Consider the following 230686-nt stretch of genomic DNA (forward strand, 5'->3'; position numbering starts at 1 on the left):
GCTGCACGAAGGAGGACACGGCGCCATGCACATAGCGCACTGGCGTCTCGCCGTGCCAGAGGGTCAGCAGCGCGGACCGATCCAGCACCTGCCCAAAGTCGATGGCCGGATTGGCACTGGTCAGTTCGACAGCCAGATGAAAGGTCTCGGACAGCGCTTCATGCAAGGTGAACTCAACAACCTCAAAAGACTCGTTGTTAATGCTGAAGGTAAAGCGCAGATCGGCTTGGCTGGCCATGCATAACTCCCTGTTACTGAGTTCCTGATCTCTAAAGCCCTGGGCTTGTACCGGCCGGCAGGGCTGTCGCCTGACTGCGGGAATCTAGAGTGGGGAGCGAGCGTGAGGCTATAAGGTGAGTCTGAAACTCACCCAGGACTTGACCAAGCACGTAGATGATAAGCATTATCATCAACTGCAAAAAATGGATCAGGCCCCGCTGTGAGTCAATCGCGCTTCAACAATGTCTTCCTCACTCAACGAATTTCTCTGCTGCGCACGCTGGAGCGGATGGTCGATAACCACAGCACCGCCGAGGACCTGCTGCAGGAAACCTACCTTCGTGTGACCCGGGCCCTCAATGAACGGGCCATCGATCACCTCGAACCCTTTGTGTTCCAGACCGCGCGCAACCTGGCTCTGGACCACTTGCGCGCGCGCCGCATCCAGGGCAGGACCCTGCTCGAAGACGTGCCGATGGAAGTGGTGGAGAACGTCGCCGCCCCCACCAGCAGCGCAGAGGATGCGGCCCATGCCGAACAACTGCTTGAGCGCCTGAACCTCAGCCTCAATCAGCTCAGCCCGCGCCAGCAGCGGATTTTTATCCTCAGCCGCCTGCACGGTCACAGTTATCAGGAGATCGCCGAAGAACTGCGGGTGTCCCTGAGCACAGTGCAAAAGGAATTGAAACTGATCATGGCCATCTGCATCGGCGTCGCCGAACGCCTGGACTCACAGTGAGTCTTAGAACCTGTTCACGATCCAGCGAGCGATGCTCAGCCACTTGTTAATGCCCCATGAACCAAGCACAGCGGATCGTGACCAGGTTCCGAGCTGATGATCGGAACGACTGCGTCAGCCCCGGGGGTTTGCTAACCTTGCCCGGCTTTCGCTCTCTCTTGAAAAAACAGCTGTGCACAGACACAGCCGAGGAACACCCGTGACGGATACTCACCGCGCCGAGCCGCCTAACCCCTCGGGCGCCTCTCCACAGGAGCTGGCCATGGATCAGGCGCTGGACTGGCTGATCGTGCTGGACCATCCCAGTGCCGAGCAAACCCGACAATTCCAGCAATGGCTGGCGGCCTCCGCACTCAATGCCCAGGCCTTCGAGAAAGCCCAGGCGATCTGGAACGGCCCGCACGTGGCGCAATCCGCCGTCGCCCTCGACAGCACCCCACCCAAGGTGTCACGCCTGGCCCGCCTGCGACCCCACTGGAAACCCCTGGCCACGGCCGCGGTACTGGTGCTCGGGCTGTTCAGCTTCAGCAATCTGCCCCTGCGCCTGCAGGCCGACCACCTAACCCAGGTCGGCGAACGTCAGCGCCTGCAACTGGAAGACGGCTCCAAGGTGCTGCTCAATACCAACTCGGCGTTTTCCAGCGACATCGACGATCAGCAGCGCGTGGCCCGGCTGTATCAGGGCGAAGCTTATTTCGAGATCCCGGCCAACCGCGGCCTGCCCCTGGAGCTGGAGGCCGGCCCGGTCCGGGCCAGCGTGCGCGATACCACCTTTGCCGTGCGCTACCTGGACGGCATTGCCCAGGTCCAGGTGCAGCGCGGCGCTATCGACTTGCGGGCGACCCATGCCGACCAGCGCATTCGCCTGTCCGCCGGGGAAAGCGTGCGCGTCGGCCCCCAGGGCTTCGAACCCCCGGCCAAACTCGATGCAGACAAGGAGCTGGCCTGGGTCCAAGGTCGCCTGGTGTTCGAAAACTGCCCGATGAGCCAGGTCCTGGCCGAACTGCGGCGCTATTACCCGGGCTGGATCGTCAACAACAACCCGCGCCTGGCCGATGTGGCCGTGACCGGCAATTACCGCCTCGACCAGCCCCTGAATGTGGTGCGATCCCTGGCCCACATCACCTCTGCGCGGCTCTCGGAATTCCCGGCGCTGGTGATCATCAATTGAGAATAATTATTTTTACTCGATAGCCTTGGGTCGTACGTCTCGTTATAGCCAATGCAATTGATTCGCATTTTAAATGCTGATCTGCACCTATAAGATTCGTGCGACCCGGAGCGCTTTCGATGTCCTCTCGCCTCAACAGCCGATCCCCTGTTCCCTCTGCCCGCCTGCAAAGTTGCACCCTGTCGTTGCTGACCGCCGCGATCCTGCTGGCCGGCGCCCAGGCCACGCCCGCCATGGCCGCCACTGCCCCGGCGCAGTCCAGTTCGAGCATGGGCAATTATCATTTCGCCATTGCCCAGCAACCCCTGGTCTCGGCGCTCAATGCCTTTACCGCGGTCACCGGCTGGCAGGTGGGGCTGCCCGCAGAACTGGGCGCCGGCGTCGCCTCCCCTGGTGTGCGCGGCTCGCTGCCGCCGGAAAAAGCCCTGGACCGGCTGCTGGCAGGCACCAACCTGAACTATCGCAAACTCGGGAACAACACCATCGTCCTGGAAAAGCGCAGCGGCGCCGACGTGGTCAACCTGCAGCAGATGACCATCAGTGCGACCCGCCAGGAACAGGACGTCAGTTCGGTGCCGAGCACGGTGACGGTGCAGGACCGCACCCAGCTCGACCGGCAGAACGTGAATAACATCAAGGAGCTGACGCGCTACGAACCCGGCGTATCGGTCGGTGGTGCAGGCAAGCGCGGTGGCGGCATCAGCGGCTACAACATCCGCGGCATCGACGGCGACCGGATCCTGACCCAGGTGGATGGGGTCGAAGTGCCCAGCAGCTTCTTCAACGGCCCCTACGCCGAAACCCAGCGCAACTACGTCGACCCGGAAATCATCAAGCGCGTGGAAATCCTGCGCGGCCCGGCCTCGGCGCTCTACGGCAGCAATGCCATCGGCGGCGCGGTGAGCTATTTCACCCTCGACCCGGACGACATCATCAAACCCGGCCAGGACCTGGGCGCACGCCTGAAAACCGGCTACAGCTCCGCCGACAACAGCTGGCTGACCTCCGGCACCTTCGCCGGGCGCAGCGGTGAGTTCGACGGTTTGCTGCACCTGAGCCAGCGCAACGGCCGTGAAACCGAGTCCTACGGCAGCACCGGCGGCACCGGCCTGAAACGCACCGAAGCCAACCCGGAAACCGTGCGCACCACCAACGTGCTGGCCAAGCTGGGCTGGAATTACAACGACGATTCGCGCCTGGGCCTGACCTACGAAAAGTACAAGGACGACCGTGACAGCAATCAGCGCAGCGTGGTCGGCGGCTTGTTCTTCAACGGCATGGGCAGCAACCTGTATCGCGCCCGTACCGCCAACGACACCGTCACCCGCGAGCGTTTCGGCCTGGAGCACAGCTTTGCCCTCGACAGCCTGCTGGTGGACAAGATCAAGTGGAGCCTGAACTACCAGATCGCCAAGACCGACCAGCATGCCGATGAGATCTACCAATCCGGGCGCCGCGTGGCCCGCACCCGCGACACCCTGTACCAGGAAAAACAGTGGGTCTTCGACGCCCAGCTGGACAAGGCGTTCAGCATTGCCGATACCGAGCACCTGCTGACCTACGGCACCAACATCAAGCAACAGAAAGTCACCGGTTACCGCTCCGGCACCGCCGTCTGCCTCAACGTGGCCACCAACTGCCCGGTCATCGGCGGGCCGAGCCTGATGCCGGCGGACAGCCTGGTCAAATCCAGTGACTTCCCGGACCCGACCATCAACACCTACGGCGTGTTCGTCCAGGACCAGATTCGCTGGAACGACTGGACCTTCCTGCCGAGCCTGCGCTACGACTACACCCAGCTCAAACCCCACGTGACCGATCAGTTCATCAATACCATCGTCGCTGCCGGCGGCAGTGCCAGCGAAATCGACGCCAAGGAAAAAACCTGGCATCGCCTGTCGCCCAAGTTCGGCCTGACCTACGCCCTGACCGAGCAGTACACCTGGTACGGCCAGTACGCCGAAGGCTTCCGCACACCGACCGCCAAGGCCTTGTACGGGCGCTTCGAAAACCCGGGCCTCGGCTACTCGGTCACGCCGAACCCGAACCTGAAGCCGGAGAAAAGCCAGAGCTGGGAAACCGGCCTGCGCGGCAACTTCGAGCACGGCAACTTCGATGTGGCGGTGTTCTATAACAAGTACCGCGACTTCATCAACGAAGACGCCATTGCTCCGGGCTACAACCAGGTCAAGTTCCTCAGCGCCAACATCAAGCACGCCACCATCAAGGGCGCGGAAGTCAAAGGCCGCCTGAACCTGGACGCCCTGGGCGCTCCCCAGGGGCTCTACACCCAGGGCTCGGTGGCATACGCCTACGGGCGCAACGCCGACAACGGCGAGCCACTCAACAGCGTCAACCCGCTCAAGGGCGTGTTTGGCCTGGGCTACGACCAGGACAACTACGGCACCCTGCTCAGCTGGACCCTGGTCAAACGCAAGGATCGGGTGGATGACAACGCATTCAAGGCGCCGGACGGCCTGACTAGCAGCAGCCAGTTCAAGACCCCGGGCTTCGGCATTCTCGACCTGACCGGCTTCTACAAGGTCACCGACGACGTCACCGTCAACGCCGGCCTGTACAACCTGACCGACAAGAAATACTGGAACTGGGACGACGTACGCGGCTACGACGGGGTCGGCGAAGCCGGCATGCTCAACCCCGCCAACCTCGACCGCCTGACCGCTCCCGGGCGCAACGTCTCGGTCAATCTGGTGTGGGATATCTGATCCATCCAGCGCCTCGCTGCCCTTTTTTTTCATGGGCAGTGAGGTTTTTTTACTGTGTCGCGTCTTCTTGTTCGTCTAGTCACTTAAGTGCATCTCATTCTCAAGGACATCTTCATGACCGCCCAGGATTCTACCCAGCCTCATCACCTGCGCTCGCAACGCCTGAACCAGATCACCCACGAGCCGCACACCAAGCTCGACACCCTGGTCAAGGCCCACGCGCCGTTTGAAACCCAGGGCAACTTCGCCCGCTTCGTGGTTGCGCAGTACCTGTTCCAGTCGGAACTGGTGGACCTGTACAACGATGCCGAACTGAACAAAATCGTCCCTGACCTCGCGGCCCGCTGCCGCGCCGAAGCGGCCAAGGCCGACCTGGCCGACCTCGACACCGAAGTCCCGGCACCGGTAGCCGGCGCGGTGAGCAACCCGAGCCAGGCCGAAGCCCTGGGCTGGATCTTCGTTTCCGAAGGCTCCAAGCTCGGCGCCGCGTTCCTGATCAAGCGCGCCGTAGGCCTGGGCCTGAGCGAAACCTTCGGTGCTCGCCACCTGGGCGAACCGGCCGGCGGCCGTGCCGAAGGCTGGAAGAGCTTCGTCAAGACCCTCGACGGCCTGACGTTCAGCGCCGAAGAAGAAGCCGCGGCGGAAAAAGGCGCCCTGGATGCCTTCAACCGCTTCACCGTGCTGCTCGAACAGGCTTACGCCAGCGCCCCGGAACTGGCCTGACGCAACCTGGGCAGGCCAGGCCCGACAAGGGCTGGCTTGCCCCTTTCAGCGACTTGGGTACCTGGCTTGAGCCGCCGCCAGCTTGCCGGCGATGGCTTTTTTCAGAAAACCGACCCAGGATTAAGCCTCTGCTCGTCACTCACCAGCGAACCCATGACCCGCTCCCCCCGACCCGCCTCGAAGCTCTCGCGCCTGCTCTTCGGCCTGCTGGCCTACACCAGCCTGGCCATCGGCCTGATCGCCATCGTCGTGCCTGGCCTGCCGACCACCGAATTCATCCTGCTGGCCGCCTGGGCCGCCACCAAAAGCTCGCCACGCCTCAGCGCCTGGCTGGAAAACCATCGCCTGTTCGGCCCCATCCTCAGTAACTGGCGCAACGGCAAGATCGTCAGCCGCCGGGCCAAGGTCAGCGCCACCCTGAGCATGCTGCTGTGCGCCGGACTGATGCTGGCCCTGCTCAATCATCACTGGACCATGTACCTGGCCATCGGCGGCATGAGCCTGGGCAACCTGTGGATCTGGTCGCGGCCAGAGGCCTTGCCTCAGATTTCCTAGCCGAAGATGACCGCTCGTCGGCTGCGTCTCACGCAAATGCCGCGCAAGCCGATGTTCCGGGCATAGCGCTGAATGGACTTGGCGCCATGAGTCATCCGACTCAAGGCTCATCACCTGTCCCTTCGCGAGATCGCCCCATGCTCGACTCTCTCTCCATCCGCCTGAAAATCGTGCTGTTGTCCGGACTGTGCCTGCTGGGCGTGGTCGGGTTGATCGTTGGCATGAACCTCTACCAGACCAACCAGAACAACCAGTTGGTCAGCACCTCCAGCACCCGGATGCTCACGGGCAGCGTGCAGAACCTGTTGCAATCCAGAGCGGGCGAACAGGCGGTCAGGCTGCAACGGAGTTTCGGCGACAGCCTGCTGGCAGTGACCGCCCTGGCCGACCAGGTCAAGGATCTGCGGGCCATGGCCGGCAAACGTGCCCTCGAAGCCTCGGCGCTGCGTGAAGAACTGAACCAGAGCCTGAAGACCGCATTCGAGCGCAATGCCAAGGTGCTGGGCATCTGGCTGGCCTTCGAGCCCGACGCCCTCGACGGCAAGGACAGCGAGTTCGCCAATGACCTGGCCCGGGGCTCCAACGAGCACGGGCGCTTTGCCAGCTACTGGAGCCGCGCCGGCGGCACCGGGCTGAACACGGTGATGACCAACGAAGACCTGAGCAAAACCACCCTCAGCCTCAGCGGTACGCCCTACAACAGCTGGTACACCTGCCCACGCGACGGCAAGCGCACCTGCCTGCTGGACCCCTACGCCGATACCGTCGGCGGCAAGTTGATGCTGATGACCACCATTTCCCTGCCGTTGATCATCGACGGCAAGGTGCTGGGGGTGATCGGCGTCGACATCGCCCTGGACTCCCTGCAAGCCGCTGCCGCTGACGCCCAGCGTGAACTGTTCAACGGTGCCGGGCATATGCTGATCGTCTCCGGCAGCGGGGTCCTGGCCGCCTACAGCTCGGACGCGAGCAAAGTCGGCAAGAACATCGGCGACACCCTCGGCGCCGACGGCAAGGACGTGCTCCAACTGCTAAACGGCAACAGCCCGCAAACCCTGCAACAGGGCGACCTGATCCGCAACGTGTACCCGGTGAGCCCGATTGCCGACGCCAAGCCCTGGGGCGTGGCCATCGACTTGCCACAGCAGGTGCTGCTGGCCGACTCGATAAAACTCCAGGCCGTGCTCGATGACGCCCAGGCCAGCGGTACCCTCAAGGCCCTGCTGGTGGCCACCGGCGCCGGCCTGCTGGGCCTGTTGCTGATCTGCCTCAGCGCCTCGGGCGTGACCCGGCCGATCAACAGCGTGGCGCAGATGCTCAAGGCCATTGCCAGCGGCGACGGTGACCTGACCCAACGCCTGCACTACAGCAAACAGGACGAGTTGGGCGAACTGGTGAACTGGTTCAACCGTTTCCTCGACAAGCTGCAGCCGACCATCGCCCAGATCAAGCAGAGCATCACCGACGCCCGTGGCACCGCCGATCAGTCTTCGGCCATCGCCCGCCAGACCAGCGAAGGCATGCAGGTGCAGTTCCGTGAAATCGACCAGGTGGCCACCGCCTCCAACGAAATGAGCGCCACCGCCCACGACGTTGCCAACAGCGCTTCCAACGCAGCCAACGCGGCACGCGGCGCCGACCAGTCGGCCCGGGAAGGCATGACCATCATCGAGCGCAGCACCCGTGATATCAGCACCCTGGCCGAGGAAGTGAGCAAGGCGGTGACCGAGGTCGAAGCCCTGGCGGTCAACAGCGAACAGATCGGCTCGGTGCTGGAAGTGATCCGCAGCATTGCCGAGCAGACCAACCTGCTGGCCCTCAACGCCGCCATCGAAGCCGCCCGCGCCGGGGAAAGCGGACGCGGGTTCGCGGTGGTCGCCGACGAGGTGCGCAACCTGGCCAAACGCACCCAGGACTCGGTGGAAGAAATCCGCCAGGTGATCGAACGCATCCAGAACGGCACCCGTGGCGTGGTGGCGACCATGCACTCGAGCCAGACCCAGGCCCACAACAACGCCGGCCAGATCCAGCAGGCCGTGCAGGCCCTGGGCAAGATCAGCGATGCGGTGACGGTCATCAGCGACATGAACCTGCAGATCGCCAGCGCCGCCGAACAGCAAAGCGCCGTGGCCGAAGAGGTCAACCGCAATGTCTCGGCGATTCGCAGCGTGACCGAAACCCTGACCGAGCAGGCCACTGAGTCGGCGAAGGTCAGCAGCCAGTTGAACGCGCTGGCGACACACCAGATGAAATTGATGGATCAGTTCCGGGTGTAACCGCCCCAGGCACTACCGACCGCTGTTGGTCATGAGGGAACCGCCGGCTCTGCCAGCGGGTTCTCGACAGCCGCAGCGGTTTCGGGGTGCAATGCCCCTCCTGCTCTGGAGGGCCTGCCATGACCGACATTCTCACGTCCATTCAAGCTGCGCTGGGGCTCCCCCAGTCGTCCATCGACTTCAGCGAAACCGGGGCCCTGCCCTCGGCCTTTGCCGTGACCGATCTGGCCAGCGCCAGTATCGCCAGCGCCGGCCAGGCCGTGGCCGAGTTGCTACATCGGCAGACCGGGCGCCTGCCGGCGCTGCGGGTCGACCGACGCCTGGCGTCGTTCTGGTTCGCCACGTCACTGCGCCCGATCGGCTGGAACATGCCACCGCTGTGGGACCCGGTTGCCGGAGATTACCCGACCCAGGACGGCTGGATCCGCCTGCACACCAATGCGCCCCATCACCGGGCGGCTGCCGAACAGGTGCTGGGCCGGGTCAGCGAGCGCAGCGCCATGGCGGCCAAAGTGGCGCAGTGGGGCAAAACCGAACTGGAACAGGCGGTGGTCGACGCTGGCGGTTGTGCGGCGCAGATGCGCAGCTGGGCGCAATGGCAGGCCCATCCCCAGGGGCAGGCGGTACAGACCGAGCCCTTGGTGGCGGTGATTGAAAATCCGCCGACCGCGCTCGGAACCTGGTCGGGAAGCCCGGCCCAGCCGCTGGCCGGGATCAAGGTATTGGACCTGACCCGGGTGCTGGCCGGGCCGATCGCCAGCCGCTTTCTCGCCGGGCTGGGGGCCGATGTGCTGCGTATCGACCCGCCGCACTGGAATGAGCCCGGAGTGGTCCCGGAGGTCACCCTGGGCAAGCGTTGCGCACGCCTGGATCTGCAGGACCCGGCCGACCGCGGCACCTTCGAAAGCCTGCTCGGGGAGGCCGATATCCTGCTCCACGGTTACCGCGCCGACGCCCTGGAACGCCTCGGTTATGGCGTGGCGCAACGCCAGGCCCTGGCCCCGGGGCTGATCGATGTCTGTCTGAACGCCTACGGCTGGAGCGGCCCCTGGCAGAACCGCCGGGGCTTCGACAGCCTGGTACAGATGAGCTGCGGGATTGCCGACGCTGGCATGATCTGGAAGCACGCCGACCAGCCCGTGCCCCTGCCAGTCCAGGCCCTGGACCACGCCACCGGCTATTTGATGGCCGCCAGGGCGATTCGCGCCCTGGACCAGCGCCTGCAGACCGGCGCCGGCAGCAGTTCGCGCCTGTCCCTGGCCCGTACCGCGCAGTTACTGCTGGAGCACAGCGCAGGCCCCTGCGAGCAGCCGCTACGCGCGGAAACAGCCGAGGACCAGGGCTTGCTGGTGGAACAGACTCCCTGGGGCCCGGCCCATCGCCTGCAAGTGCCGTTGCATATCAGCGGCTCGCCGTTGCAGTGGGCCCTCCCGGCCAGTGAGCTGGGGTCCCATCGGGCCAAATGGTGATGGCCGGCCCAAAGGCAGCCAGGGCACTCGCCACAGGGCGCTGGACGGGAGGATTCAAAGCCTTAGCAGGCCGCTGTACAGGCCGTAGGCCGCCAGTGCCGCGCCCATGATCACGGCGGCGAAGATCAGCTTCTCGAATCGGGTGAACAGCGGTTCGCCCTGCTCCCGTTTGGCCTGGGCGAACAGCACCACCCCCGGCGCATAGAGCAACGCCGACAGCAGCAGGTACTTCAGGCCGCCGGCATACAGCAGCCAGATCGCGTAGGTCAGGGCGATGGCGCCGATGAACAGGTCCTTCATGCGCTGCGCCGAGGCCTGCTCGTAGGTTTCACCGCGGCCGCTAAGCAGCACCGCATAGGCCGCCGACCACAGGTACGGCACCAGGATCATCGACGAGGCGAGGTAGATCAGGCTGGTGTAGGTACCGGCCGAGACCAGCGTGATCACCAGGAAAATCTGGATCATGCAGTTGGTCAGCCACAGCGCATTGACCGGAACGTGGTTGGAGTTTTCCTTTTTCAGGAAGGCCGGCATGGTCCGGTCGCGGGCAGTGGCGTAAAGGATCTCCGCGCACAACAAGGCCCAGGACAGCAACGCGCCCAACAGCGAGACCGCCAGGCCGATGCTGATCAGCAACGCGCCCCAGGGCCCGACGATATGCTCCAGCACCGCCGCCAGGGACGGGTTCTGCAACTGGGCCAGTTCCGGCTGGGTCATGATCCCCAGGGACAGCACATTGACCAGCACCAGCAACGCCAACACCCCGAGAAAACCGATCACCGTGGCCCGACCGACATCGGAGCGTTTCTGCGCCTTGGCCGAATAGACACTGGCGCCCTCGATGCCGATGAACACGAACACCGTGACCAGCATCATGCTGCGCACCTGATCCATCACGCTGCCGAAATTCGGGTTGCTGCGGCCCCAGATATCACGAGTGAACACGTCGGCCTTGAACGCCACGGCGGCGATCACGATAAACATCAGGATCGGCAGGATCTTGGCCACGGTGGTCAGTTGATTGATGAACGCCGCCTCCTTGATCCCGCGCAGCACCAAAAAGTGCACCGCCCACAGCAGCACCGAGGCACAGCCAATGGCAACGGGGGTGTTGCCCTGGCCGAACACCGGGAAGAAGTAGCCCAGGGTGCTGAACAGCAGCACGAAGTAGCCGACGTTGCCCATCCAGGCACTGATCCAGTAGCCCCAGGCCGAAGAGAAGCCCATGTAATCGCCAAACCCGGCCTTGGCATAGGCGTAGACCCCGGAATCCAGCTCCGGCTTGCGATTGGCCAGGGTCTGGAAGACGAAGGCCAGGGTCAGCATGCCCACGGCGGTGATCGCCCAGCCGATCAGGATCGCACCGGCATCGGCACGCGCCGCCATGTTCTGCGGCAACGAGAAAATCCCGCCGCCGATCATCGACCCCACCACCAGGGCAATAAGCGCACCGAGTCGAAGCTTTTGCGCCGGTTGTGCCATCCCTACCTCTGCATTCATGAGTCCATCCGGCGTTAACGCTACACGCAATTAAATAACTTCTACAGATTTACGTATGACTCAGTAAGTCAATTAACCATCGCTTTTTCTATAAATGGCATCACAACTCGTGGAACGCGCTGAATAACCGGAGCTTTTATCGAGCCCATGTACTAAGTGCCATCATTATGACCTGTTTCAAGACCGTTACATGATTTGCACATTCGGCAAAACGAACTAGCTTGAACCCTCGTCGCCGATGAGAAGTCTTGTTGTTCACGCAGCTTGAAGGCTCTGGAAAGCGCTTTCCAGACGCCCAATGATCATATGGAAATGTTCCTTAAGTCATTCATAAACAATGGAATGTAGCAATGAACTGATCTAAGTCAGCTATTCAAAATGATATCAGCCCTACGCTGACAACTCTCTTCTCCTGCATTGGAGTCATGCAATGTCTGACACTCCCGGAAAACTACGATTAGGTGCGCTAGTCGCCTTGGTAGTCGGCTCGATGATTGGCGGCGGGATCTTCTCATTACCGCAAAACATGGCCGCCAGTGCCGACGTCGGTGCAGTTCTTATTGGTTGGGCCATTACCGCGGTGGGGATGTTGACCCTGGCTTTTGTGTTCCAGACCCTGGCCAATCGCAAGCCGGACCTGGACGGCGGGGTCTACGCCTACGCCAAGGCCGGTTTCGGCGATTACATGGGTTTTTCCTCGGCCTGGGGCTACTGGATCAGCGCCTGGCTGGGCAACGTCGGCTACTTCGTGTTGCTGTTCAGCACCCTGGGTTACTTCTTCCCGATCTTTGGCGAGGGCAATACGCCCGCCGCGGTGATCGGCGCCTCGGTGCTGCTGTGGGCCGTGCACTTTCTGGTGCTGCGCGGGATCAAGGAAGCGGCGTTCATCAACCTGGTGACCACGGTCGCCAAAGTCGTGCCATTGCTGCTGTTTGTGTTGATCGCGATCTTCGCCTTCCGCCTGGATATCTTCACCGCTGACATCTGGGGCGTGAAAAACCCGGACCTGGGCAGCGTGATGAACCAGGTGCGCAACATGATGCTGGTCACCGTCTGGGTATTTATCGGCATCGAGGGCGCGAGCATCTTCTCGTCGCGGGCGGAAAAACGCTCGGACGTGGGCAAGGCCACGGTCATCGGCTTTATCACCGTGCTGCTGTTCCTGGTCCTGGTGAACGTGCTGTCCCTGGGGATCATGACCCAACCGGAACTGGCCAAGCTGCAGAACCCGTCGATGGCCGCCGTGCTGGAGCATGTGGTCGGCCACTGGGGCGCGGTGCTGATCAGCGTCGGCCTGATCATCTCGCTGCTGGGGGCATTGCTGTCGTGGGTGCTGCTGTGTGCGGAGATCATGTTCGCCGCGGCCAAGGACCACACCATGCCGGAGTTCCTGCGCAAGGAAAACGCCAACCACGTACCGGTCAATGCGCTGTGGCTGACCAATGCCATGGTCCAGCTGTTCCTGATCATCACCCTGTTTTCGGCCAGTACCTACCTGTCGCTGATCTACCTCGCGACCTCGATGATCCTGGTGCCCTACCTGTGGTCCGCGGCCTACGCGGTACTGCTGGCGGTGCGTGGCGAAAGCTACGAACAGGCCCTGGCCGAACGCAAGAAAGACCTGTTCATCGGCGCCATCGCCCTGATCTATGCGATCTGGCTGCTCTATGCCGGCGGCGTCAAATACCTGCTGCTGTCCGCCCTGCTCTATGCCCCCGGCGCGATCCTGTTCGCCAAGGCCAAGCTGGAACTGGGCAAACCGATTTTCACCAACGTCGAGAAGCTGATTTTCGCCGCGGTGGTCCTGGGCGCCCTGGTGGCGGCCTACGGACTCTACGACGGCTTCCTGACTCTGTAAGACCCGCTCGTAACATTGGATGTTATGTCACTGGAGGAACACTGTAATGACCACGGTAAAAGCTAAGTACGGCGTACATTCCGAAGCCGGCAAACTGCGCAAAGTCATGGTTTGCTCCCCAGGCCTGGCCCATCAGCGGCTGACCCCGAACAACTGCGACGAATTGCTGTTTGACGATGTGCTGTGGGTCGCCCAAGCCAAGCGCGACCACTTCGATTTCGTCACCAAAATGCGCGAGCGCGATATCGACGTGCTGGAAATGCACAACCTGTTGACCGATATCGTCGCCATCCCCGAAGCCCTGGACTGGATCCTGGAACGCAAGATCACTGCCAACCAGGTCGGCCTCGGCCTGGTCAATGAAGTCAGCTCCTGGCTGCGCAGCCTGGAGCCGCGCAAGGTAGCCGAGTTCCTGATCGGCGGGGTTTCCGCCGATGACCTGCCGAGCAGCTTCGGCGGCAAGACCATCGAAATGTTCCGCGATTTCCTCGGCCACTCCAGCTTTATCCTGCCGCCGCTGCCCAACACCCAGTTCACCCGTGACACCACCTGCTGGATCTACGGTGGCGTGACCCTGAACCCGATGTACTGGCCGGCGCGACGCCAGGAAACCCTGCTGGCCAGCGCCATCTACAAATTCCACCCCGAGTTCACCAATGCCGACTTCCAGGTCTGGTACGGCGATCCGGACCAGGAACACGGCAACGCCACCCTGGAAGGCGGCGACGTGATGCCGATCGGCAATGGCGTGGTCCTGATCGGCATGGGCGAGCGTTCCTCGCGCCAGGCCATCGGCCAACTGGCGCTGAACCTGTTCAAGCACAAGGCCGTGGAACGGGTGATCGTTGCCGGCCTGCCGAAATCCCGCGCAGCCATGCACCTGGACACCGTGTTCAGCTTCTGCGACCGCGACCTGGTGACCATCTTCCCGGAAGTGGTGAACCAGATCGTCGCCTTCACCCTGCGCCCTGATGAAAGCAAGCCGGGTGGCATCGATATCCAGCAGGAAAAAACCAGCTTCCTCGACACCGTGGCCGCCGCCCTCAACCTCAAGGCCCTGCGCGTGGTGGAAACCGGCGGCAACAGCTTCGCCGCCGAACGCGAGCAGTGGGATGACGGCAATAACGTGGTGGCCCTGGAACCGGGCGTGGTGATCGGTTACGACCGCAACACCTACACCAACACCCTGCTGCGCAAGGCCGGTGTCGAAGTGATCACCATCAGCGCCGGCGAACTCGGCCGTGGCCGTGGCGGCGGCCACTGCATGACCTGCCCGATCATCCGCGATCCTATCGACTACTGATTTTTCTTCCATGCTTGCCGCCGCGCGCACCCCGAGCCGCGGCAAGTGGACGACCGAAACCAAAGGAGATCCATCATGGCTTTTAACATTCACAACCGCAGCCTGCTGAGCCTTGAGCACCACACCCCGCGTGAACTGCGCTACCTGCTGGACCTGTCCCGCGACCTCAAGCGTGCCAAGTACACCGGCACCGAGCAGCAGCACCTCAAGGGCAACAACATTGCGCTGATCTTCGAAAAAACCTCGACCCGCACCCGCTGCGCCTTCGAAGTGGCGGCTTATGACCAGGGCGCGAACGTCACCTATATCGATCCGAACTCGTCGCAAATCGGCCACAAGGAAAGCATGAAGGACACCGCCCGCGTGCTCGGGCGCATGTACGACGCCATCGAGTACCGCGGCTTCAAGCAGGAAATCGTCGAAGAACTGGCCAAGTTCGCCGGCGTACCCGTGTTCAACGGGCTGACCGACGAATACCACCCGACGCAAATGATCGCCGACGTGCTGACCATGCGTGAACACGCCGACAAGCCGATCCACGAGATCAGCTACGCCTACCTGGGCGACGCCCGCAACAACATGGGCAACTCGCTGCTGCTGGTGGGCGCCAAGCTTGGCATGGACGTGCGCATCTGCGCGCCCAAGGCCCTGTGGCCCCATGACGACCTGGTCGAGCGCTGCAAAAAATACGCGGAAGAAAGCGGCGCACGCATCACCCTCACCGAAGACCCGAAAGCCGCGGTCAAGGGCGTGGACTTCATCCACACCGACGTCTGGGTCTCCATGGGCGAGCCGGTGGAAGCCTGGGCCGAGCGCATCGAGCAATTGCTGCCGTACCAGGTCAATGCCCAGCTGATGAAGGCCACCGGCAACCCACGGACCAAGTTCATGCACTGCCTGCCTGCGTTCCATAACAGCGACACCAAGGTTGGCAAGCAGATCGCCGAGCAGTATCCGCACCTGGCCAATGGCATCGAAGTCACCGACGACGTCTTCGAATCGCCGGCCTGCATCGCCTTCGAGCAAGCGGAAAACCGCATGCATACCATCAAGGCGATCCTGGTTTCGACACTGGCCGATCTGTAATCCCCCCTCCCGTGCAGGCGCCGCCCTGCCGACGCCTGCACGGGAGCTCTAGAAGGACTGCATTATGCGTATCGTCGTTGCACTGGGCGGTAACGCCCTGCTCCGCCGTGGTGAACCCATGACCGCGGACAATCAACGCGCCAACATCCGCATCGCCACCGAACAGATTGCCAAGATCCACCCCGGCAACCAGTTGGTGATCGCCCACGGCAATGGTCCGCAAGTCGGCCTGCTGTCGCTGCAGGCAGCGGCCTATACCCAGGTTTCGCCCTACCCGCTGGATGTGCTCGGTGCCGAAACCGAAGGCATGATTGGCTACATCATCGAACAGGAACTGGGCAATCTGCTGGACTTCGAAGTCCCGTTCGCCACTTTGCTGACCCAGGTCGAAGTCGACCCCAAGGACCCGGCATTCAAGAACCCGACCAAGCCCATCGGCCCGGTGTACAGCAAAGCCGAGGCGGAGAAACTCGCCGCCGAAAAAGGCTGGGCCATCGCTCCCGACGGCGACAAGTTCCGCCGCGTGGTGGCCAGCCCGAAACCCAAGCGCATCTTCGAGATTCGCCCGATCAAGTGGCTGCTGGAAAAGAGCAGCATCGTGATCTGTGCCGGCGGCGGCGGAATCCCCACCATGTACGGCGAGGACGGCAAGCTGCGGGGCATCGAGGCGGTGATCGACAAGGACCTGTGCTCGGCGCTGCTGGCCGAACAGCTGGAAAGCGATCTGCTGGTGATTGCCACTGACGTCAACGCAGCCTTTATCGACTTCGGCAAGCCGACCCAGAAAGCCATCGCCCAGGCCCACCCGGATGAAATCGAGAAGCTGGGCTTCGCTGCCGGCTCCATGGGGCCCAAGGTCCAGGCCGCCTGCGAGTTCGCCCGCAACACTGGAAAAGTCGCGGTGATCGGTTCACTCTCGGACATCGAGGCGATCGTCCAGGGCAAGGCCGGCACCCGCATCAGCACAGCCAAGCCGGGTATCAGTTACCAGTAAATCGCCAGTCACAAGAACTTCGGGGCGGGCCCTGTGCCTGCCCCTACTTCAATGCCTTGAAGGAGAGACGCCCATGGCCACGTTCGAGCCCGGTCACCTGCATATCGAGCGCCACGCGCTGAACAAGGACGACTACAGCTACAACCTGTGCATCGACTACGAGGTCACCCAGGACCCCAAGGAAGGCAAAGGCATGCTCTTCACCCTGCATGGCACCATCGAGGACAAGCCCCTGAAGGAACAGTTCTTCCTGGCCAAGGACCTGGCCTTCGACTTCGCCCGCCATGCCACCCGCATCGCCCAGCAATACGGGATGCCCAAAATCGCCAGCATCGGCTCGATGCACAAGTACTACGACGAAATGTTCGAAGATGTACGCAAGCAACTGGAGGTCAAACCCGGCGACCCGGTGAAACCCGAACACCTGGCGTAACCCCCTCCCCGTGGTGAGGGAACCACTGCCCTCGCCACCCTGTTCACGCTGCGCGCATTTCACCTTGGCCCTCCCCCAAGGCATACTGGCCACCCTCCGCTTCGCAGAACCGTCAGCCTCCCCATGCGTATCCACGTCAGTTTCATCGACCGCGTCGGCATCACCCAGGAAGTCCTGGCCCTGCTCGGCGGGCGTAATCTCAACCTGGATGCGGTGGAGATGGTTCCACCCAACGTGTACATCGATGCCCCAACCCTCAGCCCGCAGGTGCTGGAAGAGCTGCGCGATGCGCTGTTCAACGTGCGTGGGGTCCAGGCGGTGACCGTGGTCGATATCCTCCCCGGCCAGCGTCGCCACTTGCAGCTCGATGCCCTGTTGGCGGCCATGACCGACCCGGTGCTGGCCCTGGACAGCGCGGGCAAGGTGCTGCTGGCCAACCCGGCGCTGATTGCCCTGTATGGCCGTGAACCGGCCGGCGAAAGCGTCGCCGAGCTGTTCGCCGACCCGGCGCTGCTCGACAGCCTGCTGGAGCAAGGCTTTCGCCTGCCCCTGCGGGAAATCACCTTGAATGGCCAGACCCTGCTGCTGGACGCAACGCCCATCACCGACGCCGGCGCGCTGCTGACACTGTATCAGCCGAACCGGATCGGCGAGCGCCTGTCGGCCCTGCACCACGACCATGCCGAAGGTTTTGATGCCCTGCTCGGGGAATCACCCGCCATCCGCACCCTCAAGGCCCGCGCCCAACGCGTGGCAGCCCTGGATGCGCCGCTACTGATCCAGGGTGAAACCGGCACCGGCAAGGAGCTGGTAGCCCGCGCCTGCCATGCCATCAGCGCGCGCCATGGCGCTCCCTTCCTGGCCCTGAACTGCGCGGCGCTGCCGGAGAACCTCGCCGAAAGCGAACTCTTCGGTTACGCCCCCGGCGCGTTCACCGGGGCCCAGCGCGGCGGCAAGCCGGGGCTGATGGAACTGGCCAACCAGGGCACGGTGTTTCTCGACGAAATCGGCGAAATGTCGCCTTACCTGCAGGCCAAGTTGCTGCGCTTCCTGAACGACGGCAGCTTCCGCCGGGTAGGGGGCGATCGCGAGGTCAAGGTCAATGTGCGGATCCTCAGTGCCACCCACCGTGACCTGGAAAAAATGGTCAGCGAAGGCACCTTTCGCGAGGACCTGTTCTATCGCCTGAACGTGCTCAATGTCGAAGTCCCGCCGCTGCGCGAGCGCGGCCAGGACATCCTGCTGCTGGCGCGCTACTTCATGCAGCAGGCCTGTGCACAGATCCAGCGCCCGGTCTGCCGCCTGGCCCCCGGCACCTACCCGGCCCTGCTGGGCAACCGCTGGCCGGGCAACGTGCGCCAGTTGCAGAACGTGATCTTTCGCGCCGCGGCCATCTGCGACAGCAACCTGGTGGACATTGGCGACCTGGACATCGCCGGCACCTCCGTGGCGCGCCAGGGCGATTCCGAGGTCGGCAGCCTGGAGCAGGCGGTCGAAGCGTTCGAGAAGAGCCTGCTCGAAGGTCTCTACCTCAATTACCCCTCGACCCGACAACTGGCCAACCGCTTGCAGACTTCCCACACTGCCATCGCCCATCGCCTGCGCAAGTACGGCATTCCCGGTAAAGCCTGAGCGTTCAGGCAAACCCGCTGAAAACGACCTCCACCTGTACTGAAAGCGCTACAGCGGAACGATTTCGCTACACGCGTCTACAATCAGTGCTGCCCAAGGCTTTGATCCTCAAAGCGTTTTTTCAAACGTCCCAGCTGTAGCGATTTCGCTACAGCAGCTCCCACACCCTCTTCCGAAAAATCATACAAGCCATTGATTTTAAACAACTAAAAAACATTGGCCGCGTTTTTGCTATGGGTTTAGCCATTCGCTCTGCATTGCAAGAGCATTCAATCGCGTCCACCAGACGAGTCTGGCCCCTGAGGAGTTTCCATGAGCGAGTTGCGTTTTACTGAAGATCACGAATGGCTGCGTACCGAAGCTGATGGCAGCGTCACCGTAGGCATTACGCCTTTCGCGCAAAACGCCCTGGGCGACGTGGTATTCGTGCAACTGCCGGAGCTGCAGAGCTACGACAAAGGCGCCGAAGCCGCCACCGTGGAATCGGTAAAAGCCGCCAGCGGCGTGTACATGCCACTGGACGGGGAAGTGGTCGAGACCAATCCGGCCCTGGACAGCAGCCCGGAGCTGGTCAACGAAGACCCGCAAGGCGCAGGCTGGTTCTTCCGCTTTATTCCCGCCGATGCCGCCGCCGTCGGCCAGTTGCTGGACCAGCACGCCTACGACCGCCTGATCAAAGCCAACGCCGAAGCCTGAGGAGCCGCCATGACTATCAATCTCAGCACCGCCAACGAATTTATCGCCCGTCATATCGGCCCGCGCCAGGGTGACGAGCAAGCCATGCTCAACAGCCTGGGCTTCGATTCCCTGGAAGCCCTGAGCGCCAGCGTCATCCCCGAGAGCATCAAGGGCACCAGCGTGCTCGAACTCGGCGCCGGGCAAAGCGAAGCCGATGCCCTGGCCTCGATCAAAGCCATCGCTGCCAACAACGAACTGTTCAAGACCTACATCGGCCAGGGCTACTACAGCTGCCACACGCCATCGCCGATCCTGCGCAACCTCCTGGAAAACCCGGCCTGGTATACCGCCTACACGCCCTATCAGCCGGAAATCTCCCAGGGTCGCCTGGAAGCCCTGCTGAATTTCCAAACCCTGATCAGCGACCTCTCCGGGCTGCCGATCGCCAACGCCTCCCTGCTCGACGAAGCCACCGCCGCCGCCGAAGCCATGACCTTCTGCAAGCGCCTGAGCAAAAACAAAGGCAGCCACGCCTTCTTCGCCTCCGTGCATTGCCATCCGCAAACCCTTGACGTCCTGCGCACCCGTGCCGAACCCCTGGGCATCGACGTGGTGGTGGGCGATGAGCGCGAACTGAGCGATGTCAGTACCTTCTTCGGCGCCCTGCTGCAATACCCGGCGAGCAACGGCGATGTGTTCGACTACCGCGAACTGACCGAACGCTTCCACGCCGCCAATGCCCTGGTGGCCGTGGCCGCCGACCTGTTGGCCCTGACCGTGCTGACCCCGCCGGGCGAATTCGGCGCCGACGTGGCCATCGGCAGCGCGCAGCGCTTTGGTGTGCCGCTGGGTTTCGGTGGCCCGCACGCGGCCTACTTTTCGACCAAGGATGCATTCAAGCGCGACATGCCCGGCCGCCTGGTGGGCGTGTCGGTGGACCGTTTCGGCAAGCCGGCGCTGCGCCTGGCCATGCAGACCCGCGAGCAACATATCCGCCGCGAGAAAGCCACCAGCAACATCTGCACGGCCCAGGTCCTGCTGGCCAACATCGCCAGCATGTACGCCGTGTATCACGGCCCGAAAGGCCTGACCCAGATCGCCAACCGCATCCACCACCTGACTGCGATCCTGGCCCAGGGCCTGGGCGCGCTGGGGGTGACCGTCGAGCAACAGCACTTCTTCGACACCCTGACCCTGGCCACCGGCACGCACACCGCCGCTCTGCACGACAAGGCCCGCGCCCAGCGCATCAACCTGCGGATCGTGGATGAGCACCGCCTGGGCCTGTCCCTGGATGAAACCACCAGCCAGGCCGACGTTGAAACCCTGTGGAGCCTGCTGTCCGACGGCCAGGCGCTGCCGGATTTCGCCGCCCTCGCCGCTTCGGTGACCAGCACCATCCCCGCCACTCTGGTACGCCAGTCGCCAATCCTCAGCCACCCGGTCTTCAACCGTTACCACTCGGAAACCGAGCTGATGCGCTACCTGCGCAAGTTGGCCGACAAGGACCTGGCACTGGACCGCACCATGATCCCGCTGGGTTCGTGCACCATGAAACTCAACGCCGCCAGCGAAATGATCCCGGTGACCTGGGCCGAATTCGGCGCCCTGCACCCGTTCGCCCCGGCCGAGCAAAGCGCCGGCTACCAGCAACTGACCACCGAGCTTGAGGCCATGCTCTGCGCCGCCACCGGCTACGACGCGGTGTCCCTGCAGCCGAACGCCGGCTCCCAGGGCGAATACGCCGGCCTGCTGGCCATTCGTGCCTACCACCAGAGCCGTGGCGATGAGCGCCGTGATATCTGCCTGATCCCTTCGTCCGCCCACGGCACCAACCCGGCCACCGCCAACATGGCCGGCATGCGCGTGGTGGTCACCGCCTGCGATGCCCGGGGCAACGTCGATATCGAAGACCTGCGGGCCAAGGCCATCGAGCACCGTGAACACCTCGCGGCACTAATGATCACCTACCCCTCGACCCACGGCGTGTTCGAAGAAGGCATCCGCGAAATCTGCGGCATCATTCATGACCACGGCGGCCAGGTGTACATCGACGGCGCCAACATGAATGCCATGGTCGGCCTCTGCGCCCCGGGCAAGTTCGGCGGCGACGTTTCGCACCTGAACCTGCACAAGACCTTCTGCATCCCCCACGGCGGTGGCGGCCCGGGCGTGGGCCCGATCGGCGTCAAATCGCACCTGGCGCCCTTCCTGCCTGGCCACGCAGCCATGGAGCGCAAGGAAGGCGCGGTGTGCGCGGCACCGTTCGGCAGCGCGAGCATCCTGCCGATCACCTGGATGTACATCCGCATGATGGGCGGCGCCGGCCTCAAGCGCGCCTCGCAGCTGGCGATCCTGAATGCCAACTACATTTCCCGGCGCCTGGAAGAGCACTACCCAGTGCTCTACACCGGCAGCAATGGCCTGGTGGCCCACGAATGCATCCTCGACCTGCGCCCGCTGAAGGACAGCAGCGGCATCAGCGTCGATGACGTGGCCAAGCGCCTGATCGACTTTGGCTTCCACGCACCGACCATGTCGTTCCCGGTGGCCGGCACCCTGATGATCGAGCCGACCGAAAGTGAATCCAAGGAAGAGCTGGACCGTTTCTGCGACGCCATGATCCGTATTCGCGAAGAGATCCGCGCCGTGGAAAACGGCACCCTGGACAAGGACGACAACCCGCTGAAAAACGCCCCGCACACGGCGGCGGAAATCGTCGGCGAGTGGACTCACCCCTACAGCCGCGAACAAGCGGTGTACCCGGTCGCGTCCCTGATCGAAAGCAAGTACTGGCCACCGGTAGGCCGGGTCGACAACGTATTTGGCGATCGCAACCTGGTGTGCGCCTGCCCGTCGATCGAGCTTTACGCGTAAAGCAGTTGCAAGCGCCAAGTTTCAAGCTGCAAGTTAAAGGCCGGCCGGCTGTTTCTTGCAGCTTGTGACTTGAAGCTTGCCGCCGCTCCTATAACAAGAAACCGGAGAGCCACCATGTCCCTGAGCGTGTTCGACCTGTTCAAGATTGGCATCGGCCCCTCCAGCTCCCACACCGTCGGCCCGATGCGCGCGGCTGCGCGCTTCGTCGAAGGACTGCGCCGCGAGGGCCTGCTGACGGCCACCACCCGCGTCAAGGTCGAGCTGTACGGCTCGCTCGGCGCCACTGGCAAGGGCCATGGCAGCGACAAGGCGGTGCTGCTGGGCCTGGAAGGTGAACACCCGGACACCGTGAATACCGAGACCATTGCCACTCGCCTGCATGACATCCGCTGCAGCGGACGCCTCAACCTGCTGGGCGAACACCTCATTGCATTCAATGAGAAAGAACACCTGGCCATGATCCGCAAGCCGCTGGCCTACCATCCCAACGGCATGATCTTTCGCGCCTTCGATGCCGCCGGTATCCAGATCCGCAGCCGCGAGTACTACTCGGTCGGTGGCGGTTTCGTGGTGGATGAAGACGCCGCAGGCGCCGACCGGATTGTCGAAGACGCCACGCCCCTGACCTTCCCCTTCAGGAGCGCCAAAGACCTGCTCAGCCATTGCAGCACCTACGGGCTGTCCATCAGCGCGCTGATGCTGACCAATGAAAGTGCCTGGCGCCCGGAAGCGCAAACCCGCGCCGGTCTGCTGCAGATCTGGCAAGTGATGCAGGACTGCGTGGACGCCGGCTGTCGCAACGAAGGGATTTTGCCCGGTGGGCTCAAGGTCAAGCGACGGGCAGCGGCGTTGCACCGGCAACTGTGCAAGCACCCTGAGTCGGCGCTGCGCGATCCGTTGTCGGTGCTGGATTGGGTCAACCTGTATGCCCTGGCAGTCAACGAGGAAAACGCCAACGGCGGGCGCGTCGTGACGGCGCCCACCAACGGCGCCGCCGGGATTATTCCGGCCGTGCTGCATTACTACATGCGCTTTATCCCGGGTGCGAATGAAGACGGCGTGGTGCGTTTTCTGCTCACTGCCGCCGCCATCGGCATTCTGTACAAGGAAAACGCCTCGATTTCCGGTGCCGAAGTGGGTTGCCAGGGCGAGGTCGGCGTGGCCTGTTCGATGGCCGCCGGTGCGCTGTGCGAAGTATTGGGCGGCACGGTGTCTCAGGTCGAAAACGCCGCCGAGATCGGCATGGAACACAACCTGGGCCTGACCTGTGACCCCATTGGCGGGCTGGTACAGGTGCCGTGCATCGAACGCAACGCCATGGGCTCGGTGAAAGCCATCAACGCCGTGCGCATGGCCCTGCGCGGCGATGGCCAGCACTTCGTGTCCCTCGACAAAGTCATCCGCACCATGCGCCAGACCGGCGCCGATATGAAAAGCAAATACAAGGAAACCGCCCGCGGCGGTTTGGCCGTCAACATTATCGAATGCTGAAGCGACCTCGATCGCTTGCGCAGTTTTTTCAGGAGCTCAATATGTCCACCGAACACCTGCTGCACACCCCGTTGCACGCCCTGCACCTCGAACTCGGCGCGCGCATGGTGCCCTTCGCCGGCTACGACATGCCGGTGCAATACCCACTGGGAGTGATGAAGGAACACCAGCACACCCGTGAACAGGCCGGGTTGTTCGACGTGTCACACATGGGCCAGATCCGCCTGAGCGGCGCCAACGCGGCGCAAGCCCTGGAAACCCTGGTGCCGGTCGACATCATCGACCTGCCGGCCGGCATGCAGCGCTACGCCATGTTCACCAATGACCAGGGCGGCATCCTCGACGACCTGATGGTCGCCAACCTGGGCAACGACCAGCTGTTCCTGGTGGTCAACGCCGCCTGCAAGGACCAGGACCTGGCCCACCTGCGTCAGCACATCGGCGATCAATGCAGCATCGAGCCGTTGTTCGAGGAACGTGCCCTGCTCGCCCTGCAAGGCCCGGCCGCAGTCACGGTGCTGGCACGCCTGGCCCCGGAAGTCGCACAGATGACATTCATGCAGTTCAAGCCGGTGACCGTCAGCGGCATCGACTGCTTTGTCAGCCGTTCGGGCTACACCGGCGAAGACGGTTTCGAGATTTCGGTCCCTGCCTCCAGCGCCGAAGCCCTGGCCCGTGCGCTACTGGCGGAACCGGAAGTGGCGGCCATCGGCCTTGGTGCCCGTGACTCGCTGCGCCTGGAGGCGGGCCTGTGCCTGTATGGCCACGACATGAACAACGAGACCACGCCCATCGAGGCAAGCCTGCTGTGGGCCATCTCGAAGGTTAGACGCGCCGACGGCGCCCGAGCGGGTGGCTTCCCGGGTGCCGAACAGGTGTTCGCACAGCAGCAGAACGGCGTCAGCCGCAAACGCGTCGGCCTGCTGCCGCAGGAGCGTACGCCGGTGCGTGAAGGTGCGGAAATCGTCAATGGAGCTGGCGACATCATCGGTAGCGTCTGCAGTGGCGGTTTCGGACCGACCTTAGGTGGCCCTTTGGCAATGGGTTACATCGACAGCCGTTATAACGCACTCGATACGCCAGTTTGGGCGATTGTTCGTGGGAAAAAGGTGCCTATGCTTGTAAGCAAAATGCCATTTGTCCCACAACGCTACTATCGCGGTTGAACAACTGTTTCTATAAGTAACGCGGTTGCGTTAGAAGTGCACTAATCTGTAACGCAACCGCCATAAAACAGTGCACGTTTTCGATATTGAACTTGGCTTATAACAATTGAATAACTCTATCGTCTAAGCATGGCCAGACAGGTCCAACCAATAGGCCAAGGCCGAGCAAAACCGGGGGATTTCGCAGGGCTTGTTTTTTCTCCCGTAGTTGGCGTAGAGTTTCTCCACTGTGTTTGCATGGGTCGCTTGGAACCGTGACCTGGGCAGTAGCCAACAAGTTAGCTACAACCCGTTCGACGTCTCTTACTTTCCTGCAACCCAGCCCAGTACTCTTTCTTGAGAAAGAGACTGTCATTAATTTTTGTGTCAAAGGAAATAAGAAATGTCCCAACGTCAGAGCGGTACCGTCAAGTGGTTTAACGACGAGAAAGGTTTTGGTTTTATCACTCCAGAAAGCGGTCCGGATCTGTTCGTGCATTTCCGCGCCATTCAGGGCAACGGCTTCAAGAGCTTGAAAGAAGGCCAGAAAGTGACCTTCATCGCCGTGCAGGGCCAAAAAGGCATGCAGGCTGACGAAGTTCAAGCCGAAGCTTAATCGTCTGTAACGAAAAAGCCTCTGATGCTGACATCAGAGGCTTTTTTGTGCGTGCAATTCCGTAAAATGGCTTCTTTTCAGCCCCAGACGAGAGCCGTGCCATGTCGAAACACCTGCTAAGCCCCCAAGGCGACTTCCCTGCCGTCGGCCTGGGCCGCCGCCTGGCAGCGATGTTCTATGATTTCCTGCTGTGCACCGCATTGATGATCGTCACCGGCGGCATCTACAAAATGATCCAGATGCAGATCATCGGCGAAGCCAAAATGCGTGCGTTGACCGAAGCCGGCGTCTTGGATGGGGACCCGCTGTACTCCACTGTGTTGCTATTTGTGTTGTTCGGCTTCTTCGCCAAGTTCTGGACCTACTCCGGCCAGACCTTGGGCATGCAGGTCTGGGGCATTCGCGTACAGAACGCCGATGGCAGCAGCATCAGTCTGTGGCAGGCGCTGCTGCGCTTTATCGTCTCGATCGCCTCGTGGCTATGCCTTGGCCTGGGGTTCTTCTGGGTACTGATCGACAAACAAAAGCGCAGCTGGCACGACATTTACTCCAGCAGCCAGCTGGTACGCATTCCCAAGAAGAAAAAGTAATTCGCCACATATAAAAACGCCCCGACAGATCGGGGCGTTTTTGTTTGACCGGCAAAACAGATCAGGCATTGCCTGCCAGCTTCATCCGCGCGGCCTGGGTGAAGTCCAGCATGCGTTTGAGCGGGCGAATCGCGTGGGGGATCAAGGCCGGGTCGACGAAGATCTCGTTACTGCCCGTACGCAGGCATTGCAGGGTGCGCTCCAGGGTGTTCATGGCCATCCAGGGGCAATGCGCGCAACTGCGGCACGCCGCGCCGTTACCGGCCGTAGGCGCCTCGATAAAAACTTTGTCCGGGCACAGCTGCTGCATTTTGTAGAAAATCCCGCGATCGGTCGCCACGATCAGGGTCTTGTTCGGCAAGCGTTGGGCCGCGGCAATCAGTTGACTGGTGGAACCCACCGCATCGGCCAGCTCGATCACTGAGGTCGGGGACTCCGGGTGCACCAAAATCGCCGCGTCCGGATACAAAGCCTTCATATCTTCGAGCTGTTTGGACTTGAACTCTTCATGGACGATGCATGCACCGTCCCAGAGCAGCATGTCGGCTCCGGTCTGGCGCTGGATATAAGTACCCAGGTGTTTGTCCGGGCCCCAGATAATGGTTTCGCCGTTATCCATCAGGCTTTCGACAATTTCCAGGGCGCAACTGGAAGTCACCACCCAGTCAGCGCGGGCTTTGACCGCCGCCGAGGTATTGGCATACACCACCACGGTGCGCTCTGGGTGTTGATCACAGAACGCCGAGAACTCTTCCACCGGGCAGCCCAGGTCCAGGGAGCAGGTCGCCTCGAGGGTCGGCATCAGCACACGCTTTTCCGGGTTGAGGATCTTTGCGGTTTCCCCCATGAACTTGACCCCAGCTACCACCACCGTCTTGGCCGGGTGCGCATTGCCGAAGCGAGCCATCTCCAGGGAGTCGGAAACACAACCGCCAGTTTCCTCGGCCAAGGCCTGAATCACCGGATCACAATAGAAATGCGCCACCAGCACCGCGTCCTGAGCCTTTAGCTCGGCGGCGATAGCAGCACGGTAGCGGGCCTCCTCATCAGCACTGAGCGGCTTGGGCTGCTTGGCATCGAGGTGGGCTTGAACCAGAAGGCGTTCGGAAATCTGCGTCATGTTCGCAAGACCTGCAGGCGCATTCGCGCGAAAGTCGAGTATACACCCGGCTCCGGACCACTCGGGTCCCGCCGGGAGAGTGAGTTTTTATCAGGCACGGACAGCTGTTAGGCCGGCAAGGCTACAGAATATCCCCTTGATGTAAAAGATGATTCTGAGCAGCGGGAGGTCGTGCACATCGCCCGTGCAAAGCCCTCGGCACTCAGCGCTCGCTCAAGAGCGCCAGGAACCGTTGGTGCCTATCAAGAATGGAGAAACATGGGTGATTACTGAGTGTGTGGTCGTCACCGGTTGTTCGGAGCCCTATTAGATAATGCGGCCAAGTTCATCCAGGCTTATCTGAGGTATTACATCCGAAGGTATGCGTGAGGAGTTGGATAAGTTGTAGACCTGAAAGCGATCACCCATCACTTTCTCGGAAACTATTTCGAAGGAAGGCAAAATTCTGGTGAAAAAATGTTGATCCAGTCCACAGGGGGAAAGATCCGTAGTCCTGTCTTCGTAAAATCGTCTTGCTGATTGGTTGAGGTCGACTCCCACCATTACTGCTTTGGTGAAACCCGCGTGATAAGCAATTTGCAGTGCCAGATAAGCCACTGTGCGGGCATCAAAGAAACCCCGTTTAAGATTTTTACTGAAGCCAATTCGGCGATTGCGGCGCCTGAGAAAATTGCGGTTCCTTATCAGCTCATTGTCTTCGCCCATTAACTCCGTCCAGGAAAGTTTGGGGGCTTTACTTAGCAGAAACACCTCCCCGCTTGGAGTAATGGACGAGGCCCGTAAATGCTCTTCCCACAAAGCAACCCGCTCACTAATCAACATCGCCTGGGAAAACAACTCGGGCTGCTGATTGGAGAAGTCCCTATCGGTACAGGTATAGAAGAACGGTTTGACTCCAGTGCCAACAAACTTTGAAATCGCCCCATTCATGGTAATCATTGGGACGTGAGCAAAATCCTCAGGATGAAAATCCTTGGCAGATGCACCCGAGGCAATAATAAACACAGTGCCTTGCTGGATGTTACGACAATCATCCAAGTCGCGAATATTGGGAATGCAACTCATTTGCACTCATCCAACCTTTGAAGTCATCTGGCTCAACATCAGATAAATCACACTACTAACCCCTTCGCGCAGAAAACGAAAAATTATATACAGACAAATCCACACAAAAAACCAACACATGTAAAAAATAATTACTCAATCTAAATCGATAGCAAACAAACTCAATCATCGAATCATATTGATAGCATTGAACTGATTGGTATCAAATTGCTTACATTGACCACTGAGGCGGCGAACTTCGGATAATGAGCGGCGATAAAGCGGATTTAATGTATCAAACGCACAAGGACAAGACCTTGTCATGGGCAGCAGTAGCTTGGGCGTTCAGAAAGACTGCAAAAAAATCGGGCGCTGGCCCGATACACCTCTGAAGCCCTTCGGCACTTGATGTCGATTCGGCCCCATCAATTCAACGGCGACCTGAGATACCGGTCCAGGCAGGGAAAACAGCACGAGGCCGTGCCCGGGAGGACTGACCCTGACCACCGAATTGCGAGCAAAAAAAAACCCGGAAATCCTCACTTGCGTGGGCCTTCCGGATTTTCTAAACCGCCAAAAATGGTGGGTCGTGTGGGATTCGAACCTACGACCAATTGGTTAAAAGCCAACTGCTCTACCAACTGAGCTAACGACCCGCTGTGTGGTGGCGCGTATAATACTGATTTCTAACGGGAATTCAACACCTTATTTGAAATAAATCAGAAATAAGGTGTTGGGTCAGTAATCCCGGCTGCGGAAAAGCCTTCTGCGCGCAGGCGGCAGCTGTCACATTTGCCGCAGGCGTAGCCTTTATCGTCGGCCTGATAGCAGGAAACGGTCAGCCCGTAGTCGACCCCCAGCTTGACCCCCGCCTTGACGATTTCAGCTTTGCTAAGGTTCTGCAGGGGCGCCTGGATGCGAAAGCCCTGCCCCTCTACACCGGCCTTGGTCGCCAGGTTGGCCATGCGCTCGAAGGCTTCGACGAACTCGGGGCGGCAATCCGGGTAGCCGGAATAATCCACAGCGTTGACGCCGATGAAAATGTCGCGTGCGCCCAATACTTCCGCCCAGCCCAGCGCCAGGGAAAGAAACACCGTATTACGTGCAGGCACATAGGTGATCGGAATGCCTTCACTTGGGCCTTCCGGTACAGCGATCGCGCTATCGGTCAAGGCCGAACCACCGATGCCATTCAGATTCAGGCCGATGACCTTGTGTTCAATCACCCCCAGATCGCGAGCCACACGCTCGGCCGCCTGCAGTTCGGCGCGATGTCGCTGGCCATAGTCGAAGCTCATGGTGTAGCAGCTGTAACCCTCGGCACGGGCCATGGCCACCACCGTGGCCGAGTCCAGCCCGCCAGACAGGAGGATTACCGCACGCTTTTGCGTGGAGGGAATGTCATCTGCTTGCTCGGTCATATCAGCGCCCCGGCTCGTCGTTCCAAAGATATTTGTGCAACTGCAATTGCAGGCGCACAGGCAGGTTGTCCGCCACCACCCAGTCAGCCAGGTCGCGTGCGTTCAGGTCATGGTGGCTGGGGGAGAACAACACCTCGCCTGCACGCCGCTCAAGGCCGTACTGGATCAGCTTGGACACAGCCCAGTCATAGTCTTCACGGGAACAGATGACAAACTTGACCTGATCGTTAGGTGTCAGCAGGTCGATGTTTTCGTAGCGATTGCGCCGAACCTCTTCCGACCCGGGAGTCTTCAGATCAAGCACCCGACTGACTCGCGAGTCGACCGCAGAAATATCCAGCGCACCACTGGTTTCGAGGGAGACCTCGTAACCCGCGTCGCACAACTGTTTGAGCAAGGGAATGGCGTTAGGTTGCGCCAGCGGCTCGCCACCGGTGACACAGACATAACGCGGGCGGAACTCGGCAACCTGCTCGAGGATGCTGTCCAGCGTACGCAGGGTGCCACCGCTGAAGGCATAGGCACTGTCACAGTACTGGCAACGCAACGGGCAACCGGTCAGGCGCACAAATACTGTGGGCAGCCCGGCAGTCCGAGTTTCCCCCTGCAACGAGTAGAAAACTTCGGTGATTCTCAATGTGTCTTGCATAGTCGCCACGGGCGTAACAGCTAAACAGGCTGTCCGCCTCCGTCAGGCACTTCAAGAGACTCCGCCAACGCGTGAGCCCCAGGAAGCGTGTTTCATAAAAAGGGCATGGATTCTAACGAAAAAACCCGCGGCAAGCGCGGGTTTCTTCAAAGCGGTCAAGCCATGATTACATGCGTTGCAAATCGCGCTGTGCCAATTGAGCAGCGGAAGTGCCCGGATATTGCGCAACCACCTGCTGCAGAATGCCTTTGACCCGGTCGTTGTGACCCAGGCGGCGCTCTACGTCAGCCAGTTTATACAGCGAGTCCGGCACTTTGGCGTGCTTGGGATACAGCTGGGATACCTTGGCAAAAGCCTGACCCGCGCCTTGCAGGTCGCCCTTGGCCAGGTTCACTTCGCCCAACCAGTACTGGGCATTACCCGCGTATTGGCTGTTCGGGTATTTACGCAGGAAAGCGCCAAAAGCCTGGCTGGCCTTGTCGAAATCCTTGGCTTTGATCAGGTCGAAAGCTGCATCGTAATACAGCTTTTCCTTGGCCGGATCACCCGGTTCACTGCTGGCTGCAGGGGCTTGTGTCGCAGCTCCGGCAGCCGCACCGGCGGTATTATCACCACCGGCAGAAGAATTATCAGGAGTGGCGGCAGGTGCAGCGCCAGATCCAATGCGCCGATCAAGATCCTGGTATCGCTCCAGGTTTTCCTGCTTCATGCGCGAAACATCATTTTGCAATACTTCAATCACACCTTGTTGCCGTGCGATTTGCTCCTGCATTTGCTGCAGTTGCTGGAACAGCTCGCCCTGTGCCGAGACAGGGGTCGAAACCCCTCCCCCGGCATAGGCGCCGTTCGTACCATAACCCGCTGGCGGATAACTGCCCCCGCTATTGTTATAGCCTGAGTTGTTATCGACCACAGGAACCGCAGCCCACGCCGCAAGCGGCGCGAGGCTGAGAGCCAAAATAGTTACAGCACGACGGCACGTTCGCATGACGAATTACTTACGCAGTTCGACGCGACGGTTTTGAGCCCAGGACTGCTCGTCGTTGCCGGTAGCAACTGGACGCTCTTCGCCGTAGGAAACCAGTTCCAGCTGAGCTGGGGAAACACCTTGCAGTACCAGGTAGCGCTGAACGGCTTTCGCACGACGCTCGCCCAGTGCCATGTTGTACTCACGAGTACCACGTTCGTCGGTGTTGCCTTCCAGAACAACGCGAGCGCCGTTTGCTTTCAGGTCTTTGGCGTGAACGTCCAGAGCGCGCATGGCTTCTGGCTTCAGGTCCGAGCTGTCGTATTCGAAGTAGAAGGTGGTGATTGCGCGCAGAGCAGCTTCTTCGCTCAGGGAGCCGTCAACTGCACCAGTGTTAGCGCCGTAACCAGCGTTTGGATCAACAGCGCCTTCGCCAGCGTTGTCGCCGCCTTTGGAGGAGCAACCTACAGCTACAGCCATGGCCAGAGCCAGCGCAGCAAACTTACCAAACTTCAGCATTTCCATCGTGAAACTCCTAATGAACCCCAGTGTGTTAAGTAAAACGTGTAGCGCCGCGTCAGTTCAGGTAAGGGGACCAGGAAGGTTCTCTGACTTCGCCTTGTGCGGTAGGAAGCGGGAGCCTTACGCGTCCATTAATGGACACGAGCATCAAGACTCCCCGGCCCTGCTGGCGGGTGGCGTAGATTACCATGGTGCCGTTGGGCGCAACAGTAGGCGACTCATCAAGTGTGCTATCTGTAAGGATTTTTACGCTTCCGCGCTGCAAATCCTGAGCCGCAACCTTGAAGTTTGTGAAGCCGTCCTGCCGGTGAATCATTACCAGCGTCTTTTCATCCGCCGACAATTTCGGGTTGGCGTTGTAGTTACCAATAAAGGTCACACGCTCTGCACCACCGCCGCTGGCGCTGGTTTTGTAGATCTGTGGCTTGCCGCCACGGTCCGAGGTGAAGTAGATAGTCGACCCATCTTTACCCCAGAAAGGTTCGGTGTTGATACCCGGGCCACTGGTGACACGGGAGATCTGACGCGAACCCAGGTTCATCACATAAATATCCGGGTTACCGTCCTTGGACAGTACGAAAGCCAGGCGCTGACCATCTGGAGACCAGGCAGGAGCACCGTTCAGCCCTTCAAAGTTGGTGATCTGCTCGCGACGGCCGGTGTCGATGTGCTGGACAAAGATGCGCGGACGCTTCTGTTCGAACGACACATAAGCGATACGCTTGCCATCCGGAGCAAAGCGTGGCGACAGGATCGGCTCACGGGATTGCAGCAGAGTCACCGCACGCGCACCGTCGTAGTCCGAGCGTTGCAGGGTGTAACGGGTGTTTTTCTCGGAAAACCGCTCAGCCGTCACATACAGCATGCGTGTCGAGAAGGCACCCTTGATACCGGTGAGTTTTTCGAACGACTGGTCGGCGATGTAGTGGGACATGTCGCGCAGTTGATCAATGCTGCCCGACACGCTGCCGGTCAGCACTTGCTGCTCGGTGGCGACGTTGAACAGGGCGTATTGCACCTGCAGGCGACCGCCCGCCGGAACAATGCTGCCGACCATGATGTACTGGGCGCCCAGGGCCTTCCAGTCACGGTAGATGACTTCGCTGGCCTGAGTCGGCAGGCCGATCATGTTCTGTTTTGGAATCGGCGAGTAGTAACCCGAGTTGCGCAGGTCGTTACCGATGATTTCCGCCATGTCGTCCGGCAGCACGCTGCCACCCTGCCAGCCGAAAGGAACTACGGCGATAGGGGTGGCCCGGTCACTACCGCTAGTGACCAGAATGTTCTTTTCATCCGCTGCCGCTATCCCTGCCATACAGCAAATAACGACAAGCATTCCTCGAAGAAGGTTTCTCACAAGGCTAGATCCTCAGGTGTGAATGTCATCTTGAATGAACGATAGGGAGCGAAATCGCTCGGTTTCATTCCCTGCATTTCTGTCAAACGCCCAATGTTCTTGACTGCCGCCACCGCCGAAGCGTCGAACGGACCGTCACCACTGGACTTGGATACGCTGACCGTGGTCACCGTACCGTCAGGCAACATGCCGATTTGAAGCACAACCGTCATACCCTTGCGTGCCGAAGGAGGACGAGCCCACCCTTCTGCCGCCCGAGCACGAATCAGATCGTCGAAACTGCCCGCGACTTCATCGCCCTGCTCATCGGCCAAGGCCTGCTGGCGCTGCGGCGTGTCGGAAAGCAAGTCAGCCAAGGCCTGGGCCTTTTTCTCTTCGGCTGATTTACGCGCGGCTTCCTGCGATTTCTTCTTCGCAGCATCGGTGGCAGCTTTCTTCTTCGCGTCTTCGGCGACTTTTTTCTTCGCCTCGTCAGCTTCAGCTTTCTTCTTGGCGTCTTCCGCGGCTTTTTTCTTCGCGTCTTCGACTATCTTTTTCTTCGCTTCTTCAGCGGCCTTTTTCTTGGCCTCTTCTTCAGCGGCTTTCTTGGCTTCTTCTTCGGATTTCTTCTTGGCTATATCAGCCAATTGTTTCTCTTCAGCTTTTTTAGCTTCCGCAGTCTTCTTCGCTTCGTCGGCTTTCTTGGCTTCATCAGCCTTTTTTGCCTCGTCCGCTTTCTTCGACTCGTCCGCTTTCTTTGCTTCTTCGGCTTTTTGAGCCGCTTCTTCTTTCTTTTGTTCCGCAGCCTTCACCGCTTCCTGCTCGACCTTCTTCTGCTCCATCTGTTCGACTTCGGTCTGACGCGCGGCGGATTTCTTCGCCTCACCCGCAATCTTCTGATTGGTCTGGGTGGTTGCCTGACTTTTCGATTTCAGCTGATACAGGGTCGCCTGGACAATCGGCTTGGCCGGTGGCAACTCAGGCGTAAAGGCAAAGCTGACGAACAGCATGCCAAATACCAGAATGTGCAGGCCTACTGCCCAGACACTCGGCCAGAAGTAGCTTTCCGAGGCGGACGGCTCTCGCTGTTGGTGCATCAGGGCGCCTCGGTAATCAAGCCAACGTTACCGACCCCGGCTTTCTGCAATCCGCCCATGGCCCCCATCACGGCACCATAGTCGACGGTCTTGTCGCCGCGAATGAACACCTGGGTGTGCTTGCCGCCTTCATTGCCGGCACGGATGATCTTGGTCACCGCGTCGGTCATTTGCGGCAAGGTCATCGCCTTGTCCTGCTGCTTGTCGGTATCGACTTCGCTGCCAAGGTTCCAGTAATAGGTCTTGTCAGCCTTGATCGAAATGGTCAGGACCTGGGTGTTGTTGTCTTGCGGCAAGGCTTCGCTGGAAACCTTGGGCAGATCAACCTTCACCCCCTGATTGAGCATCGGCGCGGTCACCATGAAGATGACGAGCAGCACCAACATCACGTCGATGTAGGGCACTACGTTCATCTCGGCAACCGGCTTGCGCTTTTTGCGAGCTCGAGCGATTAAAGCCATTGGAAATTACCTGCTTATTCTTCGCTGGTGTGCACTTTACGGTGCAGGATCGCCTGGAACTCATCGGCGAAGGTGTAGTAGCGGCTGGTCAGGGTTTCGCTGCGCGCGGCAAAGCGGTTGTAGGCGATAACTGCCGGAATCGCCGCGAACAGGCCGATTGCGGTGGCAACCAGGGCTTCGGCGATACCCGGGGCCACAGTGGCCAGGGTCGCTTGCTGGGCGGTAGCCAGGCCACGGAAGGAGTTCATGATCCCCCACACCGTACCGAACAGGCCGATGTACGGGCTCACGGAGCCAACGGTCGCCAGGAACGGCAGGCCGGTCTCGAGCTTTTCTTCTTCGCGGGAAATAGCCACGCGCATGGCACGGGCGACGCCTTCCATCACGGCTTCCGGGTCAACGCCGGGCTGCTGGCGCAGGCGGGAGAACTCTTTGAAGCCGGCACGGAAAATCTGCTCCACACCCGAATCTGGGTCCGGGTTGCTGCCAGCCTGGCGATAGAGTTTGGACAGGTCGATACCCGACCAGAAGCGCTCTTCAAAGCTCTCCAGGGCACGTCGACCGGCACGCAGCATATTGCTGCGCTGAAAAATCATGACCCATGAGGTCACCGATGCGGCCACCAGAATCAGCATTACCAACTGCACCACGACGCTGGCATTGCTGACCAAGCTCCACATGGAGGAATGGTCGACGACGTTAGCTTCCACGCTTTATCTCCTGCTCTGAGTGTGTACCCGCGCCGCTCACGTCGGCAAAGGCCGCACGTAGAGCTTCGGGAATGGCCCGGGGTTTCAAACTATCGGCGCGCACACAGGCCACCAAAAACTGCCCTTCACAGAGCAGCGCATTATCCGTAGCCCGCCTGACCTGCTGTTTAAAGCGCAGGCTGACCCGGTTCAATTCGATTACTTGTGCACTTACCAGAAGTTCGTCATCCAGTCGCGCCGGCGCGTGGTAGCGCGCTTCGCTGGAATGCACGACGAACAACAGGTTCTCCCCTGCCAGCTGCGATTGGGCGAAGCCCAGATCACGTAGCCGCTCGGTTCGAGCCCGCTCCATAAACTTAAGGTAATTAACGTAATACACGATGCCGCCGGCATCGGTGTCCTCGTAATAAACGCGACAACGATGTGCGAACGACTCAAGCCCGTTTTGCGCGCGCATACTCTAGTGCTTACTCCTCAGGTTGCCAATCCGGCCAGGCAACTGTTTTTCATTCTCCTGCGCCTTTCTTGCGAAAGAACGGTCATGCCTGCCCCTAGGACAGCACAAACCTCGAATAAATCGACACAGGACGAGTTTTTAATCGTCTACGGCATCGAGGAATTCGTCTACCACAGGCATCTCCCCCAATCGTGACGGAATGTTAAGACCGAAGTGCAAATAGGCATGCCGAGTCACCACGCGCCCACGTGGCGTGCGCATGATGTAGCCCTGCTGGATCAGGTACGGCTCGAGCACGTCCTCGATGGTGTGCCGTTCCTCGCTGATCGCTGCCGCCAGACTGTCGACCCCCACCGGCCCGCCATCGAACTTCTCGATCATGGTCAGCAGTAGACGTCGGTCCTGGTGGTCGAAGCCACGTTCATCGACGTCAAGCAGGTTCAGTGCAAGATCGGCAATCGGCTTGGTGATATGGCCCTTGGCCCGGACTTCGGCGTAATCGCGCACCCGACGCAACAGGCGGTTGGCGATCCGCGGCGTGCCTCGGGCACGGCGGGCGATCTCGAACGCACCGTCCGGGTCCAGGGGCAACCCCAGAATCGTCGCTGAGCGTCCGACAATGGTTGCCAGATCGGCGGTGCTGTAAAACTCCAGGCGCTGGACGATACCAAAGCGGTCACGTAACGGGTTGGTCAGCATCCCCGCACGGGTAGTGGCGCCCACCAGGGTGAACGGTGGCAGGTCGAGCTTGATCGAGCGCGCCGCCGGGCCCTCGCCAATCATGATATCGAGCTGGAAATCCTCCATCGCCGGATACAGTACTTCTTCGACGATTGGTGAAAGCCGGTGGATCTCGTCGATAAACAACACGTCATGGGGTTCCAGATTGGTCAGCAGCGCCGCCAGGTCTCCCGGACGCTCCAGCACCGGACCCGAAGTGCTCTTGATCGACACCCCCATTTCCTGGGCGATGATATTGGCCAGGGTGGTCTTGCCCAGGCCCGGCGGACCAAAGATCAGGGTGTGGTCCAGCGACTCATTGCGCCCACGGGCCGCCTGGATAAACAGCTCCATCTGCTCGCGCACGGTCGGCTGGCCGATGTACTCGGCCAGGCTGACAGGGCGAATCGCACGATCCTGGACTTCTTCGCGGTCACGGGGGCCCGTGGCGGCGATCAGACGATCAGCTTCAATCACTTAAATCATTCCCTTCAGGGCGCGGCGGATCATGTCTTCGCTACTCAAACCTTTTTCCTTGATGGCAGATACAGCCTTGCTCGCCTCCTGGGGCTTGTAACCCAGGGAAATCAGCGCGCTGACCGCATCGGTCTCGGCACTGGCCACTGGCGCCGGCCCGTCCGGCTGGTTGGGCACCAGGGCAAACATGCTCGGTACGGTTTCCCAGGCCTTGAAGCGGTCCTTGAGCTCAACCAACAAGCGCTCGGCGGTCTTCTTGCCCACCCCTGGCACCTTGGTCAGCGCCGACGTGTCCTGGGCTTGCACACAACGCACCAACTCATCGACTTCCAGACTGGACATCAAGGCCAGGGCCAGTTTCGGCCCGACACCATTGAGACGGATCAACTCGCGAAAAAAGTCTCGCTCGCGCTTGGTGCTGAAGCCGTAGAGTAACTGCGCGTCTTCGCGCACGACCAAATGGGTGTGCAAGGTCAGGGGTTCGCCGACCGACGGCAGGCGATAAAGCGTGGTCATGGGCACTTCAACCTCATAACCCAGACCGTTTACATCAAGAATCAGATGCGGCGGCTGTTTTTCAGCCAAATTGCCGCGCAAGCGTCCAATCACGTTTCAGATCCTTAAAGACTGGCCAGATTCAATGGCTGGCGAATAACCGAGCGAGCATGGCGGCCGGGCAGACAGGCACACCAGGCTCCACTCCTGAATAGACTGCGCAGATGCTATCAGAGACGCAGGCGACCGCCACGACTGCGTGCCGTACCCAGGCCATGGGGCAACAAGCTGGAGCGGGTGTGAGCATGGCAGATGGCAATTGCCAGGGCGTCCGAGGCGTCGATCTGCGGCTTGCTGGTGAGTTTGAGCAAGTGCATGACCATCATCTGCACCTGCTCTTTATTGGCGCCGCCAGTGCCGGCCACCGCTTGCTTGACTTGGGTCGCGGTGTATTCGGCGATCTCCAGGCTTTCCTCGGCCCCCGCGACAATCGCCGCGCCACGGGCCTGGCCCAGCTTCAAGGCCGAGTCGGCGTTGCGCGCCATAAACACCTTTTCGATGCCCATGGTCACCGGACCATAGGTCTGTATGACTTCGCGCACACCGCGATAAACGATCTGCAAGCGCTCGTGCAACTCGCCGCCACCGGTTCGAATGCAGCCCGAGGCGACGTACACGCAGCCACGCCCGGTATCACGGACCACGCCATAACCGGTGATGCGCGAACCGGGGTCGATGCCAAGAATAAGAGTCATAACGCCTGCTGCTGGAAAGAAATTGCCCGCCGACCGAAGCCGGAACCGCTAAAAGGCAGAAGCCGGAAGTACAGCACCGTTCGATCATCACGGCATTGCACCTCCGGCTTCATGAGTATTGCAGATGGATCAGCCGAGCTGCTCTGCCACCGACTCAGGAATATCCGCGTTGGAATAGACGTTCTGCACGTCATCCAGATCTTCCAGCATATCGATCAGCTTGAGGACCTTTTCCGCGCCTTCCAGATCCAGTTCGGCACTGGTGGTCGGCAGCATGACGATTTCCGCATCGGCGGCCTTGAATCCGGCGGCCTCCAACGAGTTGCGCACCGCGTAAAAACCGCCGAAGGAAGTGAACACGTCGACCGAACCGTCCTCGTTGCTCACCACGTCATCGGCGTCGGCTTCCATGGCGGCTTCAATCAGCGCGTCCTCATCGACACCCGGCGCAAAGGAAATCTGCCCCTTGCGCTCGAACAGGTAGGCCACCGAACCATCGGTACCCAGGTTGCCACCACACTTGCTAAACGCGTGACGCACGGCTGCTGCGGTACGGTTGCGGTTGTCGGTCATGCATTCGACCATCACCGCCACGCCGCCCGGGCCGTAACCTTCGTAGGTCAGTTCGACCATGTCGTCGGTATCGGCCGCGCCGGCACCACGTGCCACCGCGCGATCGATGATATCGCGGCTCATGTTCGCGCCAAGGGCCTTGTCCAGGGCCAGCCGCAGACGCGGGTTGGAGCCCGGGTCCCCACCGCCCTGACGGGCAGCGACAGTCAGCTCACGAATCCACTTGGTGAAAATCTTGCCTTTCTTGGCATCCTGACGCTCTTTGCGGTGCTTGATGTTCGCCCACTTGGAATGACCTGCCATAACTTGCTCCAAATTCTCTTTGAAACCTTGTCCGCGACGCCCTTGCAGCGCGCGAACAACAAAATCCGGACCCAATAGAAAAAGGCGCACCCGAAGATGCGCCTTATCAGGTCAGCTTACTCAGCCTTGGGCTGTTCGCGAAGACGAATGTGCAGCTCGCGCAAGGCCTTGGCGTCTACCAGGCCCGGGGCCTGAGTCATGACGCAAGCGGCACTCTGGGTTTTCGGGAAGGCGATCACTTCACGGATCGACTGGGCGCCGGTCATCAGCATGACCAGGCGGTCCAGACCGAAAGCCAGGCCACCGTGTGGCGGCGCGCCGTATTTCAGGGCGTCGAGCAGGAAGCCGAATTTCTCTTCCTGTTCCGCTTCGCTGATACCCAGCAGGCGGAAGACCGATTGCTGCATCTCTTTGCGATGGATACGAATCGAACCGCCACCCAGCTCGGTGCCGTTCAGAACCATGTCGTAGGCACGGGACAGAGCGGTCGCCGGGTTGGCTTCGAGCTCTTCCGGGGTGCACTTGGGCGCGGTGAACGGGTGATGCAGCGCGGTGAAGCTGCCATCGTCGTTCTCTTCGAACATAGGGAAGTCGACGACCCACATTGGCGCCCACTCGCTGGTCAGCAGGTTCAGATCGTTACCGACCTTGATCCGCAGCGCACCCAGGGCCTCGCTGACGATCTTCGACTTGTCGGCACCGAAGAACACGATGTCGCCATCGACCGCACCAACGCGATCCAGGATCACATTGAGGTTGGCTTCAGGGATGTTCTTGACGATTGGCGACTGCAGGCCTTCGACGCCTTTGGCGCGCTCGTTGACCTTGATGTAAGCCAGGCCCTTGGCACCATAGATGCCAACAAACTTGGTGTAGTCGTCGATCTTGCTGCGCGGCATGCTCGCGCCACCAGGTACGCGCAGGGCGGCAATACGGCTTTTCGGGTCGTTGGCCGGGCCGCTGAACACCTTGAACTCGACATCCTTGAGCTGGTCGGCAACGTCTACCAGTTCCAGCGGGTTACGCAGGTCCGGCTTGTCGGAACCGTAACGACGCATGGCCTCGTCCCAGGTCATGTGCGGGAATTCGCCGAATTCCAGACCCAGCACTTCCTTGAACAGGTTGCGGATCATGCCTTCGGTGAGGCCCATGATGTCTTTTTCATCGAGGAAGCTGGTTTCGATGTCGATCTGGGTGAATTCAGGCTGGCGGTCGGCACGCAGGTCTTCGTCGCGGAAGCACTTGGCGATCTGATAGTAGCGATCGAAACCGGCCACCATCAGCAGTTGCTTGAACAGCTGCGGCGATTGCGGCAGGGCGAAGAAGCTGCCGGCGTGGGTGCGGCTCGGCACCAGATAGTCACGCGCGCCTTCAGGGGTGGCACGGGTCAGGATCGGGGTTTCGACATCCAGGAAGCCGTTTTCATCCAGGTAGCGACGGATGCTGGTGGTCATGCGCGAGCGCAGACGCAGTTTTTCCAGCATTTCCGGGCGACGCAGGTCGATGAAGCGATAACGCAGGCGGGTTTCTTCGCCAACGTCGGAGAATTCGTTGAGCGGGAACGGCGGGGTTTCCGCTTCGTTCAATACTTCCAGCTCGTAGCCCAGCACTTCGATCATGCCCGACGCCATGTTGGCGTTGCCGGCACCGGCTGGGCGCAGGCGCACCTTACCGGTGATCTTGACTACGTATTCACTGCGCACACGGTCGGCAGCAGCAAAAGTGTCAGCGCGATCCGGATCGAATACCACTTGGGCCAGACCTTCACGATCACGGATATCGAGGAAAATCACCCCGCCATGGTCACGACGACGGTGGACCCACCCGCAAAGAGTAATTTCCTGACCTTCCAGGCTTTCGTTCAGTTGGCCGCAATAATGGCTGCGCATCATGGTAGTGGTTTCACTTCTCGTAATTCGAAATTCGGTGGGAGGCCTTGCGCACCTCTAAGGTGCCGGATAGTGCAAGAACTCGCGCGTGTCGTTCAACTTAGTCAGCTTTGTCGCCGCCGGCCAGATTCTTCTTGGTGCCGGTCTTGAAGTCGGTCTCGTACCAGCCGGTGCCGCTGAGGCGAAAGCCAGGCATGGACAGCATTTTCTTCAATTCGGGCGCCTGGCAGGCAGGGCAGTCGACCAGTGGATCGGCACTGATCTTTTGAATGGCTTCCAGCTGATGACCGCAGGAGGCACATTGGTAGTCGTACATGGGCATGGGACGTCTCGACAATCAGAATGGAGCTTGAACTGCAGTCAGAGCCCACGCCAAAGCCCGGGCTACGGAACAAAGGGCGTGATTATATCCATTAAATCGACCCTGTGCAGCCGTATCCGGGCACAGAGCAAGGTTCACAGTACCCAGAGTGGCACCCGCCCAGTGACAGACCGCACCGCAGTCATTGCTGAGCATCGGCCAAATGGCAGGATATAAAGGCAGCGCGACGACGAGTGACGCCAAACGGCACCACTCGTCCCCGGCGGTTAGCGGTTATCGAGCAGCGAGCGCAGCATCCACGCGGTTTTTTCATGAACCTGCATGCGCTGGGTGAGCAAGTCCGCGGTAGGTTCGTCACTGACCTTGTCCAGCAACGGGAAAATGCCACGCGCCGTACGGGTCACGGCTTCCTGACCGGCGACCAATTGCTTGATCATCTCTTCGGCACTCGGCACGCCCTCTTCTTCCTTGATTGAAGAAAGGCGGGCATAGATCGAGTAGGCGCCAGGTGCCGGGAAGCCCAGCGCGCGGATGCGCTCGGCGATCAGGTCGACTGCCAGGGCCAGCTCGTTGTACTGCTCCTCGAACATCAGGTGCAGGGTACGAAACTGTGGACCGGTGACGTTCCAGTGAAAGTTATGAGTCTTCAGATAAAGCACGTATGTATCTGAAAGCAGGCGGGAGAGGCCATCCACGATGGATTTGCGGTCTTCTTCGCTGATACCGATATCGATTGCCATGTTTATCTCCGTTGACAGGTTGAATTCACCAAACCAGGTGCCGAACCACTCTAGCAAGAGTCAATCACCCTCGCTGAGCGGATTTCCCTTGAGGCCTGCGGTCAATTGTCCCGCAAGCTGCGACGTGCCATCACTCGGCTGCGAAAGCCCACGATGGAACGACTGAAAAACGGTGCTTATTGAAAATGCGGGCGCCAGCTCTCTAAATCAAGGCTTTGCACGATACTGCAAAGATTTGCGCTCCCCGCCGCCGCCCTGCCCGCTCCCACCGACACCGCAGCTGATTTGAGAAGGCAAGGGCTTTACTGTTAAATAGGCACCGTGTCGTTGTTGCCTATTTCTTCGGCCACAACGCATAGGCTGATACCACGTACGTGCCCAACGCCTCCCATTGTTCAGAAGCGAACCGTGCGTCATCAGCTCTTCCTTGCGATCCGTCTTAACGTGAGTTAATTAAAATGTTGAAAATCGTCCACCTGCTAACGGGCGCTGCGGCTCTGCTGCTGTCCTTTATCCCCAGCCTTCGGTCTGAGGCCATTCCCTACCTGCAACAACCTGATGCTGTATACCTGGCCTTTTTCGGCCTGCTCAACCTCACTCTGGCTCCGGTTATCCCTTACTGGAACAGAGGTCCACGTCACCAACTGCAAAACCTGGTCAGCGCGCTGCTGGTTCTGGCCGTGGTCCTGCAGACACTCACCCTGCTTGCTCCAATGCCGGTCATCGGCGGCCAACCTGCCGTACTGTTCAGCCTGCTGACGGCGGTGATTGCCGTGGTTCTGCACCTGGCGGTCAGCTTCTACAAGTCGTCACCGGCTGCTGCCTCCTCCCAAACCTATGACATGACCAATCGCGATACGGGCACCGTCAAATGGTTCAACACGTCCAAGGGCTTCGGTTTTATTTCCCGCGATTCCGGGGATGATATTTTCGTGCACTTTCGCGCTATTCGCGGAGAAGGCCATCGCGTCCTGGTCGAAGGCCAGCGCGTGGAGTTTTCGGTGATGAACCGTGATAAAGGCCTGCAAGCCGAAGATGTGATCGCCGCTCTGCCGCGTCGCTGATTCAGCCGAAAAAAAACCGCGTTGCAGCCTCGCTGCAACGCGGTTTTTTATTGCCCGGCCAATACACGACCTTGAATCAGTAATGCGGCGGCGGGGCCTCCTCCTCGAACGTTTCGAATTGACCGGCCATTTCCGCCTGGCGCTTGAGCAAGGCTGCCATCTGCAATTGCAGGCGCTCGACCACGCGCTGTTGCGCCACCAACACATCGTTCAGGGTCTGGATGGTGTCATCCTGAAACGCCAATCGGCTTTCCAACTCCATTACACGCTCATCAAGGCTCATGAGTCAGGCCTCCAGGAACTTGAAGTCATCGGCCAGCACCAGGCGCAAACGCTCACGAATAGTTGCCACCTGCTCGGCCGTGTAAGGCCGCGCCGGGTGCTTGCCCCATACCGGGGCTGGCCAGGCAGCATCGTCACGTCGCCGCACAATAACGTGCATATGCAGTTGGCTGACTACATTACCCAGGGCTGCCACATTCAACTTGTCGGCATCGAACGAGTCTTTGAGCAACTCGGCGAACGCCGTGGTTTCGCGCCACAGTTGTTGTTGATCAGCATCATCTAATTGAAACAACTCGCTGATGTCGGCGCGACGTGGAACCAGAATGAACCAGGGATAATTCGAGTCGTTGGACAACAGCAACCGGCACAACGGGAAGTCGCCGATAGGCAATGTGTCTTGTTGAAGCCGTGGATCTAAAGCGAACACCGCGCGCACTCCCGCTCAGTTCATCAAATTTAAGCTTGGTGCCCGACAAGGCTGGCAGCCTGCCTGGCGAAAGGATGCAGCATACCCGCGAATGCCTTCGGGTTCATCGCCATCCGCCCTGAACTGCACGCTGCGCTACACACCCTGCAAAAGAAAAGTCCATCGCCCCACGGCGGAACATTTTCAGCGCCAACGCACCATCAAAGCGCCGACCGTTAGGCGTGATCTTGATCGGGCACCGCGCCCGCTCGGCCATGGCAGCGTCTGCAATGGCACAACTGTATGAATTCGGCACAGCAGTCATGAACTTTTGCACCAAAACCGCACAGTGCGTCTACTCTTAGTGCGTCACGCATCCGCCGTTTACTCACAAACGGGGTGAACCGGTAACGTTTTTGATGGTCTCGCGTTTTTTTCGCAGGGAGCAACACAACCCAAGAAGCGGCGTCAAGCCCGAACCAAAGGACCTTAAAACGCAGGTTTTATGAGGTTTTTACAGGCCCGGGCCGAAGGTTAAAAAAAAATCCGAGCTTTTGCTGATTTGAGCACGCTTGTTGCATTCACCCCCACATCGTCTAAAAGAGGCTCTGCGAAAGAGAACCGCTTATAGGCCAATAATAATAGTGGCAGGGTCGCCCCATGCTGTTTTGATTGCCCACGACGAGGGTCTTTCTTACGTCAATACGGCTTTCAAAAACGACGCTTTAGTTGTCAGTCCGAATACAGTTGGACTACGAAATTGCGACATGGATCGAGCAATTTGCGACAGGCTCGTAAAGAAGCCGAAAGGATAGATACGCAAGTATCGCCAACATTGTCAGCGTGATATAAGTTTGCGCCGACACAAAAAGAAAGAGCCGCCCAGATAATAAATCAGGTGGGACGGCAGTACTCTTCTAAAAACCAAAGGAGCAAATCACGATGCGCGTGATGAAGTGGAGCATGATCGCCCTGGCTGTTTCAGCAGGCACCTCGCAGTTCGCAATCGCGTCTTCTCAGGACGAAGCCAAGGGCTTCATCGAAGACAGCACCCTGACTGCGAAAACTCGCATGATGTACATGAACCGCGATTTCAAAAGCGGCGTAGGCAACGATCGTCGCGCTAACGGTACCAATACCACCAGCGATGACGGCATCAGCGGCTATCGCCAGGACACTGGCATCAGCGAATTGCTCAACTATCAGTCCGGCTTCACTCAAGGCACCGTAGGTGTCGGCGTGGACGCAATGGCAATGGGCAGCGTCAAGCTTGATGGCGGCGCAGGCCGTGCAGGTAACGGTCTGTTCGGTACCAACGGTGCCGGCGAACCAGAAAACACCCAATCCAAAGCTGCAGCAGCCGTCAAACTGCGCTTGTCGGATACTGTACTCAAGTACGGTAACCAGGTTGTATCCAGCCCGGTATTCACTACCGATGACGGCCGTCTGTTGCCTGAAATCGCGACCGGCACCTTGCTGACCAGCAACGAAATCAAAGGCCTGGAGCTGACCGCAGGTCGCTTCACCGCCATGAGCGGCCAAACCGGCATGGCTCGTGACAGCATCAACGGCCGCAACACCGCTGACGGTACCTACAAGCCAGGTCTGACTGCAGCCAACATCGCAGGCGCTACCTACTCCGGCCTTGAAAACTTCATCTTCGCGGTCCATGCGTCCGACATCGAAGACTACTGGAAGAAGCAGTACTTCAACGTGAACTACACGTTGCCACTGAGCGAAAAACAATCGCTGAACTTCGACCTCAACGCCTACCGCAGCAAAGACGACGGCAAGAAACTGGCCGGCAATCTGGACAACAAAGTCTGGAGCCTTGCAGCTGCCTACAGCATCGAAGCTCACAAATTCACCGTGGCCTACCAGCAGTCCAGCGGCAAGACCGGCTACAACTACGGTGTTGACGGCGGCGGTACTGTGTACGTAGCCAACTCGGTGCAGATCTCCGACTTCGTGGGTGAAGACGAGAAATCCTGGCAGGCTCGCTACGACATCAACATGGCGTCGTTCGGTGTTCCTGGCCTGAGCTTCATGACTCGCTACATCCGTGGTAGCAACGTTACCGTCCGTGATGAAGACGGCACTCCAGGCAGCGATGGCACCGAGCACGAGTGGGATCTGGAAGCCAAGTACGTGCTTCAAGAAGGCCCGGCCAAGGACCTCTCGTTCCGTCTGCGTAACGCAATTTACCGTGGTAGCAACGCCGATTATCGCGGCACCAACTACGACAACCTGAACGACCTGCGTCTGATCGTCGAGTACCCGCTGAGCATCTTGTAATTCAGCGGCTATTCGATAGCGCTAGAGCCCTGCTCTAACAAAAACCGCCCACCTGATTCAGGTGGGCGGTTTTTTTATGCCTGACGCATAACAAACAACCAAACTACTAAATAGGTAGCTAACAAAGTTATGGCTGGTGCGGCAGCTAAAGTTGCGACGCAAACTTAGCCCAAAAGTTATTAACCCTGATTGCAGTACGCCAGAAACAATCAAGGGGCGTAACGCCCCTTGAGTTTATTGCAGATACTTGACTGACCAGACAAGTAATAAAACTGTCTTATTGCGGTGCAGCTTCCTGAACGACTCGAATGACTCGCTGTGGAAACGGGATATCGATCCCGGCCGCCCGCAATCGATCACGGGACAACTCGTTAAAGCGGAACATCACATCCCAATAGTCCGCAGTCTTCACCCATACCCGCAACGACAAGGTAATAGCGCTATCACCCAGGGTAGAAACCACAGCCACCGGTGCCGGGTCGGCCAGGACTCGTTCGTCCTTGGCCAGCTCCAGCAACACCTCACGGGCCTTCTGCAAATCGGCGTCGTAATCCACCCCGACATCAAACACCACTTTGCGGGTCGGTTGACGGTTGTAGTTGGTGATGATGCCGTTGGACAGATTACCGTTAGGCACGATGACCGTCTTGTTATCACCGGTACGCAGCACGGTATGGAAGATCTGGATGCTGTCGACCGTACCGCTGATGCCCTGGGCTTCGATCCAGTCGCCGATACGGAAAGGACGGAACAGCAAAATCAGCACGCCACCGGCAAAGTTGGCCAGGCTGCCCTGCAACGCCAGGCCGATGGCCAGGCCTGCGGCACCGATCGCGGCCACGAAGGACGTGGTTTCGACACCAATCATCGAGGCCACGCTGACAATCAGCAGAACCTTGAGGATGATATTCGCCAGGCTGCTGATAAACCCCTGCAACGCCAGGTCGGCATTGCGCAACGCCAACAATTTTCCAACCTTGTGGGTCAGCTTGTTGATCAACCACCAGCCCACGGCCAGGGTAATGACTGCCAGCAACACGCGGCTGCCGTACTCCATGATCATCGGGATCCAGGCTTGGGAAGCCTTGACCAGATTGTCCACTTCAGCGTTCAAATCCATCTATATCTCCAGATTTCCGGGGTTCCGGCTTGCATGACTGAGTGGCAGAACAACCAAGCCCACACGCTCAATCGTTTCTGCCCTTGCTCCGGCCTCGGACGCCAAGAAGGCCTGGAGGTTCCCGAAGCAGCCGATCAGTCGCGGAAGTTGTTGAATTGCAGCGGCATGCCGAACTCTTTGGCACGCAGGGCTGCGATGGCTTCCTGCAGATCGTCGCGCTTCTTGCCGGTGACCCGCACCTGCTCGCCCTGGATTGCAGCCTGAACCTTCAATTTCGCATCCTTGATATGAGCGACGATCTTCTTCGCCAGCTCTTTATCGATACCTTCCTTGAGGACCGCGTCCTGCTTCATCAATTTGCCCGATGCATAGGCATCCTTGACTTCAAGGCACTGCACGTCGATTTTGCGTTTGACCAGCGCCAGCTTGAGGATCTCGATCATCGCTTCCAGCTGGAAGTCGGCTTCGGCGGTGAGGTTGACGGTCAGGTCCTTTTCCTTGAACTCGAAGCTGCCCTTGCCCTTCAAGTCATAACGACGGTCCAGTTCCTTGACGGCGTTTTCCACTGCGTTAGTGAGTTCGTGTTTGTCCAGTTCGGATACCACGTCAAACGACGGCATGTAGTCTCTCCAATAAAAAAGGGGCGCAGCTCGATAAAAATGGAGCGCGCCTGGCTTGCGGTTAAAATCCGCGCTCATTATAACGGGTCTTTTCCCTCCTTCACCGCGAGCCACTCATGTGTTCGCCAAACAGAGCAGAAAGCTGATGAGCACTACCTGGCATGTACTCGGCGCCGGCAGCCTCGGCACCTTGTGGGCTACGCGACTGGCCCGGGCCGGCTTGCCGGTCAGGCTGATCCTGCGGGACCAGGCGCGCCTGCTGGCCTACCAGGCGGCCGGCGGGCTGACCCTGGTAGAACACGGCCAGGCCTGCGTCCAGGCAATCGCAGCTGAAACCCTGGATGCGTCGACACCTATCAAGCGGTTGCTGGTGGCGTGCAAGGCATACGACGCCGCGCAGGCTGTCGCTCACCTGGCGCCACGCCTGAGTGCCGACGCTGAACTGATCCTGCTGCAGAACGGCCTGGGCAGCCAGGACGCGGTGGCAGCCCAGGTCCCGCAGGCGCGGTGCATTTTTGCCTCGAGCACTGAAGGCGCCTTTCGCGACGGTGACTGGCGAGTGGTGTTTGCCGGCCATGGCTACACCTGGCTGGGGGACGTCGGCCACCCGGTCGCGCCGCCCTGGCTGGATGACCTGACCCACAGCGGCATTCCCCACGAATGGAGCGCCGATATCCTGACCCGGCTGTGGCGCAAGCTGGCCCTCAATTGCGCGATCAACCCGCTGACGGTGCTCCACGATTGTCGCAATGGCGGCCTGCAACAACACCAATGCGAAGTCGCCACCCTCTGCGCCGAACTCGGCGAACTGCTGGAATGTTGTGGACAGCCCGCCGCCGCACAGGACCTGCAACAGGAAGTCGAACGGGTGATCCAGGCCACCGCCGCCAATTACTCGTCGATGCATCAAGACGTAGCCAGCCAGCGCCGCACCGAAATCAGCTACCTGCTGGGGTACGCCTGCAAGGTGGCAACCAGGCATCAGTTGAACCTGCCCCACCTTTTCCAATTGCAGCAACGCCTGATCGAACTCCTGCAACAGCGCGGATTGCCCAGCGACTGAGCAGCGGCTACGCTGCCCACTTGCTCATCCTTAGCGACGTTCCCTGATGCCATTGCGCCAGCGCCTTGAAAACCTGCCGGTCGGCCAAAAGCTGCTGGCAGCCCTGCTTGTCCTGCTGACCACGGTCCTGCTGGTCGCCAACCTCACGTTTATCAGCGCCGCCTACTGGATCTCCCAGGAAAGCATGGCACCCCAGGCCTTGCAGACCATCGGCCGCCTCATCTCCAACCCGACACTCGCCACCGAGGCGCTGGATTCGCCACAAAGCGCCGAACGCCTGCTCAACGAACTCAACAGCTATTCGCCGTTACGGGCCGCAGCGGTCTACGACGGCAAAGGCGCGCGCCTGGCGCAGTTGCAACACGGCGAGCGGCTCAAGCTGCCAGAACGCTATCGCCATATAGAAGCCTGGCAACTCACCGAATTTCGCAGCAACCAGGTGATTACCCTGCCCCGCCCCGGCCAGGCTCCCGGGCACTTGCTGCTGGTGGCCAGCAGCGAACTGCCGATGGCCTTCTACACCGGCACCCTTACCGCCAGCCTGGGGATCCTGATCTTCAGTGTGCTGTTGTGGCTGGTCATTGCCCGACAGATCAAGCGCCTGATCACCCAGCCGATTCATCAGCTTGAAGAGCTGTCGCGACAGGTCACCCGCGAGGAAAACTACGCCCTGCGGGCCGGGCGCGGCAACCACGATGAAATCGGCAGCCTGGCTGAAGCCTTCAACACCATGCTGTCGCGCATCGAAGCCCGCGAGCAGCAGCTCAAGCGCGCTCGCGATGACTCCCAGGCAGCCTATGACCAGGCCCAGGGGCTGGCGGAAGAAACTCGCCACACCAATCGCAAGCTGGAGCTGGAAGTCCAGGTACGGAGCAAGATCGAGAAGAAGCTCACCGGCTTCCAGAACTACCTGAACAGCATCATCGACTCCATGCCCTCGGCCCTGATCGCCCTCGACGAACAGCTTTATGTCACCCAGTGGAACCAGGAAGCCAGCGCCCTTTCCGGCACACGCCTGGACGAGGCGCTGAACCAGCCGATCTTCCTCGCCTTCGAGCCACTCAAGCCGTTCCTGCCACAACTCAAGGAAACCGTGGAGCAGCACACCGTGACCAAGGTCGAACGGGTCACCTGGTTCAAGGACGACGAGGCCAAGCACTACGCCCTGACCTTTTACCCCTTGATGGGCGGTGCCGGGCGTGGGGTGGTGATCCGCATTGATGACATCACTCAGCGCCTGTCACTGGAAGAAATGATGGTGCAGTCGGAAAAAATGCTCTCGGTCGGTGGGCTGGCCGCCGGCATGGCCCATGAAATCAATAACCCGTTGGGCGCGATCCTGCACAACGTGCAGAACATCCGTCGCCGCCTGTCCCCCGAACTGCCGAAAAACCTGGAACACGCCGAGCAGGTCGGCATCGAACTGGACACCGTCAACCGCTACCTGCAAAGCCGTGAAGTGCCGCAACTGCTCGATGGCATCCAGCAGGCCGGGGCTCGGGCAGCGAAAATCGTCACCCACATGCTCAGCTTCAGCCGTCGCAGCAACCGGCAGATGGCTCCCTGCGACCTGCCGGCGCTGATCGATCAGGCAGTGGAAATCGCCGGCAACGACTTCGACCTGACCATAGGTTTCGACTTCAAGGGCCAGGCCATCGTCCGCCAGTTCGACCCGCAACTGGGCCCGGTGCCCGGCACCGCCAACGAATTGGAACAGGTCCTGCTCAATCTGCTGAAAAACGCCGCCCAGGCCATTCACCTGCGTGAAGACGACAGTGAGCCGGGGCGGATTATTCTGCGCACGCGCCTGAACCCGCCCTGGGCGGAAATCCAGGTCGAGGACAACGGCATCGGCATGAGCGAAAACGTGCGCAAACGCACGTTCGAGCCCTTCTTCACCACCAAGGAAATCGGCCAGGGCACCGGCCTTGGGCTGTCGGTTTCGTACTTCATCATCACCAACAACCACAAGGGGCAGATGGAAGTGCACTCGACCCAGGGCCAGGGCACTTGCTTCACGCTGCGCCTGCCGCTGGCCGGCGCCCAACTGCCCAACCCCGGACAACTGGAACTGGAGAGATAAACATGGGCTTTCGCCTGTCGAAGATTTACACCCGCACCGGCGACAAAGGCGAGACCGGGCTTGGCGATGGCCGCCGGGTGCCCAAGGATCATCCCCGGGTCGAAGCCATCGGCGAAGTCGATACCCTCAACAGCCAACTGGGCCTGCTGCTGGCCGGATTGGCCGAACACAGTGTCGAGAACCCTGGCTTGAAGCAGGTCATCGAAGTACTGACGCCGTGTCAGCACCGGCTGTTCGATTTGGGTGGGGAGCTGGCGATGCCGGTGTATCAGGCGCTGAACACGGCAGAAGTCGAGCGCCTGGAAACGGCCATCGACCTCTGGAACGAGGAACTTGGCCCCCTGGAGAACTTCATTCTGCCCGGCGGCTCGGCGTTGATAGCCCAGGCCCATGTCTGCCGCAGCCTGGCGCGCACTGCCGAGCGTCGCTGCCAACAGCTGAATGCGCTGGAGCCCCTGGAAGGCGTTGGCCTGGCGTATATCAATCGCCTGTCGGACTTACTGTTTGTCGCTGCGCGCCTGATCGCCAAGCGCCAGGGTATCGCTGAAATCCTGTGGCAGGCGGCGGAAAAACCCTCCGCGTGATCGGCCAACCGCCCCCGGAATGATTCTATCGAGGGCGGCTGACGGGCAACGGGCGCGTTTCAATCCGGCCAGAACGCACGAATCCCCGCCACGCCCTGGGCTCCGGCGGCCCACGCCTGCTGGCACTCGGCCGGTCCGACCCCGCCCAGCAGGTACACCGGTTTGTTGAAACCGCTGATCAACTGACTGGCCTGCTCCCACCCCAGCGGCTGGGCATCGGGATGAGTCTGGGTGGGCTGGACGGGCGACAAGGTGACGAAATCCACATCCATCTGCTGTGCCAGGGACAACTCCTCGGCATTGTGGCAGGAGGCTGCCAGCCAGCGGTCCTTGGGAAATGGTCGCCCGGCGCTGGCGTGCTTGCGCAGTTGTGCCGAGGTGATGTGCCAGCCTGCCGAAGGGAAATCCCCCAGCCACTCGAACGGCCCCTTGAGCATCAACTGCGCCTTGCCCGCGCACAGGCCGACGGCATCCACCGCCAGGTCGCGGTATTGCGGGTCGTAGCCGTTGGGCGCACGCAGCTGGACCAACTTGATGCCGCCGGCGATGGCCTTTTGTATGCCCCGCAGCAGCGCCGGGGTTTCCAAGCCCTCAGGGGTGATCAGGTACTCGGAAGGCAAGCGAGCGGCCGCCACGATCGGCTGGTTGGCTGCCGGAAACTCGTAGTTCGCCAGTTCTCGCGAGCTGACCCAGGCCAGAGGTTGCCCTTCCGCGCCATGGGCTTCACCGCTGAACGCCGATACTTCCCATACATCCAGCAGCACCTGCTTGTCCGGATAATCGTGCTGCACCTTGATCAGGGGTCGTGCCGCCTGCACCACAATCCCCAGTTCTTCCAGCAGCTCGCGGGCCAGCGCCACCTCCACCGCTTCACCGGCCTCGACCTTGCCGCCCGGGAATTCCCACAGGCCGCCCTGATGCTGGGTGTCGGCACGTCGGGCAATCAGGATCTTGCCGCTGACATCGCGGATAACGGCCGCGGCCACATGTACTCGTTTCACCGCACTATTTCCTCTAAACCGGCTTGCTGCCAGACCTTGAAGGCTGGCCATTGATAGATTGCCTCGACATAGGCCGCATCAACCGCCGGCAATGGCACCTGATAGGTCCGCAGACGCACGGCGACCGGTGCAAAAAACGCATCCGCGAGAGTCGCAGGGCCAAACAGGAACGGCCCGGGCTCGGTTGCCGTGGCACGGCACTCGGCCCATAACGCCAGCATCCGCTCGATATCCGCCTGGGCCTCCGGGGGCATTGGCGACAGTGGCGCGTCACGTGCCAGGTCGAAAGGCAAGTTGCCCCGCAGGCCGAAGAAGCCGCTGTGCATCTGCGCACACGCCGAACGCGCCTGGGCACGAGCGGCAGTATCAAGCGGCCATAGACGGGCCTCGGGAAAGCGTTCAGCCAGGTACTCGGCAATCGCCAACGAGTCGGCAATCGTGCCGTGCTCGGTCTTCAGCAAAGGCACCTTGCCGGTCGCCGAATGCCTGAGCAGGCGCTCGCGGGTGTCGGGCTGGTTGAGTTTGATCAGCTCTTCGCTGTAGGGGACGGCGGCCAGCTCCAGCGCCAAAGCCCCGCGCAAGGACCAGGAAGAATAGAGTTTGTCGCCGATGATCAGGTGGAAGCTCATGGTCTGACACCTTGTGTGATGCGAGGGACAGCGGGCTTGCCAGCGCCGGCAAGCCGCCCCTGGCCCATGGAAGCCAGAAACAGCCTGTCGGCGCGGGCACCGGCCTCAGGTACGGTATTCGGCGTTGATCTTCACGTACTCGTGGGACAGGTCGGTGGTCCAGATGGTTTCGCTGCACTGGCCACGACCCAGCTCGATACGAATGGTGATTTCTTCCTGCTGCATGACACCAGCGCCCTGGGCTTCGGTGTAGCTGGCGGCACGCGCACCGCGGCTGGCGATGCACACCTCACCCAGGAACACATCGATCTTGCTCACGTCCAGATCCGGCACACCGGCGCGACCGACAGCGGCCAGGATCCGCCCCCAGTTCGGGTCGGAAGCGAACAGCGCGGTCTTGATCAGCGGCGAGTGGGCGACGGTGTAGCCGACGTCCAGGCATTCCTGATGGTTACCGCCGCCATTGACTTCTACCGTGACGAACTTGGTCGCGCCTTCGCCGTCGCGCACGATGGCCTGTGCCACCTCCATGCACACCTCGAACACCGCCTGCTTCAGCGCGGCGAACAGCGGGCCGCTGGCCTGGTCGATTTGCGGCAGGTTGGCCTGGCCGGTGGCGATCAGCATGCAGCAGTCGTTGGTCGAGGTATCGCCATCGATGGTGATGCGGTTGAACGACTTGTTGGCACCGTCCAGCAGCAGGTTCTGCAGCACGTCGCGGGAAACCTTGGCGTCGGTGGCAATGTAGCCAAGCATGGTCGCCATGTTCGGACGAATCATACCGGCGCCCTTGCTGATGCCGGTCACCGTGACAGTCACACCCTCATGCTGGAACTGGCGACTGGCGCCCTTGGGCAGGGTGTCGGTGGTCATGATCCCGGTCGCGGCGGCGGCCCAGTTATCGACCGACAGATCGTCGAGGGCGGCCTGCAGCGCGCCTTCGATCTTCTCCACGGGCAGCGGCTCGCCGATTACCCCGGTGGAGTAAGGCAGCACGGCGCTGGCATCGACACCGGTCAACTCGGCCAGCTTGGCGCAGGTGCGGGTCGCCGCGGCCAGGCCCGGCTCACCCGTACCGGCGTTGGCATTGCCGGTGTTGGTCAGCAGATAACGCACTGGGCCCTGAACCCGCTGCTTGGCCAGAATCACCGGCGCCGCGCAAAAGGCATTCAGGGTGAACACGCCTGCAACCGTGGAGCCTTCGGCACAGCGCATGACCACTACATCCTTGCGCCCCGGGCGCTTGATGCCAGCCGAAGCGATGCCAAGCTCAAAACCGGCAACCGGGTGCAACGTTGGCAAAGGACCAAGACCAACAGCCATGAATGCGCTCCTCTTTAATGTGATGTCAGCACCGTCGTCGCGAAAGACAGTGTTTCAAATGGAAAAACGCCGCGACGGCTGATGCCGGTCGCGGCGCGGGTATTTCAGTGTCCGGCGGAAATCTTAGTTGATCTGGCCGTGACAGTGTTTGTACTTCTTGCCCGAACCGCAGTAGCACAGTTCGTTGCGGCCCAGCTTCTGATCATTGCGAACCGGGGCCGAGGCCAGGGCTACATCGACATCGACGCCCTCTTCCAGGGCTTCGGGCTGATCCAGGCCAGGCGCTTCAGGATGCTCGAACTGCATGCGCGCAGCCAGTGCCTCGGCTTCCTGACGCAGGCGGACTTCTTCTTCGACCGGATCTTCGCGGCGGACCTGAACGTGCGACAACACACGGATCGAGTCGCGCTTGATGGAATCCAGCAGCTCGGAGAACAGGGTAAAGGACTCGCGCTTGTATTCCTGCTTCGGGTTCTTCTGTGCGTAGCCACGCAGGTGGATACCGTGACGCAGGTGATCCATGGTCGACAGGTGGTCTTTCCACAGGTCGTCCAGGACGCGCAGAACGATCTGCTTCTCGAAGCTGCGCAGGGCTTCTGCGCCAGCCTGGTCTTCTTTCTCGTTGTACGCCGCGACCAACTCGTTCAGGAGCTTCTCGCGCAGGGTTTCTTCGTACAGGTGATCGTCTTCGTCGAGCCATTGCTGGATCGGCAGTTTCACCCCGAAACCGCTTTCAATTTCGGTTTCCAGACCCGCCACGTCCCACTGTTCAGGCAGCGACTGTGGTGGAATGTGGGCGCTGACGGTGGCGCTGAGCACGTCCTGGCGGAAGTCGGAAATGGTCTCGCCGATGTTGTCCGCGGCCAGCAACGTGTTGCGCATGTGATAGATCACTTTACGCTGCTCGTTGTTGACGTCGTCGAACTCCAGCAGTTGCTTGCGGATATCGAAGTTGCGTCCTTCTACCTTGCGCTGCGCCTTCTCGATCGCGTTGGTCACCATGCGGTGCTCGATCGCTTCGCCAGGCTGCATGCCGAGGGCTTTCATGAAGTTCTTCACCCGGTCGGAGGCGAAGATGCGCATCAGGCTGTCTTCCAGAGACAGGTAGAAACGGCTGGAACCGGCGTCACCCTGGCGACCGGCACGACCACGCAACTGGTTGTCGATACGGCGCGATTCGTGACGCTCGGAGGCGATTACCTGCAGGCCACCCGACTCGAGTACTTGCTGATGGCGCTTCTGCCAATCGGCCTTGATCTGGGCGATCTGCTCAGGGGTCGGGTTTTCCAGGGAGGCGACTTCCACTTCCCAGTTACCGCCCAACAGGATGTCGGTACCACGACCGGCCATGTTGGTGGCGATGGTCAGGGCGCCTGGGCGACCGGCCTGGGCGATGATTTCAGCTTCTTTTTCGTGGAACTTGGCGTTCAGGACCTTGTGCTCGATGCCTTCCTGGTTGAGCAGGTTGGACATGTGCTCGGAAGTCTCGATGGTCGCCGTACCGACCAGTACCGGACGCCCAGAGATCATGCACTCCTTGATGTCCGCCACGATCGCCGCGTACTTCTCTTCGGCGGTAAGGAACACCAGGTCGTTGTAGTCTTTACGCGCCAGCGGCTTGTTCGGCGGAATGACCATCACCGACAGACCGTAGATCTGGTGGAATTCGAACGCTTCGGTGTCGGCCGTACCGGTCATGCCGGACAGTTTGTTGTACAGACGGAAGTAGTTCTGGAACGTGGTCGAGGCCAGGGTCTGGCTTTCGGCCTGGATGTTCAGGTTTTCCTTGGCTTCGATGGCTTGGTGCAGGCCTTCGGAGAGACGACGACCCGGCATGGTACGACCGGTGTGTTCGTCGACCAGGACCACCTGACCGTCTTGCACGATGTATTCGATGTTGCGATGGAACAGCTTGTGCGCACGCAGGCCGGCGTAGACGTGGGTCAGCAGGCCCAGGTTGTGCGCCGAGTACAGGCTTTCGCCTTCAGCCAGCAGGCCGACACGGGTCAGCATCTCTTCGATGAACTGGTGACCGGCTTCGTTGAGTTCGACCTGGCGGGTCTTCTCGTCGATGGTGTAGTGACCCGCCTTGGTGACTTCGCCTTCCACTTCTTCGACATGCAGCTCCAGCTGCGGGATCAACTTGTTGATCTCGATATAAAGCTTGGAGCTGTCTTCGGCCTGACCGGAAATGATCAGGGGGGTACGGGCTTCGTCGATCAGGATCGAGTCGACTTCGTCGATAACGGCAAAATTGAGCTCGCGCTGGAACTTGTCTTCCATGCTGAAAGCCATGTTGTCGCGCAGGTAGTCGAAACCGAATTCGTTGTTGGTGCCGTAGGTGATGTCGGCGGCATAGGCTGCGCGCTTCTCTTCCGGCGGCTGGAAAGGCGTGACCACGCCAACGCTCAGGCCGAGGAATTCATAGAGCGGACGCATCCAGTTGGCGTCACGGCGGGCCAGGTAGTCGTTCACCGTCACCACGTGTACGCCCTTGCCGGACAACGCGTTGAGGTAGACGCCCAGGGTTGCTACCAGGGTCTTGCCTTCACCGGTGCGCATCTCGGCGATCTTGCCTTCATGCAAGGTCATGCCGCCGATCAACTGTACGTCGAAGTGGCGCATACCCATGACCCGCTTACCGGCTTCACGGGCGACCGCGAAGGCTTCAGGAAGCAGTTTGTCGAGGGTTTCACCTTTGGCTACGCGGGCCTTGAACTCTTCGGTCTTGGCACGCAATTGATCGTCCGAAAGGGCTACCATTTGCTCTTCGAAGGCATTGACGATCTGTACCGTCTTGAGCATGCGTTTGACTTCACGCTCGTTCTTGCTTCCAAAAAGTTTCTTTAACAAAGGCGCAAACATATCGGCAGGATCTTCCACACATAGGGATGGAGGGCGGCCCCGTGAGTCGCCCGAGCAGCCCTTATGGCCGCATGCGAACGAGTATTCTACCCGGAAACGATGGCGAGGAAAGTGGCGTTATTCCACGATGCTAGTACAGCGCTATGACGGGGCTCACTTACAATAAGGCCTTTTCGCCGACTTTCAACCCAGACAAGTACGAAGTTACCCATTGATTTAATGGACAATCCCCAGCCGACAGAGATGAGCGCAGAGACCAGGACGCTTTCTGCTACCATGGCCGCTCTGTAACTTCAGGTTTCTGATCATGGCATTTCGCCCACACACGGCCAGACTCCCCGCCGTTCTCCTTCGCGAAGCCAAGCCTCTCAAAGCCATATTCGGCCATGCCCAGCGCCTGGCCCATCTGCAACGCCTGGTGGAAAGCCAATTGCAGCCGGCAGCGCGCGAGCATTGCCATGTCGCCTCGTGGCGCGAAGGCAGCTTGCTGTTGATTGTCACCGACGGCCACTGGGCGACCCGCCTGCGCTATCAACAGAAGCGACTGCAACGCCAGTTGGTGGAGTTCAACGAGTTCGCCAGCCTGACGCGGATCCTGTTCAAGGTGCAGCCGCCCACCGTTCCGCAAGGCGCTGCGGGCCACACCATGGACCTCTCGAGCAACGCCGCCGAAACCATCCAGGCAACGGCCAATGGCATCAGCGACCCCAACCTGCGGGCCGCCCTGGAACGCCTGGCCAGTCACGCCAAACCGCGAACCTGAGCCGCCGGCGTCGGATCAGCGACGCTTGCTGCCCCCCAGCAACGAGCCCATCAAGCCACGCACCAATTGCCGTCCCAACTGGTTGGCGGCCTGGCGCATGGCTGATTTCAGCGCCTGGCCGGCCGCAGTGCCGAGAAACTCCCCAGCCCGATCGGTAAGACTCGGCTCTTGCGCAACCGGTTTGTCCGGTGCCGTGTCGGCCTTTGGCGCAAGGTCCTTGCGCCCCATCAGCACTTCATACGCCGACTCGCGATCAATGGGTTTGTCGTAGCGCCCAAGCAATGGCGAACCGGCAATCAAGGCCGCCCGCTCGGCTTCAGTCAGCGGCCCGATGCGTGATTGCGGAGGCGCGACCAGCACGCGCTCGACCATGGCCGGCGTGCCTTTGTCCTGCAAGGTGCCCACCAGGGCCTCGCCGATGCCCAGCTCGGTCAGCACTGACAACGCATCGAACGCCGGGTTGGGCCGAAAGCCCTCGGCCACCGCGCGCAGGGATTTCTGTTCCTTGGCGGTGAACGCGCGCAAGCCATGCTGAATCCGCAACCCCAACTGCGCCAGCACGCTGTCGGGCAAATCCCCTGGCGATTGCGTGACGAAGTACACCCCCACGCCTTTGGAGCGAATCAGCCGCACCACCTGTTCCAGTCGATCCTGCAGCGCCTTGGGCGTCCCCGCGAACAGCAGATGCGCCTCATCGAAAAACAGCGCCAGCAGCGGTTTTTCACCATCACCGCGCTCCGGCAACTGTTCGAACAGTTCAGCCAGCAGCCACAACAGAAACGTCGCGTAGACCTTGGGCGCCTCATGCACCAGGCGGCTGGCGTCGAGCAGGTGAATGCGCCCGCGGCCGTCGCTGGCCGGTTGCAGAATGTCTTCAAGTTGCAAGGCCGGCTCGCCAAACAGCGCTTCGGCCCCTTGCTGCTCAAGGGTTGCCAGGCGCCGCAACAGGGCCTGGCTGGAGCCGGTGGTCATCAACGCCGCATCGTCACCCAGTACCTGCGGGTTTTCCCGCAGGTGATTGAGCAGCGCCTTGAGGTCTTTCAGGTCCAGCAGCAACAGCCCTTCACGGTCCGCGACCTTGAAGGCCGCATAGAGTGCCGATTGCTGGCTGTCAGTCAGCTCCAGCAGGCTTCCCAGCAGCAGCGGGCCCATTTCACTCAAGGTGGTGCGCAATGGATGACCGGATTGCCCGTGGATATCCCACAGCGTCACCGGATAAGCCTGGGGCTTATGGTTCAGCCAAGGCATCCCGGCGATTCGTTCGGCCACCTTCCCCTGCGGATTGCCGGCAGCTCCCAAGCCACACAGATCGCCTTTGATATCGGCAGCGAACACGGCAACCCCGGCATCGCTGAAGGCTTCCGCAAGGCGTTGCAGGGTTACGGTCTTGCCCGTCCCGGTGGCACCAGCCACCAAACCGTGACGGTTGGCCAGACGCATGGCCTGGGCGATCGGCTGCCCGGAAAGATCGGCGCCGATAACGAGTTGCGATGAGTCAGGCATTTTGTCACCCCTGGTTAATCTTTAGCCGTACACGGTCGATATGAATAAACGAGATACCAGACACATCTGAAATTAATGTCGGATAGTTCCCTAGGGAGGGATGGAAGTATCAGCTTACTTTCAACTCCGTCTATTTTGCGCGCTTTTATATGAGCACGCCCGGATCACAAGACCTTAGCGGACCCTCGAGCCATGAACAAAAACCTGCGCTTCAGCCATAAAATCCTGCTTGCCGCCTCCCTGATCGTCATAGCTGCATTCGCGCTATTCACGCTCTACAACGACTACCTGCAACGCAATGCCATCCGCAGGGACCTTGATAACTACCTTCAGGAGATGGGCGACGTCACCGCCAAAAACATCCAGACCTGGCTTGCCGGCCGTGCGCTGCTGATCGAAAACCTCTCGCAATCGGTGGCGCTCAACTCGGACAAGACCAACGTCAGCCTGCTGCTCGAACAAAAGGCCGTGACCTCGACCTTCATGGGCGCTTACCTGGGCAACAACGATGGCAGCTTTATTATCCGTCCCGACAGCAAGATGCCCGACGGTTATGACCCGCGTGCCCGCCCCTGGTACAAGAGCGCCGAAAGCACCAGCGGCTCGGCCCTGACCGAGCCCTACATTGACCTGGCGTCCGGGCAGTTGGTGATTTCCATCGTCGACAGCGTGCTCAAGGGCGGCCAGCGCATCGGCGTGGTCGGCGGCGACCTGAGCCTGCAGGTGATTGCAGACAGCATCAATGCCCTGGATTTTGACGGGATGGGCTATGCGTTCCTGGTCAGCGCCGACGGCAAGGTCCTGGTGCACCCCGACAAAAACCTGGTGATGAAGAACCTCAAGGACATCTACCCCCAGGACACCCCGCGCATCAGCACTGAACTCAGCGAAATCACCGCTGATGGCAAAACCCGAATTGTCACCTTCACCCAGATCAAGGGCCTTTCCTCGGTCAACTGGTACATCGGTCTGTCCGTCGATAAGGACAAGGCCTACGCCATGCTCAGTGAATTCCGTACCTCAGCGCTGATCGCCACCGTGATCGCCGTGGCCATTACCATTTTCCTGCTGGGCATGCTGATCCGGGTCCTGATGCAACCGCTGCATGTCATGACCCGCGCCATGCAAGACATCGCCGACGGCGAAGGCGACCTGACCCGGCGCCTGACTATCCAGAACCAGGACGAATTCGGCATCCTGGGCAACGCTTTCAATCGCTTTGTCGAACGCATCCATGGTTCGATCCGCGAAGTGTCCTCGGCCACCGAGCATGTCAACGAAGTGGCCCTGCGCGTGGTCAGCGCTTCCAACTCGTCGATGCTCAACTCCGATGAGCAGGCCAGCCGCACCAATAGCGTCGCCGCGGCCATCAATGAACTGGGTGCCGCCGCCCAGGAAATCGCACGCAATGCCGCTCAAGCCTCGCAACAGGCCAGCGACGCACGCAACCTGGCCGAAGACGGTCAGCAAGTGGTGGATCGCAGCATCCAGGCGATGAATCAGCTGTCGAAGATGATCAGCGCCTCCAGCACCAACATCGAGACACTCAACAGCAAGACCGTGAACATCGGGCAGATCCTCGAAGTCATCACCAGCATTTCCCAGCAAACCAACCTGCTGGCGCTTAACGCTGCCATTGAAGCGGCACGCGCCGGGGAAGCAGGTCGAGGCTTTGCGGTGGTGGCCGATGAGGTTCGCAACCTGGCGCACCGCACTCAGGAGTCGGCGCAACAGGTGCAAACCATGATCGAGGAGCTGCAAGTGGGCGCCCGCGAGTCGGTCGGTACCATGAGTGAAAGCCAGCGCCACAGTCAGGACAGCGTGGAGATCGCCAACCTGGCTGGCGAACGCCTGAACAGCGTGACCCAGCGGATTGGCGAGATCGACGGCATGAACCAGTCGGTCGCCACCGCCACCGAGGAGCAGACCTCGGTGGTGGAGTCGATCAACATGGACATTACCGAGATCAACACCCTCAATCAGGAAGGCGTGGAAAACCTGCAGTCGACCCTGCGCGCCTGCTCTGATCTGGAGCAGCAGGCCGCGCGCCTGAAGCACCTGGTAGGCACCTTCCGCATCTGACCTATTGCCGGCGAGGGCCTAGGCTCTCGCTGGCAAACGCCCATTAAAAAGCCGGCGCGCCTGTTTTCTGAAAACGGGCGGGCCGGCAATAGGGTCTTGTCGCGGTATCCCAAGACGCTGTTCGCCCATCAGGCAGGCTTGGTCGGTGCCTCGGTTTCGGGGTCTTGATCTTGCTGCAGTTGTTCCCACAACTCAGCGGCTCCGGGAAACTCGGTGCCGTCCTGCGGCCCCATATCGTCAGGGTCGTAGCGGCTCAGACAACCCTCGCCCAAGGTGGCGGGAGCCTTGGATGTGGCTTTATCCAGTGGATCGTTCATCGGCCCGACCTCGCTACGACGATGCGGGGGGCCTGACATGTAACGCCCGGCCCCACCCTTCTCAATCAGAACACCACGGTCTTGTTGCCATGCACCAGGACCCGGTCTTCCAGGTGATAACGCAGGCCACGGGCCAGGACCATCTTCTCGACGTCACGGCCGAAACGCACCATGTCTTCAATGCTGTCGCTGTGGCTGACGCGCACCACGTCCTGCTCGATGATCGGGCCGGCATCCAGCTCTTCGGTCACGTAGTGACAGGTCGCACCGATCAACTTGACCCCGCGCAGCGACGCCTGGTGGTAGGGTTTGGCACCGACGAAGGACGGCAGGAAGCTGTGGTGAATGTTGATCACTTTGTGCGCGTACTCGCTGCACAGGGATGGCGGCAGGATTTGCATGTAGCGCGCCAAGACCACCACTTCTGCATCGTGATGCTTGACCAGGCGCGAGACTTCGGCGAAAGCCGGTTGCTTGTCCTGTGGATTGACCGGTACGTGGTAATAAGGAATGCCGTGCCACTCGACCATGCTGCGCAGGTCGTCATGGTTGGAGATCACGCAGGAGATCTCGCAATCAAGCTCGTCGCTATGCCAGCGATGCAGCAAGTCCGCCAGGCAATGGGACTCACGGCTGGCCATCAACACCACGCGCTTCTTCTGTGCGGTGTCGGTGATGCGCCAGTCCATCGAGAACTCTTCGGCAATCGGCTTGAACGCCTCGCGCAATGCTTCGATACCAAAGGGCAACGAATCGGCACGAATCTCGTGACGCATGAAGAACCAGCCACTGAGGTTGTCCGAGTGGTGGCTCGCTTCGGTGATCCAGCCGTTATGGGAGGCCAGAAAGTTACTGACTTTGGCGACAATGCCAACGCGGTCCGGGCAAGAAATCACCAACCGAAAAGTGCGCATGAGGGGGAAACTCCAGAACTTCGCAAAGGCCGCCATTCTAGCCATTACGCGGCAAAACTGCAGTATCCGTTACGCCTCAATCGTCTCCAGGCACCGCCGGGCTCACTAACACCCTGGAAAAACTGACTGCCGGGTTCTGTCACAGACCTAGTTGCAAATAGTCGGTGACTGAGTTTGTGAATATCTGTGAGAGGCCCATCACCGTATTTAACTGCACGGCTTTTTTTTCGAGCCGACACTTTAAACAAATTAAACAAAAGCCCTCTTTAATGTTTACTTGCTGAAACTGCCTGACTATTATTACGACACTGTACCCCGCCACTCGCGCCCAAATAAGGTAGTTTCCATGTCCCTGATCAACGAATACCGTGCCACAGAAGAAGCCATCAAAGAGCTCCAGGCCCGTTTGAAGAATCTGTCCCAAGACGACAAACTGCAAACCGAACTGGAATTTGAAGGCAAACTGCGCACCCTGATGGGCGAGTACTCCAAGTCGCTGCGTGACATCATCGCCCTGCTCGACCCAGAGTCCAAAGTTAAAGCGCCACGCGCTGCTGTAAAAACTACCGGCACCAAACGTGCTCGCAAAGTTAAACAGTACAAAAACCCGCACAACGGCGAAGTCATCGAAACCAAAGGTGGCAACCACAAGACCCTGAAAGAGTGGAAAGCCAAGTGGGGCGGCGACGTAGTTGAAGGCTGGGCAACCCTGCTGGGTTAAGCCATAGCGCCGGCACCAGAAATTGGTGACCCGTAGAAAAAACGCCAGTCAGCTGGCGTTTTTTTATTCCTGGAATTTAACCCGGGTGCGCAGTAAGCCCGTTCAAATACCCAGCCGGACGCTTAATGAACGCGCATAATCCTGCCATTCATTGAGTACCGCTTTCTGCGCCGGCGTGGCGTTTAATAAGGACTGTGCACAGGCCGCGTTAAAAGCCTCAAGGGTATTGGGCGCCCCGTATTTCGGGTCGAGTAGGCGCTGCTGACAAAATGTTTTCCAGTGCTCTTGCTCTTGCTTATTCAATGTCTCGATGAAGTTGCGCGCTCGGTAACGGAATAATAATTCCGGCAGGCGTCCATCATCGAATGGCCAATGCGCTTGAGCCAAATCGACAGGGTCGGCCAGGCGTACTTGCTCGCACAGTCGACGATCACGATCACCAATAAACCCGTCGTATAACTGCTGCTCCGGATCCTCTGTGGCCGCAAAGTCTTCAGTTGCATAGATCGCCTGAAGTTTCTCCCGCCAAACTTCCTGGCCCGCGCTCAGCTGCTGCGCGCGCACCTGATAAAGCTCCATGTCCAGTTGCAGGCGCTGCTGGTCCTGTGGGCGCAATACATTCAGTGGCGCCACCACCGGACAGCGGTTGATATGAATAAGCTTGAGTGGCACCGGCAACTCGCCCTCCTCCAACTCGTCACGGCGGGTGTACAAGCGCTGGCGCAATGACTCCGCATCCTGGTCAAGCAACCCCTGGGGATCGAGGTGCAGGTCACAGACAATCAGCGCATTGCGATTGCGCGGGTGCCAGGCCAGGGGCAGCACCACGCCGAGGTAACTGCGCGCCGCCGAGAACCGCCCGGAAATATGCACCATCGGCTGCAGCAGGCGGATCTGGTCCATCACCCGTTGCTTGCTGCGCAGTTGAAACAGCCAGTCAAACAGCTTGGGCTGCTTCTCGCGGATCAGCCGCCCCAGAGCGATGGTGGCGCGCACATCGGAGAGTGCGTCGTGGGCCTGGCCATGGTCGATGCCGTTGGCAGCGGTCAGACGCTCGAGCTTGAGGCTCACCCGCCCTTCTTCCTCGGGCCAGACGATGCCTTGCGGACGCAAGGCATAGGCCGCACGCGCCACATCGATCAGATCCCAGCGGCTGTTGCCGCCCTGCCACTCGCGGGCGTACGGGTCGAAGAAGTTGCGGTACAGGCTGTAGCGGGTCATCTCGTCGTCGAAACGCAAGGTGTTGTAGCCCGAGCCACAGGTGCCGGGCTGGGCCAGCTGGGCATGGACCCGAGTCATGAAATCGGCTTCGCTCAACCCCTCTGCAGCCAGGCGGCCGGGGGTAATGCCGGTGATCATGCAGGCCGCAGGATGGGGCAGGATATCGTCGCTGGGCTGGCAGTAGAGGTTGACCGCCTCGCCGATCTCGTTGAGTTCATGGTCGGTGCGAATACCCGCCACTTGCAGCGGCCGGTCGCAGCGCGGGTTGATGCCAGTGGTTTCGTAGTCGTACCAGAAGATGGAGGTCACGGGCTGTTCCTGAACTGAAGACCGGCAAAGTCTAGGCGCTAGGCAGCCGCCGCGGCCAGCGATCTTGCACCAGATCGGTTACCCGATGCGTCATCGCGACAGTTAGTGATGTCGTTTGCCCCCCCGACACTGCTAGCATCTGCCCTGGATTTTTTCTCAACCAGGCCAGCCACTCGTTGCCCATGCCCGAGACCACAGCACTGCCACGGAAAGCACCGCTGCACCCGCCACTGGATACGCGGTACCAGGTCGAGACGCCGGAAGGCATCGACTTGCCGCTGCGCCCGGCCGGGTTGATGTCGCGCGCCATGGCCTTTGCCATCGACCTGGGGTTTCGCGGGGCGATCCTCGGTGTGCTGTTCATTGCCCTGGCGTTTCTCGGCAAGCTGGGCATGGGCCTGGGTTCGCTCCTGCTGTTCCTGATCAGTTGGTGGTACATGGTGCTGTTCGAGGTGCTCAACCAGGGTCGCTCGCCCGGCAAGATGCTAATGGGGCTCAGGGTCGTGCAGGATGACGGCACGCCCATCGGCTGGGGCCCGTCCCTGACCCGCAACCTGTTGCGGTTTGCCGACATGTTGCCATTCGGCTATTTCCTCGGCGCCATCAGTTGCCTGCAGCACCCGACCTTCAAGCGTCTCGGCGACCTGGCCGCCGGCACCCTGGTGATCTATCGCGAGCGCACCCTGGACCGCCCGGCATTGCCCGAGGCTGAACCCAGACGCGCACCTTTCGCCCTCAAGCTCGATGAGCAGCGGGCAATCCTCGGTTTCGCCGAACGCCAGAGCCAACTGTCGGCAGAACGAATCGACGAGCTGGCGGCGATTCTCGCCCAGCCCCTGCAGGTTCCCATTAACCAGGCCAAGGCCGAGCTCAACGGCATCGCCCGTGGCTTTTTGGGGCCGACATGAAGCAAAGCCTGTTCGAAAGTCGCCATCAACCCGAGTGGCAGCGTTTCAGCCAACTGCTGGAGCAACTGGAGCGCCGCCAGGCCAAGGCCGAAGACTGCCTGAGTTTCCCCCAGGACTACCGCCGCTTGTGCCAACACCTGGCGTTGGCCCAAGAGCGCGGCTACAGCAGCTACCTGATCGACCCGCTGCAACAATTGGCGCTGCGCGGCCATCAACAGCTGTACCGGCAACGCACGCCTTTGAGCGCCAAGGTGCTGGGTTTCGTACTCGCCGGGTTTCCACGCCTGGTGCGCGAACAATGGCGCTTCGTGCTGGCTGCCGGCCTGCTGTTCTTCGGCAGCCTGCTGGGCTTCGGCCTGCTGGTCTATCTGTTTCCCGACCTGGTCTACAGCCTGGTAAGCCCGGAGCAGGTGGGCGCCATGCAGAGCATGTACGACCCCGACTCCAGCCGCCTGGGCCGAGATGCCGCGCGCGCCTCAAGTGAAGACTGGGTGATGTTCGGCTACTACATCATGAACAACATCGGCATTGCCTTTCAGACCTTCGCCAGCGGGCTGCTGTTCGGCCTGGGCAGCGTGTTCTTCCTGTTCTTCAACGGTTTGATGATTGGCGCCATTGCCGGCCACCTGACGCAAATCGGCTCCGGGCAGACCTTCTGGTCGTTTGTCATCGGCCATGGTGCCTTCGAGCTCACGGCCATTGCCCTGGCCGGCGCGGCAGGCCTGCAACTGGGCTGGGCGCTGATCGCCCCCGGGCGCCTGCCCCGGGGCGAAGCGCTGCTGCAAGCCTCGCGCAAGAGCGTGCAACTGGTCTGTGGAGTGATGCTGTTTTTATTGATCGCCGCCTTTATTGAAGCCTATTGGTCCTCCCTGACCTGGCCCGCGCCCTGGATCAAATACCTGGTGGGCGCAGCCCTGTGGGCGCTGGTGGCGCTTTATCTGATTTTTGCCGGACGTACCGCCCATGCGCCTGAGTGACTCAAGTGTGGCGATCCGCCCGCGCACGCCCTGGGAAGCCATGGACCTGGGCGTGCTGCTGAGCCAGCAGCATCGTCGGCTGCTGATGACCAGTTGGGCCATCGTCACCCTGCCGGTCTTTGCCTTGCTCAGCCTGCTGCTGTGGCAGTCGCCCTCATGGGCCCTGCTGCTGTTCTGGTGGTTGAAACCGGCCTTCGACCGGCTGCCGCTGTTTATTCTGTCCAAGGCCCTGTTCGGCGAGACTCCAACCCTGGGCCAGGCGCTGCGCCAATGGCCGCGCCTGCTCAAGCCACAACTGCTGGCGAGCCTGACCTGGCGCCGCCTGAGCATGAGCCGCAGTTTCGTGATGCCGGTGGTGCAGCTCGAAGGCCTGAGCGGTGATGCGCGCCAGCAACGACTCAACGTTCTGCTGCAAAAAAATGCCGGCGCCGCACGCTGGCTGACCCTGATCGGTGTACACCTTGAAGGCGCGCTGTGGATCGGCCTGATGGTGCTGTTCTACCTGATGCTGCCGCAGCAGATCGAACTCGACTGGGACTGGCAGAAAACCCTGGTCGCGGCCGCCCAGCACGACTGGCTATGGCTGGAGCACCTGACCAATGCCTTCTACGCGCTGGTGCTGATTGCCTGGGAACCGATCTACGTCGCCTGCGGTTTCAGCCTTTATCTCAACCGCCGTACCGAGCTGGAGGCCTGGGACCTGGAGCTGGTGTTCCGCCGCCTGCGCCAACGTCTGAGCAGCGTGGCGGCGCTGCTGTTGCTGGTGGGCCTGACGCTGGTCCCGCTGCATCAAGAAGTCTGGGCCGCCGCAGAGGTCGACCCCTCGACCCACCTGCGCCTGCGCAACCAGGCGCTGAACAGCCAGGCGTCAAAAGATGGCATCCAGGCAATCCTGGAAAAACCGCCGTTCAAGAATCCGGAATCGGTGACCCGCTACCGCTTCGGCGACGAACCCAAGCCAGGCACCCAGTCGGGCAAACCGCCAAGCTGGTTGAAGAAGCTGCTGGGTAACCTGGACGGCGGCACCTTCGCCAGCATTGCCAAGGGGCTGGAAGTCTTCCTCTGGGCCGTGGTCCTGGGCACGATCGCCCTGGTGATCTGGCGCTACCGCGAGTGGTTGCAAGCGTTTGTCAGCCGGCGCCCCCAGCCACGAAAAAAAATCCCGAGGCCCCAGCCGACCCAGTTGTTCGGGCTGGATGTCGCCAGCGAAACCCTGCCCGAAGACATCGCCGCCAATGCCGCACGGCTGTGGCAGAGCCAGCCACGGGAAGCCCTGGGCCTGCTGTACCGGGCCCTGCTCAACCGCTTGTTGCATGACTACCAGTTGCCACTCAAGGCCGCCGACACTGAAGGCCAGGTCCTGGAACGGATCCGGGGCTTGCAGCAACCGGCCCTGCTGGCGTTCAGCAGCAGCCTGACCCAACACTGGCAAAACCTCGCCTATGGCCACCGACTGCCGGCGGCGCACCTGCAACAGGAACTGTGCGACGCCTGGCGGGCGCTGTTCGAGCCGCAGGTGCGACCATGAAGCGTGGCTTGCCGTGGGCCCTGGGCCTGGTGCTGTGCGTACTGGTCGCCGGGGTCGCTTACGTCATTTTTCGCAACGCAGTGCCCTACCAGGAAGTCATCGACCACGGTCCCTCCCCCGAGGCCCTGGCCAACCCTTACCTGGCCGCCGAGCAGTTTCTGCAGCAGCGCGGACTCAAGGTCCAGCACGCCGATGGCCTGGAAATTCTGCCGACCCTGGAGTCCCACGGCCAAACCCTGCTGATGCTGGGGGAGCGCTCGAACATGACCCCACGCCAGGTTCGCCAGGTGCTGAACTGGACCCGCGCCGGCGGGCGCCTGGTGCTGGTCGCCGAGGCGCTGTGGGACGAAAAAACCGAAAAAAGCGGCGACCTGCTGCTGGACCGGCTGCGAATTCATCAATTTATGAGCGCCGACCAGGAACACCCGCCGCAGCCGCAGGAACCTGAAGAAAAAGAAGACTTCCCGAAGTTGACCAAGCTGTACCTGGAAGATGAAAAGGCGCCGGCCTACTTCAGCTTCGACAATGACTTTGATCTCGATGACCCCCACGACCTGGCGCGATCCTGGGCCAACAGCGGCGTCGCCACCCACATGATGCAACTGTCCTACGGCAGCGGCACGGTGACGGTGCTGACGGACGCCGAAATCTGGAAAAACACCCAGATCGGCCGTTACGACAACGCCTGGCTGCTGTGGTATTTGAGCACCGACAGCACCGTCACCCTGTTATTCGACACCCACCACGACGGTCTCTGGCAGCTACTGCTGCGGTACTTCCCCCAAGCCCTGGTGGCCCTGGCAGCGTTGATCGGCCTCTGGCTGTGGCATGTCGGCGTACGCCACGGCCCGCTGCTGGCGCCTCCGCCCAAGGCGCGGCGCCAGTTGCGCGAACACCTGCGCGCCAGCGCCGACTTCCTGTTGCGCCATGGCGGCCAAGGCGCCCTGCTCAAGGCCCTGCGCCTGGACATCCAGCGCCGCGCCCGTCGCCGGCACCCGGGGTTTGAACGCCTCGACACCGAACAACAGTGCCAGGTGCTCGCGCGCCTGACCCAGCAACCCATCGATGCCATCAGCCAGGCGCTGCCGTCAGGCAGCGGGCAGCGCCACTCCAGCGCCGATTTCAGCCGCCTGGTCGCCCACCTGCAAACTCTCAGGAATGCCCTATGAGCGAACTTCCCGAAGACCCGCTTCCATCCACTGACGCCCTCCCTGCCGAACAACATCTGGCCCAACAGCGCCAGCGCGCCAGCCAATTGGCCCAGGCCGTACGCCAGGAACTGCAAAAAGTCGTGATCGGCCAGGACGCGGTGATCGACGACGTGCTCACGGCGCTGATTGCCGGCGGCCATGTACTGCTCGAAGGCGTGCCGGGCCTGGGCAAGACCTTGCTGGTGCGCGCCCTGGCTCGCTGCTTTGGCGGTGAGTTCGCGCGCATCCAGTTCACCCCGGACCTGATGCCCAGCGACGTCACCGGGCACGCGGTGTACGACATGCAGACCGAGCAGTTCAAGCTGCGCAAGGGTCCGCTGTTCACCAACCTGTTGCTCGCGGACGAGATCAACCGCGCACCGGCCAAGACCCAGGCCGCGCTGCTCGAAGCCATGCAGGAACGCCAGGTCACACTGGAAGGCCAGGCCCTGCCGATCGGTCAGCCGTTCATGGTGCTGGCGACCCAGAACCCGATCGAACAGGAAGGCACCTACCCGCTGCCGGAAGCCGAACTGGACCGTTTCATGCTCAAACTGCGCATGGACTACCCAGACGCCGAGCAGGAACTGGACATGGTGCGCCAGGTCGCCCGTTCGACCCGCGCCGACATGCTGGATGTGCAACCCCTGCGCACCGTATTGCAAGCCAAGGACGTGCTGACCCTGCAACGGATTGCCAGCGACCTGCCGCTGGACGAACAGGTGCTCGACTACGCCGTGCGCCTGGCCCGCGCCACCCGTACCTGGCCCGGCTTGACCCTGGGCGCCGGCCCCCGGGCATCGATTGCCCTGGTCCGCGGCGCGCGGGCGCGAGCGCTGTTGCGTGGTGGCGACTTCGTGATTCCCGACGACGTCAAAGGCTGTGCCCTGGCGGTGTTGCGCCATCGGGTGCGGATCGCCCCGGAACTGGATATCGAAGGCCTGTCGGTGGAGCAGGTGCTCAAGCAACTGCTCGACCAGATCCCGGCGCCACGCCTATGAGCCATCTGAACCGATGAAACCTTCGCGCCTGTTGCTGATCTGGCTGGGCGTGCTGCTGGGCCTGGACATCGTCCTGGGCGCCTGCGGTGCCCTGGGCCTGGACCTCCCACCAAGCCTCCAGTCGATTGCCTGGGGCCTGCTGCTGGCCTTGTTGCTGCTGGCGGTGCTCGATGCCGCGCTGCTCTGGCGCCTGCCCTCGCCCCGACTGCGGCGGCAGATCCCCGGCAGCCTGCCGCTGGGGCGCTGGAGCGAAGTCAGCCTGGAGCTGCACCACGACTATCAGCGGCCGCGCGCCGTCGAAGTCTTTGACCATGTACCGGACGGCTTGAGCTTCGAACACCTGCCTCAGGGCCTGACCCTCGAACCCGGGCGGCACAGTCAGTTCGGCTATCGAGTGCGACCGCTCAAGCGTGGGCATTTCAACTTCGCCTACTGCGAGCTCAACCTGCCCAGCACCCTGGGACTGTGGAGCGCGCGCCGGATCCTGCCCCTGCCCGACAGCACCCGCGTGTATCCGGACTTCGCCCGCCTCTACGGCGCGCAATTGCTGGCGGTGGACAACTGGCTAAGCCAGCTCGGGGTGCGCCAGTTGCAACGCCGGGGCCTGGGCCTGGAGTTCAACCAGCTGCGGGAGTTTCGCGAAGGCGACAGCCTGCGCCAGATCGACTGGAAAGCCACCGCCCGCCAGCGCACGCCGATTGCCCGCGAGTACCAGGACGAACGCGACCAGCAGATTATCTTCATGCTCGACTGCGGCCGCCGCATGCGCAGCCAGGATGGCGAGCTGGCGCATTTCGACCATGCCCTCAATGCCTGCCTGCTGCTGAGTTACGTGGCCTTGCGCCAGGGCGATGCGGTAGGCCTGAGCACCTTTGCCAGCCAGGCACCGCGCTACCTGGCCCCGGTCAAGGGCTCGGCGCAGCTCAGCGTCTTGCTCAACTCGGTGTACGACCTGGACAGCAGCCAGCGCCCCGCCGACTACCAGGCCGCCGCCAGCCACTTGCTGGCACGGCAGAAACGCAGGGCACTGGTGGTGCTGGTCACCAACCTGCGCGATGAAGATGACGAAGAACTGCTGACGGCGGTCAAGCGCATCAGCCGCCAACACCGGGTGCTGGTGGCCAGCCTGCGTGAAGAAGTTCTCGACGAACTGCGCCAAACACCGGTGCAGACCCTGCCCGAGGCCCTGACCTACTGCGGCACCGTGGACTATCTGAACGCCCGGAGTGAGCTGCATGAGCGGTTGCTGGCCCACGGCGTCTCCTTGCTCGACGCCCGTCCGGGCGAGCTGGGCGCGGAACTGGTGACCCGTTACCTGAGCTGGAAGAAAGCCGGCACCCTGTGAGCCAGGGCCGGCAGGCTAGGCCGAGGCCTGCAAGGGATAGAAACTGAAGTAGTGCTGCAGGTCGCTCACCAGTTGCCGGTACTCGGCAGACGCCCGCTGCAGGGCAAAACCCGCGTCGTAATAGTGGGGCGTTACGTCTTCGTGGCACCACAGGCAGTTGGCAGTGAAGTCGATGAACTGTGCTCGACCGGTGTTGCCCGGAAGCTTCACCCGCAGTTCGAAATCGACCCCTACCATCATCGGCAACTGGCTGATCAGCATCAAACCGTCTTGCGAGACATTGCCCAGGCTGCCGACAGGCTTGTCGGTGAGTCGATTGTAGACTTTCAAAAAGTACGGCAGCTGGTGCCGCTCTATCCGACGTTCGGTAGGCATGCTGAAGATCGCTATGCAGAGGCCATTAAGCATGGCCGCACTAGGGCTTCGGAGCAGACCTGCAGGCAGGTCGCTCTCCCGAGTCCGTGCTGTCGCCGGTCGCGGGCAGCCAGCAGAGCCGGCGATTCAGATGCGAAGCTCCAGGCGGACTCCGCAATCTTAGCTCAAGGCCCAAGCCCGGCCACGGAATGTATGACGAATATAATTACAAGGTTGCCGGGCGGACCTGGGCGCCGGTACGCGGCGGGTAGTAGCCCAACTGTTGCAGGGTTTCCAGTCGAGCACGGGCACGGAACGCATACTCGCTGCTCGGGTACTCGGTGAGGATGAACTGATAGGTCTGCGCAGCATCGACGAACAGTTTCTGCCGCTCCAGGCATTGCCCGCGCAACATGGAGACTTCCGGCTGCACATAGCGGCGCGAACGGCTGGTGCGATCGACCTGGCTGAGTTCGAGCATCACGCTCTCGCAGTTACCGCGATCGTAGGCGCGGTAGGCATTGTTCAAATGGTGGTCCATCGACCAGCGGGTACAGCCGACAACACTGACGGCCAGGGCAGCAATGAGTACGAAGCGCATGGGGGATCTCCTGTCTTGTGCAGTGTATCGACTCATCAGCGAAAATCTTCAAGGTTGTTCGTTTAAACAAACAAACGAATAAGTAGTGCAAACGAACAATGACTACAACTTCGGACCATAGTAGCCTCTCGTTGCGCTTGAACTTTAGGAGTCTTGCATGTCCGTTCGTCGTACCAAAATCGTTGCCACCCTCGGCCCGGCCAGTAACTCGCCGGAAGTTCTCGAACAGCTGATTCTCGCGGGCCTCGACGTCGCCCGTCTGAACTTCTCCCACGGCACCCCCGACGAGCACAAGGCTCGCGCCAAGCTGGTACGCGATCTCGCGGCCAAGCACGGGCGTTTTGTCGCGCTGCTGGGTGACCTGCAAGGCCCTAAGATCCGCATCGCCAAATTCGCCAACAAGCGCATCGAGCTGAAGATCGGTGATCACTTCACCTTCTCCACCGTACATCCGCTGACCGAAGGCAACCAGCAGATCGTGGGTATCGACTACCCGGACCTGGTCAAGGATTGCGGCGTCGGCGACGAGTTGCTGCTCGACGACGGTCGTGTGGTGATGCGCGTTGAAACCGCCTCCGACACCGAACTGAACTGCGTGGTCACCATCGGCGGCCCGCTGTCGGATCACAAAGGCATCAACCGTCGCGGTGGCGGCCTGACCGCACCGGCCCTGACTGAAAAAGACAAGGCTGACATCAAGCTCGCCGCCGAAATGGAAGTCGACTACCTCGCCGTGTCCTTCCCGCGCGACGCCGCCGACATGGAATACGCCCGTAAACTGCGCGACGAAGCCGGCGGCACCGCCTGGCTGGTGGCGAAGATCGAACGCGCCGAAGCCGTAGCCGACGACGAGACCCTTGATGGTCTGATCAAGGCGTCCGACGCCGTCATGGTTGCCCGTGGCGACCTGGGTGTGGAAATCGGCGACGCCGAACTGATCGGCATCCAGAAGAAAATCATCCTCCACGCTCGTCGCCACAATAAGGCAGTGATCGTGGCGACCCAGATGATGGAGTCGATGATCCAGAACCCGATGCCAACCCGCGCCGAAGTGTCCGACGTGGCCAACGCCGTGCTCGACTACACCGACGCCGTGATGCTTTCGGCTGAAAGTGCCGCGGGCCCGTACCCGCTGGAAGCGGTTCAAGCGATGGCGCGGATCTGCGTCGGCGCTGAAAAGCATCCAACCAGCAAGACTTCCAGCCACCGTATCGGCAAGGTCTTCGAAAGCTGCGACCAGAGCATCGCCCTGGCCGCCATGTACACTGCCAACCACTTCCCGGGCGTGAAGGCGATCATCGCCTTGACCGAAAGTGGCTATACGCCGTTGATCATGTCGCGCATTCGTTCCTCGATCCCGATCTACGCGTTCTCCCCGCACCGCGAGACCCAGGCCCGTGCCGCCATGTTCCGTGGCGTCTACACCGTGCCGTTCGACCCGGCATCCCTGCCACCGGAGCAGGTCAGCCAGGCAGCCATCGACGAACTGCTGAAACTCGGCGTGGTAGAAAAAGGCGACTGGGTCATCCTGACCAAGGGCGACAGCTACCACACCACCGGCGGCACCAATGGCATGAAGATCCTGCACGTTGGCGACCCGATGGTCTAAGCAGCACGCGCTGAACGCAAAAGCCCCGTCGTGAAAACGTCGGGGCTTTTTTCGTTGGGTAGCTGTTGGTGCTTGAGCGCGCTGGGGAGCGTCAGGCATAGATGCGCTGGCCCGCAAGGACGCCGTGGCCTGTCAGGCTCGCGGCAGGAAGACGTCGGCCAGCAGTTGATTGCGCGGCAAGCCTGACAGGTACAGACGCCGGGCGAAGGTGTCGACGCTGTCGGGGTGACCGCAGAGCAGCGCCAGGGTTTGCCGGGACGTCAGCCGCAGTTGACCCAAGGCCAAGGGCAGTTCGGCCGGGGTCAGCAACTCGACGCTGAGGTTGGGATGATTCGCCGCCAGGGCCGCCAGAGGCTTGGCCAGGTAATGCTCGCCGGCATCATGGGCGAGGTGGATAACCCGGATCGCGCCCTGATGATCCTGGCGCAACGCCTCACGCAACACCCCGAACAACGGCGCCAAACCGGTGCCGGCCGCCAGCAGCCACAGCGGCCGGCTCTGCCAATCCGGGTCATAGTGCAGCGCCCCTCCTCGCAGCTCCCCCAGGCGCAGCGGGTCGCCCGGCTTCAGCTCACGCGCCACATCACTGAATGCCCCCGGCTGGCGACAGTCGAGGTGGAACTCCAGAAAGCGGTCTTCCTCGGGCAGGCTCGCCAGTGAATAAGGGCGTGCCACACCACTGGTCGTCCACAGCACCAGATGCTGGCCGGCCTGATAGCGCAGGTTGCGTTCGGGCTGCAACCGCAGACGCAGTACCGTGGACGATAACCAGTCAGCCCCCTGCACCACGGCAGACAGGCCATCGCGCAGAGGATCGAAGGTTTCGACCTGCAGATCCTCGTTCACCTGGCACTGACAGGCCAGGCGCCAGCCGAGACGGCGCTGCTCGTCGCTCAGGGCATCAGGTCGGCTATCGCTGGGCAGGCCCTGGACGCACCGCACCAGGCACGCATGGCAACTGCCGGCGCGGCAACTGTAGGGCACCGCCATGCCGGCCTGATTCAGCGCATCCAGCAGATTACTGCCCGCCGCCACCGACCACTGCCGCTCACCGACCCGCAGCTCAGGCATCGGCCTGCTCCCACGCCGCCGCGCAGCGGTTGCGGCCATCGCGCTTGGCCCGATACAGCGCCTGATCAGCACGCTGCAGCGCATCATCGAGGTCATCGTCCAGCACCAACAGGGTCATGCCCGCCGACAGACTGAGGTCGCGCACCTTCAAGCCAACCAGCTGGGCATCCATAAACGCAATGCGCAGGCGCTCGCAACAGGAGGTCAAGCGCTCGGCGTCGCATTCAGGCAACAACAGGACAAACTCTTCACCGCCGTAGCGAGCCAGCACATCACCTTCGCGCAGGCAGGCGCTGGCCACTGCGGCAAACGCTTGTAACACCTGGTCGCCGGCGGCATGGCCATGCATATCGTTGATCCGTTTGAAATGGTCGAGGTCGATTAGCGCCAGGCCGTGCACCTGGTCGGCGCCCATGGCATGCAACTCACGGGAAGCGAGCCGGAGGAAGTGCCGTCGATTGAACAGGCCTGTCAGTTCATCGGTGGCCACCAGGTCCTCGAGCTGACGCATCATGCCACGCAAGGTGTCCTGGTGGGCCTGCAAGGCGAAACGCCGTTGTCGCATGCGCTGGCGCGAAGCCTGGACATAGCTGGCGTACAGGCACAGCCACAGCAGCACCACGAACAGCACGCTCACCTGCAACACCGCCAACCGCGGGTCTGCCAGCCGGAAGTGATAGGCCTCCCACAGGTTGAGCGCGGCAAAACTGATAAATATCCACATCGCACAGCGGGTAAAGGCCCGCCGCGAAAGATGAAAGAGCCCGAACAACATGGGCACCACGTAGAACACCAGGAAGGTGCCACGGGCGATATCCAGGTGCGCCAACAGCCAGGTCTGCCAGGTGATACCCAGCAGCACCTGCACTTCGGTAAGGCTTGGATCGGAAAACCGCAGGTTGCGCCCGCTGATGAACAGGCCAAACAGGATGGCCTGGCTGATCACCACCAGGACCGTATCGATCAGCGCGGCGCTGACCGGAGCAGAATAATGTCCGGTCAGGATGGCGACCCAGAGCAACAGCAAAATCAATGCGTAACTGCCCGCAGCAATGGCAAAACGCTTGATTAAAAGACGCTGAATAGCTTTATGGGTCAATCGTTGACTCACCGTGCGAAAGGGGGCTTAAAGAGTTTCCTACCCTACAGGCCACTTGCCACTTTAGTGCCGTGGCGAAAAAATAACTATTCAAATTTGTGGCGTTTTAATGCTACGTCTGACGCGTTCACGCAAGAACAGTGCCTGTTCGCTGCTCGACTTTCGTTTGGCGGCTGGCGGGTGTGCCCGGGACTGAGGCGCGGTATACTGCCGCGCCTTTTTAGCGTCGCGCCAATGTGTGTCCGGCGTGCCTCAAGAAGGTGTTTGCAACCGACCGATGCACCCAAGCTGCAAGCACCTTATTAAATGTTCCCGTCTTTTAGAGGAGCGCGACTCATGACCGTGATCAAGCAAGACGACCTGATACAGAGCGTTGCCGACGCCCTGCAGTTCATTTCCTACTACCACCCCGTGGACTTCATCCAGGCGATGCACGAGGCCTACCTGCGCGAAGAATCGCCGGCAGCCCGTGATTCCATGGCGCAAATCCTGATCAACTCGCGCATGTGTGCCACTGGCCACCGCCCGATCTGCCAGGACACCGGCATCGTTACCGTATTTGTCCGCGTAGGCATGGACGTGCGCTGGGATGGCGCGACCATGGGCCTGGACGACATGATCAACGAAGGCGTGCGTCGCGCTTACAACCTGCCGGAAAACGTCCTGCGGGCTTCGATCCTGGCCGACCCGGCGGGCGCGCGTAAAAACACCAAGGACAACACCCCGGCGGTCATCCACTACTCCATCGTCCCGGGCAACACTGTGGAAGTGGACGTGGCGGCCAAGGGCGGCGGCTCCGAGAACAAGTCGAAAATGGCCATGCTCAACCCGTCCGACTCGATCGTCGACTGGGTGCTCAAGACCGTTCCGACCATGGGCGCCGGCTGGTGCCCACCGGGCATGCTGGGCATCGGCATCGGCGGCACCGCCGAGAAAGCCGCAGTGATGGCCAAGGAAGTGTTGATGGAATCCATCGACATCCACGAGCTCAAGGCCCGTGGCCCGTCCAACCGTATCGAAGAGATGCGCCTGGAGCTGTTCGAGAAGGTCAACCAACTGGGCATCGGCGCCCAGGGCCTGGGTGGCCTGACCACCGTGCTCGACGTGAAGATCATGGATTACCCGACCCACGCCGCCTCCCTGCCGGTGTGCATGATCCCCAACTGCGCCGCCACCCGCCACGCGCACTTCGTGCTCGACGGTTCCGGCCCGGCATCCCTGGAAGCGCCACCACTGGACGCCTACCCGGAAATCGTCTGGGAAGCCGGCCCGTCGGCCCGTCGCGTCAATCTCGACACCCTGACCCCGGAAGACGTGCAGAGCTGGAAGCCGGGCGAAACCGTGCTGCTCAACGGCAAGATGCTCACCGGTCGCGACGCGGCGCACAAGCGCATGGTCGAGATGCTGAACAAGGGCGAAACCCTGCCGGTAGACCTCAAGGGTCGCTTCATCTACTACGTCGGCCCGGTCGATCCGGTCGGTGACGAAGTCGTGGGCCCTGCCGGCCCGACCACCGCCACGCGGATGGACAAGTTCACCCGGCAGATCCTCGAGCAGACCGGCCTTCTGGGCATGATCGGCAAGTCCGAGCGCGGTCCGACCGCGATCGAGGCGATCAAGGACAACAAGGCCGTGTACCTGATGGCCGTCGGCGGCGCAGCCTACCTGGTGGCCCAGGCGATCAAGAAATCCAAGGTCCTGGCGTTCGCCGAACTGGGCATGGAGGCGATCTACGAGTTCGAGGTCAAGGACATGCCGGTCACCGTGGCCGTCGACAGCCAGGGCGAGTCGGTGCACATCACCGGCCCGGCGATCTGGCAGAAAAAGATCAGTGAAAGCCTGGCGGTAGAAGTGCAGTAAGGCTTCCACGCGTCAACCCAGGCGGCGGCGCTGTTCATTGAACGGCCCGCCGCCTTTTTCATGGGCAGATTTCACCGGCGAAACTGTCCACGATCAACGCCCCGTGGGGCACTCATGCTATCGTTCCCGCCCCCATTGCAGCCTGCCCTGACTCATGGCCCAGATCTCGCGCCCGCTACGCCTGACGTTTTATTCCCTGGTGATTCTCGCTGGTGCCGTCATCAGCGCCGGCCTGGCCATGCATCACGCCGAACGCCAGGCCCTGGTCGATGACGCCGCCCGGGCCAACGAACAACTCGGGCTGTACGCCAATTCCCTGCACACCCTGATTGAACGCTATCGCGCGCTGCCGGCCGTGCTGGCCCTGGACCCCGAGTTGCGCAGCGCCCTCAGCGGCCCGCTGGGCGCCGAGCAACAGGATGCGCTGAACCGCAAGCTGGAAAAAATCAACGGCGCGGCCCGCTCCTCGACCCTCGAGCTGCTCAACCACGACGGCCTGGCCGTGGCCGCCAGCAACTGGCGCCTGCCCAGCAGTTATGTCGGGCACAACTATGGCTTTCGCCCTTACTTCAGCCAGACCCGCAGCCAGGGCACCGGACGCTTTTACGCGGTGGGCGTGACCAGTGGCATTCCCGGCTATTTCCTGTCCAGTGCGGTCAAGGGCGACGCCGAAGAATTCCTCGGGGCCATGGTGGTAAAGCTGGAGTTTCCGGAGCTGGAACGTGAGTGGAGCCAGGGCAGCGACACCCTGCTGGTCAGCGACGCCCGGGGCATCATTTTTATCGCCAACCAGCCTGGCTGGCGCTACCGCCAATTGCGCCCGCTGTCCGACAGCGAGCTGGCGGACATCAAGACCACCCGCCAATACGACAAGCAACCGCTGACACCGCTGGAACATCAGACCCTCAGGCACTTTGACGACAACAGCAAGCTGACCCGGGTCAACGGCCCGCAGGGCAATGCCGACTACCTATGGGAGTCCCTGCCCCTGAGCGCCGAAGGCTGGACCCTGCACCTGCTGCGCCGGCCCCAGGTCGACGAAGACCGACGCAACGCCGGGCTGGCCGCCGCCGGCGCCTGGCTGACCCTGGTCTTTCTGCTGCTGTTCCTGACCCAGCGCTGGCGCCTGGCCAAGTTGCGCCAGCGCAGCCGCGAAGAACTCGAACAACTGGTCGAGGAGCGCACCCGCGACCTGCGCACCGCCCAGGATGGCCTGGTGCAATCGGCGAAGCTGGCAGCCCTCGGGCAAATGTCAGCGGCCCTGGCCCATGAGATCAACCAGCCGCTGACCACCCAGCGCATGCAACTGGCTACCCTGCGCCTGTTGCTGGATCACGGTCGGGTCGATGATGCCTACAAGGCTCTGCGGCCACTGGATGACATGCTGACGCGCATGGCCGCCCTCACCGGACACCTCAAGACCTTCGCCCGCAAAAGCCCCAGCGGCCTGCGCGAGCGCCTGGACCTGGCCGCGGTGGTGGATCAGTCCCTGCAACTGCTCGAGACACGCCTGCGGGATGAAAACGTCGAGCAGGTGCTGCACCTGACGCGCCCGGCGTGGGTCCGTGGCGACGCGATCCGCCTGGAGCAAGTGCTGATCAACGTGCTGCGCAACGCCCTCGACGCCATGCACGACAAGCCCCACCGGCGCCTGGAAATCCGCCTCGAAGCCGATGACCAGCTGTGGAGCCTGAGCATCGCCGACAGCGGCGGCGGGATTGCCGAGGAACACCTGGCCAATGTCTTCGACCCGTTCTTCACCACCAAGCCGGTGGGCGACGGGCTGGGCCTGGGGCTGGCGGTGTCCTACGCCATCATCCACGAGCTGGGCGGGCGCCTGACCGCCGCCAATCAAGGCGAAGGCGCGGTGTTCACGCTGTACCTGCCCATCGATCTGGAGGCGCACATCCAATGCTGAATTCGGTGCTGGTGGTCGATGACGAAAGCAGCATCCGCAGCGCCATCGAACAGTGGCTGAGCCTCTCGGGCTTCGACGTGCAGTTGTTCAGCCGCGCCGATGAGTGCCTCGCGCACCTGCCGGAGCATTTACCCGGGGTCATTCTCAGCGACGTGCGCATGCCCGGCATGAGCGGGCTGGAACTGTTGGCCGAGGTCCAGCGCCGGGACCCGGACTTGCCGGTGATTCTGCTGACCGGCCACGGCGACGTGCCGATGGCCGTGGAAGCCATGCGCGACGGCGCGTATGACTTCCTGGAAAAACCCTTCAGCCCCGACGCCCTGCTCAGCAGCCTGCGGCGAGCCCTCGACAAACGCCGCCTGGTCCTGGAAAACCGCGCCCTGCACCAGTTGGCGGACAACCGCGCGAAGCTGGATGCCACGCTGCTGGGGGTATCCCGCGGGTTGCAGACCCTGCGGCGCCAAGTCCTGGACCTGGCCGCGCTGCCGGTCAATGTGCTGATCCGCGGCGAAACCGGCAGCGGCAAAGAGTTGGTTGCGCGCTGCCTGCACGACTTCGGCCCGCGCGCCAGCAAGCCGTTCGTGGCATTGAACTGCGCGGCAATTCCCGAGCAACTGTTCGAGGCCGAGCTGTTCGGCCACGAGAGTGGCGCCTTTACCGGCGCCCAGGGCAAACGCATCGGCAAGCTCGAATACGCCGACGGCGGCACGCTGTTTCTCGATGAAATCGAAAGCATGCCCCTGGCCCAGCAAGTCAAACTGCTGCGCGTGCTGCAAGAACAGAAGCTCGAACGCCTGGGCTCCAACCAGAGCATCCATGTCGACTTGCGGATCATCGCCGCCACCAAGCCCGACCTGCTGGACGAAGCCCGCGCCGGGCGCTTTCGCGAGGACCTGGCGTATCGGCTGACCGTGGCCGAGCTACGCCTGCCGCCCCTGCGGGAGCGGCGCGAGGACATTCCGCTGTTGTTCGAATCCTTCGCCCAACACGCCGCCGAGCGTCTGGGTCGCACCTTCCCGCCCCTGAGCGGGCCGCAGTTGAGCCACCTGCTGAGCCATGACTGGCCGGGCAACGTGCGCGAACTGGCCAACGTTGCCGAACGCCAGGTGCTGGGGCTGGGGCTGGGCGAGCCGGAGCCAGTGGGGATCGACCCGGGGCAATCCCTGGCGGCGCAGCAGGAGGCGTTCGAGGCCCACTGCCTGCGCTCCGCCCTGACCCGGCACAAGGGTGACGTGAAGGCCGTGCTCGAAGAGCTGCAACTGCCGCGCCGGACCTTCAATGAAAAGATGCAACGCCACGGCTTGAACCGGGAAATGTTCTTGTAGGCGCCCGCCGTGATCGACGACCTTTGCCACCCCCGCTCGGCAAGTTTCCGCTTACACACCTGCCTTCGATAAGCGGATTTCCGCCTATTCAAATGCCCTACCCCCTCTAAACCGGCCTTCTTCGACCTGGCACAGCTCCTGCTATAGCCCACCCAGGCTGCGTTTACGCGCGCTCCAAAAAAACAATTAGATGAAGGATCCTTCAATGGATAACTCCAACGCCCTGCCTCTTGGGTCGGCTGCCGTGCCAGCCAAAGCCCGAACCACTTCCAGCCGCATCAAATCGATCTTCAGTGGCTCGGTCGGCAACATGGTCGAGTGGTACGACTGGTACGTCTATGCGGCGTTCTCGCTGTACTTCGCCAAGGCCTTTTTCCCCAAAGGCGACACCACCGCCCAATTGCTCAACACCGCCGCGATCTTCGCCGTGGGCTTCCTGATGCGTCCGATCGGTGGCTGGCTGATGGGCCTCTACGCCGACAAGGTCGGTCGCAAAAGCGCATTGATGGCCTCGGTCTACCTGATGTGCTTCGGCTCGCTGCTGATCGCCCTGAGCCCGGGTTACGAAACCATCGGCATCGGCGCGCCAATCCTGCTGGTGTTCGCACGCTTGCTCCAGGGCCTGTCGGTGGGTGGCGAATACGGCACCTCCGCCACTTACCTCAGCGAAATGGCAACCAAGGAACGTCGTGGTTTCTACTCCAGCTTCCAGTACGTGACCCTGATCTCCGGCCAGCTCATCGCCTTGGCCGTACTGATCGTGCTGCAACAGCTCCTGACCACCGAGCAACTGTACGCCTGGGGCTGGCGCATTCCGTTCGCCATCGGCGCGCTGTGTGCCGTGGTCGCGCTGTACCTGCGTCGTGGCATGGAAGAAACCGAGTCCTTCACCAAGAAAGAGAAGGCCAAGGAAAGCGCCATGCGCACCTTGCTCCGTCATCCCAAGGAACTGCTGACCGTGGTCGGCCTGACCATGGGCGGTACCCTGGCGTTCTACACCTACACCACCTACATGCAGAAATACCTGGTGAACACCGTCGGCATGAGCATCTCCGACTCCACCACTATTTCCGCGGCGACCCTGTTCCTGTTCATGTGCCTGCAACCGATCATCGGCGGGCTGTCGGATAAAGTCGGACGCCGGCCGATCCTGATTGCCTTCGGGGTCCTCGGTACCCTGTTCACCGTGCCGATCCTCACCACCTTGCACACCGTGCAAACCTGGTGGGGCGCGTTCTTCCTGATCATGGCCGCGCTGATCATCGTCAGCGGCTACACCTCGATCAACGCGGTGGTCAAAGCCGAGCTCTTCCCTACCGAAATCCGCGCCCTGGGCGTAGGCCTGCCCTATGCGCTGACGGTGTCGATCTTCGGCGGCACCGCGGAATACATCGCGCTGTGGTTCAAGAGCATCGGCATGGAAACCGGCTACTACTGGTACGTCACCGCCTGCATCGCCTGTTCGTTGCTGGTCTACGCGACCATGAAAGACACCCGCAAGCATTCGCGGATCGTGACTGACTAAGCGTTCAGCCAGTAGCAAAAAAGGGCGCTGTCATTCGATGACCGCGCCCTTTTTCATGCCTGCAAGCCTCTGCCCCTGGCCGTGCTCATCGGCTCAGGACGGCTCGGCCAGCGCCTGGCGCCCGAACTTACGCTGGGCATAGGTCGCGCCGATAATCATCACCAGCAGGATCCCCGCCAACACCGCCGAGGAGCCGATGGTGCCAAAATCCAGGCCGCCCTTTTCATGGGGTTTGGTCAGGAAATCCCCCAGGGTCGCGCCGAATGGCCGGGTCAGCACGAATGCCGCCCAGAACAGCAGCACCGACGAAATCCGAGTGAAGTACTTGAGCAGCACCACCACGGCGATGGTGGCGCCGATAAACAATGCGCCGCCGGCAAAACCCAGGCCCGAATCATCTGCCAGGTAGTCGCCCAGGGCGGTGCCCAGGGTGTTGGAAAACAGAATCGCCATCCAATAGAACATCTCCCCCCTGAAGCTGTGGATCTTGTTCACGTTCAGCGAATCGCCGCTCAGGCGCCAGGCCGCGAAGATCGCCAGCAGTATTGCAATCAGGATCATCGAGCCAGTGGCGTAGCCCAGCCCCAGGGTGCGGTCCATGAAGTCCGACATGGTGGTCCCGGCCGTGCTGGTGGAGAGGATCACGATCCAATACAGCACCGGGTTGTAGGTCCTGGAAAACAGTTGGGTGATCAGGGTCAGCACGAACACGCTGATCAGGATCATCGAGCTGATGGCATAGCCGACATTCAAGGTCATCGACAACAGGTCCCCGGCGGTTTCTCCGAGGGTGGTTGCGCAGATTTTCATGACCCAGAACGCCAGGGTGATCTGAGGAAGTTTATTCATTCGCGGTATCGCTCCAGGGCTCTATTCAAGACGGCCTGTCGTCGAATGCAGGCCTGGGCGAAGGCTGCGGGGCGCGCAGTGAAAAATAGGTCTGTGGCGCATGAAAAATCCGTTGATCGCGATTCCACAGCCCGGATTAACAGATTAATGATCCGTTAATGCTCGGGTCGCAGCCTGCAATTGAATCCATAACACCGTCCCATACGTATACAGAACACGGGCCCCACCGCAGTTATTTGCAGTCACTTGTGACGGCCTTAACATCGATCAAATCGATTAATTTAAGCGCTTTTTTGCGCTTTTTAATCAACTTACACGGAGTAATATCTATTTCACGCCCAACGCACACACCCTTGACGAACCTGGAGTCACTCTCATGAAAAGCAAACTGATCATCGCCCTGACCCTTTCGGTACTGGCCGCCAACGCCTTCGCTGCCGATGGTTATGACCGTACCGGCTCGGCCACGCTGGCCGCTGACGGCTACGATCGCACAGGCTCGGCCACCGTTGTCGAAGACGGCTATGACCGCACCGGTTCTGCCACCTTCGCCGCTGACGGCTACGACCGTACCGGTTCTGCCACAGTCGCTGAAGACGGTTATGACCGCACCGGCTCTGCCACAGTCGCTGAAGACGGTTACGACCGTACCGGCTCTGCCACATTCGCCGAAGACGGCTACGACCGCACCGGTTCTGCCACGGTCGCTGAAGACGGTTACGACCGCACCGGCTCTGCCACCATCAGCTAATACCCACGCGCGGCATCACAGCCCGGCTTCGGCCGGGCTTAGTCGTTTTAGGGTGGGGAGAAAACCACCGTACCTCGTTTGAAAGCCGGCCATCGTCTGACCATCGATGCTGGAATTAGCGCCTCGCGCCCGGCACTATGGCGCCCTCGGATCACCGCACCTCAGGAGCCCCGCCATGCCCGACGATATCCACTACTACGAACCCGCCCAGGGCCACGGCCTGCCCCATGACCCGTTCAACGCCATCGTCGGCCCGCGCCCTATCGGCTGGATTTCCTCACAGGACACCCAGGGCCGGCTGAACCTGGCGCCCTATAGCTTCTTCAATGCCTTCAACTACATTCCGCCGATCATCGGGTTCTCCAGCGTCGGGCGCAAAGACAGCCTGAACAACATCGAGCAGACCGGCGAATTTGCCTGGAACCTGGCGACCCGGCCCCTGGCTGAGCAGATGAACCAGAGTTGCGCCTCCGTGCCGGCCGATGTCGACGAGTTCGAATTGTCGGGCCTGACCCCGGTCGCCTCGAAGGTGATCGCCGTACCGCGGGTAGCCGAAAGCCCGGTGTCCTTTGAATGCAAGGTCACGCAGATCATTCAATTGCAGCGGGCAGATCAGGAGCTGGTGCCAAGCTGGCTGATTCTCGGCGAAGTAGTCGCCGTGCATATCGCCAAGTGGCTGCTCAAGGATGGGGTGTACGACACCGCCGCGGCAGAACCGATTCTGCGCGGCGGCGGGCCAGCGGATTATTTCCAGCTGGGGCCTGAGGCCTTGTTCAAGATGTACCGCCCGGGGGCAGTCAGATAGTTTTCCAGGACAGCTCGCCGTCCTCATCGACGTCGATCAACTGCTCAAGCTTCTGCGCAGCAGCCTGGTCGGCGTCATCGGCGGTCTTGAATTTCTGGTCATCCAGTACTTTATGAAAACGCGGAGCCCCTGAACCACCCAGGGCCTTGATGGCGATAGCGGCGCTGTAACCGCCTTCACCCGGTACCACGGCGGATACCGCTTCGAACTGCGCAAACTCTTTACGTGCCATGTTGCTGATCCTGGCCAATGGAAAGTCGGCCATTCTAAACCTTCAACTGGCCAGTTTGTGCACCGGGGCCTGGTTCAGTTGCGCGTATTCGCCATGGGCCTCGGCGGCCGAGATATGGCTGAAGGTATGGAAGTCCAGGCTGTTGACCACCAGGTCCTGCACCAACTCGGTAAAAATCGCCATGGCGGGCGAACTGAAGTAGGCGGTCATCGCCTGCTGACTACTCCAGAAGCCGGAAACCATCCACAGCTCGGCATCGCACTGCGAGTGCTGCAACGCGAAATGCAGGCAACCGGGTGTCTGGCGCGACGGCTCGATCAGGCTGCTCAAGCGCGCGCCCAATTCCGTGGTACGCCCGCTGCGGGCACGGACGAAAGCCATATGACTGACAGGACTATGCGTGGACATCTGCGACCCTCCCAGGGTGTTGTCGAGGCAGCCATGGGACGGGCTGCGACAGGATCAAAGATTAAACGGCCGCAGCAGCCGCCGTTAGTCGAATCCTGTCGGCCTTTTGCACAATCCTGCGAGTAGCGCGAGATGGGATCACCGCACGCCCGACAGTCCTGGAAAAACCATACGACTGTTTCAAGCAAGTGACACCCGCGCCGAAACACGTGTTGTGTCTAATACGCGCGGGCGCTGCAGAATCAGGCAAGTTTTACGCAGGAATCGCCTACCCATGGTTCTTGCACAAATTTAAGCTGTGCCCATCAGAAACGCCGGAGGCTTCCCATGTCGTCACTCGAATATCCGCAAGCTCCGCTGGATCCGGACATGGAAAAACAGCGCGCCGAGCTGGCCGGAATCATTCGCCGCAACACCAGCGAAGACGGCAGCTACGCCACCGCCATCCACTCACTGTTTGTTTCGCGCCACAGCAGCTCCCACCAGTTCGCCCCGGTACTGGCCCAGCCCGCGCTGTGCATCATGGCCCAGGGGCGCAAAGAGGTACGGCTGGCCGACGAAACTTTCAACTACGACCCGCTCAATTACCTGGTGGTGTCGGTGTCGGTGCCCTTGAGCGGCAAAGTCGCCATCGTTTCGCCCGAAGAGCCGATCCTGGCCTTGCGCCTGGACATCGACCCCACTGAAATCAGCACCCTGATCGCCGATGCCGGCCCCCTGGGAGTTCCGACCCGGCCCACTGGGCGCGGCCTGTATGTCGAACAACTCGACCCGCCGATGCTCGATGCCGTGCTGCGCCTGACCCGTTTGCTGGACACGCCGAAAGACATCGCGATGCTCGCGCCGCTGATCCGCCGGGAAATCCTCTATCGGCTGCTGCGCAGCAAGCAGGGGCATCGGTTGTATGAAATTGCCATCGCCAACAGCCAGAGCCATCGCGTCAACCAGGCCATCAAGTGGTTGAACGGCAACTATGAACAGCCCCTGCGCATCGATGACCTGGCGCGGGAGGTCAACCTCAGCGTCTCGACCCTGCACCATCGCTTCAAGGCCATGACCGCCATGAGCCCGCTGCAGTACCAGAAGCAACTGCGCCTGCAGGAAGCGCGACGCCTGATGCTCGCCGAAGGCCTGGAGGCCTCCGCCGCCGGCTACCGCGTGGGCTACGAAAGCCCGTCCCAATTCAGCCGCGAGTACAGCCGCCTGTTCGGCGCCCCACCGCTGCGCGACATGGCGCGCCTGCGCATCAGCGTCTGAATCCAGCGCCGCCAGCGACGCTGGATACGCCGGTTCAGCGGGCCCGGATCACGTGTTTGATTTCCTGGAAGGCCTGCAACCCCCAAGGTCCCAACTCGCGGCCGATGCTGCTCTGTTTGTAGCCGCCCCACGCCGCTTGCGGAAAAATCACCTGGGGCGCGTTGATCCACACCAGCCCGGCCTGCAACTCGTTCGCCACCCGTTCGGCTCGCTCGGTGCAACCACTGACCACGCTCGCCACCAGGCCGAACGCGCTGTCATTGGCCAGGTCCACGGCCTCCTGCTCGCTGGCGAAACTGCGTACGCAGAGCACCGGGCCGAAGATTTCCTCGCACCACAGCGCGCTGTCCAGAGGCACCTGGGTGAAGATCGTCGGCTCAATGAAATAGCCACGGGGCAGCGCCGGTGGACGTCCGCCACCACACACCAGCTTGGCGCCGACACTCAGCCCAGCCTGGATATGGCCCAAGACCCGCTGGTACTGCGCCTGATTGACCAGCGCTCCCATGTCCACCTCGGCGGCGAACGGGTCAGCGACCCGGATCGCCTCGGCCCGAGTCTTGAGGCGCAGCAGAAACTCATCCGCCAGCTCTTCGGCCACCAGCACCCGACTGGTGGCCGAGCACATCTGCCCGGCGTTGAAAAAACCACCGCCACAGGCCAGCTCTACCGCCAGGTCGAGATCGGCATCGGCCAGCACCAGCAACGATGATTTGCCGCCCAGTTCCAGGCTGACGCCCTTGATGCTTTCTGCTGCACGCTGCATGACCTGGACCCCGACCGCATTGCTGCCGGTAAAGGAAATCTTCGCCACCCGCGGATCGGCCGCCAGCGGTGCGCCGACTGCCAGGCCAGTGCCGCACACCAGGTTGAACACGCCATCGGGCAAACCACTGTCGGCGATGATTGCCGCCAGCTCCAGCTCCGGCAGCGGCGTCACCTCGGACGGTTTGAGGACCACGCTGCACCCGGCCGCCAAGGCGGGCGCCAGCTTCCAGGCCGTGGTCACCATGGGGAAGTTCCAGGGCACGATCAAGCCAACCACGCCGCAGGGTTCGCGACGCAGGCGAGCGCTGAAGTCGTCACTGGGCAGGGGCACATCCGCGTCCTGGGCGGCATCCAGGCTTTCGGCCAGGCCGGCGTAGTATTCGAAGGTGGCAATCACATCATCCACATCGATAACCGCTTCGAATTGCGGCTTGCCGTTGTTGCTCGATTGCAGCTGCATCAGGCGTTCGCGGCGTGCGGCAACGCCCGTGGCAATCTTGCGTAAGACCACGGCACGCTCGGCGCCGCTGCACGCGGACCACACGCGAAATCCCGCCTGGGCGGCGCGTACCGCCTGCTCCACATCCTGCCCGTCGCCCCCGGCGACTATCGCCAAAGGCTGCTCCGTGGACGGGTTGATCACCTGCAAGCGTTCGCTGCCGGCGCGCCATTGGCCATTGATGTACAGCCCATTCGACAGATTCATTGTGCTCATGCCTGCACCGCCTGCATCCAGCCGGCCTGGTCGATTTCAATCAGGCTCGGCCCCTGGCGTGCGGCGGCGGCACGCAAGGCGTTGCGCAACTGCTCGACACTGCTGATGGCTTCGGCGGCGCAGCCCAGGGCCTTGGCCACACCGATAAAGTCCGGGGTGTAAATGTCCACGCCCACCGGCGTGATGGCGCGGTTGACCATGTATTTCTTGATCTCCTCGTAACCCTGGTTATTCCACAGCAGGACGATGATCGGAGTCTGGGCCTCCACGGCGCTGGCGAGTTCCGCCAGGGTGAATTGCAGACCGCCATCGCCAATCAGACAGGCCACCGGGCCACGGGCACTGCGCTCGGAAGCCCCGCCCAGCCAGGCGCCGACCGCTGCCGGCAAGGCATAGCCAAGGGTGCCGTAACCGGTGGACGAGTTGAACCAGCGCCGCGGCTGCTCGGGGTTGAAGGTCAGGTTGCCGCTATACACCGGTTGCGTGGAGTCACCGACGAACACGATCTCCGGCAGCTCCTGAAGCACGGTGTGCAACAGCTGGGTCTGGGCACGGGTCGGGGCGTCCCAGGCGCTGTCCAGTTCCCGGCGCAGGACTGCCGCGCGGGCCTGGCCCCATTCTGCGGCGCGCTCGGCTAGCGGCTGTTGGCTCAACTGCGCCAGCAAGGCCTCGGCGGCCATCTGGGCATCGGCCACCAGCGCCACCTGCGGCGGGTAGTTGCGCACGGTCTGGTCCGGGTCGATGTCGATCCGCAGCAGCACCCCGGGAATCTCGAAACCACCGGCGAAGGTCACGTCGTAATCGGTCTCGGCCAGTTCGGTGCCGATGGCCAGGACCACATCAGCCTCTGCCACCAGGGCCCGGGTGGCGACCAGGGACTGGGTCGAGCCGATTAGCAGCGGATGCGAGGACGGCAGCATGCCCTTGGCGTTGATGGTCAGGGCCACGGGCGCTGCCAACAGCTCCGCCAGTCGGGTCAACGCAGCCGCCGCATCGATCGCGCCACCGCCGGCGAGGATCAACGGGCGCCGGGCGCTGGCCAGGCGCTGGCTCATCTGCGTGATGGCGGCAGGTGCGGCGCCGGCACGGGCGATGCTGACCGGGGTGCTGGCGAGCAGATCATCAGCCTCTTCAACCAGCACATCGAGAGGGATTTCAATATGCACCGGACGCGGACGCCCGGCCTGGAACAAGGCGAAGGCCCGGGCCAATACCCCCGGCAGCTCGGCGGCGGACATCAGGGTGTGGGAAAACGCTGCCACGCCGCTCACCAGAGCCGCCTGGTTCGGCAGTTCGTGCAGCTTGCCGCGCCCACCGCCCAACTGGCTGCGCGACTGCACGCTGGAAATCACCAGCATCGGAATCGAATCGGCGTAGGCCTGGCCCATGGCCGTGGTGATGTTGGTCATCCCCGGGCCGGTGATGATGAAGCACACCCCCGGCTTGCCGCTGGTGCGTGCGTAGCCGTCGGCCATGAAACCGGCGCCCTGCTCGTGACGCGGGGTGACGTGGTTGATACTCGACCCGGCCAGCCCACGGTACAGCTCGACGGTATGCACCCCGGGAATGCCGAAGACCTGCTCGACCCCATATCCCTCAAGTAACTTGACCAGTACTTCGCCGCACGTCGCCATTTCATCGCCCTTGTTATTGGATGGACACCGGGCGTCGGCGGCCTGCTTGAACTCGCCATCAAACGCCCGCAGAAGGGGTATTGGAACGGCGGGCCCGTAGCCGGGACAATGGATAAAAAGTCATACTAGCCATGTCCCCACGTCATACCTTGGCCCCCCATGAAACGCCTCCCGCCCCTGCCCGCGCTGCACACATTCCTGATCACCGCCCAGTGCTGCAATTTCACCCGCGCCGCCGAGCAATTACACATCACCCAGGGCGCGGTGAGCCGGCAGATCGCCGGGCTGGAAAGCCACCTGGGTTACCCGTTGTTTCAGCGCCAGGCGCGGGGCTTGAGCCTGACCGCCGAAGGGCTGGAATGGCTGCCCCGGGTGCAGCAGGTGTTCGAATTGATCAATGGCGCGGTGGATGAAATTGGCGCGCAAAACCACAACCTGCGCCTCAAGGCCCCGACCTGCGTGATGCGCTGGCTGCTGCCGCGCCTGCTGCAATGGCAGAAGGAGCGCCCGGAAGTGCCGGTGCAACTGACCACCACCGTGCAGCATGGCGTGGATTTCAGCCGCGAGCCGTTCGATGCGGCGGTAATGTATGGCGCCCCGCCCACCCCGACGCTGGGGTCGCGGCACCTGTTCAACGAACAGCTGACACCGGTCTGCTCCCGACCGCTGCTGGAGGGTTCGGTGCCACTCAAGACCCCGGCGGACTTGCAGCAGCACCTGCTGCTGCACCCGTCCCATGACCAGCGCGACTGGCAAAGCTGGTTGAAAGCCGCCGGCACGCCATTGAAGACCCTGGGCAAGGGCCAGCATTTCGAGACCCTGGACCTGGCGATGTCCGTGGCCTCGCAAGGTTCTGGCGTGGCGATGGGCGACTGGGCATTGATTGGCGACGACCTGAGTGCCGGGCGGCTGGTCATGCCCTTTGATTTGAAGGTGCCGACGGGCCAGGCCTACTACCTGGTCTACCCGGAACGCCCGGGGCCTTCGGCGGCCTTGCAAGAGTTGCTGGATTGGCTGATAACCCAGGCGCAGCAACGCTAACCACCAGCCTGTAGCCGCTGCCGCCAGGCTGCGCTGGGCCGGTGGGGCGCCGTGGTAACCGGCCCCTACTCAATAACCAACCGTAAACCGCTGACGGCTGTGGGCCGGTTTTTCCACTTCGTCGATCAAGGCAATGGCGTAGTCGGCAAAGCTGATCCAGCTACGTCCTTCGGCACTGACCAGCAGATGATCCTGGCCAAGGCGAAAATGCCCGGTGCGCTCACCCTCGACGAACTCCGCCGAGGGCGAGAGGAAGGTCCAGTCCAGATCCTGTTCCTGGCGCAGGGTGTCGAGGTAGACGCCACCGGCGCTGGCTTCGGCCTTGTACTCCGGCGGGAAGCCAGGGCTGTCGATGACCTTGCCGCCATCGGGCAACAGCAGCGAACCGGCACCACCAACCACCAGCAGGCGCTTGACCCCGGCCTTTTTCACCGGCTCGATGATGGCGCTGGCGGCGATGGTGGAGAAATGCGCGGCACTGATCACTGCATCGTGACCGGCCAGCGCCGCTTGCAACGCTGCGCTGTCGGCAACGTCGACCTCACGGGTCACCACACCGGCACGCTGGCCGATCTTTGCCGTGTTGCGGGCAATCGCGGTCACGCTGTGACCACGACGCAGGGCTTCTTCCAGCAATTGGCTACCGGCACGACCGGTGGCACCAATGATTGCGATCTTGCTCATGACAGTTCTCCAGTTGCGATAAGTGCTAAAGGGCCTCCCGCGCCAGGCGCGGGAGTGAATCAAACCGATCCGCTCACCACTTCATCTCGCCCTTGGCGACTTTGGCGCTGAGTTCCAGGGAGCTTTCTTCGCCAAGGTTCGGGTAGCGCTTTTTCATGGCCGCGATCAACTCGGCAGAGTTGCTGGCCTTGGCGGTTTCTTCGTCGAAAGCCTTGATGTATTCGGCAGTGAACTGCACCGGCGCCAGGGACCGGGCACTGTCACCCAGGAAGTGCCCCGGAATCACGGTCTTGGGCTGCAGGCCCTGGAGGGTCTGCAGGGTGCTCAACCAATCCTGGTGCGATTGCGCGCTCTGGGTGTCGGCCATCCACACGTGGATGTTTTCCGCGACCACGACGCCACCCACCACGGCCTTGATCGACGGGATCCAGACAAAGGTCCGATCCGGCTGCTTGCCGTCCAGACCGATGATGTCGAGCTTCTGCCCTTCCAGGGTCAGGCTGTGGCCCTTGAGCACAGCGGGAACGATGGTTTTGCCCGGCACGTCGGCGCCCATTTTCGGCCCCCAGAAAGCCAGCTTGCCCTCAACAGTGGACTTGATGTGCTCGACCGTTGGCTGCGAGGCCACGACCTTGGCCTTGGGAAACGCCGCGGTGATGGTCTCAAGGCCGAAGTAATAGTCCGGATCGCCATGGCTGATGTAGATGGTGGTCAACTGTTTGCCGCTGGCGCGAATTTTCTCGACCAGTTGCTCGGCCTGGGACTTGCCGAATTGGGCATCCACCAGAATGGCTTCCTTCTTGCCGCTGACCAGCACCGAGCTCACCGGAAAGATTGCCGCCGCGCCCGGGTTGTAGACATCCAGGGTCAACCCGGGCTCGGCCGCTGCGGCATGGGCGGCAAAACCCACGATAGCGCTGGCCAGCAGCAGGCGTTTGAGTGAGGTGAATCCGATCATGGGGCAACTCCAGAGTCTGTGGGCTTGGCTTTCGATGGGGGGGAGCTTAGTTGCGTCAGTCGGTACAAAAAATGCGATGCTGGAACATAGTTTGTTTCTGAAAGCGGGCAAATCATGGATCGTCTTCAAGCAATGCGCGTGTTTGTCAGTGTGGTCGACCTCGGCAGCCAGTCGGCCGCCGCCGATCACCTGGATCTGTCGCGCCCGGTGGTTTCGCGTTATCTGGCGGAGTTGGAGGATTGGGTCGGCGCGCGGCTGATGCACCGCACCACCCGCAAACTCAGCCTGACAGCGGCGGGCAGCGAAATCCTGCCGCGGTGTCGGCAGATGCTGGAGCTGTCGAACGACATGCAGGCGGCGGTCAGTGAACCGGATGACGCCCCGCGCGGACTGCTGCGCATCAGTGTCAGCACCTCGTTCGGCCAGGCCCAACTGGCTGACGCCATGGCCGCCTACGTCAAGCGTTACCCCGGGGTCAGCATCGATTTGCAGATGCTCGACCGCACGGTGAACCTGGTGGATGAACGCATCGACCTGGCGATCCGAACCAGCAACGACCTGGACCCGAACCTGATCGCCCGTCGCCTGACCGTCTGCCGCTCGGTGATCTGCGCCTCACCGGCCTACCTGGGCGAGCACCCCACACCGCAGCGGGTGGAAGAGTTGAGCGAACACAACTGCCTGACCCATTCCTACTTTGGCAAAAGCCTGTGGCATTTCGAGCAGGCGGGTGAACAGCTGTCAGTTCCGGTACAGGGCAACATCAGCGCCAATGAAGCCAGCACCTTGCTGCGTGCCGCCATGGCGGGTGCCGGGATCGCCATGCTGCCCACCTACCAGGCCGGCGTGCACATCCACAGCGGCGAGCTGGTGCGCCTGCTGCCCGATGCCGAGCCGCGGCAGATGAACATGTATGCGGTGTACGCCTCGCGCAAGCACATGCCTGCCGCGTTGCGCAGCATGCTGGACTTCCTGGTGCTGAGATTTCCCGAAGAACCGCAGTGGGACCAAGGCCTGTAGGCGGTAGCCGCGCGCAGCCGATCAACCGGCTGAATACCCCGTCAACCATGCAGACCTGCGGTCTGGCAACTCGGCAGCGCTGGCCTATGCTGATTAAGTAGCCCTTCAATCAATGGGGCTACTCGTTCAGAGGTGCTAGCCATGAACATCAAAACAAGAAGGTATCTGGCGATCTTCCTGACCTGCGGCGCAACCCTGGCGCTTTACGGCACCGCGGCCTACCGCGTCGAACAGGCCCGGCAATTGCCCCGGGTCTACGCCAGTTGCAGCCTTGAGCACTGCATCCCGCACTCGGCCACGTTGAACGCCTTGCGGTAAGGCGCTGCTCAATCCTCGCTGGCCTGGTCGACCTTCAACCGGTCGCGGAAGGCCTTGGGCGAAATACCAATGCGACGCCGGAACATCCGGGTGAAGTTGGTCGGGTCGGAAAAGCCCAGGCTGTCGGAAATCTCGTAGATGGTCATCCAGGTGTACGTCAGCAGGCGCTTGGCTTCGAGCAACTGGCGTTCGTGCATGATCTGCAACGCTGGCTGCCCGGCCAGTTCGCGGCAAGTGCCGTTGAGGTGCGAAACCGAAATCCCCAGTTTGTGCGCCAGGTCCTCGACCTTCACGTGCTCGCGATAGTGCGTCTCCACCAGTTGCACAAAACCATTGAAGTACTCCCGGGCGCGCTGCGGCCGCTGATTGGCGCTGCGGCGCTGGATCGCCTGGCGGCTGACCCAGACCACGATGGTGCTGACCAACGCGTGCATGAGCATTTCGCGGGCCGGCTCATGCCCTTGATATTCCTGCTGCAAGGCGGCGAACAGGCCGTTGAGGTATGACCCGTCGGCGCGCGCCGGATAGCTCTCGGCCAACGCCAGGGCATTCACCGACTGCCCCAATTGCGCCTGCAGGTGCGCCACCAGCGGTGCGGCCAGCGTCAGCACATACCCTTCTATGTCCTCGGAAAAACGGAAGCCATGCACCGACAACGGCGGCAGCACCTGCAGCGCCGATTCCCCCAGCAAGGTGCGCTGCCCTTCTATCTCGAGTTCCGCCTGCCCACGGTGGACGAACAGTAATTGACCGAGGTCGGCGTGCCGGTGCGGCTTGATTTCCCAATGGTGTTCGCGACTGCGTTTGCTGATGGTTTCGCAGTGCAACAAGTCCGGGGTCGGCCAGCCCAGGCTCTCGCCATAGAGTTTGAACACCGGGATGGAAGAAAGGGCAGGCTTGTTCATAACTGCAATCCAGGCCTCAGAGTGACGGGCGATAATCGCACCGATTGGTGAAATGAACAGGTATCGGCTTAGTTTTAACCTTCAATTGACAGGTTCACCGGTGAAAAATGCAAGCACTCGAAACATAAAAAAACCATTCACCGAACCTTGTTCGGCTGAAGCTTGCGAGTCATAAAAACAATGAAAACCCTGAAAACCCAAGTCGCCATCATCGGCGCCGGCCCCTCCGGCCTGCTGCTCGGCCAACTGTTGCACAACGCCGGCATCGACACAGTGATCGTTGAACGCCAAGACCCGGACTACGTCCTGGGTCGCATTCGCGCAGGCGTCCTGGAACAAGGCATGGTCGATCTGCTGCGCCAGGCCGGCGTCAGCCAGCGCATGGACGCCGAAGGCCTGGTGCATGGCGGCTTCGAGCTGGCGTTCGACGGTCGCCAGGTGGCCATCGACCTGCACGCCCTGACCGGCGGCAAGAACGTGATGATCTACGGCCAGACCGAGGTCACCCGCGACCTGATGCAGGCACGCGAAGCCGCCGGCGCAGTGACCCTTTATCAAGCCCGCGACGTGCAGCCCCACGGCATGAAAAGCGAGCAACCCTACCTGACCTTCGAACACGACGGCGAAGCGGTGCGCCTGGAGTGCGACTACATCGCCGGCTGCGACGGCTTCCACGGTGTGGCGCGGCAATCGATTCCCGCCGAATCCCTGAACATTTTCGAACGGGTCTATCCCTTCGGCTGGCTGGGCATCCTGGCCGATACCCCGCCTGTCCACGAAGAACTGGTGTACGCCCGGCACGCTCGCGGCTTCGCCCTGTGCAGCATGCGCTCGACCACCCGCACCCGTTATTACCTGCAAGTGCCGGCCGATGAACAGGTCGAGAACTGGTCCGACCAACGTTTCTGGGACGAACTCAAGAACCGCCTGCCAGCCGCCCTGGCCGAGCGCCTGGTGACCGGCCCGTCGATCGAGAAAAGCATCGCACCGCTGCGCAGCTTCGTGGTCGAACCCATGCAGTACGGGCACATGTTCCTGGTGGGCGATGCCGCGCACATCGTGCCGCCAACGGGCGCCAAGGGCTTGAACCTGGCGGCCAGCGACGTCAGCACGCTGTTCAACATCCTGCTCAAGGTCTACCGCGAGCAACGCACCGACCTCTTGGAGAAATACTCGGAAATCTGCCTGCGCCGGGTATGGAAAGCCGAACGTTTCTCCTGGTGGATGACCTCGATGCTGCACCAGTTTCCCGATGCCGACGCGTTCAGCCAGCGCATTACCGAAGCAGAGCTGGATTATTTCGTCAGCTCCGAAGCGGGACGAAAAACCATTGCGGAAAATTACGTCGGCCTTCCTTACGAGGCTATCGAGTAGGAGGCTATCGAGTACACTAGCGCTCATTCCCGCTAGCCTTGCACCCTGCGGGTCCATTACTGCCCGCAGGTTTTTTCGTGACCCAGCTTCCCCCGCCCGGCCAGGCCACCCCGGCCATACGCAGTGTGCTGATCGCCCTGATGCTGGCGATTTTCCTTGGCGCACTGGACCAGACCATCGTCGCTGTTTCCATGCCGGCCATTTCCGCGCAGTTCAAGGATGTCAGCCTGCTGGCGTGGGTCATTTCCGGCTACATGGTGGCCATGACCGTGGCCGTGCCGATCTACGGCAAGCTCGGCGACCTCTATGGCCGACGCAAACTGATGCTGTTCGGCATGGGCCTGTTTACCCTGGCCTCGCTGTTCTGCGGCATGGCGCAAAGCATGGAACAACTGGTGCTGGCGCGGATTTTCCAGGGCATCGGCGCCGGTGGGATGATTTCGGTGAGCCAGGCGATCATCGGCGATATCGTTCCCCCCCGTGAGCGCGGGCGCTACCAGGGTTACTTCAGCGGCATGTATGCGGTGGCCAGCGTCGCCGGGCCGGTGCTCGGCGGCTACATGACCGAGTACCTGTCCTGGCGCTGGGTGTTCCTGATCAACCTGCCCCTGGGCCTGGGTGCCTGGCTGGTGGCCCATCGCACCCTGGTCGGGCTGCCCCTGCCGCAACGCAAGCCGATCATCGATTACCTCGGCACGCTGTTGATGATCATCGGCCTGACCGCCCTGCTGCTGGGCATCACCGAGATCGGCCAGGGCCACGCCTGGCGCAGCAACCAGGTCCTTGGCCTGCTCGGTATCGCCGTGGTCGCCCTGGCGCTGTTTGTCTTGCACGAGCGCAGGGCCCGCGAGCCATTGCTGCCGATGCACCTGTTCGCCAACCGCAACGCGGTGCTGTGCTGGTGCACGATCTTTTTCAACAACTTCCAGGCCATTTCCCTGATTGTGCTGATGCCGCTGCGGTTCCAGAGTGTCACCGGCGCCGGGGCCGACAGCGCTGCGCTGCACCTGCTGCCACTGGCCATGGGCTTGCCGATGGGGGCTTATTGCGCCGGGCGCCGGACCTCGGTGACCGGGCGCTACAAACCGATGATCCTCGGCGGCGCGCTATTGATGCCGATCGCGATCCTCGGCATGGCCTTCAGCCCGCCCCAGGCGGTGCTGCTGAGCAGCCTGTTCATGCTGTTGTGCGGGATTGCCGGTGGCATGCAGTTCCCCACCTCGCTGGTGGGCACCCAGAATGCGGTGGAGCAAGGGGACATAGGCGTGGCCACCAGCACCACCAACCTGTTCCGTTCCCTCGGCGGAGCTGTCGGGGTGGCACTGATGTCGGCGCTGCTGCTGACCTTGCTGCAACACTCCGGCCTGGTTCACCTGTCGGGCGCGGCACTGCTGGTCGAAGGCAGCTCGGGCAACGCCTTGCTCGACAGTCTGAATGCTGCGCCCGGTCCTGCGCAGGACGCCTTGCGCGCCGAGTTGCTGCTGACCTTCCGCCATCTGCTGATGGTCAGCGCGGCGGTGTCGCTGCTGGGGCTGGCAGCGGCTCTGGCCATGCCCAACATGCTCCTGCGCGGCCGCGAAGACGCCGTGCGCTAGGCCGCGCCAGGGTTCAGGGTGTCACGGACTGTAATAACCCACCGCCACCAGCAGGTCGCCGACCTTGCGCAGGTACGCGTGTTTGTCTTCGACCTTGCCGGTTACCGGGTTTTTCCAGCGGTACTCATATTCCCCCTGATCCTGCTTGGCCATTAGGGCCAGGATCGGCTCGCCCACCGGCTTGCCCTCGGGGTCGCGGATCTTGCCAAAGTCGGTATTGATCAAGCGCAGGTTGGTGCCGTGGGCCACGTAGCGATGGGTCTTGAGGTCGACGACAAAGACATACAGGTCGTCCTGCAGAAAACCGCCCTTGAGTGAGTTGATGGCGTTGAGGGTTTGTTTCTGATCGCTGCCAAGTGCGGTGGCCGCCTTGTCCAGCAGCGCCCTGGCCTGATCGGCCGACGCCCGGGGCAGGTAATAGCCGACCGCCAGAATGCGCTCGCCGACCCGTTGGAAAAACACCCGCTTGCGCTCGACCTTGCCATCGGCCCAGTTCTGCCAGCGGTACTCGGCTTCCTGGACGCCCTCGCTCGGGGTCTTGAGCACATCCTTGAAAGCTTTTTTCAGGTCCGGCCCAAGCACCTCGGACACATCACGACCGATCAGCGCCGCCGATGGACCTCCGCTGGCGAGCATCACGCCGTGGGTGTCGACCACGAACACATAGCGGTCCTTGTCGACAAAATCGCCCTGACGGCTGAACGCGGCAAACGCCTTGTCACCCTGCTGCTGATAATAAGCCACGGCTTTTTCCAGCAAGGCCCTGGCCGCTGCTCCTTCATCTGCGTCTGGTGCGGCCGCCAGGGCGACACTGCCAAAGAGCATCAACAAACCGTACAGCCAGGAACCTTTCAGCAAAGCCTTCATTGCCCATCCCTCGTTCTTGTTGGTGTTTCAAGAGCGTAGACGGCAACGGGCTATGGTCGAGTATTCAGTCAACGGGGGGCAGGAGGAGCCTTCCCACGCCGTGCGCAGGAAGGCTGGGGTTCGATCAGGGACGGGCGCTGATCTGCTGTTGCAGGTTCTGGATCTGGCTTTGCAGGGTGTTGATGTTGCGCGTGACCTGACCCCGGAAGGCGTCGAACTCAGCGGTATTGGTCGCCCCTTGTGCCGGTGCCGGATGGTTATCCTGCTGGCTCTTGAGCACGATCATGTCCTGCTCCAGGCGCTCCACGGCGGCGCTCGGGTTGCCCTGTTTTTTCAGTGCAGCGACGTCAGCCGCCAGGCTCTTGAGCTGAGCATCGAGCTTGCCGGCATCGCCCTGGCCGCCCTTGAGGGTCGCCAACTCGGCGCTCAAGGCTTTGACCTGAGCCTGCAACTGGGTGTTGGCGGCCTGCTGTTCGGTGGTCTGGGCGCTCATCTGGGCCAGGCGTTTGTCGAGGTCGGTGGCTTGTCCGGCAACGCCTTGCTGCTGCTTGCCTTGATCCAGCAACTTGCTTTCGAGCTGCTTGATCTGCAGCTTCAACGCCTCGCTGTCGCTGTTGACGTTGGACTGGCTGGCCACCACCTTGCCGGAGATATCCTGCAAACGCCCCGCCGCCTCCTCACTGATGCGGGCAAAGCTTTCCTGGGTTGCCACCAGTTGCTGCTCCATCAGCGAAATCTGCTGGAAACTCCACCAGGCCAGGCCGATAAAGGCAAAGAACAATGCCCCAACCAGCGCCCACAGTGGCCCGGTGCTCGGCCCCTTGACCTTGACCACCGGCGTACTGCGCGAATGCACGGCGGTGCGCTCGCGGACAGCGGTGGTAGTCGGGAAATCATCGTCATCGAGAGGGTCGGCGCGCAGGCTGGGAACATCATCGAAGTCGTCGTTGGCATCGTTACGCATGGGTCAACCTTTGTGAACCGCAGTAATGGCTGGGTGAGCGAGTATAAACCGCTAATTCGCCGCACTGATCGACCCTGAAGTGCAAACTCGGTTCAGTGTTTGTTTTCAGCGTATGTCCTGAGCCTTCCACCAACCGCAGAATTCGTCGAGGGCGGTCCACAGGCTGATCTTGGGCTCGTAGTCCAGATAATGCCGGGCCCGGCTGATATCGAGGGTGAAGTTCTTGTTCATCACCTGCATCCCCAGGCGCGACAGGGTCGGCTCGGGGCGGCCGGGCCACAGCTTGCACGCCCCCTCATTGAGCGCCGCCAGGCTGTAGGCCAGGCCGTAGGAGCGGTAGCGCGTGACCTGCGGCACTTCCATCTGGCGCATCACATAGTTGATGACATCCCACACCGGCACCGGGGCGCCGTTACTGATGTTGTAGGCCTTGCCCAGGGCCGAGCCGGCAGCCAGCAGACTGCTGAACAGGGCTTCATTGAGGTTTTGCACGCTGGTGAAGTCGACCTTGTTCAGGCCATTGCCGACAATCGCCAGCCGCCCCTTGCGCTGCATCTTCAACAGTCGCGGAAAAATGCTCATGTCCCCGGCGCCGGTGACGAAGCGCGGGCGCAGTGCCAGGACTTCCAGCCCGAACTCCTGGGCGCCGAAGACTTTCTGCTCGGCCAGGTACTTGGTTGCGGCATAGGGATGCTTGAAGCGCTTGGGCACTTGTTCTTCAGTCAGGCCCAGGTGGTCGCGGCCGTCGAAGTAGATCGACGGCGACGACAGATGCACCAGACGCCGCACATTTTGCTTGAGGCAGGCCTCGACCACGTTTTCGGTGACCAGCACATTGCCCTGGTGGAAGTCCTGATAACGCCCCCACAAACCCACCGCGCCGGCGCAGTGGACCACCGCGTCGACATCACGGCACAGGGTGCGTACCAGGCCGGCATCGCTCAAGTCGCCCTGGATGAACTCGGCCCCGCGGCGCAGCAAATGCTCGACCGCTTCGGCCCGGCGCCCGTTGACCCGTACATCCAGGCCTTGCTCAAGGGCGAACCGCGCAAAGCGCCCGCCAATGAAGCCGCTTGCGCCGGTTACCAGAATTTTCATGACTTCTCCTAGAAATGCAGTGCGCGCTTCAAGCCACGGGCTGCACGTTAAATCTTCACGCAAGCACATCACGTGTCGCTTGCAGCTTGACGCTTACGGCTGCACCCAGGGCACCAACCATTGCGCAGAGGAACGCGCCAGATGCTCAGTCAGCAACCCCAGCAATTGCCCGCCATTGCGCCAATGATGCCAGTACAGCGGCACATCGATCGGCTTATCTGGCAGCAGCTCCAGCAATTGGCCCCGTGCCAGCTGTTCGCGCACTTGCAGTTCCGGCACCAGGCCCCAGCCCAGGCCAGCCTCCGTAAGACGGATAAACCCCTCCGAAGACGGGCACAAATGGTGCTCGAACCCGCCATTGACCCCGAGCGACGCCAGGTAGCGATGCTGCAGAAAGTCATCCGGGCCGAACACCAATGCCGGGGTGCGGGCCAATTGCTCGGCGCGCACGCCCTGGGGGAAATGGCGCTGGATAAAGGCCGGGCTGGCCAGGGCGCGATAACGCATGGCGCCCAACAGCAGGCTGCGCGCACCGGCCACCGGCCGCTCGCTGGCACAGACACAAGCCGCCACTTCCCCGGCGCGCATGCGCTTGAGGCCGACGGTCTGGTCTTCGACCACCAGGTCCAGCAGCAGGTGCTGTTCAGCACAGAAATCCCCCACCGCCTCGGCCCACCAGGTGGCCAGGCTGTCGGCATTGAGGGCGATGCGCAGGCGCTCCGGCAGGCCTTCTTCATCCAGCGCCGGCACCAGGCTCTGCAGGTCGCGTTCGAGCAGACGCACCTGCTGCACATGGTTAAGCAGGCGCCGGCCGATCTCCGTCGGCGCCGGCGGCGTGGCCCGCACCAGCACCGGCTGCCCGACCCGGGCCTCCAGCAATTTGATGCGCTGGGAGATGGCCGATTGCGACAGCCCCAGCACCTGGGCCGCGCGTTCGAACCCCGCCTGCTCGACCACGGCGGCCAGGGCCGAGAGCAATTTGTAGTCGAACATCAGTTTTCCTAATGAGCGATCAGTAATATTGGTTTTTCTTATACAACCTTGAACCGGAGAATAGCCAGCATGCCTCTTCGATCAAGGACTTCTTTCATGGCCGGTGAAACCACCCTCGCCACGTTGCTGCGCAGCATGAGCCCGCAGCTCAATGCCGGCGAATACGTATTCTGCTGCATCGCCGACGCCAGCCAGCTTCAGGGCTGTGAAGCGGTGGGCAGCTTTCGCGAACAGGAAGGCCTGACCGTCATTCTCGAACGCGCCCAGGCCGTACGACTGGGCCTTGGCTTCGACTATGTCGCTGCCTGGATCACCCTCAACGTGCATTCGGCATTGCAGGCCGTCGGCCTGACCGCCGCCTTCTCCGGCGCCCTGGGCCAGGCCGGTATCAGTTGCAACGTGATGGCCGGCTATTACCACGACCACCTGTTTGTCGGCCTGGAAGATGCCGGGCGGGCCATGGATGTATTGCAACAACTGACCGCGGGCCAGGAGTAAGGACTATGTGGCAAAGCTATATCAACGGCCTGCTGGTCGCCGCGGGGCTGATCATGGCGATCGGCACCCAGAACGCCTTTGTCCTGGCGCAGAGCCTGCGGCGCGAGCATCACCTGCCGGTGGCGGCGCTGTGCGTGACCTGCGATGCGTTACTGGTTGCGGCCGGCGTCTTCGGCCTGGCCACTGTGCTGGCCCAGAACCCGACCCTGCTGGCCGTGGCACGCTGGGGCGGCGCGGTGTTCCTCATTTGGTACGGCAGCCAGGCCCTGCGCCGCGCCTGCTCGAAACAAAGCCTGCAACAGGGCGAAAACCAGGCCGTACGCTCCCTGCGCGCAGTGCTGCTCAGTGCCCTGGCGGTGACCCTGCTCAACCCCCATGTCTACCTCGACACGGTGCTGCTGATCGGCTCCCTGGGGGCGCAGCAAACTGAGCCTGGGGCCTACGTGGTCGGTGCCGCCAGTGCCTCGCTGCTGTGGTTTTTCACCCTCGCCCTGGGCGCGGCATGGCTCGCTCCGTGGCTCGCGCGGCCGAGCACCTGGCGGATTCTCGACCTGCTGGTGGCGGTCATGATGTTCAGCGTCGCGTGGCAATTGATCAGCGCCGGCTGACTTATTCCAAAAGGCTCTGGAACCTCTATCCCACACAGTTGTTGCGTGGTTTTGCCGCACCCCCGGTGCTATGATCCAGCCCCTGCGCCGCAAAGAGTACAAACTCCCCGGCGCTTGTTTGGCCGCCCGTGATCGGCCTTGCGCTCACCGCAACTGACCTGATTAGGAGAATCATCATGGCTTTCGAATTGCCGCCGCTGCCCTACGCACACGATGCCCTGCAGCCGCACATCTCCAAGGAAACCTTGGAATTCCACCACGACAAGCACCACAACACCTACGTCGTGAACCTGAACAACCTGGTGCCAGGCACCGAGTTCGAAGGCAAGACCCTGGAAGAAATCGTCAAGACTTCCTCGGGCGGTATCTTCAACAACGCCGCTCAGGTCTGGAACCACACTTTCTACTGGAACTGCCTGGCGCCAAACGCCGGCGGCCAACCTACCGGCGCCCTGGCTGAAGCCATCAACGCGGCTTTCGGTTCGTTCGACAAGTTCAAAGAAGAATTCACCAAGACTTCCGTCGGCACCTTCGGTTCCGGTTGGGGCTGGCTGGTGAAAAAGGCTGACGGTTCACTGGCCCTGGCCAGCACCATCGGCGCCGGCAACCCGCTGACCAGCGGCGATACCCCGCTGCTGACCTGCGATGTCTGGGAACACGCTTACTACATCGACTACCGCAACGTGCGTCCGAAGTACGTCGAAGCGTTCTGGAACCTGGTCAACTGGAAATTCGTCGCTGAGCAATTCGAAGGCAAGAACTTCGTTGCCTAAGCGCGTTTTGCAGTAGAAAAAAGCCCGGCATTGCCGGGCTTTTTTCGTCCGTAGCCTGGGATATGTCTTGCCCCAAAGCGATGGCGCGCTAACATCTACTCAGTAAAAAATATGACCTGCCCCTCAAGTTGCAGGGCCTCGCTACCGACACATTATCAATGGGCCAAAATGCTCCTAATCAGTGCATTCCGGCCAAGCCTACCGGCGAAATATCCTGAGCACGATTGTCTCTTTGACTGCCAACACGGGATTGCCAATACTCATGGCAACTTGACGCTACGCGCACGGAACAAGGAATAGCCCTTTGAAGCTGGAACTCAAAAACAGCTTGTCGGTGAAGTTGCTCCGGGTTGTGCTGCTGTCGGCACTGATCGTGGGCGTAGTCTTGAGCTGCGCGCAAATTGTCTTCGACGCCTACAAGACTCGGCAGGCGGTGGCCAACGATGCCCAGCGCATTCTCGACATGTTTCGCGACCCATCGACCCAGGCGGTCTACAGCCTGGACCGGGAAATGGGGATGCAGGTCATTGAAGGGCTGTTTCAGGACGATGCCGTGCGCATGGCCTCCATCGGCCATCCCAACGAAACCATGCTCGCGGAAAAAAGCCGTGAGCTGCAGCAATCCCCCAGTCGCTGGCTCACCGACCTGATCCTCGGCCAGGAGCGCACCTTTACCACGCAGTTGGTAGGTCGCGGCCCCTACAGCGAATATTACGGCGACCTGAGCATCACCCTCGACACCGCCACCTACGGCAAGGGCTTCATTGTCAGTTCGGTGATCATTTTCATTTCCGGCGTCCTGCGTGCCCTGGCCATGGGCCTGGTGCTGTACCTGGTGTATCACTGGCTGCTGACCAAGCCGCTGTCGCGCATCATCGAGCACCTGACCACCATCAACCCGGACCGTCCCAGCGAACACCAGATTCCACTGCTCAAGGGCCACGAGAAAAACGAACTGGGGATCTGGATCAACACCGCCAACCAGTTGCTGGCCTCCATCGAACGCAATACCCACCTGCGCCACGAAGCGGAAAACAGCCTGTTGCGCATGGCCCAGTACGACTTCCTGACCGGCTTGCCCAACCGCCAGCAATTGCAGCAGCAACTGGACAAGATCCTGGTGGACGCCGGGCGCCTGCAACGCCGAGTCGCGGTGCTGTGTGTCGGCCTGGATGACTTCAAGGGCATCAACGAACAGTTCAGCTACCAGACCGGCGACCAGTTGCTGCTGGCCCTGGCCGACCGCCTGCGTGGCCACAGCGGCCGCCTCGGCGCCCTCGCGCGCCTGGGCGCAGACCAGTTCGCCCTGGTCCAGGCCGATATCGAACAACCCTATGAAGCCGCGGAACTGGCCCAGAGCATCCTCGACGATCTGGAAGCGGCGTTCGCCCTCGATCATCAGGAAATACGCCTGCGCGCCACCATCGGCATCACCCTGTTTCCCGAAGACGGCGACAGCACCGAGAAGCTGCTGCAAAAAGCCGAGCAGACCATGACCCTGGCCAAGACTCGGTCGCGCAACCGTTATCAGTTCTATATCGCCAGCGTCGACAGCGAGATGCGCCGCCGTCGCGAGCTGGAAAAAGACCTGCGCGAAGCCCTGGTGCGCGAACAGTTCTATCTGGTCTATCAACCGCAGATCAGCTACCGCGATCACCGCGTGGTCGGGGTCGAGGCATTGATTCGCTGGCAGCACCCGGAGCACGGCCTGGTGCCACCGGACCTGTTCATTCCTCTGGCCGAACAGAACGGCACCATCATCGCCATCGGCGAATGGGTGCTGGACCAGGCCTGCCGGCAACTGCGCGAGTGGCACGACATGGGTTTCAGCGACCTGCGCATGGCGGTCAATCTGTCCACGGTACAACTGCACCACGCCGAGCTGCCGCGGGTGGTCAACAACCTGCTGCAGATCTATCGCCTGCCACCGCGCAGCCTGGAGCTGGAAGTCACCGAGACCGGCCTGATGGAAGACATCAGCACCGCCGCCCAGCATCTGCTAAGCCTGCGCCGCTCCGGCGCGCTGATCGCCATCGACGACTTCGGCACCGGCTACTCCTCATTGAGCTATCTCAAGAGCCTGCCGCTGGACAAGATCAAGATCGACAAGAGCTTCGTTCAGGACCTGCTGGATGACGATGATGATGCAACCATCGTGCGGGCAATCATCCAGTTGGGTAAAAGCCTGGGCATGCAGGTGATTGCCGAGGGTGTGGAAACCGCCGAGCAAGAGGCCTACATCATCTCCGAAGGCTGCCATGAAGGTCAGGGCTATCACTACAGCAAACCCCTGCCGGCCCGGGAGTTGAGCGCCTACCTGAAACAAGCCCAGCGCAGCAACGCGGCGATCCTCTGAGCGGGCAACCGCGCAACGGGGCTTGATCCAGCGCAACCGTCCCGCGAATAAGAAATATTTCCAAGAGCAACCCTTTACACATAATGCAAATCTTTCGCATTATGTGGCAGTTTTGCGCGCCCCCGCGCCTGTCCACCCCTCTCGAAGCAGGATGTTCGCCATGATTCGTATGCCTCTGGCTACCGCCAGTCTGTTGGCCATCGCTATTTCCCTCGCCGGTTGTGGCGAAGGCAAAGACAAGGCCGCCGCGCCTCAAGCGCCGACCCCAGCCACCAGCACTGCCACTCCTGCGGCAGACGCCAGCGCCGGCAAGGTCGACGAAGCCGCAGCCAAGGCCGTTGTCGCGCACTACGCCGACCTGGTCTTCGCCGTGTTCAGCGATGCCGAATCCACCGCGAAGAACCTGCAAACCGCAGTCGACGCCTTCCTCGCCAAGCCGAACGCCGACACCCTGGCCGCCGCCAAGACTGCCTGGATCGCCGCCCGCGTGCCTTACACCCAGAGCGAAGTGTTCCGCTTCGGCAACACCATCATCGACGACTGGGAAGGTCAGGTGAACGCCTGGCCCCTGGACGAAGGCCTGATCGACTACGTCGACAAGAGCTACGAGCACGCGCTGGGCAACCCGGGTGCCACCGCCAACATCATCGCCAACACTGAAGTCCAGGTCGGCGAAGACAAGGTCGACGTGAAAGACATCACTCCGGAAAAACTCGCCAGCCTCAATGAGCTGGGCGGTTCCGAAGCCAACGTCGCCACCGGCTACCACGCTATCGAATTCCTGCTCTGGGGCCAGGACCTCAACGGCACCGGTCCAGGCGCCGGCAATCGTCCAGCCTCGGACTACCTGGAAGGCGCCGGCGCCACCGGTGGCCACAACGATCGTCGTCGTGCCTACCTCAAGGCCGTAACCGACCTGCTGGTCAGCGACCTCGAAGAAATGGTCGGCAACTGGAAGCCGAACGTGGCCGACAACTACCGCGCCACCCTGGAAGCAGAACCGGCTGAAACCGGCCTGCGCAAAATGCTCTTCGGCATGGGCAGCCTGTCCCTCGGCGAACTGGCGGGCGAGCGCATGAAGGTTTCCCTGGAAGCCAACTCCCCTGAAGACGAGCAGGACTGCTTCAGCGACAACACCCACAACTCGCACTTCTACAACGCCAAGGGCATCCGCAACGTCTACCTGGGCGAGTACACCCGCACCGACGGTACCAAGCTGACCGGCGCCAGCCTGTCTTCCCTGGTGGCAAAAGCCGACCCTGCCGCCGACACCGCGCTCAAGGCCGACCTGGCCGACACCGAAGCCAAGATCCAGCTGATGGTCGATCACGCCAACAAAGGCGAGCACTACGACCAACTGATCGCGGCCGGCAACGACGCGGGCAACAAGATTGTGCGCGACGCCATCGCCGCCCTGGTCAAGCAGACCGGTTCGATCGAACAGGCCGCCGGCAAACTGGGGATCAGCGACCTGAACCCGGACAACGCCGATCACGAGTTCTGATCCGCGCTGCATAAAAAAGGCGACCTTCGGGTCGCCTTTTTGTTGCCTGCCCCACGCAATGGCTGGCAGACCCCGCCCAGCTTGTCCTGGGTCAAACCAAACGATAATTCCTCTTATTCAAATTTCGTCGCCCTGTTAGACTTTGCGCCCTTGTTTTGCTCGTCTTGCAGGATGTCCGATGCCCTTGTCGCTGCTTCGCTGGTCTGCGCTATTCATGGCCCTGAGCCTGAGTGCCTGCGATGACGCCCCGCGTTTCACCAAGGCCGAACCTGGCGAAGCCCGCTCAGGCGGCGCGGCCACGGTACGCAAGACCGATCAGAACGCCTTCTCCCTGCCCTCGGCCAACCTGTCGCCCACGCGGCGCCTGGACTTCAGCGTCGGCAACAGCTTTTTCCGCAGCCCCTGGGTGATCGCTCCGTCCACCACCACGGCCCGCGATGGCCTTGGCCCGCTGTTCAACACCAACGCTTGCCAGAACTGCCACATCAAGGACGGCCGCGGCCATCCGCCCACGCCAGATGCCGCCAACGCGGTGTCGATGCTGGTGCGCCTGTCGATCCCCAACGACCCGGCCTACGCCAAGCTCATCGAACAGGTCGGTATCGTGCCGGAGCCGGTGTATGGCGGGCAGTTCCAGGACATGGCCATCCCCGGCGTGGCCCCGGAAGGCAAAGTGCGCGTGGAGTACGACCCGGTCAGTGTGCGGTTCAAGGACGGCACCGAGATCGAGTTGCGCAAGCCAAGGTTGCTGCTGACTCAGTTGGGCTATGGGCCGATGCACCCGGACACCCGATTCTCGGCCCGCGTGGCACCACCGATGATCGGCCTCGGCCTGCTGGAGGCCATCCCCGAGGCGGCGATCCTGGCCAATGCCCAAGCCCAGGCCAGCGCCAAAAACGGCATCGCCGGCCGTCCCAATCAGGTCTGGGACGATGCCCTGCACAAAACCGTGCTCGGGCGTTTTGGCTGGAAAGCCGGGCAACCCAACCTCAATCAACAAAATGTTCACGCGTTTTCTGGTGATATGGGCCTGACCACCAGCCTGAGACCATTCGATGACTGCACCGACACCCAGACCGCCTGCAAACAAGCCCCCACTGGCAACGGCCCCGACGGTGAGCCGGAAGTCAGCGACAACATCCTGCGCCTGGTGCTGTTCTACAGCCGCAACCTGGCCGTTCCGGCCCGCCGCGATGTCGGCTCGCCGCAGGTCCTGGCCGGCAAGAATCTGTTCTTCCAGGCCGGTTGCCAGTCCTGTCACACCCCCAGCTACACCACGGCGGCCAATGCCGCCGAGCCCGAACTGGCCAACCAGGTGATCCGCCCCTACAGCGACTTGCTGCTGCATGACATGGGCGAAGGCCTGGCCGACCACCGCACCGAGTTTCTGGCCGGCGGCCGGGACTGGCGTACACCGCCACTGTGGGGCGTCGGCCTGACGCAGACGGTCAGCGGTCACACCCAGTTCCTGCATGACGGCCGCGCCCGCAACCTGCTCGAAGCCGTGCTCTGGCATGGCGGCGAAGCCCAAGCGGCGCAGCAACAGGTTTTATCTTTCAATGCCGAACAGCGTGCCGCGTTGCTGGCATTCCTGAATTCTCTATAAGCTTTTCTCCATTAAAAAAGGGAGCCCGACCATGTTTCGTCCCAAATTGCTGTTTACCAGCCTTGCCGCCCTCGCCCTCGGCGCCTGCTCGCCGCAGGACCCGCAGGCCGTGACCTCCGCAGCCATCGCCAAGCAGGTGATCCTGCCGACCTACAGCCGTTGGGTCGAGGCCGATCGTCAACTGGCGGTCAGCGCCCTGGCGTTCTGCGAAGGCAAGGAAAACCTCAACACCGCCCGTGCCGACTTCCTCCACGCGCAAAAAGCCTGGGCCGAGTTGCAACCGCTGCTGATCGGGCCGCTGGCCGAGGGCAATCGCTCGTGGCAGGTGCAGTTCTGGCCGGACAAGAAAAACCTGGTGGGGCGCCAGGTCGAGCAACTGGTCACCGCCAACCCGCAGATCGATGCGGCGGCGCTGGCCAAGTCCAGCGTGGTGGTACAAGGCCTGTCGGCCTATGAGTACATTCTGTTCGACAGCAAGATCGACATGGCCAACAGCGAGCAGAAAGCCCGCTACTGCCCTTTGCTGACCGCCATCGGCGAACGTCAGAAAACCCTGGCCGAAGAGATCCTGTCGAGCTGGAACAGCAACGACGGCATGCTGGCGCAGATGAGCAAGTTCCCCAACCAGCGCTACGCCGATTCCCATGAAGCGATCGCCGATCTGCTGCGGGTCCAGGTCACGGCCCTGGACACTTTGAAGAAAAAGCTCGGCACGCCGATGGGCCGCCAGAGCAAGGGCATCCCTCAGCCGTTCCAGGCTGATGCCTGGCGCAGCCAGTCGTCCCTGCAGAGCCTGGAAGCCAGCCTGAGCGCGGCGCAGACGGTCTGGGCCGGGGTCGACAACAAGGGCCTGCGTGGCCTGCTGCCGGCTGAGCAAAAGCCGCTGGCCGACAAGATTGATGCCGCCTACGCCGCGTCCCTGAAACTGTTCGCCAGCAGCCAGCGTTCCCTCAGCGAAATGCTCAGCGACGATGCCGGCCGCCAGCAACTCAACGATATCTACGACAGCCTCAACGTGGTCCACCGCCTGCACGAAGGCGAACTGGCCAAGGCGCTGGGCATCCAACTGGGCTTCAACGCCAACGACGGTGACTGATCATGCTGCGACGTCAGGCCGTGGCGCTCGGCAGCCTGCTGCTGAGCGCGGTCACCCTGGGCGGCTGGAAGCTGTTCAAGCAACAGAATCAAAGCCCTTTGCTGCTGTCGGCCAGGGATGATGGCGACGGTCAGCATTATGCGGTCGGCTACCGCCTGGATGGCCAGCAAGTGTTCGCCACCCAGGTCGGCCAGCGCTGCCACGACATCATCAATCACCCGACGTTGCCGATGGCGTTGTTCGTGGCCCGGCGCCCGGGCACCGAGAGTTACCTGATCGACCTGCGTGACGGCCGTCTGCTGCAGACCCTGAGCTCGCAGCCGAACCGGCACTTCTACGGCCATGCGGTGATCCATCACAGCGGCGACTGGCTATACGCCACCGAAAACGACACCACCGATCCCGGTCGTGGCCTGCTGGGCCTGTACCGATTCGAGGGGGAGCGACTGGTGCACAGTGGCGAGATTTCGACCCACGGCATCGGTCCGCACCAGGTGTCGTGGATGCCCGATGGCGAAACCCTGGTGGTGGCCAACGGCGGCATCCGCACCGAGGCCGAGAGCCGGGTTGAAATGAACCTCAATGCCATGGAGCCGAGCCTGGTACTGATGCGCCGCGACGGCACCCTGCTGAGCAAGGAAACCCTGGCCCAGCAGATGAACAGCGTGCGCCACCTGGGTATCGCCAGCGACGGCACCATCGTCGCCGGCCAGCAGTTCATGGGCGCCGCCCACGAGTCCTCCGAGCTGTTGGCGATCAAGCGTCCCGGGCAGCCCTTCGTCGCTTTCCCAGTGGCCGAGGAACAACTGCAAGCCATGGGGCATTACACCGCCAGCGTCGCAGTACACAGTGATTTGCGCCTGGTGGCCCTCACCGCGCCCCGGGGCAACCGCTTTTTTATCTGGGACCTGGACAGCGGCGAACTGCGCCTGGATGCGCCCCTGCCGGACTGCGCCGGAGTCGGTGCGGTCGCCGACGGCTTTGTCGTGACCTCGGGCCAGGGCCGTTGTCGCTTTTACGACTGCCGCCAGAAACAACTTGTGGCAAAACCCCTGGAGCTGCCCGCAGGCCTCTGGGATAACCATTTGCATCTGATCTAGCCGCTCCCCCCTTCGCCGCCCCTGGCGAAGGGGCTCCAGTTGAATGGATTGTCATCTGGAAGCCCCCGAAAAGACGGAGTAATGTGCCCGGCTATCCACGCTTTTTATTCCCGGCTTTTTGTCCAAGGAAACGGAATATGCTGCGCCGCCGCATGCTGATCATGTTGGGTATCGTCCTGTTAATCGTGCTGCTGCTGGCGGGCTACAAAGCCTTCTCCATCTACCGGCAGATTCAGGTGTTCTCGGCCCCACCGCCGCCGATCAGCGTCGCCGTGGCCACCGCCAGCGAGCGCCCCTGGCAAAACCGCCTGCCCACTGTCGGCACCCTCAAGGCCTTGCAGGGCGTCAACTTGAGCCTGGAAATCGCCGGCACCGTCAAAGACCTGCAGTTCGAGTCAGGGCAACAGGTCAAGGCCGGGCAAGCGCTGCTGCAACTCGACAGCGCAGTGGAAAGCGCCCTGCTGGAAACCGCCCAGGCCGACCTCGGGCTAGCCCAGCTGGATTTCGGTCGCGGCAGCCAACTGGTTGGCAGCCAGGCCATTTCCAAAGGCGAATTCGACCGACTTTCGGCGCAGTTGCAAAAGAACAAAGCCACGGTCAATCAACTGAAAGCCGCGCTGGCCAAGAAACGCATGCTCGCGCCCTTCAGCGGCACCATCGGCATCCGCCAGGTGGACATTGGCGACTACCTGGCCAGCGGCACGGTGATCGCTACCCTGCAGGACCTGAGCAGCCTCTACGTCGACTTCTACATTCCGGAACAGTCGGTGCCGAAAGTCGCCCTGGGCCAGCCGGTGCAGATCAGCGTCGCGGCCTACCCCGGGGAACAGGTCGAAGGCAAAATCAGCGCCATCAACCCCAAGGTCGAGAACAGCACGCGCAACGTGCTGGTCCGCGCCACCCTGGCGAACCCGGGCGGCAAGCTGCTGCCGGGGATGTTCGCCAACCTGCAAGTGCTGCTGCCGGATCCACAGGCAAAAATCGTGGTCCCGGAAAGCGCCATCGCCTACACCCTCTACGGTAATTCGCTGTACGTGGTGGCCCACAGGAAAGCGGCGGACGGCAGCGAGGAAAAAGACCCTCAGGGCCAGCCGATCCTGATCGCCGAGCGGCGCTACGTCGAAACCGGCGAACGTCGGGACGGCCTGGTGCTGATCAACAAGGGCGTGGCCAAGGGCGAGCAGGTGGTCAGCGCCGGGCAGATCAAGCTGGACAACGGCGCGCACATTGCCATCAGCCCGGACAAGCTGCTGCCCGATCATCAGAACAGCCAGCCACGTACTGACTGATCAAGGAATCACCATGGCTTTTACCGACCCGTTCATTCGTCGCCCGGTGCTCGCCACCGTGGTCAGCCTGCTGATTGTGCTGCTGGGCTTCCAGGCCTGGAGCAAGTTGCCCCTGCGCCAATACCCGCAGATGGAAAACGCCCTGATCACGGTGACCACGGCCTACCCCGGCGCCAACGCCGAGACCATCCAGGGCTATATCACCCAGCCGCTGCAACAGAGCCTGGCCAGTGCTGAAGGCATCGACTACATGACCTCGGTCAGCCGCCAGAACTTCTCGGTGATTTCGATCTACGCGCGCATCGGCTCCAACAGCGACCGCCTGTTCACAGAACTGTTGGCCAAGGCCAACGAGGTCAAGAACCAACTGCCGCAAGACGCCGAAGACCCGGTCCTGAGCCGGGAGGCCGCCGACGCCTCGGCGCTGATGTACATCAGCTTCTTCAGCAAGGAGCTGAATAACCCGCAGATCACCGACTATCTGTCGCGGGTCATCCAACCGAAGCTGGCGACCCTGCCGGGCATGGCCGAGGCCGAGATCCTTGGCAACCAGGTGTTCGCCATGCGCCTGTGGCTGGACCCGGTCAAGCTGGCCGGCTACGGCCTGAGCGCCAGTGACGTGACCGATGCCGTGCGCCGCTACAACTTCCTGTCGGCGGCCGGCGAGGTCAAGGGCGAGTACGTGGTGACCAGCATCAACGCCAACACCGAGCTCAAATCCGCCGAAGCCTTTGCCGCGATTCCGCTGAAAGTCGACGGTGACAGCCGGGTCCTGCTCAGCGACGTGGCACGGGTGGAAATGGGCGCGGAGAACTACAACGCAATCAGCTCTTTCGCCGGCACGCCTTCGGTCTACATCGGCATCAAGGCGACTCCCGGCGCCAACCCGCTGGATGTGATCAGGGAAGTGCGCAAGCTCATGCCCGAGCTGGAGTCCCAGCTGCCGCCCAACCTCAAGGTCGAGATTGCCTACGACGCCACGCTGTTTATCCAGGCCTCGATCAACGAGGTGCTCAAGACCCTGTTCGAAGCCGTGCTGATCGTGATTGTGGTGGTGTTCCTGTTTCTCGGCGCCCTGCGCTCGGTGGTGATCCCGGTGGTCACCATCCCGCTGTCGATGATCGGCGTGATGTTTTTCATGCAATTGATGGGCTACTCGATCAACCTCTTGACCCTGCTGGCCATGGTATTGGCCATCGGCCTGGTGGTGGACGATGCGATTGTGGTGGTGGAGAACATCCACCGGCATATCGAAGAGGGCAAGACGCCGCTGGACGCAGCCATCGAGGGCGCCCGGGAAATCGCCTTGCCGGTGGTTTCGATGACCATCACCCTGGCCGCGGTGTATGCGCCGATCGGGTTCCTGACGGGGCTGACCGGAGCGCTGTTCAAGGAGTTCGCCCTGACCCTGGCCGGGGCGGTGGTGATTTCCGGAGTGGTGGCCCTGACCCTGTCGCCGATGATGTGCGCGCTGTTGCTGCGCCACGATGCAAACCCCAGTGGCCTGGCCCACCGTCTCGACCACATATTCGAGGGCCTCAAGCGCCGCTACCAGCGCATGCTTCACGGCACCCTCAACACCCGGCCGGTGGTGCTGGTGTTCGCGTTGATCGTGCTGTGCCTGATTCCGCTGCTGCTCAAGTTCACCAAGTCGGAACTGGCCCCGGACGAGGACCAGGGGATCATTTTCATGATGGCCTCGGCCCCACAACCGGCCAACCTGGACTACCTCAACGCCTACACCGATGAGTTCATCACGATCTTCAAGGAGTTCCCCGAGTACTACTCATCGTTCCAGATCAACGGCTTCAACGGCGTGCAGTCAGGGATCGGCGGCTTCCTGCTCAAGCCCTGGAGCGAGCGCAGCCGGACCCAGATGCAAATCCTGCCGGAAGTTCAGGGCAAGTTGAGCTCCATCGCCGGGCTGCAGGTGTTTGGCTTCAACCTGCCGTCCCTGCCGGGCACCGGGGAGGGCCTGCCCTTCGCGTTCATCATCAACACCCCCAATGACTACGAGTCGTTGCTGCAAGTGGCCGAGCGCATCAAGAAACGCACCATGGAGTCCGGCAAATTCGCGTTCGTCGACCTCGATCTGGCCTTCGACAAACCGGAAGTGGTGGTCGATATCGACCGCGCCAAGGCGGCGCAGATGGGGGTTTCAATGCAGGATCTGGGCAGCACCCTGGCCACCTTGCTGGGGGAGGCGGAAATCAACCGTTTCACCATCGACGGCCGCAGCTACAAGGTGATCGCCCAGGTCGAGCGGGCCTACCGCGACAACCCCGAATGGTTGAACAACTATTACGTGAAAAATACCCAGGGCCAGGCGTTGCCGCTGTCGACCCTGATCACCGTCACTGACCGCGCACGTCCCCGGCAGTTGAATCAGTTCCAGCAACTCAACGCGGCCACCATGTCCGGCGTGCCCATCGTCAGCATGGGCGAGGCGATCGAGACCGTGCGTCAGATTGCCCGGGAGGAAGCACCGGCGGGTTACGCCTTCGACTATGCCGGTGCCTCCCGCCAGTTTGTGCAGGAAGGCAGCGCGCTCTGGGTCACCTTTGGCCTGGCACTGGCGATTATTTTCCTGGTGCTGGCCGCGCAGTTCGAGAGCTTTCGCGATCCACTGGTGATTCTGGTGACCGTGCCGCTGTCGATCTGCGGGGCGTTGATCCCGCTGTTTCTCGGCTGGTCGAGCATGAACATCTATACCCAGGTCGGACTGGTGACCCTGATCGGGCTGATCACCAAGCACGGGATCCTGATCGTTGAATTCGCCAACCAACTGCGCAAGGACAAGGGCCTGACCCCGCGTCAGGCAGTTGAAGAGGCCGCCGCCATACGCCTGCGTCCGGTACTGATGACCACTGCGGCCATGGTCTTTGGCATGGTGCCCTTGATCCTGGCCACCGGTGCGGGGGCCGTCAGCCGTTTTGACATCGGCACCGTGATCGCCACCGGCATGTCCATCGGTACCCTGTTCACCCTCTTCGTATTGCCGTGCATCTACACCTTACTGGCCAAGCCGGACAGATAAGCGCCAACACAGTAAAAGGCCTCGCAATGCGAGGCCTTTCAGGTGGGCTTGCTGCTCTTCAACTTTGCGGCCTCATTCCCTGAGTCATGCCGAACATGAATAACAACAGATCATGGTCGGGCTTGACCACCGCAGAGGCTTTGGCCACTCGTGGCAGAGGGCAATGCGCATCGCTGTGCATTGCACTGAGCACTTGCGTACGCGGCTGCTCCCAGGCAGCCACGGCCAGTGAGGCGACCACCAGGGCACCTACCAGAAACAAACCTCGTGCAACTTCTAGCTTCATCGCTATAAACCTTTGATAGCGCTGCCAAACGCCGTCTTGTAAAAGTAGTAGAGTTTGTCCCAGTCCGTGGCATTCCACGACGAATGGCGACGCAGTTGTTTCATGTCATGGGCCGCCGCTCGTTGACGGGACAGGCGTTGCCGACACTTCTCGAAATCCAGCAGCGCCACCTCGACCTCGGCCGACGCCCCGCTCCCGGTGACCTTGACGAACACATGCTTGGCATACAGGCAACCGTGCTGCCAACGCCCCTGATGCATGCGCGCCAGGGTCTGGGCCAATTCCTTGAGCAAACGATCATGCAGCGCTTCGTCGTGACGCTCACGCTCGCCCGCGGCATACCAGTTTTCCACTTCCACAAAGCCCTCGAGCGCCGCGGTGACCAACAGCGCCCGCCACTGGTGCTCGGGATCACGTTGCGCACCACAGAACACCAGCTCCGGCACCCGCACGTCCAACAGACGCAAGCCCTTGAGGGCGGTCTCCTCACGCAACACAGTGGGGCGACCAAAGGGGTGCAGCCAACTGCGATAAATATGCCCGGTCTGACGTTTTACATAGAGCAAACGGCCGTTGATGCCCGAAACCCGCTGCACACCGCTTTCCCCGCCTCGACGTCGATTGGGCTCTTCAACCCATTCGCCGTGTTGATTCCAAAAATAATCGAAGCGATCTGCGTGCGCGACGTCCATTTCCGATGCACATTCAACAGCCATCCTGTTACCTCTTACGTAGTACGTAAACCCGCCACATAGCGTAGAGCGGGAAAAAATCCAGACGATCCTGGACGCGAAAACCTGCCTGTTCAAATTCTTGTTCTACCGTGGCCGCAGGTAACACAAACCGGTTCTGGTAACCCTGCTCCCCGTTTTCCTCGAGCCGCTGGCGCTCCATGCGCTTGCGTTTCCAGGCCTTGAAATTACCGTCAACCCAGAGTGAAACGATGACGCTATCGCGGGTAACCCGCTGAAATTCCTGCAACAAGGCGACCCTATGCGCCGACTCACCAATGTGGTGTAGCAGACGCATTGAGAAAATGCTGTCGACTGCGTTATCTGGCAGATCGATGGCAAATGCAGAGGTCTGCAAGGGTTGTACCCGTTTTACCACCTCACCCGGTTGGGCCACGGTGGCTATCTTCAACATGGATGCGGAATTATCAGCACCAATGATCACGCGGTTGGCTTTTTCCGCCAGCAACGGCCAGAAGCGCCCGGCTCCACACGGCAAATCGAGCACCAGCCCCGGCTCACCGGCCAGGGCCAGGGCGGCACGGGCCAACTGCTCATCACGCCGATGGGACAATTTGCGCGCAAGACCGTTCTGGTGCTTGAGCAAATAGTCCTGGGCATGCTGATCGTCGTACTTTTCGGAAAATTCCAGCTTGATCGGGGTCGCCATCATCAAAGTCTCCTGCAACTGATGGCGCCACTTTAGGTAGCGGACTGTCAGCGTCAGGTCATGCTTTTGTGAAAACTTTGTCCCGTCCACGGCGAAAATATTACAGATTTTTACAGCTTATCCGAGGTGGCATGGGGCCACATGGCAGCAGATAAACGGCAAAGAGCAATGCCCCGGAGAACCGGGGCATAGGGAGGGTTCAGGCTTTGGCCTGGTTCAAATCCACCTGAAAGCGGCAACCGTTCGGGGTCATGGTGCTCAAGGTCACGGTCCAGCCCTGGTTTTCGCAGATCCGTTGCACCAGCGACAAGCCCAGGCCCAGGCCTTCGCCGCGCTTTTCATCGCCGCGGACAAAGGGCTCGAACATTGCTTCGCGCTTCTCCTCCGGGATACCGACACCGCTGTCTTCGACCACAAAACCCTGAGGCTGCAAGGTGAGGCGGATGTAGCCCTGCTCGGTGTAGTGCAACGCGTTGCGCAACAGATTTCCCATAACCGCGTGCAGGAAGGTCGCGTTATAGCGGGTGTCCAGGGGTTGTCTGGGTTCGAAGATGAGCTCGATGCCCTTATCGCGGATCGGCCCGCTCCAGAGCCCGATCAAATCATCGGCCACCTGGCTCAGCGTCAACTGCGGCGACATGCTCGCATCTTCACGCTGGGCCCGCGCCAGCATCAGGAACGTCTGCACCAGCTCGCGCATTTCCTCGCAGGCACGGGCGATGCGTTCGACCTGGGCGCGACCGCGCTGGTCGATGCAGGGGTTTTCCAGCAACAACTCGCAGGAGCTGGCCAGCACCATCAGTGGCGTGCGCAGCTCATGGCTGACATCGCTGGTAAACAGCCGTTCGCGACTCAGGGCCTGGCGCAAGCGGCCCAGGGTGGCGTCGAACGCCACCGCCAGCTCGCCGACTTCATCCGCCGCGTAGTCGGGCGCCAGCGGCGGGGCCAGGCCCAACAGTTGGTCGCGATGGCGGACCTGACGCGCCAGGCGCACCACCGGAGCCATGACGCGTCGCGCCAGGATCCAACCAAGAAACACCGCCAGCGCCAGGCTGAGGACAAACCCCACCAGCACCACAGCGAACAGCACCCGCTCGCGCTCTTCGAAATCACTTTGGTCCTGCAGCAGGACATAGCGCCGTCCGTCGACGACCTCGACCATGGCGTGGTACGACAGCTGCTCGCGAAACACCTCATGGAACCCGGGATCCAGATGGCGCAGATCCTTGGGCAATTCGAAATCACCACGGCCGCCACTGTAGTAAAACAGCTGGTCCGGCTCCGGGCGATGGCTCCAGTCACTGACGTTGTCCATCAGCAACAGCCGCTGCAGATCGCCCCCCAGCCCTGCGGAAATCAGTTTTTCCTCGACCAGGTGCACAGTGGCAACGATGCCCATGGCGAAGGCGCCCGCCACCAGCGCACTCATCAGGGCAAAGGCAATGATGATTCGCTGGGCAAGGCTTTGCTTAAACTCCATCTCGCCCCTCGGCCAGGCGATAACCGACGCCGTGCACAGTGTGCAGCAGGGGTTTGGCAAACGGCTTGTCGATCACCTGCCGCAACTGGTGCACATGGCTGCGCAGACTGTCGCTGTCAGGGCAGTCATCGCCCCACAGCGCTTCCTCGAGAATCTCGCGTCGCAACACATGGGGGCTTTTCTGCATCAGGACCGCCAGCAGCTTCAGCCCCACCGGGTTGAGCTTGAGCAAACGCCCCTCACGGGTGACCTCCAGGGTGTCCAGGTCATAGCTCAGGTCACCGACCTGCAACGCGCGGCGCCCGCCGCCCTGGGCCCGGCGCATCACGGCTTCGATGCGCGCGGCCAGCTCGGACAGGGCAAAAGGCTTGACCAGGTAGTCGTCGGCCCCGGACTTGAAGCCCAGCAGTCGGTCATCCAATTGATCGCGGGCAGTGAGCATGATCACCGGGGTGTCGCGCCGGGCGTCTTCGCGCAGGCGCTTGCACAGGGTGTAGCCATCGATTCCAGGCAGCATGATGTCGAGCACGATCAGGTCGTAATGCTCGGTGGCGGCCAGATGCAAACCTGACAAACCGTCCTGCGCACAGTCGACGGTGTAGCCCCTGAGCCCCAGGTAGTCGGCCAGATTGGCCAAAATATCGCGGTTGTCTTCAACCAATAAAATTCGCATCGGCACTTTCTCCACACGCTGTTACGGCCGTCTTGGCTCGCGCAGCTTACGGCCAAGCGCAGCTCAGAGCCAGAACTGCGCGAACAGCACTCCGGCCGCGGTGCCGACGGTGCCCGGCGCTTAACAAGTTTTTCACTATCGGTTCACAACCTCTCTACAGTGGCGCCTCCACACTCCCCCCATTGAATAATAAGGAATGTTAACAATGGACCTGCTCAAGTCAGCGCCGTTGCGTTTTCTGCTGCTTCTGACCAGCTCCTGGCTGGTGATTTTCCTCCTGACCCGCAGCGTGTTGCTGATCACCCACCTGGACGAGGCCGGAAGCCACTTCCTACCGCTGTTCGGGATCGGCGTGCTCTATGACCTGGGTTTTCTGGCCTACGCCGCGTTGCCCCTGGGCCTGTATCTGTTGCTGTGCCCGCCGGGCCTGTGGCGCCGCAAAGGCCATCGCTGGTTTCTCCAGGGCCTGCTGTGCGTCAGCCTGTTCGCTATGCTGTTCACCGCCGTCGCGGAGTGGTTGTTCTGGGATGAGTTCGGGGTGCGCTTCAACTTTATTGCCGTGGATTACCTGGTGTACTCCGACGAGGTGCTGAACAACCTCCTGGAGTCGTACCCGATCGGCACCTTGCTGAGCATTCTCGCGGTCCTGGCGATTGCACTGAGCCTGGCCCTGCGCAAACTGTTCAACGCGGCACTCGATGCACCGTTACCAGCACTGCGTGGACGCCTGGTCGGTGCACTGGGCCTGGCGCTGCTTGCCGGGGCCAGCCTGCAACTGCTCAGCCAGGACAGCCCCCGCGCCCAGGGTGGCAATGCCTATCAGAATGAACTGGCGAGCAACGGGCCCTATCAATTCTTTGCGGCATTTCGCAATAACGAACTCGACTATCCGCAGTTCTATCGCAGCCTGCCGGCGCCAATCGTGGCCCGCCAATTGCGCGACGAACTCAGCGAACCCAATGCGCGCTTTATCGGCAATGACCCACTGGATATCCGCCGGGTCATCGATAACCCAGGCACGCTGCGCAAAGCCAATATCATCCTGGTGACCATTGAAAGCTTCAGCGCCAAGTACATGGGCAGCAACGGCGACGAGCGCAACCTGACACCGAACCTCGACGCCCTGCGCAAACAGAGCCTGTACTTCAACAACTTCTACGCCACCGGAACCCGCACCGACCGGGGCCTGGAAGCCATCACCCTGGCCATCCCCCCCACCCCGGGGCGCTCGATCGTCAAGCGCGTCGGCCGTGAAAGCGGCTTCGCCAGCCTGGGCCAGCAACTCAGCGCCATCGGCTACGACAGCGTGTTCGTCTACGGTGGCCGTGGTTACTTCGACAATATGAACGCGTTCTTCGGCGGCAATGGCTATCGCGTGGTCGATCAGAGCAGCGTCGAAGAGTCACAAATCCACTTCAAAAATGCCTGGGGCATGGCCGACGAAGACCTCTACCAGCAAACGCTCAAGCTGGCGGACGCCGACTATGAGAAGCAACAACCGTTTCTATTGCAGTTGATGACCACGTCCAACCACCGCCCCTACACCTACCCCGATGATCGGATCGATATCAAATCCGGCAAGGGCCGTGACGGCGCGGTGAAATACACGGACTACGCCATCGGCCAGTTCCTCGAGGCCGCGCGGCAAAAGCCCTGGTTCGACAACACCATTTTCGTGTTTGTCGCCGACCACACAGCGGGCAGCGCCGGCAAGGAAGACTTGCCGATCACCAACTACCAGATCCCGCTGTTCATCTATGGGCCCAAACTGATCGAAGCCCGGGAAACCGCGCAGCTGGCCAGCCAGATCGACCTGGCCCCAACCCTGCTCGGCCTGCTCAACCTGGACTATCAATCGACCTTCTTCGGCCGCAACTTGCTGCAGGACAACCCGCTGCCGCCTCGCGTGGTGGTCGGTAATTATCAGCACCTGGGGCTGTTCGATGGCCAGGATCTGGCTATCCTCAGCCCACGCCAGGGACTGCGCCGGCATGACCAGGCGTTGGGCGACAGCCGTGAATCCCAGGCCGAGGCCAGCGACCCGCTGGTTACCCGAGCCATCACCTACTACCAAGCCGCCAGCTATGGCTTCAAGCAACAGCTGCTGGGCTGGAAACCCGCGCCAAAAGCCTCGGTCGAGATCAGCGTGCGTTAAGCGAAAGGCCCCGGAGCCATCGCCCCGGGGCCTTTCAAGCATTGTGGATGCTGGCTTTCCTGCCCTCTCCTCCTGCCTCTCTCGCCTGCGCCCCATTTCACTACCTGGAAGTATCCTGCCACTTCACGCAGCACCGGCCCCTGCGCAGTGGCGCCATTGATTCAGGGAGCATTCGCAAAGCGTTACAAGCCTGGCCTGCCAACAAGCAGGCATAAAAAAGCCCCGCCTGCTAAACGCAGGCGGGGCTTTTCAGTACAGCGGGTAAGGCTGGCTTACATCATGCCGCCCATGCCGCCCATACCGCCCATGTCTGGCATGCCGCCGCCAGCTGGAGCGTCTTCTTTGATCTCGGCGATCATCGCTTCGGTGGTGATCATCAGGCTGGCGATGGAAGCCGCTGCCTGCAGAGCCGAACGAGTCACTTTAGCTGGGTCAAGGATGCCCATCTCGATCATGTCGCCGTATTCGCCGGTAGCAGCGTTGTAACCGTAGTTACCCGAACCCTGCTTGACCTTGTCGACCACAACGCTTGGCTCGTCGCCGGAGTTGGCAACGATCTGACGCAGTGGCGCTTCAACAGCGCGACGCAGCAGTTGGATACCAACGTCCTGATCGGCGTTGTCGCCTTTCAGTTCGCTGATGGCTTGCAGAGCGCGAACCAGTGCCACGCCACCGCCAGGTACCACGCCTTCTTCAACGGCTGCACGGGTAGCGTGCAGGGCGTCTTCAACGCGGGCTTTCTTCTCTTTCATTTCAACTTCGGAACCAGCGCCAACCTTGATCACTGCAACGCCGCCGGACAGCTTGGCCAGACGCTCTTGCAGTTTTTCACGGTCGTAGTCGGACGAAGTGTCAGCCACTTGCTGACGGATCTGCAGAACGCGAGCCTGGATGTCAGTCTCAACGCCAGCGCCGTCGATCACGGTGGTGTTTTCTTTGGACAGGATCACGCGCTTGGCATTACCCAGGTGTTCCAGGGTAGTGCTTTCCAGGCTCAGGCCGATCTCTTCGGAGATAACGGTACCGCCAGTCAGAACAGCGATGTCCTGCAGCATTGCCTTGCGACGGTCGCCGAAGCCCGGTGCCTTGACGGCAGCGACTTTGACGATGCCACGCATGTTGTTCACAACCAGAGTCGCCAGGGCTTCGCCTTCAACGTCTTCGGCCACGATCAGCAGTGGACGGCCGGCTTTGGCAACGGCTTCCAGTACTGGCAACATTTCGCGGATGTTGGAGATTTTCTTGTCAACCAGCAGGATCAGCGGACCGTCCAGCTCGGCAGTCATGGTCTCTGGCTTGTTGACGAAGTACGGGGACAGGTAGCCACGGTCGAACTGCATGCCTTCAACAACCGACAGTTCGTTTTCCAGGCCCGAGCCTTCTTCAACGGTGATCACGCCTTCTTTACCGACTTTTTCCATGGCTTCGGCAATGATGTCGCCGATGGAGCTGTCGGAGTTGGCCGAGATGGTGCCGACCTGAGCGATGGCCTTGGTGTCAGCGCAAGGCTTGGACAGGGCTTTGAGCTCTTTGACGATAGCGATGGTCGCTTTGTCGATACCGCGCTTGAGGTCCATTGGGTTCATGCCGGCAGCGACGGCTTTCAGGCCTTCGTTGACGATCGACTGAGCCAGAACGGTAGCGGTGGTGGTGCCGTCGCCTGCGTCATCGTTGGCACGGGAGGCAACGTCTTTGACCAGCTGCGCGCCCATGTTTTCGAAGCGATCTTTCAGCTCGATTTCTTTGGCGACGGAAACGCCGTCCTTGGTGATGGTCGGAGCGCCGAAGCTCTTCTCGATGATCACGTTACGGCCTTTCGGGCCCAGGGTCGCTTTTACTGCGTCAGCCAGGACGTTGACACCGGCGAGCATTTTCTTACGGGCGGAATCGCCGAATTTAACTTCTTTAGCAGCCATGATCGATATTCCTTAAATACTTTGTAGTAACGGGAAAATGAGCGGGGAATCAGCCTTCGATAACAGCGAGAATCTCGTTCTCAGCCATTACCAGCAGGTCTTCGCCGTCTACTTTCACAGTGTTGCTGCCGGAGTAAGGGCCGAACACAACCTTGTCACCCACTTTCACGGCCAGCGCACGTACTTCACCGTTGTCCAGCAAGCGGCCGGTACCGACAGCAAGGATTTCACCGCTGTTGGCTTTTTCGGCAGCCGAACCTGGCAGAACGATCCCGCCAGCGGTTTTCTTTTCTTCTTCGCTGCGACGGATGACGACGCGGTCATGCAGAGGACGAAGCTTCATTGTCGATCTCTCCTAATTGTGGTTTTAAGCGGCCGGTGTGGATGCCGGCGGGTTAGCAAATCCGGCGTTGCCGGTTGCGACTCGACAAGCGAGCCGCGGAAGTCTGTCTGGCGTAACCACCAGAAACCTTGCGGTGACCGTTACATAAGGGCGCATAAGCTTATTACAAGGGCGGCCCAGTGAAATTTTTTTACTTTCCTGGCGCCGAAAACCAACACGGCACCTTCAAGGTGCCGTGTCGATGTGCGGTTGAATCACGAATCGCGGTGCTCGAACTCGCCTTCGATCACATTCGGCTCACGCCCGACCGGACGCTGTGGCGCCGGACCGCCGCGAGCGGCGTGCATATCGTCGGCAAAGGCTCGCTGACGAATCGCCTGCTCCTCGGCCCGCTGGCGCATTTTATTGGCCAGCAAGCGACGAGTCAGGGGCAGCAGCATGATCAGGCCAAGCACGTCGCTGACGAAGCCCGGCAGGATCAGCAGGCCGCCGGCCAGGGCCATCATCAGGCCCTCGAGCATGGTCTGCGCGGGCAACTCGCCACGGTTCAGGCTTTCACGGGCCTTCAACGCCGTGGCCAGGCCTGCGACACGCAGCACCAGCACCCCCAACATCGAGCCGAGGATAATCAGCAGCAACGCCGGGAAAAACCCGATGGCAGCACTGACTTTGACGAATACAAACAGCTCTAGCACCGGGAACAGCAGAAAGAGCAACAGAAAAGGGCGCATCAAGTGGTTTCCTCTACGGAAGAATGCCTTCCAATAGACCCTAGATGACGTCGCCAATTCGTGAATTCAAGCGTCGGCGGTCGTATTTTTCGGCCATTGTTCAGCGTGGGCCAGGAAAACCAGGGCCTCGCGCACTTGTGTCGGCGTATTACACAGGCTTGGAAAGGGTAACCAGTACAGCGCCTGGCCGATACGCAGGTGCATGCCCTCGGTGTCGACCCCGACCATGTGCGCGGGCGCGGTCCTGGGCAACCCGGCCAGGTCGACATAGTGGGCGATGGCTTTGCCATGGTCGCTGTTCATGTGCTCGACCATGCTGATTTCGCCCTTGCCGGCAAACGGGTTGGCCAGGGTCACCTGGTCGACCCAGTGGATCGCGCCGAAGCCACCGATATAGCGATGGCGAACCGGCTTCAGGACCCAGAAATCAAAATCGTGGGCCTGATGGTAATTCTGCGATTCGGGGAAGTAGCGGTAGTAACGCTCGGCAGCGGCGTCGATGGCGGCGCTGTCTTCAAGCTTTTCGGCTTCGGCGAGGTAGGTCAGGCGCCCCACGGCCTGCACATCTTCAGCTTCGCGCTCGCCCACCAGCAACGAGCACTTGGGGTCTTTCTGCAGGTTATGGGTGTGCTGGGCGATGCGGCTGATCAGGATCAGCGGCCGGCCCTGCTCGTCCAGGCAATAGGGCACCACCGAACCAAAGGGAAAACCGGGCATGGCCTTGGAGTGGGTCGACAATACGCCGCGGTATTCCTTGAGCAGTAGTTCTCGTGCATTCTTGGCAGCTTCAACGCTCACTTTATGACTCCTTTTAACTAATCCGTCGAAAACGGACGGGCGCCTGGAGCAGTGTTCCAGTTACGCCATCGGGGCAATTCTCATCTGCAGCCAGGCCATGTCCGGCGCGGGGATTTCCCAAAGGAAAACCACTCTGACCTGCTAGCGGGACATGCGAATGCAACTCACTGACAAAGTAATCATTATCACTGGCGGTTGCCAGGGTCTGGGCCGCTCCATGGCCGAGTATTTCGCGGCCAAGGGCGCCCGGTTGGCGCTGGTCGACCTCAACCCGGAAAAACTCGATCAGGCGGTCGCCGCTTGTCGCGCGGCGGGTGTCGAGGCTCGCAGCTACCTGTGCAACGTGGCCAATGAAGAACAGGTGACGCACATGGTGGCCCAGGTCGCCGAGGACTTCGGAGCCATTCACGGCCTGATCAACAATGCGGGCATTCTGCGCGACGGCCTGCTGCTCAAGGTCAAGGACGGCGAAATGACCAAGATGAGTCTGGCCCAATGGCAGGCGGTGATCGACGTCAACCTGACCGGGGTGTTCCTGTGCACTCGGGAAGTCGCGGCAAAAATGGTCGAGCTGAAAAACAGCGGCGTCATCATCAATATTTCTTCTATCTCCCGTGCCGGCAACGTGGGCCAGACCAACTACTCGGCCGCCAAGGCCGGGGTCGCCGCGGCTACCGTGACCTGGGCCAAGGAACTGGCGCGCTACGGCATCCGAGTGGCGGGCATCGCACCCGGCTTTATCGAGACCGAAATGACCCTGGGCATGAAACCCGAAGCCCTGGAAAAAATGACCTCGGGCATTCCGCTCAAGCGCATGGGTAAACCGGAAGAAATCGCCCATTCGGCGGCTTACATCTTCGAAAACGACTATTACACCGGACGCATCCTTGAAATGGATGGCGGCTTGCGGATCTGACTCCCCCCTGCCAGGCAGGCTCCTTATTCCACGGGAACCTGCGCTGGAGAGGGCTTCATCAATCGTCGCTGATGGTGATATTCGGCATCGCCGGTGCAGCGGCTTCCTGCAACACGATACGCGCACCAACGTGGCGCGCCAGTTCCTGGTAAACCATGGCGATCTGGCTGTCGGGCTCGGCGATCACCGTCGGCTTGCCACCGTCGGCCTGCTCGCGAATCAGCATCGACAACGGCAACGAGGCCAGCAGCTCGACATCGTATTGGCTGGCCAGCTTCTCGCCGCCGCCTTCACCGAACAGGTGCTCGGCGTGGCCGCAGTTGGAGCAAATGTGCACCGCCATGTTTTCGACGACGCCCAGCACCGGGATATTGACCTTGCGGAACATCTCCACGCCCTTGCGTGCGTCGAGCAGGGCCAGGTCCTGTGGCGTGGTGACGATCACCGCACCGGCCACCGGCACCTTCTGCGCCAGGGTCAGCTGGATATCACCGGTGCCTGGCGGCATGTCGATCACCAGGTAGTCGAGGTTGCCCCAGTCGGTCTGGGTCACCAGTTGCAACAATGCCCCGGAAACCATCGGCCCGCGCCAGACCATCGGCGTGTTGTCGTCGGTAAGGAAGGCCATGGACATGACTTCGACCCCATGGGACTCGATCGGCACAAACCACTTCTGGTCCTTGATCTTCGGCCGAGTGCCTTCGGCGATGCCGAACATGATGCCCTGGCTCGGGCCGTAGATATCAGCATCGAGGATGCCGACCTTGGCGCCTTCGCGGGCCAGGGCCAGGGCCAGGTTGGCGGCGGTGGTGGATTTGCCCACACCGCCCTTGCCGGAGGCCACTGCGACCACGTTCTTGACGTTGGCCAGGCCCGGAATCTGGGCCTGGGCCTTGTGCGCGGCGATCACGGTACTGATCTCGACCTTGGCGCTCGCCACGCCGTCCAGGCCTTCAATGGCCAGTTGCAGCATCTGCGCCCAGCCGCTCTTGAACAGATCGGCGGCATAGCCCATCTCGAGCTGGACCGACACACGGTCGCCCTGCACCTCGATAGCCCGCACGCAACCGGCGCTGACGGGGTCCTGATTCAAGTAAGGGTCGGTGTACTGGCGAAGTACGGCTTCCACCGCTGCGCGATTGACGGCGCTCATGGGCAACTCCGATAACAAGACTGGAAAAACAGGCGGCTATCCTACGCCGGACATACATGCGTGGCGAGGGAGCTTGCGCCCTCCGACCGGCAAAGTCGTTGCAACCGAACTGATTCGGTCAGTCTGGCAGCGCCACATCAACCGGCTCGGGGCGACTTCCCCCCAGCACAAGCCAGCGGCCCGGCTACGGTTTTTGTGAGCGCCGCACTTGGATACAGGCTCACGGGGTGAAAAATCCGCGCCGGCGCTTTATAGTGGCCGACCTCCGTTTCATCAAGTAGCCGAGCCCCATGTCCGAGCCACGCAAGATCCTCGTCACCAGCGCCCTGCCCTATGCCAATGGTTCGATCCATCTTGGCCACATGCTGGAATACATCCAGACCGACATGTGGGTGCGCTTCCAGAAGCACCGCGGCAACCAATGCATTTATGTCTGCGCCGACGACGCCCACGGTTCGGCGATCATGCTGCGCGCGGAAAAAGAAGGCATCACCCCGGAACAATTGATCGCCAACGTCCAGGCTGAACACAGCGCCGACTTTGCCGACTTCCTGGTGGACTTCGATAACTTCCACTCCACTCACGCCGAAGAAAACCGTGAGCTGTCGAGCCAGATCTACCTGAAACTGCGAGACGCCGGGCACATTGCCCAGCGCTCCATCACCCAGTATTTCGACCCGGAAAAGAAAATGTTCCTGGCCGACCGCTTCATCAAGGGCACCTGCCCGAAATGCGGCACCGAGGACCAGTACGGCGACAACTGCGAAAAATGCGGTGCGACCTACGCCCCTACCGACCTGAAGGATCCGAAGTCGGCGATCTCCGGCGCCACCCCGGTGCTTAAGGATTCCCAGCACTTCTTCTTCAAGCTGCCGGACTTCCAGGCAATGCTGCAAACCTGGACCCGCAGCGGCACCCTGCAGGACGCCGTGGCCAACAAGATCGCCGAGTGGCTGGACGCCGGCCTGCAACAGTGGGACATCTCCCGCGATGCGCCGTATTTCGGCTTCGAGATCCCGGACGAGCCCGGCAAGTACTTCTATGTCTGGCTGGACGCGCCGATCGGCTACATGGCCAGTTTCAAGAACCTGTGCGCCCGCCGTCCGGAACTGGATTTCGATGCGTTCTGGGCCAAGGATTCCAGCGCCGAGCTGTATCACTTCATCGGCAAGGACATCGTCAACTTCCACGCCCTGTTCTGGCCCGCCATGCTCGAAGGCGCCGGGTTCCGCAAGCCTACCGGCATCAACGTGCACGGCTACCTGACCGTCAACGGTCAGAAGATGTCCAAGTCCCGCGGCACCTTCGTCAAGGCCCGGACCTACCTCGACCACCTGTCGCCGGAATACCTGCGTTACTACTACGCGGCCAAGCTGAGCCGCGGGGTCGATGACCTGGACCTGAACCTCGAAGACTTCGTGCAGAAGGTCAACTCCGACCTGGTGGGCAAAGTCGTCAACATCGCCAGCCGTTGCGCCGGGTTCATCCACAAGGGCAACGCCGGGGTGCTGGTGGCGGGCAATGCCGCGCCGGAACTGACTGACGCTTTCCTGGCTGCCGCGCCGAGCATCGCCGAGGCCTATGAGGCCCGCGACTTTGCCCGAGCCATGCGTGAAATCATGGGCCTGGCCGACCGCGCCAACGCCTGGATCGCCGACAAGGCCCCCTGGTCACTGAACAAACAGGAAGGCAAGCAAGACGAAGTCCAGGCCATCTGCGCCCTGGGCATCAACCTGTTCCGCCAACTGGTGATCTTCCTCAAGCCGGTGCTACCGCTGCTGGCCGCCGATGCAGAGGCCTTCCTCAACGTCGCGCCGCTGACCTGGAATGACCACGCCACCCTGCTCAGCAACCATCAACTGAACGAGTTCAAACCGTTGATGACCCGCATCGACCCGGTAAAAGTGCAAGCCATGACCGACGCCTCCAAAGAAGACCTGACCGCCAGCGCCACCGACACCGGTGAAGCGGCACCTGCCGGCAACGGCGAGCTGGCCAAGGACCCACTGTCGCCGGAGATCGAGTTCGACGCCTTTGCCGCGGTCGATCTGCGCGTTGCCTTGATCCTCAAGGCCGAGGCCGTGGAAGGTGCTGACAAGCTGCTGCGCCTGACTCTGGATATCGGTGATGAGCAGCGCAACGTGTTCTCCGGGATCAAGAGCGCCTACCCGGATCCGTCCAAGCTCGAAGGCCGCCTGACCATGATGATCGCCAACCTCAAGCCACGGAAAATGCGCTTCGGCATTTCCGAAGGCATGGTGATGGCCGCCGGCCCTGGCGGCGAAGAGATCTATCTGCTGAGCCCGGACAGCGGCGCCAAGCCTGGCCAGCGCATCAAGTAAGCCCCCGCGCAGGCACGATCCCCCCGCCACGCCTTTGCGTGACGGGGGGATTTTCATATCTGGCCCGACCCTGCGCGCTGCCGGATAATGCCTAACCTTTAGGCTACACGCCTGCCCTCACCGGCCACGTCCATGACCGACATACTGCTCACGCTTATCAGCGCTGCCCTGATCAATAACCTGGTGTTGCACTGGCCACTGGGCGTCGATCCGCTGTTGCGCAGCCAACGTCCGGCGCCGGCGACTCGCCGTCAGGTGCATGCCCTCGGGCTGGCCACCACGTGCCTGATGCTGCTGTGCGGGGTGAGCGGGCATGTGCTGTATCAGGCGCTGCTGGTTCCGTTGCAGCTGACTTCACTCAAGCTCCTGGTGTTTCTGCCGCTCTGCGCCCTGCTGGTCAGCCCGCTGCTGAAGCTGCTGGCTCGTGCCCTGCCGCAACTGCCCTTCGACCACCTCTGGCCACTGTTGCTCGGCAACGCTGGCGTACTTGGCCTGCTGCTCCTGGATGCCCAGGGCACTCAGGGTGTGGTGCATGCGGCCGCACTCGGCCTGGGCTCGGGCCTGGGTTTCTGGCTGGTGTTGAGCCTGTTCAACGACCTGCGCCAGCGCATTCTAGATAACGATGTGCCCCTGCCCTTTCGCGGCCTGCCGGTCGACCTGATCAGCGCCGGGCTGATGGCAGTGGCCTTTCTCGGCTTCAACGGACTGATCAAGACATGAGTCTGATTCAACGCATCGATGCCCTGCTGCCGCAGACCCAGTGCGGTAAATGCGGCCATCCCGGATGCAAACCCTACGCCCAGGGCATTGCCGACGGCGAGGCGATCAACAAGTGCCCACCGGGTGGCAGCGAAACCATTGCCAGCCTCGCCCGGTTGCTGCAGGTTCCGGTACTGGAACTGGACACCAGCCGCGGCTCGGCCCCGGCGCAGATCGCCTTTATCCGCGAGGCCGAGTGCATCGGCTGCACCAAGTGCATACAAGCCTGCCCGGTGGATGCCATCGTCGGCGCGGCGAAGCTGATGCACACCGTGATCATCGACGAGTGCACCGGTTGCGACCTTTGCGTGGCGCCCTGCCCGGTCGATTGCATCGAGATGCAGCCGCTGCCATTGGCCAGCGTGCTGCCGATCGTCGGCGGCCTGGCGCCCGACCTCGCACAGCAACGCGCCCGCAATGCCAAGCGCGACCATGCCCGGCGCCGCTTCGAGCAGCGCAACGCCCGACTGCAACGTGAAGAACAGCAAAAACTGGCCGAACGCCAAGCCCGGGCGCAGCGCGCCGTGCAGGCCAGCACCAGCACCAGCACCAGCACCAGCAGCCTGAATCCGGTGCAGGCGGCCGTCGAAAGGGTTCGCGCGCAAAAAGCGGCGGCAGCCGATGCGGCGCTGAAAAAAGCCAAGATCGATCTGGCCATGAGCCGCGCGCAGTTGAACAAATCCCTGAAAGCCTTCGGTCATCCACCGACCTTTGAGCAGCAGGCGCAGTTGATCATCCTGCAACGCCAATTCGAGGCGGCCGAGCAGGTCCTGGCCGAACTTGAATCCACGGCCCCCGCTCCCACAGCAGCGCCCGCAGCCAAGGACCCGGATCTCAAGAAAGCCAAGATCCAGCTGGCCATGCGCCGCGCCGAGCTGAAAAAAGCCCAGAGCGATGCCGCTCCCGAGGCACAGCTGGCCGTCTTGAGCGCGGCCCTGGCCGAGGCCGAGCAGGCCCTGCACGCTGCCGAGGCGGCAAGCGCGAAACCGGCGCCGAACCTGACCCGGGTCGAGAAACGCCCGATCGACACTCAACTGCGCCAACTGAAAACCGAACTGGCTTACGCCCGGGCCGAGGTGAGCAAGCTCGAGCGCCATGCCGACACTTCGCCAGAGCTGCTGGCCAAGGCCCGCGAACGATTGGCCGAAGCCGAGCGCCAGGTGCAGGCCCATGCCCCCAACTGAACAACTGGCCCAGTCGGAACCACGCCTGCAGCAGGCCATGCAGCGGGTGCTGCTGGCCACCCTGCCCGGGGTGTTGGTGCTGGTGTGGTTTTACGGTTGGGGGGTGCTGATCAACGGGTTATTGGCCAGCGCCACGGCCTTGGCGGTAGAAGCTGCGGTGCTGCGGCTACGTGCCTGGCCGCTGAAGCCATCCCTCGGCGACGGCAGCGCCCTGGTCAGCGCCACCTTGCTCGCCCTGGCATTGCCGCCCTATTGCCCCTGGTGGCTGACCGTCAGCGCCAGTGCCAGCGCCCTGCTGCTGGGCAAGCACCTGTACGGAGGCCTGGGTAAAAACCCGTTCAACCCGGCGATGCTCGGCTACGCGCTGATGCTGGTGTGCTTCCCGCAACAGATGACTCATTGGCCGACGTCCCACGGCATGGACCTGCTCGGCGGCCTGCAGCAGATCTTCGGCGTCGATTTCGGATCGGAAGTGCCGGACGCCTGGGCCCAGGCCACGGCACTGGACAGCCTGCGGATCAATAAAAGCCTGACCATCGACGAGCTGTTCGCCGGCAATGCGGCCTTCGGCCGTTTCGGCGGCCGCGGCAGCGAATGGGTCAACCTGGCCTTTCTGACCGGCGGCCTCTTCTTGCTGCAACAACGGGTAATCAGCTGGCACGCCCCTGTCGGCATGCTCGGCAGCCTGTTTATCATCAGCCTGCTGTGCTGGAACGGCTCGGGTTCGGACTCCCACGGCTCGCCATTTTTCCACCTGCTCACCGGTGCCAGCATGCTCGGTGCGTTTTTTATCGTCACCGAGCCCATCTCCGGCCCGAAAGCCGCCAAGGCGCGGCTGCTGTTCGGTGTCGGCGTGGGCCTGCTGACGTACCTGATCCGCACCTGGGGCGGTTACCCGGATGGCGTAGCCTTTGCCGTGCTGCTGATGAACCTGGCCGTTCCCGCCCTGGAGCGTTTGGTCGCTCCCGTCGCGCAGGCGCAAGCATGAGCCGCCGCCGGAGTGTGTTGATGCTGGTGCTGCTGGCCGGCGCTGGCATCGCGGTGAGCTATTTCGCCCAGCAGGCCGCCAGCCCGCGAATCGCTGCCGAACAACGGGCGAGCCAAGCCCGCGAACTGCTCGATCTGCTGCCTGTGGGCAGCTACGACAATCAACCCCTGGACCAGCCGTTGCCCCTCCAGCATCTGGTTCTGAGCAACAGCACCCTGCTCGGCGGTTACCGCGCCAGCCGCGCCGGCCAACCCAGCGCGCTGTTGCTCCGCAGCCAAGTCACAGGTTATGCGGGCCCCATCGAGCTGTTGATCGCCATCGATGCCAATGGCCAGCTGCTGGGCAGCAAAAGCCTCAAGCAAGGGGAAACCCCGGGCCTGGGCGGGCGGATCGCCGAACAACCCAATGGCTGGCTGCAAGGTTTTGCCGGCAAATCGCGCAACGATCCCGCCGACAACGCCTGGGCCCTGAAGAAAGACCAGGGGCAGTTCGATCAGATGGCCGGCGCCACCATCACTTCTCGGGCGGTGATCAACGCCCTGCATGATGCGCTGCGCTATTTCGACGAACACCGGGATCAACTGCTGACAGGTGCGGCCAATGAATAAGCCCTCTGCACTGCACTATTCACTGACGCTGGTGGCGCTGATCGGTGCCAGCGACTCCCTGGTCAAGGCAGTGGGCCTGTCGCTGGCATCAGTGCTGGTCATCAGCCTGTACGCCCTGGGCATGAAAGGCCTGCGACGCCTGATCAGCAGTGACCTGCATTGGCTGGCCGGCCTGCTGCTCAGCGCCACACTGAGCAGTTGCGCAGCCCTGGCGATGCAAGCCTGGGCCTTCGAACTGCATCAGCAACTGGGGATTTACCTGGGCCTGATCGCGCTGCAATGCGTACTGCTGGAACACGGTGGTTTCTTCAATGGCCAAGGGCAAGTGCGCCAGATCGGCGCGTTCTGCCTGTTACTGATCACCCTGGGTGCCTTGCGTGAAGTGCTGGGCAGCGGCTCTTTGGGCAACCATCTCGGATGGCTGGCCGGCCGCTACGGGGCCGACTGGCCGGCCTGGATCGCCAGCCTACACGGCAATCTGCACCTGCTGAGCCTCGCCCCCGGCGGTTTTATACTGCTGGGCTTGCTGCTGGCAGCCAGACAGGCCTGGGCCTCAACCTCACACCGACCGCCTTCAAGGAACTGAATCACCCATGAATGCCGCAAAACGCCTGGAAATATTCCGACGGTTTCACGAAGACAATCCCGAACCAAAAACCGAATTGGCCTACTCGTCGCCATTCGAACTGCTGATCTCGGTGATTTTATCGGCCCAGTCCACCGACGTCGGGGTCAACAAGGCGACGGCCAAACTGTATCCGGTGGCCAATACGCCGGCGGCCATTTACGCCTTGGGGGTCGAAGGCCTGTCCCAGTACATCAAGACCATCGGCCTGTACAACAGCAAGGCAAAGAACGTCATCGAAACCTGCCGCCTGCTGCTGGAGCGCCATAACGGTGAAGTCCCGCAAACCCGTGAAGAGCTCGAGGCCCTGCCTGGCGTCGGCCGCAAGACCGCCAATGTGGTGCTCAACACGGCGTTTCGCCAGCTGACCATGGCCGTCGACACGCATATTTTTCGGGTCAGCAACCGGACCGGGATCGCGCCCGGCAAGAATGTGGTGGAAGTGGAAACCAAGCTGATGAAGTTTGTGCCCAAGGAGTTTCTCCTTGATGCTCATCATTGGCTGATCCTCCATGGGCGCTATGTGTGCCTGGCGCGCAAGCCGCGCTGCGGCAGTTGCCGGATCGAAGACTTGTGCGAATACAAGCAAAAGACTTCGGACGATTGAGTAACCATTGATTTTGATGATCGGTCGATTGAAAAAATCTTTTTTACCCGCCAGGAGAATATCGCTATAAGGAGCGCCAATGGCAGTCTTAGCCTGGAGTTGACCTTATGAGCACTGGCAAAGAACAACTGGACGTAGAAGACGATTTTATTGCTGTTGAACCAGAAGAGGCTGAGCCGGTGGTTGAGGTGGCAAAGACCAACCTGAACAAGCGCCGCACCATTGACAACCTCCTCGAAGAACGCCGCCTGCAAAAGCAGCTGGCCGATTACGACTTCGATCTGTAATTCCAGGAAAGCCCCAGCCACTCGGGCCTTCCTGTCGGCGCCAGGTCTACCCGGCGACTTGGCGTCTGTCCTTCATCCCTTCGCCGGAGCAAACTCCATCCACTCGTTGTTCACGCCAGCTTATGGCGCTGGGCAAATTCAATCAGGTCCACCAGCGAGCGGGCATTGAGCTTGGAAAGCAGCCGCCGCTTGTAGGTGCTCACCGTCTTGTTGCTCAAACTCAGGCCTTCGGCAATCTCCTTGTTACTCAAGCCGGAGGTGAGTTGCTTCAACACCATCAACTCCCTTGCCGAGAGCAATTCCACCATCTCCTCTTCAGTGGACAAGCCCTGGCAGGACCGCAACGTGTGTAAGGCTTCGTTGGGAAAGTAACTGTAACCGGCCTCCACCGCCTTGATCGCACTGATCAGTTCAGTGATGTCCTGTTGCTTGCAGATATAACCAGCGGCGCCGGCCTGCATGCAACGCATTGAAAAGGGCCCGGGTAGTTGCAGAGTCAATACCAGGATTTTAATAGTCATCGCTTTTGAAGTCAGACGGGTTATAACTTCCAGACCATCAAGTTTTGGAATGCCGATATCCAGTATCAAAATATCCGGCATCAACTCAAGTGCGAGTTGCAACGCATCCAAACCATTGTCTGCCTCGGCAATCACCTTGAAACCATGGCGTTCCATCAGCATGCGCACCGCCAGACGAATGACGGGGTGATCATCCACGATCAATACTCTTTTCATAGGCACTTCCGAATTCAAGGCATAATTGTTAATCCACACAATAACCCGCCATCCTGCCCTTGGCACCGCGTGCCCATGGGCTACAGCAGTACAGAGACGATCCTTACAAACAATGAGGATTTGCCTTACAAAAACAGTCAAAAGGCGACATCCTTGCAACTAGCTAATTTAAGATAGTTCTGTATACCTGCTACTTTTCGTATTAATAATCAACTATCCATATCACTTCGAAAAACACCTCGTAGTGCATGCATTGGTTAATTGCGCGATAAGACTCACAACTAGAGCAACCGAGTTACCGAGCACAAAAAAGCCCTGCACAAGGCAGGGCTTTTTCACAGCGGTTCAAGGATCAGAACAGTGTCCGACCTTTATTGGCCGCAATGCGCATACGCAAGGCATTCAACTTGATGAAGCCGGCAGCGTCTGCCTGGTTATAGGCACCGCCATCTTCTTCAAAGGTTGCGATGTTGGCGTCGAACAGCGACTCATCGGACTTGCGACCGGTAACGATCACGTTGCCTTTGTACAGTTTCAGGCGAACCACACCGTTAACGTGAGCCTGGGAAGCGTCGATCATCTGTTGCAGCATCAGACGCTCAGGGCTCCACCAGTAGCCGGTGTAGATCAGGCTGGCGTACTTGGGCATCAGCTCGTCTTTGAGGTGAGCCACTTCACGGTCCAGGGTGATGGACTCGATGGCGCGGTGCGCACGCAGCATGATGGTGCCGCCCGGGGTTTCGTAGCAGCCACGGGACTTCATGCCGACGTAACGGTTCTCGACGATGTCGAGACGGCCGATACCGTGTTCGCCACCGATACGGTTCAGGGTCGCGAGCACGGTAGCCGGAGTCATTTCAACGCCGTCCAGTGCCACGATGTCGCCGTTGCGGTAGGTCAGTTCCAGGTACTGCGGGGTGTCGGGAGCCTTCTCCGGGGAGACGGTCCAACGCCACATGTCTTCTTCGTGCTCGGTCCAGGTGTCTTCCAGCACGCCGCCTTCATAGGAGATGTGCAGCAGGTTGGCATCCATCGAGTACGGGGATTTCTTCTTGCCGTGACGCTCGATCGGGATGTTGTGCTTCTCGGCGTAGTCCATCAGCTTCTCGCGGGACAGCAGGTCCCACTCGCGCCAAGGAGCAATCACTTTCACGCCCGGCTTGAGGGCATAGGCGCCCAGTTCGAAACGAACCTGGTCGTTGCCTTTGCCGGTGGCGCCATGGGAAATGGCGTCGGCGCCGGTTTCGTTGGCAATTTCGATCAAACGCTTGGCGATCAACGGACGCGCGATAGAGGTACCCAGCAGGTACTCACCTTCGTAAACGGTGTTGGCGCGGAACATCGGGAAAACGAAATCGCGGACAAACTCTTCGCGCAGGTCGTCGATATAAATCTCTTTCACGCCCATGGCTTGCGCCTTGGCACGTGCAGGTTCGACCTCTTCGCCCTGACCCAGATCGGCGGTGAACGTCACCACTTCACAGTTATAAGTATCCTGCAGCCACTTGAGGATCACCGAAGTGTCCAGGCCGCCGGAATACGCCAGAACGACCTTGTTAACGTCCGCCATGCCATCACTCCACGGGGTTGTACGGAAAGCCGTCAAGTCTACCGATCAACGCGGATAATTTACAGAGGCGCGACAGCTTATGACGACGAAGCGACAGATTATGTCGAGCGCGCGACGACTACAGCCGTTTCAGGACGTCGCCGCGGCATTGGGTGTGGCGGCGGCTTGAGGCGCCGGCTTTTCGACAGGAGCGACACGCTCCAGGTGCACATTGACCCGACGGTTCTTGGCCCGATTGGCCGGGTTGGTATTGGGGGCCAACGGGTAACGCTCACCGTGAAAACGCATGGTGATCTGTGATTCGGGTATGCCATTGGCCTTCAGGTAATCCAACACTGCCAGCGCCCTGCGCCGCGACAGATCGCGGTTGGTCAGGCGGTTGCCGCTGTTGTCGGAATGCCCGTCCAGCTCGATGTGATTGACCGTGGGATCAGCCTTGAGAAACTCCAGGATCACTTGCAGCTTGGCCTTGGCCTGGGCATCCAGCTCGGTGCCGGTGCCCGGGAAGCCGATTTCGGCCTGCTTCACCTGTTCGTAATTCATCGGCAACAACTTCGCCGTGCAGCTTTGATAGTCACTGTAGGCCTTGCTGAATTTCACCGGCAACAGCCGCACTTCGGACACACCGCCTTCGCGGGAGTAGTGACGCACCACCGGGCTGCGCCCATCCAGCAAACCGTTGATCAGCCGGCCAGCCTGCACCTGCGAGCTATTGAACATCACCCCGCCGCTGCCGGCCTTGACCGCACCCAGGTTGATATCACCGCGCCCCGGCTGCCAGGGTGCTGCCGCGGCGAGCAAGGTCGCCGAGCCCCCGCCCTGCATCGGATTGAAGCTCTTGAGGCGGAAAGTCGCCTGCTCACCCGCCCGGCGCACGAACTCGCCGGAGCCGAAATCGGTGATCGGCTGAGTCAGGCGGCACTCGAATTTGTCACCTTCGACCGTCCACTCAATGCTCTCCAGACGGGTCTGGAAAGTGAGAGCCATCGCAGGCAGGCTGGCAAACACGCTGAGCAGGACTAGATAATGCTGGCGCACGGGAGGCTCCACTGACTTGTACAGATCAAAATCAACATGCCCGTTTACGGCACACCTACGGGATATCGGAAGCTTTACGCAAAACTTGATAGCGAGTGCCTGGATGAGTCTTTTCCGGTAGCATTCCCCCGAGTTTGACCCGCCTGGAATCCCCAATGTCCGACCGCCTGACCCTGCTGCGTCCCGACGACTGGCATATACATCTTCGCGATGGTGCCGTGTTGACCAATACCGTCGCGGATGTCGCGCGCACCTTTGGTCGCGCCATCATCATGCCTAACCTGGTACCCCCGGTGCGCAACGCCGAGCAAGCCGACACCTATCGCCAGCGCATTCTCGCTGCGCGGCCGGCCGGCAGCCGCTTCGAGCCGCTGATGGTGCTCTACCTGACCGACCTGACCCAGCCTGAAGATATTCGTACGGCCAAGGCCAGTGGCTTCGTGCATGCCGCCAAGCTCTATCCGGCCGGCGCGACCACCAACTCGGACTCCGGCGTCACCAGTATCGACAAGATCCTCCCGGCGCTTGAGGCCATGGCCGAAGTCGGTTTGCCATTGCTGATCCACGGCGAAGTGACCCGTGGCGACGTCGATGTATTCGACCGCGAGAAGATTTTCATCGACGAGCATATGCGCCGCGTCGTCGAGCGCTTCCCGACTCTGAAAGTGGTCTTCGAGCACATCACCACCCGTGAAGCCGTGCAGTTCGTCAACGAGGCCTCGGCCAACGTTGGCGCAACCATCACCGCCCATCACCTGCTGTACAACCGCAACCACATGCTGGTTGGCGGGATTCGCCCGCACTTCTATTGCCTGCCGATTCTCAAGCGCAATACCCACCAGGAAGCCCTGCTCGACGCCGCCACCGGTGGCAGCACCAAGTTCTTCCTGGGGACCGACTCCGCGCCACACGCGCAGCACGCCAAGGAAGCCGCCTGCGGCTGCGCCGGCTGCTACACCGCTTACGCCGCAATCGAGTTGTACGCCGAGGCATTTGAACAGCGCAACGCGTTGGACAAGCTCGAAGGATTCGCCAGCCTCAACGGCCCGCGCTTCTACGGCCTGCCCGTGAACACCGATAGCATCACCCTGGTCCGTGAAGAATGGACCGCCCCTGCCAGCCTGCCGTTCGGCGAGCTGACTGTCATCCCGCTGCGCGCCGGTGAAAAACTGCGCTGGCGCCTGCTGGAGAAACACTCGTGAGTGAAGACCATTTCGACGACGAACAGGACGGTCATGGCGGCGGTGGCGGTTCCCGTCATCCGATGGCGGCCCGCTTTCGTGGCTACCTGCCGGTCGTCATCGATGTTGAGACCGGTGGTTTCAACTCGGCCACCGATGCGCTGCTGGAAATCGCCGCGACCATCATCGGCATGGATGAAAAGGGCTTCGTGTTCCCCGAACACACGCTGTTTTTCCGTGTAGAACCCTTCGAGGGTGCCAATATCGAAGCCGCTGCGCTGGAATTCACCGGCATCAAGCTCGACCATCCATTGCGCATGGCTGTCAGTGAAGAAACAGCACTGACCGACATCTTCCGTAGTGTGCGCAAGGCGCTGAAAGCCAATGGCTGCAAGCGCGCGATCCTGGTGGGCCATAACAGCAGCTTCGACCTGGGCTTCCTTAATGCTGCGGTCGCGCGCCTGGACATGAAGCGCAACCCCTTCCACCCCTTCTCCAGCTTCGACACCGCCACCCTGGCCGGCCTGGCCTATGGCCAAACCGTGCTGGCCAAAGCGTGTCAGGCGGCCGATATCGACTTCGACGGACGTGAGGCCCACTCGGCTCGCTACGACACCGAGAAGACCGCCGACCTGTTCTGCGGCATCGTCAACCGCTGGAAGGAAATGGGCGGCTGGGCAGACTTCGACGACTGATTCGGTCGCCAAATCGTCCCCATGAAAAAACCGGCCCTGAGGCCGGTTTTTTTATGCGTGACGCGCGGCTTACAGCTTGCCGGCGTTCTCGCTCAGGTAAGCAGCAACGCCTTCTGGCGAAGCGGTCATGCCTTTGTCGCCTTTTTTCCAGTTGGCTGGGCAAACTTCGCCGTGCTCTTCGTGGAATTGCAGAGCGTCGACCAGACGAATCAGCTCTTCCATGTTACGGCCCAGTGGCAGGTCGTTGATGATCTGCGAGCGGACAACGCCCTTGTCGTCGATCAGGAATGCGCCACGGAAAGCCACGCCGCCTTCGGACTCAACGTCGTAGGCCTTGGCGATGTCGTGCTTCATGTCAGCAGCCATGATGTACTGAACCTGACCGATGCCGCCGGCATTGATCGGGGTGTTGCGCCAGGCGTTGTGGGTGAAGTGCGAGTCGATCGAAACCGCGATCACTTCTACGTTACGTGCCTTGAAGTCTGCCATGCGGTGGTCCAGAGCGATCAGCTCGGACGGGCAAACGAAGGTGAAGTCCAGCGGGTAGAAGAACACCAGGCCGTATTTGCCTTTGATGGCCGAGGACAGGGTGAAGCTGTCGACGATTTCGCCATTGCCGAGAACAGCGGGAACGGTGAAGTCAGGGGCTTGTTTGCCTACGAGTACGCTCATTGGATATCTCCTGGTGTGGTCGAATGAAGAGCAAGATCATCCCAGTCTGCCGCGGCTATACGACAACCCGGTGACGCGATCTTGCTGCGTAAGGACCGACCATCATACACCGCGTGTTTGAGCTGTCCTTAATCGTTTTTAGATCTGCTGCTGTGGATGCGTGCAAAACCGCCCGTTTCGATACCAGCCCGCGGGACCGAAAAAAGGCCGTTCGTCAGACTTGTCCGATTCGCTGAAAAACCCCGCCAAACCACTTTGACAATCATTCTCGTTAACATTAAGATCCATCGCAATTGGGCCATAACCAGCGACGGTTCTCACCTTATGTATGTCTGCCTCTGCACTGGCGTCACCGACGGACAAATCCGCGATGCGATCTTTGAAGGTTGCTGCAGCTACCGCGAAGTACGCCAAGCCACCGGCGTCGCCAGCCAATGCGGCAAATGTGCATGCCTGGCCAAGCAGGTCGTGCGGGAAACCCTGACCAAAGTGCAAAGCAGCCAGGCAGCGATTCCCTATCCCGTAGAATTTAATGTCGCGTAAATAACCGTATTTCAAGGAACCGGACTTAGTGTCCGGTTTTTTTATGCCTAGAATTCAATCGCTTAGCGTCATAACGCGGAACACAAACATTCTTATTCCGATTAATTTTCATATATTATTCAATAACTTAGGTTTGACACTCATGATTGCGCAGCTCAGACTCCGCCTTATACACAGCTGATACAGGGCAGGACCCCATCATGAAAGGCGACATTACAGTCATCCAGCATCTCAACAAGATCCTTGCCAATGAGCTGGTCGCGATCAATCAGTACTTCCTGCATGCACGCATGTATGAAGACTGGGGCCTGAACAAGCTGGGCAAACACGAGTACCACGAGTCCATCGACGAGATGAAGCATGCGGACAAGCTGATCAAGCGCATCCTCTTCCTCGAAGGCCTGCCGAACGTCCAGGACCTGGGCAAGCTGCACATCGGTGAACACACCAAGGAAATGCTTGAGTGCGACCTGCGTATCGAGCGCACCGGCCACGCCGATCTCAAGGCAGCCATCGCCCATTGCGAAGTCACCGGCGACTTCGGTAGCCGTGAACTGCTGGAAGATATCCTTGAGTCCGAAGAAGAACATATCGACTGGCTGGAAACCCAACTGGGCCTGATCGACAAAGTGGGTATCGAGAACTATCTGCAATCGCAGATGGGCGAATAACCTTCGCACCGCTCACCACTGTTAAAACGCCCCGCCCTCTTAATCGAGGCGCGGGGCTTTTTATTGCGCGGCTTATTTAGATAAACCGTAGTTGCGATTGATAACGATATGCGACCCTTTAATTTCATCGCACTTATCAATCACCGCAAAAACAAAAGCCCCGCATGGCGGGGCTTTTATTCGATGGCCTCACGGCCTGCAGCAGCGTAGAAGCTACTGCACCTGCATCAGGCTTCGGTCTTGTTCGCAGCGGCTTTTTCGGCAGCTTCCTTGACCAGGGTCTGCAGCTCACCATTGGCGAACATCTCGGCCATGATGTCGCTGCCGCCGACCAGTTCACCACCCACCCACAGTTGCGGGAAGGTTGGCCAGTTGGCGTATTTCGGCAGGTTGGCGCGGATTTCCGGGTTCTGCAGGATGTCCACGTAAGCGAACTTCTCACCACAGCCCATTACGGCCTGAGCGGCTTTCGCGGAGAAGCCACACTGCGGGGCATTCGGCGAGCCTTTCATGTAAAGCAGAATGGTGTTGTTGGCAATCTGCTCTTTAATAGTTTCGATGATATCCATGGAACACCTCGGCTGAACTTTCCGACTCTGTTGTCGGCACGGTGGCGCATTGTAACGGAAAGCCGAGCGCCATGCTCGGTCTCCCCGACAGACACCTCAAGCAGCCTGCACCTTGACCGGCACGCCGTTGAGCGCCGCATTCCCCGATAATTCGTCGAGTTGCCGCTCATCGGTCAGGTCGTTGGCGCTGGAGCCCGGCTGCTCGCTGGCGATGCTCATGTGCACGCCAGGCCGCGCATGCCCCCAACCGTGAGGCAGGCTGACCACCCCCGGCATCATCTCGCTGCTGGCCAGCACTTCAACTTCAATCATCCCGACCCGCGAGCTGACCCGCACTCGTTGCCCGTCGCTCAGACCACGACTGGCCAGGTCATCGGGGTGCATCAGCAACTGATGGCGCGGCTTGCCTTTCACCAGCCGGTGATAGTTGTGCATCCATGAATTATTACTGCGTACGTGGCGCCGCCCGATCATCAGCAATTCATCGACCGAGGGCGCCTGTAACGCGGCAAAACGCTCCAGATCAGCCAGAATCGCCGCCGGGGCGGCTTGCACCCGCTGGTTCTCGGTCTTCAGGCGCTGCGCCAGGTTCGGCTTGAGCGCCCCCAGATCGATGCCATGGGGATGATGGGCCAGGGTCGCCAGGGAAAGCTGGTACGTCGAGTCATCACCGTAGCGACCGCCTCGCAGCCCCCGATCGATCATCTGCGCCGGCGCCACGGTGGGCTTGAGCGGCTGGCCGCTGTGGGCGGCAAAAGCCTGGGCCAGGCCGACGAAGATCTCCCAGTCATGCAGCGCACCCTCGGGCTTGGGCAAAATGGCCTGGTTGAAACGGCTCACATTGCGCACCGCGAACATATTGAAGGTGGTGTCGTAGTGATCGTTCTCCAGGGCCGATGTGGAGGGCAGGATCAAGTCCGCGTAGCGCGTGGTTTCGTTGATGTACAAATCGATGCTGAGCATGAACTCCAGGCCGTCCAGCGCCTGCTCCAGTTGCCGGCCATTGGGCGTGGACAGCACCGGATTGCCGGCAATGGTGATCAGCGCCCGGACCTGGCCCTCACCTTCGGTCAGAATCTCCTCGGCCAGTGCCGATACCGGGAACTCGCCACCGTATTCAGGCCGTCCGGAAACCCGGCTTTGCCAGACATTGAAGTGCCCGCCCGAGGTCGATGCCACCAGGTCCACCGCCGGCTCCGTGCACAGCGCACCACCAACCCGATCGAGGTTGCCAGTGACCAGGTTGATCAATTGCACCAGCCAATGGCACAAGGTGCCGAACGCCTGGGTCGAGACCCCCATGCGCCCGTAACACACGGCTTTGTCCGCGGCCGCAAAGTCCCGCGCCAACTGGCGGATCTGCAAGGCTGGCACGGCGCACAGCGGGCTCATGGCCTCGGCGCTGAAGCCGGCGATGGATTCGCGCACCTGGTCCAGACCGTCCACCGGCAAATGGCTGGGGCGAGTCAGGCCCTCATCGAACAAGGTATGCAACATCCCGAACAGCAGCGCGGCATCGCCTCCCGGGCGCACGAACAGGTGCTGATCGGCGATGGCGGCGGTTTCGCTGCGCCGCGGATCGACCACCACCACTTTGCCGCCTCGGGCCTGGATCGCCTTCAGGCGCTTCTCCACATCCGGCACGGTCATGATGCTGCCGTTGGAGGCCAACGGGTTGCCGCCCAGGATCAGCATGAAGTCGGTGTGGTCGATGTCCGGAATCGGCAGTAACAGGCCGTGGCCGTACATCAGGTAACTGCTCAGGTGATGGGGCAATTGGTCGACCGAGGTCGCGGAAAAACGGTTACGGGTTTTCAGCAGGCCGAGAAAGTAGTTGCTGTGGGTCATCAACCCATAGTTGTGCACGCTGGGATTGCCCTGATAGGTGGCGACGGCGTTGTTGCCGTGGCGCTGCTGGATCGCCGCCAAGCGCTCGGCCACCAGGGCAAACGCCGCGTCCCAGGCGATTGGCCGCCACTGGTCACCCACCCGCTGCATGGGCTGGCGCAGGCGATCAGGATCATCCTGGATGTCTTGCAGGGCCACTGCCTTGGGGCAGATATGGCCGCGACTGAAGCTGTCGTCCTTGTCACCCTTGATCGACGTGATCCTGATCGCGGCGCCTTCGGCCTGGGTGGTTTCAATGGTCAGGCCGCAGATGGCTTCACACAAATGGCAGGCACGGTGATGGAGAGTCTTGGTCATGGCCAGTCTCTATTGTATTCAGGGCAGCCAGCGGGCCGCGGAAACAAAACTATGGCGCTGCGGGGTGCCCAGCGCCAGGGAGAGGTGTCCTGTGAATCGCAGGGCATCAGGCCTGCCGATAACCGCCGACGCTCAGTTGGAAGGCAAGCCGGGAGGGCCCTGGGCGGTGATCTGTGCCACGTTGAGCAGCGGGTCCGGCTCGGCCTGCTGACCGCCGAGCTCAGCCAGCAGGCGCCATTGCTCGTCCAGGCCGGCACTGATGGTCATCATCCGATCGATCATCTGCCGCGCCGCATTGCGTGTGACATCGTCCTCGCTACGCAGCAACTCGAACGACAGGGTGGTCATGGACGCCGTCATGTCCGTCAACGCCCGTGCCGTCAGCCCCAACAGCGCCATCAGTTGTTGTTCCTTTGTCTGCATTGCCAACACTTCCCTGTCGCTGTTGCGCAGTTATAACTCCAGCACTTTGCATTAGGAAATATTTCAGAGTGCATGCCCGTGAATGCTGCCGGAAAACCCCTCGCCCGACAGGTCAGAAAACGACCGGGATCACGCCGCGCCCGCCCTGCTTGATTGCCAAGCGGCGTGGGGGCAGTGTACAAATGGCCGGCTGCTGTCAGGAAACAGGCTTCAAAAGCGCTACCGCACTCGCACCGTAGCCTCTCTGAAATCCCCTAAACGCCGTAGCACTATTGGTAAGACGCGACATTTAATTATAAGATCGCGCCTTCCCCTATTTCGTCGCCCCGTGCGGCTTTCGCCGCAGGTCTCGCCCGTTTTTCAAATAAACAAGGCTTTGAGTATCTGCGGTCTGTTGCAAAAAGGTAGTTAATGATGAGCGCAAGGCACTTTCTCTCCCTGATGGATTGCACGCCCGAAGAGCTGGTCAGCGTGATTCGTCGAGGCATCGAGCTGAAGGACCTGCGTAACCGCGGCGTACTGTTCGAGCCATTGAAAAACCGCGTGCTCGGAATGATTTTCGAGAAGTCGTCGACCCGTACCCGTCTTTCATTCGAAGCCGGCATGATCCAGCTCGGCGGCCAGGCCATCTTCCTGTCCCCGCGCGACACCCAACTGGGTCGCGGCGAGCCCATCAGCGATTGCGCGATCGTCATGTCGCGCATGCTCGATGCGGTGATGATCCGTACATTCGCCCACAGCACCCTGACCGAGTTCGCGGCCAACTCCCGCGTGCCGGTGATCAACGGCCTGTCCGATGACCTGCATCCCTGCCAGTTGCTGGCCGACATGCAAACCTTCCTCGAACACCGCGGCTCGATCCAGGGCAAGACCGTGGCCTGGATCGGCGACGGCAACAACATGTGCAACAGCTATATAGAAGCGGCGATCCAGTTCGACTTCCAGTTGCGCATCGCCTGCCCTGAAGGCTACGAGCCCAACCCGCACTTCCTGGCCCAGGCTGGCGATCGCGTGACCATCGTCCGCGATCCGAAAGACGCCGTGCGCGGCGCCCACCTGGTGAGCACTGACGTCTGGACCTCCATGGGCCAGGAAGAAGAAACCGCCAAGCGCCTGAAGCTGTTCGCCCCGTTCCAGGTCAACCGCGCCCTGCTCGACCTCGCGGCCGAGGACGTGCTGTTCATGCATTGCCTGCCGGCGCACCGCGGTGAAGAAATTAGCCTCGACCTGCTGGACGATGCCCGTTCAGTGGCTTGGGACCAGGCCGAAAACCGCCTGCACGCACAAAAGGCCCTGCTCGAATTTCTGGTCGAGCCGGCGTACCACCACGCATGAGCCAGCCATTACTGCTAAACCTGCGCAATCTCGCCTGCGGCTACCAGGATCAACGGGTCGTCCAGAACCTCAACCTGCACCTGAACGCCGGTGACATCGGTTGCCTGCTCGGCTCGTCCGGCTGCGGCAAGACCACCACCCTGCGTGCGATTGCCGGGTTCGAACCGGTGCACGAAGGCGAGATCCAGCTCGCCGGCGAGACCATTTCCAGCGCCGGCTTCACCCTGGCCCCGGAACGCCGTCGCATCGGCATGGTGTTCCAGGATTACGCCCTGTTCCCGCACTTGTGCGTGGCGGACAACATCGCCTTCGGCATCCGCAAGCACCCGCAGAAAGAGCGAGTGGTCGAGGAGTTGCTGGAGCTGGTCAACCTGAAGAACCTCGGCAAGCGCTTCCCCCACGAGCTGTCTGGCGGCCAACAGCAACGCGTGGCCCTGGCCCGAGCCCTGGCGCCGGAACCGCAATTGCTGCTGCTCGACGAGCCCTTCTCCAACCTCGACGGCGAGCTGCGCCGCAAGCTCAGCCATGAGGTGCGCGACATCCTCAAGGCCCGTGGCACCAGCGCGATTCTGGTGACCCATGACCAGGAAGAAGCGTTCGCCGTCAGCGATCACGTCGGGGTGTTCAAGGAAGGTCGCCTGGAGCAGTGGGATACGCCCTACAACCTCTACCACGAGCCGCTGACCCCGTTTGTCGCAAGCTTTATCGGCCAGGGCTATTTTATTCGCGGGCAGCTCACGACCCCGGAATCGGTGCAGACCGAGCTCGGCATGCTGCGAGGCAATCGGGCCTATACCTGGCCGGTGGGGGGAGCGGTGGATGTCCTGCTGCGCCCGGACGATATCGTCTACGCCCCGGACAGCACGCTCAAGGCGCGGATTGTTGGCAAGACCTTCCTTGGCGCATCGACTCTGTACCGCCTGCAGCTGCCCACCGGTAGCCAGTTGGAGTCGATCTTCCCGAGCCACGTCGACCACCAGGTCGGGGCGGATGTGGGCATTCGGGTCGCAGCCGAGCACCTGGTGCTGTTCCAGGCCAACGGCAGCACGGCGGCGCAGATGGTCCAGGTCGAAGCCGGGGTCCGTCGCTACAGCACGGCCCACTGACCGCACACCGGCTTGCCGCTATGCAGGCGCCGCCATCGGACGGCGCCTGCACATTGCCCCTCAGCCCAACAACAATTCGCCGCAGGCCACCAGGGTCGCGTCGCCGCCAATCTTCACCCGCTCCCCTTCCAGCCGACAGAACAACTCCCCACCCCGTTGCGAGCATTGGTAGGCCGTAAGCTCGGTCTTGCCCAGGCGTTCGGCCCAATACGGGATCAGGCAGCAATGGGTCGACCCGGTCACCGGGTCTTCATTGATACCAATGGCTGGCGCAAAAAAGCGCGACACAAAATCATGCTCACGCCCCGCAGCAGTGACAATCACCCCGGGCCACGGCAGTTTGGCCAGGGCGGCCAGATCCGGCTGGCAATCACGCACGGCCTGCTCCGAATCGAGCACCACCAACAGCTCGTTGGCCGCCAGCACCTGCACCGTCTCGCGCCCCAGTGCCCGGGTCAAGGCGGCCAGATCGAGCCCGCCGACTTCGCCCGGCTGGCGACGGGGAAAGTCGAGCCACAGTCGCCCACTGTCGCGGGTGACGCTCAGGGGGCCGGAGCGGCTGAGGAAATCAATGCGTTGCGCCGGCTCCTGATACACCTCGAACAGCACATGGGCACTGGCCAGGGTCGCATGCCCGCACAGCGGGATTTCGGTGAGCGGGGTAAACCAGCGAATGCGCCAACCGGCGTCTTCACGCACCACAAAGGCGGTTTCCGCCAGGTTGTGTTCGGCGGCGATATTTTGCATCAGCGCATCGGCTGGCCAGGCCGCCAGGCGATAGACCATGGCCGGGTTGCCGCTGAAGGGGCGGTCGCTGAAGGCGTCGACTTGATGAAACTCGAATTGCATGTGGCTTCTCCATGAACAGGCGACGCGCAGCATGGAGGCCCGCCCCCCGGAGGCGATAGCCACAGAACAGGGGATTTTTCACCATACAGCGCCGGCCTCTCCCCATGGCGTGGCGCCAGTGCCTTCAGGCGCGACCGATATCGGCAAACCTGGCCTGGGTATGCTCGGCCAGCACCGCCGCTGCCAGCTCGACTTCCAACCCACGGCGCCCGGCGCTGACAAAGATGCTCGCAAACGGCTGGGCACTGTTGTCGATAAAGGTCCGCAAGCGCTTCTTCTGCCCCAGCGGGCTGATCCCCCCCAGCAGGTAGCCAGTCGCCCGTTGCGCGGCCGCCGGGTCTGCCATTTCGGCTTTCTTGACCCCTGCGGCCTGGGCCAGGGCCTTGAGATCAAGACTTCCGACGACCGGCACCACCGCCACCAGCAATTCACCCTTTTCACTGCTGGCCAACAGCGTCTTGAACACCTGTGCCGGGTCCAGGCCCAGTTTTTCCGCTGCCTCCAGCCCATAGGAGGCTGCCTTGGGATCATGTTCGTAACTGTGCACCCGATGTTCGGCGCGAACTTTTTTCAGCAGATCCAGTGCAGGGGTCATGGCAGCTCCAAGGGAGGGACAAAGACTAAAAACATGGGCCTCGGATTCTAGGACATCAATCGGCAAAAGGCTCTACCCCGAGGCCCGCCAACCCGGGTCGAAACGATTTTCCCGGGCGTTGGGCGACAGATTGTCCCAGGGCCCAGTGTGTCCTTGTGACGAACATTCACCTGACTGATAACTACAAAATGACTACCGGTTCACTTTCGACCTTTGACAGCAGTGTTTCTTGTCTATATTTTTTCGTTTATGAATATCATGCTGTAGATCGAATGGTGTACCGGCAGTAAGCCGTTATCGGGATGGGGATCCTGATGGTGGTGAAAATCGCGCTTGGCACCCTTAGCCCAAGCGTCAGACAACAACAAAAAACGAGGTTTTCAATGACAACTGCTTTACAACAACCAACGCTCTTCGGCCAATGCACTGCCGAATTCCTGGGCACCGCCCTGCTGATCTTCTTTGGTACGGGTTGCGTCGCCGCGCTCAAGGTGGCGGGTGCCAGCTTCGGCCTGTGGGAAATCAGCATTATCTGGGGGATCGGCGTGAGCATGGCGATCTACCTCACGGCCGGGGTTTCCGGGGCCCACCTCAACCCTGCCGTCAGCATCGCGCTGTGCCTGTTTACCGATTTCGAGAAGCGCAAACTGCCGTTCTATATCCTCGCCCAGGTTGCCGGCGCCTTCTGCGCAGCGCTGCTGGTCTACACGCTTTACAGCAACCTGTTCTTCGATTTCGAACAAAGCCACCAGATGATTCGCGGCTCCCAGGCCAGCCTGGAGCTGGCGTCGGTGTTCTCCACCTACCCGCACCCGGCGCTGTCGACGGCCCAGGCGTTCCTGGTGGAAGTGGTGATCACCGCCATCCTGATGGGGGTGATCATGTCCCTGACCGACGACAACAACGGCCTGCCACGGGGTGCGATGGCGCCCTTGCTGATTGGTTTGCTGATTGCCGTGATCGGCAGCGCAATGGGCCCGCTGACCGGCTTTGCGATGAACCCGGCGCGGGACTTCGGTCCAAAACTGATGACCTTCTTCATGGGCTGGGGTGAAGTCTCCTTCACCGGCGGCCGTGATATCCCATACTTCCTGGTACCGATCTTTGCTCCGATCGTCGGTGCCTGCCTCGGTGCAGCAGCCTATCGCGGGCTGATTGCCCGTCACCTGCCTAGCGCCATTGCTGCTACAAAGGACGCAGAACCGGCCACTGACGGCAAAGTAAGAACTTCTTGAAACCGCGGGCGCGAGATCCTGCCCAAACCGATCTCGCGCCTCACCTCACTTCCTTATTTCGTCCAAGGCAATCGACATGACCGACATTCAGAATAAGAACTACATCATTGCCCTCGATCAGGGTACGACCAGCTCGCGCGCGATCATTTTCGACCGTGACGCCAATGTGGTCTGCACCGCTCAGCGCGAATTCGCCCAGCATTATCCGCAAGCCGGCTGGGTCGAACACGACCCGATGGAAATCTTCGCCACCCAGAGCGCAGTGATGGTCGAGGCCCTGGCCCAGGCTGGCCTGCACCATGACCAGGTCGCTGCCATCGGCATCACCAACCAGCGCGAAACCACCGTGGTCTGGGACAAGAACACCGGCCGCCCGATCTATAACGCCATCGTCTGGCAGTGCCGACGCAGCACCGAGATCTGCCAGCAGCTCAAGCGCGACGGCCACGAGCAATACATCAGCGACACCACCGGCCTGGTCACCGACCCGTACTTCTCCGGTACCAAGCTCAAGTGGATCCTCGACAACGTCGAAGGCAGCCGTGAGCGTGCCCGTGACGGCGAACTGCTGTTCGGCACCATCGACAGCTGGCTGATCTGGAAATTTACCGGCGGCAAGACCCACGTCACCGACTACACCAACGCCTCACGCACCATGCTCTTCAACATCCACACCCTGGAGTGGGATGCCAAGATGCTGGAAGTGCTGGATATCCCGCGGGCCATGCTGCCTGAAGTGAAGTCGTCGTCCGAAATCTACGGCCGCACCAAGAGCGGTATTGCCATCGGCGGTATTGCCGGCGACCAGCAGGCGGCGCTGTTCGGCCAGATGTGCGTCGAGCCGGGCCAGGCAAAAAACACCTACGGCACCGGTTGCTTCCTGCTGATGAACACCGGCGACAAGGCGGTCAAATCCAAGCACGGCATGCTCACCACCATCGCCTGCGGCCCACGGGGTGAAGTGGCATACGCCCTGGAAGGCGCGGTATTCAACGGCGGTTCCACCGTGCAGTGGCTGCGGGACGAGTTGAAAATCATCAACGACGCCCACGACACCGAATACTTCGCCAACAAGGTCAAGGACAGCAATGGCGTGTACCTGGTCCCGGCCTTCACCGGCCTTGGCGCCCCCTACTGGGACCCCTATGCCCGTGGCGCGCTGTTCGGCCTGACCCGGGGCGTGCGGGTTGACCACATCATTCGCGCGGCCCTGGAGTCCATCGCCTACCAGACCCGCGACGTACTCGACGCCATGCAACAGGACTCCGGCGAACGCCTCAAGGCCCTGCGTGTGGACGGTGGCGCGGTGGCCAACAACTTCCTCATGCAGTTCCAGGCCGACATCCTCGGCACCCAGGTCGAGCGCCCGCAAATGCGCGAAACCACGGCACTGGGCGCCGCCTACCTGGCGGGCCTGGCTTGTGGCTTCTGGGGCAGCCTGGAAGAGTTGCGAGGCAAGGCCGTGATCGAGCGCGAGTTCGAACCTGCTCTGGACGAAGCCGCCAAGGAAAAACTCTACGCCGGCTGGAAAAAAGCCGTCAGCCGCACCCGCGACTGGGAACCCCACGAAGGCGCTGAGCAGGCCTGAGGCCGGATTCGCGTCCGGTTGTAACTGGTAGGGAGCAGATTCCTGCGGCATCATGGGCAAATTTTGCACGGCAGCCCAAAGGAAGCCCCATGAATCTGCCTCCCCGTCAGCAGCAAATCCTCGAACTGGTCCGCGAACGCGGCTACGTCAGCATCGAGGAAATGGCTCAGCTGTTCGTTGTTACCCCGCAAACCATCCGCCGCGATATCAACCAATTGGCGGAAGTGAACCTGCTGCGTCGCTATCACGGCGGCGCCGCCTACGACTCCAGCGTCGAAAACACCGCCTATGCCATGCGCGCCGATCAGATGCGCGATGAGAAACAACGCATCGGCGAAGCCATCGCCGCACAAATTCCCGACCACGCCTCGCTGTTCATCAATATCGGTACCACCACCGAGTCCATTGCGCGGGCGCTGCTCAACCACAACCACCTGAAGATCATCACCAACAACCTGCACGTCGCCTCCATGCTCAGCGCCAAGGACGACTTTGACGTGCTGCTTACCGGCGGCACCGTGCGCCGCGACGGCGGTGTGGTGGGCCAGGCCAGCGTCGACTTCATCAATCAGTTCAAGGTCGACTTCGCCCTGGTCGGCATCAGCGGGATCGATGAAGACGGCAGCCTGCTGGACTTCGACTACCAGGAAGTACGGGTCTCCCAGGCGATCATCGCCAACGCCCGGCAAGTGATCCTGGCCGCCGACTCCAGCAAGTTCGGGCGCAACGCCATGATCCGCCTGGGGCCGATCAGCCTGATCGACTGCCTGGTAACCGATCAGCAGCCCGTCCCGGCCCTCGCCCAACTGCTCAGCCAGCACAAGATCCGCCTCGAAGTGGTGTAACCCCTCCCCCAAGCAGCCTGCAACAGCAGGCTTGGCTTTTTCCGCCTGCGCCTGAGCAGTCTCCACGACCGCCTCAAAGCGTCGAACAATGTTCGTATATTTTCCTTTGAGCCCGCTTCGATCAGTTTTTTCAATCGAAGGCGACTGGCTGTGGGCGACTTTATGCGCTAGTATTTTCGGAAATGAACATTAATGTTCGAATTCAAATATCAATTCAAATATTAAAAGAAACCCGAGGCCCGCCGATGCCCACTTCTACCTTGCCCACGCCCCCTCTTGCCGAGGTCTACGATGTTGCCGTGATTGGCGGCGGGATCAATGGAGTCGGGATCGCTGCCGATGCCGCCGGTCGCGGCCTGTCCGTGTTCCTTTGCGAAAAGGACGACCTGGCCAGCCACACCTCTTCAGCCAGCAGCAAGTTGATCCATGGCGGCCTGCGCTACCTCGAACATTACGAATTCCGCCTGGTGCGCGAGGCCCTGGCCGAACGCGAAGTGCTGCTGGCCAAGGCGCCGCACATCGTCAAACCGATGCGTTTCGTGCTGCCGCACCGCCCACACCTGCGCCCGGCGTGGATGATTCGTGCCGGCCTGTTTCTGTATGACCACTTGGGCAAGCGAGAAAAACTCGCCGGTTCCAAAAGCCTCAAGTTCGGTACCGACAGCCCGCTGAAAGCGCAAATCACCAAGGGTTTCGAATACTCCGACTGCTGGGTCGATGACGCGCGCCTGGTGGTGCTCAACGCCATGGCTGCCCGGGAGAAAGGCGCCCACGTCCACACCCAGACCCGTTGCGTCAGCGCCCGGCGCAGCAAGGGCCTGTGGCACCTGCACCTGGAGCGCGCCGACGGCAGCCTGTTCTCGATCCGCGCCAAGGCCCTGGTCAATGCAGCCGGGCCGTGGGTCGCCAAGTTCATCAAGGATGACCTGAAGCTGGATTCGCCCTACGGCATCCGCTTGATCCAGGGCAGCCACCTGATCGTGCCAAAGCTCTACGAAGGTGAACATGCGCACATCCTGCAGAACGAAGATCAGCGCATCGTCTTCACCATCCCGTACCTGAATCACTTCACCCTGATCGGCACCACCGACCGCGAATACACCGGCGACCCGGCGAAAGTGACGATCACCGACGGCGAGACGGATTACATCCTTAACGTGGTCAATGCCCACTTCAAGAAACAGCTGAGCCGCGACGACATCGTCCACACCTATTCCGGTGTGCGCCCGCTGTGCAATGACGAGTCCGACAACCCTTCGGCCGTGACCCGCGATTACACCCTGGCCCTTTCCGGCGCGGCTGAAGAGGCGCCGTTGCTGTCGGTGTTCGGCGGCAAGCTGACCACCTACCGCAAACTGGCCGAGTCGGCACTGGCTCAACTGGCGCCCTACTTCAAGGACATCCGCCCGAGCTGGACGGCCCAGGCGACCCTGCCGGGCGGTGAGGACATGAGCACCCCACAGGCGCTGAGCGAGGCGATCCGCAAGCGGTACGACTGGGTCCCCGAGGAAATCGCCCTGCGCTGGGCCACCACCTACGGCAGCCGCACCTGGCGCCTGCTGGAAGGTGTGCAAGGCCTGAACGACATGGGCGAGCACCTAGGTGGCGGGCTCTACACCCGTGAAGTCGACTACCTGTGCAGCGAGGAATGGGCAGTCAATGCCGAGGACATCCTGTGGCGGCGCAGCAAACTCGGCCTGTTCACCACCGCAGCCGAACAGCAGAAGCTGCGGGACTATCTGGAACAGGTCGAGCAGAACCGCCGCAAGATCGAAGCGGCCTGATCTCCCCGAGTGCTTCACCCCAACCCCCGGCGCCTCACGGCCCGGGGGTTTTGCGTTAGGGTGTGTTAGCCAGACGGTGGATGTTCGGTTTTCCGAACGAGCATCCCGCGCGGATTCGGATAACCGGATAATCGCCGCTTCAGAAACCCTGGATAGATATTTAATTCCCTTTTAAATCAGCCTCTTGATCCTTTTATCCTGGCCTGGCACGACTCATGCTCTACACTCTGCGACGAATGCCTGATCGCCAACACATCAGGAGCCGTCAAGGCATTCGCTGTATAAAAGAGCCGTCGAACTGGCTTCATAAAAAAAACAAATGTCGAGGAAATATTGATGCGCATCGTTCCCCACCTGTTGGGCGCAGCTATCGCTGCCGCTCTGATTAGCACTCCAGTTTTCGCAGCCGAACTCACCGGCACACTGAAGAAGATCAAAGAGTCCGGCACCATCACCCTCGGACATCGCGACGCATCCATTCCGTTTTCCTACATCGCGGATGCTTCCGGCGTTCCTGTTGGCTACTCCCACGACATCCAGCTGAAAATCGTCGAAGCCATCAAGAAAGACCTCGACATGCCGGATCTCAAGGTCAAGTACAACCTGGTCACCTCGCAAACCCGTATCCCGCTGGTGCAGAACGGCACCGTGGACGTCGAGTGCGGCTCCACCACCAACAACGTCGAGCGTCAGCAGCAAGTTGATTTCTCGGTAGGCATCTTCGAAATCGGCACCCGTCTGCTGGCCAAGAAAGACTCCACCTACAAAGACTTCCCTGATCTGAAGGGCAAGAACGTGGTGACCACCGCCGGCACCACCTCCGAGCGCATCCTCAAGTCGATGAACGCCGACAAGCAGATGGGCATGAACGTGATCTCCGCCAAGGACCACGGTGAATCCTTCAACATGCTGGAAAGCGGCCGCGCCGTTGCCTTCATGATGGACGACGCACTGCTGGCCGGTGAAATGGCCAAGGCCAAGAAGCCGACCGACTGGGCCGTGACCGGTACCGCGCAGTCCTATGAAATCTACGGCTGCATGGTGCGCAAGGGCGATGCCCCGTTCAAGAAAGCCGTCGACGACGCCATCGTAGCGACCTACAAGTCGGGCGAGATCAACAAGATCTACGACAAGTGGTTCCAATCGCCAATCCCGCCAAAAGGCCTGAACCTGATGTTCCCGATGAGCGACGAGCTCAAGGCCCTGATCGCCAACCCGACCGACAAAGCGGCTGACGACAAAAAGTCCTGATTCCTGACTAACCTTACATCCTGAAGGGGCCCCGCCCCTTCAGGAGTCTGTCACTACCTGCTGGCATTTTTTGGAAACACTCGAACCGGTGGTTGTCGAGCCGATCGTGTGTGCCTGATCTTCAACATCAGGCGGGAAAGGATTCTCCCCAAGCGGGTGCTTGTACATCGATCGATCTGAGGGGAGACCCTAATGAATTACAACTGGGACTGGGGCGTGTTCTTCAAGTCCACCGGCGTGGGCAGCGAGACCTATCTCGACTGGTTCATTTCCGGCCTGGGCTGGACCATCGCCATTGCCGTGGTGGCCTGGATCATCGCGCTGACACTGGGCTCGGTGCTCGGGGTCATGCGTACCGTGCCGAATCGCCTGGTATCGGGGATCGCCACGGTTTACGTGGAGCTCTTCCGTAACGTACCGCTGCTGGTTCAGCTGTTTATCTGGTACTTCCTGGTACCCGACCTGCTGCCGCAAAACCTCCAGGACTGGTACAAACAGGACCTCAACCCGACGACGTCGGCGTACCTGAGCGTGGTCGTGTGCCTGGGCCTGTTTACCGCCGCCCGGGTCTGCGAACAAGTGCGTACCGGTATCCAGGCGCTGCCACGGGGCCAGGAATCCGCCGCTCGTGCCATGGGCTTCAAGCTGCCGCAGATCTACTGGAACGTGCTGCTACCCCAGGCCTATCGGATCATTATTCCGCCGCTCACCTCGGAATTCCTCAACGTCTTCAAGAACTCCTCCGTGGCGTCCTTGATCGGCCTGATGGAATTGCTGGCGCAGACCAAACAGACCGCCGAGTTTTCCGCCAACCTGTTTGAAGCCTTCACCCTGGCCACCCTGATCTACTTCACCCTGAACATGAGCCTGATGCTGCTGATGCGCCTGGTCGAGAAGAAAGTCGCAGTGCCCGGCCTGATCTCTGTGGGGGGTAAATAATGGAATTTGATTTCAGTGGCATCGTCCCGGCCATTCCCGGCCTGTGGAACGGCATGCTGATGACCCTGCAACTGATGGTGCTCGGCGTCGTCGGCGGGATCATCCTTGGTACCATCCTGGCGTTGATGCGCCTGTCCGACAGCAAACTGCTATCGCGGATCGCCGGTGCGTACGTCAACTACTTCCGCTCGATCCCGCTGCTGCTGGTGATCACCTGGTTCTACCTGGCGGTGCCGTTCGTGCTGCGCTGGATCACCGGCGAAGACACCCCGATCGGCGCGTTCACCTCGTGCATCGTGGCGTTCATGATGTTCGAAGCGGCGTACTTCTGCGAAATCGTCCGTGCCGGCGTGCAGTCGATCCCCAAGGGCCAGATGGGCGCCGCCCAGGCATTGGGCATGGGCTATGGCCAGACCATGCGCCTGATCATCCTGCCCCAGGCCTTTCGCAAGATGACCCCGCTGCTGCTGCAACAAAGCATCATCCTGTTCCAGGACACCTCGCTGGTGTACACCGTGGGCTTGGTGGATTTCCTCAATGCCTCGCGCTCCAGCGGCGACATCATCGGTCGCTCCAATGAGTTCCTGATCTTCGCAGGGCTCGTGTACTTCACAATCAGCTTTGCCGCCTCGCTGCTGGTCAAGCGTCTGCAAAAAAGGTTTGCCGTATGATCTCTATCAAGAACATCAACAAGTGGTACGGGGACTTCCAGGTGCTGACCGATTGCAGCACCGAGGTCAAGAAAGGTGAAGTGATCGTGGTGTGCGGGCCGTCCGGTTCCGGCAAATCGACGCTGATCAAATGCGTGAACGCCCTGGAGCCGTTCCAGAAAGGCGACATCGTGGTCGATGGCACCTCCATTGCCGATCCGAAGACCAACCTGCCGAAACTGCGTTCGCGGGTCGGCATGGTGTTCCAGCATTTCGAACTGTTCCCGCACCTGACCATCACCGAAAACCTGACCATCGCGCAGATCAAGGTCTTGGGTCGCAGCAAGGAAGAAGCCACCAAGAAAGGCCTGCAACTGCTTGAGCGCGTCGGCCTTTCCGCCCACGCCCACAAACACCCCGGCCAACTCTCCGGCGGCCAGCAGCAGCGTGTGGCGATTGCCCGTGCGCTGGCGATGGACCCGGTGGTCATGCTGTTCGACGAACCGACCTCGGCGCTGGACCCGGAGATGGTCAACGAAGTGCTCGACGTCATGGTGCAACTGGCCCACGAAGGCATGACCATGATGTGCGTCACCCACGAAATGGGCTTCGCCCGCAAAGTGGCGGATCGGGTGATCTTCATGGACCAGGGCAAAATCATCGAAGACTGTCAGAAAGAAGAGTTCTTCGGCGACATCAGTGCCCGTTCCGAACGTGCGCAGCATTTCCTCGAGAAAATCCTGCAGCACTGAAACCTTGGCGCTTCCCTTGCCCGTGTGGCGAGGGAGTTCGCCCCCGCGGGGTCGCACAGCGGCCCCAGAACCTGCAACCGCGCTGTGCCTGACACACCGCGATTACCGGTTTTACGACTGCTTCGCAGCCGAGCGGGAGCATGCTCCCTCGCCACGGGTTCCGCGCTCGACTGGAAACCAGAGCAGGCCCCTCGCCATGCTGGTTGACCCAAGGCATCTGTGATGAAATGCGACCCCACTCTCTATCGCGCCGCGCCGCCATCACTCGCCGTGAAACCTCGCCTGATTCGCCAACTGTTCCTGCCGCCACTGATCATTTTGCTGATGATCGGCCTGGGGTATGCCGGCTTTTGGGTCAGTGAGCACAACGGGGTCCGCAGCCTCAGCGAAAACGGCGAGCGGCAGCTGGAACTGCACGCCCGCGCCGTCGAAAGCGAGATCAGCAAATACACCTACCTGCCCAGCCTGCTGGAACTGGAATCCAGCGTTTCCCGGCTGCTGGAAGACCCGACGCCCGAACACCGGCAAACGGTCAATGATTACCTCGAAGGCCTGAACCGGCGCAGCCGCAGTCGGGCGATCTACGTGATGGACACCACTGGCCGGGTGCTGGCCACCAGCAACTGGCGGGATGTCGACAGCTACCTGGGTGAAGACCTGTCATTTCGCGCGTATTTCCAGAACGCCGTGCGCGGCCAGCCCGGACGTTTCTACGGCATCGGCAGCACCAATGGCGAGCCGGGCTACTACCTGGCCCATGGCCTGGAGGCCCAGGGCAAGATCATCGGCGTGGCCGTGGTCAAGGTCCGCCTCGAAGCCCTGGAAGAGCGTTGGCAACGAGCGCGCCTGGAAGCCTTTGTCAGCGACGAGAACGGCATCATCATCCTCTCCAGCGACCCGGCGCGGCGGCTCAAGTCGGTCCGTCCCCTGAGCGATGAAACCAAGGAGCGCCTGGCCCGCAGCCTGCAGTACTACTGGTTCCCGCTCAACGAACTGGAACCCCTGGCCCGCGAACGCCTGGCCGAGGGCGTGGAAAAACTGACCTTCCCGGCCAACACCGAACTGGTCTCCGACGAACAGGAAATCAGTTACCTGTCCCAGACCCGGCCCCTGAGCGACACACCGTGGAATTTCACCCTGCTCACCCCGTTGCAGGACCTGCGCCGCGAAGCCATCAATCAGGGAATCCTGGTGGCGGTGGCCTTTGCCCTGGTGGCGTTCCTGCTGATCGCCTGGAACGAACGGCGCAAGGTGATCGCCACCCGCCTGGCCGCCCGTGAAGCGCTGCAGGAAGCCAACAATCAGCTGGAGCGTCGGATTACCGAACGCACCGCCGACCTGCGTGCCAGCAACGAACGGCTCAAGGGGCAGATCCGCGAACGACGCCAGGCCGAAGAGACCCTGCGCCGCGCCCAGGACGAACTGGTGCAGGCCGGCAAGCTGGCGGCCATCGGCCAGATGTCCACCAGCATCGCCCACGAATTGAACCAGCCGCTGGCGGCGCTGCGCACCTTGTCCGGCAACACCGTGCGCTTCCTGGAACGGGGAGCCCTGGACACCGCCAGCGCCAACCTCAAGACCATCAATGAATTGATCGATCGCATGGGCCGCATCACCGCCAGCTTGCGCTCCTTCGCCCGGCGCGGTGACGACCAGGGCGAAGCCAGCCTGGGCAAGGCGGTGGACGCGGCCCTGCAACTGCTCAATGCGCGTATCGAACCACTGCCACTGGCCCTGCGCCGTCACTTCAGCGACGTTCAGCTACAGATCGACCAGACGCGTCTGGAGCAGATTCTGGTCAACCTGATCGGCAATGCCCTGGACGCCATGCAGGCGCAACCGGCGCCCGAGCTGTGGCTGGAAGGCGAACAGGTCGACGATAAATACCGCCTGCGGGTGCGTGACAACGGCCACGGCATCGACGCCGAGGCGCGCAAGCACCTGTTCGAACCCTTCTTTACCACCAAGCCGGGTGAACAGGGCCTGGGCCTCGGCCTGACCCTGTCGGCCAGCCTGGCCGCGGCCACCGGCGGCAATCTGGGTGTCGAGCACCCGGCCACCGGAGGCACCGCCTTCGTCCTCAGCTTGCCCCTGGTAAGCCCCACTCGAGCCGAGCCGCTATGAACCACGACCTCACCGTGCTGATCGTCGAAGACGACCCCCATGTCCTGCTGGGCTGCCAACAGGCCCTCGGGCTGGAGGACATCCCCTGCATCGGCGTCGGCAGTGCCGAGGACGCCCTGGCCCAGGTCGGCGAGAACTTTCCCGGCATCGTGATCAGTGATATCCGCCTGCCGGGTATCGACGGCCTGGAGCTGCTGACCCGCCTCAAGGCGCGCGATCGCAGCTTGCCAGTGGTACTCATCACCGGGCACGGCGATATCTCCATGGCGGTGGGCGCGATGCAGAAAGGCGCCTACGACTTCATGGAAAAACCCTTCTCCCCCGAGCGCCTGGTGGACGTTGCGCGCCGCGCCCTGGAACAGCGGGGCCTGGCTCGGGAAGTGTCCTCGTTGCGCCGGCAGCTGGCCGAGCGCGACTCCCTGGAAGGCCGGATCATCGGCCGCTCACCGGCCATGCAGAACCTGCGCGAGCTGATCGCCAACGTCGCCGACACCTCGGCCAACGTATTGATCGAAGGCGAGACCGGCACCGGCAAGGAACTGGTCGCGCGCTGCCTGCATGACTTCAGTCGACGTCACGCTCACCAGTTCGTCGCGCTGAACTGCGGCGGCCTGCCGGAGAACCTGTTCGAAAGCGAGATCTTCGGCCACGAAGCCAACGCCTTCACCGGCGCCGGCAAGCGACGCATCGGCAAGATCGAGCACGCCCATGACGGCACGCTGTTCCTCGACGAAGTGGAAAGCATGCCGATCAACCTGCAGATCAAGCTGCTGCGGGTCTTGCAGGAGCGCACCCTGGAACGCCTGGGCTCGAACCAGAGCGTGGCCGTGGACTGCCGGGTGATTGCCGCGACCAAGTCCGACCTCGATGAGTTGAGCCGCGCCAACCAGTTTCGCAGCGACCTGTATTACCGGCTGAATGTGGTGACCCTGGAGCTGCCGCCCTTGCGCGAGCGGCGCGAGGACATCCTGCAGTTGTTCGAGCACTTTTTGCAGCAGTCGTCGCTGCGTTTCGACCGCGCGGTGCCGGAGCTGGACAACCAGACCGTATCGATCCTGATGAGCCACGACTGGCCGGGCAACGTGCGTGAGCTGCGCAACGTCGCCGAGCGCTTCGCCCTGGGCCTGCCGGTGTTCAAGAAATCCGGCAGCCACCCGGCCCAGGGCCTGGGCTTTGCCGAAGCGGTGGAAGCCTTCGAGCGCAATCTGCTGGGCGATGCCTTGCAGCGCAGCGGCGGCAACCTGACCCAGGCCAGCCAGGAACTGGGCATGGCCAAGACCACGCTGTTCGACAAGGTCAAGAAGTACGGCCTGAGCCACTAACCCGACCCAAGCGAGATATACCTGTGGATCTATTGCTCAAAGCTGCACTGGGCGCTGGCGTGGTGCTGATCCTGGCCGCCCTGGCGAAAACCCGGAATTACTACATCGCCGGGTTGGTGCCGCTGTTTCCGACCTTCGCCCTGATCGCCCATTACATCGTCGGCAAGGGCCGTTCGGTGGAAGACCTGAAGACCACCATCGTCTTTGGCATGTGGTCGATCATTCCGTACTTCGTGTACCTGGCGACGCTGTACGTGATGGTCGACCGCCTGCGCCTCGAAGCCTCCCTGGCCGTGGCCGCCGTGGCCTGGCTGATGGCCGCGACGGTCCTGGTCAGCGTCTGGGTCCGCCTGCACGCCTGACCTGTCGCCGCTGCCGAGCCCGCGAGGCTGCGCTGGCCGGACCTGGCGCCCCTCATCTGCCTGACACCCCCTCGGCGTTCATCCGGGCCTGCGGCAGCGGCTACGGTCCAGGCGCGCGTTCGAACGTGGCCCGGTCTTTGCAATTACCGTGGAAAGCCCGGCCGGTCTGCGTTTCAGCGCTGGCGGGGCGCTGCCATGGGTAAATCACACGTTGAATATTTTAGATCTCGACCACAGTCTGACCGCCCAGGAGGCCGTCACGCGACGCTTGGAAAACGGTCAGGCGCGGCGCCTGGACCTGCTGGACCTGGGCCCGAAACTGCGGCTCTGGTCCACCGAGCGCACCTACCGGCGCTTCAGCGAACGCCTGGGCCAGCGGCCCGCGCATAACGGGCCGCAGCCGGAAATCTTCTTTGTCGGCTCCGGCGACTACCACCATCTGACCCCGGCCTTTCTCGCCAACCTGAAGGAGCCGGTGAGCCTGATCCACTTCGATAACCACCCCGACTGGGTGCGACTGGCCCCGCGTCGGCACTGCGGCTCTTGGGTCAACCGCGCGCTGCAAATGCCCCACATCCAGCGCATCGTCACCCTGGGGCCGTGCAGCGAGGACCTCGACAGCCCGCAACTGCGCGGCGGCAACCTGGGCGCCTTGCGCCAGGGCAAGCTGCAGCTGTTTCCCTGGCAGCATGCGCCGTCCAAGGTCTGGGGCCGGATCGGCGATGGCGCCGGGCACCAGCAGCGGGAAAACCATCTGCACTGGCACAACCTGGTGGACCAGGACTGGCCCGGTTTCATCGCTCAGATGATCGCCGGCCTGCCCACCGAGGCGGTCTGGATCACCATCGACAAAGACGTGCTGGCCAGTGAAGACGCCGCGACCAACTGGGACCAGGGCGGCATGCGCCTGAGCCACTTATTGCAGGCGCTGCGCCTGCTGGCCGAGGGCAAACGGGTTCTGGGCATCGATGTCTGCGGCGAATTTGCCGCGCCGGCCTTCAGCAACGCCCTCAAGCGCTGGGAAGCCACATCCGACCAACCGCCTGTCGAACGCTGGAGCCAGGCCGACCTGCTGCGCAACTCGGTGACCAATGAAGCGCTGATGAGCCTGTTCGAGGAGTTGTACCCGTGACCTTGACCGTTGTTCTGCTGGTGGCCTTTTCCATCGTCCTGGATGTGATCGGCCAACTCTGTTTCAAGCTCGGCCTGGACCGCCTGCCCGAACTCGAAGGCGGCTTTCGCCTCAATGCGTTCTGGGGCCAGGTATTCAATGCGCCCCTGCTCTGGTGCGGGATCGGCGCCTATGTGATCGAGTTTTTCGTCTGGCTCGAAGCCTTGTCCCGCGCGCCCCTGAGCCTGCTGTTTCCAGCCGCGGCCCTGGCCTATTGCGGCGTGGTCCTGGCCGGCAAGGTCATCCTCGGTGAACACGTCAGCCGGCGGCGCTGGCTCGGCACCCTGGTGATCACCCTGGGCGTGATGCTGGTGTGCATCGCTAGTACCTGAGCCTCTATTCACGATTGAAAGGAACCCTACATGACTTCAACCACCTCATCCGGCTGGCTCCACGAGCGCCTGGGCACCGTGGTGCTCTGGGCCCTGCTGATCGGCTTTGAAAGCGCCGGGCAGATCGCGACCAAGGTGGCCGGCGACCAACTGGGACAGATGGACTTCACCCTGCAATGGCTGCTGGCGGTGGCCGCCAACCCGGGGATCCTGCTGGCGATCGCCTGTTACATCGGCGCCTTTTTCGTCTGGATGCTGATTCTGCGACGCAGCAGCCTGTCCCTGGCCTTCCCCTTGAGTTCACTGGTGTTCGTGGTGGTGCTGCTCGGCTCCTGGCTGGGCCTGGGCGAGCAGATCAGCCTGCTGCACTGGGTCGGCGTACTGGTGATCATCGGCGGGATCGCCCTGCTGGCCGAGGGCGAGGCAAGCTGAAACGACGCTGGCCGCAGCCAGCACGCTTCAGAATTTGTAGCTGATTGCGGTCTGCACCTGGCCCTGATTGACCTGGCCCTTCTCGCGCACGATGCTGCTGTCCGCCGCCGAATGGGTCAGGCGAATCCAGCTGGCACTGGTCATCAGCGACCAGTCGCCGCCCAGGGGAATTTGCAGGTTCTGGGTCAGGGTCACGTTCTGCAAACCGCCACTGGCGTTGTACGGCGCGATGCCGGAGGCCTGGGCCTCGTCGCCACTGATCCCGAAAAAGGTCTGGGCCTGACGCCCATCGGCAAAGTGTGCGGTCAGGTTATTGCTGCCGATAATCCCGGCACCCAGCGGGTAACCGATCTCGCCACCGACCTTGCCCAGCACCCCGCCCTGACCATCGCCTCCCGCCACCGCGTGGCCGAGGAAGGCGAACACGCGCCAGAAATCGTCCGGCGCATACTCGATAAAACCCCCAACGTCGGCCATGTTCGGCACGTCTCGCAGGCCGCGCAGCGAGCCGTTGGCGTTACGCCCTGGCAAGTAATTGATATACGGCCCGGCGCTGAAACCGTTGGCCGACAGGGCATCCCAGGTCAGGCCGTCATCGGTGTCGAGGCTGACCGGACCCCAGTCCAGGTCGAAGTACGGCAATGGCACGCTTTCATAGCGACTGCCGCTTGGGTCGTGGGGCTGGTAGCCGACGCCCAGCCCGACCTGTCCGGTGATGCCGTCGTCGGCCAGGGCTGTGGAACCCGCCCCCAACGCCAGCAGGCCGGCGAACAGGGCAGAACGTGTGAACCTGGGCATGGGTGCATTTCCTTGTCTGAACATGCGCGCATCAATCCCTAGACGTCGGTGTCTGCGCAAGCACTGATGTTGTTTGTAGCAAGCTACAAAAATTGTAGCTACAAAGCTGAAAAACGCCCCGACCCGCCGCCGCAAGCCCAGCCCTGCTGGGTTTTCTCCAGTTGGCACAGTCCCTGCTCTACCTCTCTGGCAAGCGCAAACAGCGCTCCTATCCAACAGGTAACTGCAGATGATGCACTGGCATATCGTGTGTGACTTCGACGGGACCATCACCCGCACCGACGTGATCGACAACGTCCTCCAACGCTTCGCCGACCCTAGCTGGGAGAGCATCGAGCAGGAGTGGCTCGACGGTCACATCGGTTCCCGTGAGTGCCTCAGTCGCCAACTGGCGCTGGTCAAGGCGACCCCGTCCGAGCTGCTCGGGTATTTCGACAGTGTCGAAATCGACCCCGACTTTCCCGACTTCGTCGACCATGTGACCGGCCTCGGCGCCTCCATTGAAGTGGTCAGCGACGGCATCGAACAAGGCATCGCCCGGATCCTGGCGCGCAACTACGTGAGCCTGCTGCCGATCCTTGCCAACCGCCTGCGCCAGGTCGACCACAACAGCTGGCGCATCGACTTCCCCTACGCCAGCGACGCCTGCCGTGCGGCATCCGGCAACTGCAAATGCAAATCCACCCCGCGTGGCAAACGCGTGCTGGTGATCGGTGACGGCCAGTCCGACATGTGCGTGGCCTCCACCGCCGACTTCGTTTTTGCCAAGGACCGCCTGGCCGAATACTGCGAGCGCAATGAAATTCCTTATGCACGCTTCGACACCTTCGCCGAGCTGCCTGCGCTGATGGCCCAACTGCCTAACGGCAGCGCCAACGCCAATACCTTCTCCCTTGAAAATTCTGCTGAACCACAGGAACTATTCCATCATGTCTGACATTCGCATTGCCACCGCAGAAGACCAGATCCTTCTGGAAAAAGAAGCCAAGTACTGCTCCTACGGCGACACCGTCCACTACATCGAGCCGCCGCGCATTTTCAGCCGCTGCGAAGGCTCCTACGTCTGGGACACCGAAGACCAGGCCTACCTCGACCTGCAAATGTGGTATTCGGCGGTCAACTTCGGCTACGCCAACCCGCGTCTGAACAACGCCCTGAAACAGCAGATCGACACCCTGCCGCAGATCGCCAGCCAGTACCTGCACAAAGGCAAGATCGAGCTCTCGGAAATGATCGCGGTCGATGCCAAGAAGAAATTCGGCCTCGACGGCCGCGTGCACTTCAACGTCGGCGGCTCGCAGTCCATCGAGGACTCGCTGAAAGTGGTGCGCAACGCCAGCAACGGCAAGAGCCTGATGTTCGCCTTCGAAGGCGGCTACCACGGCCGGACCCTCGGTGCCTCGTCGATCACCTCCAGCTACCGCTACCGTCGCCGCTACGGCCACTTCGGCGAGCGCGCCAACTTCATTCCGTTCCCGTACCACTTCCGTGGCCCGAAAGGCATGACCAAGGAAGAGTACGGCAGCCACTGCGTGCAGCAGTTCGCCCGGCTGTTCGAAACCGAATACAACGGTGTCTGGGACCCGAAAGTCGGCCAGAGCGAATACGCCGCGTTTTACGTCGAGCCGATCCAGGGCACCGGCGGCTACGTGATCCCGCCGATGAACTTCTACAGCGAGCTCAAGCAGGTCCTGGACCAGCACGGCATCCTGATGGTGGTCGATGAAATCCAGATGGGCTTCTGGCGCACCGGCAAGCTGTGGTCGATCGAACACTTCGACGTGCAACCCGACGTGATCGTGTTCGGCAAGGCACTGACCAACGGCTTGAACCCACTGGGCGGCATCTGGGCCAAGGAAGAATTGATCAACCCGAAAATCTTCCCGCCAGGTTCCACCCACTCCACCTTCGCCTCCAACCCATTGGGTACGGCGGTCGGCCTGGAAATGTTCAAGATGACCAGCGAAGTCGACTACGGCGCGATGGTCATGGCCAAGGGCAAATACTTCCTCGACGGCCTGCAGGAGTTGCAGAAGCGCTTCCCGATCATCGGCGATGTCGACGGCCTGGGCCTGGCCCTGCGCTGCGAAATCTGCGGTCCGGACGGCTTCACCCCGGACAAGGCGACCCTGGACTACATGGTCGAGGAAGGCATGAAGGGCGACATGCTGGTTGACGGTCGGAAACTGGGCCTGATCCTCGACGTCGGCGGCTACTACAAGAACGTGATCACCCTGGCACCGTCCCTGGAGATCAGCTATCCGGAAATCGACCTGGGCCTGAAGCTGCTCGAGCAGTTGCTGGTTCGAGCCATGAAGCGGTGAACGTGGCAGGGATCGATCTGGGTCAAGGCGACTCGGGCTTCGTTCTCGGCAATGGTCCGGTCGGGGTCCTGTTGATCCACGGCCTGACCGGCACCCCGACGGAGTTGCGTCGGGTGGCCCAGGGCCTGGCCAAGCAGGGCTGCACGGTGTACGTGCCGACCCTGGTCGGGCACTGCGGGGACAACAGCGACCTGCAGGCCACCGGCTGGCAGGACTGGTACGAGGGGGTGCGCAGAACCTTCGTCGGCGTGCGTCAGCGTCACCAGCAGGTATTTGTCGGCGGCTTGTCCATGGGTGCAGTGATGTCGATGTACGTGGCGTCCGAGCATCCGGGGCAGGTCACCGGCCTGCTGATGTATTCGACCACCCTCAAGTACGACGGCTGGAGCATCAACAAACTGGCGTTCCTGACCCCGTTGCTGATGAAGATTCCGTTCGGCGTGCACATCTGCAGCTTCGAGGAAAAACCGCCCTACGGCATCAAGAACCAACGCCTGCGGGCCATCGTCGAGCGGCAGATGAAAGCCGGCGAGAGCAGCAATGCCGGGCTGCTGACCATGGAGGGGGTGACCGTGCGCGAACTGCATCGGATGAACGCCGTGGTGAAAAAACGCATGCCGTCGATCACCACGCCGGCCCTGGTGCTGCACTCGATCGAAGACGACATCACCAGCCGCTGGAACGCCGATTATGTGGAACGCAAACTCGGTGGCCCAGTGACCAAGATCCTCCTCGACAACTGCTATCACATGATCACAGTCGACCTGCAATACCGTCGGGTCGTGGAGTTAAGCCTCGCGTTCATCGAGCAACAGGCTCACTCGCCAGCCGTGCGCGAAGACTATCGACAGCTGGCGTAACTTAAGGACGAGACGTGATTACCGCCCAAGCCTATTCGACCATCCAGGCCATCGACCGCCGTGCCTGGAATGACTGTTTCCCGAATGCCTTGGAGGACTGGGACTATTACCTGGCGGTGGAAAACGCCGGGATCGAAGACTTCCAATGGCGCTACCTGGCGCTCTATGAAGGCTCGACCCTGGTGGCGGTGGCGCCGGCCTTCACCACCGGGTATCGGCTCGACACCACGGTCCAGGGAATCGGCAAGCGCATCACCGAGCGCCTGCAGCGCTATTGGCCGGGACTGTTGCAACTGCGCCTGTACGCCATCGGTTCACCGGTGGCCGAACAGTGCAATGCCGGCACCGCCAGCCATGTGCCGGTCGAACGGCGCCAGGCCTTGCTGGAACACCTGCTGCTGATCGCCCAACGCGATGCCGACGCCCTCGGCATCGGCCTGCGGGCGGTCAAGGACGCCCCCAGCAGCGACCGGCAATGGGCCGACAGCTGCCAGGCCGCAGGTTTCCAGGCGATGCCCAGCCTGCCGAGCGCGCTGCTGCCGATTCCCTTTGGTTCCATCGACGCTTACCTGGGCACCCTGGGCAAATCCACCCGCAAGGACCTGCGGCGCAAACTGCGCGCGCCGGGCCCGCGGATTGAATGGCGGCGCTCGATCGACGACGTCATGCCCGACATCATGCGGCTGTATGAGGCGACGCTGGCGCGCAGCGACCTGCAATTCGAACGCCTGCCGGCGGACTACTTCACCGGCATCCTCGAACACCTGGGCGAGCGCGCGGCCTGCGTGCTGTACTGGATCGACGAACAACTGGTGGCGTTCAACCTGATCCTCATCGACCGGCATCGGCTGATCGACAAGTTTTTCGCCCACGACCTGGACCTCACCCGGGAGCACAACCTGTACATGCGTAGCTGGCTGGCCAATGTCGACTACTGTATCGAACACAAGATTGCGCTGTACGAGTGTGGCCAGGCCGGCTACGCCAGTAAACTGCGCCTGGGCTGTTCCTTTACCGGCAATACGTTGTTCTTCCGGCATCGAAACCCCTTGCTCAACACCCTGCTCAAACTGATAAAACTGTTTGTCCGCCCGGATCGATCCGACCCCGCCATGGCTGCTGCAATAAGCGAAAGTTCATGACCAAAAAAGAACGCCGTCCCCCGCGCCCGTTTGCCATCTCTCGCTGGAGCCTGCAGCGCAAGCTGGTATTGGCCTTCTGGATGGTCAGCGTGATCCCGACCATGATCGCCGCCGAGCTGGCAGCGGCCACCCTGTCGGAAATCTTCGACAGCAACGTGCGTATCTGGCTGCAGGAGTCGACCAAGATCGTCGAGGACGAGATCACCGAAATCCTCCACGACAACGCCCGTATCGCCCAGCTGTTCCTGCGCTACACCCGCCCGCCCACCGATCGCAATGCGGCCAAGCACGACAAGCTGACCGCCGACATTGCCGACTCGATGGGTATCGACGTGGTGGCGCTGATCCGCAAAAGCGACCACAAAGTGGTGTTCAGTACCGCTGCCGACAACATCGTCGGGCAGATCAGCACTGCGTCCAATGCCGTGCTGCAGACGGTCCAGGTCGGCGGCGTGGCGACCGGCGTGGTGGTCTCGACCTTCCAGACCACCCTGGATGGCATCGACTACCAGCTGCTGATCGCCACCTACCTGGATGCCAGCTTCCTCACCAGCGTGGCCGAAGTGCACTCCCTCGACCTGCGCCTATACCTGGCCAAGGCCGACGATTTTGCCGAGATCTTCGCCACCCAGCGCTTCGAGGATCACCCCAACCGGGTGCCGGAAAAAATCGAAGCGATCCTGCGCACCACGCGCCAGCCCAGCGAACAGTTCACCAGCCGCTACAGCGGCCTGTATCGGCCGATCTTCAATGACAGCGGCGACCTGGTGGGTGTGATTTTCAGCGGCCTGCTGCGCCACAGCAGCCTGGTGGGGCTGGTCAACCAGAGCAACCTGTTCATCCTGATTTTCCTTCTCAGCTCGGCAGCCTCCCTGGCCGTCGGCTGGCTGGTCTCGCAGCGCCTGACCCGGCCCTTGCGCGGCCTGTCCAAAGGCGTGCAAGCGGTGATTGCCGGCGACTACCGACAGCGGGTGCCGGTCAGCGGCGGCGATGAACTGGCCGAGTTGAGCAGCACCTTCAACCACATGACCGAGCGCCTGGGCGAGTTGCAGCACCTGGAGTCGCAACTGCGTCGCCGTGATCGACTGCATGCCCTGGGCGAGGTTGCCATGGGCCTGGCCCATGAAATCCGCAACCCGCTGGGCATCATCAAGACCGCGACCCAGTTGCTGCACCGCCGTGCCGACTTGCCCGACGGCGATAAGCGCCACCTGGAATACGTGATCAGCGAAGTCAGCCGCATCAACGATCTGATCACCGACTTCCTCGATTTCGCCAAGCCCAGCGCGCCCATGCGCTCGACCCAGCCGGCCCGGCCGCTGATGGAAGAACTGATCGGCTTCTGCGAACCGGAACTGGCCCTGCACAAGATCGATGCGCGGATCGACGACCAGGCCCCGGGCGCGACCCTGTACGCCGATGCACGCCAGCTCAAGCAGGCCTGCCTGAACCTGGTCCTCAATGCCATAGACGCCATGCCCGAAGGCGGACGCCTGACCCTGGGCATCGCCCAGGACGAGGACTACACCATCATCAGCGTCACCGACACCGGGCAAGGCATCGAGCCGGACATGCTTGAACGCATCTTCACGCCGTTCGTCACCACCAAGGCCTCGGGCACCGGCCTGGGCCTGGCGAAGGTGTTCTCGATCATGGAAAACCATGACGGGCACATCGAATGCAGCAGTGAAAAAGATGCCGGCGCCACGTTCAGCCTGTACATTCCGGCCAACGGTGAAGATGACGAAGAGGACGCTGATGACGCATAACCTGCTGGTGGTCGATGACGAGCCCAAACTCTGCGACCTGCTGTCGTCGGCCCTGAGCCAGAACGGCATCCAGGTGTTTACCGCCAGCAACGGCCTGCACGCGCTCAAGGTTCTGGAGCAGGAAGACATCGACCTGGTGATCAGCGACTGGCGCATGCCCGGCATGGATGGCCCGCAACTGCTGGCCGAGATCAAGCTGCGCTATCCGCAGTTGCCGGTGATCGTGATGACCGCCTACAGCACGGTGAAAAACGCCGTGCAGTCGATGCGCGACGGCGCCTACGACTACATTGCCAAACCCTTCGATATCGACGAGCTGGACATCACCGTCAGCAAGGCCCTGCAGTTTCGCGACATCCTCAAAGACAACCAGCGCATGCGCGCCGAGCTCGACGAGCACCAGCAGATCGACAGCCTGGTGGGCGACAGCCCGACCTTTCGCCGGGTGCTGCAAGCCGTGGATTCGGTGCGTGAAAGCAGCGCCACCATCCTCCTGACCGGCGAAAGCGGCACCGGCAAGGAAATGGTTGCCCGGGCCATCCACAAGCACGGCAACCGCGCCGGCCGGCCGTTTGTGGCGGTCAACTGCGCAGCGATTCCCGAAGGGCTGCTGGAAAGCTAGATGTTCGGCCACCGCAAGGGCGCCTTCACCGGCGCCGTGGCGGACCGGGTCGGGCGTTTCCAGCAGGCTGACAAGGGCACCCTGTTTCTCGATGAAGTCGGCGACATGCCCCTGGCGTTGCAGGCCAAGATATTGCGCGCCCTGCAAGAACGGGTGATCGAACCGGTGGGCGACCCGCGCGAGCGCAAGGTCGATGTGCGGGTGATCGCCGCGACCAACAAGAACCTGCTCGAAGCGGTGGCCAACAAGGAGTTTCGCGAGGACCTCTACTACCGCCTGAATGTCTTCCCCATCCCTCTGCCCGCCCTGCGTGAGCGGGTCGAAGACATCGCGCCCCTGGCCCGCCACTTCGCCCATACCCTGGGCGCCACCGCCGGCAAACGCATCAGCGGCTTCAGCCCGCAGGCCCTGCAGGCCATGGCCAACTACAGCTGGCCGGGGAATATCCGCGAACTGCAGAACTGCGTCGAACGCGCGACCATCGTCGCCAAGGGTGCAGTGATCGAAGAGAACGACCTGCCCGATTACCTGTTCACCCCGGCACCGGCCGACAGTGCCCCGGGGGTCGCGCTGAGCGCAGGGGCCAGCGTGCCCAGCGACCTGGAAGCGGCCCTGGCCGAGGTGGAAAAAGCCTACATCCTCAGCGCCCTGCAACAGAGCAATGGCGTGCAAGCCGCCGCCGCGCAATTGATTGGCATCTCCGAGCGCAGCTTCTGGTATCGCCTGAAAAAGCTCGGGATCCAGGTCGATAAAATCATTCGCTGAGCCTCAGCCTGTGCCGCCCCTGCTCACAGCAGGTTCGGTGCGGCCAGGGGTTCGATCTGCGCCCAGTGCGAGGTGTCTTCACGGTGGGCTTGCAGGTACGGCAGCACCGCCGCCAGCAACGGCGCCTTGAACGCCTCCTGGAAACGATGGGCCAGCCCCGGGATCAGCTTCAATTGGCTGCCCTGGATATGCGCGGCCAGGTGCACGCCGTGCATCACCGGCAGCAGCGGGTCGGCGGTGCCGTGCACCACCAGGGTCGGCACCCGCAATTGGTTGAGCAGGGTGACCCGACTCGGCTCGGCGAGGATCGCCATGATCTGACGCTTCACGCCTTCGGGGTTGAATGCACGGTCGTAGGACTCCGCAGCCTGGTGCAACAGCACCTGGCGATCGTCACTGACTTCGGGGCTGCCCAGGGCCGCCAGTAAATCGGCCTGCTGCTCCAGGGCCACCGCGCGGTTTGGCGCACCGCGTCGCGAGAGCAACTGCACCAGCGCCGCATTGGGCGCGGGCAGGCCTTCGGCGCCGGAGCTGGTCATGATCAAGGTCAGGCTTTCCACCCGCTGCGGCGCCATGGCCGCCAGGTGCTGGGCGATCATCCCGCCCATGCTCGCGCCCAGCACATGAAACTGCTCGATATGCAGGGCATTCATCAGGCCCAGGGCATCGTCGGCCATGTCCGTCAGGGTGTAAGGCGCCGCCACCGGCAGGCCGAGCTTGTAGCGCAGGACCTCGAAGGTCAGGTTGGCGCTGTCCGGCACCTGGCGCCAAGTGGACAGGCCCACGTCGCGGTTGTCATAGCGGATCACCCGAAACCCCTGCTGACACAAGGCGACCACCACCTCGTCGGGCCAGTGGATCAGTTGCCCGCCCAGGCCCATCACCAGCAATAACGCCGGGTCCGAGGCACGGCCGATGCTCTGGTACGCCAGGCTGACCTGCTCCAGTTCGACCCGTTGGGTGGGGACATTGACGTCGCAACGCGAAGCGCCAAAAGACAACTGGCCGAGCGTCAGCCCGGCCAGCAACAGCATCATTGAAAAGAATCGTACCCGCATGAACAAACACCGAAACGCAGAACCCCAGTAGAGCGCGAGTCTGATGAAGTCTGTTCAAGCGCGCTGCCACAGTTGCGTGACAGTTTGATGAAGATTGCCCAGCGGTTGTCTTTCGACGACACCTTGTAGCCACTGCCGATAGGCTCGGGCCGCGTTCGGATGTTGGCCAGTACCGACGCCGGTGTTCCAACGGGTGTAATCAACCCAACTGGCTGCGCAGTTGCCGGGCGGCGGCGACCATGTTGATCAGGGCCGCTTCGGTCTCGGGCCAGGCGCGGGTTTTCAGGCCGCAGTCCGGGTTGACCCACAACCGTTCGGCAGGGATGCGTTTGACCGCCTTTCTCATCAGCTTGACCATTTCCGCGGTGTCCGGCACCCGTGGCGAGTGAATGTCATACACCCCTGGCCCGATGTCGTTGGGGTAGTCGAACGCCTTGAACGCCTCCAGCAGCTCCATGTCCGAGCGCGAGGTCTCGATGGTGATCACGTCGGCGTCCATGGCGGCAATCGACTGGATCACGTCGTTGAATTCGCTGTAGCACATATGGGTGTGGATCTGCGTCTGGTCCTGCACCCCGCTGGCACTGAGGCGGAACGCCTGCACCGCCCAATCCAGATACTCCTGCCATTGCGCCCGGCGCAGGGGCAGGCCTTCGCGGAACGCCGCTTCGTCGATCTGCACGATCTTGATCCCGGCGGCTTCCAGGTCCAGCACTTCATCCCGCAGGGCCAGGGCCAGTTGCTGCGCCTGCACCTTGCGCGACACATCTTCGCGGGGGAAAGACCACATCAGCATGGTCACGGGACCGGTGAGCATGCCTTTCATCACCTTGTCGGTCAGGCTCTGCGCGTATTGAATCCAGTCCACGGTCATGGCCTTGGGCCGACTCAGGTCACCGTAGATCACCGCCGGTTTCACACAGCGCGAACCGTAGCTCTGGACCCAGCCGAAGCGGGTGAACAGGTACCCGTCCAGTTGCTCGGCAAAGTACTCGACCATGTCATTGCGCTCGGCCTCGCCGTGCACCAGCACATCCAGCCCCAGCCGCTCCTGGACCTCCACCGCGTGGCGGATCTCGCTGTGCATGGCATCGGTGTAGTCGTTGGCCGACAACTTGCCCTGCTTGTAGGACTGGCGCGCCAGGCGGATCGAGGCGGTCTGCGGAAAGGAGCCAATGGTGGTGGTCGGGAACAGCGGCAACTGCAAGCGTGCGCGCTGCACGTCGATGCGCCGGGCAAAGGGTGACTGGCGCTGGCTGTCGGCCTCGCGGATCGCGGCGATGCGGGCCTGGACCTGGGCCTTGTGGATACGCGGCGAACGCGCCCGGCTGGCCTGTACTTCACGACTTTGGGCCAAGGCAGACTGAACGCTGGCGGCCTGTGGATCGTTCAGCGCATCACGCAGCACGGCAATTTCGCCACACTTCTGCACGGCAAACGCCAGCCAGCTCTTCAACTCGGTATCGAGCTGGTCTTCACGCCCCAGATCCACCGGGCTGTGCAGCAACGAGCAGGAACTGCTGACCCAGAGGTTGTCGCCGAAACGTTCCTGGGCCACTTGCAGTTGCTCCAGGGCCTGCTCCAGCTCGCAGCGCCAGACGTTGCGCCCGTTGACCAGGCCCACCGACAGAATCTTGTAGGTCGGCAGGCGATCCAGTACCTGGCCCAGTTGCTCCGGGGCCCGCACGGCGTCGATGTGCAGGCCGTCCACCGGCAGGCCGACGGCCAGGCCAAGGTTGTCTTGCAGGCCGCTGAAGTAGGTCGCCACCAGTTTTTTCAGCGGTGAGTACTGAAGGATGTGATAGGCGCGCTCAAAGGCGCTCTTCCATTCCAGGGGCAGGTCCAGGGTCAGGATCGGCTCGTCGATCTGCACCCATTCCACGCCCTGGGCCTGAAGCCGCTTGAAGATTTCGCCGTACAGCGGCAGCAGGCGCTCCAGCAGCATGAGCTTGTCGAACTCATTGCCCTTGGCCTTGCCCAGCCACAAGTAGGTCAGCGGGCCGATGATCACCGGTTTGACCTGGTGACCCAGGGCGTGGGCTTCGTCGACTTCGTCGAACAGCTGGTTCCAGCTCAGGCTGAACCCCTGGTCAGCGCTGAATTCCGGGACCAGGTAGTGGTAGTTGGTGTCGAACCACTTGGTCAGTTCCTGAGCGTATTGCGCCTGGCCATGCTCGCCGCCGCAGCAGCCGGTGGTGGCGCCGCGGGCCATGGCGAACAGGGTGTCGAGGGTCGGCAGGCCCTGGCCGTCCTGGGTGCTGGCGAAACGCTCGGGAATCACGCCGAAGCTCAGTGAATGGGTGAGCACCTGGTCGTACCAGGCGAAATCGCCCACCGGCAGCAAATCGATGCCGGCGGCTTTCTGCAACTGCCAATGCCGGGCCCGCAGCTCACGGCCGACGCTCAGCAAGGCGCTCTGTTCAAGGTCGCCCTTCCAATAGGATTCGAGGGCTTTTTTCAGTTCGCGGTCAGCGCCGATACGTGGAAAACCGAGGGTGTGGGCCAAGGCCATGAGGTGTTCCTCCCTGTAAAAGATGGCGCCATTGTCGACAGCCAGCCCAACATGAGACAAACTCAACCTTTTCGTGTTGATCACAAAATTTACTCATGGAGAACCTGGTGCTCGAAATCCGTCACCTGAAGACCCTGCACGCCCTGCGTGAATCCGACAGCCTGGTGGAAGCCGCCGAGCGCCTGCACCTGACCCAGTCGGCCTTGTCCCACCAGTTCAAGGAACTCGAAGAGCGCATGGGCATGCCATTGTTCGTGCGCAAGACCAAGCCGGTGCGCTTCACCAGCGCCGGCCTGCGCCTGCTGCAACTGGCCGATGCCACCCTGCCCCTGCTGCGCGGCGCCGAGCGTGATATCGCGCGCCTGGCCGGCGGCACCGCCGGACGCCTGCACATGGCCATTGAGTGCCACAGCTGCTTCCAGTGGTTGATGCCGACCATCGACCAGTTCCGCGACGCCTGGCCGGAAGTCGAACTGGACCTGGCATCGGGTTTTTCCTTTGCGCCCTTGCCAGCCCTGGCCCGGGGCGACCTGGACTTGGTGGTGACCTCCGACCCGCTGGAGCTGGCGGGCATCACCTACGTGCCGCTGTTCACCTACGAAGCCATGCTCGCGGTGGCCAACCAGCACTCGCTGGCAAGCAAGGCCTACATCGTGCCCGAGGACCTGATCAACGAAACCCTGATCACCTACCCGGTCGAACGCGATCGTCTGGATATCTTCACCCGCTTCCTGGAGCCAGCGGACGTCGAGCCGGCGCAAGTGCGCACCTCGGAACTGACGGTGATGATGATGCAACTGGTGGCCAGTGGGCGCGGCGTGTGCGGCATGCCCCATTGGGCGCTGCATGAATACAGCTCGCGGGGTTACGTCAAGGCCAAGCGCCTGGGGGACAAGGGCTTGTTCGCCACGCTGTATGCGGCGATTCGCGCCGACATGCTGGATGCGCCCTACATGCGCGACTTCCTGCTGACGGCCAAGGACACCTCGTTCTCGACCCTGGACGGGGTCAGCGCCGTTCGCTGATCCGGGTATTCCCGGTGGCGCGGCGTGCGGCGGGTGCCGCTAAAGCTCTCGGGCTTCGCGGCACATATGGATTTTGTCGAAGTAGTCATCGCCGACCCGCACTGCCAGGGATTCGAGGCCTGACTGCATAAAACCGCAGCGACGATACAAGGCGATGGCCGCGTCGCTGCCTGCGGTCACGGTCAGCTGAATCAGGCGCACCTGGGGCTGCTCGCGCGCCTCGGCGAGAACCCCCTGCACCAGTTGGTAGCCCACCCCGCCTTGACGCCAGGCCTGGCTCAAATACAGACCGAACAGGGTCGCCTTGTGCCGGGCGTGCGCCTCAAGCTCCAGGGCCAGGCCGACAATCCCCACCAGCACCTCGCCCTCGAACGCCCCCAGCAGCAGGTCCAACTCATCGTCCAGGCGCGCCGCCCACCAGGCCAGGGGGATCGCCGCACGGTCGCCGATGCTGGAGGCAAACGCCTGGGGATGGCGCGCGTAGGCTTCCAGGGACAACGCCCGATATTGCGCGGCGTGGCGCCCGTTCAGACGCTGGATAAGCACGTCGCTCACGGCGGGCTCAGGTTCCGCGACCCGGCGCGGGCAGCAGGCGCAAGACCGGGGCGGCCAGTAGCGTCAGCAATGAAGCGGCGGCGAAGATCAGGTCATCGTGGCGTGAAATCATGGCAATCCTCGGCGAGGGCCCAGGTCAGGCCGGGGGTGTCAGCGAGGCACGATAAAACGGCAGGATCAGATCCCTTGTCAATGGCGCCAGGTGCAGGTTGATATCACTGTGCGGGTCGACCCAGCACACCTCCTCGATTTCTGCAGTCGGGGCCACCTCGGCGTCGATCTCCAGCAAAAACACCTCGGCCTGCACCACGTAACCGGGCTCGTTGGCCGCGGGCGCCGAGAACTGGCCGAGAAAGCGCGCCTGGGCCGGATCCACCTGCAAGCCCAGTTCCTCCTCCAACTCCCGCGCCAGGGCGACGGCCGGTGATTCGCGGGCTTCGATCTTGCCCCCCGCCTGCATAAAGGCCTGGGTTCCGCGCTTGCGTACCAGCAGCGTGCGGCCATCCGGCCTGAGCAGGAGGCCGGCGGCGATGTGAATAATGGCGTTCTTGGAGTCGGTGCAGGCAGTCATGGGAGCGGGTCGGCCTTGAATGAAAGGCGCAAGGATCCCACGCACGGCCCCTTCGCGTCACGGCGCCAGGGCTGGTTTTTCGCTGCCGGACTGCTCCTGGGCCACCCTGACAAATACGCTGTAGCGCGCGCCCTCCATGGTCTCGAAGGCAATCAGCTTGTCCACCAGGGGCAGGTTGAGCACCTTGCCGGCATTGAGCAGGAGCATGCCGTTGTCGGCGTTCAGGTTGCGCGCCAGCAGCATTCCGGCTTGCAGTTCCCGGGTGCCGAGAACCTTGACCGAGGGGTCGCCCAGGGTCACGTCCGTGAGGTAGACCGCGCACACTTGGACAAAGTCTTCGACCAACTGCGGGTCATAGAACTTGCCCGCGTACTTGCGGATAAACACCAGGGCCTCGTCGCTGTTCATCTGCCGCTCGAGGATCAGCCCGCGCTGCAATTCGATGAAATCCACCGCCAGCTTGAGCACGCGCGAGCCAAAGGGAATGGTTTCGCCCTTGAGGTGATCGGGGAAGCCGCTGCCGTCCCAGTGCTCCTGATGGTGAAGAATCAGCCGGGCCGCATCCTGCATCGGCTCCAGGGTCATCAACAATGATTCGCTCTGCTTCGGATAGGTACGGTACAGCTCGCGGTCGTGGTGGTGCATCAGGTCCGCCGGGGACCTCATCATGCTGTCGCTCCAGCTCAACTTGCCGATGTTGTACAGCGCGGCAGCCATGGCCAGGTCCCGACTGCTGCCTTCGTCCAGGGCGTGCACCCTGCAGTAGGCGCGCACCAGCTCGATGATCTGGCGGTTGGTCTGCTTGGCCGGTGGCAGGCGCTGGTTGACCAGCAGCGAGAACAGCTCGGTGCCGGTCGCATAACTGTGCTTGAGCTCCTCATAGGCCAGGTCGAGCATGTCGGCGGTCTGCTGCAGCTCGGCGGTGCGGGCAGCGACGCGTTTTTCCAGCTGGCTATTGAGGGCCCTGAGTTCGCCGTTGCGGGTTTGCGCGAGGGTTTCCAGGCGCTGGCGCTCACGCTCGCTGTGCTGATGGGCCAGGGCCTGGCGCAGGGTCAGCAGCATCTCCTGGTCGTTCCAGGGTTTGCTCAGGTAGCGGTAGATCTGGCCTTCATTGATCGCCTTGACGATCAGCGCCAGGTCCGGATCGCCAGTCAGCAGAATGCGAATGGTCTGGGGATAGTCCTGATGAATGCGCGCCAGCAGGCTGGCACCGTCCATCTGCGCCAGGTGCGCGGCGCTCATGACCAGGTCGATCGGGTGCTGCGCCATCAGCTCCAGGGCCTGGGCGCTGCCATGGGCCAGGTAAAGGTGGTAGGGCTCTTCACTCAGCAGTTCAGCCAGGCTGGTGAGAACCGAATCTTGCTCGTCAACCAGCAGCACGCCGGACGCTGGTGTGGAAATGGCAACGCTGTGCTCACCCATGGCGACACCTCGGGTCAACATCGATGCACTGATCCTTATTGGAAGGGCAACAGCAATCCGTGTTGTTTGAGCTAAGCGTAGCCAGGTTTCGGCAAGCAATGATGGCTTTTTAATACCACTGATCCGCACGCCCGAGCGCACTGCTGCCACCGCAGTGCTCCCGGGGCAACTGGTTCAGGCGTTCTTGCTGCCCGGACCGAAGGACGCAAAACGCTTGTTGAAACCGGCGATACGGCCTTCGGACTGGGTCTTGCGCTGCTGGCCGGTGTACACCGGGTGCGAGGCGCTGGACACGTCCAGGGTCACATAGGGGTAGGTCTGGCCATCGCTGTGGGCCAGGGTGCGATCGGTGTCGACAGTGGAGCCGATCAAAAAGAACACATCGGCTGCGGTGTCGTGGAACAGCACGGTGCGGTAGGCGGGGTGGATTCCAGGTTTCATCTGTGGCCTCCGAGGGCTTGGCATGTGATTAATACGTTATACAGTAACATATAACGCCCACCCAAACGAGAACCGATTGCAATAAGCGCCGAAGCAAATCGTCTATCCGACCACCGAAACCCGCGGGACAGACGCCAGCGGGTTGCCCCGAGACGGAGATCGCTCGTAAGCTCCACCCTTCGCCAACACCGTGAACCACCCTGAGCGCCCCGACCGCGACAAGCTGGACACCCCGTTCCGGCCCCCGTTGTCTGCCTATTTCCACAGGCCCCGAGCCTGACTGGATTGATGAGTCCGAACCCAAGGAAACCGTATGAGCCTGTCACTCCTGAGCCGCTACGCCTTCTTTGCCGCCTGTGTGATCTTTACCCTCGCCAGCCTGCCCTTTCTTGAACACGACTGGCTGTGGCCGATCACCCTGGTCACTGGCCTGCTCAGCCTGCTGGGTATTTTCGACCTGATGCAAAGCCCCCATGCGGTGCGCCGCAACTACCCGATCCTGGGCAATATCCGTTATCTGGTGGAAGGCATCCGCCCGGAAATCCGCCAGTACCTGCTGGAGTCCGACAGCGACGCCCTGCCCTTCTCCCGGGCCCAGCGCTCCCTGGTCTATTCCCGGGCCAAGAATGAAAGCGCCGACAAACCCTTCGGCACCCTGATCGATGTGTACCAGTCGGGCTTCGAATTCATCGGCCACTCCATGCGCCCGGCACCCCTGAGCGACCCCAGCAGCTTTCGCGTGATCGTCGGCGGCCCGCAGTGCACCCAGCCGTATTCGGCCTCGGTGTTCAACATCTCGGCCATGAGTTTCGGCTCCCTCAGCGCCAATGCGATCCGCGCCCTCAACCAGGGCGCCAAGCTCGGCAACTTCGCCCATGACACCGGCGAAGGCAGCATCAGCCCCTACCACCGGGAAAACGGCGGCGACCTGACCTGGGAACTGGGCAGCGGCTACTTCGGCTGCCGCACCGCCGACGGCCGTTTCGACCCGGACCGCTTCGCCGCGCAGGCCCAGAACCCGCAAGTGCGGATGATCGAAATCAAGATGAGCCAGGGGGCCAAACCCGGCCACGGCGGAATTCTGCCCAAGCACAAAGTCACCGAGGAGATCGCCGAGACCCGCGGCATCATGATGGGCGAGGACTGCATTTCGCCGTCACGTCACAGCGCCTTCTCGACGCCGATCGAGCTGATGCAGTTCATCCAGCAGCTGCGCGAACTCTCGGGCGGCAAGCCGGTGGGCTTCAAGTTCTGCCTGGGCCACCCCTGGGAATTCATGGGCATCGCCAAGGCCATGCTGGAAACCGGCATCCTCCCGGACTTTATCGTGGTCGACGGCAAGGAAGGCGGCACCGGTGCGGCACCCGTGGAGTTCACCGACCATATCGGCGTGCCGATGCGCGAAGGCCTGCTGTTTGTGCACAACACCCTGGTGGGCCTGAACCTGCGGGACAAGATCAAGCTCGGCGCCAGCGGCAAGATTGTCAGCGCCTTCGACATCGCCAGCGTGCTGGCCATCGGCGCCGACTGGGCCAACTCGGCGCGCGGCTTCATGTTCGCCATCGGCTGCATCCAGTCGCAGTCATGCCACACCAACAAATGCCCGACCGGCGTCGCCACCCAGGACACCCTGCGCCAGCGCGCCCTGGTGGTGCCGGACAAGGCCCAACGGGTGTTCAACTTCCACCGCAACACCCTCAAGGCCCTGGCCGAGATGCTTGCCGCCGCCGGCCTCGACCACCCTTCGCAACTGGAAGCCAAGCACCTGGTGCGGCGCATGTCGGCCACCGAAATCAAACTGTTCTCGCAGTTGCATGTGTTCCTCAAGCCCGGCGAATTGCTCACCGGCGAAGTGGACGGCGCGTTCTACTCGCGCATGTGGCAGATGGCGCGGGCCGACAGTTTCGAACCCAATGAACAAGCCGCAGCTTGATTGACCGGATTACGTGTGCCCGCCCCGCAAGGGTCGGGCGCAGCGACAAGGATTGCCATGCTCAAAGTCATCGCTGAAGACTTCATCCTCCCCGAACACCTCGACACCGTACGCCCGTGGTACACCGAGCTGGTGGAAAAAACCCGCCAGGAACCGCTGTGCATTGCCTACGAGCTGTTTGTCGACCAGAAAGACCCCGGGCACTTTATCTTTATCGAGCTGTGGCCCGACCAGGCAGCACTGGATGCCCACTGCCGGACGGAGCACTTCACCCGGCTGGTGCCGCAGATCAATCAGTTCCAGGCCCGGGACTGCCGGGTGCTGCTGATGAACCCGTTCTGATACGCCCCCTTACGCTGACCGGACCACCGAAAGCACCGCCCCCCCTGCCCCTTTCGGAGTGACCCCATGCCGTTATTACCCTTTGACTCACTGGCCAGCCAACTGCCGGGCACCTGGCGCTCGCAAGTGCTTGGCCAGGTCGGCCCCGCACGCATCAAGGTGCTGCGCATGGACCCGCAGGCCTACATCGAAGAAACCCACGACTACAACGAAGGCCTGCTGGTCACCAGCGGCTGCCTGCAACTGACGGTGGCCGGCGAGCCGGTGACCGTTGAGGCCGGCCAGATGTATCTGGTGGAAGCCGGCGTGCCCCACGCGGTGCTGGCTGGCAGCCATGGCACCCTGGTGATCATTGACCTGTAGCGCGCAGCCCTCGGCGCTACTCGGCAGGCAGCGGCCTGGGGCCCCAGATTGACTCCAGGGTCCGGCCGATCGCCAGCAGGCGCGCGTCGCTGCCCGGCAAGCCATCGATCTCCATGGCCACAGGCAAGCCGCTGTCCGCCCCCAACCCCACCGGCAGGCTCAGGCCGGGCATGTCGACCTGGCTGCCGGGGTCGGTGTTACGAATGATCCGGGCAAAATGCTGCGCGCTGCTGGCCTGTTCGTCGGCCTTGATCGCCACCTCGGGCACCGTGGGGAAAACCAGCGCATCCAGCTGGTGATCGGCGAAAACGCTGTGATAGAGCTCGCGCAAGGCCGGCAGGTGGCGAGTGATTGCCTCCTGATAGGCCTCGGCACCGGGCTGCAACTGCCCGTCCGGCCCCGGCACCCGCCCGGGCACGATCATCCGGGTAAAGATGGCCTGGACATCAGGGCTGGCGATGCCCTCGACCAAGGCCTCGAACGACACCCCGGTGGCCTGCTCCTGCAGATACGCGGTCAGCGCCTGGCGCGTCTCCATGATCACCACCGGCAGCGCGACCTTGGCATGCAATTGGGCCAGCCCGGGCATGGCCACGGGCACCAGCTGCACCCCGGCCAGGCGCAGTTTTTCCAGGGCTGCCCGGGCCTGCGCGGCGACTTCAGGGTCCAGGTCGGCCCAGTGGAAATCCGCCACCCCCAGCCTGATGCGTGACGCGGGCACAGGCGTTGCGGCCAGTGCCGGGGCGCCACTGAGGATGGCATCGAGCAGCACAATGTCGCCCAGGGAATTGGCCATGGGGCCAGGGGTGTCACGCCGCGGCGAGATCGGCGTGACGCCCTGGCCGCTGTAGCGACCCACGGTCGGGCGAAAGCCGACGCAGCCATTCAGGGCGCAGGGTTCGCGCGATGAGCCGCCGGTATCGGTGCCCATGGCGATCGGGATCAGGCGCGCGCCCAGCGCCGCCGCACTGCCTGAAGATGAGCCACCGGCAATCCGCGATGGATCGAATGCGTTGCGTACGCCCACCGTTGCCCCATGGAACGCCCGGTTGTAGCCACTCGCGCCAAATGACAGTTCGTGCATGTTGGTCTTGCCCAGCACAATCGCGCCGGCAGCCTGGAGCCTGTCGATCAGCGGCGCATTGTGGGCCGGAAAGAAACCGGCCAACGCTGGAGTGCCCGCGCTGTTGGCAAAGCCCTTGACCTGGATATTGTCCTTGATGGCGATGGGCACGCCGCCCAGGGGCAGGCAGCCCTGGCCCGCGGCCAGGCGCGCATCGGCGGCACGCGCCTGGGTCAGCGCGGCCTGCGGCGCCAATGAAATAAAAGCGTTGAGCTCGGGTCGCGCCTCGATACGGGCCAGCCAGAAAGCCACCACCGTCGCACTCGAGACCTGGCCCTCGCAGATCGCACGGGCCGTGTGTTCAGCGCTCAACGACAGCAGGTCCAGCGGCGCTTCGACAGCAGGCGTGGCACCGCTGGCCAACAGGCCAAGCGCCAATAGGCAGAGTCGGGTATTCATCAACGATCCTGGGCATCGGTCGAGCTCCACCATGGCGCTCGGAGCCCGCATTAATGCCTCGCCGGAGACCCGTCAGACATCCTCAGGATTGAGGAGGCGCGCCATGCCGTGCCCGCCACAGCGCCAGTTCGGTACGATTGCGGGCCCCGGTCTTGGCCATGGCGTTTTTCAGGTGGGTGCGCACGGTGGTGAAGCCGATATTCATCAAGCGGGCAATCTGCTTGTCGCTGCAGCCCTGGGCCACATGCCCCGCCACCCGCTGCTCGCGTGCCGTCAGCAGCGGCGCCGCACCGGCTTCTAGCACCAGGGCTTGCTGCAAATAAGGGTTCAGCGCATCCAGCAGGCACACTTCGCGCTGGCCGAACGCCGGCTGACCAGCGCCGCGCCAGACCCGGAAATCCCCCAGGTCGCGCTCCTGATCGAACACGAACAGATTGATCCCATGGTGCATGCCACAGGGCTGGAGAAACTCACGGTAATGGGCCCCCTGCTCCAACTCCCGCCGGCTGATGACCTCATCGACCCGGGTCGCGCGCCGCCGAGCCCGCAATAACGGGGTGATCCTGTCGTGCAGGTGCACGCGTTGCTCGTAGTCGCGCAGGCGGCTGGCCTCGATATTGATCGCGGTGCCATGCAGCGACCGGTTCAGCCGGCTATCCCAGATATAGGAGGCGGCAAAATCGGCCCGCAGCAACTGCGCAAGGTCACCCAACACCTGCTCCCGTACGGATGGGCCTGTTCCCGCGCTGCGCAGGCGCCACACAATGCTCGCGAACAACTCGACTTCAGGACCGGTCATTTTTACGCTGTGCATCGCAGTACTCCCTGATCTGACATTGATGACCCTGCGCCGGGGTAAAGCTGCTCTGTGCCTCGGACTCGTCCGATTAGCCCCCGGGCGCTGCTCCGCCCTTTGCAATTGGCGAGCAATCACGCCACCCTGCGCGCCGCCGATAGGTGGCGCGCAACCTTTTGTGCCGCCCGCGACTCCTTATTAGACCTTCGCTCAAGAGCCCGACGCCATGCTTAACGGACGCGACCCGCGCATCGACTTCTTTCGTGGCCTGGCGCTGATCTTCATTTTCTGGGATCACGTGCCGCAGAACCCCCTGGCCCAATTTACCCTGCGCAATATCGGTTTCAGCGACGCGGCGGAAATCTTCGTGTTCCTTGCCGGCTATGCGGCGGTACTGGCCTACGGCAAGGTCGTGCGGCGCGATGGCTACCTGGTGGCCTGCGTGAAAATCCTGCGCCGGGCCTGGGTCCTGTATGTGGTGCATATCTTCCTGCTGGCGCTGCTGATGGGCATCGTGTTCTTCGCCAACAGCCATGTGCAGACCCGCGACCTGGTGCAGGAGATGGGCTTGCAGTACTTCCTCACCCACCCGCAACAGGCGTTGATGGATGAGTTGCTGCTGCGCTTCAAACCCAGCCTGATGGACCCCTTGCCGCTGTATATCCTGCTGTTGCTGGGCCTGCCGCTGGTGCTGCCGATGCTGCTGCGCAGGGCGCAGTATGTGGTCGGGCTGTCAGTGGTGCTGTACCTGCTGGCGCCCTGGTTCCAGTGGAACCTGGCGGCCCAGGAAGGCGGCGTCTGGTTCTTCAACCCGATGGCCTGGCAGCTGCTGTTTATCCTGGGCGGCGCCGCGGCCATCCATGGGCAAAGGCCCGGGTTGGCTGAGCGGCGGCCACTGCGCCGGCAGCCGATGTTTGTCGGTGCTACGGCGTATCTGCTGCTCAGCGGATTGCTGGCCCTGTCCTGGAAATGGCCCGAAGTGCACGACGCGTTCATGCCCAGGATGCTCGGCGAATGGCTGTACCCGATCAGCAAGACCAACCTGTCGCCCTTGCGCCTGCTGCACTTCCTGGCCCTGGCCTATGTCACGGCCAGGTTGTTGCCGGATATCGGCTGGACGCGCCACTGGCTCGCGCAGCAATGCGCGCGCATGGGCCGCTACTCGCTGGAGGTGTTCTGTTTTGGCGTATTGCTGGCGCCCCTGGCGGACATGCTCAACGCCCAGGCGGACGATGCCCTGGCCATGCAGCTGTTCAGTGCTGTGCTGGGGGTCGCGCTGATGGTAGCGCTGGCATCCTGGCTGGACTTCAACAAGCGCCTGAGCCAGCCGGCCCACGCGGCCATCGCTTAGCCGGCGCAGGACGTTGGCGCCCTGCCCGACGGCCCTTTATCGGGCGCCATAAAAAAGCCCCGGTCACTGGACCGGGGCTTTTTCATTCAGGGACGCGCGGGTTACAGCGTCGAGCCTGCCGAAACCTGGCGGGCTTCAGTCGGTTGCAGCTTGAACACATAGAACAGCACCGTCAGCAGCACCAGGAACGCCGGCCCTACGTACAGCGCGACGCGGGTTTCCGGGAAGTAGGCCATCAGCCCCACCACCAGAACCAGGAACGCCAGGGCCAGGTAGGAACTGACCGGGTACAGCCACATGCGGTATTTCAAGGCCGCACGCTCGGCAACGCTCAGGCCTTTGCGGAACTTGAGCTGGGCCAGGAGGATCATGACCCAGGTCCAGATCGCGCCGAAGGTGGCAATCGCGGTCACCCAAACGAACACCTTCTCAGGCGCCAGGTAGTTGAGCAGCACGCCTAGCAGCAAGGCACCGATCGACAGCAGCAGGGCACGCCGTGGCACACCGTTGCTTGAAGTCTTGGCGAAGCCGGCAGGGGCCTGGCCGTTCTGCGCCAGGCTGTAGAGCATGCGCCCGGTGCTGAAGATGCCGCCGTTGCAGGACGACAGCGCAGCGGTGATCACCACGAAGTTGATGATGCCGGCAGCGGTCTTGATCCCCAGGCGCTCGAAGGTCATCACGAACGGACTGCCCTGGGTGCCGATTTCGTTCCACGGGTAGATCGACAGGATCACGAACAGTGCGCCGACGTAGAACAGCAGGATGCGCCAGAACACCGAGCCGATGGCATTGGGAATGGTCTTCTGCGGGTTCTTCGCTTCACCGGCGGTCAGGCCGATCATCTCCACACCCAGGTAGGCAAACATCACCATCTGCAGCGACATCAGCACGCCGCTGATGCCATTGGGCATGAAGCCGCCGTGGGTCCACAGGTTGGAAATGCCCAGCGCCACGCCGTCGTTGCCGAAACCGAAGGCGATGATGCCGATGCCACCAATGACCATGGCAATGATGGTGACGATCTTGATCAGGGCAAACCAGAACTCGAACTCACCGAAGGCTTTGACCGCGATCAGGTTGATCGAACCCATGCTGATCAACGCCGCCAGGGCCCAGATCCAGCGCGGCACATCGGGGAACCAGATCCCCATGTACACCGCCACGGCGGTGATTTCCGCAACGCAGGTCACCAGCCACAGGAACCAGTAGTTCCAGCCGGTGAGAAAGCCTGCCAATGGGCCCAGGTAGTCTTGTGCATAACGGCTGAACGAACCTGCGACCGGGTTATGCACCGCCATCTCGCCGAGGGCGCGCATGATCACCAGAATCGCCAGGCCACCGATGATGTAAGACAGCATGATGGCCGGACCAGCCATTTCAATGGCCTTGGCCGAACCGAGGAACAGGCCGACGCCGATACAGGCGCCAAGCGCCATCAAGCGAATATGCCGTTCGCCGAGTTCGCGTTTTAGCGGGCCGCCCTGAGCGGTCTCGCCTTGGGGCAGGTGATTGCCAACTGGCATAGGGATACAACCTCATCTTGTTATTGGATATGAGCCACCGAGTCTGCGAAGCACAGGCGGATAACCTGTACGAGCTCTACCGGCCCGACCTTGTGGATCGAACCGTCTGGCCGGACAAACCGGCGAGATCAGCGGGGCGAGCAGTATAAAAAGCTCCCTACAGGGCTTTTCACTCTATAAGTAGCTAAATTCAGCGAGAAATCTCGGTAATAACCCTTTTCACGGAGGAGCATTACCTGGAGATCTGGCCGAGGGTCATTTTTAAACGGCGCCGAGTATTGCACAGCAATGGTGCAGCGTCATGCCCCTACCTAGGCCGTATTTACCGGCGCGAAGGCTCTATCACAGGCCTCAGGCCGACTCTTCGGGGCAAGGAAGGAGCAGGAAGATCACTTGCACAATTTTTTCAGCGGCGCCAAGCACCGACTAAGCTTCATGCAAGTCCGATCAATCTGCGTGAATGGATCAATCGACTATGGGCGCTTTATGGCAGACCGATTCAAGTAAACCCCAGGTGCCCACTGATCGTGCGGATGAAGCGCCCCCTGCCCAAAAGCGCCGTCCGCGGCGCCATGCCTGGCGCCTGTTCTGGTTATTGCTGCTGTTGACCCTGATTGCCCTGGGGTTTGCCGCAGCCCGCGAGATTCGCACTTCGAAGCTGCAAGCCCGTGAGTTCAGTCGATTCGCCAAGGACCTCAGTTACTCGGTACAACCCGGGGCCAGCGATGCGGTGCTGTATCCCGGCGCCGGGCCCTTTGACAAACGCCTGGGTTACAGCGCCATGGGCGAGTTTCTGCCGCGTCTGCTCAAACGCGGTTACCTGATTGAGTCCCAGGCGCGGTTCTCCCCGGCCTTGATGGACTACAGCGAGCAGGGATTTTTCGTGCCCTATGCCGAGAAGATTCAGGCAGGACTGTCGATCACCGACTGCCGCGCCGCGCCGCTGTATCAATTCAACTACCCGCAACAGCTGTACTCCAGTTTTGCCGCGATCCCGCCGCTGGTGGTGCACAGCCTGCTGTTCATCGAAAACCGCGACCTGCTGGATGCCAGCCAGCCCCTGTCCAACCCTGCCGTGGACTGGCCGCGCTTCGGCAAGGCCGCCTGGTCCCAGTTGGCCAAGCTTCTGCACCTGCCGGGGCAGACCGCCGGCGGCAGCACCCTGGCCACCCAGCTGGAGAAATATCGCCATTCGCCGGACGGCCTCACGGTCTCGGGCGGTGAAAAGCTGCGGCAGATGATTTCCGCCAGCGTGCGCGCCTATCAGGACGGCCCGCAAACCCTCGAAGCCCGCCAGCGAGTGGTGCGCGACTACCTCAATAGCGTGCCGCTGTCGGCGGTGCCCGGGCACGGCGAAGTGCATGGCATGGCCGAAGGGTTACGGGTCTGGTACGGCGCCGACTTCAGCCAGGTCAACGCGCAGCTGGCGAGTACCGCCAGCGACCCGCAAAGCCTCGCGCAACGTGGCTTGGCCCTGCGTCAGGTGCTGTCGCTGATGATTGCCCAGCGCCGGCCCTCGCATTACCTGGCCAAGGGACGCAGCGAGCTGGCAGACCTGACCGACAGCCATATCCGCCTGCTGGCGCAGAGCGGCGTGATCGACCCGGCCCTGACCGCCGCGGCCCTGGCCAGCAAGGTCAGCTACCGCGACTGGCAACAACAACCGACCCTGCAACCGATCGAGACCAACAAGGGCATCAGCGCGGCCCGCAGCCGCCTGGCCAACCTGCTCAACCGACCGCTGTATGACCTGGATCGCCTTGACCTGTCGGCCACCAGCACCTTGCAAAGTGACCTGCAACGCCAGGCCACCGACTACCTCAAGCACCTGGCCGACCCGGCCTTTGCCGGACAGATCGGCCTGCTCGGCGAGCGCCTGCTGACCCCCGCCAGCACCACCCAGGTGCGTTACAGCTTCACCTTGTTCGAACTCACCGCCGACGGCTCGCGGGTACGGGTGCAGACCGACAGCACCGACCAGCCCTTCGACATCAACGAAGGCAGCAAGCTGGAACTGGGTTCCACCGCCAAGCTGCGGGTGCTCACCACTTACTTGCAGATCATCTCCGAGCTGCACGACCGCTACGCCGATCAATCCGCCGCGGCCTTGAAGAAAACCGAAGTCTCCGACCAGGATCGGCTGAGCCGCTGGGCCGTCGACTACCTGATCCAGAACAGCGACCGCAGCCTGCCGAAAATGCTCGACGCGGCCCTCGACCGCACCTATTCCGCCAGCCCTGGGGAAGCCTTTTTCACCGGCGGCGGGCTGCATCACTTCCATAACTTTCGCAACGAAGACAACGGCCGCAGCCCCAGCCTGCGCGACGCCCTGCGAGAGTCGATCAACCTGCCGTTCATTCGCCTGATGCGTGACCTGGTGCGCTACAGCACCTATGGCGGTCCCGAAAACAGCGCGCAGTTGCTCAAGGACGACGGCGACCCGCGGCGCCAGGAATACCTGGCCAGGTTCGCCGACCGCGAGGGCACGTCCTTCCTGCTGCGGTTCTGGAAGAAGTACCGCAACAAGGACACCCAGGCGCGCCTGGAAACCTTCCTCGACAGCATGCACCCCACCGCCATCCGCCTGGCCGCGGTGCACCGCTACCTGCTGCCGGACGCCAGCCAGGACAGCTTCAACAGCTTCGTGCGGTCCCACCTCAAAGGCGTCAAGCAGCCGGAAAAACTCACCGATGAGCGCCTGGACAAGCTCTACGCCAGTTACGGCCCCGGTGCCTACGACCTTCCCGACCAGGGCTATATCGCCAAGGTCCACCCCCTGGACCTGTGGCTGCTGGGTTACCTGCTGAACAACCCCGACGCCAACTTCACCCAGATCGTCAAGGCCAGCGAGTTCGAGCGCCAGGAGGTGTACAGCTGGCTGTTCAAGAGCCGGCACAAGAGCGCCCGCGACAGCCGCATCCGCACCATGCTGGAGATCGAAGCCTTCCTCGATATCCACCAGCGCTGGCAACAGGTCGGCTACCCGTTCGACCACCTGGTGCCGTCCCTGGCCACGGCCATCGGCAGCTCCGGCGACCGCCCGGCCGCCCTTGCCGAACTGGTGGGCACCATCCTCAACGATGGCGTGCGCCTGCCGACCCTGCGCATCGACAGCCTGCACTTTGCCGCCGACACCCCTTATGAAACCCGGCTGCTCAATGACCCCGACAAGGGCAAGCGAGTGATGCCTTCAGAGGTCGCCACCGCGCTGCGCGGCGCCTTGTCCCAAGTGGTGGATGCCGGCACCGCGAAGCGGGTCTCGGGCAGTTTCAAACTGGCCGATGGCACGCCACTGGCCATGGGCGGCAAGACCGGCACCGGCGACAACCGCATCGAGGCCATCGGTGCCGGTGGGCGGGTGCTGAGCTCGAAGTCGATCAACCGCACCGCGACCTTTGTGTTCTACATCGGCGATCACCACTTCGGCACCCTCACCGCCTTCGTTCCGGGCGCCAGCGCCCAGTCCTTCAAATTCACCTCGGCGCTGCCAGTGCAAGTGCTCAAGGGCATGGCACCGATCCTGATGCCGTACCTGCAACCTGGCAGCAACAGCCAGTGCCTGGGCAGCGTGGCTCAACGCTGAGTTCTCCCCTGACAGCGCTGTAACAGGCGGCGGCGCTCGTCTCACATCCGTCCCGCGATTCCGACTTTTCAAGCACGGTGCAAGGCACTTGCCCGTCTTTTCGAGGCCTGGGGCCTCAGTCCTCGCCAACTTGCTCTCCGACCAACGGCAGCTCGGTGCTGCACAGAAGGGCTTGCGTCTTTCTTAAGATATATCTTAAGTTATGTCTAAACCCGAAGAGAGAAAGTGAAAATGAGAGAGCATCATCCCCACCACAGAGCACATGGCGACGGCCATGACGGCTTCGAAAAACGCCCCGGTCGCGAGCGCGGCGGGCGCGGGCCCCGGGTGTTCGCCCCCGGTGACTTGAAACTGCTGCTGTTGGCGCTGATCGCCGAGCAGCCGTGCCACGGCTACGACCTGATCCGCCAGATCGAAGGCATGTTCGACGGCGCCTACAGCCCCAGCCCCGGCGTGATCTACCCGACCCTGACCTTTCTGGAAGAAAGCGAAATGATCCAGGGCGATGCCGAAGGCGGCAAAAAACGCTACAGCGTGACGGAGGCCGGTCGCCTGTCACTGCACGATCAGGCGATTGCCCTGGAAGGCGTGCGCATGCGCATCGACGTCAGCAAGCGCTCGCTGCGCGGCCATGACCGCCCGCCGCAGATCCACGAAGCGGTGCATAACCTGCGCCACGCCCTGCAATTGCATCACGGGCGCTGGAGCCCTGAAGAAATCCTGCGGGTCAGCGACCTGCTGAACAACACCGCCAGGGCCATCGTCGATGGCCCGGCCAGTCAACCTGCTCAGGAGCAAGCTGAATGACCGTCGATACTTCGCAAACCATTCACCGGGTCAGCCATGAAATCAAACGCCGCCGCCTGCAAGTGCTGCGGGTCGTCGACCTGACCCCGCGCATGCGCCGCATCACCCTGGGTGGGCCGGAACTGGCGGGATTCGTCAGCCTGGGCAGCGACGACCACGTGAAGTTGCTGTTTCCGCAGAACGCCGAGCAACAGGCCGCCCTGGAAAACCTGGTACTGGGCGCTGGCAAGGACAACGGGCCGATGCCCGCCATGCGCGACTACACCCCACGTCGTTACGACCTGGAGCGTGGCGAGTTGGATATCGATTTCGTGCTGCACGGCGACGGCCCTGCCTCGACCTGGGCCGAACAGGCCAGCCCCGGCCAATACCTGCACATCGGCGGGCCCCGTGGCTCGATGATCGTGCCGGACATCTTCGACAGCTACCTGCTGATCGGCGATGAGACCGCACTGCCTGCCATCGCCCGGCGCCTGGACGAACTGCCTGCAGGGCGCCAGGTGCTGGCGGTGATCGAAGTGGCCAACGCCGCCGAACGCCAGACCCTGGAGAGCGCGGCGCAGGTCGAGGTGATCTGGGTTGAACGTGACAGCGGCCAGCAGGACCTGATCAGCACCGTGCGCCAGTTGCAGGTCCCGACGGGCAAGCTCTACGCCTGGGTCGCCACCGAAAGCAAGGTGTCGCGCCAGATCCGCCGCGTGTTGCTCGACGAACATGCCCTGAATGAAGAATTCGTCAAAGCGGCCGGCTACTGGCGCCTTGACGGCAGCGACGACGAGTAACCCGCCTAACCCTTGGGCTCGCGCCGCCCCAGCCAACGATCAACGCCCAGCAGCACCAGGGAAATCAGGACAAAACCCAGCAGGATCCCCAGGGCGTTGATAAACACCTGGGGATAACCGAGCTTGTCCACGTTGATGAACGGATAAGGGTAAAGCCCCAGCAAATCGCCGCGCAGCAACAGGTAAGCGAAATACAGCAGCGGGTAGATCGTCCACAGCCCGACATGCCCCAGGCGCAAGCTGCCTTTGGGCACACACCCCAGCCAATACAGCAGAAACAGCAGCGGCATCACGTCGTGCAGCAACTCATCGGCCAGCCACTGCCAGCCCTGGGGATGCCATAAGTGGCGCAGCAACAGGCTGTAGGCCAACCCCACCAGCAGCATGCTCGCGGCTATCGCGGTGCCGACCCAGGGCCGCAGTAAAAACTGCTGGCCCCTGGATATCCGCAGGTTCAGGGCGCAGGTCAGCACGCTGGCTGCCAGGGTATTGCTGAGCACGGTGAAAAAACTGAAAAAATTCACCAGCCCACCCAGCAGGCTGGCTTCGGCGTTCCAGCGCGACAGCAGGATCAGGTACAGCTGAATCGTCAGCCCCAGCCAGCCGAGCACGGCAGCGCCGGCCATCAGGCTGCGCCGGTAGCGCGAGAGGCAAAGCGCTGCGGCAAGCATTACGCGGTCCTTAAAGCGGGCGTTTGGTGCGCTGCAGCTTCACGTACAGCTGCTCGACTTTCTCCCGGGCCCACGGGGTTTTACGCAGGAACGTCAGGCTCGACTTGATACTCGGGTCGCTTTTGAAGCAACGGATATCGATGCGCTCGGCCAGCCCCGACCATTCGTAGTGCTGCACCAGCGCCTTGAGGATCTGTTCCAGGGTCACGCCATGCAGCGGGTCGGTAGTGGTGACGGTCATGCCAGGCCTTTGAGCGAAGGGAAAAGGAAGCCGCGCACCTTAGCCGAGGCCATGCGCCCGCGCCAGAGCGCTGACCTAACTGTAGCCGCTGCCGAAGGCTGCGCTGGCCAGCACCGATGCCGTGGGCGTAACAGTTGAACGCAGACTAGGCCTTACAGAAAGCGCGAGGGGGATTTTCCAGGCAGCAGTAAAAGTTCCTGGCTTTTCGAAATAAAAGAGATGTTATATTGTATCAAATCATAATAACTCACCCGCACTCAGGACACCCCCGTGTCCAGCCTGTTTTCTGTCTCGAAGCGCTCTGCGCAACGCTTGCCAAGGAATGACCGATGTCTCTCTCAGCCCCCCGCCCTTCTCGCTCTCTGCTGTGGCGCCTGTCGCCGTTGTCCGCCGCCTTGCTGATCGCCTCCCAAGCCCACGCCGTGGAATTGCCGCCGCAAGTGATCACCGCCAACCCGCTGGGCAGCGCGCAATTGGCTGCGCCAAGCACCGTACTGGAAGGTGATCAACTGACCCTGGAACAAAAAGGCAGTCTCGGCGAAACCCTGAACAAACAACCCGGCGTGTCGTCGTCGTACTTCGGCCCCGGCGCCAGTCGCCCGATCATTCGCGGCCTGGACGGCGATCGCATTCGGGTCCTGCGCAATGGCGTCGGCGCCCTGGATGCCTCGTCGCTGTCTTATGACCACGCCGTGCCCCTGGACCCGGTCAACGTCGAACGCATCGAAATCGTCCGTGGCCCGGCGGCCCTGCTCTACGGCGGCAGCGCGATTGGTGGGGTGGTCAACAGCTTCGACAATCGAATCCCCACCGCCGCCATCGAGGGCATCCACGGCGCCGGTGAATTGCGCTATGGCGGCGCTGACACCACCCGCAGCAGCGCCGGCAAGCTGGAAGCCGGCGACGGTACCTTCGCCCTGCACCTGGACGCCAACTCCCGGCAGTTCAATGACCTGAAAATCCCCGGCGACGCCCGCAGCCGCCATGCGCCCCCCAGCGAAGACGGCGACGCCAAGAACGGCCGCCTGGGCAACAGCGACGGGCGCCAGGACGGCGGAGCCATCGGCGGTTCCTACACCTGGGACGACGGTTATGCCGGCCTGTCCTACAGCAACTACGACTCCAACTACGGCTCCCCGGCCGAAGAAGACGTACGCATCCGCATGAAGCAGGATCACTACGCCTTCGCCTCCGAGTTGCGCAACCTGCAAGGCCCGTTCAGCTCGGTGAAACTCGACGCCGGGTACACCGACTACGAACACCGCGAGATCGAAGGTGGCGAAACCGGCACCACCTTCAAGAACAAAGGCTATGAAGCCCGGGTTGAAGCGCGGCACCTGCCCCTCGGCCCACTCAATGGCGTGATCGGGGCACAAGTCAGCCGCAGCGAATTTTCCGCCCTGGGTGAGGAAGCCTTCGTACCCCAGACCGATACCAACAGCGGCGCGCTGTTTATCCTCGAAGAGATGCAAGCCAGCGAACGCCTCAAGCTCAGCCTCGGCGGGCGCCTGGAGCACACCACGGTCGACCCGGACGGCAAAGGCAACGAGCGCTTCGCCAACGCCAACCGTTCCAGCAGCTTTACCGCCGGCAGCCTGTCATCCGGCGCGGTCTATACCCTGACGCCAATCTGGTCCCTGGCCGCCACCCTGGGCTACACCGAGCGCGCCCCGACGTTCTACGAGCTGTACGCCAATGGCGCCCATGTGGCCACCGGCACCTATGAAGTCGGCGACGCCAAACTGTCCAAGGAAAAAGCCGTGTCCAGCGACCTGGCCCTGCGTTTTGACAACGGCACCCACAAGGGCAGCTTCGGGGTGTTCTACAGCCACTTCTCCAATTACATCGGCTTGCTCGGCAGCGGTCGCACCCTGAATGACGAGGGCGAGGAAGACGCCGACGGCATCCCGGAATACACCTATTCCGGTGTGCGGGCACGTTTCGTCGGGTTCGAAGCCCAGGATCGCTGGCAGCTTGGTGAAAGTGCCTACGGTAAGTTCGCCCTGGACCTGTCAGGCGACTACACCCGAGCCACCAACCTCGACAACGGCCAGGCGCTGCCACGGATCGCCCCCCTGCGTTTGAACAGCGGCCTGTTGTGGGAACTGGATCGCTGGCAAGCACGTCTGGATGTAGAGCACGCCGCCGGCCAGGGTCGCGTCCCGGACAACGAAAGCGGCACCGATGGCTACACCACCTTCGGCGCCAGCGCCGGGTATCGCTTCGATATCGGCAGCAGCCAGTGGCTGGCCTTTGTCAAAGGCGAGAACCTGACCAACCAGACCGTGCGCTACGCCAGTTCTATCCTGCGCGACATCGCGCCGGCGGCCGGGCGCAGCGTGGAAGTGGGCTTGCGGACCACCTTCTGAACCTGAGGCAGCAGGGCTCACTGGCGACGCCTGCCTGATGGATCGCGGTGGCTGCATAGGCGGCCACTGCATGCCGGACGCGAGCACGCTCCCCCGTCACAGGGGAGCGGTGGCTCAGTAGTAACGGCGGGGATCGGTCTCGATCAGGCTCGCCAACTGGGTCAAGGCAAAGCGCAATTCACCCTGGGTGGTGGGCGACATCAGCACCACCCGCACACAGCGGGAGTTGCCCCCGCGCTCGGCCTCGAACTGGCTGCCACTCAATACCAGCACGCCATTGGCCCGGGCCAGGTGGGTGAACTCGTCCGCGCTCCAGGGCTCGGGCAGGGTCAGCCAGATGTGGTAGCAGTGAGGCTGGGTCTTGAGTTCAAACCCTGCAAACACCTCCCGGGCAATGGCCTGGCGGGCCGCCGCTTCAGTGCGCTGGGTCTGCACCAGCTTGCGGTCCAGACCTTCGCTGATCACATTGCTCGCCAGCTGCGCGGTCAACGGCGACGGCATCCACACGCTGCTGCGCACCATGGAGGTCAGGCGGGACAGCAGTTTCGGCGGGCTGTACAGGTAACCGACCCGCAGGGCCGGCATGATCGCCTTGGACAGGCTGGTCAGGTACACCGAACGTTCGGGGGCAAAGCTGGACAAGGGTTTGATCGACGGGTCGGTGGCCAGAAAGCCATAGATGTCATCGTCCAGGATGATGAAGTCGAACTCCTCGGCCAGTGCCGCGATCTGCGCCCGACGCTGCTCGGACATGATGGCCGCCGTAGGGTTCTGGCAGGTCGCGACGCACACCAGCATCGCCGGTTTTTCCCGCAGGCAGAGTTCACGCAAAGCCTCGGGGATGATCCCCTCTTCATCCATTGCCACCCCGCGCAGGCGTCGCTCCAGGCCATGGGCCAGGGAGATGATGCCCGGATAGCACAGGGCCTCGCAGAGCACCAGGTCTCCGGCGTTGGTCAGCGCGCTCATGGCCACCATCAAGCCGTGCTGGGCACCGGCGGTGATCACCACCTGCTGCCATTGGGCTTCGGGCAGCGCATGGCGCAACCACTGCGCACCGGCCTCGCGATGGGCCGGGTGGCCGCCGTCCGGCGCGTAATCCAGGGCCCGGCCGAAGTCGGTGCTTTGGGCCATGCCCACCAGGGCGCCGCGCAGCCAATACTCCAGGGTCTCGCTATAAGGCTTGATGATCGACAGGTCGAGCAGTTCAGGCTGGCCCAGGGCCAGGGTCGGCGCCTCATGGCTGAGGGGCAGGGACAGGGGCAGAGCCAGGGCTGGCTGGGCCTGGACGTAAGTGCCGCGCCCCACTTCCCCCTGCACCAGCCCACGCCGCTGGGCCTCGCTGTAGGCGCGGCTGATGGTGCCCGGCGTGACATTCAATGTGGCGGCCAGGTCGCGCAGGGTCGGCAACCGCTCGCCGTCGCTCAACAGGCCGCTGTTGATATCACGCGCCAGGGCATCGGCGATCGACAGGTAGACCGGCTGGTTGAATTCGCTTAACTGGGGAACCCACATGGATGATCACGACCACTGGCAGCATTGGATAGCGGCGGAGGATATCACAGCGATACGTCAGGGCATCCAATCGACTCAATTTGTTTTAAATTTCTATAACCCTCAAAACAAAATCCGGTCACGCGACTTATAAATAAATTTCAATAAAACATTTAACCTTTTAAATACAGTCACTTAGTCAATAAATCACCCATCACAAACCAAGCCTGCAATGAGAAACAATTGAATCGATTCAATTGTTTGAAATACACTCGCCACCGATCGAATCAATCGGCCGACGCCGCCCCCTTCGCATGCAATGCGCTGCCCACCCAGCGCCCAGTCGAGACGCCATGAGCACACTCAGAAAGGACGTATCACTCTCCGCGATCATTGCCGGCCTCATTGCCGTGATCATTTCCTATGCCGGCCCCTTGATCATCGTGTTCCAGGCCGCCAGCCAGGCCCATCTGCCCAGCGAGCAGGTGTCGTCCTGGATCTGGGCCATCTCCATCGGCAGCGGCATCACCGGGCTGCTGCTCAGCTGGCGCCTGAAGGTGCCGGTGATCACCGCCTGGTCGACCCCTGGCGCTGCGTTGCTGGTATCGATGCTGCCCACGGTGTCGCTGCCCGAGGCCATAGGCGCCTATATCGTCGCGTCCCTGATCATCGCCGTGGTCGGGTTCTCCGGGGCTTTCGACAAACTGATGAGCCGCCTGCCCAAGGCCATTGCCGCTGCGATGCTGGCGGGGATTCTGTTTCGCTTCGGCGCCGAATTGTTCACCTCGATCAAGCTGCAGCCGGCCCTGGTCCTGTCGATGATCGCCGCGTACCTCTTGTGCAAGCGCCTGTCGCCGCGCTACGCGATTCTCTCGGTGCTGATCGTGGGCTGCGCGGTGGCCGCCGGCCTGGGCGAACTCAACAGCAGCTCGATCACCATTGCCGTGGCCCAGCCGATCTTCACCGCGCCCCAGTGGAGCTGGCACGCGATTATCAACATCGGCCTGCCCCTGGCACTGGTGACCCTCACCGGGCAATACGTGCCGGGCATGGCGGTGATGCGCACCGCCGGCTACACCACCCCGGCGCGCTCGATAATCTCGTTCACCGCCATCGGCTCGCTGCTGCTGGCGCCGTTCGGTTCCCACGGGATCAACCTCGCGGCCATCACCGCCGCCATCTGCACCGGCCGCGAAGCCCATGAAGATCGGGACAAACGCTACATCGCCGGGATCGCCTGCGGGGTGTTCTACATCCTGATGGGGATTTTCGGCGCGACCCTGGCCTCGGTGTTCTCGGCCCTGCCCAAGGAGTTGATCGCCTCCCTGGCCGGCCTGGCCTTGTTCGGTGCCATCAGCGCCGGGCTGACCGGGGCCATGGCCGATGAAAAACAACGGGAAGCGGCGTTGATCACGTTTCTGGTCACCGCCTCGGGCATGAGTTTCCTGGGCTTGGCGGCGGCGTTCTGGGGCCTGATTTTCGGCCTGGTGGCGCACTTTGTACTGAGCTATACCCGTGAGCGCAAAACCCTCGAGGCCGGCCAGGCCAGCCGTTCGTAACCCGCCGTGCCAGGCGCCAGGGCCAGCAGGCCCCGGCGCACTGTTACCGAATCCGAAATGATCCATGTCAAATAAAGCGCTTTCTCTCTTCAGGACGGCGCTTTATCCTTCCTGCCTCAAAGCTGAACCGTTTCATCTTCCTATTTAAAATCAGCAGCATGGGGCGTTCGATCCCGCGTGACCGACCCGGCATCGCCGCTGCTTTATCTGCCCATTCCTAAAAAAAGACCACGCCCGAATTTTATGCCTGACGTTCATCACTCCAAAGACAGCGCTGTCCGAACCCCCCTGGCCGGCACCAAAGCCATCACCCTGCTCGGCGCCCTGGGCCTGGCCACCTGCGTCCAGGCAGCGCCGGCCTTCGACAGCGAATCACCGTGGATGCTGGGCGACTGGAACGGCAGCCGCAGCGACCTGTCCCGACAAGGCTATGACTTCAAGATCGATTACGTCGGCGAAATGGGCTCCAACCTGCATGGCGGCTACGACCACGATCGCACCGCACGCTACAGCGATCAGTTCGCCTTCGGCAGCCACCTGGACCTGCAGAAGATCCTCGGCTGGGACGACGCCGAGTTCCAATTGACGGTGACCAAGCGCGACGGTGACAACATCAGCAACGACCGGATCAACGATCCCCGCGTCGGCGGCTTCACTTCCGCCCAGGAAGTCTGGGGCCGTGGCCAGACCTGGCGCCTGACGCAGATGTGGTACCAACAGAAATTCTTCGACCAGAAACTCGATATCAAGGCCGGCCGCTTCGGCGAGGGCGAAGACTTCAACAGCTTCCCCTGCGACTTCCAGAACCTGGCGTTCTGCGGCTCCCAGGTCGGCAACTGGGTCGGTGGCATCTGGTACAACTGGCCGGTCAGCCAGTGGGCGCTGCGGGTCAAATATCACCTGACGCCCGAGCTCTATGCCCAGGTCGGCGCCTATGAACAGAACCCGTCCAACCTGGACCGCGGCAACGGTTTCAAGCTCAGCGGCAGCGGCACCCAGGGCGCCGTCCTGCCGGTCGAACTGGTGTGGACGCCCACGCTTGATGGCCTGGCCGGGGAATACCGCGCCGGCTACTACTACAGCAGCGCCAAGGCCAGCGACGTCTATAAAGACAGCCACGGCCAGCCCGCCGCCCTGAGTGGCGAGGCCTATCGCAGCAGTTCAAGCAAACACGGCCTGTGGCTGGGCGCGCAGCAGCAACTGACGAGCCGCGCCAGTGACCACTCCCGGGGCCTGAGCGTGTTCGCCAACGCGACGATGCACGACAAGAAGACCAACGCCATCGACAACTACGTCCAGGCCGGCCTGGTCTACAAGGGCCTGTTCGATGCACGGGCGCGGGACGACATCGGCTTTGCCCTGGCGCGAGTCCACGTCAACCCGGCGTACCACAAGAACGCCGAGGCCAGCAATCAGGCCCACGCCGTCTACGATTACGACAACCCCGGCTACCTGCCGCCCCAGGACACCGAATACAGCGCCGAACTCTACTACGGCGTGCACCTCACCAATTGGCTGACCGTGCGCCCCAACCTGCAGTACATCCGCCATCCCGGCGGCGTCAGCCAGGTCGACGATGCGCTGATCGGCGGGATCAAGATCCAGAGCTCGTTCTGAGGCCCGGCCAGCGGCGCACTGCGCTTAAAACTGCTTTTCCACGATTTTCACCTGAACCAAGCCCGCGCCTGATCGTCATCTACAGTGAACATGCGCGGGAAAACTCTTAACGTCACGGAGAACCACACTATGAGCACTGAGGGTGCTTCAAGTCCTAGCCGCCTGCTGCCGAGCCTGCTCGGTATCCTGCTGCTGCTAATGGGCCTGGCCATGCTGGCCGGGGGGATCAAGCTGAGCATGCTCGGCGGCTCGCTGTACTACCTGCTGGCCGGTATCGGCCTGATCATCACCGGCGGCCTGCTGCTGGCGGGGCGTCGCGCCGCGCTGGGCCTGTACGGGCTGGTGCTGTTGGCCAGCAGCGTCTGGGCGCTGTGGGAAGTCGGCCTGGACTGGTGGCAACTGGTGCCGCGCCTGTCGTTGTTCTTTGTCCTCGGCGTGGTCCTGCTGTTGCCGTGGTTCCGCCGTCCGTTGCTGCGCCATGGCGCAGCTCCGCTGGGCACCGCGCTGTTGAGCGTGGCCGTGGTCGTGGCCGGTGGCGCTGCCCTAGGCAGCCAGTTCACCCAGCCGGGTGAAATCGCCGGCGACCTGGGTCGCGACAGCACCGAAGTGGCCAATGCCGCGCCCGCCATCCCCGATGGCGACTGGCAGGCTTACGGTCGCACCGAATTCGGCGATCGCTACTCGCCACTGAAACAGATCACCCCGGGCAACGCCGGCAAGCTGCAGGAAGCCTGGCGCATCCGCACCGGCGACATGCCAACTGCCAAGGACCCGGTGGAAATCACCAACCAGAACACCCCGCTGAAGGTCAACGGCATGCTCTATGCCTGCACCGCCCACAGCAAGGTGCTGGCGCTGGACCCGGACACCGGCAAGGAAATCTGGCGTTTCGACCCGCAGATCCAGGGCCCCAACGGCGATGATTTCCGTGGCTGGGCGCACATGACCTGCCGCGGCGTGTCGTACTACGACGAAGCCAATTTCAATCAACCTGGTGCCATCAGCACCCCGGCCACCCTGTCCCCAGCCGGCCAGGCGATTGCCACCAGTTGCCCGCGTCGTCTGTTCCTGCCGACCGCCGATGCGCGCCTGATCGCGCTGAACGCCGACACCGGCAAGGTCTGCGAAGACTTCGGCAACAAAGGCGTGGTCGACCTCAAGGCCGGTATCGGTCCGTTCACCCCGGGCGGCTACTACTCGACATCGCCGACCGCCATCACCCGTAACCTGGTGATTATTGGCGGCCACGTGACGGACAACGAGTCGACCAACGAGCCTTCTGGCGTGATTCGCGCCTTCGACGTGCATGACGGCCACCTGGTGTGGAACTGGGACGCCGGCAACCCCGACGAAACCACCCCGCTGCCTGACGGCAAGACCTACACCCGCAACTCGCCGAACATGTGGTCCCTGGCCAGCGTCGACGAGAAACTGGGCCTGATCTACCTGCCGCTGGGCAACCAGATGCCTGACCAGTGGGGCGGCGACCGCACCCCGGGCGCCGAGAAATTCAGCGCCGGCACCGTGGCCCTGGACATCGACACCGGCAAGCTGCGCTGGAACTACCAGTTCACCCACCATGACCTGTGGGACATGGACGTGGGCAGCCAGCCGACCCTGGTCGACATGAAAACCGCCGAAGGCGTCAAACCGGCGCTGATCCAGCCGACCAAGCAAGGCAGCCTGTATGTGCTGGACCGTCGCGATGGCACGCCAATTGTGCCGATCCGCGAAGTGCCGGCCCCGACTGGCGCTGTCGAGGGCGACCACACCGCACCGACCCAGGCCCGTTCGGACCTGAACCTGCTGCCACCGCCACTGGATGAAAAAGCCATGTGGGGGGCGACGCCGTTCGACCAGATGCTGTGCCGTATCCAGTTCAAGGAACTGCGCTACGAAGGTCAGTACACCCCGCCTTCGGTGCAGGGCAGCCTGATCTACCCGGGTAACGTCGGCGTGTTCAACTGGGGCAGTGTGTCGGTGGACCCGGTCCGCCAACTGCTGTTCACCAGCCCGAACTACATGGCGTTCGTCTCCAAGTTGGTGCCGCGGGCCGAAGTGGCTGCCGGCAGCAAGCGCGAAAGCGAAACCTCGGGCGTGCAACCCAACACGGGCGCACCGTACGCGGTGATCATGCATCCGTTCATGTCACCCTTCGGCGTACCGTGCCAGGCCCCGGCCTGGGGCTACGTGGCCGGGATTGACCTGACCACCGCCAAAGTGGTGTGGAAACACAAGAACGGCACCACCCGCGACAGCTCGCCGATCCCGATCGGCCTGCCAATGGGCGTGCCGAGCATGGGCGGTTCGATGGTGACGGCCGGCGGCGTCGGCTTCCTCAGCGGCACCCTGGACCAGTACATCCGCGCCTATGACGTGAAAAACGGCAAGGAACTGTGGAAATCGCGCCTGCCAGCGGGCGGCCAGGCCACGCCGATGAGTTACACCGGCAAGGATGGCAAGCAGTACGTGCTGGTAGTCGTGGGCGGCCACGGCTCCTTGGGTACCAAAATGGGCGACTACATCATTGCCTACAAACTGCCGGAATAAGCTTTACCGGCAGGCATGAAAAAGGCGGCTACCTTCGGGTAGCCGCCTTTTTTTGTGCGCCGAGCGCCTCCCCATTTGACCGACCAACACCTGTAGCCGCTGCCGCCAGGCTGCGCTGGCCCGCGGGCGCCGTGGAGTGTCAGGTAGATCACGGTGTGTGTCTGAGGGCCAGCGCCCGAATGCGGCCCGAGCCTGGCGGCAGCGGCTACAGGGGCCGGATGGAAAATTCCTACAAAACGCGTCCACTTCCATCACCTTGTCCGGCCGAGCCCCGGACTCTATGGTTTGGCCTGTCGCTGCAAACTCAGTGACAGGGTGTGGAAGCCCTTATATCGTTAGGCGCGCAAAGCTGCGTGAGTCAGGCGTTTTTTCGTCTGCACTTTATGGCGGCTGTGCGTGGGGCACTCTTGAGTGCGCCGGGTGCCTAACGTCCCGGTCTTCCACACCTGCGTACAGCCGCCACCTGATTACGTGGAAGTGATTTCTGGCGACTCCGACTTATACGTTAGGAACAGACCAATGAAAAAGCTCACTACTGATCCACCCGTTACTCTCGGCGAGACTTCCCCCCGTCGCTACATGCCCCTCACCAGCAACGACTGCACCATCCCCGCCTTGCTGGCTGACACCGAGGCCCCGTTGGATGTGCTGCATGAAGCCGCCACCCATCGCATTCGCGCGGCCACCCAGTTGCTGGAGAACATCGCCAGCATCGACGACCTGCATAACCACCCGGCCCTGCTCCAGGATTTCGCCCAACTCTGCGTCATTCCCCTGCGCGATGGCTGTGACCTGCTGGACGTGCTCGGCCGCCGCCTGCAGCACCAGTTGCTGACCTGAACCCCGGCCCGGCTGCATCCAGCCGGGCCCATCAGGCGCTCTGCCTCCCCCCGCAGGCGCCGTAATTGCAAAGCGACACTAGCCCATTTGTGCTAATCGACCTTCCCCTGCCTCGGCGCTAGAGTGCCGACCACTCGCCCCGTTCTCTTCAACACCGCCGTCCAGCGGTAAGGGGAGCGGCTGCGCCGTAGAAAACACAACAAAACAGCAAGGAAGAATCATCATGAAGCTCCACTCCAGCGTCCGCCCCCTCGTCCTGTTCAGCGCCCTGGCATTCGCCCTGGGCGGTTGCGCCATTGCCAAGCCGAGCAATGACGACCTCAAGAACCGCGCCCAGACCACCATCGGCAAGCCCGTCTCCACGGTCTCGAACGTGCGGAGCGACGCCTCCCAGACCTACTTCACCGCCAACACCAGCAACGGCGGATACGAGTGCGTATTGCCCAGCGGCGGCATGGTCGCCTTCGCCACCATGGGCGGCGCAGTCGCGCTCCCGGCCCAGTGCACCAAGCAGTAAACCGCTAGCCCCTGGCCAATCAGGTTCGCCGCGACGGGCTGCCCCGGTGTAGCAGCAGGGCAGCGTCGGGCGAGCACCGCCCCTTCTTGAAAAGGTCCTGAGTTGATGAAACCCCGTCTCTTCATGGTGACAGGCCTGGCCCTGCTCGCCTGTACCCTGACTGCCTGCGCGCCGCGCCAAGGGCGAACCCTGGACGAATACCCGCCAGTCAAGACTCCCACCGTGCAGTACCCCGACGAGCCCTTCGACACCCAGGCCGCGCGCGCCGCCCTGCAACCCGGCACCGCAACGCTCACCGGCAAGTTCTGCATCGTCGGCAACGACGGCATCGAGGACAGTCGCGACGTCAAGATCTATCTCTACCCGGTCACCCCGCACTTGCAGGCCTGGCATAAGTTGCGCTCATCCCAGCCAGAAGGCGCGCCGGTGAGCATGCTTCCCGAGGCCGTGGCCGTACACCGGATAACCCGAACCAACGGCAACGGCATCTTCCAGTTCACGGGTCTGCAAGCGGGCCGCTACTTCGTCCAGGGCCAGGACATGGTGTACGGCACCAGCCGCTGGAACGAGTACGTGGGCACCGGCCAGAGCAACACCAACTACGGGCCGGTGACCACCCACTACTACACCGAGCGCAGTTCGACCTCTTCGTCCTCGGGCATGCTGGATGAATTCGTCGAACTGGCCAGCGGCGAGAACAAGAAGCTGACCATGACCAACTATCCCCTGCTTATTCCGTGCCGGACCTGGTAACCGCCTCTGGCGCCGCAACCCTGTGGGCAGACGCCAGCGGCGTCTCGCGCAGGGCGCGCAAGGTCGCCCGCAGCTCCACCGGGTGTACCGGTTTGGACAGGATGGCGATGTTGCGATCATGCAGCGCCGCCTGGATTTTCTCGATGTCATGCCCGGTGATGATCAACGCCGGCACGGCCCAGCCCCGCTGCTCGCGGATGCTGTCGATGCACTCGATGCCCGAGGCACGGGTGCCCAGGTCATAGTCGGCGACGATGATGTCGCAGTCGGTCAGCAGGTCTTCTGCCGCCGTTTCCGCCTGGACCACACAACCCCAGCGCTCCAGCAATGCCGAGGTGGCCAGCAGCACGTTGCGGTCATCTTCCACCAGGCACACCCGCAGCCCGGTCAGCAAACCACTTTGCAACGCATCATCGCGGCTGCGCAGCCGCTGCGGCGCGGCGGCCTGCAAGCCGTGCAGGCTGACTGCGGTACCACGATCGAGGCGCGACTTCAGCGTCACCTCCAGCCCGACCAACTGCCCCAGGCGCTTGACGATGGACAGGCCCAGGCCCACCCCTTCGACGTCCTTGTCCCGCAGCTGCCGGACCCGGTAGAACTCGTCGAAAATCTTCGGTAAATGCTCCTCGGCGATCCCCCGGCCCTGGTCGTAGATGACGATGGCCAGGCCGTCGCCGTGGCGACGCACGCCGATCAACACCGGGCGCTCCGCCGCGTACTTGAAGCAATTGGACAGGACGTTCTGGACCATGGTGGCGAGCAGCCCCGGGTCGGCCCGGACCCACTGGGCACAGGGACGCAGGCGCAGTTCCACCCCGGCCCAGCGCGCGGCCTCGGCGTTCTGGCGTACCAGGTCACCGAGGAACTGCCCCAGGTGCACGGTTTCGTATTTGGGCAGGATCCGGCCGTTGTCCAGGGTGTAGAGGTCGAGAATCGAGCGGAACAACTGCGACACATTCAGCAGCGAGCGATCGATGTTATCCACCAGGCGCCGCTCATCGACCCCCAGGTTGGCTTCGCGCAAGCAGGCGGTGAACAGGCCGATGGAGTGAATCGGCTGGCGCAGGTCATGGCTGGCCTGGGCCAGGAAGCGGGACTTTTCCAGGTTGGCGGCAATCGCCTCTTCCGACGCCAGGCGGGTGCGTTTGAGCAGGATATGGGCGTACACCGGAATCACCGTACTGGTGATCATCAGCATCAGCACCATATAGGGCTGGGCCTGCCAGAACGGGGTCAGCAGGAACACCATAAACAGCGCGAACAGCGCCAGGACGGTGGCGATGGCCAGGTAGCGCGAGCCGAAGCGCATGCCATTGCCCAGGTTGACCCAGACCATCACCGCATAGATCGGCAGCGCCCCCTCCCCGCCCACCACCAGGCCGTAAGAGGTGCCAGTGTAGTCGTAGACCATGCCCAGGATGCGCCGTGCCGGGTAGTGCCCGGGCCAGCGGGCAATGGCCATGCGCAGGGCAATCGAGCCGAGCATGAACAAGAAGATGTAAATGATCACCGGCACATAGGTCTCGACGTTCTGCCCCGGCAGAAAACCGATCAGCCCGACATAAACCAGGGCACAACCGGCGACGATAATGCGCAAAGTGGCTTGATCGAGTTCGCTGTCTTTTTCAACTTTCATGCACTCACCTCCTTGTGTAATCCGCGCTGTCGTGGTCTTTTCCTGTCCCTGCCGAACTCGACAAGCGGACAGGTACAACGCCGGGACGCCAAGGTAGCATGCCCCCAGGATTGGGTGACTCAAGGAGCTTCAACACATGACATGCCGGATTATCGTAGCCGACGACCACCCGTTGTTTCGCGAAGGCATGCTGCGCACCATCCAGCGTCTGCTGCCCGAAGCGGTGCTCGAAGAGGCCGGCGACCTGGCCTCGGTACTGGCCCTGGCCAAAAGCGGCGCGGAGCTGGACTCACTGATTCTCGACCTGCGCTTTCCCGGGCTGCGGTCGGTGAGCATGATTGCCCAATTGCGCCAGCAACTGCCACGGACCTCGATCATCGTGGTGTCGATGGTCGATAACCAGGACCTGATCGGCGAAGTCATGGCCTGCGGCGCAGACGGTTTTATCGGCAAGAGCATCAGCCCCGAGGAAATCGGCCAGGCGATCCTGGCCATTCGCGAGGGCGAAGTGGTGGTCAAGTACGCCCCGTCAGGCCTGCTGCTGCCGCTGGAAGCCAGCGACGAGTTGAGCCAGTTGACCACCCGCCAGCAGGAAGTGCTGCGCCTGATCGCCCAGGGCCAGACCAACAAAGAGATCGCCCGCGAACTCGATATTTCGCCCTTCACCGTGCGCATTCACGTGTCCTCCCTGCTGCACACCCTGAAGGTGTCCTCGCGCGCGGCGGCAGCGGCAAAATTTGCCGAAGCCTGGCAAGGGGCCGACAGCTCCCCGGCAGAACCGGCGCCCTTGAGTACCCGCCCGATCGAGCCCGCGCCAACGCCCAAGCCGCTCCCGACGCAAGCATTTGCCCAGCTGGAACACTGGCTGGGCGACTCACCCAGCGCCCCCTGGAATGAGTACATCACCGAGCAGGTGGCCAAAGGCGTGCTGCACGGCTTCTCGCCCGCGCAATGGCAGCAACTGGCCGATGTGCTGCCGGGCAAACCCGAGTATTGGCAACAACGCTGCGCCGTAAGCCTCGGGGAAAACCGCTCGGCACCGGCCATCGCCCTGCTCAAGAGCCTGTTGCAGGACTCGCCCTACCTCGATGTGCAGGTCACGGCCATCCATGAACTGGACTGGTCAGAAGCCCCTATCGAAGCGTGCTACGCGCCGCTGATCGAAGCCGTCATTCAAAGGCTGGCCGATGAGCAGATTGAACCCGAATTGAACAACCTGCTGGCCAAGGCCGCTGCGCTGTGAGCCTGCCACAGAGAGACGCGTTGATCCTGAAGTTGCAGCACTGCATCGGTGACTCCGAGGCGTCCAACTGGACCGAATACAGCACCCAGCGGGTGGCCAAGACCGTGCTGTGCGACTTCACCGCGGTGCAATGGCAACGGCTCGAGCAGATGCTGCTGCAGCAGGCGCAATACTGGCAACAGCGCTGCGTGGTGTGCCTGGGCGAAGACCGCTCGGCAGCGGCCATTGCCCTGCTCAAACGCCTGTTGCTGGAGTCGCCCTACCTCGACGTCCGAATCCTCGCGATCTACGAACTCGACTGGTGCGAAACCCCCATGGACAACCGCTATCGGGCGAGCATCGAGCAGGTCATCGCCAGCCTGCCCCCGGCCGAGGTCGAGCCCGAGCTGACCAGGCTGCTGGCCAAAACCGAGGCCGGCGTCCCATGAGCGCCGCCCACACCCAACAAGTGCCCTCCATCGACCAACTGACCCAGGCCCAGCACAGCACGCTGGACAACTGCCTGCTCGATCACCTGCTCTGTGCCTCGAGGCTGGAGGGCGCCACCTGCCTGCACCTGTTGCTCGACGACTTGCTGATCCCCACCAGCGGCGGCACCGAGATGTCCAGCCTGACCATCGACTGCGACGTCGACCCGGACAACATTGCCCCGCATCAGCTGGGCGTGCCTGGAATCACCTTCGAGTTCATGGATGAGCAGGTCACCCTGCCCACCGTGCACGCCATCCGCTACCTCTGCCATTGGTGCGAGACCCAGGTCGAGGAAGACCGGCAGAATATTCTGGCAAAGTGCCAGGCACTCAAGAATCACTACCAGGCCTGAGCCGCCTGCCTCACCCTTTGCAAAGGAAGCCAACAGTGTTCGACCTGAGCCTGCTCACGGGAAATATCCGCTTCGACGACTTGTCGTCCCTGTCCGACCAGCCACTGGCCCGCCAACTCGACGCGCTGAAGGAGGACTTGCTGCAAGTCGAGTACGGCGAGCACTGGCTGCTGGACGTGGGCTGGTACCCCGAATTCGCTGAGCACGGCGCCTTTCGGGTAGCGGTGATCAAGGATCAGGACTGGCAGCAACCGCTGTCGAGCGAACAGGCCCACAGCCTTGGACAACTGCGCGACTGCCTGGCCCGTGCCCAGGGCATGCTGCACGCGCTGCACCATCGCCCATGATCGAGAACCGCAGCATGAAGCACCGCCCCCTCTACCCGCTGCAACCGTTGCGCATTAGCGGTGGCTGGCAGATCACCCTCAACACCTTCCATCAACTGCCCTTCACCCCGGAGACCCTCGAATGGTTCGATGCCTCGGTGCTGATCGGCGGCGTGCATCGCCAGGGCCAACGCTGCTTTGACTGCGCCTTCCTGCCCGAAGACGACCCCGGCGGCGAGTTCGTGCTCAGCTTGATGACCTACCCCCAGTACCGCTCGAACACGGCGCCAGGCCAGGAAGAGTTGCTCGAGGAGTTCAGGACCCGCGACACCGCGCAGCTGATTGCACGACTCGAAACCTTCATGCTGGACACCACCCAGCAGGCCGACCCTGACTCGGGCCACGGAGCTATCGCACCCTTGCAGGCCATCCGCCTGCCGGCAGGCTGGGAAATCAGCCATCACCAACTGCCGCAGGTTGCCTTTGGCGCCGGCACCCTGCCCGCCTTCAACCACCCGTTGCTGCTCGCCGGTGCCGGCCGCGAACACGGCTTTACCCTGGGGTTTGAGTCCGCCCCCCAAGGGCTCGGCGAATTTGTGCTGCGGGTTGAGCGCTTCAAGCGCAACCGCCAACGCCAGGCCTACAACCGCACCCCGGCGGGCGAACTCAGGACCCCGGACCCGCACCGGGCACTCGACGCCATCGAGCAGTTCGCCCAGGGCCTTGAATGGCAGCTGGCCGGGCCCGATGCCTGCCTCTTGCCCACCCACTCGGAGCCCGGCCCATGAAGCAGATTGTCGTTCCCTTGAGCCCGGCGGCGATGCACCGCCTGGACCTCGATCAGTGCCTGCCCGGTGACCTGGAGCAATGCTCCCTGAGCGCCGAACACTATCAACAGCTGTGGGACTCGGGCTTGATCGAGCGCCTCAATCGGCAGTTGGGCTGCCTGATCGACGAGCATGAAGACGCCAGCATCCAGGGCGCCGAGGCACTGGCCACGGCCCAGGCGCTGATCGAGCAAACGCCTCTGGCGCCCGCGCTCAAGACCTCGTTGCTGCAACTCACAACCCTTGCCCGCGCCAAGGCCAGTGGTCTGTTTTTCTACTTTTAAATCCCCCCAGGATCGCCATGAGCCCAGCCAAACCCAAATCACCCAAAAACCCGCCCTCCCTGCGCGAAGCCAATCAACAGATCGTGCTGTCGGGGGCGGTAGCCCTGGATATCCTGCGCGAGCTGGAATTCATGCTGATTTCCCTGCGCAAGATGTCAGACCATGCGATTTTCAACCCCGAGTTCGATTTCGACACCGCCACCGGCAACTTCGTGATCGAGGGCAAGTTGCGCGACCGCCTGGCCAAGGTGCGCGCGCTGTTGTCCGAGCCCTTTGACAACACCCTGGGAGACGACGATATGGGCGATATCGAACGTTATGTCGAGGACCTGGAATTCTGGAAACCGAGCTGAGCCCGCCGGCTCAGACCGATAGCCGTGTTTTGCCCAGCCAGGCCTCGAACGCCCGGGCTTCCAGCGGCCGGCTGATCAGGTAGCCCTGGGCCGTATCACAGTGCCAATGCTTGAGCAGGCGCAGGCTGCCTTCGAGTTCGACGCCTTCGGCCACCACCTTGAGCCCCAGGTTGTGGCTCATCTCGATGGTCGAACGCACGATCACCGCGTCGCCGCTGGTTTCATCCAGGTTGCGGATAAAGGACTGGTCGATCTTCAGCTCCTGCACCGGCAGGCGCTGCAATTGGGCCAGGGACGAATAGCCGGTGCCGAAGTCGTCCACCGACAGGCTGATGCCGCAGCCGCGCAGACGTTGCAGCACGTCAAGGGCCTGTTCCGGGTTGCGCATGATGGCGCTTTCGGTGATCTCGAACACCAGTTGCTCCGCCGACACCCGGTAACGCGCCAGCAACTCGCCGACCATCGACGCCAGGCCATTGCCCTCCAGGTCTTCTGCCGAGATGTTCAACGACAACTGCACCGTCAATGCCCGGCGGTTCCACTCGGCCAACTGGCGAATGCCCTCCTCGATCACCCAATGGGTCAGGCTGCTCATGCTTCCGGTGCGCTCCGCCAAGGGGATGAACTCGGCAGGCGAGACCACCCCGAACGCCGGATGCCGCCATCGCAACAAAGCTTCGGCCTGGCTGACCTCTCCGCGACGGATATCGAGCTTGGGCTGATAGTGCAGGAACAACTCGCCTTCGGCGGCGGCGCGGCGCAGGTCGCGAATCAGGGCAATTTGGCGTTGATGCGCCAAGTCGCGGTCCTGCTGGTAGACCTGCAGGTAACCCGGCTGGGTCGCGGCGTCGTGGCGGGCAATGGCGGCTCGGCTGATCAGCTCTTCGGCGGACTCGCCGTCAGTGGGGTACACCGATACGCCGATACACATCTGGCGCTGCACTTCATGGCCATGGATCAGTTGCGGCGGGTTGAGCAAGGCATGCAGGCGGTCGGCCAGGGCCACGGCGCCATCGACCTGGGTGTTTTCCAGCAACAGCAGAAACTCGCTGGCGGTCACCCGCGCCGCGGTGTCGCCCTGGGACAGGGAGCCCAGCAGCAGCCGGCTGACCTCCAGCATGATCTGCTCCAGCCCTTCAGGGCCGAAGCTCTCGTTGATCGCCCGGTAGTTTTCGATCCCCAGGTACAACAGCACCACGCTGCGCCGGGCGGCAATCGCGCTGCCCAGGCGCTCCATGGCCAGGGCGCGGTTGGGCAAGCCGGTGAGCGAGTCATGCAGGGCGTTGTGCGCCAGTTGCGACTCGCGGGTGGCGATGGCGCTTTGCATGGCGTTGATGCCGTCGGCCAGCAAGCCGAACTCATCGCTGCGCTTGAGCACCACCGGCGTCTGGTAGTTGCCGGCACCGATGCGTTGCGCCGCCTGGGCCAGCACTTCGAGCGGGCGGGCCACGCGGCGGGCCATCCACAGCGCCCCACCGAGGGAGACCAGCAGCGCCGCCAGGGCGATCCAGAAAAACTCCCGATCCAGCGGCGCGAACGCATGCAGCGCCTGCTCCAGCGGGCTCTGCAACAACACCAGGACCCGCGGATCCTGAGGGTTGCCGGTATTGGCCAATTGCAGCGCCTGATTGAGAAAACGCTTGCCCTGGATCTCGCTCAACTGCGGCCGCAACTCCCACAGCGAATCGCGCAGGGCCGCCGTGATCGCATTCCAGAACAGCTGCGGCTGGGTGGTGAACAGCTCGCCGGCGCGCTCGTTGTCCAGGGTCAGGAATGACACTTCGAGGTTGCTCATGGAGCGCAATTCGCTGGCGAACAGGTCGTCCATGCGAAACCCCATCACCACCCGGGCAATGCGCAGCGGGGTCAGCACCTGGCTCTGCACCAGCAGGTAGGGTTGGCCCTTGAGGGCAACGATCAGCATGCTTTTGTTTTCACGTCGGGCCTGACGCAAGGCGCCATCGTAGGGAAAAGCCAGGCCCGGCTCGACCGCCGCCAGGGTGCTGGCCGTCACCTGGCCATCGCTGGCCAGCACGAACAGTTCACTGGAACGAATGCCCGTACCGTGGCGGCGCAACGCTTCGAGAATGCCCTGGGGCTCGCCGCTGGCAACGGCCTGGCGAAACGCCGAATCCACCACCAGCCAGTCCACGCCGTACTGCAAGCGGCGTCCGCGCAACTCCAGCAAGCGCTCGAACACCTGGGTGCCGGTGGTCATCTGCACCTCGGCCTGGTTTTCCACGGCGCGGGTGGTGGCGGTTTTCATCGCGAAATACACCGCGCCGATCACCAACAACAGCAATAACGCCAGGGTCCCGGCAATCCGTGCCTGGAAGGTGTGGCGCCACCTCATGACCCGGTGCTCGCCAACGCCGTCTCCAGCAAGGGCCGCGGGATCCGCCACGAGCCTTGCCTTGAGCTGAAAAATCCTTTCTTCATACCCATTCCTCTACCAAGCCGAATACGCGCGTCAATTAAATGCCATTTTCCTAACGAGCACGTGAAGTGCTCAGATTAGTCTGAGGCAAGCAGAAGAGCACGCAATAAAACAAGGGATTAGACAGCCATTTTATTGGCGATGCCAAATTCCCGGCACTCGCCCATCCTGCGTAATCAGCCGATCAACGCTCGATCACCTCGCCGCGCATCGGTGCCAAACGCGCCAGCAGGCGGTTTTGCGCCGGCACCGGCACGCCCTGGGCTTCCATGGCGGCGATCAGGTCTTCGACCAGGGCGTTGAAGTCGCTGCGGCTGACGTTCTGGCCTTTATGACTTTCGGCCATGCTGTCGCCGGTGTAGGTGCACGGACCACCGGCCTCGACGCAGAACTGCTCGATCAGCTTGTTGCGCAGGCGTTGGATATCGATCTTGCGAAAGCGCTCGACGATCCGTGGGTCGCGGGCAATGTTGAGCAGCGTGCCTTCGACGATCCGGGTGATGCCCGGGCGCTCGCCCAGGGCCCGGTACAGGCTGTCGTCACGCGCCGGCTGTTGCGCGCAGGCGCCGAGAAGCACGGCCAGGAACAGCACGGGCAGGCGCATCAGAAACTCCCTTGCAGCGACAGGTAGGGGCCGTTCTGGTGATCCAGCCCGGCGATCTCGCCCAAGCGCGCATAGGCCAGGACCAGGGACAGGTGCTTGTTGGGGAAGTAACCGAGAAACAGGTCGGCCCAGTCGCTCTCGCCGGCAAACGACAGGTTGTCGGGCTTTTGCCGGTACTCCAGGCCCAGCGCCCAGCGCGGGTTGAACAGCACCGCCAGCGAGCCCTCCTTGAGCAGGCTGCGGCTGTCGCGCCGGTCGCCGCCAAAGCCCAGCAGCCCGGTTTCATTGGCCCGGCTGTAGCGCACGCCGCCGTTGAGCAGCAGGTTGTAGCCAAACGCCGCGCCCAGCAGCAGGCGGCTGGCACTCAGGTAGCCCTCGGTGTCGCGGTCGCGCTGCGCACCCACCAGGCTCGGGATCAGGAAGTTGCGCTGATGTTTGTACTGCACCCCCAGGGAGACCTGGGGCCACTGATCGTAGATCAGGTCGCCGAACAGCCGCAGCTTGAGCCCGAGGACGTCCTGTCCCAGGTTGTCTTCGGGCAGGTTGAGCGTGTGCACCAGGCTGCCCAGGTCCAAACGCTGGCGGGCGAATGACAGCTCCACCCGGTTGTCGTAGGCCAGCGCCAGGCCCGCCACGTCGAGGCGGTAGTCCGGCAGGTTGACCGTGGTCGCGAAGGCGCTCACGCCCCATTCGCCCTGCTCGCCATAACCGCCGAGCACGGCCCAGGGCGTGATGCCGCCGCCGGCGGCGCCTTCGATGCTGCTGGCCCCGCCGGTGGCCAGTAAACGGCCGTTATCGGCCAGGGCCAGCGACGGCAGCAGGACGCCGAGGCCGGCCAGCAAAACAATCCAACGCATAGGCATGACGATTAATGCACCCATTCAGTCCGCGCAGTCAGGGGTAAGGCCACCCAGGCTTCGAACGCCTCGGCCGTGAGCGGGCGGCTGATCAGGTAGCCCTGGGCGGTGTCGCAGTGCCAGCGCTCAAGCAGGCGCAGGCTGTGTTCGTACTCCACGCCTTCGGCCACCACCTTGAGCCCCAGGTTGTGGCTCATCTCGATGGTGGAGCGGACGATCACCGCGTCTTCGCTGGTTTCGTCGAGGTCGCGGACAAAGGACTGGTCAATCTTCAGCTCCTGCACCGGCAGGCGCTTGAGGTGCGCCAGCGACGAATAACCGGTGCCGAAATCATCCACCGACAGGCTGATGCCGCACTCGCGCAAACGGTGCAGGACCTTCAGCGCTCGCTCGGGCTCAAGCATCACCGCGCTTTCGGTGATTTCGAAGATCAACTGCTCGGCCGGCACCCGGCAGGTTTGCAGCAAAGCCTTGACCCGCTCCACCAGGTCAGCGCCGAGCAGGTCCTGGGCAGAGATATTCAGCGACAGCTGCATGTGCAGGCCACGGCTGTTCCACTCGGCCAACTGGCGCATGCCTTCGCCGATCACCCAGTTGGTCAGGCTCTGGATACTGCCGGTGCGCTCGGCCAGCACGATGAATTCCGCCGGCGACACCATGCCCAATTGCGGATGCTGCCAGCGCAGCAAGGCTTCGGCCTGGCGCACCCGGCCCTGGCGCAGGTCGAGCTTGGGCTGGTAATGCAGCAGCAGCTCCCCGTTGCCGGCCGCGTGGCGCAGGTCGCGGATCAGGCTGACCTGGCGGCGGTGGGCCAGGTCCCGCCCATGTTCGTAGACTTGCAGGCGCCCGGGCATTTGCGCGGCGTCCTTCATGGCGATGGCCGCGCGGTCGAGCAGCTGCTCCGCTGACTGGCCGTCGGCCGGGAACGCGGCGATCCCCTGGCGACAGTCCAGGGCCACGTCCTGGCCGCCGATGCGGCGCGGCTTGAGCAACGCTTGCTGCAACTGGTCGGCCAGGGCCACGGCCTCGTCGCTGCCGAGGTTCTCCAGCAGCAGCAAAAACTCGCCGGCGATCAGGTGCGCCACGCTGTCACCGGGACGCACGGCCTGCTGCAGGTGCTGGCCGACGTGCTGCAGGGTCAAGTCCACCAGCACCGGGCCACCGGCTTCGTTGATACTGCGCAGGTTGTCGACCCCCAGGTAGATCAGCGCCATCGGCCGCTCGGCAGCGATCGCACTGCCCAGGCGCTCCATGGCCAGTGCGCGGTTGGGCAGGCCGGTGAGCACATCATGCAAGGCGTTGTGCGCCAACTGCTGCTGGCGCTCGGCAATTCCGCTTTGCATCGAATTGAACGCGGTGGCCAGCAACCCCAGCTCATCGCTGCGCCGCAGCACCAGTGGCGTCTGGTAATCACCCTGGCCGATGCGCTCGGCCGCCTGGGCCAGGGCCCGTACCGGCTGCGACACACTGCGGGCCAGGAGCAACGCCCCGATCAGGGAGCCGACCAGGGCCACCAGGGCAATCAGCAGAATGCGCTCGTCCAGCGGCAGGAACACCTGCATCGCTGCGTCCAGCGGGCTTTGCAGCAAGGCGATGACCTGGTGGTCGTTTTCGTCGCTGCCGCTGGCCAGGACCAGGGTCTGGCTGAAAAACCGCTGGTCCTGATGCTCGGCCAGCTGTATGCCGCGCCGCTGCACACTCTCGAGCATCAGGCTGACGATGCTCTCTTCCATCGCCGCTGGCTGAGTGGTGACCAGGACCCCCGGCTGTTGCCGGTCGACCGTCAGGAACGAGACCTCGAGGTTGGTCAGCGACCGCAGCTCCGCGGCGAACTGCTCGTCCATGCTGAAGCCCATGACCACCCGCGCAATCGGCAGCGGCGCCAGTACCGGAGCCTCCACCAGCAAGTGCGGCTTGCCCTGGATCGGCACGATAAGCATGGTTTGCCGCGCCCGACGCGCGTCACGCAGGGCCTGGTCGAAGCGGAAGACGGAGCCGTCCGGGGCGTCGCTCAAGGTGCTGGCCAGGACCCGGCCCTGCATGTCCAGGAGCACCATGTCGCTGGCGCCGATGCGCTTGCCGTGGTTGATCAGCACCGAATGGATGGTCGGCGAGTCGCCGCTGGCCACGGCGTCACGAAAACCGAAATCGGCCGCCAACAGCTGCACGCCGTCACCCAGGCGCCGGCCGCGCACGTCAAGCAGGCGCTCGAAAACCCGCGAACCCACCGCCAGCTGTTCGTAGGCCTGGGTCTGCACCGCGCTGCCGGTGGCGGCCTTGACGCTGAAGTACACCGCGCCGATTACCACCGACAGCAGCAGGATCAGTACGCAGGCGATCCGCGCCTGAAAGCTACTGCGCAGTTTCACGGGCCGCTCGCTCGAACGCATCGCCGAAGGCGCTCGGTGCCGGGGCACCTGGCAAGCCTTCGGGCAAGGGTTCCAGGGTCATGGCAAAGGCCTTGTGCAGGCCCCCGGCCGGGATCTGCACCTGGCCGCCATCCTGTGGCTGCATCCCGTTGGCCTGGGGGTGCCAGAGGGTCAGCCGGTAGGACCCGACAGGCAACGCGTCCAGGTTCAGCGCGCCCTGGGCATCGGTGACGCCGAAGCGCGGGTCGTCGGTGACGTAGACGTAGCCGAGCATCCAGTCGTGGATATTGCAGCCCAGGACCACCACCCCCGGCTTGTCGAACAGTACCGCGTCGGAGGGCGTGCCTTCGTACAGGCGCAACTCGAACTTCTTGGCCGGGGAAAAGGAGTAGACCTGATGGCGAATATTGTCGCTGTTGGGGAATTTCACCGGGGTGCCGGTGTGAATCGCCAACACATGGGGCGCGAACTGTTTGTCACGCTGGTCCATGTCGGCCTTGAGGGTGCCGGCGGATTGGCCCAGGGGGCCCTGCAAGGTCACCACGGCGTCGCGCACCGGCTGCCCGGAAGGTTCGAGCACCTGAACCTGCAAGCTCGCGGCAGAGGCTGCAGCACTGAGCAGCCACAGGCCGACAACAGAAAGAATCGAGTGAGTCCTGGCCATGCAAATCCCGGTATTTAGATGAAAGCAGATGGCCGGCCTTGGCATGGGTGATGACAGCAGAGGCGACGCCGAGCAGCATGATGCCGCAAATAAGGCATTTTGCCACTACAGCAGTAAAAGAGCTGCACAACCGTCCGCCCAACAAAAAATGATACAAACGGTCAGCTCCCGTACAGCTTTTCGGCCGCATAAAGAAAAGCTGAAGCGGGGCCGTGCCATTGAAACCACTCGCCGCCTGCCCCATCTAACTCCCATACCCAATTGCGCAGGTGCCCCATGACCGACCAGCAAGAATTCCCTGAAGACCTCAGCGACTACGCCGACCCGGAAAACGCTGAGCACCCGGCCTCGTCAGGCACCGGCCTGGCATTGCCCGGGCAGAACCTGCCGGACAAGGTCTACATCATCCCGATCCACAATCGGCCGTTCTTCCCGGCGCAAGTGCTGCCGGTGATCGTCAATGAAGAGCCCTGGGCCGAGACCCTGGAACTGGTCAGCAAGTCCGATCATCACTCCCTGGCCCTGTTCTTCATGGACACCCCGCCCGAAGACCCGCGGCATTTCGATACCTCCGCGCTGCCGCTGTACGGCACCCTGGTCAAGGTGCACCACGCCAGCCGCGAGAACGGCAAGCTGCAATTCGTTGCCCAGGGCCTGACTCGGGTGCGCATCCGCACCTGGCTCAAACACCATCGCCCGCCGTACCTGGTGGAAGTCGAATACCCCCATCAGCCGAGTGAGCCGACCGACGAGGTCAAGGCCTACGGCATGGCCCTGATCAATGCGATCAAGGAACTGCTGCCGCTCAACCCGCTGTACAGCGAAGAGTTGAAGAACTACCTCAACCGTTTCAGCCCCAACGATCCGTCGCCGCTGACCGACTTCGCCGCCGCGCTGACCTCGGCCACCGGCAACGAGTTGCAGGAAGTGCTGGATTGCGTGCCAATGCTCAAGCGCATGGAAAAAGTCCTGCCGATGCTGCGCAAGGAAGTCGAAGTTGCGCGCCTGCAGAAAGAAATCTCCGCCGAGGTCAATCGCAAGATCGGCGAGCACCAGCGCGAGTTCTTCCTCAAGGAACAGCTCAAGGTCATCCAGCAGGAGCTGGGGCTGACCAAGGACGATCGCAGCGCCGACGTCGAGCAGTTCGAGCAGCGCCTCAAGGGCAAGGTCCTGCCGCCCCAGGCGCAAAAACGCATCGAAGAAGAACTGAACAAACTGTCGATCCTGGAAACCGGCTCGCCGGAATACGCGGTCACCCGCAATTACCTGGAGTGGGCCACCGCCGTGCCCTGGGGCGTGTACGGCCAGGACAAGCTCGACCTCAAGCACGCGCGCAAGGTGCTGGACCAGCACCATGCCGGGCTGGACGACATCAAGAGCCGGATTCTCGAATTCCTCGCCGTGGGCGCCTATAAGGGCGAAATCAGCGGCTCCATCGTCCTGCTGGTGGGACCGCCGGGCGTGGGCAAGACCAGCGTCGGCAAGTCCATCGCCGAGTCCCTGGGCCGACCGTTCTACCGCTTCAGTGTCGGCGGCATGCGCGACGAGGCCGAGATCAAGGGCCATCGCCGGACCTACATCGGCGCCCTGCCGGGCAAGCTGGTGCAGGCGCTCAAGGACGTCGAGGTGATGAACCCGGTGATCATGCTCGACGAGATCGACAAGATGGGCCAGAGCTACCAGGGCGACCCGGCTTCGGCCTTGCTCGAAACCCTGGACCCGGAACAGAACGTCGAATTCCTCGATCACTACCTGGACCTGCGCCTGGACCTGTCCAAAGTGCTGTTCGTGTGCACCGCCAACACCCTGGATTCAATCCCCGGCCCGTTGCTCGACCGCATGGAAGTAATTCGCCTGTCGGGCTACATCACCGAAGAAAAAATCGCCATCGCCAAGCGTCACCTGTGGCCCAAACAGCTGGAGAAAGCCGGGGTGGCCAAGACCAGCCTGAGCATCAGCGACAGCGCCTTGCGCGCGGTGATCGACGGTTATGCCCGCGAGGCCGGGGTGCGCCAGCTGGAAAAACAACTGGGCAAACTGGTGCGCAAGGCAGTGGTCAAGCTGCTGGATGATCCGAATGCGGTGATCAAGCTCGGCCCGAAAGACCTGGAGGCCTCCCTCGGCATGCCGGTGTTCCGCAATGAGCAGGTGCTCAGCGGCACCGGGGTCATCACCGGCCTGGCCTGGACCAGCATGGGCGGCGCGACATTGCCGATCGAGGCCACACGCATCCATACCCTGAACCGGGGCTTCAAACTCACCGGGCAGTTGGGGGATGTGATGAAGGAGTCTGCGGAAATTGCCTACAGCTACATCAGCTCGCACCTCAAGCAGTTTGGCGGCGACGGCAAGTTCTTCGACGAAGCCTTTGTCCACCTGCATGTGCCCGAGGGGGCCACGCCCAAGGACGGCCCAAGCGCCGGGGTGACCATGGCCAGTGCGCTGCTGTCCCTGGCGCGCAACCAGCCGCCGAAAAAAGGCGTGGCCATGACCGGTGAACTGACCCTGACCGGGCACGTGCTGCCGATTGGCGGGGTGCGCGAAAAAGTCATCGCCGCGCGCCGGCAGAAGATCTTCGAACTGATCCTGCCGGAGCCCAACCGTGGCAACTTCGAAGAGCTCCCGGACTACCTCAAGGAAGGCATCACCGTGCACTTCGCGAAGAAGTTCGCCGACGTGGCCAAGGTGCTGTTCTAACCCCTGAGCGCCAGTGCCTGCGGCTGCCAGCTGTGATGCCACAGCCCGGCAGCCGCAGGCGTGTCGGCCAAGAGGGCATTGTGGCCAACCTTCAGCCCCTGGCCACACCGCTTGCAATCTTCAGTTATGCTCGCCGCTCGTCATGAATGATCGGAGCTTTCTGAGCCATGTTCCCTCCTCGTCTGCTTGCCCTTCTCAGCGTCGCCCTGCTGGCCGCCTGCGCCAGCCAACCCAAGCAAAACATCACGGTCGAAAACCAGAGCGAATGCCCGCTGCAACTGAGCACTGGCCAGAACCTGATTCTGACCCTGCCCAGCAACCCCACCACCGGCTATCGCTGGGCGATCCAGGACTCGGCCGGCGGCGTGTTGCGCAAGGTCAGCCCCGAGGTCTACAGCAACCCTGAAGACAGCGGGCTGGTGGGCAATGCCGGGCAATCCACCTGGCGCTTCCAGGCGTTTGCCAGCGGCACCGGCCGTTTGTTGCTGACCTACCAGCAGCCCTGGGCCCCGGAAGTGGCGCCGGTCAAAGCCTTCGATTGCGCGATAAAGGTCAACTGACATGGGCTGGCTGATCCTGGCGCTGATGGGCGCAGTCACCTTTATCTACGGCATCAGCGTGCATGCCGCCCTGCTCTGCCTGCTGGTCAAGCCGCTGCCGGTGCTGGCCCTGCTCGGCTGGCTGCACGACGCCCCACCCGGCGACTACCGGCGCTGGATCATCATCGGCCTGCTGTTCTCGGTGCTCGGCGATGTGTTGCTGGCCTGGCCCGGCGACCTGTTTGTGTTCGGCCTCGGCGCCTTCCTGGTGGCACACCTGGCCTACCTCAAGGCTTACCTCAGCGACTGTCGGCGTCCGGCCCTGCTGCCGTTGCTGGTGGCGATCGTCATTGGCGGCGCGCTGCTGGCGATCCTGATTGCCCATGGCCTGGGGCCGTTGCTGATCCCGGTGATTGTCTATGGGCTGACCATCAGCGCCATGCTCTGGCGCGCCCTGGCCCGCTTCGGCACCGCGGTGCCCAGGCGCTCGGCGCTGCTGGCCGGGGTGGGCGCCCTGACCTTCGCCTTCTCCGACAGCCTGATCGGTATCAGCCGCTTTGTGGTGGCGTTCGAGGCCGCGCCGTACCTGATCATCATCAGTTACTGGCTGGGCCAGTGGGGCATTGCCGCGTCGGCGTTCAGCCAGAAGCCGCGCTGAACGGCCACGCAGACGGCGCACCTTGTGTCGCCCGCAGGCACCTGAGGCCCTTTCGGGCCTTATCGCAGCCTGCGGCAGCGGCTACAATGCCGCCCCCTCTTTCACCATCCGCCGCTGGAACCGCCGTGAGCCAAGACCCCGATCGCCTTTTCGCCCAGCCCCTGGCCCAGGTGCCCGACTTCGCCTTTAACGAGGATGTGGTGCGGGTGTTCCCGGACATGATCAAGCGCTCGGTCCCGGGTTATCCGACCATTGTCGAAAACCTCGGCGTGCTCGCCGCGCAATTCGCCCAGCCCAATAGTGTGCTCTACGACCTGGGCTCGTCCCTGGGTGCGGTGACCCAGGCCCTGCGCCGCCATGTGCGGACCGACGGTTGCAAAGTGATCGCGGTGGATAACTCGGCGGCCATGGTCGAGCGCTGCCGGGAATACCTCAACGGCCAGGACTCGATGTTCCAGGAGTTGCTGCCGGTGCAGGTGATCGAGGGCGACATCCTGGCCCTGGAGTTCCAACCGGCCTCGGTGGTGGCGCTCAATTTCACCCTGCAGTTCATTGCCCCGGAGCAGCGCACGGCCCTGCTCGGGCGCATCCGGCAGTCGCTGTTGCCGGGCGGTGCGCTGATCCTCTCGGAGAAGCTGCGCTTCAACGATGAGCAGGAGCACGCGCTGCTCACCGACCTGCATATCGCCTTCAAGCGCGCCAACGGCTACAGCGAGCTGGAAATCGCCCAGAAGCGCAGCGCCATCGAAAACGTCATGAAGCCCGACAGCCTCGAAGAACACCGCGAGCGCCTGTTGGCGGCCGGTTTCTCGAAAGTCGTGCCGTGGTTCCAGTGTCTTAACTTTGCCTCGTTGATTGCCTTGCCATGATCGATCTGTCCCCCCTCGCCCGCCGCCTGGCCGGTACGCCCCTGGCCGACTGGGCCAATACCTTGCAAGCGCAACTCGACAAGAAGATGGAAAAGGGCCACGGCGACCTGGAGCGCTGGCAGAGCGCCCTGGATGCGCTGCCGAAGATCCAGCCCAGTGAAGTCGACCTGCTCAATGGCCTGACCCTGGACACCGAGTGCGATGACGCCACCCGGGCACAGATGCGCAGCGCGTTGATGGGCCTGTCGCCGTGGCGCAAGGGGCCGTTCGATCTGTTCGGGGTGCACGTGGACACCGAATGGCGCTCGGACTGGAAATGGTCGCGGGTCGCCCCGCACCTGGACCTGGCGGGCAAGCGCATCCTCGATGTCGGGTGCGGCAATGGCTATTACATGTGGCGCATGCTCGGCGCCGGCGCCCACAGCGTGATCGGGGTCGATCCGAACTGGCTGTTCTTCTGCCAGTTCCAGGCAGTGCAGCGCTACCTGTCGCAGCCTGCGGTGTGGCACCTGCCGTTCCCGTTCGAAGACCTGCCGCCGAATCTGGAAGGCTTCGACACGGTATTTTCCATGGGGGTGTTCTACCACCGTCGCTCACCCATCGAGCATTTACTGGCGCTCAAGGATTGCCTGGTGAAGGGCGGCGAGCTGGTGCTGGAAACCCTGGTGGTGGCCGGCGACCAGCAGCAGGTGCTGGTGCCCGAAGACCGCTATGCGCAGATGCGCAACGTATGGTTCCTGCCCTCGGTGCCGGCCCTGGAATTGTGGCTGCGCCGGGCAGGTTTCAGCGAGGTGCGCTGCGTGGATGTAAGCGTGACCAGCATCGAGGAACAGCGCGGCACCGAGTGGATGAAGTACCAGTCCCTGAGCGACTTCCTCGACCCCAACGACCACAGCAAAACCATCGAAGGCCTGCCGGCACCAATGCGTGCCGTGATCGTCGCCAAAAAATAGTTCAACTTGTGCCGAGGGCGCTTGCTCCCGCTGGAGGGGGCAGCCCTCCCGGTTTCGGCAAGCGCGGTCCGACTGAAGTCATGTGAAGGCTGGTTTGGGGCTGCTGCGCAGCCCGGCGGGAGCAAGCTCCCTCGCCACAGGTCACAGGGCCGGTTTGGCCCGGCGCGCCTTGAAGAATTCGCTCAGCACGGTGCCGCACTCTTCGGCCAGGACCCCGCCTTCGAACAGCACCCGGTGGTTGAGAAAACCCTGGTTGAAGAACTGTCCCTGGCTTTGCACGATGCCGGCCTTGGGCTCCAGCGCACCGTAGACCACCCGGGCAATGCGTGAGTGCACGATCAGGCCGGCGCACATGCTGCACGGCTCCAGGGTCACGTAGAGGGTGCTGCCCGGCAGCCGATAGTTGTCCAGTGCCTGGGCCGCCGCGCGGATCGCGACCATCTCGGCATGGGCGCTGGGGTCGCTGCCGCTGATGGGGCAATTGAAGCCCCGCCCGATGATCTCACCGTCCAGCACCAGTACCGCCCCCACCGGGACTTCGCCCAGGGCCGCGCCCTGTGCGGCCAGGACCAGGGCTTCACGCATGAAGTCCTGATCGCGGCTGCGGTCGATGATCCGGGCCGGACGAATCTGTCGCATCAGACGACCTCGATGGCGGCCATCAGGCCGGTTTCCATGTGGTCGATCACATGGCAGTGGAACATCCACACCCCCGGGTTATCCGCCACCAGGGCCACCCGGGCGCGCTCGTTCTTGCCCAGCAGGTAGGTGTCGGTGAAATACGGGATCACTGTGTGCCGGTTCGAGGCGATGACTTTGAAGCTCATGCCGTGCAGGTGGATGGGGTGCTGATACTGGGTCATGTTCTTCAATTCGAAAATGTAGCTTTTGCCCTTTTTCAGCGTAGCAATCGGGCGGTCGGCGCAGGTCTTGTCGGTGATGTCCCAGGCCTTGCCGTTGATCTGCCACAGGCTGGGCGGCTTGCCATTGTCCACGTTCATCGAAACCGAGCCAACCCACTCGAAGTTGAAGTTGAGCTTTTCCGCGCTCTCCAGGTCGGGCTCGGCAATCGGGTTGGCCGGCAAGGTCGGCGGCCAAGAGGTCGGGGCGTCGTTGTTGGCCACCGAACGGAAGGTGCCCAGGCGCACCGGGCCATTGCGCAGCGACAGCTCTTCACCCGCCGGCGGGGCCTTGATCGCCAGGCAGATGCGCATGCCCGGGCCCAGCCAGTATTCCTTGCCCAGGGGTCGCGGTTCGATAGGGTTGCCATCCAGGGCATAGATCTGCGCCTCGCCCCCGGGAATGTTGATCCGGTAGGTCAGGGTGTTGTCGAGGTTGAGCAGGCGTACCCGGGTGATCTGCCCGGCCGGCAGCTCGACCACCGCCTGGGACACACCGTTGATGGTCGACAGGCGCCCGGCCGTGCCGCCTCGGGCCGCCTCGCGGGGAATGCTGAAGGGCACGAAGGCCCCGACTTCATCGACATGCCAGCTTTTCAGGCTCAGGGTGCGCTCGTACTGGAACCCGGTGGGCTCGCGCTCCTCGATGATCAGCGGGCCTACCAGGCCACGCCCCAGCTCCTCGCTGCTGTTCACATGGGGGTGATACCAGTAGCTGCCGGCATCCGGCACGCGGAACTTGTAGTCGAAGAACTCCCCCGGCAGCACCGGCAGTTGCGAGACGTAGGGCACGCCGTCCATCTCCAGCGGCAGACGGATACCGTGCCAGTGAATGGTGGTGGCCACGGGCAGGTGATTGATGAAGCGCACCCGCAGCCATTCGCCCTGGCGCACCCGCAGCTCGGTGCCCGGCGCCGAAGGGCCGAACGCCCAGGCCTCGGTCTTGTGCCCCGGCACCAACTCGACATCCAGGGGCGCGGCGATCAACTGGTAATCGTGGCCGGCCTCGGCATCGGCCATTTTCCCCAGCCAATAGCGCGACGCCCCTCCCGCCCCCACGCCAACCACTACAAGACCGGTCAGACCACCGAGTATTTGTCGACGGGTAAAGGACATGGACTCAACTACCTCACGTATCTACGGCAGGCCTGAGCCCGCAAAAGGCGAATACGATACACCCGCAGTTGAGAAACCGTAAGGGCAGCGCGGCGACAGGACGCAGGGGTACAACACCGGCGAAGCGCTGTGCCCAGGTGACAATAAACACCGGATTAAACGATTCAGTCCGAACAAATACGCCCTTGGCATCCACTGATTGGCCCTGATCAATTGAACCTGACGCGTCGAGCCCCTAAAGTCATGCTCCCTTACCCGTTCAGAGGTCAGTCATGGCGGCATTGCGCCTGACCACATTGCATACGACTCAGGCCGTGCTCGACGCGTTTCGCGGCACCGAGGTGCCCCCTGAGGTGCTGCTCGAAGGCAGCGGTATCCAGTTGTCGGACGTCGAGCTGCCCAATAGCCTGATCAACATCGGCCAGGAACTGCGGGTATTCGCCAACGCCCTGGTGTTTCGCCAGGACCTGGGGCTGGCCCTGGGGCGCTGCCTGCATATTTCAGCCTACGGCATGTTCGGCCTGACCCTGCTGACCAGCGCCAACCTGCGCGAGGGCCTGACCCTGGCGCTGCGCTATCCGCTGCTGCTGGGAACGTTCTTCCGCCTGGGCCTGGAGATCCGCGACGGGCTGGCCTGGCTGACCGCCGATCAGTACAGCGAATCGCCGGAGCTTGAGGTGTTCAACACCGACTTCTGCATGTCCTCGTTCCGGGTCACCTGCCAGGACCTGCTGGGGTGCACTCTGCCTCTGCGCGAGGCGCAGTTCGTACACCCGCAACCGGATTACCTGGACGCCTACGAACAGGCCTTCAATTGCCCGGTGCACTTCAACGCCGGGCGCAACGCCATCGGTTTCGACCTGGAATGGCTGGACCGACGCCTGCCCCTGGCCGATCTGGTGACCCATGGCGGCATGCTCGAACGCTGCATCGAGCTCAACGAGGAACTCAGCGCTCGCCCCGCATGGATCGACCAGGTGCGGCGCATCCTCAGCGAACAGCTGCATGCCGTGCCGGACTTCGACAGCCTGGCGCGGCAGGTGCATTGCTCCCCCAGCACCCTGCGCCGGCGCCTGCGCGCCCAGGACAGCAGCTACCAGAAGCTGCTCGACGAACTGCGCTACAAGCAGGCCAAGCAATTGCTGGCCCAGCAGAACCTGTCGGTATGCCGCATCGCGGAGGCGCTGGGGTTCAAGGAAACCGCCAGCTTCCGTCATGCCTTCCAGCGCTGGAGCGGCGTCGCCCCGGGCCGTTTCAGGCAGTTGGCCGGCCAGTCCGGGCCGTTAAATGACGCTTAAGAACCGTTATTGACCGTTAGCAACATTCTCTCCGATTGCATTCCGACCAAGAATGGACGCGCGGATCTCTCCGCTCATCCAAGACATGGAGTCGTCGAATGAAATCCCTGCACACCCTGTTTGCCAGCGCGGCACTGGGCCTTGCACTGGCCGCCTCGCAGAGCGCCAGCGCCGCCCCCGAGCGCACCGTGAATATTTTCAACTGGTCGGAATACATCGCGCCCAACACCATCAAGGATTTCGAAGCCAGCACCGGGATCAAGGTCAAGTACGACATTTTCGAAAGCAACGAAGTGTTGGAAGCCAAGTTGCTGACCGGCAACAGCGGTTATGACGTGGTGGTGCCGTCCAGCAGTTTTGTCAGCAAACAGATCACCGCCGGCGCCTTCCAGCCCCTGGACCGCAGCCTGCTGCCGAACTGGAAGCACCTGGACCCGACTGTGATGAAGCTGCTGGAGCAGAGCGACCCCGGCAACCGCTACGTGATCCCCTACATGTGGGGCACCAACCTGATCGGCTACAACCGCGACAAGGTCACCCAATTGCTCGGCGAGGATGCGCCGGTCAATAGCTGGGACCTGGTGTTCAAAGAAGAAAACCTGAAGAAACTCAGCCAGTGCGGCGTGACCTTCATGGACTCGCCGACCGAAATGCTGCCCCTGGCCCTGCACTACCTCGGGCTGGACCCGAACAGCCAGAACCCCGAAGACTACCGCAAGGCCGAAGCCCTGCTGCTCAAGCTGCGGCCTTATATCCGCTACTTCCACAGCGCCAAGTGGATGGGCGACATCGCCAACGGCAACATCTGCGTCGCGGTCGGCTACTCCGGCGGTTTCCTGCAGGCGGCCAACCGCGCCAACGAAGCCAAGAACGGCGTGCACATCGAGATGCGCATTCCCAAGGAAGGCACCCTGATCTGGTTCGACACCGTGGCCATCCCTGCCGGCGCCAAGCATGTCGACACCGCCCATGCGTTCCTCAACTACCTGCTGGAACCCCAGGTCACTGCTTCCATCAGCAACTTCGTCGGCTACCCGAACGGCAACAAGGACTCCTTGCCTTGGGTCGATCAGTCGCTGCGCGACAACCCTGACCTGTACCCATCCAGCGAAGCCATGACGCTGCTGTTCCCGCTCAAGCCGTTGCCGGCCAAGGTCGAGCGTGTGCGCACGCGCACCTGGGTCAAGGTCACCAGCGGACGCTGAAGTGCCCATCCGCCTCGTACCCACGGGTACCGGGCGGCTCTATAACTATTGCGGTGCCCCGCGCCTGGCGTGCGGGCTCCCATGATTGAAGTCGTGCCCATGCCATTGCCTGTGTTGCCCCAACCTGCCCTGCACCTGTTGTCGATCGAGGCCCTGCTCGATGGCTTTGCCACGCTGCGCTTCACCCCTGTCGACCTGTTGCAGGCCCTGTTGGCGCGCATGGACCGTCTCGATCCCCTGCTCAATGCGGTCTGCGAGCGCCAGGACCAGAACGCGATGCGGGCAGCCCAGGCCTCGACCGCGCGCTGGGCGGCGGGCACCCCACAGGGCCGGCTCGATGGCATTGCCCTGCTGATCAAGGACAACACCGACATTGCCGGCTGGTATACGCGTAACGGATCCCGGGCCCTGGCTGATGCGGCACCCGCGACCCGCGACGCCAGCCTGGTGGAAAAGCTGCGCAGGGCCGGGGCGATTTTCATCGGCAAGACCACCTTGCCCGAGCTGGGCAGTACGCCCCTGACCGACAGCCCGCTGACCGGCATCACCCGCAACCCATGGAACCTTGAACTGCATGCCGGTGGCAGCAGTGGCGGCAGTACCGCCGGGGTCGCGGCGGGCTTCGCTCCGGCGGCGACCGGTAACGATGCGGCCGGCTCGATCCGCACGCCAGCGAGTTTCTGCGGGGTGGTCGGGTTCAAGCCCAGCCATGGACTGATTTCCGGCTATCCGAGTATCGACCCGGGGGGCATGGCGGCCGAAGGCCCGATCGCCCGCCATGTGCGCGATATCGCCTTGCTGCTGGAGTTGATGAGCGAACACGAACCGCGGGAGCCCTTCGCCTGGCCCCATGCCACTCCGGGTTTTTTACCGAACATCGAAGACGGCGTACGCGGCCTGCGTATCGCCTTCAGCCTCGACCTGGGCTACGCGGCCCATGTCGACCCGCACATTGCCCGCGCCTGCCAGGCAGCCGCGACGCTGCTGGAGCAGGCTGGAGCGACCCTGGTCCAGGCGTCGCCGGATATCGGCAACCCGGCGCCGCGTTATCTGGACGCCTGGCCGGTCGAGGTTGCCCGGGCCATGGCCAGCGAGCTGCCCATCGAGCACCAGCACCTGGCCGGTGACTTTCTCCTGGAATGCCAGGCCCGAGCGCGCTGCACCGATGCCCTGACCTACGCCTGTGCGGTGGAAGAGCGCAATTCGGTCGCCAAGGGCTTGCACGACTTTCTCAGCGACTACGACCTGTTGCTGACACCGACCACCATGGTCGCGCCGTTCGCCATCGAGCACAGCATGCCGCCGGACTGGCCGGCCGAGGTCTCGATGATGTGGCAGCCGACCACGTTCCCGTTCAATTTCAGCCGGCAACCGGCCCTGAGCATTCCGTGCGGGTTGACGCCCGACGGCCTGCCCATCGGCTTGCAGATCATTGCCCGCTTCGGTCGCGACGACCTGGTGCTGCGCGCCGCCCGCGAGCTGGAGAAACGCACGTCATTGAGCGTATTTGATACACCTGCAGGGCTGCCCGCAGCCACGCAGTGATCCAGGGGAGCAGCGGAAATCGGCCAGAGGTTGGCCGTGGTTCCGGGGCTCAAGCAGA

At 62.1% G+C, this 230686-nt stretch carries 208 protein-coding genes, 1 tRNA gene and 4 pseudogenes; 124 read left to right on the forward strand and 89 right to left on the reverse strand.

Annotated features, from left to right (window positions below):
• Positions 1-238 (reverse strand): contractile injection system protein, VgrG/Pvc8 family (locus MF4836_RS20700; RefSeq protein ID WP_274522641.1); only part of this gene is annotated, 238 nt, incomplete at its 3' end.
• Between the two features lie 201 nt (positions 239-439).
• Here MF4836_RS20700 and MF4836_RS20705 point away from each other — a divergent pair.
• From MF4836_RS20705 to MF4836_RS20735, 8 genes and pseudogenes are all read left to right on the forward strand, one after another.
• Complete coding sequence (locus tag MF4836_RS20705; RefSeq protein WP_020297291.1) at positions 440-958, forward strand: RNA polymerase sigma factor; 519 nt, start codon at positions 440-442, stop codon at positions 956-958.
• A gap of 199 nt (positions 959-1157) precedes the next feature.
• Positions 1158-2129: a FecR family protein gene (locus MF4836_RS20710; RefSeq protein ID WP_078471834.1), complete on the forward strand. Its 972-nt coding sequence runs from the start codon at positions 1158-1160 to the stop codon at positions 2127-2129.
• A gap of 119 nt (positions 2130-2248) precedes the next feature.
• Positions 2249-4855, forward strand: a complete 2607-nt coding sequence (locus tag MF4836_RS20715; protein WP_078471836.1) for a TonB-dependent receptor — start codon at positions 2249-2251, stop codon at positions 4853-4855.
• 114 nt (positions 4856-4969) lie between these two features.
• Entirely contained in the window at positions 4970-5578 is a 609-nt protein-coding gene (locus MF4836_RS20720; RefSeq protein WP_078471837.1) for a biliverdin-producing heme oxygenase, read from the forward strand.
• Positions 5579-5731: 153 nt separating this feature from the next.
• Positions 5732-6133, forward strand: a complete 402-nt coding sequence (locus tag MF4836_RS20725) for a YbaN family protein (protein WP_078471838.1) — start codon at positions 5732-5734, stop codon at positions 6131-6133.
• Positions 6134-6543: 410 nt separating this feature from the next.
• Positions 6544-7551, forward strand: a pseudogene (locus MF4836_RS36170) (PDC sensor domain-containing protein); the annotation flags it as partial.
• A 102-nt stretch (positions 7552-7653) separates the two neighbouring features.
• Positions 7654-8409, forward strand: a complete 756-nt coding sequence (locus MF4836_RS36175; RefSeq protein ID WP_443217373.1) for a methyl-accepting chemotaxis protein — start codon at positions 7654-7656, stop codon at positions 8407-8409.
• A gap of 119 nt (positions 8410-8528) precedes the next feature.
• On the forward strand, positions 8529-9878 hold the full coding sequence (locus MF4836_RS20735) for a CoA transferase (protein ID WP_078471840.1): 1350 nt from the start codon (positions 8529-8531) through the stop codon (positions 9876-9878).
• A 54-nt stretch (positions 9879-9932) separates the two neighbouring features.
• On the opposite strand, the gene arcD (MF4836_RS20740) is transcribed toward MF4836_RS20735, so the two are convergent.
• Positions 9933-11360, reverse strand: a complete 1428-nt coding sequence (gene arcD / locus MF4836_RS20740; protein ID WP_078471841.1) for an arginine-ornithine antiporter — start codon at positions 11358-11360, stop codon at positions 9933-9935.
• Between the two features lie 448 nt (positions 11361-11808).
• Here arcD (MF4836_RS20740) and arcD (MF4836_RS20745) point away from each other — a divergent pair, with 448 nt between their 5' ends.
• The 12 genes from arcD (MF4836_RS20745) to MF4836_RS20800 all read left to right on the forward strand — a co-directional run bounded on the left by arcD (MF4836_RS20745) (position 11809) and on the right by MF4836_RS20800 (position 26081).
• Positions 11809-13236 carry an arginine-ornithine antiporter gene (arcD, locus tag MF4836_RS20745; protein WP_078471842.1) on the forward strand — a complete coding sequence of 476 codons (1428 nt, stop codon included), beginning with the start codon at positions 11809-11811 and terminating at the stop codon, positions 13234-13236.
• 46 nt (positions 13237-13282) lie between these two features.
• A complete protein-coding gene (gene arcA, locus MF4836_RS20750) occupies positions 13283-14539 on the forward strand; it encodes an arginine deiminase (RefSeq protein WP_020297282.1) in 1257 nt (418 codons plus the stop codon).
• A 75-nt stretch (positions 14540-14614) separates the two neighbouring features.
• Entirely contained in the window at positions 14615-15625 is a 1011-nt protein-coding gene (locus MF4836_RS20755) for an ornithine carbamoyltransferase (protein WP_078471843.1), read from the forward strand.
• A gap of 64 nt (positions 15626-15689) precedes the next feature.
• The gene (gene arcC, locus MF4836_RS20760; RefSeq protein WP_078471844.1) at positions 15690-16619 is read left to right on the forward strand and encodes a carbamate kinase; all 930 of its coding nucleotides are present in this window, start codon (positions 15690-15692) and stop codon (positions 16617-16619) included.
• A 73-nt stretch (positions 16620-16692) separates the two neighbouring features.
• Positions 16693-17052 (forward strand): DUF5064 family protein, encoded by a 360-nt coding sequence (locus MF4836_RS20765; protein ID WP_078471845.1) that lies wholly within the window; start codon positions 16693-16695, stop codon positions 17050-17052.
• Positions 17053-17175: 123 nt separating this feature from the next.
• Positions 17176-18684, forward strand: a complete 1509-nt coding sequence (locus tag MF4836_RS20770; protein WP_020297278.1) for a sigma-54-dependent transcriptional regulator — start codon at positions 17176-17178, stop codon at positions 18682-18684.
• A gap of 312 nt (positions 18685-18996) precedes the next feature.
• On the forward strand, positions 18997-19380 hold the full coding sequence (gene gcvH, locus MF4836_RS20775; protein ID WP_078471846.1) for a glycine cleavage system protein GcvH: 384 nt from the start codon (positions 18997-18999) through the stop codon (positions 19378-19380).
• A gap of 9 nt (positions 19381-19389) precedes the next feature.
• Positions 19390-22239: an aminomethyl-transferring glycine dehydrogenase gene (gene gcvP / locus MF4836_RS20780; RefSeq protein ID WP_078471847.1), complete on the forward strand. Its 2850-nt coding sequence runs from the start codon at positions 19390-19392 to the stop codon at positions 22237-22239.
• 114 nt (positions 22240-22353) lie between these two features.
• The gene (locus MF4836_RS20785) at positions 22354-23730 is read left to right on the forward strand and encodes an L-serine ammonia-lyase (RefSeq protein WP_078471848.1); all 1377 of its coding nucleotides are present in this window, start codon (positions 22354-22356) and stop codon (positions 23728-23730) included.
• A gap of 41 nt (positions 23731-23771) precedes the next feature.
• Positions 23772-24896, forward strand: a complete 1125-nt coding sequence (gene gcvT, locus MF4836_RS20790) for a glycine cleavage system aminomethyltransferase GcvT (protein ID WP_078471849.1) — start codon at positions 23772-23774, stop codon at positions 24894-24896.
• Between the two features lie 382 nt (positions 24897-25278).
• Positions 25279-25491, forward strand: a complete 213-nt coding sequence (locus MF4836_RS20795; RefSeq protein WP_007977299.1) for a cold-shock protein — start codon at positions 25279-25281, stop codon at positions 25489-25491.
• A 101-nt stretch (positions 25492-25592) separates the two neighbouring features.
• Positions 25593-26081 (forward strand): RDD family protein, encoded by a 489-nt coding sequence (locus MF4836_RS20800; RefSeq protein WP_078471850.1) that lies wholly within the window; start codon positions 25593-25595, stop codon positions 26079-26081.
• Positions 26082-26142: 61 nt separating this feature from the next.
• Here MF4836_RS20800 and nadA read toward each other — a convergent pair whose 3' ends face one another.
• The 19 genes from nadA to MF4836_RS20895 all read right to left on the reverse strand — a co-directional run bounded on the left by nadA (position 26143) and on the right by MF4836_RS20895 (position 42139).
• Positions 26143-27201, reverse strand: a complete 1059-nt coding sequence (gene nadA / locus MF4836_RS20805) for a quinolinate synthase NadA (protein ID WP_078471851.1) — start codon at positions 27199-27201, stop codon at positions 26143-26145.
• A 306-nt stretch (positions 27202-27507) separates the two neighbouring features.
• Positions 27508-28266 (reverse strand): lipopolysaccharide biosynthesis protein, encoded by a 759-nt coding sequence (locus MF4836_RS20810; RefSeq protein ID WP_078471852.1) that lies wholly within the window; start codon positions 28264-28266, stop codon positions 27508-27510.
• 559 nt (positions 28267-28825) lie between these two features.
• A tRNA-Lys gene (locus MF4836_RS20815) sits at positions 28826-28901 on the reverse strand.
• Positions 28902-28964: 63 nt separating this feature from the next.
• Positions 28965-29666: a 7-cyano-7-deazaguanine synthase QueC gene (gene queC / locus MF4836_RS20820; RefSeq protein WP_078471853.1), complete on the reverse strand. Its 702-nt coding sequence runs from the start codon at positions 29664-29666 to the stop codon at positions 28965-28967.
• 1 nt (position 29667) lies between these two features.
• Positions 29668-30315, reverse strand: a complete 648-nt coding sequence (gene queE / locus MF4836_RS20825; protein ID WP_078471854.1) for a 7-carboxy-7-deazaguanine synthase QueE — start codon at positions 30313-30315, stop codon at positions 29668-29670.
• 166 nt (positions 30316-30481) lie between these two features.
• Positions 30482-31303 (reverse strand): tol-pal system protein YbgF, encoded by an 822-nt coding sequence (ybgF, locus tag MF4836_RS20830; protein ID WP_078471855.1) that lies wholly within the window; start codon positions 31301-31303, stop codon positions 30482-30484.
• Positions 31304-31309: 6 nt separating this feature from the next.
• Positions 31310-31807, reverse strand: coding sequence for a peptidoglycan-associated lipoprotein Pal (gene pal, locus MF4836_RS20835; protein WP_003178634.1), 498 nt, complete (start codon positions 31805-31807; stop codon positions 31310-31312).
• A 52-nt stretch (positions 31808-31859) separates the two neighbouring features.
• Positions 31860-33140 carry a Tol-Pal system beta propeller repeat protein TolB gene (tolB, locus tag MF4836_RS20840; RefSeq protein ID WP_177326775.1) on the reverse strand — a complete coding sequence of 427 codons (1281 nt, stop codon included), beginning with the start codon at positions 33138-33140 and terminating at the stop codon, positions 31860-31862.
• Between the two features lie 17 nt (positions 33141-33157).
• Entirely contained in the window at positions 33158-34237 is a 1080-nt protein-coding gene (gene tolA, locus MF4836_RS20845) for a cell envelope integrity protein TolA (protein WP_078471856.1), read from the reverse strand.
• Complete coding sequence (gene tolR / locus MF4836_RS20850; RefSeq protein ID WP_161955761.1) at positions 34237-34689, reverse strand: protein TolR; 453 nt, start codon at positions 34687-34689, stop codon at positions 34237-34239. The genes tolA and tolR overlap by 1 nt, the downstream gene beginning before the upstream one ends.
• A gap of 23 nt (positions 34690-34712) precedes the next feature.
• Positions 34713-35408 carry a protein TolQ gene (gene tolQ / locus MF4836_RS20855; protein ID WP_020297264.1) on the reverse strand — a complete coding sequence of 232 codons (696 nt, stop codon included), beginning with the start codon at positions 35406-35408 and terminating at the stop codon, positions 34713-34715.
• The gene (ybgC, locus tag MF4836_RS20860; RefSeq protein ID WP_020297263.1) at positions 35398-35865 is read right to left on the reverse strand and encodes a tol-pal system-associated acyl-CoA thioesterase; all 468 of its coding nucleotides are present in this window, start codon (positions 35863-35865) and stop codon (positions 35398-35400) included. Before ybgC ends, tolQ begins: the two co-directional genes overlap by 11 nt.
• 138 nt (positions 35866-36003) lie before the next feature.
• The gene (gene ruvB / locus MF4836_RS20865; RefSeq protein ID WP_020297262.1) at positions 36004-37062 is read right to left on the reverse strand and encodes a Holliday junction branch migration DNA helicase RuvB; all 1059 of its coding nucleotides are present in this window, start codon (positions 37060-37062) and stop codon (positions 36004-36006) included.
• Positions 37063-37671: a Holliday junction branch migration protein RuvA gene (gene ruvA, locus MF4836_RS20870; protein WP_020297261.1), complete on the reverse strand. Its 609-nt coding sequence runs from the start codon at positions 37669-37671 to the stop codon at positions 37063-37065. It abuts the gene before it with no gap.
• A gap of 116 nt (positions 37672-37787) precedes the next feature.
• Entirely contained in the window at positions 37788-38312 is a 525-nt protein-coding gene (gene ruvC / locus MF4836_RS20875; RefSeq protein WP_020297260.1) for a crossover junction endodeoxyribonuclease RuvC, read from the reverse strand.
• Positions 38313-38441: 129 nt separating this feature from the next.
• On the reverse strand, positions 38442-39188 hold the full coding sequence (locus MF4836_RS20880) for a YebC/PmpR family DNA-binding transcriptional regulator (protein WP_078471857.1): 747 nt from the start codon (positions 39186-39188) through the stop codon (positions 38442-38444).
• Positions 39189-39304: 116 nt separating this feature from the next.
• The gene (gene aspS / locus MF4836_RS20885; protein ID WP_020297258.1) at positions 39305-41080 is read right to left on the reverse strand and encodes an aspartate--tRNA ligase; all 1776 of its coding nucleotides are present in this window, start codon (positions 41078-41080) and stop codon (positions 39305-39307) included.
• A gap of 97 nt (positions 41081-41177) precedes the next feature.
• The gene (locus tag MF4836_RS20890; RefSeq protein ID WP_020297257.1) at positions 41178-41399 is read right to left on the reverse strand and encodes an FmdB family zinc ribbon protein; all 222 of its coding nucleotides are present in this window, start codon (positions 41397-41399) and stop codon (positions 41178-41180) included.
• A 266-nt stretch (positions 41400-41665) separates the two neighbouring features.
• A complete protein-coding gene (locus MF4836_RS20895; protein WP_020297256.1) occupies positions 41666-42139 on the reverse strand; it encodes a Dps family protein in 474 nt (157 codons plus the stop codon).
• A gap of 458 nt (positions 42140-42597) precedes the next feature.
• On the opposite strand from MF4836_RS20895, the gene MF4836_RS35975 reads away from it, so the two are divergent.
• Complete coding sequence (locus MF4836_RS35975) at positions 42598-43203, forward strand: cold-shock protein (RefSeq protein ID WP_020297255.1); 606 nt, start codon at positions 42598-42600, stop codon at positions 43201-43203.
• A 76-nt stretch (positions 43204-43279) separates the two neighbouring features.
• On the opposite strand, the gene MF4836_RS20905 is transcribed toward MF4836_RS35975, so the two are convergent.
• Together MF4836_RS20905 and MF4836_RS20910 are read right to left on the reverse strand one after the other, a co-directional pair.
• Positions 43280-43486 (reverse strand): SlyX family protein, encoded by a 207-nt coding sequence (locus MF4836_RS20905; RefSeq protein ID WP_078471858.1) that lies wholly within the window; start codon positions 43484-43486, stop codon positions 43280-43282.
• Positions 43487-43489: 3 nt separating this feature from the next.
• Complete coding sequence (locus MF4836_RS20910) at positions 43490-43915, reverse strand: HIT family protein (RefSeq protein WP_078472050.1); 426 nt, start codon at positions 43913-43915, stop codon at positions 43490-43492.
• 921 nt (positions 43916-44836) lie between these two features.
• Here MF4836_RS20910 and MF4836_RS20915 point away from each other — a divergent pair.
• Positions 44837-46189 (forward strand): OprD family porin, encoded by a 1353-nt coding sequence (locus tag MF4836_RS20915; protein WP_078471859.1) that lies wholly within the window; start codon positions 44837-44839, stop codon positions 46187-46189.
• A 277-nt stretch (positions 46190-46466) separates the two neighbouring features.
• Here the strand turns inward: MF4836_RS20915 and MF4836_RS20920 are convergent, their stop codons facing one another.
• Positions 46467-47309, reverse strand: a complete 843-nt coding sequence (locus tag MF4836_RS20920; RefSeq protein WP_020297251.1) for a mechanosensitive ion channel family protein — start codon at positions 47307-47309, stop codon at positions 46467-46469.
• 134 nt (positions 47310-47443) lie between these two features.
• The gene (locus MF4836_RS20925) at positions 47444-47929 is read right to left on the reverse strand and encodes a YajQ family cyclic di-GMP-binding protein (RefSeq protein WP_020297250.1); all 486 of its coding nucleotides are present in this window, start codon (positions 47927-47929) and stop codon (positions 47444-47446) included.
• A 145-nt stretch (positions 47930-48074) separates the two neighbouring features.
• Between MF4836_RS20925 and MF4836_RS20930 the strand changes: the two genes are divergently transcribed.
• Genes MF4836_RS20930 through MF4836_RS20940 form a run of 3 tightly spaced genes read left to right on the forward strand, consistent with a single transcriptional unit; the run spans position 48075 to position 51659 of the window.
• Entirely contained in the window at positions 48075-48992 is a 918-nt protein-coding gene (locus MF4836_RS20930) for a putative 2-dehydropantoate 2-reductase (RefSeq protein WP_078471860.1), read from the forward strand.
• 46 nt (positions 48993-49038) lie between these two features.
• Complete coding sequence (locus tag MF4836_RS20935; RefSeq protein WP_078471861.1) at positions 49039-51075, forward strand: sensor histidine kinase; 2037 nt, start codon at positions 49039-49041, stop codon at positions 51073-51075.
• A 2-nt stretch (positions 51076-51077) separates the two neighbouring features.
• Positions 51078-51659, forward strand: a complete 582-nt coding sequence (locus tag MF4836_RS20940; protein WP_078471862.1) for a cob(I)yrinic acid a,c-diamide adenosyltransferase — start codon at positions 51078-51080, stop codon at positions 51657-51659.
• Between the two features lie 59 nt (positions 51660-51718).
• On the opposite strand, the gene MF4836_RS20945 is transcribed toward MF4836_RS20940, so the two are convergent.
• The 4 genes from MF4836_RS20945 to secA form a co-directional block, all read right to left on the reverse strand.
• Positions 51719-52660, reverse strand: coding sequence for a Nudix family hydrolase (locus MF4836_RS20945; protein ID WP_078471863.1), 942 nt, complete (start codon positions 52658-52660; stop codon positions 51719-51721).
• The gene (locus tag MF4836_RS20950; protein WP_078471864.1) at positions 52657-53289 is read right to left on the reverse strand and encodes a glutathione S-transferase family protein; all 633 of its coding nucleotides are present in this window, start codon (positions 53287-53289) and stop codon (positions 52657-52659) included. Before MF4836_RS20950 ends, MF4836_RS20945 begins: the two co-directional genes overlap by 4 nt.
• 105 nt (positions 53290-53394) lie before the next feature.
• Positions 53395-54612, reverse strand: coding sequence for a bifunctional glutamate N-acetyltransferase/amino-acid acetyltransferase ArgJ (argJ, locus tag MF4836_RS20955; RefSeq protein ID WP_078471865.1), 1218 nt, complete (start codon positions 54610-54612; stop codon positions 53395-53397).
• 123 nt (positions 54613-54735) lie between these two features.
• Entirely contained in the window at positions 54736-57477 is a 2742-nt protein-coding gene (secA, locus tag MF4836_RS20960; RefSeq protein ID WP_078471866.1) for a preprotein translocase subunit SecA, read from the reverse strand.
• Positions 57478-57784: 307 nt separating this feature from the next.
• Here secA and MF4836_RS20965 point away from each other — a divergent pair, with 307 nt between their 5' ends.
• A complete protein-coding gene (locus MF4836_RS20965; protein ID WP_078471867.1) occupies positions 57785-58240 on the forward strand; it encodes a DUF721 domain-containing protein in 456 nt (151 codons plus the stop codon).
• 15 nt (positions 58241-58255) lie between these two features.
• Here MF4836_RS20965 and MF4836_RS20970 read toward each other — a convergent pair whose 3' ends face one another.
• Positions 58256-59743 (reverse strand): helicase HerA-like domain-containing protein, encoded by a 1488-nt coding sequence (locus MF4836_RS20970; protein ID WP_078471868.1) that lies wholly within the window; start codon positions 59741-59743, stop codon positions 58256-58258.
• 192 nt (positions 59744-59935) lie between these two features.
• Between MF4836_RS20970 and MF4836_RS36180 the strand changes: the two are divergent.
• Positions 59936-60967: pseudogene (locus MF4836_RS36180) on the forward strand (HAMP domain-containing protein); the annotation flags it as partial.
• A 93-nt stretch (positions 60968-61060) separates the two neighbouring features.
• Positions 61061-61825, forward strand: a complete 765-nt coding sequence (locus tag MF4836_RS36185) for a methyl-accepting chemotaxis protein (RefSeq protein ID WP_371106527.1) — start codon at positions 61061-61063, stop codon at positions 61823-61825.
• 128 nt (positions 61826-61953) lie between these two features.
• Here the strand turns inward: MF4836_RS36185 and MF4836_RS20980 are convergent, their stop codons facing one another.
• Both MF4836_RS20980 and purU read right to left on the reverse strand, forming a co-directional pair.
• A complete protein-coding gene (locus MF4836_RS20980; protein WP_078471870.1) occupies positions 61954-62142 on the reverse strand; it encodes a hypothetical protein in 189 nt (62 codons plus the stop codon).
• A 65-nt stretch (positions 62143-62207) separates the two neighbouring features.
• Positions 62208-63056, reverse strand: a complete 849-nt coding sequence (gene purU, locus MF4836_RS20985) for a formyltetrahydrofolate deformylase (protein ID WP_020297238.1) — start codon at positions 63054-63056, stop codon at positions 62208-62210.
• 346 nt (positions 63057-63402) lie between these two features.
• Between purU and mvaT the strand changes: the two genes are divergently transcribed.
• Complete coding sequence (gene mvaT / locus MF4836_RS20990; RefSeq protein WP_078471871.1) at positions 63403-63777, forward strand: histone-like nucleoid-structuring protein MvaT; 375 nt, start codon at positions 63403-63405, stop codon at positions 63775-63777.
• Positions 63778-63879: 102 nt separating this feature from the next.
• Here the strand turns inward: mvaT and sbcB are convergent, their stop codons facing one another.
• A complete protein-coding gene (gene sbcB / locus MF4836_RS20995; RefSeq protein WP_078471872.1) occupies positions 63880-65307 on the reverse strand; it encodes an exodeoxyribonuclease I in 1428 nt (475 codons plus the stop codon).
• A 182-nt stretch (positions 65308-65489) separates the two neighbouring features.
• Here sbcB and MF4836_RS21000 point away from each other — a divergent pair, with 182 nt between their 5' ends.
• From MF4836_RS21000 to MF4836_RS21025, 6 genes are read left to right on the forward strand one after another with little or no spacing between them, the layout of a single operon-like run.
• A complete protein-coding gene (locus MF4836_RS21000; protein WP_078471873.1) occupies positions 65490-66215 on the forward strand; it encodes an RDD family protein in 726 nt (241 codons plus the stop codon).
• Positions 66212-67192 carry a stage II sporulation protein M gene (locus MF4836_RS21005; RefSeq protein WP_078472051.1) on the forward strand — a complete coding sequence of 327 codons (981 nt, stop codon included), beginning with the start codon at positions 66212-66214 and terminating at the stop codon, positions 67190-67192. Before MF4836_RS21000 ends, MF4836_RS21005 begins: the two co-directional genes overlap by 4 nt.
• Positions 67179-68720 carry a DUF4129 domain-containing protein gene (locus MF4836_RS21010; protein WP_078471874.1) on the forward strand — a complete coding sequence of 514 codons (1542 nt, stop codon included), beginning with the start codon at positions 67179-67181 and terminating at the stop codon, positions 68718-68720. Before MF4836_RS21005 ends, MF4836_RS21010 begins: the two co-directional genes overlap by 14 nt.
• Positions 68717-69889, forward strand: coding sequence for a DUF4350 domain-containing protein (locus tag MF4836_RS21015; protein WP_078471875.1), 1173 nt, complete (start codon positions 68717-68719; stop codon positions 69887-69889). Before MF4836_RS21010 ends, MF4836_RS21015 begins: the two co-directional genes overlap by 4 nt.
• Positions 69886-70911, forward strand: coding sequence for an AAA family ATPase (locus MF4836_RS21020; RefSeq protein ID WP_078471876.1), 1026 nt, complete (start codon positions 69886-69888; stop codon positions 70909-70911). Before MF4836_RS21015 ends, MF4836_RS21020 begins: the two co-directional genes overlap by 4 nt.
• Positions 70912-70924: 13 nt before the next feature.
• Positions 70925-72256, forward strand: a complete 1332-nt coding sequence (locus tag MF4836_RS21025; RefSeq protein ID WP_078471877.1) for a DUF58 domain-containing protein — start codon at positions 70925-70927, stop codon at positions 72254-72256.
• A gap of 15 nt (positions 72257-72271) precedes the next feature.
• Here the strand turns inward: MF4836_RS21025 and MF4836_RS21030 are convergent, their stop codons facing one another.
• Together MF4836_RS21030 and MF4836_RS21035 are read right to left on the reverse strand one after the other, a co-directional pair.
• A complete protein-coding gene (locus tag MF4836_RS21030) occupies positions 72272-72631 on the reverse strand; it encodes a PilZ domain-containing protein (protein WP_078471878.1) in 360 nt (119 codons plus the stop codon).
• Between the two features lie 205 nt (positions 72632-72836).
• Positions 72837-73211, reverse strand: a complete 375-nt coding sequence (locus MF4836_RS21035; RefSeq protein WP_078471879.1) for a tetratricopeptide repeat protein — start codon at positions 73209-73211, stop codon at positions 72837-72839.
• Positions 73212-73368: 157 nt separating this feature from the next.
• Here MF4836_RS21035 and pyk point away from each other — a divergent pair, with 157 nt between their 5' ends.
• Positions 73369-74820: a pyruvate kinase gene (gene pyk, locus MF4836_RS21040; RefSeq protein ID WP_078471880.1), complete on the forward strand. Its 1452-nt coding sequence runs from the start codon at positions 73369-73371 to the stop codon at positions 74818-74820.
• 132 nt (positions 74821-74952) lie between these two features.
• Here the strand turns inward: pyk and MF4836_RS21045 are convergent, their stop codons facing one another.
• Together MF4836_RS21045 and MF4836_RS21050 are read right to left on the reverse strand one after the other, a co-directional pair.
• On the reverse strand, positions 74953-75891 hold the full coding sequence (locus MF4836_RS21045; protein WP_078471881.1) for an iron-sulfur-binding ferredoxin reductase: 939 nt from the start codon (positions 75889-75891) through the stop codon (positions 74953-74955).
• Positions 75884-76990 carry a GGDEF domain-containing protein gene (locus MF4836_RS21050; RefSeq protein WP_078471882.1) on the reverse strand — a complete coding sequence of 369 codons (1107 nt, stop codon included), beginning with the start codon at positions 76988-76990 and terminating at the stop codon, positions 75884-75886. Before MF4836_RS21050 ends, MF4836_RS21045 begins: the two co-directional genes overlap by 8 nt.
• A 336-nt stretch (positions 76991-77326) precedes the next feature.
• Between MF4836_RS21050 and MF4836_RS21055 the strand changes: the two genes are divergently transcribed.
• From MF4836_RS21055 to MF4836_RS21070, 4 genes are all read left to right on the forward strand, one after another.
• Complete coding sequence (locus MF4836_RS21055) at positions 77327-78850, forward strand: fumarate hydratase (RefSeq protein ID WP_020297224.1); 1524 nt, start codon at positions 77327-77329, stop codon at positions 78848-78850.
• A 154-nt stretch (positions 78851-79004) separates the two neighbouring features.
• Positions 79005-80768 (forward strand): ATP-binding protein, encoded by a 1764-nt coding sequence (locus MF4836_RS21060; protein ID WP_078471883.1) that lies wholly within the window; start codon positions 79005-79007, stop codon positions 80766-80768.
• Positions 80762-82093 (forward strand): sigma-54-dependent transcriptional regulator, encoded by a 1332-nt coding sequence (locus MF4836_RS21065; protein ID WP_078471884.1) that lies wholly within the window; start codon positions 80762-80764, stop codon positions 82091-82093. The genes MF4836_RS21060 and MF4836_RS21065 overlap by 7 nt, the downstream gene beginning before the upstream one ends.
• Before the next feature lie 205 nt (positions 82094-82298).
• Complete coding sequence (locus MF4836_RS21070) at positions 82299-83618, forward strand: MFS transporter (protein WP_078471885.1); 1320 nt, start codon at positions 82299-82301, stop codon at positions 83616-83618.
• A 93-nt stretch (positions 83619-83711) separates the two neighbouring features.
• Here the strand turns inward: MF4836_RS21070 and MF4836_RS21075 are convergent, their stop codons facing one another.
• Positions 83712-84467, reverse strand: a complete 756-nt coding sequence (locus tag MF4836_RS21075; protein WP_078471886.1) for a COG4705 family protein — start codon at positions 84465-84467, stop codon at positions 83712-83714.
• 376 nt (positions 84468-84843) lie between these two features.
• Here MF4836_RS21075 and MF4836_RS21080 point away from each other — a divergent pair, with 376 nt between their 5' ends.
• Positions 84844-85218 carry a heme utilization protein gene (locus tag MF4836_RS21080; protein ID WP_078471887.1) on the forward strand — a complete coding sequence of 125 codons (375 nt, stop codon included), beginning with the start codon at positions 84844-84846 and terminating at the stop codon, positions 85216-85218.
• Between the two features lie 175 nt (positions 85219-85393).
• On the forward strand, positions 85394-86023 hold the full coding sequence (locus MF4836_RS21085; protein ID WP_078471888.1) for a flavin reductase family protein: 630 nt from the start codon (positions 85394-85396) through the stop codon (positions 86021-86023).
• Here the strand turns inward: MF4836_RS21085 and MF4836_RS21090 are convergent.
• Positions 86016-86288, reverse strand: coding sequence for a hypothetical protein (locus tag MF4836_RS21090; protein ID WP_078471889.1), 273 nt, complete (start codon positions 86286-86288; stop codon positions 86016-86018). The two genes, MF4836_RS21085 and MF4836_RS21090, sit on opposite strands and share 8 nt — an antisense overlap.
• A 9-nt stretch (positions 86289-86297) precedes the next feature.
• Positions 86298-86663: a putative quinol monooxygenase gene (locus MF4836_RS21095; RefSeq protein WP_043229407.1), complete on the reverse strand. Its 366-nt coding sequence runs from the start codon at positions 86661-86663 to the stop codon at positions 86298-86300.
• A gap of 327 nt (positions 86664-86990) precedes the next feature.
• On the opposite strand from MF4836_RS21095, the gene MF4836_RS21100 reads away from it, so the two are divergent.
• Entirely contained in the window at positions 86991-87920 is a 930-nt protein-coding gene (locus MF4836_RS21100) for an AraC family transcriptional regulator (protein WP_078471890.1), read from the forward strand.
• 34 nt (positions 87921-87954) lie between these two features.
• Here the strand turns inward: MF4836_RS21100 and MF4836_RS21105 are convergent, their stop codons facing one another.
• Entirely contained in the window at positions 87955-89403 is a 1449-nt protein-coding gene (locus MF4836_RS21105; RefSeq protein WP_078471891.1) for an aldehyde dehydrogenase family protein, read from the reverse strand.
• Positions 89400-91037 carry a 5-guanidino-2-oxopentanoate decarboxylase gene (locus MF4836_RS21110; RefSeq protein ID WP_078471892.1) on the reverse strand — a complete coding sequence of 546 codons (1638 nt, stop codon included), beginning with the start codon at positions 91035-91037 and terminating at the stop codon, positions 89400-89402. Before MF4836_RS21110 ends, MF4836_RS21105 begins: the two co-directional genes overlap by 4 nt.
• A 159-nt stretch (positions 91038-91196) precedes the next feature.
• On the opposite strand from MF4836_RS21110, the gene MF4836_RS21115 reads away from it, so the two are divergent.
• On the forward strand, positions 91197-92078 hold the full coding sequence (locus MF4836_RS21115; RefSeq protein WP_078471893.1) for a LysR substrate-binding domain-containing protein: 882 nt from the start codon (positions 91197-91199) through the stop codon (positions 92076-92078).
• Between the two features lie 69 nt (positions 92079-92147).
• Here MF4836_RS21115 and MF4836_RS21120 read toward each other — a convergent pair whose 3' ends face one another.
• Both MF4836_RS21120 and MF4836_RS21125 read right to left on the reverse strand, forming a co-directional pair.
• On the reverse strand, positions 92148-92762 hold the full coding sequence (locus MF4836_RS21120) for an NAD(P)-dependent oxidoreductase (RefSeq protein WP_078471894.1): 615 nt from the start codon (positions 92760-92762) through the stop codon (positions 92148-92150).
• A 73-nt stretch (positions 92763-92835) separates the two neighbouring features.
• Positions 92836-93720: an MBL fold metallo-hydrolase gene (locus MF4836_RS21125; RefSeq protein ID WP_078471895.1), complete on the reverse strand. Its 885-nt coding sequence runs from the start codon at positions 93718-93720 to the stop codon at positions 92836-92838.
• A 114-nt stretch (positions 93721-93834) separates the two neighbouring features.
• Between MF4836_RS21125 and MF4836_RS21130 the strand changes: the two genes are divergently transcribed.
• Positions 93835-94740, forward strand: coding sequence for a LysR family transcriptional regulator (locus MF4836_RS21130; protein WP_078471896.1), 906 nt, complete (start codon positions 93835-93837; stop codon positions 94738-94740).
• A gap of 141 nt (positions 94741-94881) precedes the next feature.
• A complete protein-coding gene (locus tag MF4836_RS35605; protein ID WP_020298624.1) occupies positions 94882-95058 on the forward strand; it encodes a hypothetical protein in 177 nt (58 codons plus the stop codon).
• 8 nt (positions 95059-95066) lie between these two features.
• Here the strand turns inward: MF4836_RS35605 and MF4836_RS21135 are convergent, their stop codons facing one another.
• Positions 95067-95963 carry a helix-turn-helix domain-containing protein gene (locus MF4836_RS21135; protein ID WP_078471897.1) on the reverse strand — a complete coding sequence of 299 codons (897 nt, stop codon included), beginning with the start codon at positions 95961-95963 and terminating at the stop codon, positions 95067-95069.
• Positions 95964-96152: 189 nt separating this feature from the next.
• Between MF4836_RS21135 and pobA the strand changes: the two genes are divergently transcribed.
• Together pobA and MF4836_RS21145 are read left to right on the forward strand one after the other, a co-directional pair.
• Positions 96153-97337 (forward strand): 4-hydroxybenzoate 3-monooxygenase, encoded by a 1185-nt coding sequence (gene pobA / locus MF4836_RS21140; protein WP_178102974.1) that lies wholly within the window; start codon positions 96153-96155, stop codon positions 97335-97337.
• Positions 97338-97477: 140 nt separating this feature from the next.
• Positions 97478-98932 (forward strand): MDR family MFS transporter, encoded by a 1455-nt coding sequence (locus tag MF4836_RS21145; protein WP_443217375.1) that lies wholly within the window; start codon positions 97478-97480, stop codon positions 98930-98932.
• Between the two features lie 21 nt (positions 98933-98953).
• Here MF4836_RS21145 and MF4836_RS21150 read toward each other — a convergent pair whose 3' ends face one another.
• The 4 genes from MF4836_RS21150 to MF4836_RS21165 form a co-directional block, all read right to left on the reverse strand.
• Positions 98954-99799 carry a cache domain-containing protein gene (locus MF4836_RS21150; protein ID WP_078471900.1) on the reverse strand — a complete coding sequence of 282 codons (846 nt, stop codon included), beginning with the start codon at positions 99797-99799 and terminating at the stop codon, positions 98954-98956.
• Positions 99800-99923: 124 nt separating this feature from the next.
• Positions 99924-100763 (reverse strand): ATPase, encoded by an 840-nt coding sequence (locus MF4836_RS21155; protein WP_078471901.1) that lies wholly within the window; start codon positions 100761-100763, stop codon positions 99924-99926.
• Between the two features lie 105 nt (positions 100764-100868).
• Positions 100869-101861, reverse strand: a complete 993-nt coding sequence (locus MF4836_RS21160; protein WP_078471902.1) for an NAD-dependent epimerase/dehydratase family protein — start codon at positions 101859-101861, stop codon at positions 100869-100871.
• A 93-nt stretch (positions 101862-101954) separates the two neighbouring features.
• Positions 101955-102854, reverse strand: a complete 900-nt coding sequence (locus tag MF4836_RS21165; protein ID WP_078471903.1) for a LysR family transcriptional regulator ArgP — start codon at positions 102852-102854, stop codon at positions 101955-101957.
• Positions 102855-102950: 96 nt separating this feature from the next.
• Here MF4836_RS21165 and MF4836_RS21170 point away from each other — a divergent pair, with 96 nt between their 5' ends.
• The 10 genes from MF4836_RS21170 to MF4836_RS21215 all read left to right on the forward strand — a co-directional run bounded on the left by MF4836_RS21170 (position 102951) and on the right by MF4836_RS21215 (position 116721).
• Entirely contained in the window at positions 102951-103352 is a 402-nt protein-coding gene (locus tag MF4836_RS21170; protein WP_078471904.1) for an ACT domain-containing protein, read from the forward strand.
• A gap of 5 nt (positions 103353-103357) precedes the next feature.
• On the forward strand, positions 103358-103960 hold the full coding sequence (locus tag MF4836_RS21175) for a LysE/ArgO family amino acid transporter (RefSeq protein WP_020298615.1): 603 nt from the start codon (positions 103358-103360) through the stop codon (positions 103958-103960).
• A gap of 176 nt (positions 103961-104136) precedes the next feature.
• Entirely contained in the window at positions 104137-104733 is a 597-nt protein-coding gene (locus tag MF4836_RS21180; RefSeq protein WP_078471905.1) for a superoxide dismutase, read from the forward strand.
• A gap of 304 nt (positions 104734-105037) precedes the next feature.
• Positions 105038-107089 (forward strand): putative bifunctional diguanylate cyclase/phosphodiesterase, encoded by a 2052-nt coding sequence (locus MF4836_RS21185; RefSeq protein WP_078471906.1) that lies wholly within the window; start codon positions 105038-105040, stop codon positions 107087-107089.
• Positions 107090-107249: 160 nt separating this feature from the next.
• Positions 107250-108593 (forward strand): imelysin family protein, encoded by a 1344-nt coding sequence (locus MF4836_RS21190; protein WP_078471907.1) that lies wholly within the window; start codon positions 107250-107252, stop codon positions 108591-108593.
• A 178-nt stretch (positions 108594-108771) separates the two neighbouring features.
• Complete coding sequence (locus MF4836_RS21195) at positions 108772-110199, forward strand: di-heme oxidoreductase family protein (protein WP_078471908.1); 1428 nt, start codon at positions 108772-108774, stop codon at positions 110197-110199.
• 31 nt (positions 110200-110230) lie between these two features.
• Entirely contained in the window at positions 110231-111295 is a 1065-nt protein-coding gene (locus MF4836_RS21200) for an imelysin family protein (RefSeq protein WP_078471909.1), read from the forward strand.
• Between the two features lie 2 nt (positions 111296-111297).
• Positions 111298-112395, forward strand: coding sequence for a DUF1513 domain-containing protein (locus tag MF4836_RS21205; protein WP_078471910.1), 1098 nt, complete (start codon positions 111298-111300; stop codon positions 112393-112395).
• Positions 112396-112532: 137 nt separating this feature from the next.
• Positions 112533-113684, forward strand: a complete 1152-nt coding sequence (locus MF4836_RS21210; RefSeq protein WP_078471911.1) for an efflux RND transporter periplasmic adaptor subunit — start codon at positions 112533-112535, stop codon at positions 113682-113684.
• 13 nt (positions 113685-113697) lie between these two features.
• The gene (locus tag MF4836_RS21215; protein ID WP_078471912.1) at positions 113698-116721 is read left to right on the forward strand and encodes a multidrug efflux RND transporter permease subunit; all 3024 of its coding nucleotides are present in this window, start codon (positions 113698-113700) and stop codon (positions 116719-116721) included.
• 58 nt (positions 116722-116779) lie between these two features.
• Here MF4836_RS21215 and MF4836_RS21220 read toward each other — a convergent pair whose 3' ends face one another.
• From MF4836_RS21220 to colR, 5 genes are all read right to left on the reverse strand, one after another.
• Positions 116780-117007, reverse strand: coding sequence for a hypothetical protein (locus tag MF4836_RS21220; RefSeq protein WP_020298606.1), 228 nt, complete (start codon positions 117005-117007; stop codon positions 116780-116782).
• A 2-nt stretch (positions 117008-117009) separates the two neighbouring features.
• Positions 117010-117723, reverse strand: coding sequence for a lipopolysaccharide kinase InaA family protein (locus MF4836_RS21225; protein WP_078471913.1), 714 nt, complete (start codon positions 117721-117723; stop codon positions 117010-117012).
• Between the two features lie 4 nt (positions 117724-117727).
• On the reverse strand, positions 117728-118408 hold the full coding sequence (locus MF4836_RS21230; protein WP_078472052.1) for a class I SAM-dependent methyltransferase: 681 nt from the start codon (positions 118406-118408) through the stop codon (positions 117728-117730).
• 199 nt (positions 118409-118607) lie between these two features.
• The gene (locus MF4836_RS21235) at positions 118608-119888 is read right to left on the reverse strand and encodes a sensor histidine kinase (protein WP_078471914.1); all 1281 of its coding nucleotides are present in this window, start codon (positions 119886-119888) and stop codon (positions 118608-118610) included.
• A complete protein-coding gene (gene colR, locus MF4836_RS21240) occupies positions 119878-120561 on the reverse strand; it encodes a two-component system response regulator ColR (protein ID WP_078471915.1) in 684 nt (227 codons plus the stop codon). Before colR ends, MF4836_RS21235 begins: the two co-directional genes overlap by 11 nt.
• Before the next feature lie 205 nt (positions 120562-120766).
• Between colR and MF4836_RS21245 the strand changes: the two genes are divergently transcribed.
• A complete protein-coding gene (locus MF4836_RS21245) occupies positions 120767-122716 on the forward strand; it encodes an LTA synthase family protein (protein ID WP_078471916.1) in 1950 nt (649 codons plus the stop codon).
• A gap of 272 nt (positions 122717-122988) precedes the next feature.
• Here the strand turns inward: MF4836_RS21245 and groL are convergent, their stop codons facing one another.
• The 4 genes from groL to MF4836_RS21265 all read right to left on the reverse strand — a co-directional run bounded on the left by groL (position 122989) and on the right by MF4836_RS21265 (position 126504).
• Positions 122989-124632: a chaperonin GroEL gene (gene groL / locus MF4836_RS21250; protein ID WP_020298600.1), complete on the reverse strand. Its 1644-nt coding sequence runs from the start codon at positions 124630-124632 to the stop codon at positions 122989-122991.
• A gap of 49 nt (positions 124633-124681) precedes the next feature.
• Positions 124682-124975, reverse strand: a complete 294-nt coding sequence (locus MF4836_RS21255) for a co-chaperone GroES (RefSeq protein ID WP_078471917.1) — start codon at positions 124973-124975, stop codon at positions 124682-124684.
• A gap of 254 nt (positions 124976-125229) precedes the next feature.
• Positions 125230-125706, reverse strand: coding sequence for an FxsA family protein (locus MF4836_RS21260; RefSeq protein WP_020298599.1), 477 nt, complete (start codon positions 125704-125706; stop codon positions 125230-125232).
• 66 nt (positions 125707-125772) lie between these two features.
• Positions 125773-126504, reverse strand: a complete 732-nt coding sequence (locus tag MF4836_RS21265) for a HugZ family pyridoxamine 5'-phosphate oxidase (RefSeq protein WP_078471918.1) — start codon at positions 126502-126504, stop codon at positions 125773-125775.
• Positions 126505-126661: 157 nt separating this feature from the next.
• Here MF4836_RS21265 and MF4836_RS21270 point away from each other — a divergent pair, with 157 nt between their 5' ends.
• Positions 126662-127420 (forward strand): SDR family oxidoreductase, encoded by a 759-nt coding sequence (locus tag MF4836_RS21270; RefSeq protein WP_078471919.1) that lies wholly within the window; start codon positions 126662-126664, stop codon positions 127418-127420.
• 58 nt (positions 127421-127478) lie between these two features.
• On the opposite strand, the gene apbC is transcribed toward MF4836_RS21270, so the two are convergent.
• Complete coding sequence (gene apbC, locus MF4836_RS21275) at positions 127479-128573, reverse strand: iron-sulfur cluster carrier protein ApbC (protein WP_078471920.1); 1095 nt, start codon at positions 128571-128573, stop codon at positions 127479-127481.
• Between the two features lie 290 nt (positions 128574-128863).
• Between apbC and metG the strand changes: the two genes are divergently transcribed.
• From metG to MF4836_RS21315, 8 genes are all read left to right on the forward strand, one after another.
• Positions 128864-130915, forward strand: coding sequence for a methionine--tRNA ligase (gene metG, locus MF4836_RS21280; protein ID WP_078471921.1), 2052 nt, complete (start codon positions 128864-128866; stop codon positions 130913-130915).
• A 132-nt stretch (positions 130916-131047) separates the two neighbouring features.
• Complete coding sequence (locus tag MF4836_RS21285) at positions 131048-131635, forward strand: Rnf-Nqr domain containing protein (RefSeq protein ID WP_078471922.1); 588 nt, start codon at positions 131048-131050, stop codon at positions 131633-131635.
• Positions 131632-132858 carry an electron transport complex subunit RsxB gene (gene rsxB, locus MF4836_RS21290; protein ID WP_078471923.1) on the forward strand — a complete coding sequence of 409 codons (1227 nt, stop codon included), beginning with the start codon at positions 131632-131634 and terminating at the stop codon, positions 132856-132858. Before MF4836_RS21285 ends, rsxB begins: the two co-directional genes overlap by 4 nt.
• Entirely contained in the window at positions 132845-133846 is a 1002-nt protein-coding gene (locus MF4836_RS21295) for an RnfABCDGE type electron transport complex subunit D (protein WP_078471924.1), read from the forward strand. Before rsxB ends, MF4836_RS21295 begins: the two co-directional genes overlap by 14 nt.
• Positions 133843-134454: an RnfABCDGE type electron transport complex subunit G gene (locus tag MF4836_RS21300; protein WP_078471925.1), complete on the forward strand. Its 612-nt coding sequence runs from the start codon at positions 133843-133845 to the stop codon at positions 134452-134454. Before MF4836_RS21295 ends, MF4836_RS21300 begins: the two co-directional genes overlap by 4 nt.
• The gene (locus MF4836_RS21305) at positions 134447-135040 is read left to right on the forward strand and encodes an Rnf-Nqr domain containing protein (RefSeq protein WP_078471926.1); all 594 of its coding nucleotides are present in this window, start codon (positions 134447-134449) and stop codon (positions 135038-135040) included. Before MF4836_RS21300 ends, MF4836_RS21305 begins: the two co-directional genes overlap by 8 nt.
• Positions 135041-135047: 7 nt before the next feature.
• Positions 135048-135686, forward strand: coding sequence for an endonuclease III (gene nth, locus MF4836_RS21310; protein WP_078471927.1), 639 nt, complete (start codon positions 135048-135050; stop codon positions 135684-135686).
• 107 nt (positions 135687-135793) lie between these two features.
• On the forward strand, positions 135794-135973 hold the full coding sequence (locus MF4836_RS21315; RefSeq protein WP_020298588.1) for a PA3496 family putative envelope integrity protein: 180 nt from the start codon (positions 135794-135796) through the stop codon (positions 135971-135973).
• Positions 135974-136083: 110 nt separating this feature from the next.
• Here MF4836_RS21315 and MF4836_RS21320 read toward each other — a convergent pair whose 3' ends face one another.
• The 3 genes from MF4836_RS21320 to MF4836_RS21330 all read right to left on the reverse strand — a co-directional run bounded on the left by MF4836_RS21320 (position 136084) and on the right by MF4836_RS21330 (position 139318).
• Complete coding sequence (locus MF4836_RS21320; protein WP_020298587.1) at positions 136084-136710, reverse strand: response regulator transcription factor; 627 nt, start codon at positions 136708-136710, stop codon at positions 136084-136086.
• 352 nt (positions 136711-137062) lie between these two features.
• Positions 137063-138280: an argininosuccinate synthase gene (locus MF4836_RS21325; protein WP_020298586.1), complete on the reverse strand. Its 1218-nt coding sequence runs from the start codon at positions 138278-138280 to the stop codon at positions 137063-137065.
• 129 nt (positions 138281-138409) lie between these two features.
• Positions 138410-139318 carry a flagellar protein MotY gene (locus MF4836_RS21330; protein WP_078471928.1) on the reverse strand — a complete coding sequence of 303 codons (909 nt, stop codon included), beginning with the start codon at positions 139316-139318 and terminating at the stop codon, positions 138410-138412.
• Between the two features lie 155 nt (positions 139319-139473).
• Between MF4836_RS21330 and pyrC the strand changes: the two genes are divergently transcribed.
• On the forward strand, positions 139474-140520 hold the full coding sequence (gene pyrC / locus MF4836_RS21335) for a dihydroorotase (protein WP_078471929.1): 1047 nt from the start codon (positions 139474-139476) through the stop codon (positions 140518-140520).
• A complete protein-coding gene (gene rnt / locus MF4836_RS21340; RefSeq protein WP_020298583.1) occupies positions 140517-141194 on the forward strand; it encodes a ribonuclease T in 678 nt (225 codons plus the stop codon). The genes pyrC and rnt overlap by 4 nt, the downstream gene beginning before the upstream one ends.
• A gap of 69 nt (positions 141195-141263) precedes the next feature.
• Here rnt and MF4836_RS21345 read toward each other — a convergent pair whose 3' ends face one another.
• Positions 141264-141866: a peroxiredoxin gene (locus MF4836_RS21345; RefSeq protein WP_020298582.1), complete on the reverse strand. Its 603-nt coding sequence runs from the start codon at positions 141864-141866 to the stop codon at positions 141264-141266.
• 324 nt (positions 141867-142190) lie between these two features.
• Here MF4836_RS21345 and MF4836_RS21350 point away from each other — a divergent pair, with 324 nt between their 5' ends.
• A complete protein-coding gene (locus MF4836_RS21350; RefSeq protein ID WP_020298581.1) occupies positions 142191-142409 on the forward strand; it encodes a bacterioferritin-associated ferredoxin in 219 nt (72 codons plus the stop codon).
• 200 nt (positions 142410-142609) lie between these two features.
• On the forward strand, positions 142610-143080 hold the full coding sequence (bfr, locus tag MF4836_RS21355) for a bacterioferritin (protein ID WP_020298580.1): 471 nt from the start codon (positions 142610-142612) through the stop codon (positions 143078-143080).
• Between the two features lie 227 nt (positions 143081-143307).
• Here bfr and grxD read toward each other — a convergent pair whose 3' ends face one another.
• From grxD to MF4836_RS21370, 3 genes are all read right to left on the reverse strand, one after another.
• Positions 143308-143649: a Grx4 family monothiol glutaredoxin gene (grxD, locus tag MF4836_RS21360; RefSeq protein WP_020298579.1), complete on the reverse strand. Its 342-nt coding sequence runs from the start codon at positions 143647-143649 to the stop codon at positions 143308-143310.
• Positions 143650-143745: 96 nt separating this feature from the next.
• Positions 143746-145854 carry a molybdopterin oxidoreductase family protein gene (locus tag MF4836_RS21365; protein ID WP_078471930.1) on the reverse strand — a complete coding sequence of 703 codons (2109 nt, stop codon included), beginning with the start codon at positions 145852-145854 and terminating at the stop codon, positions 143746-143748.
• A gap of 132 nt (positions 145855-145986) precedes the next feature.
• Complete coding sequence (locus MF4836_RS21370; protein ID WP_078471931.1) at positions 145987-146277, reverse strand: hypothetical protein; 291 nt, start codon at positions 146275-146277, stop codon at positions 145987-145989.
• Positions 146278-146691: 414 nt separating this feature from the next.
• Here MF4836_RS21370 and argF point away from each other — a divergent pair, with 414 nt between their 5' ends.
• Complete coding sequence (gene argF, locus MF4836_RS21375; RefSeq protein WP_020298576.1) at positions 146692-147612, forward strand: ornithine carbamoyltransferase; 921 nt, start codon at positions 146692-146694, stop codon at positions 147610-147612.
• Positions 147609-148718, forward strand: a complete 1110-nt coding sequence (locus MF4836_RS21380; protein ID WP_078471932.1) for an ABC transporter ATP-binding protein — start codon at positions 147609-147611, stop codon at positions 148716-148718. The genes argF and MF4836_RS21380 overlap by 4 nt, the downstream gene beginning before the upstream one ends.
• A 60-nt stretch (positions 148719-148778) precedes the next feature.
• Here MF4836_RS21380 and MF4836_RS21385 read toward each other — a convergent pair whose 3' ends face one another.
• Positions 148779-149567, reverse strand: coding sequence for a PhzF family phenazine biosynthesis protein (locus tag MF4836_RS21385; protein WP_078471933.1), 789 nt, complete (start codon positions 149565-149567; stop codon positions 148779-148781).
• Positions 149568-149691: 124 nt separating this feature from the next.
• Positions 149692-150162: a Cys-tRNA(Pro) deacylase gene (gene ybaK, locus MF4836_RS21390; protein ID WP_020298573.1), complete on the reverse strand. Its 471-nt coding sequence runs from the start codon at positions 150160-150162 to the stop codon at positions 149692-149694.
• Between the two features lie 383 nt (positions 150163-150545).
• Between ybaK and MF4836_RS21395 the strand changes: the two genes are divergently transcribed.
• The 14 genes from MF4836_RS21395 (at position 150546) to MF4836_RS21460 (ending at position 164949) form a co-directional block, all read left to right on the forward strand.
• The gene (locus tag MF4836_RS21395; protein ID WP_020298572.1) at positions 150546-151397 is read left to right on the forward strand and encodes an MIP/aquaporin family protein; all 852 of its coding nucleotides are present in this window, start codon (positions 150546-150548) and stop codon (positions 151395-151397) included.
• A 76-nt stretch (positions 151398-151473) separates the two neighbouring features.
• Positions 151474-152985: a glycerol kinase GlpK gene (gene glpK, locus MF4836_RS21400; protein ID WP_078471934.1), complete on the forward strand. Its 1512-nt coding sequence runs from the start codon at positions 151474-151476 to the stop codon at positions 152983-152985.
• A gap of 89 nt (positions 152986-153074) precedes the next feature.
• The gene (locus tag MF4836_RS21405; RefSeq protein ID WP_020298570.1) at positions 153075-153830 is read left to right on the forward strand and encodes a DeoR family transcriptional regulator; all 756 of its coding nucleotides are present in this window, start codon (positions 153075-153077) and stop codon (positions 153828-153830) included.
• A 245-nt stretch (positions 153831-154075) separates the two neighbouring features.
• The gene (glpD, locus tag MF4836_RS21410; protein WP_078471935.1) at positions 154076-155614 is read left to right on the forward strand and encodes a glycerol-3-phosphate dehydrogenase; all 1539 of its coding nucleotides are present in this window, start codon (positions 154076-154078) and stop codon (positions 155612-155614) included.
• A 336-nt stretch (positions 155615-155950) separates the two neighbouring features.
• Positions 155951-156865, forward strand: a complete 915-nt coding sequence (locus tag MF4836_RS21415) for a glutamate/aspartate ABC transporter substrate-binding protein (protein ID WP_020298568.1) — start codon at positions 155951-155953, stop codon at positions 156863-156865.
• A gap of 192 nt (positions 156866-157057) precedes the next feature.
• A complete protein-coding gene (locus MF4836_RS21420) occupies positions 157058-157804 on the forward strand; it encodes an amino acid ABC transporter permease (protein ID WP_020298567.1) in 747 nt (248 codons plus the stop codon).
• Entirely contained in the window at positions 157804-158475 is a 672-nt protein-coding gene (locus tag MF4836_RS21425) for an amino acid ABC transporter permease (RefSeq protein WP_078471936.1), read from the forward strand. Before MF4836_RS21420 ends, MF4836_RS21425 begins: the two co-directional genes overlap by 1 nt.
• Positions 158472-159206 (forward strand): amino acid ABC transporter ATP-binding protein, encoded by a 735-nt coding sequence (locus MF4836_RS21430; RefSeq protein WP_020298565.1) that lies wholly within the window; start codon positions 158472-158474, stop codon positions 159204-159206. The genes MF4836_RS21425 and MF4836_RS21430 overlap by 4 nt, the downstream gene beginning before the upstream one ends.
• Positions 159207-159428: 222 nt before the next feature.
• The gene (locus MF4836_RS21435) at positions 159429-161330 is read left to right on the forward strand and encodes a sensor histidine kinase (protein ID WP_078471937.1); all 1902 of its coding nucleotides are present in this window, start codon (positions 159429-159431) and stop codon (positions 161328-161330) included.
• On the forward strand, positions 161327-162652 hold the full coding sequence (locus MF4836_RS21440) for a sigma-54-dependent transcriptional regulator (protein ID WP_078471938.1): 1326 nt from the start codon (positions 161327-161329) through the stop codon (positions 162650-162652). The genes MF4836_RS21435 and MF4836_RS21440 overlap by 4 nt, the downstream gene beginning before the upstream one ends.
• 32 nt (positions 162653-162684) lie before the next feature.
• Positions 162685-163014, forward strand: coding sequence for a GlpM family protein (locus MF4836_RS21445; RefSeq protein WP_178102975.1), 330 nt, complete (start codon positions 162685-162687; stop codon positions 163012-163014).
• 211 nt (positions 163015-163225) lie between these two features.
• Complete coding sequence (locus MF4836_RS21450; protein WP_078472053.1) at positions 163226-164146, forward strand: arginase; 921 nt, start codon at positions 163226-163228, stop codon at positions 164144-164146.
• A complete protein-coding gene (locus MF4836_RS21455) occupies positions 164143-164517 on the forward strand; it encodes an EamA family transporter (protein WP_078471940.1) in 375 nt (124 codons plus the stop codon). The genes MF4836_RS21450 and MF4836_RS21455 overlap by 4 nt, the downstream gene beginning before the upstream one ends.
• Positions 164518-164547: 30 nt before the next feature.
• Positions 164548-164949, forward strand: coding sequence for an EamA family transporter (locus MF4836_RS21460; RefSeq protein ID WP_078471941.1), 402 nt, complete (start codon positions 164548-164550; stop codon positions 164947-164949).
• Between the two features lie 27 nt (positions 164950-164976).
• On the opposite strand, the gene MF4836_RS21465 is transcribed toward MF4836_RS21460, so the two are convergent.
• A complete protein-coding gene (locus MF4836_RS21465; RefSeq protein WP_078471942.1) occupies positions 164977-165747 on the reverse strand; it encodes a MipA/OmpV family protein in 771 nt (256 codons plus the stop codon).
• Positions 165748-165976: 229 nt separating this feature from the next.
• Here MF4836_RS21465 and MF4836_RS21470 point away from each other — a divergent pair, with 229 nt between their 5' ends.
• The 6 genes and pseudogenes from MF4836_RS21470 to MF4836_RS21495 all read left to right on the forward strand — a co-directional run bounded on the left by MF4836_RS21470 (position 165977) and on the right by MF4836_RS21495 (position 173229).
• Positions 165977-166684: an MtnX-like HAD-IB family phosphatase gene (locus MF4836_RS21470; RefSeq protein ID WP_078471943.1), complete on the forward strand. Its 708-nt coding sequence runs from the start codon at positions 165977-165979 to the stop codon at positions 166682-166684.
• On the forward strand, positions 166677-168071 hold the full coding sequence (locus tag MF4836_RS21475) for an aspartate aminotransferase family protein (protein ID WP_078471944.1): 1395 nt from the start codon (positions 166677-166679) through the stop codon (positions 168069-168071). The genes MF4836_RS21470 and MF4836_RS21475 overlap by 8 nt, the downstream gene beginning before the upstream one ends.
• The gene (locus MF4836_RS21480) at positions 168068-168931 is read left to right on the forward strand and encodes an alpha/beta hydrolase (RefSeq protein WP_078471945.1); all 864 of its coding nucleotides are present in this window, start codon (positions 168068-168070) and stop codon (positions 168929-168931) included. Before MF4836_RS21475 ends, MF4836_RS21480 begins: the two co-directional genes overlap by 4 nt.
• 14 nt (positions 168932-168945) lie before the next feature.
• Positions 168946-170073 carry a GNAT family N-acetyltransferase gene (locus MF4836_RS21485; RefSeq protein ID WP_078471946.1) on the forward strand — a complete coding sequence of 376 codons (1128 nt, stop codon included), beginning with the start codon at positions 168946-168948 and terminating at the stop codon, positions 170071-170073.
• Complete coding sequence (locus MF4836_RS21490) at positions 170070-171842, forward strand: sensor histidine kinase (RefSeq protein ID WP_078471947.1); 1773 nt, start codon at positions 170070-170072, stop codon at positions 171840-171842. The genes MF4836_RS21485 and MF4836_RS21490 overlap by 4 nt, the downstream gene beginning before the upstream one ends.
• Positions 171832-173229 (forward strand): annotated as a pseudogene (locus MF4836_RS21495) (sigma-54-dependent transcriptional regulator). The gene MF4836_RS21490 and the pseudogene MF4836_RS21495 overlap by 11 nt, the downstream one beginning before the upstream one ends.
• A gap of 23 nt (positions 173230-173252) precedes the next feature.
• On the opposite strand, the gene MF4836_RS21500 reads toward MF4836_RS21495, so the two are convergent.
• Both MF4836_RS21500 and metE read right to left on the reverse strand, forming a co-directional pair.
• A complete protein-coding gene (locus MF4836_RS21500) occupies positions 173253-174266 on the reverse strand; it encodes an alpha/beta fold hydrolase (protein WP_178102976.1) in 1014 nt (337 codons plus the stop codon).
• Positions 174267-174486: 220 nt separating this feature from the next.
• Entirely contained in the window at positions 174487-176799 is a 2313-nt protein-coding gene (gene metE / locus MF4836_RS21505) for a 5-methyltetrahydropteroyltriglutamate--homocysteine S-methyltransferase (protein WP_078471949.1), read from the reverse strand.
• 107 nt (positions 176800-176906) lie between these two features.
• Between metE and metR the strand changes: the two genes are divergently transcribed.
• On the forward strand, positions 176907-177824 hold the full coding sequence (metR, locus tag MF4836_RS21510) for a transcriptional regulator MetR (protein WP_078472054.1): 918 nt from the start codon (positions 176907-176909) through the stop codon (positions 177822-177824).
• A gap of 39 nt (positions 177825-177863) precedes the next feature.
• Here the strand turns inward: metR and MF4836_RS21515 are convergent, their stop codons facing one another.
• The 4 genes from MF4836_RS21515 to MF4836_RS21530 all read right to left on the reverse strand — a co-directional run bounded on the left by MF4836_RS21515 (position 177864) and on the right by MF4836_RS21530 (position 180813).
• Positions 177864-178370, reverse strand: coding sequence for a GNAT family N-acetyltransferase (locus MF4836_RS21515; protein WP_078472055.1), 507 nt, complete (start codon positions 178368-178370; stop codon positions 177864-177866).
• A 145-nt stretch (positions 178371-178515) separates the two neighbouring features.
• A complete protein-coding gene (locus MF4836_RS21520; protein WP_078471950.1) occupies positions 178516-178950 on the reverse strand; it encodes an NUDIX hydrolase in 435 nt (144 codons plus the stop codon).
• A gap of 57 nt (positions 178951-179007) precedes the next feature.
• Positions 179008-180372 carry an HD domain-containing phosphohydrolase gene (locus tag MF4836_RS21525; RefSeq protein ID WP_078472056.1) on the reverse strand — a complete coding sequence of 455 codons (1365 nt, stop codon included), beginning with the start codon at positions 180370-180372 and terminating at the stop codon, positions 179008-179010.
• 174 nt (positions 180373-180546) lie between these two features.
• A complete protein-coding gene (locus MF4836_RS21530) occupies positions 180547-180813 on the reverse strand; it encodes a type B 50S ribosomal protein L31 (RefSeq protein ID WP_078471951.1) in 267 nt (88 codons plus the stop codon).
• 313 nt (positions 180814-181126) lie between these two features.
• On the opposite strand from MF4836_RS21530, the gene MF4836_RS21535 reads away from it, so the two are divergent.
• From MF4836_RS21535 to MF4836_RS21545, 3 genes are all read left to right on the forward strand, one after another.
• Entirely contained in the window at positions 181127-182746 is a 1620-nt protein-coding gene (locus MF4836_RS21535; RefSeq protein ID WP_078471952.1) for an FMN-binding glutamate synthase family protein, read from the forward strand.
• A gap of 57 nt (positions 182747-182803) precedes the next feature.
• Entirely contained in the window at positions 182804-183088 is a 285-nt protein-coding gene (locus MF4836_RS21540) for a putative quinol monooxygenase (protein WP_078471953.1), read from the forward strand.
• A 66-nt stretch (positions 183089-183154) separates the two neighbouring features.
• Positions 183155-183451: a cupin domain-containing protein gene (locus MF4836_RS21545; RefSeq protein ID WP_078471954.1), complete on the forward strand. Its 297-nt coding sequence runs from the start codon at positions 183155-183157 to the stop codon at positions 183449-183451.
• Positions 183452-183467: 16 nt separating this feature from the next.
• Here the strand turns inward: MF4836_RS21545 and iaaH are convergent, their stop codons facing one another.
• Both iaaH and MF4836_RS21555 read right to left on the reverse strand, forming a co-directional pair.
• A complete protein-coding gene (iaaH, locus tag MF4836_RS21550) occupies positions 183468-184973 on the reverse strand; it encodes an indoleacetamide hydrolase (protein WP_078471955.1) in 1506 nt (501 codons plus the stop codon).
• Positions 184974-185055: 82 nt separating this feature from the next.
• Entirely contained in the window at positions 185056-185787 is a 732-nt protein-coding gene (locus tag MF4836_RS21555) for a helix-turn-helix transcriptional regulator (RefSeq protein ID WP_078471956.1), read from the reverse strand.
• A gap of 208 nt (positions 185788-185995) precedes the next feature.
• Between MF4836_RS21555 and MF4836_RS21560 the strand changes: the two genes are divergently transcribed.
• Positions 185996-187120 (forward strand): OpgC family protein, encoded by a 1125-nt coding sequence (locus MF4836_RS21560; RefSeq protein WP_078471957.1) that lies wholly within the window; start codon positions 185996-185998, stop codon positions 187118-187120.
• Between the two features lie 101 nt (positions 187121-187221).
• Here the strand turns inward: MF4836_RS21560 and MF4836_RS21565 are convergent, their stop codons facing one another.
• Positions 187222-188643, reverse strand: coding sequence for an amino acid permease (locus tag MF4836_RS21565; protein ID WP_078471958.1), 1422 nt, complete (start codon positions 188641-188643; stop codon positions 187222-187224).
• 475 nt (positions 188644-189118) lie between these two features.
• Between MF4836_RS21565 and MF4836_RS21570 the strand changes: the two genes are divergently transcribed.
• From MF4836_RS21570 to MF4836_RS21580, 3 genes are all read left to right on the forward strand, one after another.
• Complete coding sequence (locus tag MF4836_RS21570) at positions 189119-192226, forward strand: transglycosylase domain-containing protein (protein WP_078471959.1); 3108 nt, start codon at positions 189119-189121, stop codon at positions 192224-192226.
• A gap of 231 nt (positions 192227-192457) precedes the next feature.
• Positions 192458-193033, forward strand: a complete 576-nt coding sequence (locus MF4836_RS21575; protein WP_078471960.1) for a PadR family transcriptional regulator — start codon at positions 192458-192460, stop codon at positions 193031-193033.
• Positions 193030-193815 carry a siderophore-interacting protein gene (locus MF4836_RS21580; RefSeq protein WP_078471961.1) on the forward strand — a complete coding sequence of 262 codons (786 nt, stop codon included), beginning with the start codon at positions 193030-193032 and terminating at the stop codon, positions 193813-193815. The genes MF4836_RS21575 and MF4836_RS21580 overlap by 4 nt, the downstream gene beginning before the upstream one ends.
• A 5-nt stretch (positions 193816-193820) precedes the next feature.
• Here the strand turns inward: MF4836_RS21580 and MF4836_RS21585 are convergent, their stop codons facing one another.
• Both MF4836_RS21585 and MF4836_RS21590 read right to left on the reverse strand, forming a co-directional pair.
• Positions 193821-194486 (reverse strand): Pr6Pr family membrane protein, encoded by a 666-nt coding sequence (locus MF4836_RS21585; protein WP_078471962.1) that lies wholly within the window; start codon positions 194484-194486, stop codon positions 193821-193823.
• Between the two features lie 10 nt (positions 194487-194496).
• Positions 194497-194727 (reverse strand): VF530 family DNA-binding protein, encoded by a 231-nt coding sequence (locus MF4836_RS21590; protein WP_020298531.1) that lies wholly within the window; start codon positions 194725-194727, stop codon positions 194497-194499.
• Between the two features lie 329 nt (positions 194728-195056).
• On the opposite strand from MF4836_RS21590, the gene MF4836_RS21595 reads away from it, so the two are divergent.
• Positions 195057-197096, forward strand: a complete 2040-nt coding sequence (locus MF4836_RS21595) for a TonB-dependent receptor (RefSeq protein WP_078471963.1) — start codon at positions 195057-195059, stop codon at positions 197094-197096.
• Positions 197097-197210: 114 nt separating this feature from the next.
• Here MF4836_RS21595 and MF4836_RS21600 read toward each other — a convergent pair whose 3' ends face one another.
• Positions 197211-198611 (reverse strand): aminotransferase-like domain-containing protein, encoded by a 1401-nt coding sequence (locus tag MF4836_RS21600; RefSeq protein WP_078471964.1) that lies wholly within the window; start codon positions 198609-198611, stop codon positions 197211-197213.
• Between the two features lie 332 nt (positions 198612-198943).
• Between MF4836_RS21600 and MF4836_RS21605 the strand changes: the two genes are divergently transcribed.
• The 6 genes from MF4836_RS21605 (at position 198944) to MF4836_RS21630 (ending at position 206426) form a co-directional block, all read left to right on the forward strand.
• Positions 198944-200149 carry a benzoate/H(+) symporter BenE family transporter gene (locus MF4836_RS21605; protein WP_078471965.1) on the forward strand — a complete coding sequence of 402 codons (1206 nt, stop codon included), beginning with the start codon at positions 198944-198946 and terminating at the stop codon, positions 200147-200149.
• A 243-nt stretch (positions 200150-200392) separates the two neighbouring features.
• Positions 200393-201766: a carbohydrate porin gene (locus MF4836_RS21610; RefSeq protein ID WP_078471966.1), complete on the forward strand. Its 1374-nt coding sequence runs from the start codon at positions 200393-200395 to the stop codon at positions 201764-201766.
• A 129-nt stretch (positions 201767-201895) separates the two neighbouring features.
• Positions 201896-204316: a glucose/quinate/shikimate family membrane-bound PQQ-dependent dehydrogenase gene (locus MF4836_RS21615; protein WP_078471967.1), complete on the forward strand. Its 2421-nt coding sequence runs from the start codon at positions 201896-201898 to the stop codon at positions 204314-204316.
• Positions 204317-204835: 519 nt separating this feature from the next.
• Positions 204836-205156, forward strand: a complete 321-nt coding sequence (locus MF4836_RS21620; protein WP_078471968.1) for a hypothetical protein — start codon at positions 204836-204838, stop codon at positions 205154-205156.
• Between the two features lie 223 nt (positions 205157-205379).
• Positions 205380-205673 carry a hypothetical protein gene (locus MF4836_RS21625; protein ID WP_078471969.1) on the forward strand — a complete coding sequence of 98 codons (294 nt, stop codon included), beginning with the start codon at positions 205380-205382 and terminating at the stop codon, positions 205671-205673.
• A gap of 105 nt (positions 205674-205778) precedes the next feature.
• Positions 205779-206426 carry a hypothetical protein gene (locus MF4836_RS21630; protein ID WP_078471970.1) on the forward strand — a complete coding sequence of 216 codons (648 nt, stop codon included), beginning with the start codon at positions 205779-205781 and terminating at the stop codon, positions 206424-206426.
• Here the strand turns inward: MF4836_RS21630 and MF4836_RS21635 are convergent.
• Positions 206404-208062: an ATP-binding response regulator gene (locus MF4836_RS21635; protein WP_078471971.1), complete on the reverse strand. Its 1659-nt coding sequence runs from the start codon at positions 208060-208062 to the stop codon at positions 206404-206406. The genes MF4836_RS21630 and MF4836_RS21635 overlap by 23 nt on opposite strands.
• 136 nt (positions 208063-208198) lie before the next feature.
• Here MF4836_RS21635 and MF4836_RS21640 point away from each other — a divergent pair.
• The 7 genes and pseudogenes from MF4836_RS21640 to MF4836_RS21670 form a co-directional block, all read left to right on the forward strand.
• Positions 208199-208804: pseudogene (locus tag MF4836_RS21640) on the forward strand (LuxR C-terminal-related transcriptional regulator); the annotation flags it as partial.
• Positions 208805-209301: 497 nt separating this feature from the next.
• The gene (locus tag MF4836_RS21645) at positions 209302-209733 is read left to right on the forward strand and encodes a hypothetical protein (protein ID WP_078471972.1); all 432 of its coding nucleotides are present in this window, start codon (positions 209302-209304) and stop codon (positions 209731-209733) included.
• Positions 209730-210128 (forward strand): hypothetical protein, encoded by a 399-nt coding sequence (locus MF4836_RS21650; RefSeq protein ID WP_078471973.1) that lies wholly within the window; start codon positions 209730-209732, stop codon positions 210126-210128. Before MF4836_RS21645 ends, MF4836_RS21650 begins: the two co-directional genes overlap by 4 nt.
• A gap of 35 nt (positions 210129-210163) precedes the next feature.
• Positions 210164-210475 (forward strand): hypothetical protein, encoded by a 312-nt coding sequence (locus MF4836_RS21655; RefSeq protein ID WP_078471974.1) that lies wholly within the window; start codon positions 210164-210166, stop codon positions 210473-210475.
• 14 nt (positions 210476-210489) lie between these two features.
• Complete coding sequence (locus MF4836_RS21660; protein ID WP_153050252.1) at positions 210490-211242, forward strand: hypothetical protein; 753 nt, start codon at positions 210490-210492, stop codon at positions 211240-211242.
• Positions 211239-211565 carry a hypothetical protein gene (locus tag MF4836_RS21665; protein WP_078471976.1) on the forward strand — a complete coding sequence of 109 codons (327 nt, stop codon included), beginning with the start codon at positions 211239-211241 and terminating at the stop codon, positions 211563-211565. Before MF4836_RS21660 ends, MF4836_RS21665 begins: the two co-directional genes overlap by 4 nt.
• Positions 211566-211582: 17 nt before the next feature.
• On the forward strand, positions 211583-211918 hold the full coding sequence (locus MF4836_RS21670; RefSeq protein ID WP_078471977.1) for a hypothetical protein: 336 nt from the start codon (positions 211583-211585) through the stop codon (positions 211916-211918).
• 10 nt (positions 211919-211928) lie between these two features.
• Here MF4836_RS21670 and MF4836_RS21675 read toward each other — a convergent pair whose 3' ends face one another.
• The 5 genes from MF4836_RS21675 to MF4836_RS21695 form a co-directional block, all read right to left on the reverse strand.
• On the reverse strand, positions 211929-214271 hold the full coding sequence (locus MF4836_RS21675) for a putative bifunctional diguanylate cyclase/phosphodiesterase (protein WP_078471978.1): 2343 nt from the start codon (positions 214269-214271) through the stop codon (positions 211929-211931).
• 268 nt (positions 214272-214539) lie between these two features.
• The gene (locus tag MF4836_RS21680; protein WP_078471979.1) at positions 214540-214959 is read right to left on the reverse strand and encodes a group I truncated hemoglobin; all 420 of its coding nucleotides are present in this window, start codon (positions 214957-214959) and stop codon (positions 214540-214542) included.
• A complete protein-coding gene (locus tag MF4836_RS21685) occupies positions 214959-215816 on the reverse strand; it encodes a DUF3034 family protein (protein ID WP_443217371.1) in 858 nt (285 codons plus the stop codon). Before MF4836_RS21685 ends, MF4836_RS21680 begins: the two co-directional genes overlap by 1 nt.
• A gap of 11 nt (positions 215817-215827) precedes the next feature.
• Complete coding sequence (locus MF4836_RS21690) at positions 215828-218185, reverse strand: putative bifunctional diguanylate cyclase/phosphodiesterase (protein ID WP_078472057.1); 2358 nt, start codon at positions 218183-218185, stop codon at positions 215828-215830.
• Positions 218169-218849 (reverse strand): methylamine utilization protein, encoded by a 681-nt coding sequence (locus MF4836_RS21695; RefSeq protein WP_078471981.1) that lies wholly within the window; start codon positions 218847-218849, stop codon positions 218169-218171. The genes MF4836_RS21690 and MF4836_RS21695 overlap by 17 nt, the downstream gene beginning before the upstream one ends.
• A gap of 276 nt (positions 218850-219125) precedes the next feature.
• Here MF4836_RS21695 and lon point away from each other — a divergent pair, with 276 nt between their 5' ends.
• From lon to cmoB, 5 genes are all read left to right on the forward strand, one after another.
• Positions 219126-221546 carry an endopeptidase La gene (lon, locus tag MF4836_RS21700; RefSeq protein ID WP_078471982.1) on the forward strand — a complete coding sequence of 807 codons (2421 nt, stop codon included), beginning with the start codon at positions 219126-219128 and terminating at the stop codon, positions 221544-221546.
• A 167-nt stretch (positions 221547-221713) separates the two neighbouring features.
• A complete protein-coding gene (locus tag MF4836_RS21705) occupies positions 221714-222106 on the forward strand; it encodes a protease inhibitor I42 family protein (protein ID WP_020298512.1) in 393 nt (130 codons plus the stop codon).
• A gap of 1 nt (position 222107) precedes the next feature.
• Positions 222108-222743 (forward strand): lysoplasmalogenase, encoded by a 636-nt coding sequence (locus MF4836_RS21710; protein ID WP_078471983.1) that lies wholly within the window; start codon positions 222108-222110, stop codon positions 222741-222743.
• Positions 222744-222829: 86 nt separating this feature from the next.
• Entirely contained in the window at positions 222830-223612 is a 783-nt protein-coding gene (gene cmoA / locus MF4836_RS21715; protein WP_178102973.1) for a carboxy-S-adenosyl-L-methionine synthase CmoA, read from the forward strand.
• Complete coding sequence (gene cmoB, locus MF4836_RS21720) at positions 223609-224565, forward strand: tRNA 5-methoxyuridine(34)/uridine 5-oxyacetic acid(34) synthase CmoB (protein WP_078471985.1); 957 nt, start codon at positions 223609-223611, stop codon at positions 224563-224565. Before cmoA ends, cmoB begins: the two co-directional genes overlap by 4 nt.
• A 141-nt stretch (positions 224566-224706) precedes the next feature.
• Here cmoB and tadA read toward each other — a convergent pair whose 3' ends face one another.
• Both tadA and MF4836_RS21730 read right to left on the reverse strand, forming a co-directional pair.
• Positions 224707-225204, reverse strand: coding sequence for a tRNA adenosine(34) deaminase TadA (gene tadA / locus MF4836_RS21725; RefSeq protein ID WP_078471986.1), 498 nt, complete (start codon positions 225202-225204; stop codon positions 224707-224709).
• Entirely contained in the window at positions 225204-226580 is a 1377-nt protein-coding gene (locus tag MF4836_RS21730) for a multicopper oxidase family protein (protein ID WP_078471987.1), read from the reverse strand. Before MF4836_RS21730 ends, tadA begins: the two co-directional genes overlap by 1 nt.
• A gap of 272 nt (positions 226581-226852) precedes the next feature.
• On the opposite strand from MF4836_RS21730, the gene MF4836_RS21735 reads away from it, so the two are divergent.
• From MF4836_RS21735 to MF4836_RS21745, 3 genes are all read left to right on the forward strand, one after another.
• Positions 226853-227878 (forward strand): AraC family transcriptional regulator, encoded by a 1026-nt coding sequence (locus tag MF4836_RS21735; RefSeq protein ID WP_078471988.1) that lies wholly within the window; start codon positions 226853-226855, stop codon positions 227876-227878.
• A 98-nt stretch (positions 227879-227976) separates the two neighbouring features.
• Positions 227977-229083, forward strand: a complete 1107-nt coding sequence (locus tag MF4836_RS21740; protein ID WP_078471989.1) for a polyamine ABC transporter substrate-binding protein — start codon at positions 227977-227979, stop codon at positions 229081-229083.
• Between the two features lie 99 nt (positions 229084-229182).
• A complete protein-coding gene (locus tag MF4836_RS21745; protein WP_078472058.1) occupies positions 229183-230628 on the forward strand; it encodes an amidase in 1446 nt (481 codons plus the stop codon).
• Positions 230629-230686: the final 58 nt, after the last annotated feature.

Origin of the sequence: Pseudomonas sp. MF4836, assembly GCF_002018875.1 — a bacterium.
In the GTDB taxonomy this organism is placed as follows: domain Bacteria; phylum Pseudomonadota; class Gammaproteobacteria; order Pseudomonadales; family Pseudomonadaceae; genus Aquipseudomonas.

Coding starts and splice junctions, on each gene's coding strand:
- MF4836_RS21710 (WP_078471983.1), top strand. CDS start 222,108: ATGGGCTGGCTGATCCTGGCGCTGATGGGCGCAGTCACCTTTATCTAC.
- MF4836_RS21205 (WP_078471910.1), top strand. CDS start 111,298: ATGCTGCGACGTCAGGCCGTGGCGCTCGGCAGCCTGCTGCTGAGCGCG.
- MF4836_RS21675 (WP_078471978.1), bottom strand. CDS start 214,271: ATGAGGTGGCGCCACACCTTCCAGGCACGGATTGCCGGGACCCTGGCG.
- MF4836_RS21245 (WP_078471916.1), top strand. CDS start 120,767: ATGGACCTGCTCAAGTCAGCGCCGTTGCGTTTTCTGCTGCTTCTGACC.
- MF4836_RS20735 (WP_078471840.1), top strand. CDS start 8,529: ATGACCGACATTCTCACGTCCATTCAAGCTGCGCTGGGGCTCCCCCAG.
- apbC (WP_078471920.1), bottom strand. CDS start 128,573: ATGAGCGCCGTCAATCGCGCAGCGGTGGAAGCCGTACTTCGCCAGTAC.
- MF4836_RS21580 (WP_078471961.1), top strand. CDS start 193,030: ATGACCGTCGATACTTCGCAAACCATTCACCGGGTCAGCCATGAAATC.
- MF4836_RS21665 (WP_078471976.1), top strand. CDS start 211,239: ATGAAGCAGATTGTCGTTCCCTTGAGCCCGGCGGCGATGCACCGCCTG.
- MF4836_RS21080 (WP_078471887.1), top strand. CDS start 84,844: ATGAAAAGCAAACTGATCATCGCCCTGACCCTTTCGGTACTGGCCGCC.
- MF4836_RS21015 (WP_078471875.1), top strand. CDS start 68,717: ATGAAGCGTGGCTTGCCGTGGGCCCTGGGCCTGGTGCTGTGCGTACTG.
- MF4836_RS21090 (WP_078471889.1), bottom strand. CDS start 86,288: ATGGCCGACTTTCCATTGGCCAGGATCAGCAACATGGCACGTAAAGAG.
- MF4836_RS20965 (WP_078471867.1), top strand. CDS start 57,785: ATGGCATTTCGCCCACACACGGCCAGACTCCCCGCCGTTCTCCTTCGC.
- MF4836_RS21045 (WP_078471881.1), bottom strand. CDS start 75,891: ATGCCTGAGCTGCGGGTCGGTGAGCGGCAGTGGTCGGTGGCGGCGGGC.
- glpK (WP_078471934.1), top strand. CDS start 151,474: ATGACCGACATTCAGAATAAGAACTACATCATTGCCCTCGATCAGGGT.
- MF4836_RS21620 (WP_078471968.1), top strand. CDS start 204,836: ATGAAAAAGCTCACTACTGATCCACCCGTTACTCTCGGCGAGACTTCC.
- MF4836_RS21440 (WP_078471938.1), top strand. CDS start 161,327: ATGAACCACGACCTCACCGTGCTGATCGTCGAAGACGACCCCCATGTC.
- gcvP (WP_078471847.1), top strand. CDS start 19,390: ATGACTATCAATCTCAGCACCGCCAACGAATTTATCGCCCGTCATATC.
- MF4836_RS21615 (WP_078471967.1), top strand. CDS start 201,896: ATGAGCACTGAGGGTGCTTCAAGTCCTAGCCGCCTGCTGCCGAGCCTG.
- cmoB (WP_078471985.1), top strand. CDS start 223,609: ATGATCGATCTGTCCCCCCTCGCCCGCCGCCTGGCCGGTACGCCCCTG.
- MF4836_RS21210 (WP_078471911.1), top strand. CDS start 112,533: ATGCTGCGCCGCCGCATGCTGATCATGTTGGGTATCGTCCTGTTAATC.
- MF4836_RS20785 (WP_078471848.1), top strand. CDS start 22,354: ATGTCCCTGAGCGTGTTCGACCTGTTCAAGATTGGCATCGGCCCCTCC.
- MF4836_RS21220 (WP_020298606.1), bottom strand. CDS start 117,007: ATGAAGCTAGAAGTTGCACGAGGTTTGTTTCTGGTAGGTGCCCTGGTG.
- MF4836_RS21315 (WP_020298588.1), top strand. CDS start 135,794: ATGAGCACTGGCAAAGAACAACTGGACGTAGAAGACGATTTTATTGCT.
- MF4836_RS21705 (WP_020298512.1), top strand. CDS start 221,714: ATGTTCCCTCCTCGTCTGCTTGCCCTTCTCAGCGTCGCCCTGCTGGCC.
- MF4836_RS21130 (WP_078471896.1), top strand. CDS start 93,835: ATGGATCGTCTTCAAGCAATGCGCGTGTTTGTCAGTGTGGTCGACCTC.
- MF4836_RS21465 (WP_078471942.1), bottom strand. CDS start 165,747: ATGCCCAGGTTCACACGTTCTGCCCTGTTCGCCGGCCTGCTGGCGTTG.
- MF4836_RS21405 (WP_020298570.1), top strand. CDS start 153,075: ATGAATCTGCCTCCCCGTCAGCAGCAAATCCTCGAACTGGTCCGCGAA.
- MF4836_RS21260 (WP_020298599.1), bottom strand. CDS start 125,706: ATGCGCCCTTTTCTGTTGCTCTTTCTGCTGTTCCCGGTGCTAGAGCTG.
- tadA (WP_078471986.1), bottom strand. CDS start 225,204: ATGCGACAGATTCGTCCGGCCCGGATCATCGACCGCAGCCGCGATCAG.
- MF4836_RS21520 (WP_078471950.1), bottom strand. CDS start 178,950: ATGACTGCCTGCACCGACTCCAAGAACGCCATTATTCACATCGCCGCC.
- MF4836_RS21030 (WP_078471878.1), bottom strand. CDS start 72,631: ATGCCTACCGAACGTCGGATAGAGCGGCACCAGCTGCCGTACTTTTTG.
- arcD (WP_078471842.1), top strand. CDS start 11,809: ATGTCTGACACTCCCGGAAAACTACGATTAGGTGCGCTAGTCGCCTTG.
- MF4836_RS20980 (WP_078471870.1), bottom strand. CDS start 62,142: ATGAACGATCCACTGGATAAAGCCACATCCAAGGCTCCCGCCACCTTG.
- MF4836_RS20890 (WP_020297257.1), bottom strand. CDS start 41,399: ATGCCCATGTACGACTACCAATGTGCCTCCTGCGGTCATCAGCTGGAA.
- MF4836_RS21065 (WP_078471884.1), top strand. CDS start 80,762: ATGCTGAATTCGGTGCTGGTGGTCGATGACGAAAGCAGCATCCGCAGC.
- MF4836_RS21115 (WP_078471893.1), top strand. CDS start 91,197: ATGAAACGCCTCCCGCCCCTGCCCGCGCTGCACACATTCCTGATCACC.
- MF4836_RS21585 (WP_078471962.1), bottom strand. CDS start 194,486: ATGCTTGCCGCAGCGCTTTGCCTCTCGCGCTACCGGCGCAGCCTGATG.
- MF4836_RS21610 (WP_078471966.1), top strand. CDS start 200,393: ATGCCTGACGTTCATCACTCCAAAGACAGCGCTGTCCGAACCCCCCTG.
- arcC (WP_078471844.1), top strand. CDS start 15,690: ATGCGTATCGTCGTTGCACTGGGCGGTAACGCCCTGCTCCGCCGTGGT.
- MF4836_RS21395 (WP_020298572.1), top strand. CDS start 150,546: ATGACAACTGCTTTACAACAACCAACGCTCTTCGGCCAATGCACTGCC.
- gcvH (WP_078471846.1), top strand. CDS start 18,997: ATGAGCGAGTTGCGTTTTACTGAAGATCACGAATGGCTGCGTACCGAA.
- MF4836_RS21025 (WP_078471877.1), top strand. CDS start 70,925: ATGAAACCTTCGCGCCTGTTGCTGATCTGGCTGGGCGTGCTGCTGGGC.
- MF4836_RS21070 (WP_078471885.1), top strand. CDS start 82,299: ATGGATAACTCCAACGCCCTGCCTCTTGGGTCGGCTGCCGTGCCAGCC.
- MF4836_RS20950 (WP_078471864.1), bottom strand. CDS start 53,289: ATGAGCTTCCACCTGATCATCGGCGACAAACTCTATTCTTCCTGGTCC.
- MF4836_RS21005 (WP_078472051.1), top strand. CDS start 66,212: ATGAAGCAAAGCCTGTTCGAAAGTCGCCATCAACCCGAGTGGCAGCGT.
- bfr (WP_020298580.1), top strand. CDS start 142,610: ATGAAAGGCGACATTACAGTCATCCAGCATCTCAACAAGATCCTTGCC.
- MF4836_RS21730 (WP_078471987.1), bottom strand. CDS start 226,580: ATGTCCTTTACCCGTCGACAAATACTCGGTGGTCTGACCGGTCTTGTA.
- MF4836_RS35605 (WP_020298624.1), top strand. CDS start 94,882: ATGAACATCAAAACAAGAAGGTATCTGGCGATCTTCCTGACCTGCGGC.
- MF4836_RS21575 (WP_078471960.1), top strand. CDS start 192,458: ATGAGAGAGCATCATCCCCACCACAGAGCACATGGCGACGGCCATGAC.
- MF4836_RS21190 (WP_078471907.1), top strand. CDS start 107,250: ATGATTCGTATGCCTCTGGCTACCGCCAGTCTGTTGGCCATCGCTATT.
- argF (WP_020298576.1), top strand. CDS start 146,692: ATGAGCGCAAGGCACTTTCTCTCCCTGATGGATTGCACGCCCGAAGAG.
- MF4836_RS21385 (WP_078471933.1), bottom strand. CDS start 149,567: ATGCAATTCGAGTTTCATCAAGTCGACGCCTTCAGCGACCGCCCCTTC.
- nth (WP_078471927.1), top strand. CDS start 135,048: ATGAATGCCGCAAAACGCCTGGAAATATTCCGACGGTTTCACGAAGAC.
- MF4836_RS20795 (WP_007977299.1), top strand. CDS start 25,279: ATGTCCCAACGTCAGAGCGGTACCGTCAAGTGGTTTAACGACGAGAAA.
- MF4836_RS21120 (WP_078471894.1), bottom strand. CDS start 92,762: ATGAGCAAGATCGCAATCATTGGTGCCACCGGTCGTGCCGGTAGCCAA.
- MF4836_RS20940 (WP_078471862.1), top strand. CDS start 51,078: ATGGGCTTTCGCCTGTCGAAGATTTACACCCGCACCGGCGACAAAGGC.
- MF4836_RS21685 (WP_443217371.1), bottom strand. CDS start 215,816: ATGCGTTGGATTGTTTTGCTGGCCGGCCTCGGCGTCCTGCTGCCGTCG.
- MF4836_RS21435 (WP_078471937.1), top strand. CDS start 159,429: ATGAAATGCGACCCCACTCTCTATCGCGCCGCGCCGCCATCACTCGCC.
- MF4836_RS21085 (WP_078471888.1), top strand. CDS start 85,394: ATGCCCGACGATATCCACTACTACGAACCCGCCCAGGGCCACGGCCTG.
- MF4836_RS21660 (WP_153050252.1), top strand. CDS start 210,490: ATGAAGCACCGCCCCCTCTACCCGCTGCAACCGTTGCGCATTAGCGGT.
- MF4836_RS20880 (WP_078471857.1), bottom strand. CDS start 39,188: ATGGCAGGTCATTCCAAGTGGGCGAACATCAAGCACCGCAAAGAGCGT.
- iaaH (WP_078471955.1), bottom strand. CDS start 184,973: ATGAATACCCGACTCTGCCTATTGGCGCTTGGCCTGTTGGCCAGCGGT.
- arcA (WP_020297282.1), top strand. CDS start 13,283: ATGACCACGGTAAAAGCTAAGTACGGCGTACATTCCGAAGCCGGCAAA.
- MF4836_RS21525 (WP_078472056.1), bottom strand. CDS start 180,372: ATGGGTGAGCACAGCGTTGCCATTTCCACACCAGCGTCCGGCGTGCTG.
- MF4836_RS21695 (WP_078471981.1), bottom strand. CDS start 218,849: ATGGCCAGGACTCACTCGATTCTTTCTGTTGTCGGCCTGTGGCTGCTC.
- MF4836_RS21010 (WP_078471874.1), top strand. CDS start 67,179: ATGCGCCTGAGTGACTCAAGTGTGGCGATCCGCCCGCGCACGCCCTGG.
- MF4836_RS21200 (WP_078471909.1), top strand. CDS start 110,231: ATGTTTCGTCCCAAATTGCTGTTTACCAGCCTTGCCGCCCTCGCCCTC.
- MF4836_RS21255 (WP_078471917.1), bottom strand. CDS start 124,975: ATGAAGCTTCGTCCTCTGCATGACCGCGTCGTCATCCGTCGCAGCGAA.
- MF4836_RS20930 (WP_078471860.1), top strand. CDS start 48,075: ATGAGCACTACCTGGCATGTACTCGGCGCCGGCAGCCTCGGCACCTTG.
- MF4836_RS21590 (WP_020298531.1), bottom strand. CDS start 194,727: ATGACCGTCACCACTACCGACCCGCTGCATGGCGTGACCCTGGAACAG.
- ybgC (WP_020297263.1), bottom strand. CDS start 35,865: ATGCGCGCGCAAAACGGGCTTGAGTCGTTCGCACATCGTTGTCGCGTT.
- MF4836_RS21540 (WP_078471953.1), top strand. CDS start 182,804: ATGCTCAAAGTCATCGCTGAAGACTTCATCCTCCCCGAACACCTCGAC.
- MF4836_RS21735 (WP_078471988.1), top strand. CDS start 226,853: ATGGCGGCATTGCGCCTGACCACATTGCATACGACTCAGGCCGTGCTC.
- MF4836_RS21425 (WP_078471936.1), top strand. CDS start 157,804: ATGGAATTTGATTTCAGTGGCATCGTCCCGGCCATTCCCGGCCTGTGG.
- MF4836_RS21460 (WP_078471941.1), top strand. CDS start 164,548: ATGACTTCAACCACCTCATCCGGCTGGCTCCACGAGCGCCTGGGCACC.
- MF4836_RS21545 (WP_078471954.1), top strand. CDS start 183,155: ATGCCGTTATTACCCTTTGACTCACTGGCCAGCCAACTGCCGGGCACC.
- MF4836_RS20755 (WP_078471843.1), top strand. CDS start 14,615: ATGGCTTTTAACATTCACAACCGCAGCCTGCTGAGCCTTGAGCACCAC.
- MF4836_RS21125 (WP_078471895.1), bottom strand. CDS start 93,720: ATGATCGGATTCACCTCACTCAAACGCCTGCTGCTGGCCAGCGCTATC.
- MF4836_RS21530 (WP_078471951.1), bottom strand. CDS start 180,813: ATGAAACCTGGAATCCACCCCGCCTACCGCACCGTGCTGTTCCACGAC.
- MF4836_RS21555 (WP_078471956.1), bottom strand. CDS start 185,787: ATGCACAGCGTAAAAATGACCGGTCCTGAAGTCGAGTTGTTCGCGAGC.
- MF4836_RS21670 (WP_078471977.1), top strand. CDS start 211,583: ATGAGCCCAGCCAAACCCAAATCACCCAAAAACCCGCCCTCCCTGCGC.
- MF4836_RS21635 (WP_078471971.1), bottom strand. CDS start 208,062: ATGAAAGTTGAAAAAGACAGCGAACTCGATCAAGCCACTTTGCGCATT.
- MF4836_RS20765 (WP_078471845.1), top strand. CDS start 16,693: ATGGCCACGTTCGAGCCCGGTCACCTGCATATCGAGCGCCACGCGCTG.
- MF4836_RS36175 (WP_443217373.1), top strand. CDS start 7,654: ATGCAGGTGCAGTTCCGTGAAATCGACCAGGTGGCCACCGCCTCCAAC.
- cmoA (WP_178102973.1), top strand. CDS start 222,830: ATGCCGCCCCCTCTTTCACCATCCGCCGCTGGAACCGCCGTGAGCCAA.
- MF4836_RS20925 (WP_020297250.1), bottom strand. CDS start 47,929: ATGCCGTCGTTTGACGTGGTATCCGAACTGGACAAACACGAACTCACT.
- MF4836_RS21060 (WP_078471883.1), top strand. CDS start 79,005: ATGGCCCAGATCTCGCGCCCGCTACGCCTGACGTTTTATTCCCTGGTG.
- aspS (WP_020297258.1), bottom strand. CDS start 41,080: ATGATGCGCAGCCATTATTGCGGCCAACTGAACGAAAGCCTGGAAGGT.
- MF4836_RS21345 (WP_020298582.1), bottom strand. CDS start 141,866: ATGAGCGTACTCGTAGGCAAACAAGCCCCTGACTTCACCGTTCCCGCT.
- secA (WP_078471866.1), bottom strand. CDS start 57,477: ATGTTTGCGCCTTTGTTAAAGAAACTTTTTGGAAGCAAGAACGAGCGT.
- MF4836_RS21650 (WP_078471973.1), top strand. CDS start 209,730: ATGAGCGCCGCCCACACCCAACAAGTGCCCTCCATCGACCAACTGACC.
- MF4836_RS21285 (WP_078471922.1), top strand. CDS start 131,048: ATGACCGACATACTGCTCACGCTTATCAGCGCTGCCCTGATCAATAAC.
- MF4836_RS21175 (WP_020298615.1), top strand. CDS start 103,358: ATGTGGCAAAGCTATATCAACGGCCTGCTGGTCGCCGCGGGGCTGATC.
- MF4836_RS21150 (WP_078471900.1), bottom strand. CDS start 99,799: ATGAAGGCTTTGCTGAAAGGTTCCTGGCTGTACGGTTTGTTGATGCTC.
- MF4836_RS21320 (WP_020298587.1), bottom strand. CDS start 136,710: ATGAAAAGAGTATTGATCGTGGATGATCACCCCGTCATTCGTCTGGCG.
- MF4836_RS21035 (WP_078471879.1), bottom strand. CDS start 73,211: ATGCGCTTCGTACTCATTGCTGCCCTGGCCGTCAGTGTTGTCGGCTGT.
- tolA (WP_078471856.1), bottom strand. CDS start 34,237: ATGCACCAACAGCGAGAGCCGTCCGCCTCGGAAAGCTACTTCTGGCCG.
- grxD (WP_020298579.1), bottom strand. CDS start 143,649: ATGGATATCATCGAAACTATTAAAGAGCAGATTGCCAACAACACCATT.
- MF4836_RS21135 (WP_078471897.1), bottom strand. CDS start 95,963: ATGAACAAGCCTGCCCTTTCTTCCATCCCGGTGTTCAAACTCTATGGC.
- MF4836_RS21100 (WP_078471890.1), top strand. CDS start 86,991: ATGTCGTCACTCGAATATCCGCAAGCTCCGCTGGATCCGGACATGGAA.
- MF4836_RS21110 (WP_078471892.1), bottom strand. CDS start 91,037: ATGGCGACGTGCGGCGAAGTACTGGTCAAGTTACTTGAGGGATATGGG.
- MF4836_RS21020 (WP_078471876.1), top strand. CDS start 69,886: ATGAGCGAACTTCCCGAAGACCCGCTTCCATCCACTGACGCCCTCCCT.
- MF4836_RS21155 (WP_078471901.1), bottom strand. CDS start 100,763: ATGCGTAACGATGCCAACGACGACTTCGATGATGTTCCCAGCCTGCGC.
- MF4836_RS21475 (WP_078471944.1), top strand. CDS start 166,677: ATGTCTGACATTCGCATTGCCACCGCAGAAGACCAGATCCTTCTGGAA.
- MF4836_RS36185 (WP_371106527.1), top strand. CDS start 61,061: ATGCTCAACTCCGATGAGCAGGCCAGCCGCACCAATAGCGTCGCCGCG.
- MF4836_RS21180 (WP_078471905.1), top strand. CDS start 104,137: ATGGCTTTCGAATTGCCGCCGCTGCCCTACGCACACGATGCCCTGCAG.
- MF4836_RS20935 (WP_078471861.1), top strand. CDS start 49,039: ATGCCATTGCGCCAGCGCCTTGAAAACCTGCCGGTCGGCCAAAAGCTG.
- MF4836_RS21370 (WP_078471931.1), bottom strand. CDS start 146,277: ATGCAGACAAAGGAACAACAACTGATGGCGCTGTTGGGGCTGACGGCA.
- MF4836_RS21560 (WP_078471957.1), top strand. CDS start 185,996: ATGCTTAACGGACGCGACCCGCGCATCGACTTCTTTCGTGGCCTGGCG.
- pyk (WP_078471880.1), top strand. CDS start 73,369: ATGTCCGTTCGTCGTACCAAAATCGTTGCCACCCTCGGCCCGGCCAGT.
- MF4836_RS21105 (WP_078471891.1), bottom strand. CDS start 89,403: ATGAGCACAATGAATCTGTCGAATGGGCTGTACATCAATGGCCAATGG.
- arcD (WP_078471841.1), bottom strand. CDS start 11,360: ATGGCACAACCGGCGCAAAAGCTTCGACTCGGTGCGCTTATTGCCCTG.
- MF4836_RS21225 (WP_078471913.1), bottom strand. CDS start 117,723: ATGGCTGTTGAATGTGCATCGGAAATGGACGTCGCGCACGCAGATCGC.
- MF4836_RS21490 (WP_078471947.1), top strand. CDS start 170,070: ATGACCAAAAAAGAACGCCGTCCCCCGCGCCCGTTTGCCATCTCTCGC.
- MF4836_RS21430 (WP_020298565.1), top strand. CDS start 158,472: ATGATCTCTATCAAGAACATCAACAAGTGGTACGGGGACTTCCAGGTG.
- queE (WP_078471854.1), bottom strand. CDS start 30,315: ATGCAAGACACATTGAGAATCACCGAAGTTTTCTACTCGTTGCAGGGG.
- MF4836_RS21595 (WP_078471963.1), top strand. CDS start 195,057: ATGTCTCTCTCAGCCCCCCGCCCTTCTCGCTCTCTGCTGTGGCGCCTG.
- MF4836_RS20810 (WP_078471852.1), bottom strand. CDS start 28,266: ATGAGTTGCATTCCCAATATTCGCGACTTGGATGATTGTCGTAACATC.
- MF4836_RS20725 (WP_078471838.1), top strand. CDS start 5,732: ATGACCCGCTCCCCCCGACCCGCCTCGAAGCTCTCGCGCCTGCTCTTC.
- metE (WP_078471949.1), bottom strand. CDS start 176,799: ATGGCCTTGGCCCACACCCTCGGTTTTCCACGTATCGGCGCTGACCGC.
- MF4836_RS21570 (WP_078471959.1), top strand. CDS start 189,119: ATGGGCGCTTTATGGCAGACCGATTCAAGTAAACCCCAGGTGCCCACT.
- MF4836_RS21305 (WP_078471926.1), top strand. CDS start 134,447: ATGAATAAGCCCTCTGCACTGCACTATTCACTGACGCTGGTGGCGCTG.
- MF4836_RS20905 (WP_078471858.1), bottom strand. CDS start 43,486: ATGAGCCTTGATGAGCGTGTAATGGAGTTGGAAAGCCGATTGGCGTTT.
- MF4836_RS21420 (WP_020298567.1), top strand. CDS start 157,058: ATGAATTACAACTGGGACTGGGGCGTGTTCTTCAAGTCCACCGGCGTG.
- MF4836_RS21235 (WP_078471914.1), bottom strand. CDS start 119,888: ATGGAGTTTAAGCAAAGCCTTGCCCAGCGAATCATCATTGCCTTTGCC.
- mvaT (WP_078471871.1), top strand. CDS start 63,403: ATGTCCCTGATCAACGAATACCGTGCCACAGAAGAAGCCATCAAAGAG.
- MF4836_RS21600 (WP_078471964.1), bottom strand. CDS start 198,611: ATGTGGGTTCCCCAGTTAAGCGAATTCAACCAGCCGGTCTACCTGTCG.
- MF4836_RS21500 (WP_178102976.1), bottom strand. CDS start 174,266: ATGATGCTGTTGCTGGCCGGGCTGACGCTCGGCCAGTTGTCTTTTGGC.
- MF4836_RS20720 (WP_078471837.1), top strand. CDS start 4,970: ATGACCGCCCAGGATTCTACCCAGCCTCATCACCTGCGCTCGCAACGC.
- groL (WP_020298600.1), bottom strand. CDS start 124,632: ATGGCTGCTAAAGAAGTTAAATTCGGCGATTCCGCCCGTAAGAAAATG.
- MF4836_RS20915 (WP_078471859.1), top strand. CDS start 44,837: ATGCGCGTGATGAAGTGGAGCATGATCGCCCTGGCTGTTTCAGCAGGC.
- MF4836_RS21380 (WP_078471932.1), top strand. CDS start 147,609: ATGAGCCAGCCATTACTGCTAAACCTGCGCAATCTCGCCTGCGGCTAC.
- MF4836_RS21145 (WP_443217375.1), top strand. CDS start 97,478: ATGCTGGCGATTTTCCTTGGCGCACTGGACCAGACCATCGTCGCTGTT.
- MF4836_RS21680 (WP_078471979.1), bottom strand. CDS start 214,959: ATGCGCCTGCCCGTGCTGTTCCTGGCCGTGCTTCTCGGCGCCTGCGCG.
- MF4836_RS21170 (WP_078471904.1), top strand. CDS start 102,951: ATGGCCGGTGAAACCACCCTCGCCACGTTGCTGCGCAGCATGAGCCCG.
- MF4836_RS21365 (WP_078471930.1), bottom strand. CDS start 145,854: ATGACCAAGACTCTCCATCACCGTGCCTGCCATTTGTGTGAAGCCATC.
- MF4836_RS21270 (WP_078471919.1), top strand. CDS start 126,662: ATGCAACTCACTGACAAAGTAATCATTATCACTGGCGGTTGCCAGGGT.
- MF4836_RS21415 (WP_020298568.1), top strand. CDS start 155,951: ATGCGCATCGTTCCCCACCTGTTGGGCGCAGCTATCGCTGCCGCTCTG.
- pyrC (WP_078471929.1), top strand. CDS start 139,474: ATGTCCGACCGCCTGACCCTGCTGCGTCCCGACGACTGGCATATACAT.
- MF4836_RS20970 (WP_078471868.1), bottom strand. CDS start 59,743: ATGCCTGACTCATCGCAACTCGTTATCGGCGCCGATCTTTCCGGGCAG.
- colR (WP_078471915.1), bottom strand. CDS start 120,561: ATGCGAATTTTATTGGTTGAAGACAACCGCGATATTTTGGCCAATCTG.
- MF4836_RS21215 (WP_078471912.1), top strand. CDS start 113,698: ATGGCTTTTACCGACCCGTTCATTCGTCGCCCGGTGCTCGCCACCGTG.
- MF4836_RS21055 (WP_020297224.1), top strand. CDS start 77,327: ATGACCGTGATCAAGCAAGACGACCTGATACAGAGCGTTGCCGACGCC.
- MF4836_RS20770 (WP_020297278.1), top strand. CDS start 17,176: ATGCGTATCCACGTCAGTTTCATCGACCGCGTCGGCATCACCCAGGAA.
- ybgF (WP_078471855.1), bottom strand. CDS start 31,303: ATGCGAACGTGCCGTCGTGCTGTAACTATTTTGGCTCTCAGCCTCGCG.
- MF4836_RS21630 (WP_078471970.1), top strand. CDS start 205,779: ATGAAACCCCGTCTCTTCATGGTGACAGGCCTGGCCCTGCTCGCCTGT.
- metG (WP_078471921.1), top strand. CDS start 128,864: ATGTCCGAGCCACGCAAGATCCTCGTCACCAGCGCCCTGCCCTATGCC.
- MF4836_RS21300 (WP_078471925.1), top strand. CDS start 133,843: ATGAGCCGCCGCCGGAGTGTGTTGATGCTGGTGCTGCTGGCCGGCGCT.
- tolB (WP_177326775.1), bottom strand. CDS start 33,140: ATGCTTGTCGTTATTTGCTGTATGGCAGGGATAGCGGCAGCGGATGAA.
- MF4836_RS21165 (WP_078471903.1), bottom strand. CDS start 102,854: ATGTTCGACTACAAATTGCTCTCGGCCCTGGCCGCCGTGGTCGAGCAG.
- MF4836_RS21535 (WP_078471952.1), top strand. CDS start 181,127: ATGAGCCTGTCACTCCTGAGCCGCTACGCCTTCTTTGCCGCCTGTGTG.
- MF4836_RS21075 (WP_078471886.1), bottom strand. CDS start 84,467: ATGAATAAACTTCCTCAGATCACCCTGGCGTTCTGGGTCATGAAAATC.
- MF4836_RS20920 (WP_020297251.1), bottom strand. CDS start 47,309: ATGGATTTGAACGCTGAAGTGGACAATCTGGTCAAGGCTTCCCAAGCC.
- MF4836_RS21230 (WP_078472052.1), bottom strand. CDS start 118,408: ATGGCGACCCCGATCAAGCTGGAATTTTCCGAAAAGTACGACGATCAG.
- MF4836_RS21350 (WP_020298581.1), top strand. CDS start 142,191: ATGTATGTCTGCCTCTGCACTGGCGTCACCGACGGACAAATCCGCGAT.
- MF4836_RS21625 (WP_078471969.1), top strand. CDS start 205,380: ATGAAGCTCCACTCCAGCGTCCGCCCCCTCGTCCTGTTCAGCGCCCTG.
- MF4836_RS21295 (WP_078471924.1), top strand. CDS start 132,845: ATGCCCCCAACTGAACAACTGGCCCAGTCGGAACCACGCCTGCAGCAG.
- MF4836_RS35975 (WP_020297255.1), top strand. CDS start 42,598: ATGTTGAAAATCGTCCACCTGCTAACGGGCGCTGCGGCTCTGCTGCTG.
- gcvT (WP_078471849.1), top strand. CDS start 23,772: ATGTCCACCGAACACCTGCTGCACACCCCGTTGCACGCCCTGCACCTC.
- MF4836_RS20895 (WP_020297256.1), bottom strand. CDS start 42,139: ATGGCAATCGATATCGGTATCAGCGAAGAAGACCGCAAATCCATCGTG.
- MF4836_RS21325 (WP_020298586.1), bottom strand. CDS start 138,280: ATGGCGGACGTTAACAAGGTCGTTCTGGCGTATTCCGGCGGCCTGGAC.
- MF4836_RS21745 (WP_078472058.1), top strand. CDS start 229,183: ATGCCATTGCCTGTGTTGCCCCAACCTGCCCTGCACCTGTTGTCGATC.
- purU (WP_020297238.1), bottom strand. CDS start 63,056: ATGCGCACTTTTCGGTTGGTGATTTCTTGCCCGGACCGCGTTGGCATT.
- MF4836_RS20800 (WP_078471850.1), top strand. CDS start 25,593: ATGTCGAAACACCTGCTAAGCCCCCAAGGCGACTTCCCTGCCGTCGGC.
- pal (WP_003178634.1), bottom strand. CDS start 31,807: ATGGAAATGCTGAAGTTTGGTAAGTTTGCTGCGCTGGCTCTGGCCATG.
- ruvC (WP_020297260.1), bottom strand. CDS start 38,312: ATGACTCTTATTCTTGGCATCGACCCCGGTTCGCGCATCACCGGTTAT.
- MF4836_RS21470 (WP_078471943.1), top strand. CDS start 165,977: ATGATGCACTGGCATATCGTGTGTGACTTCGACGGGACCATCACCCGC.
- ybaK (WP_020298573.1), bottom strand. CDS start 150,162: ATGACCCCTGCACTGGATCTGCTGAAAAAAGTTCGCGCCGAACATCGG.
- MF4836_RS21740 (WP_078471989.1), top strand. CDS start 227,977: ATGAAATCCCTGCACACCCTGTTTGCCAGCGCGGCACTGGGCCTTGCA.
- nadA (WP_078471851.1), bottom strand. CDS start 27,201: ATGACGCAGATTTCCGAACGCCTTCTGGTTCAAGCCCACCTCGATGCC.
- MF4836_RS21000 (WP_078471873.1), top strand. CDS start 65,490: ATGCCCGAGACCACAGCACTGCCACGGAAAGCACCGCTGCACCCGCCA.
- MF4836_RS21195 (WP_078471908.1), top strand. CDS start 108,772: ATGCCCTTGTCGCTGCTTCGCTGGTCTGCGCTATTCATGGCCCTGAGC.
- rsxB (WP_078471923.1), top strand. CDS start 131,632: ATGAGTCTGATTCAACGCATCGATGCCCTGCTGCCGCAGACCCAGTGC.
- glpD (WP_078471935.1), top strand. CDS start 154,076: ATGCCCACTTCTACCTTGCCCACGCCCCCTCTTGCCGAGGTCTACGAT.
- MF4836_RS21565 (WP_078471958.1), bottom strand. CDS start 188,643: ATGCCAGTTGGCAATCACCTGCCCCAAGGCGAGACCGCTCAGGGCGGC.
- lon (WP_078471982.1), top strand. CDS start 219,126: ATGACCGACCAGCAAGAATTCCCTGAAGACCTCAGCGACTACGCCGAC.
- argJ (WP_078471865.1), bottom strand. CDS start 54,612: ATGGCTGTTGGTCTTGGTCCTTTGCCAACGTTGCACCCGGTTGCCGGT.
- MF4836_RS21095 (WP_043229407.1), bottom strand. CDS start 86,663: ATGTCCACGCATAGTCCTGTCAGTCATATGGCTTTCGTCCGTGCCCGC.
- MF4836_RS21605 (WP_078471965.1), top strand. CDS start 198,944: ATGAGCACACTCAGAAAGGACGTATCACTCTCCGCGATCATTGCCGGC.
- MF4836_RS21160 (WP_078471902.1), bottom strand. CDS start 101,861: ATGAAAATTCTGGTAACCGGCGCAAGCGGCTTCATTGGCGGGCGCTTT.
- queC (WP_078471853.1), bottom strand. CDS start 29,666: ATGACCGAGCAAGCAGATGACATTCCCTCCACGCAAAAGCGTGCGGTA.
- MF4836_RS20715 (WP_078471836.1), top strand. CDS start 2,249: ATGTCCTCTCGCCTCAACAGCCGATCCCCTGTTCCCTCTGCCCGCCTG.